Below are 226,106 nucleotides of genomic sequence, written 5' to 3'. Positions count from 1 at the left end.
CTGGCCCGCCGGGAGACGACCCGGGCGGATCAGCTCCGGGGCGTCCGCTTCTCGGCGCGGCGGCTCACGCTGTATGTGATCGGCGCGGCATTGCTGTTTCTCGCCTACGTGTGGCACGTGTACGCCACGCGGGAGGCGCTTCAGGAAGTGCAGCGCCTGCGGCGCGAGCATCTGCAACTGGTGCTCACGTACAACCGGTTGAAGGGCGAATTCGACCGGGCCACGAGTCCGGCCGTCATCTACGAGCGCGCCCGGGCGCTGGGTCTGGAGGAAGGCTTCACCTACGGACCGGTGGTCATTCACGTGCAACCCTGAAGCCTATGCGCCTGTGCCGTGGAGCCCCGCGATCAAATGCTGACCCGCCTGTATGTGGTGCTGGTGCTGATGGCGCTCTGGCCATTGGCCATCGTGGGGCGCATGCTCTGGATCTATCTGGGCGAGGGCGCGGCGCTACGGGCCGAAGGGCGGCGGCAGGTGCGGGCCGTCGTGGAGATCCCCGCCATGCGGGGGGAAATGCTCGATCGGGCCGGGCGGGCGCTGGCCGTCAACACGGTGCGCTACGACCTGGCGCTCGATCCTGAAGTCGAAGGCTTTGCCGCACAGGCTTCCACGTTCTTTGAAAGACTGGCGCGCCTGACCGGAAGGTCGGCGGCGTATTTCCGGCAACGGGTGGCCCGGCGCGCGAGTCCGCGCTACGTGGTGCTCTGGCGAGGGCTGACCGAGGCCCAGAAGAAGGCCATCGAAAGCTGGGAGGTGCCGGGCGTCATTCTGGAGCCCCGCTTCAGCCGCTGGTATCCCTATGGTTCGCTGGCGGCGCACGTGCTCGGCTACGTGGGAGCCGACGGCCGCGGACTGGCCGGCCTGGAGCTGCAGTACGATCGGTACCTGCAGGGACGCCCCGGGCGGCGCGTGGTCCAGCGCGATCGTCGCGGGGTGCTCAAGCCGATGGTGGGCGGTGAGGTCGTCGAGCCCGAGCACGGGCAGACGCTGGTGCTGACGCTCGACCTGATCCGCCAGACGATTCTGGAAGAGGAGCTGGCACGTGGCGTGGCCGAGGCGGGCGCCCGCTGGGGCACGGCCATCGCCATGGATCCACGCACAGGGGCCGTGCTGGCCATGGCGAACGTGCCCACCTACGATCCCAACCGGCCGGCCGCCGCTCCGGAGGAAGCCCGACGCAACCGGGCCATCACCGACCGCATGGAACCCGGCTCCACGTTCAAGCTGATCACGGCCATTGCCGCGCTGGAGCAGGGCGTGGTGGCGCTCGACGATACGATCGACACCGGCGCCGGCTGGGCCGTCTTCGCCGGACGCACCATGCGCGACGTGCATGCCTACGGCCGCATCTCGTTTGCCGAGGCGCTGGTGCATTCCAGCAACGTGGGCATCGCCAAAATCGCCACGCGGCTCAAGCCCGGCGTTCTCTACCAGTATGCCCGCAATCTGGGTTTCGGGCAACCCACGATGATCGACTTGCCCGGCGAGGTGAGCGGCACGCTCAAGCGTCCGTCCCGCTGGAGCGGCACCACGTTGACCTCCATGAGCATCGGCTACGAAGTCGATGCCACGCCACTCCAGATCCTGACGGCCTACTGCGCACTGGCCAATGGCGGACTGCTCGTGCGGCCGTTCGTGGTGGCCGAGCGGCGTTCGATTACGGGGGAGGTGCTCTGGCGCGCGCGGCCCGACTCGATCCGGCGGGCCTTTCGGCGCGAGACGGCTCGGCAATTGCTCCCCGTCTTCGAGCGGGTGGTCAACGAGGGAACAGGTAAGGCGGCGCGGGTTGAAGGATTGCCGGTGGCCGGCAAGACGGGCACCGCCTTCAAGGTGGTGGACGGACGCTACCAGCCGGGCGCCTACCGGGCGTCGTTCGTGGGCTTCTTCCCGGCCGACGATCCCCAGGTGGCGCTGATCGTGGTGCTCGACGAGCCGCGCCGCAGCATCTACGGAGGGCAGGTCGCCGCGCCCATCTTCCGACGCGTTGCCGAGCGCTGGATCGGCACCTTCCCGAAGATTGCCGAGCGCATGGCCCCCCGCGAGGAGTTGCCAGAGCAGGTGACACGGCCGCTTCCGACCCTGGAAGGACAGCCGCTGGCCGTCGCGCGTGCGCGGCTTCAGGCCGAAGGGTTGAGGGTGCGGGTAGCCGGCCCGGACGGGGCGCTGGCCTTTGTCACCGGTCAGCGTCCGGCGCCCGAAGCCCCGATAACGCCCGGCGATGCTGTGCGTCTGGAGGTAACGCCGCCCGACACGCTCGTACGCCGCATGCCCGACGTGCGGGGCCTGAGCGCACGGCAGGCCACCTACTGGCTGGCCGCCTTCGGCGTGGGGGTACGTGTTGAAGGACATGGACAGGTGGTAGCCCAGTGGCCCGAACCCGGGGCTCCCTTACCCAGCGAGGTCTATCTGCGATGCCGGTAGCTATCCCGAAACAACCGATCCCATTGACCCGGGTGCTCCAGCGACTGGAGCGTGAGGGGCTGTTGCAGACGGTCGTCGGATCGGCGACCGCGCGGAAGCTCACGCACCTGACGGACGACAGCCGGGAGGTGCAGCCGCGCGGGCTGTTTGTCGCCGTGCGGGGCGAGCGCGTCGACGGCCACCAGTTCATCGAACAGGCCATCGAGCGAGGCGCCGTGGCCGTGGTGGGTGAAGTCGTGCCGGAGGCGTTCGCCGAACGCTTTCCGAAAGTCACCTTTGTGCAGGTGTCCAACAGCCGGCGGGCGCTCGGCATACTGGCCACGATCTTTCACATGAATCCGGGCCGGCGGCTGCGTCTGATCGGCATTACGGGCACCAACGGCAAAACGACGACCGCTTTCCTGGTCTATCACATGCTGAACGCCATCGGCCAGGAAACCGGTCTGATCGGGACGGTCTGCTACCGGTTCGGCCGGCATGAGCTTCCGGCGTCGAATACCACCCCGGGGCCCATCGAGCTAAACCACCTGCTGCGGCGCATGACGGGCGTCCCCTGCAAGAACTGTGTGATGGAAGTCTCCTCGCATGCGCTGGAGCAGGAGCGGGTGGCCGGCCTGTCGTTCTCCATCGCGGTCTTTACGAACCTGACGCGCGACCACCTGGATTATCACGGCTCGTTCGAGGCCTATCTGAAAGCCAAAAAGAAGCTCTTTGACGGGCTGACGTTCAGGGCCACGGCACTTTACAACATCGACGATCCCAGCGGTCCCGCCATGGTGGCCGACACGCAGGCCTGCTGCATCAGCTACGGCCAGCGGGAAGATGCCCAGTTGCGCATGCGCATTGTCGGCCACAGCCTGGAAGGCCTGACGCTCAACATTGACGGTCGTTTGCAGCGCTTTCCGCTGGTGGGCCGCTTCAACGCCTACAACCTGCTGGCCGCTTACGGGGTGGGACGGGCCATGGGACTGGATCCCGACCTGCTGCTGGAGGCGCTGGGGCGCGTGCCGCAGATTCCCGGCCGCTTCGAACGCTTCACGTTCGAAGACGGCACCACGGCTATCGTTGACTATGCGCACACGCCCGATGCGCTCGAAAACGTGCTGCGCACGATCCGCGAGGTGATGCCCGAAGGGGCGCGTCTATGGTGCGTTTTCGGATGCGGAGGCGAGCGCGATCGGGGCAAGCGGCCCATGATGGGCGCCGTGGCCGAGCGACTGGCCGACTGCGTAATCGTTACCAGCGACAACCCGCGCTCCGAAGATCCGCTCCAGATTTTTGAAGACATTCGCCAGGGCATGCGGCACCCCGAAGCGGCGCTGTGGGAGGTGGACCGGGCCCGGGCTATCGAACAGGCCGCGAAGCTATGCCGCCCGGGCGATGTGGTGCTGGTGGCCGGTAAAGGGCACGAGGCCTATCAGATCATCGGCACCGAAAAGATTCCACTGGACGATCGTCAGCTGGTGCAGGAATACTTCGAACACTACCACACGCCGGCGCGTCCGCCTTCGATCCGGTTTCTGTAACGATGCTGTACTACCTGCTGCAATATCTCGAAGCCACCTACCAGCCGCCCGGCTTTCAGGTGTTCCGGTTCATCACGGTGCGGGCGGTGCTGGCCGCGCTGACGGCGCTGGCCCTGTCGCTTTTTGTGGGCCGCCGCATCATTCGCTGGCTGCAGCGCAAGCAGCTCGGCGAGCACGTGCGCAACGACATGCCGGTCAGCCACGCCCACAAGGCCGGCACGCCGACCATGGGCGGTCTGATCATCCTGCTCTCGCTCCTGACGTCCGTACTGCTCTGGGGGGCGATCGCCGAAGTGTACGTCTGGCTGGCCCTGCTGGCCACGGCCTGGATGGGGGCTTTCGGACTGGCCGACGATTACATCAAGACGATTCTACGGGACAAACGAGGGCTGGCCCCGCGCATCAAGCTGATCGGCCAGGTGAGTCTGGGATTGATCGTGGGGAGCGTGCTCTACTTTCATCCCCAGTTTGCCGAGATCCATACGATCACCTATGTCCCGTTTCTGAAAGACAAGGTTTTCGACTACTACTTCTTCGGCGATGGGCTGCCGGTGGACATCGGCTGGGTGGTGTACCTGCCGGTGGCTGTCTTCATCGTGACGGCCGTATCGAACGCGGTCAACATCACCGATGGACTTGATGGGCTGGCGGCCGGCACGACGGCCTTCGTGGCGGGTGGTCTGATGGTGTTCGCTTACATCTCGGGCAACGCCATCCTGGCCGACTTTCTCAACGACCTGTACCTGCCGGGTGTGGGCGAGCTGGCCGTGTTTGCAGCGGCCATGGCGGCGGCCTGTCTGGGCTTCCTCTGGTACAACGGCTATCCGGCCCAGGTCTTCATGGGCGATACGGGTGCGCTGGCGCTGGGGGCGGCCGTGGGCACGCTGGCCCTGATGGTCAAAAAAGAGTTGCTGCTGCCGCTGCTGGGCGCCGTCTATTTCGTCGAGGCGCTTTCGGTGATCATTCAGACGACCTATTTCAAATACACGCGCTGGCGCACGGGCACCGGACGCCGGGTGTTTCGGGTGGCGCCGTTGCATCATCACTTTGAGGCAATGGGGCTGCACGAGTCGAAGATCGTGATCCGGTTCTGGATCGTAACGGCGCTGACCGTGCTGGCCACGCTGCTGACGTTGCGGATTCGGTAAAGGAGCGATGCGACCGGAGGAGCTGCGAAAAAAACAGGTAACGGTGGTGGGAGGCGCCCGAAGCGGGCTGGCCGTAGCCCGGCTGCTGCGGAAGGCGGGTGCCGAAGTGTTTCTGACCGAGCAGCAGCCGGCACCGCCGGGGCTGGAAGCGACGCTGGAGGAGCTGGGCGTGCGCTACGAGTTCGGCGGGCACACGCCCCGGGCGCTGGAGGCCGACCTAATGGTGATCAGTCCGGGCGTACCCTCGACGGCCCCGCTGGTGCAGCAGGCGCGGCGGATCGGCCTGCCCGTGTACTCCGAAATCGAGGTGGCCTCGTGGTTCTGCCGCGCGCCGATCGTGGCCGTCACGGGCACCAACGGCAAGACGACCACCACCAGCCTGATCGGCTACATCTTCCGGCGGGCCGGACGGCGCACGATCGTGGCCGGCAACATCGGCTATCCGTTTTCCGACTATGTGCTCGATACGACGCCCGACGATGTGGTGGTGCTGGAAGTCTCCAGCTTCCAGCTCGACCACGTGGCCACCTTCCGGCCGCGCGTGAGCGTGCTGCTGAACATCACGCCGGATCACCTGGACCGCTACAACTACAACTTCAATGAATATGCGCAGAGCAAATTCCGCATCTTCGCCAACCAGCGGGATGCGGATGTGCTGGTGTACAATCACGACGACGAACTCATCCGCATGGCGGCCGAGCGCGCCCATCGCAAACGGGGGTTGCGGGTGCTCGGCTTCAGCCAGCGGACGGAATTGCCGGCCGGCGCCTTCGTGCGCGACGGCTACCTGATCCTTCGGATCGAACAGCAGGAGGAAGTCCTTATGCACGCGAATGAGCTGGCCCTGCGCGGGCGACACAACCTGTACAACTCGCTGGCGGCGGCCGTTGCGGCCCGCGTCATGGAGGTGCGTAACGACGTGGTGCGCGAAAGCCTGGCAAGCTTCGAGGGCGTGCCGCACCGCCTGGAGTTCGTGCGCGAGCTTGACGGCGTGCGCTACGTCAACGACTCGAAGGCCACCAACGTGAACGCCGTGTGGTACGCCCTGGAGAGCTTCTCCTGCCCGATTGTGCTGATTGCCGGCGGGCGGGACAAGGGCAACGACTACTCGGTGCTCAAGCCGCTGGTGAAAGAGAAGGTGCGGGCGCTGGTAGCCATCGGCGAAAGCGCCGACAAGCTGTTGCGTGAGCTGGGGCCGCTCGTGCCGCACGCCGTCAAAGCGCAGAGCATGGAGGAAGCGATCCAGTACGCCCGCGTGTTTGCCGAGCCGGGCGACGTGGTGCTGCTCAGCCCGGCCTGCGCGTCGTTCGACATGTTCGAAAACTACGAGGATCGCGGCGACACCTTCCGCCGCCTGGTGATGAGTCTGCAATGAATCGACTGCGCGCGACATCCCGATCGAAGACGACCGCGGCGTCGAAGTCCTCGGCCGACCGCTACGTGCAGCTCGTGGTGGTGGCGCTGATGGCTTTCGGCGTGGTGGCCGTCTACAGTGCCGTGTCGTTCCTGGCCGAGACGAAGGCCGGGGGCGAACCGGAGCGCCTGCTGCTGCGCCATCTGGTGCGCGTGCTGCTGGCGGCCGGCGCGATCGTCGTGGTGTCGCGCATGGACTATCGGCGGCTGGCCCGTTGGAGCAAGCCGCTGCTGCTGGGCTCGCTGGGGTTGCTGTTGCTGGTGCAGGTGGCCGGCGTGGCCTTCGGCGGGGCGACGCGCTGGCTCCGCATCGGCTCGCTGGCCTTTCAGCCTTCGGAGCTGGCCGGCGTGGCATTGCTGCTGCACCTGTCGGTGCTGCTCACGCGCAAGCAGAGCTATATCAGTTCGTTCGATCGGGGCTTCCTTCCGCTGCTGTTCTGGATCCTGCTGACGGCCGTGCTGATCGGTATCGAAAACCTTTCGACGGCCGCCCTGCTGACGGCCACCATGTTGCTGCTGTGTTTTGTGGGGCGGGTGCGGGTGCTGCACCTGGCCGGCTCGGGGCTGCTCGGGCTGCTGCTGGCTACGTTGATGCTGCTGACCTCGCCGCAGCGGGCGGCCCGCGTGGAGGCTTTCCTGGGCACCAAGATTTTCCCGCACACGGAGGCCGAGGCGGTATTCGATCCACAGAATGAAGGGTATCAGGCGCGCCAGGCACGCATTGCCTTTGCCATGGGCGGGCTGACGGGCGTCGGGCCCGGCAAGAGCGTGCAGCGTGACTTTCTGCCGGCGCCCTACAACGACTTCATCTTTGCCATCGTGGCCGAGGAATACGGCATGATCGGGGCGCTGCTGCTGCTGGGAGCGCTGATGGTGCTGCTGTTTCGCGGGTACCTGCGTATTGCCCGGCACGCGCCCGACCCTTTAGGCTTTTTCCTGGCCTTCGGCGCCACGACCATGCTGGTGCTGCAGGGCTTCGTACATGCAGCGGTCACCTGTGGGCTGCTGCCGGTGACGGGCCTGCCGTTCCCGTTCGTGTCGTACGGCGGCACGTCGCTGCTGACCAGCGGTGTTCTGGTGGGGCTGCTGCTGAGCGTTTCCCGACGTGTTCAATCACCTGAAACGGAGCGGTCCTGATGTCCGAAGTGCTCCAGCGAGAACCTGAAGTGCCGGCGGCCGTGCTGGCGGCTGCCGGCGAGGTGCCGCGCGTGCTGCTGGCAGGCGGTGGCACCGGGGGCCATGTGTATCCGGCCATTGCCATTGCCGAGGCGATCCGGGCGCAATGTCCGGAAGCGGTGATCGCCTTTGCCGGCACGCGCGAGCGACTGGAATGGCGGGCCGTGCCGGCGGCCGGCTTCCCGATCTATCCGATTGCGGCCGCGGCGTTGCCGCGCCGGCCTTCACTCCGGATGTTGCAGGTGCCGGGGAAGCTGGCACAGGGGCTCACCGAAAGCCTGCAGCTTGTCCGGGCGTTCGATCCGGACGTCGTCGTGGGCACCGGCGGCTACGTGTCGGCACCGGTGCTTGTGGCGGCCCGGCTGCTGGGGCGCCCCCTTGTGCTGCAGGAGCAGAATGCCTTCCCGGGGCTGACCAACCGGCTGCTGGGGCGGTGGGCCGCCCGTGTCTACGTGGCTTTCCCGGAGGCGCAGGCCTACTTTCCGGCCGGACGGTGCGTGCTCAGCGGCAATCCGGTGCGGGCGTCGCTCCGAGACGTGTCCCGCCTGGAAGCCCGCCGCCGCTTCGGGCTGCCGGCCGAGGCACAGGTGCTGTTCGTCTTCGGCGGCTCGCTCGGCAGCATGGTGCTCAACGACGCGCTGCTGCAGGTGCTGCCGACGCTGCTCGAGGAGTCGCGCCTGCACCTGCTCTGGCAGACGGGCCGGGCGCACTACATGGCCGTGCGGCAACGGCTGGACGCGATGGCAAAGCAACTGCACCACCGGATTCGCCTGCTGCCCTACATCGAAGACATGGCGGCGGCCTATGCCGCGGCCGACCTGGTGCTGTGCCGCGCCGGTGCGCTGACCTGCAGCGAACTCATGGTGACCGGCACGCCGGCCATCCTGGTGCCGGCCACGCGCGTGGCGGCCGATCACCAGACGCGCAACGCCGAAAGTATGGAGCGTGCCGGAGCCGCCCGGCACGTACCGGAGGCTGTGCTGACCGAACGGCTGGTGCAGGAGGTGTGGACGCTGCTGGCCGACGCGGAGCGTCGTGCGGCCATGAGCGAGGCGGCGCGGCGCATGGCGCGTCCGGAAGCCGCCGCGCAGATTGCCGCCGACGTGCTGCAACTGGCAACCGAACGGAGAAAAAACAGGAAAACCGCATGATCCGTCGCGGAAACTGGCGCCGACCGCCCCTGTTCGGGCGGGTTCGCCATGTGCACATGGTGGGCATCGGCGGCATCGGCATGAGCTCGATCGCCGAGGTGCTCCTGCTGCGCGGTTTCCGCGTGACGGGGTCCGATCTGAAGCGCAGCGAGATCACGGAACGGCTGGAGCGACTGGGTGCCGTCGTCTACGAGGGCCATCGGCCCGAGCACGTGGGCGACGCCGACGTGGTGGTCTATTCGTCCGCCGTGCGGCCGCAGGAGAATCCGGAGACGCTGGAGGCGCTCCGCCGTCGGATTCCGCTGATTCCCCGGGCCGAGATGCTCGGCGAGCTGATGCGCATGAAGTTTGGCATCGGGGTGGCCGGCACGCACGGCAAGACGACCACCACGTCGATGGTAGGGCTGGTGGTGTCCGAAGGCGGGTTCGACCCGACGATCATTGTGGGCGGCAAGGTGGCCGCCTTCGAGTCGAACGCGGTGGCCGGCGAGGGCGACATCATCGTGATTGAGGCGGACGAATACGACCGCACGTTCCTGCGGCTGACGCCCACGCTGGCCGTGGTGACCAGCATCGAGCCGGAGCATCTGGACATCTACCGCGACCTGGACGACCTGATGGCCGCCTTTCGCCAGTTTGCCGGCAGCGTCCCCTTCTTCGGGGCCGCCATCCTGTGCCTGGACGATCCGAACGTGCAGGCGCTGGTGGGGCAGCTGGATCGCCGCGTGCGCACCTACGGGCTGGCCCGACAGGCGGAGATTCGCGCCGAAAATGTACAGTTCGAGGGCTTCGGCTCCCGTTTCGACGTGCTGCTGCAGGGCGAGCCGCTGGGCACGATCCAGCTTCAGGTGCCGGGTCTGCACAACGTGCGCAACGCACTGGCGGCCGTGGCCGTGGGGCTGGAGCTGGACATTCCGTTCGAGGCCATTCAGGCCGGGCTGGCCCGCTTTACGGGCGTCCGCCGTCGCTTCGAGCGGCTGGGCGAGGTGCACGGTGTGCTGGTCATCGACGACTACGCCCACCATCCGACGGAAATCCGGGCGACGCTGGAAGCGGCCGCCACGGCCATGCCCGACCGTCGGCTGGTGGCCGTCTTTCAACCGCACCTGTACAGTCGCACGCGGGACTTTCAGGAGGATTTTGCCCGGTCTTTCGTGGACGCCGACGTGCTGGTGGTGACCGACGTCTACGGCGCCCGCGAGGCGCCGATCCCGGGCGTTACCGGCGAGCGCATTGCCGAGCTGGCCCGGCGTTTCGGTCACCGCGACGTGCACTACGTACCCGAGCGTCAGCAGATTCCGGGCTACCTGCTGGAGCACGTGCTCCGGCCGGGTGATGCCGTGCTGTTCATGGGAGCCGGCGACATCTGGCGGGCCGCCCGCGAGCTGCTGGACTACCTGAAACTGACCGAAGCGTTGCCGCATGCCGCCTCGTAAGGCACATACGACCCGCAGGACTCCGACGAAGAAGTCGGGTGTCCGCCGCCGGCTGCTCCGGCTGCTGGTGACGGGGGTGCCGGTGCTGGCCCTCTGCGGCGTGGCCTGGCTGTGGCTGGAGAGCGTGCGGCTAACGCGCATTGAGATCGTGGGGGCGCGTCAGGCCGATCCCGGAGAGCTGCGGCGTCTGGCCGCCGTCGATTCCGGCACGGCGCTGTTCGACCTGGATCCGGCGCTGATTGCCGATCGGGTCGCGCGCCATCCGTGGGTGCAGGCGGCTTCGGTCACGCGCTGGCCCACCGGTACGCTGCGCATTGCCGTGGCAGAACGGGTGCCGGTGGTGCTTCAGATGGATGCCGGAGGCCGTCCCCTGCGCTATCTGGACGCCGAAGGCTACGGCATGCCGCCGGGACGCGGACCGGTCCCCGACGTGCCGCTGCTCTACGGCGTGCAGGGACCGGCCCATCCGATGCGACCGCTGGAGGATGAATCGGTGCGGGTGCTGCTGGCGGCCCTGGCCGGGCTGGAAGACCCGGCACGCGCGCTCATCTCGGAGATCGTGCGGGCGCCGGACGGCGAGTTCTGGCTCTACACGACGCCGGCAGCCGGACAGCACAGCGTTCCGGTTCGGCTGGGCCGGAAAGACTTCGAGCGGCGGCTGCGTCGTCTGGTGGCTTTCTGGCAACAGGCGGTGCTGACGCAACCACACAAGACGTTTTCGTTGATCGACCTGCGTTTTGCGAATCAGATCGTGGTGCGCGAGGAGGCGCATCCGTCCACCCAAAAATCTGCGATGGGCCATGAATGAGCGCATTGTTGTGGGCGTAGACATCGGCACCACGAAAGTGTGTGCCGTGGTGGCTTCGGCCGACGAGGCGAATCGGGTGAACATTCTGGGCGTCGGCGTGGCCGAGTCCGACGGCCTGAACCGGGGCGTCGTGGTGAACATCGACAAGACGGTGGCCTCGCTGCAGGCGGCCCTCCACGAGGCCGAGCGGACGGCCGGCATCCAGGTGCGCCAGGTGATCGTGGGCATTGCCGGCGATCACATCCAGAGCTTCCAGAGCCGCGGCGTCATCACCATCTCGAACCGGGACGGCGAGATCACGCGGCGCGACGTCGAGCGGCTGCTGGAAGACACCACGCATGTGGCGCTGCCCGCCGACCGGGAGATCCTGCACGTCATCCCGCAGGAGTTCATCGTGGACGGACAGGACGGCGTGGTCGATCCGGTGGGCATGAGCGGCGTGCGCCTGGAGGCCAATGTGCACATCATCACGGGGCTGGTGTCGGCCGCCAAAAACGTGTATCGCTGCGTCGAAAAGGCCGGCTACGAGGTGGCCGACCTGGTGCTCGAGCCGCTGGCTTCGTCGTTTGCCGTGCTGCACCCGGACGAAAAAGAAATAGGCGTGGCGCTGATCGACATCGGTGGCGGCACGACCGACATCGCCGTCTTCGAGGACAACACGATCCGGCACACCGGCGTGATTGCCGTGGCCGGCAACAAGGTGACCGACGACATCCGGAAGGGGCTGGGGATCATGCGCGACCAGGCCGAGCGGCTCAAGTGCCGCTTCGGGGTGGCCATGGTCGATCTGATCGAAGAGGACGAGGAGATCACCATTCCGGGCATCGGCGGGCGACCTGAAAAGCGCATCAGCCGAAGCACGCTGGCGCAGATCATTCAGCCGCGCATGGAGGAAATTCTGGAGATTGCGGCCATCGAGATCAAGCGGAGCGGGTATGCGCGGCATCTGGCGGCCGGTGTGGTGCTCACCGGCGGCGGCGCGCTCATTCCGGGCACGGCCGAACTGGCGGCCGACGTGCTCGGCATGGAAGCCCGGATCGGTTCGCCCATGGGGATTTCGGGCGGCATGGTGGCCGAGGTGAGCGATCCGAAGTTTTCCACGGCCGTGGGGCTGGTCCTCTACGGCCTGCGACCCGAACTGATCGGGTCGCCCGGTCTGAGCCAGGAGGTCCACGCCCGGAGTGCTGGCGAATCGATGCCGGGTGAAATGCTGTTGCGCAAGATCGCCAGCCGCATGAAGGCCTGGTTCAACGAACTGTAGTCGGGGCACGATGGCGACGGGGATGCTCGCCCCGGCGCCTGAGGAATAAACAAGCTGAACCACAACCAAAAATTGAGGGGAGTCATGGAACAGTCCATCAGTTCGCGCTTCGCGTTCGACGACTCGGCGCATCCGGAAGCGAAGATCTGTGTCGTCGGGATCGGCGGTGGTGGCGGCAACGCCATCAACAACATGCTGGAGCGGGGCATCCAGGGTGTCGATTTCATCGCGATCAACACGGATGCCCAGGCGCTGGCCGCCAACAAGGCGCCCGTGAAGATTCAGGTCGGACGCAATCTGACCAAGGGCCTGGGTGCCGGCGCCCGACCTGCCGTCGGCGCGCAGGCTGTCGAGGAAAGCCGTGAGGAGATCGAACAGGCGCTCAAAGGCTATGACATGGTCTTCATCACGGCCGGCATGGGCGGCGGCACGGGTACCGGCGGTGCGCCCGTGGTGGCCGCCATCGCCCGGAAGCTGGGCATCCTGACGGTGGCCATCGTCACGAAACCCTTCGAGTGCGAGGGGCCCAAGCGCATGAAGGCCGCCCTCGACGGTATTGCCCTGCTCAAGGAAAACGTCGATACGCTGATCGTCATCCCGAACGAGCGCCTGCTCGACATTTCCGACGAGAATACCACGCTGCTGGAAGCTTTTGCGAAGGCCGACGAGGTGCTCTACAACGCCACGCGCGGCATCAGCGATCTGATCACCGTGCACGGCCTGATCAACCTAGACTTCGCCGATGTGAAGACTACCATGCAGAACGGGGGCACGGCGATCATGGGCTCGGCGGTGGCCTCGGGCGAGAACCGGGCCGAAAAGGCGGCCATTGCGGCCATTTCGAGCCCGCTGCTGGACGGGCTATCGATCGCCGGAGCCCGGAACGTGCTGGTCAACATCACGGCCGGCCGGTCGCTGGGTATCCGGGAGGCCACCACGGCCGTTCGTATCATCCAGCAGGAAGCCGGCGAGGACGTGGAGGTCATCTTCGGTACGGTGATCGACGATAACATGGGCGACGATCTGCGCGTGACGGTCATCGCCACCGGCTTCGACCGCGAGCAGCGGCCGGAGACGGTGGGACGTCGCCGGACCGTCCCGCTCGAGCCCGAAGACCCGTACATCAACTACAAAGGCGAGGAGAATCTGAAGCGGCTCGACACGCCGGCTTTCGAACGGCGCGTCATTCCGGGCACGACGCCGGCCGAAGGGGAACGCCTGGGAAACATCCGCCGGCTGCAGGCGGACGAACTCCGGGAGCGGGGCGAACGTATCCGGAAGGACAATCCGGACACGCCGGCTTTTTTGCGCAAGATGCTGGACTGATGCGGCCGCGTGATCGGTCGCCTCGCCCGCGACATCGGTGACATACAGATGACACCGACGTTTCCGAGATTGCCCGTGCATTGCGGTGGCCGAGGCCGGGCCGGACCCGGACGGCCAGCCCGACGGGTGGCGGGTGCGCAGCACCCCACCACCGGACCGACGAGCACGGTCCGTACACTGCAGGTTGCCCCGACCTGCAGGGGTTGTGGTTCAGCGGGCGGCCGATGAGGCTGCTAACAGAAAAGGGCCGCGTCCAGTCAGACGCGGCCCTTTCTGGTTTTGCTCCGAAACGATCCGTTTAGGCTCAGGGCCCGAATTTGAACAGCAACCCGCCGGCGATCGTCACCAGATCGACATCGCCCAGGACGGTAACCTGCGCCTGTACGAAGGGCCGAATCGGACCAACGCCGAAGCGGGCACCGCCGATCAGATTGATGCCGGTGTCGGTATCGCTGGCGCTGAATTCGCCGAAGTCGCCCAGGTCGGCACTGACCGACGTACGAGCAATACCCAGGCCGGCCCCCACATAGGGCGTAAAGACAAGACCCGGCCCGAAGCCCAGCAGGGCATTCAGACCCAGTTGCCAGAACGTTACATTTTCTTCCATGAAGTAGTAGTCGAACGTGGCCTGGAAGTCGATGGGCAGGACCATGACGCCCAGCCGGGCATCGACGCCCACAAAGGCCTCTTCTACATCTCCCCCGATGTCATAACCGACGCGGGGACCCAGTTCAAACGTAACCGGCGAGGGGACCTGCGCCTTTGCAGCGGTCACAAAAAAGAGGGCGGTCAGCAGTAAAGCTGCGTGTCTCATGGCGATGGTACGGTTTGGTTTTAGATAACGGGATCGCTGTTTCGAGAAGAAAGGATTGTGCCGTATTTTCCGGGAACGGCGCTGAATGCGCCTTAAGATACAATGCACGTGTTGAAACGGCAAGCGCCCGGATAACGAATTTGTAACCTTGAAGCCAAACATTTTTTCTGTCATTATTTCTAAAGCTTTGGCTATCGGGCTCCTGATCTTGCTCGGAATATCCGGACTTTCAGGCGTAAGGGCCCAGACGTGGGGGCTGGTGTGGCGGCTTCCGGACGACACGGTGCAGGCACTGCACCAGTGGCAGCACATCCGACAGACTGGCGCCGAAGCGCTGCGGCTGGAGACGGATTCGGTGCCGGCGTGGTTGCTGACGGCGGCCGACTCGCTGGGGCTTGCGCTTTTCGTTGAGCTACCGATCACGGAAGAGCCGGCCCGGCAACTTCGACGGCGTTGGCCTGAAGCCCGGGAAATGCTGCGCAGGCTGCTGGCGCAGATTGCCGGGCACCCCTCGGTGCGGGCCGTCGGGCTGGCCCGGCTGGCCGACACGGCCGATCCGGAAGCCTGCGCCTACTTCGAGTCGCTGCGGGATGACGTGCGACGGGCGCGTCCGGACCTGCAGGTGTACTACGAGACGCGCTTCATCGAGGGCGATCGGTGCGGGAAGGCGGTGGATTTTGTGCTGCTGGACGCGCGCGATGCCGCAGATCCCCTGCAACTGCTCCGGCGCTGGCAGCAGGCGCATCCGACGGTGCCTGTCGGACTCGGGCGGCTGGGCACCTGGGTCCGGGCCGATACGCTCCGTGGCCTGCGCGTGCCGCACTCGCCCGAATGGCAGGCGCGCTATCTGGAGCATCATCTGAACCGTCTGCAGGGGGCTTTTGAGGGGTGGGTGTTCGTCTACCGCTGGCAGGATGTCGAGCGTCGGCGGCCAGCGCTGCACCTGGATCGCCCGTTTGTGGAAGCCTATGGCCTGCACGATCAGCAGGGGCGGGCGCGACCGGCGCTTGATGTGGTGCGTGGCGTATTTGCGGGAACGCAAACGGTCTTTGCCTTTCCGGCCGGGCGTTCTCCGTCGGATTCCTGGCCCTGGGCGGTGCTGGTCGGATGGGTGCCGATCGTACTGCTGGTGCTGAGCTACCGGCTCTCGCCGCTGTTTCGGTTGCTGGGAGCGCGTTACTTCCGGGCACACGGCTTCTATGCCGAGGCTGTGCAGTACGGCCGTGATCTTCCGACGGGGGCGCTGAGCGTGCTGGGACTGGCCGAAGGGGTGGCGCTGGGCGTCACGCTGGCCGTCACGGCCGCGATGCTTCGGGAAAGTCCGGCCGCCGCCTGGCTGGTCGGACTGCTTCCGCCGGAACTGGCAACGCCGATCGTTGAAGCTGTTCGGACGCCCTCTGTGCTGCTCCTCGTGGTGCCGGGGAGTCTCGTGCTGCTGGGAGGCTGGGCGCTGGGGGTGCGACTGCTCAGCCGATGGGGACGGCGCACCGGCTTCGTGCAGGCCTGGACGCTGGCGCACATGCCCCGGTGGCCGCTCTTTTTGTTGATGATCGCCGCGCTCAGCCTGAAGCCGGATGCCGGGACCGGGCACGTCCTGCTGGCGCTATGGCTGCTCGTGGAAGGCTGGGCGCTGGTGCGAACGCTCCGCGACGTGGCGCAGGTGGTGGCAGGACCGGGCTGGCTGCGTGCGGTGCTGGCCGTGCTGCACCCCGGATGCTGGCTACTCCTTGCCGTGCTGTTCGGGCTGAGCCGGGGGCTCTACACCGGCCATACCGTCATGCTCTGGCATCTGCTCACCGTCCGGTAGCGGGATCGTTTCGGGCGTGCGGGTCAGCTCCGCCCAGACTTTTTCGGCAAAGGCATAAAACGGCTGCTTCTGGTGCAGCCAGCCGAAGTGCAGGGCAAAGGGCGTCACTTCCATGTAGTCGCCGCGTCCCGGCAGGCGCGTCAACAGGTTCAGCAGCAACCGGCGCAGAAACGGCGATGGAATCCCGCGAAGCGAATACACAAAGCGGTCCGTGTAGTAGCGGCAGGTTACCCGGTTGAAGTCGGGGTCGTGGGAGGTCAGGTCGTCGATGTAATCCAGTTGCGGGCTGTTCTGGCCGGCAAACCAGGGGAAAACGGGCAGGTTCAGCCGACTCATGGCCATGGCGAGGCTCCACTCACAGGATTCCTCGCTGCGGCCTTCGTGGAGGCGGCTGCGGAAGTGCGTCTCGTGGCGGCGGGCGAGAAACTCCGAGGCCAGTTCGCAGACGGTGCGCGTCAGCGTCGCATCCTGCGCGTAGATCATTCCGGCCTGCACGCGCGGCAGATAGGTCAGGCCGAAGCGGCGCAGCGTCCGGCGCCGGCGATCCAGCAGCACATCGAGTACCACGCCGAGGCCTTTGGGGCCGCCGAAAAAGAAGTCGGCACGCTCCAGGCCGGTGGCCGTGAACGGAAAGGCCGCAAGTTGTTGCCAGAGCGGATCGGGATTGCGGCACCAGATCATGTCGGCATCGACGAACAGGCACCGGTCGAAGGGCATGAACCGGTGTAGATGGTGTTTGAAACCGACGATGGAGCGATGCGCCTCGGGCAGCGGCGCGATCACCTGAAAGAGTCGATCCAGCCCGTGCCGTTCCAGCAGCGCCCGGTGCTCGTCCGGACAGAAAAGCGCCACCGGCCGGTTCGGGTCGTGCCGCCGCAGCGTGATTACCGAAGCCACCGCATGGCGCACGTAGCGCTCGGCGCCATAGGTGTGCAGTACGTATCCCTCCTGAAGCGGACCGGCCATTACGTTAAGGTTAAGACCCGGGGTCTCAACCCAACGATACGAAAGGCGCCGGGTTTTCGGCAAAGATTTGAAATTTTCGTTTTACGAAGAACTGGAGCGGGCCAGCTGGGCCTGCTTTTTCCGGAGGCTGTTCATGAGCGCGTCGAAGCCCCGCTTGCGGATCACGCTCTGGAAGGAGCGGGCGTAGCCTTCGACGGTGCTCACCTCGTCGATGATGATGTCGTAGGCCTTCCACTGGCCGTCGCGGCGCGTGAACAGATAGACCACCTGCGTGGGCGTTTCCTTGTAGGTGACGGTGGTAACGACGCGGGCGCTGTCGCCCTGCACCTCGACGCGGTCGTAGCGCACGCGGGCACGGTAGATGTCCAGGTCCGAGAGCGACTGCTCGCGCACGATGTCGCTGAAGACCTCGACGAACTCCTGTCGCTGCGCGGGGGTCAGGTCGTTCCAGAAGGGACCCAGTGCCAGCCGGCCCATCGTCTCGAAGTCGACGACGCCGTTGATCAGGTCTTTGAGCTGCTCGCGGCGTTCGGACGTCAGCGGACCGGCGTCGAGCAGCGCTTTGATCTGGCGGTCGCGCGACTCCAGCAGTTGGCGGAGTTTCTGCGCTTCGGGACTGGACTGCGCCCGGGCAACGGAAAAGCTACCGAGCAGCAGGCCGATCAGCAGCAGCACGAGAAGTTTCGGGGTGTTCATTATCGCAGCAGGTTGTTGGCGAATCAGGTGTTGCGAATTTATTCAACAAGCGTGCCGCGCCGCACGTTCAGGTCGAGCACACCGACGGCGCGTTGCAGGCGCAGCACGGCCCGGTTGTAATTGTAGACAGCTTCGTAGTACCGCGCCTGCAGTTCGAGGTTTTCACGGACGGCCCGCACGAGGTTTTCGGTGTCGCCGAGGTCCAGGTCGAAGTTGATCTGTTCGGTGCGCAGCCATTCCTTGCTGATGGTCAGGGCCCGGTCGCGGGCTTCCAGCGCCGCCTGTGCGATCCGGACGTTGCGGTAGGCTTCTTCGACTTCGAAGCGCACGAGCTGGCGGGCGGCTTCCAGCTGGTAGGCCACTTCGTTGCGCTGGGCGCGGGCCTGCTCGACGCGGGCGCGCGTCTGGCCGAAGTTCAGGTTCAGCCGGAAGCCGAGCCCGGCCCGCAGGCTTTCGCCCAGGTAGGGATCGCTGATGTACGGATTGGGCTGGCGGTAGCGGCCGGCCGTGTAGGTCCAGCGGCCGGAGATGCCCAGGAACAGCTTCGGGTAGTAGTCCGAGCGGGCCACATCCACGAGGGCTTCGCGGGCGGCCAGTCCGGCCCGGGCCTGCTGGATCTCTGGGCGGTTGGCTTCGGCCAGTTCCAGGTAGGTTTCCAGTGGCTGGAGCGTGAACGAAAGGGGCGCCAGCGGCCCTTCGGCCGGGTCGATCACCACGCTATCGGGCAGCAGGAGCTGACGGGCCAGCGCCGAGCGGGCGATCCGGTGGCGCTCTTCGGCTTCGACGACACGCTGCAGGTACTCCTGCTCGGTGATGCGGAGCTGAAACAGGTCGGCGTCGTCCACCGTGGGGTCGCCTTCCTGCAGCAGACGGTTCACCTCTTCCTTGGCGCGGTCCAGGATTTCGCCGGTTTCGCGGGCCAGACGGAGCAGCGCTTCGGTGAGCTGAAGGCTGAAGTACAGCTCGCCGGTGCGGGCAGCCACTTCCAGCGCTTTCTGGCGCGTGCCGGCGGCCTCGACCTCGGTGCCGTAGCGGGCGGCCCGGATCTGGCCGCTGAGTTCGCCCCAGGTCCACAGCGGCTGGATGAGCTGGATTTCGAGCTGGTTGAACGGCCGCACGTTGCGCCAGTCGTTGCGCACCTCGGGATTCAGGTACAGGGCTTCGGTGGAAAAGGTGTTGTTTTCAGGGATCTTGAGGCCCGGCCCCACAGCGTGGGCGGTCTGGAGCTGAAACTGCGTCAGGAAGCGGCTGGCGCGGGCCTGATCGTAGCGGGCTTCGGCGAAATCCTGTCGGGCTTCGACGGCCTGCAGGTCGGGGCTGACTTCGAGCGCGCGTTGCAGCGTCTGAATCAGCGTCAGACGGAGCGTGTCGGCCGACTGCGCCCGGGCTTCGAGCAGTCCCGGGCCCAGGGTCAGCAACCACGCGCAGAGCAGCAAGGGACGCATACGGCAAACTCGGATTTTTTGCATTTTCGACTGGACAGAATCCATGCGGGCGGCTACCTTATTGCAAAAACTCTTCCCCGCACCCGCCTATGCTATCCGGACCACAGCCGCTGGGACAAATTTTAAAAGAAGTCATCGAACGATGGGGGCTGCGCGGGCGCATCGACGCCGTGCACATCATCGAAACCTGGGCGGCGCTGGCCGGCCCCCGGATCAATCGGGTGACGGATTCGGCCTGGGTGCGCGATCGCAAACTCTACGTGCGCCTGACCTCGGCGGCCTGGCGCCATACGCTGCACCTGCAGCGGGAGCAGTGGCGCGCCCGCCTGAACGAAGCGCTGGGCGCGCCGCTGATCGACGAAATCGTCTTCAAGTAACGGCTATGCTTCGTAGCGGCCGAAAGCCACGGCCGTGTTGTGCCCGCCGAAACCGAAGGCGTTGCTGATCGCCACACGTACGGGGCGCTGCTGCGGCGCGTTGAACGTGTAGTTCAGGTCGCATTCGGGATCGGGGTGCTCGAAGTTGATGGTGGGCGGTACGGTCTGGTGTACGATGGCCAGGATCGTGGCGATGGCCTCGACGGCGCCGGCCGCGCCCAGCAGGTGGCCCGTCATGCTCTTCGTTGAGGACACGTTCATCCGGTAGGCGTGCTCGCCGAAGACGCGCTTGATCGCCTTCGTTTCGGCCACGTCGCCCAGTGGGGTGGACGTGCCGTGCATATTGATGTAGTCAACGTCTTCGGGCCGGAGGTTCGCGTCGCGCAGCAGGGCCTGCATGGCCAGGACCGCCCCTTCGCCTTCGGGATCCGGGGCGGTGATGTGGTGGGCGTCGGCCGACATGCCGATGCCGAGCACCTCGGCGTAGATGCGGGCGCCGCGTCGGCGCGCGTGCTCCAGCTCTTCGAGCACCAGCGCCCCGGCGCCTTCGCCCATGACGAACCCGTCGCGGGTGGCGTCGAAGGGACGGCTGGCCCGGGCCGGGTCGTCGTTGCGGGTGGAGAGCGCCTTCATCGCGTTGAAGCCGCCCAGTGCCATTTCGGTGATGGGCGCCTCGCTGCCACCGCAGAGCACCACGTCGGCCATGCCCCGCTGAATGAGCAGAAAAGCGTCGCCGAGGTTGTGGTTGGCCGTGGCGCAGGCGGAGACGACGGCGTAGTTGGGGCCGCGGAAGCCGTAGCGGATGGCCAGGTGACCGGCCGAGATGTCGGGAATGAGCATCGGAATGAACAGCGGCGAGATGAAGCGCGCGCCCCGCTGCAGATACTGGGCGGTCTGCTCCTGAAACACCTGCATGCCGCCGATCCCGCTGCCGAAGACCACCCCGATCCGGTCTTTTTCCGAAGCGGCGAGCTTTTCGGGATCCAGTCCGGCATCCCGGAGCGCCTCGTCGGTGGCCACCAGCGCGTACTGGGCGAAGGGGTCCAGGCGCCGGGCCGTTTTGCGGTCCATGTAGTCCAGCGGATCGAACCCCTTCAGTTCGCAGGCGAAGTGCGTATCGAACGGGGTAGGATCGAAGCGGGTGATGGGGGCCGCCCCGCTTTTGCCCTGCAGCAGCGCTTCCCAGAAGTCCGGGACGTTCAGCCCGATGGGCGTCAGGGCGCCCATGCCCGTGACCACAACGCGTCGTCGCTGTGCCATGATCGTTTCCGGTTCGGACAGGTACAGAAAAGCCCGGCGCATCGCGCAATCGGGTGCCGCCGGGCTCGGAACAGAGGCTCGATCAGGCCTGGCCGATCTTTTCCTTCAGGTACTTGATCGCGTCGCCCACCGTCACAATCTTCTCCGCCTCTTCGTCGGGGATCGTGATGTCGAATTCTTTTTCAAATTCCATGATGAGTTCGACCGTGTCGAGCGAGTCGGCCCCGAGGTCGTTCGTGAAGGAAGCCTCCGGCGTGATGTCGGCCTCGTCGACGCCGAGCTTCTCCACGATGATGGCTTTCACCTTGGCTTCGATGTCGTTGGTGGCCATAGTGCTACGCCTCCTTGGTTGATCCGCGGTTTTGCTGTCGAGAGTGTGCGGGCCGAGGCCCGTAGCTCGTAAATCATCCCAAAATACAACACCACGGCTTGCGGGGCAACGTGGTGCTGCAGACGAAGCCCGCCAACGTGCAACCTTATCAAGGGGTTCCGTGGAATCGTTCTTCACATAAAGCGTTGAACCCTGTAAGCAAACGGGGCGTTAACGGCTCGCTTTAAAAAGAATTTGGCTGCAGCTAAACCTTTGAGGGAGCTTCGATGGCCTACCTGTTTACTTCCGAGTCGGTCTCCGAAGGGCATCCGGACAAGATCGCCGATCAGATCTCGGATGCCATTCTGGACGCGATGCTGGCGCAGGACCCGCACAGCCGCGTGGCCGTGGAGACGCTGGTGACCACCGGACTGGTGGTGCTTTCCGGGGAAGTCTACACGCGCGCGCACGTCGACGTGCAGCAGATCGCCCGGGACGTCATCCGCGAAATCGGCTACACGGATCCGCGGCTTCGCTTCGATGCCGACAGCTGCGGCGTGCTCTCCAGCATCCACGAGCAGAGCCCGGACATCCGTCAGGGTGTCGATGGGGCGCCCACCGGCGAGCAGGGCGCGGGCGATCAGGGCATGATGTTCGGTTACGCCTGCCGCGAGACGCCCGAGCTGATGCCGTTGCCGATCATGCTGGCGCATCGGCTCGTGCGTGAGCTGGCCCGCATCCGCAAGGAAGAGCCACACCTGATGCCGTATCTGCGCCCGGATGCTAAAAGCCAGGTGACGGTCGAGTACGAGGACGACCGACGCACACCCCGGCGCATCCACACGGTGGTCGTCTCGACCCAGCACGCCGAAGACGTCACGCAGGAGCGCATTCGCGAAGACATCCGGGAGATTCTGCTGCCGCGCGTGCTCCCGCCCGAGCTGGTGGACGACCGGCTTATCCTGCATGTGAACCCGACCGGCCGCTTCGTCATCGGTGGGCCGCACGGCGACACGGGGCTGACCGGCCGCAAGATCATCGTGGACACCTACGGCGGCAAAGGGGCGCATGGCGGTGGGGCCTTCAGCGGCAAGGACCCGTCCAAGGTGGACCGCTCGGGTGCCTACGCCGCCCGCTACGTGGCCAAAAACATCGTGGGCGCCGGACTCGCCGACGAGGTGGAGGTGCAGATTGCCTATGCGATCGGTCTGGCCGAGCCGGTCTCGATCGACGTGAACACGTTCGGCACGGGCGTCGTGCCCGATGCAGTGCTGGTGGAGGCCGTGCGCGAGGTCTTCGATCTGCGGCCGGCCGCGATCATCCGGGATCTGGATCTGCTCAAGCCGCGCTATCGGGCCACGGCCGCCTACGGCCACTTCGGACGTCCGGAGTTTCCGTGGGAGGCGCTCGACCGCGTCGAAGAACTCAAGCAGGCCGTTTCACGCTATGCCTGACAAAGCCGGCACAGGCTTTTCGAGGGGCCGCTGCGAGGCGGCCCTTTTTTTGTTACCTTTTGCCTGAACCGAAGTGCACGGGCTTTTCGATGAACGGCCGGTTCCGGGCGATTGTACTGATCGCGTTGCTGGTGGAGGCGGGCGTCTCCGGATTGCAGGCGCAACCCCGGCGCGAGGTGTTGCAGGCTCCGGCCACGAAGGCGACTCCCGAAGGACGCATCGATCCGACTACGGGACGCTGGCAGGCGCGCTACCGCGTGCGCACCCCGGTGGCCTGGCAGGGAAGCGCAGATGCCACCGCCCGCGCCTATCTCCGCATGGAGGCGGTGCGTTTCGGCTGGCGGCAGCCCGACCGCACGCTGGCCGTGGACCGCGTGCGCACCACGCCCTACGCCATGCACGTACGCTTCCGCCAGACGCTGGCCGGCCTTCCCGTCTACGGGCGCTACGTGCAGGTCAACCTGAACCGCCAGGGCCGGCCTACGCTGGTGCTCAGCGGCTACGACCCCCGGCTGGAGGCCTACGCCGCCCGTTTTGATCCGACGCCACGGCTTTCGGCAACCGCGGCGCTGAACGAAGCGCGGCGCCGCCTGGCGCAGCCCGAGGCACCGACGACCACGCCGGAGCTGGTCGTATGGCCCGCGGAGCCGCCACGCCTGGCCTGGCACTTCGTGCTCTGGCCGCAGGATCGGCCCGACGAGTGGGCCGTGCTGGTCGATGCCCGCAGCGGCGAGTTGCTGCACGTGCGAAGTCAGGCCGTCCAGGAGCGGCCTGCGAAGGCGACCCGGGCAAAGGCGACGGCAGCGTGGACGCCTACCGCACCGTTGCCGGTGGGACTGGTCGCGGGTGAGGGGATGGTGTTCGATCCCGATCCGCTGGCGACGGCAGGCGTCCCCTACGGCGGCGCCTACGCCGACAACGACGACGCCGACACGCCCGAGCTGAACGCCGAGCGGCTGGTCGTCACGCTTCCCGACATCACGCAGGGCGGGGATGGCCTCTACCGGCTCGAGGGTCCTTACGTGCGCATCACCGGCGACATTCCGGGCATTGCCGACACGCCCTACGACCCACCGGCCGAGGCTACGCCCGATGCCTTCCGGTATACCCGCGCTGACGACCACTTCGAGGCCGTCATGGCCTACTACCAAATCGACCGCAGCCAGCGCTATGTGCAGCAGCTCGATCTGGGCACGGCGGTGCTGGCCACGCCGATCCGGGTGAACCCGCACGGCTTCGGCCAGCAGGACAACTCGCAATTCTATCCCTCGCAGAACGCGATCGTTTTCGGCGATGGTGGCGTGGACGATGCCGAGGACGCCACGGTGATCTGGCACGAGTACATGCACGCGCTGCTGGAGGACGCAGCGCCGGGTTTACTCGGCGACAACGAAGGGCGCGCGCTCCACGAAGGGTGGGCCGACTACTGGGCGGCCTCCTATGTGCGCGGATTGGTCGAAGCCGGTCTGGTGCGCCGCACGGACTGGGACTTCGTCTTTCGCTGGGACAGCGGCGACGGGACGATCTGGGAAGGACGGCACATCGCCTTCACCGGGCGCTACCCGGAAGACACGAACTGCGATCGGGAGGACACGCCCCGCCAGTCCTGCAACATCTACGAAGACGGGCTGCTCTGGACGACCGTGCTCATGGAGATTCAGAACGTGCTCGGAAAGGCCGTCACCGACCGGCTGGCGATGGCCGCCGCGCTGTATCTGAGTCCGCCGGCCACGTTCCGGGATGCGGCGCAGGCGCTCCTGCAGGCCGACATGGACTATTACGACGGGGCGCACCTGGCCGTGCTGATCGACCGGCTGGGCGCCCGCGGGCTGGTCGATCCGGACGCCATTCGGCTGGTGGTGCGCCACGATCCGAACCAGGATGTGCGCATTGAGACCGACCATCTAATGCTGCAGGTGGTGGCCGTCGCCCGGGGCGACTCGGTGGTGCGCGTGCAGGCCTTCTACGAGCAGGCCGGGCAATTCGTCCCGACGGCCCTGTTTCAACCTGTCAACGACACGCTCTTCGAGGGACAAATTCCCTGGGACGGCGTGCCGGGGCGGTTCCGGTACTACCTGGAGGCCGAGACGGCCGGCGGCTGGGTACTCCGCCAGCCGCTTCAGGCCCCGGTGCAGACCTACGAGGTGGACGTGGGGCGTGTGGCGACGGCCGACGTGCTGCAGGTGGCACGGGCCGGCTCCGGTTGGCGACAGGGAGGCGCCGCCTGGACCGTGGATGGGCGATTGGAAGGCTACACGACGCTGGTGCTGTTGCCCGTGTCGCTGGCCACCAATGCCGATCGACTGCGGCTGCACCTGACGCATCGGTTCAATTTCGGAATGACTTGCGAGGGCTATCTGGAAAGTTCGGCCGACGGCGGCCGCACCTGGGAAGTGCTGTTGCCTGAAAGCGGCGGCACCCCGAAGCGTCCCTTTGGCGCGGCGAGTCCGCCCGAGGGCATGCAGCACACGTTCGATCTCTCGGAGGCGGCGGGTAGCCAGCAGTGGCTGCGGTTTACCTTTGGCTGCACGGCGGCCGATCCAAGTGCCTTCTGGACGATCGAAAAACTGGAGCTGGAGCAGGCCACGCGCGATCCCGCGCTGCGCACGCGCCACGCGACGCAACTGCTGGCGCCTTTCCCGAATCCGTTCCGCCGGCAGGCTTCGATTCCCTTCACGCTGGACGCCGTCCGGCATGTGCGGCTGGTCGTCTATGACCTGCTGGGACGCGAGGTGGCCCGGCTCGTGGATGCCACGCTGTCGGCAGGCAGCCACGTGGCCATGTTCCGTCCGGAAGGACTGGCCGCTGGCATGTACCTGATCCGGCTGGAGGCGGACGGGCGGGTTCAGACGCGCTCCGTTCTGTTTCTTCCGGAACGACCGTGAAGTTCGGACAAATTGCGACCGAAGCCGCGGCTGAGGCGTAAGAGGCTGGCCGAAAACGAATTCACTCAAAGCATTCGGGACGATGGACTACAAGGAAGGAGCCTACAAGGTGCGGGATCTGAGCCTGGCCGAAGCGGGCCGGAAGCGGATCGAGTGGGCCGAAAGCCGTATGCCCGTGCTCATGCACCTGCGCGAGCGTTACAGCAAGACGCAGCCGTTCAAAGGCTACAAAATCGCCGGCTGTCTGCACGTGACCAAGGAGACGGCCGTGCTGATCGAGACGTTCAAAGCCTGCGGTGCCGAGGTGGCCTGGAGCGGCTGCAACCCGCTTTCGACGCAGGACGACATCGCCGCTGCGCTGGCCGTGGCCGGTGTCGAGATCTACGCCTGGCACGGCCAGACCGTCGAAGAATTCTACTGGAGCATCGAGCGCACGCTGGACAAGCCCCCGCACCTGACGCTCGACGACGGCGCCGACCTGATTTTCACCGTCCATCACAAGCGCCCGGACCTGGCGCAGCACATCATCGGCGGCTCGGAGGAGACGACCACCGGTGTCAAGCGGCTGCGCGCCATGGCCGCCGATGGCAAGCTGCTCTACCCGGTCTTTGCCGTCAACGACGCCGAGACGAAGTGGGACTTCGACAACGTCTACGGCACGGGCCAGTCCACGATCGACGGCATTCTGCGGGCGACGAGCGTGCTGCTGGCCGGCAAAAACTTCGTGGTGGCCGGCTACGGCCATTGCGGCCGGGGCGTGGCTATGCGGGCGCGTGGCATGGGCGCCAACGTCATTGTCACCGAAGTGAAGCCCACGGCGGCCCTGAAGGCCGTGCTCGACGGCTTCCGCGTGATGCCCATGGACGAGGCCGCCGAGATCGGCGACATCTTCGTGACGGCCACCGGCATGAAGGACGTGATCCGCGGCCGCCACTTCCGGAAAATGAAGGACGGGGCCATCGTGTGCAACACGGGCCACTACGACGTGGAACTGAACCTGAAGGAACTGGCCGAGCTGGCCGTGCGCGTGCGTGAAGTGCGGCCCAACAACAAGGAGTACCTGCTCGAAAACGGCCGCCGCATCTACGTGCTGGCCGACGGCCGTCTGGTCAACCTGGCCGCGGCCGAGGGGCATCCGTCCGAGGTCATGGACATGAGCTTCGCCAACCAGTTCATGGCGCACCTGATGCTCGTCGAGAAGCACAAGGCGGGCGAAAAGCTGCCGCCGCAGGTGATCGATCTGCCCGAAGAGCTGGACCAGGAGATCGCCCGCATCAAGCTGGAAACGATGGGCATCCGGATCGACACGCTCACCGACGAGCAGCGGGCCTACGCCACCGACTACACGGCCGGCACCTGAGGCCGACCAGCTACGAACCTTTTCAGGGCCATCCCGATGGATGGCCCTTTTTTATCGGCCAACAGGAGGTTTCAGGCGACAGAGGCGATAGAGGGCGGTTTCTTCGTCGGGTGTGAGCGGACGCCACCGGCCGGGTTCCAGACCGTCGAGGCGCAGTGGGCCGATGGCCACGCGGACCAGGCGGAGCGTCGGGTGCCCCACGGCGGCCGTCATGCGGCGCACCTGTCGGTTTTTGCCTTCCCGAATGGAGATCTCCAGCCAGCAGGTGGGCACCGTCTTGCGGTAGCGAATGGGCATGGGGCGTGGCGGCAGCTCCGGCGGCTCGATGCGGCGCACGCGGGCCGGGCGCGTCCGGTAGCCGCCTGCGATCACCACGCCCTCGGCCAGACGCCGGAGCGCCTCGTCGTCGGGAATGCGTTCGACCTGCGCCCAGTAGGTGCGCCAGTGCCCGTACCGCGGGTGTAACAGCCGGTACTTGAGCAACCCGTCGTTGGTGAGCAGCAACAGCCCTTCGCTGTCCATGTCCAGTCGCCCGACCGGATAGACGTCTGGCACGTCAATGTAATCCTTGAGCGTCGGGCGTCCTTCCCGATCGGTGAACTGGCTCAGGACGCCGTAGGGCTTCCAGAACAGAATGTGTCGGACCGGTTTGCGCATGAACCCGCTTCGCCATTTTTTATCCGCACCTTAAACGGCCGGCGCGTTCATCGGTTGAACCCGGCACGGGCTGGTTCGTATCAGCCGCCTGGCTCTGCATCCTTTCGAATTCAGCCGACCGTTTGCCATGCGACGCGCCCTTCCACTGCTGGGATTGCTGCTGCTGCCGTTGATCGAAGTCGGGTGTTCACAGAATGCCCATTCCGAAAAGCCGGAGCCGGCCGCGCCTCAGGTGGTGGCCGATACCGTGGATGTGCAGACCCAGCTTTACCGCTCGCGGGAGACGGCCATCACGCGGGCCGTGCGCGAGGTCTCGCCGGCCGTGGTCAGCATCAACGTGCTGGAAGTGCAGCGTGTGCTGTATCGCGATCCGTTTGCCGACTTTTTCAACGACCCGATCTGGGAGTTCTTCTTCGGAGGGCCGCGCTCGCGCATCATCGAACGCCAGATTCACGCGATCGGCTCGGGCTTTATCATCTCGCCGGACGGGTACATCGTCACGAACGACCACGTGGTGGGGAACGCCACGAAGATCACCGTCTCGTTTCCCGACGGTCGGGCCATGGATGCCGAGCTGGTGGGCACCGATCCGGTCACGGACATCGCGCTGCTGAAGGTGAATCCGGATCGGCCGCTGCCCTACCTGCGCTTCAGCAAGAGCGAGCCGATCGTGGGCGAATGGGTGATCGCGCTGGGTAATCCGTACGGGCTGTTCGAGGCGGCCCCGCCGACGGTGACGGTGGGCGTGGTCAGTGCGGTGGGACGCAACCTGCCCGCCCAAGATGGCCGGCTCTACCGCGACATGATCCAGACCGACGCGGCCATCAACCAGGGCAACTCGGGCGGACCGCTGGTGAACGCGCTCGGCGAGGTGATCGGCATGAACGCGGCCATCTACACGGAAACGGGCGGCTCGGTGGGCATCGGCTTCGCCATTCCGGCCGACAAAATCCAGCGCATCGTGGCCGAGTTGAAGGAGAAGGGCTACGTGGACCGCTCCTACTACACGGGCCTGTACGTGCGGGATCTGACGCCGCGGATTGCCCAGGCGCTGGGCGCGCCCGATACGCGCGGCGTGTTTGTGACCGACGTCGATCCCGGCTCGCCTGCCGACGAAGCCGGTCTGCGGCCCTACGATGTGATCAGATCGTTCGGCGGCACGCCCGTCGCCAACAGCGACGACCTGCGGGCCCGGCTGTTCGACTTCCGGCCCGGCGACCGCGTGCAGGTGGAGGTGCTGCGCGAAGGAAAGCGCCTGACGCTGGAAATGCGCATCGGACGCCAGGAGTCGTCGCGGCGATGAAGTACACGACGCTGCTGCTGGGGCTGGCGTTGCTGTTGGCGGGGTGCTTTCCGTCGTCGTGCCGCCGTGAAGAACCCACGGCGCTGCTCCCGTCCGATTCGCTCTCGCGCCGGGTGGCGGCCACCGTCCCCTTCGACACGCTGCGGCCGCTGTGGATGGTCTCGGCCTCCGAGACGCTGCCGCTCAAGCGCCCCCGCACCGTGCAGCTTGGCCCCGACGGCCTGCTCTACGTCAGCGACGCCGAGCGGCATTTTCTGGCCGTGCTCGACACGACCGGCGCGTTGCGCGACACGCTGCGGCCGGCCGGGGTGCGCTATCCGTACCTGGCCGGCTTCCGGAGCGATACGCTGGTGGTGCTGGCGCCCGAGGCCCGGGAGCTTGTGCTGATCGCCCGACGCCGTGTGGTGCAGCGGTTGGCGCTACCGGCCGAGCTGCCCGACCGGGCGCTGCTCTATGCGGCGGCCACGCCGGACGGCTACTTCGTCAAGGCCGTCCGCGAAGGACAGGGCGGGCTGCTGGTGCAGCTCGACCGGCAGGGGCACGTCGTGCGTCGGCAAAAGCTCCCCGAACCCTACTGGCGCTACGCCGGGTTTGTGCGTCCCCGGGGCGACACGCTGCTGAGCCTAGCCGGCTTCCGGCCCGTAATCGACCGCTGGTGGCCCGACGGTCGGCTCGACACGCTGGCGCTGGTGGGCTTCGATTCGCCCATGCTGGCCCGAAGCCGCGCCTTTCTCGTAGGGGAGGTGCACGAAGCGCCGCTGCTCACGTCGTCGGCCGTGCCCGTCGATTCGCTGCTCTTTGTGCTCAACCTGCGACCCGGCTGGGTGCAGATCGACGTGTACGGCCTGCGCGACGGCCGGCTGCGTCACCGGCTGATTCCTCCGGAGCAGCGCCTGAATCGCCGGTTTTACCCGCACGATCTGGCCGTGCAGTGCCGGGACGCTTCGTGCCTGCTGGTGGTGGTGCTGAACGATCCGGATCCCCGGATCGTGGCCTATCGCTGGGAACGGTAGGGGAACAGTGCCGCAACGTGACCGTGCTACCTAACCTGCTGCATGCTTTAATCGATCACCGGGAGCCATGGGACAGGTGCTGACCGAACTGAAGACGCTGGGGGACCTGAAGGAGGCAGGCTATCGGCCGCTGTCGGTCAAGGACGAGCTGCGCAAGAACCTGATCGCCAAACTGCGGCGCGGCGAGGAGATCTTTCCCGGAATCATCGGCTACGAACGGACCGTCATTCCCCAGATCCAGAACGCCATTCTGGGGCGGCACGACATGATCCTGCTCGGGCTGCGCGGCCAGGCCAAAACGCGCATCATCCGGATGCTTCCCGAACTGCTTGACGAATACATCCCGATCATCAAGGGCAGCGAGGTCAACGACAATCCGTTCGCCCCGATCTCCAAGTACGGTCGCGAGATGGTGGCCGACATGGGCGACGACACGCCCATCGAATGGCTCCATCGAAGCCGGCGCTATGCCGAAAAGCTCGCCACTCCCGACACGACCATCGCCGACCTGATCGGCGACATCGACCCCATCAAGGCGGCCAACCAACGGCTGACCTACGCCGACGAAGAGGTCATCCACTTCGGCCTGATTCCCCGCACGAACCGGGGCATCTTCGCCATCAACGAGCTACCCGACCTGCAGCCGCGCATTCAGGTGGGCCTGCTCAACATCCTGGAGGAGCAGGACATTCAGATTCGCGGCTTCAACATTCGCTTTCCGCTCGACATCCTGCTCGTTTTCACGGCCAACCCGGAGGATTACACGAACCGCGGCAACATCATCACGCCGCTGAAGGACCGCATCGACAGCCAGATCATCACGCACTATCCGAAAACGATCGAGATCGGCATTGCCATCACGCAACAGGAAGCCTGGCAGGAGCGCGACGGCCAGGTGCGCGTGCACGTGCCCTACTTCTTCCGGGAGATCATCGAGCAGATCGCCTTCGAGGCGCGCCAGAGCGAGTACGTGGATCAGAAGTCCGGCGTGTCGGTGCGCATGACGCGGGCGGCGCTCGAATGCCTGATCTCGGCGGCCGAACGCCGGGCCCTGCTGAACGGCGAAGCGGAAACCACCGTGCGGATCAGCGACCTGCTCTTTGTGGAGCCGGCCATCACCGGCAAGATCGAGCTGGTGTACGAAGGCGAGCAGGAGGGCGTGCAGAACGTGGCGCGGATGCTCGTCGGGCGTGCCGTCAAGGCCATCTTCCCGCGCTACTTCCCGGATCCGGCCAACCGCAAGGAGGGGCGGGCCGTCTACCAGCCCATTCTGGACTGGTTCGCGAAGGGCGGGCAGGTGGAGCTGACGCCCGAACTTCCTTTCGACGAGTACGCCCGCCGGCTGGATGCCGTGGAGGGACTCTGCGCGCTCGTGCAGCGCTACACGCATCCGGCCACCCCGGCTGAGACGGCTTCGATGATGGAGTTCGTGCTGGAGGCGCTCCACCAGCACTCGCTGCTCGGCAAGGATCTGCTCGACCAGGAGACCCGCTACAGCGACATCATGGGCTCGATGCTCTCGTCGCTGGGCCGGGACGACGACGAAGAGGACGAAGACGACGAATTCTTCCGCCGCTACCGATGAAAGCCCCTGCGACAGAGCTTACGTTCCACATTCGCGAGGCGACGCCGGACGACGCCGAAACGCTCGTCGCCCTGATTCTGGAACTGGCCGACTACGAAAAATTGCGCCACGAAGCCCGGCCCGATCCCGAGGCGCTTCGGGCGCACCTGCACCCGGACGCTTCGCCCCGCTGTGAAGCGCTGGTGGCCGAAGACCCGGCGACGGGCGAGGCGCTGGGCTTTGCCCTTTTCTTTGCGAACTATTCAACCTTTCTGACCCGCTGGGGCATTCATCTGGAAGATATTTACGTACGTCCGGCCTACCGGGGTCGCGGAATCGGATTTGCGTTGCTGAAGCGCGTGGCCGAAATTGCCGTCGCGCGTGGCGCGAAGCGGCTGGAGTGGCAGGTGCTCGACTGGAACGAGCCGGCGCTCCGCTTTTACCGGAAGCTGGGCGCGCGCCCGATGCGGGAATGGATCACGATGCGGCTGAGCGGCGAGGCGCTGGAGCAGCTGGGACGAAGCGGAACGGACGCGTGAGGCTACTGGCAACCTTCGATGGGCACCAGCCGACCGTCGGGCGCGATGCGCTCGCACCGCTCCGGCGGACGCGTGGGAAAGCGCTCGATCGGTACGTCGGGGTCCCGGTCGCGCGGCACGTAGTGCGTATGGTTGCCGTGCGGGACCTCGTAGTAAGGGCGCCGGCTGAACAGATCGAGTGCGTCGGCCACGGCCAGCAGCACGAACAACAGGATAACCAGCCCGAGAATCCAGCGACCCCAGCGCATAGACGCCTGCATGTGCGGGTGAAAACCTGCTCTGCTAATGGTCAAGCGGACGAGCAGGTTTCGAGGGCGAAAGGGATTTCCGTAGTTTCTGACACGAACCCAACGAAAATAAACGACCATGGACAGACATCCGATCTGGTTTAACGGCAAGCTGGTGCCGTTCGAAGAGGCGAAGATCCACGTGCTCTCGCACGTGGTGCACTACGGTTCGTCGGTGTTCGAGGGGATCCGCTGCTACAACACGGCGCGGGGGCCGGCCGTCTTCCGGTTGCGAGAGCACATGCGGCGGCTGCTCGACTCGGCCCGGATCTATCGCATGGAGGTGCCCTACACGCTGGAAGAACTGGAAACGGCTGCGCTCGAAACCATCCGCGCCAGCGGCCTGAAGGCCTGCTACATCCGGCCGGTGGTCTTCCGAGGGATGGGCAGTCTGGGCGTTAACCCGTTGAACAGCCCGGTTGAAGTCTTCATTGCGGTCTGGGACTGGGGCGCCTATCTGGGCGATGAAGCGCTGGAGCAGGGCGTGGATGTGCAGGTGAGCACCTGGAACCGGATGGCGCCCAACACACTGCCCGCCATGGCCAAGGCCGGCGCCAACTACGCGAACGCGGCGCTGGTCAAAATGGAGGCCGTGCTCAACGGCTACTCCGAGGGCATCATGCTGTCGGTGGACGGCTACGTGGCCGAAGGTAGTGGCGAAAATCTGTTCCTGGTGCGGGACGGCATCATCTACACGGCACCGCTGACGCTGTCGATCCTGCCGGGCATCACGCGCGATGCGGTCATCACGCTGGCGCGCGATCTGGGCTATACGGTGATCGAGCAGCCCATCCCGCGCGAGGCGCTCTACATTGCCGACGAGCTGTTCTTCACGGGCACGGCCGCCGAGATCACGCCGATCCGTTCGGTCGATCGCTACACGATCGGCCAGGGGCGGCGTGGCCCGGTGACCGAGGCCCTGCAGCGGGCGTTCTTCGAGATCGTCCGTGAGGGCAAAGATCCCTACGGCTGGCTGACGTTCGTCGAGGTCCCCCGCGAGGCAAGCGTTTCCTCCTGAGCCATGGCCCAGAGTCCGCTGACCGAACTGGGACGCTGGCTGCTGCTGATGGGCGTCGTGCTGGTGGTGCTGGGCGGATTGCTGCTCCTGCTGGGGCGACTGCCTCAGTTGCCCTTCGGCCGTCTGCCCGGCGACTTCAGCTGGGAGAAGGGCAACTTCCGCATCTACTTCCCGCTGGGCACGATGCTGCTGGTCAGCCTGGTGCTGACAATCCTGCTCAATCTGCTGCTTCGGATCTTTCGCTGAAGGGCAGGGCTTCGGCACCGGCCGCCGCCCGTTCGATGAGTGCGTGGGCCAGTTCCCGGCCCAGGTAGGCGTCGATGAGCCAGTGGGCCAGGTAGATGAGCGGTGTGATGGCTACGGCGATGGCGAACTTGTAGCCGTAGTTGAACAGCGTGATGGCCAGAATCTGCGGAAAGGCAAGCTGGCCGGCAAAGGCGACCGTCAGCACCACCAGCGTGTCGATGAACTGGGAGCCGAACGTCGAGCCCGTCGCCCGTAGCCAGAGCCAGCGGCCGCGCGTCAGGCGTCGGAGCCAGTGGAACAGCGTGATGTCGGCGAGCTGGCCCAGCAGGTAGGCCGTCAGGCTGCCCAGGATGACCCGTCCGGTTGCTCCGAAGACCGTCTCGAAAGCCTCCTGCGGAACAGGAGAGATGTCGGCCGCCGGTACGGCTATGGCCAGTCGGAGCAGGGCAAACTCGAACACAACCATCCCCATCCCGACCATCGTCACGAACCGGATGCCCTTCTTGCCGAAGTATTCGTTCATGATGTCCGTGACGATGAACGTGATGGGGAAGGCCAGCACGCCGGCCGTCATCACCACCTCGCCGAAGGTCATGCCCAGCAGGTGCAGCGTGAAGGGCAACCGAAAGGCGGTGAAAAACTTGGAAGCGGTGGCTTCGGCCAGCACCAGCGCCGTGATGAAGATCGCCGTGCAGACGACGAAGACCTTCTGCGGGCGGCTCAGGACGTAAGCCTCGCGGAGCATACGGCGTGCTCAGGAGCCGGTCGCACTTTCCGCTGCTTCTTCCGATTCGTCCTCGTCAATCCGCAGGCGGTCCAGCAGCTCGCTGAGCAGGCGCAATTCTTCGGGTGAGAGGCGGCTCATCAGGCGCTCCTGGGCTGCGTCCACCACTGGCTGCATTCGGGCCAGTAGCTCCAGCCCCTTTTCCGTAATGCCCACCTCGACCACGCGCTTGTCATGACTGGCCCGACTGCGTGTGACGAGACCGGCCCGTTCCAGACGGTTGAGCAGCCGGTTGACGTCCGGCGTGCGGTCGAGCATCCGGCGACCGATTTCCGTGCAGGTGAGCTTGCCGGGGTGGCTTCCCCGGAGAATGCGCAGCACGTTGTACTGCGTGGGCGTAACGCCAAAGGGCGCCATGAGCGCTGACAGTTCGTTCAGCAGCCACGAACTGGTCACCAGAATGTTGAGCAGCGCTTCCTGAGCGGGCGAGGCGAAACGGGTCTGCTTGATGCGCTCCGAGAGTTTCATCGGAGAGATACGTAGTTTATCGTAATTATCACGATGGCGCTAAACCTACAAAGTTCGGCGCCAACGGGCAAGTCCCCGAAGCGTTCCAGAAAGTTTCAACAGGAGGGGGTGTCAAAAGGTTTGCGGGGCGGCCTGCATGTTGCTAAATTCGCTCTGTGTTCTTCGACATGCGCCGCTGGTTCCGCTTCGGCGGATGAAAAGGGAATCCAGTGGCCTGGCCCACCGGGCCGGGGAATCTGGAGCTGTACCCGCAACTGTGAGTCGTGGCTGCGGCCGGCGGGCGAAGAAGCCGACGGTCACTGTCTGCTCCGGGCAGATGGGAAGGCCGGCGGTGGAGCCTGTGTCGGGCCCGTTCCGTCATCCGACGGAACCCACGGCGAGCCAGGAGACCTGCCAGCGGCGTCAGGCCGAAGCCTCCGGGAACTGAGGTCCGCGCCTGATGCACCGGCTGTTCGACCGCACCGGCCTTGAGGCCGGCCGTTCTGTCGTTCTGGCATGGCTGCGCTGGCCCGGACCTCGCATTGAGGTAACGGGCTTTTTTATGAGCTTTTCTGTTGTTCGCTGCGGACTGGTGTTGCTGGGACTCGGGTGCGTGCTGGGCGCCCGGGCCCAGGAACGGGCCGATACCACGCTGGCGCTGCCGCCGGTCGTCGTCGAAGGGGAGCGCCTCGAGCAGACGCGGGAAGCCGGAAGGCGGCTGTGGCGTCTGGAAGCGGCCGAGCTGGAACGCACCGACGCGACCACGGCGGCCGAGCTGCTGGAAGCGCGGACCGGGCTCTTCGTCAAACGCTACGGGAGCGGCGGACTGGCCACGCTCTCGCTGCGCGGAAGCAGCGCCACGCAGACACTTCTGCTCATCGACGGGCACCGTGTGGCCGATCCGCAATCGGGCCTGATCGACCTGACGCTGCTGCCCACCGTCCTGCTCTCGTCCGTCGAGGTGGTGCACGGACCGGCCGCTGCCACCTACGGATCGGGCGCCATCGGCGGCGTGGTGCGGCTCTACACGCTGCAGCCGGCAGTGCGCCCGGGCGGCCGGGTGGCGTTGCGGCTGGGCGCCTACGGTGAACGAAGCCTGGGCGTGGTCGCGCATGCCGGGGCAGGACGCGTGGCCGTGCTGGGGGCCGTCGAGCACAGCCGCACCATCGGCGACTATCCGTATCCCAATCCGCTCCCGCCGCCGGCGGTGCGTCGCCGCGAAGGGGCCGACCGGGCGATGACCTCGGCGTTCGGCAAGGTGCGCTACGAGGGCACCTGGCGGTTCGAGGGGACGCTGTGGCTGACCGAGGCGCGCCGGAGCCTGCCCGGTCCGGGCAACGCGCCACCTGTCGATGCGCACCAGACCGACCGCCAGCGCCGCCTGCTGCTGCTGGCCGAGCGGCCGTTGCCGGCCGGACGGCTCACGCTGCGCGGTAGCTACCAGCACACGCTGCTGGCCTACGTCAACCGGTTCGCCGGCGAGGCCGACACCACGCGCACGCGCGGGCTGGCGCTGGAAGCGACGCTCGACCGGGCGCTGCACCCGCGCTGGGCCCTGACCGCCCGGGCCGAAACCCGGTGGGAGCGGGCGGCGCTGCGCGGTGGCGTCGATCAACGCGCGGTCGCGCTGGCGCTCCACCTGTCCGGGCGCCGGGGACGGCTACGCCTCTACCCGGCGCTGCGGCTGGATCTGTACGCGACGGCCGGCCGCACCTTCCACGCACTCAGCCCCCGGCTTGGCCTGAACCTGGCCCTGAAGGAAGGGATGCTGCACCTGAAAGGGCTGGTGGGGCGTGCCTTTCGGGCGCCCACGCTGGGCGAGCGCTTCTTCCGGCCCGGCGGCAACCCCGATCTGAAGCCCGAGCGCGGCTGGACCGTCGAAGCTGGTCTGTACGCACGTCTTCGGCCTTTCGTGCTGGAACTGACGGCCTTTCAGACCACGCTGACGGATCAGATCGTCTGGTATCCGGGCTTCGTGGCGCCGGGCCTGCAGCTCTGGCGGCCCATCAACGTCGGGCGCGTGCGCACGCGCGGCCTGGAAGCCTCGCTTCGGGCCGATGTGCCGCTGGCCGCGTCGCTTCGGCTGCAAAGTGGCCTTTTCTACACGTTCACCCGTGCCGAAGACCGCTCGAATCCGGCCACGCGGGCCTACGGCCACCAGCTTCGCTACGTACCGCCGCACCAGCTCAAGGCTTTTCTGGATGTGCTGGCCGGCCCGCTCACGCTGGGACTCGACGCCCGCCACACCGGCCGCCGCTATCTCACCACCGACGAAACCCAGGCGCTGGCGCCCTTCACCGTGCTCGACGCCCATCTGCGCCTGACGCAGTCGGTCGCCCGGACCCGGCTGTCCTTCGGCCTGACCGTCGAGAACCTGACCGACACGGCCTACGAGGTCGTGCGCTTCTATCCGATGCCACCGCGCCACGTGCGCGTGCAGCTTCGCATAGACCTGCTTCCCTGAACCGCAAACAAAACGAAAGGAGCGACAGATGATGCGACGCCTGCTATTGCTGATTGCACTGCCGCTGCTCGTGCTGAGCGGCTGTGACCTGCTGGGCAGCGAAGACGATGGAGAACAGCTCGTAACCACCGGCGTGCTGGTGGGCAACGGCGGAAACTTCAGCGACCAGAACGGCTCGCTGACCTTCTACAATCCGGCAAACGGACAGACCGCGACGCTGGCGCTGAACGCCTTCGTGCAGAGCCTGACGCTGCATGAAGGACGGGCCTATGTGGTGCTGAACACGTTCAGCGTCGGGCACGTCGCCGTGGTCGATGTTGCCACGCAACAGCTCGTCGGGCGCATCGATGGCCTGCCCAACCCGCGCTATCTGGCCTTTGCCGCCGACAACAAAGCTTACGTGACGAACATGATCTTCGGCGGCAACGGACTCGTGTTTGCCGTCGATCCGGCCGCGCTGACCATCATGGTCGATTCGATCGAGGTGGGGCCCTATCCCGAGGGCGTGGTCGCCCATGAGGGGCGCGTGTACGTGGCCAACTACGGCTCGCTGGGGGCCGGGCGGACGATCTCGGTGATCGACGCCGCGACGGATCAGGTGGTCGGTACGCTCGAACCCGGCTGCGACGGCCCGAAGGCACTTTTCATCGACGAAGAGGAGGAGCTGGTGGTCGTCTGCCAGGGCAAGACGGTCTACAACGAGGATTACAGCGCGATCATCGAGCAGACGAATGGCCAGGTGGTGTTCATGAATCCGGGTACCGGGGCGGTGACGGCCCGGCTGACGTTCGACGTGCAGCTCGGCTCGGCTAACTTCACCCAGGTGGCTTACTATGCGCCGGCGGCCGAAGAGCTGTACGTCATCAGCAGCATCAGCAATGAGGTCTTCCGCATCGACACCGACGCCAATGCGCTGGCGGCCACGCTGTCCGTGCCCGAAGCGGCCGATCTGTCCGCGCTGTCGGCCGTCGCCTACGATGCGGCGCAGCGGCGCCTCTACGTGGCCCGGCTGGCCGCCGGACCGAACGGCGCGCCCGACTACACGGCCGCCGGTGCCGTGGTCATTCTGGACCGCAACGGCCGGCAGGTGGGCCGCTTCACCGTCGGCCCGGCGCCGTCCCACATCGAACTGGTGCAGGAGACGCGCTGATGCGGATCGACCGCTGCCTCTGCTTCCAGCGGACGTTCGCGGAACTGAAAGCCGTGGCCGCGCAGACCGGAGCCGGCAGCGTCGAGGACCTACAGCGCCACGTGCGCTTCGGCCTCCGCTGCCGGCTCTGTCTGCCCTACGTGCGTCGCATGCTCCAGACCGGCCAGACCGTCTTTCATGAAATCATTCAGGAAGCGTCGGACTCATAATCTGTTGCAACAAATTCTGGCGTAACGGCGTTGGGCGGCCAGAAGACCCGTTTGCTTCGGTGGCCACGCTGCTGTACATCTTTCCCCATCCGGATGACGAGAGCTTCGGGCCGGCGCCGGCCATCGCCCGCCAGCGACGCGAAGGCCATGCCGTGCACCTGCTGACGCTCACGCGCGGAGAGGCCACCCGCCAGCGGCACCATCACGGCTACAGCAAGCCCGAAATGGGCCGGGTCCGCTTCGAGGAAATGCAGTGCGTGGCCGAAGTGCTTGGGCTGTCCAGCCTGGAGGTGCTGGACTTCCCGGACGGTGAGCTGGCCGAACTGGACCCCCGCGTGCTGGAAGACGTTGTGGCCCGTGTCATCGAGCGCCATCGGCCTGACGTGGTGGTGACCTACCCGGTGCACGGCATCAGCGGACACCCGGACCATCTGGTCACGCACGCCGTCGTCAAGCGCGTCGGCTGTGCACTGCGGGAGCGGCTCGGTGTGCCGCGGCGGCTGGCTTTTTTCACCTTACCCGAAGGGCTCGAAAAGAAACCGGCCCACCTGCACACTTCCCCCCGGGAGCGCATCGACGCCTGCGTTTCGTTCACCGCCGAAGATCTCGAGCGGGCCGAGGCGGCGCTGGCCTGCTACCGGACCTACCGGCGCGTCATCGAAAAGCACCGGCCGCTGGAATCGGTGGCCGAGGGCGTCTGCTTCGAGCTGTTTCAGGAAACGTTCGATCCGCCGCTGGATGACCTGACCGATCGCCTGCCCGTCGTTGAAAATCCAGCACATAACGCTTCGATAACATAAAACGGCCGTTTCCCCTGTATTTTGTTTGCGTTAAAAAACCGTGTAAACGTACCGGAGTTGATGATGGAAACGGCCACGCGAGCCATGTCGCTCTCCGCCTTTGACGAACGGCCGCCGCGCGTGCTCATCGTCGATGACGAAGATGATATTCTGGCGCTGCTGGCCTACAACTTCAAACGGGAAGGCTTCGAGGTGGAACTGGCCCGTGACGGCGTCGAGGCGCTGGAGAAGGCCGCCCGGTGGCAGCCGGACGTGATCATCCTGGACATCATGATGCCGAACATGGACGGGATCGAGGTGTGCCGCCGCATTCGGCGCGACGCCCGGCTGCGTACCACGCCCATTCTGATGCTCACGGCGCGGACCGAGGAGGAAGATCAGATTCAGGGGCTGGAAATCGGCGCCGACATGTACGTGGGCAAGCCGGTGTCGGTCCCGGTGCTGCTGAGCCAGACCCGGGCGCTGTTGCGGGGTGCCCGGCGCTACGAGACGCCGCCCGATCTGCTGCGCATCCACGATCTGGAGATCGATCGCGACCGTTACCTGGTCTATCGCGACGGGCCGGAAGGGCGCGAAACGGTGCGCCTGCCCCGCAAAGAATTCGAGCTGCTCTACTTTCTGGCGGCCCATCCCGGCAAGGTTTTCACGCGGCAGGAGCTGCTCGACGAGGTGTGGGGACGGGACGTGTACGTGGTGGACCGGACCGTGGACGTGCACATCCGCAAGATCCGTGAAAAGCTCGGGAGCCACTATATTGAAACGGTCAAGGGCGTGGGCTACAAGTTTCGTGAGTAGCGCGTAATGCCCGCACGACAGCTCCGTCGCCTTCGTCCGGGGCGGCTGGCCTGGAAGCTGGCCGCCTACAGCGTACTGCTGGCCCTGCTGCCTGCGCTCTTTGTGGGGTTGCGCGTGGAGCAACCCTGGCTGCGGCTGGGACTGCTGCTGCTGATCTTCGGCGCCAGCGTGTTCGTCGCGGCGGCCTACCTGATCATGCCCCGGCTGGCACTGGCCCGTGAGCTGCTCCGTCAGATTCGCCGTCGCTCGTTCGAGAACCTGGAACTGGCGCATGTGCCGCAGGGCGACGAGCTGAACAGCCTCATCTGGCAGGTCTATCGCACAGGGCGCACGCTCGAAAAGGAAATCGAGGAACTCAAACGCATGGAAAACTACCGGCGTGAGTTTCTCGGGAACGTCTCGCACGAGCTGAAGACACCCATCTTTTCGATCCGGGGCTTCACCGAAACGCTGCTCGAAGCCGATCCGGGCGACGAGGCCACGCGCCGCGCCTTTCTGGAAAAGATCCTGCGCAACGCCGACCGGCTGGCCAATCTGGTGCGGGATCTGACGGAGATCTCGCGGCTGGAGACTGGCGAACTGCAACTGCAGCCGGTGCCGTTCGAACTCCCGGCGCTGGTGCGCGAGGTGCTCGAGTCGATGGAGCCGCTGGCGGCCACGCGCCAGGTGTCGCTGCGGTGCTGCGCGCCGGAGCACCTGCCCCGCGTGCTGGGCGACCGGGAGCGGCTGCGCCAGGTGCTGATCAACCTGGTGGACAACGCGATCAAGTACAACAACTCCGGCGGCTTCGTGGAGGTGCGCCTGCAGGAGCAGGACGGGAGCGTGCGCGTGGCCGTGGTGGACAACGGCATCGGCATTGCGCCGCAGCATATTCCCCGGCTGACCGAGCGTTTCTACCGCGTGGACCGCTCGCGCTCGCGGGAGCAGGGCGGCACCGGGCTCGGCCTGGCCATCGTCAAGCACATTCTGAACGCCCATCAGACGCGTCTGGAGATCGAAAGCACCCCGGGCAAAGGCTCCACGTTCGCCTTCCGCCTGCCGGTTGCCCGCTGAAGACGACTTGCCTTTTCCAGGCGAGGTTCGTATCGTCTGAAAGGAATGCCGGTCTCGCGTTGAAGTACCTGCTTCTTCCATATCGTTCGGTGCGAGGCGAGGCGTTGTCGCTGCGGCGATGCCTCGTCCGGCGGTGGCTTGGCCGCTGCAAGCCGCAAGAATGACCGTCGCGTGTGCACGTCGGCCGGTGATGTCGGCTTTTTAGCCCGCCGTACTTTCCCCTGAAGCAACACGAATATCGTCTTCCAACCAACGAACGGGTCTATGGAACTCTCGCTGCTGAACCTGCTCCTTGTGCTGGTAGCCGCCTGGCTGGGGGGATTGCTGGCCACGCGGCTGGGGTATCCGTCGGTGCTGGGGGAGCTGCTGGCCGGCATGCTGCTGGGGCCGCCGCTGCTGGGCGTCCTGCACGGAAGCGAGGCGCTGGCCGTGGTGGGAGAGCTGGGCGTGCTGCTCATGATGCTCTACATCGGGATGGAGATCGATCCCCGGGAGCTGGGGCGCGCGTCCAAAGGCGGCGTGCTGGCGGCGCTGGGCGGGTTCATCACGCCGTTTGTGGCCTGTTACCTGATCATCTATTACGTGACGGGGAGCGCCTACGCGGCGATGTTCGTGGGCGTGGCGGCCGGGGTGACGTCGCTGGCCACCAAGTCGCGCATTCTGGTCGATCTGCAACTGCTCGACACGCGCATTGCGCACGTGATGATGGCCGGGGCGCTGATCGCCGATACGCTGTCGCTGTTGATCTTTGCCGGGATCATCGGCGTGGCCCAGTTCGGAAGCGTGTCGGTGATGGACCTGGCGCTGGTGGGCTTGAAAGCGCTGGCTTTCTTCGCGGTGGCGGCGCTGGTGGGGCTTAAGCTGATCCCGCGTTTTGGCGTCTGGCTGCAACGCTACGCGCCGGGGCGGACCGTCAGCTTTCTGCTGATCGTCGTGCTGGCGCTGCTGTTTGCGGAAGGGGCCGAGCTGGCCGGGCTCCACGGCATTCTGGGCGCCTTTCTGGCCGGGCTGTTCCTGCGCGAGCGCACGCTGGGCCGTACGCTCTCGAAAGACCTGATGGACCTGGTGCGCGACGTGTCGCTGGGCTTTCTGGCGCCGATCTTCTTCGTGACGGCCGGCTTCGAGGTGACCTTCGACGTTTTCCAGCAACACCCGATCCTGCTGGCCGGGGTGATTGCCGCGGCCACAGTGGCCAAGATCGTCGGTACCGCGCTGTTCTACCTGCCCACCGGATACGGCTGGCGCGAAGGGGTCGTCATCGGGGCGGGCATGAACGGTCGCGGCGCCGTCGAGATCATCATCGCCCAGATCGGCCTGTCGATGGGCATCATCGACGCCACGATTTTTTCCATTCTGGTCTTCATGGCCATCTTCACGACGGCCACCGTGCCGGTGCTGCTCAAGCTGGGCGTGGACTGGCTCAAGCGGCGAAATGAGCTGGTGCGTTCGGACCACGAGCGGCGCGGCGTGCTGATCATCGGCGCCGGGGCGACGGCGCGGGCTCTGGGCCGGGTGCTGGCCCGCTCGCAACCGGTGTGGGTGGTGGACCGCAACCCGCAGCTCTGCGCCCTGGCCGAAAGCGACGGGCTGCAGGTCATCTGCGGCGATGCGCTGGACGAACAGGTGCTCGGCGAGGCGCAGGCCGCGCACGTGCGCACGTTCATCGCCATGACGGCCAACGCCGAGGTGAACGCGCTGGCCGCGCAGCTGGCCCGCACGGTCTTCTACGTGCCCGAGATTCACGTGCTCTTCAGCGGCGGCGACGAGGCCGAGCACCAGAGCCTGCTGGCGCACCTGCATGCCACGACGCTGTTTGCCGGGCCCGTTTCGCTGGTGGCCTGGGACTACCGGATCGAGCAGGAGCGCATCGTGCGCAGCAAGGTGCCGGTCGAGCAGCCCATGTCGGCCGGCCGCTTCTTCCAGGCGTTGCAGGGACCGCGTCCGGCCCTGCCGCTGGCATTGCTACGCGGCGATCGATACCTGCCTGTGCACAGCGGGCTGACGCTGGAGCCCGGCGACGAGGTGATCGTGCTGCAGGCGATGGACGTGCCGGCGATGCCGCGTGATCGGTTCGATCACCTGGTGGCGCAGGCGCCGGTGCTGGATCTGAGCCGCCAGCTCTCGCTGGAAGAGTTCTTCCGGGTGGCGGCCGAGCCGCTGGCGGCCCGTCTGGGCCTGGAGGCCGAGGTGCTCCAGCGGCGCTTTCTGGAGCGGGAGGCGCTCAGCAGCACCGTGGTGTTTCCGGGCGTGGCCATTCCGCATGTGATTGTCGAAGGCCGCGGTCGCTTTGAGCTGGTGGTGGCCCGCTGTCGCGAAGGACTGCGCTTTCCCGATCAACCGGAGCGCGTCTACGCCGTGTTTGTGCTGGCCCGCTCCGAAGACGAACGCACCTTCCACCTGCAGGCGCTTTCGGCCATCGCGCAGATTCTGCAGCGTGAGGACTTCGAGCAGGCCTGGCTGATGGCACCCGACGCCGAGGCGCTGCGTCGGCTCCTGCTCGAAAGCGAGCGGCGTCGCCTGCCTATGCCGGCCGGTTCGGAGCCGGACGAAGCCTTACCGGAAGCGTGAACGACTGAATTCCAGAACACAAATGCCGGATAATATGCAGGAGCGTGGTTCTCGTATTACGGATCGCCTGTTTCGTCCCTTTCAGGAGTTCTTTCACACCGAGGCGGCCAGCGGCACTCTTTTGTTGCTCAGTGCCGTGATCGCGCTGGTCTGGGCCAATTCGCCCTGGGGCGAGACGTACCGGGCACTCTGGGAGATGAAGTGGACCATCGGCCCCGAAGGAGCGGCGCTTTCCAAGTCGCTGCTCCACTGGATCAACGACGGGTTGATGGTGCTGTTTTTCCTGCTGGTGGGCCTGGAGATCAAGCGGGAGCTGCTGGTGGGCGAGCTGTCGTCGCCGCGCAAGGCCGGACTGGCGATAGCCGGGGCGATCGGGGGCATGATCGTGCCGGCGCTGCTGTACCTGACGCTCAATGCGGGCGGCGCGGGCGAGCGCGGATGGGGAATTCCGATGGCCACCGACATCGCCTTTGCGCTGGGCGTGCTCGCCCTGCTGGGGCGCGGATTGCCCGTGGGGTTGCGCGTGTTCCTGGCGGCGCTGGCCATTGTGGACGATCTGGGGGCCGTGCTGGTGATCGCGCTGTTCTACACGGCCGATCTGTCGGTAGGTGCGCTGCTGGCGGCCGCCGTCGTCTGGGGGTTGCTCTGGGCGTGCAACCTGCTGGGCGTGCGCCAGCTCTGGGTGTACGGTCTGCTGGGGGTGCTGCTCTGGCTGGCCGTGTTCAAGTCGGGCGTGCACGCCACGGTGGCCGGCGTGCTGCTGGCCCTGACGATTCCCGCCCGCCGGGAGATCGACGGCGCGGCGTTTCTGCGCGAGGTGCAGGGGCTACTGGACGTATTCCGTAAAAATCCGGGCACGGGTCGGTTGCTCAGCGCGGACCAGCGCGACGCGGTCTATTCGCTGGAGCAGGCCTGCGAGCGGGTCGAGGCGCCGCTGACGCGCCTGGAGCACGGACTGCATGGCCTGGTCGCCTACGGCATCATGCCGCTGTTTGCGCTGGCCAATGCGGGCGTGGTGCTCGGGGGCGACAGCGGGCTCAGCCTGACGCACCCGGTCACGCTCGGGGTGGTGCTGGGGCTGCTGCTTGGCAAGCCGATCGGCGTGCTGCTGGCATCCTGGCTGGCGGTGCGCCTGCGACTGGCCGAACTACCGGCCGGCGTGACCTGGGGCCAGCTGCTGGGTGTGGGATGTCTGTGCGGCATCGGGTTCACGATGGCGCTGTTCATCGCCGGGCTGGCTTTTCCTACCCCGCTGCTGCTGGATCAGGCCAAGCTGGGCATTCTGGGCGCTTCGCTGCTGGCCGGGCTGCTCGGCTGGGTGTTTCTGGCAAGGGCACGAAAAATTCAACAGGCCGAAGCCCTTTCGGAGTGAAACATGAAGAAAGCGTGGGCCGTTGGGCGGCCGGCTACTGTGAACCAGCCGGAACCGTTCTATGCTGGAGATCCTGCTGACGAACCTGCTCTCGCCCATCGTTCTGGCCTTTGCCCTTGGTATCATTGCCCAGCTGATTCGCAGCGATCTTTCGTTTCCCGAGCCGCTTTACCAGGCGCTTTCGATCTACCTGCTGCTGGCTATCGGGCTCAAGGGCGGGGCCGAGCTGAGCCACACGCCCTGGGCCGTGGTGATCTGGCCGGCGCTGGTGACGCTGGCGCTGGGCATGCTGACGCCGATCACGTCGTACGTGGTGCTGCGCAAGATCGGCCGCATGGACCGGATCAACGCGGCGGCCATCGCGGCGCACTACGGCTCGGTCTCGGCCGTGACGTTTATCGCGGCACAGGCCTTCGGGCAGCTTCAGGGCAATCCGGCCGAAGGGTTCATGCCGGCGCTGGTGGCCATGCTCGAAGTGCCGGCCATCGTGGTGGCGCTGATGATCGCCTTCACGCGCTCGAACCATCACGGCTCCTGGCGCGAGGGGCTGCACGAAGTGCTGGCCGGTCGGAGTGTGGTACTGCTCGTGGGTGGACTGGTCATCGGGTATCTGTCGGGTATGGAAGGGCTCAAGCAGGTGGAGCCCTTTTTTGTGAACGGCTTCAAGGGGGCGCTCACGCTCTTCCTGCTCGAGATGGGGCTGGTGGCTGCCCGGCGCCTGCGCGATCTGAAGAAAGTGGGGGCGTTTCTGGTGGGATTCGGCATTGTGATGCCCATCCTGCACGGCGCGCTGGCCGTCGTGCTGGGCCACTGGGCCGGGCTGTCGGTGGGAGGAAGTGCGGTGCTGGGCGCCATGGTGGCCAGCGCGTCCTACATTGCAGCGCCGGCCGCCGTGCGCATCTCGCTTCCCGAAGCCAACCCGACGTTCTACCTGACGGCTTCGCTGGGCATTACCTTCCCGTTCAACCTGACGCTGGGAATCCCGCTGTATTTTGCTCTGGCACAATGGATCGGAGGATAAGCCCATGCTGACGGTAACGCTCAAGCTGGTAACCATCGTGGCCGAACGCGTGCTGCAGGAGCGGCTGCTACGCGAGCTGAAAGAGCTGGGCGCCCGCGGCTACACGCTGACCGAAGTGTCCGGCGAAGGGTCGCGCGGCGTGCGCGCCAGCGAATGGGAGGGCCACAACGTGAAAATCGAAACGATCGTCAGTCCCGAGGTGGCCGATCGGATCATCGAGCACATTGCCGAGCATTATTTTCAGTACTATGCGGTGATCGTGTACGCCCAGCCGGTCGAGGTCGTGCGGGGCGACAAATACGTCTGAGCGAATGCTGCTGGCCGGCGTTGCCTTGCCATTCCTGGGGGAGCTGGTGGCGCTCGTGGTGACGAGCGTCCTGATCGCCTATCTGTGCTACCAGATCCGGCTGGTGCCGATCGTGGGGTTTCTGCTGGCCGGCGTGCTGATCGGGCCGGGCGTGCTGGGGCTGGTCCGCAACGAGACGCTCATCCAGAACACGGCCGAGATCGGCGTCATCCTGCTGCTGTTCACGATCGGCATCGAGTTCAAGCTGGACCAGCTCCGGCGCATCTGGCGCGAACTGCTCCTGGGGGGCGGGTTGCAGGTGGGGCTGACCACGCTGGTCGTACTCGGGTTGTCGCTGGCGCTGGGCATCGATGTGCGTGCGGCGCTTTTTACGGGCTTTCTGGTGGCGCTCAGCAGTACGGCGATCGTGCTGAGCGTGCTCAGCGATCGGCAGGAGACCGACACGGTGGTCGGGCGCCTGGCCGTAGCCATGCTGATCTTCCAGGATCTGGCCATTGTGGCCATGGTGCTGCTGGTGCCCGTGCTGGGCGGCGGGCACGGCTCGGCGCTTGAGACGCTCCGAGCGCTCGGCGAGGCGCTGCTGGTCGTGGGCGGCGTGCTCGTGCTGGCCCGCCGGCTCGTCCCCTGGCTGCTGGAACGCATCGCCCACACGCGCCGCCATGAGCTGTTTCTGCTGTCGGTGGTGGCCATCTGCTTCGGGACGGCCTGGGTGACCAGTCTGTTCGGCGTCAGCCTGGCGCTGGGCGCCTTTCTGGCGGGGCTGGTCGTCAGCGAAAGCACCTACAGCGAATACGCCCTGAGTGAGATTCTCCCGCTCAAGGCGCTGTTCAATGCCGTCTTCTTCGTGTCGGTGGGACTTTTGCTCGACGTGTCGTTCGTGCTCGCGCGGCCGCTGCTGGTGGTGGGGATCGTGCTGGGCGTGCTGCTGGTGAAGGTGCTGGCGACGGCGGCCGCCACGCGCCTGCTGGGTTACCCGATGCGGGTGGCACTGGCACTCGGGTTGACGCTGGCGCAGATCGGAGAATTTTCGTTCGTGCTGGCGCAGGCCGGGCGCGACGTGGGACTCACGCCGGCCGGGATGGGGGAGGCCGGCACGCAGGGTCTGCTGGCTGCGACGGTGCTGCTCATGGCCGCCACGCCGTTTCTGATGGCGCTCGGACGACGGCTGAACGTGCAACTGCTCCGACGCGAAGGAGCCACGCCCGAAGCGCCTCCGGAAAAAGCCGCACTCGAGGACCATGTGATCGTGGTGGGCTACGGACCGGCCGGGCAGCGTCTGGTGCGTGTGCTCCGGGAGACGGGCATTCCGTTCATCGTCATTGAGTTGAACCCGCACACGGTCCGGGCTGCCCGAGCGGAGGGCATTCCCATCCTGTACGGCGATGCCAGCCGCCGACATATCCTGGAGCATGCGGCCATCGATCGGGCCAAGGTGTGCGTGGTGGCGATCAACGACGAGGCCGCCACGCGGCGCATCGTGGAACTGGCGCGCTTTCTGAACCCGACGCTTCAGATCATCGTGCGCACGCGCTTTCTGCGGGATGTGGAGCCGCTTCAGCGGGCCGGTGCCGACATCGTGGTGCCCGAGGAGCTGGAAACGTCCGTGCGTATCTTCACGCAGGTGCTACAGGCCTACTTCGTGCCGGAGGATGAGATTCAGCGGCAGGTGGCGGCCATCCGCTCGGGCGACTACCGGATCTTCCGGGGCAGCATTCAGGAAGCCCACCTGATGGTGCTGCAGGGGCTCGACGAAGAGGGCCTCCACACGCGGGCCGTCGTGGTGCGCGAAGGCGCACCGGTGGCAGGCAGGACGCTGGCCGAACTGAACCTGCGCCAGCGCTACGGGCTGACCGTGCTGGCCGTGCGTCGGGGCAACCGGACGATCGGCAGTCCCGCCGGCGACTTTCGCATCGAACCCGGTGATCGGCTCGTGCTCATCGGGCTGGCCGATCAGTTCGCCCGCTGCGCCGACCTATTCCGCCCGCCGCGTCCCTCGGTAGCGGAAGCTTAGGCGCTGGTTGCCGTCTGATCAGTGGTGTACGTCGGCAGATAGTCAGCCGGGACGGGTTGCACGTGGAAGATAAGACGGGCGCTGCGGTCGTAAGTGAAGTAGTTCCAGGCCCAATTGATAAGCACCTGGAGCCGGTTTCGGAAGCCGATGAGCTGGACCAGATGAAGGGCCAGCCAGGCAAACCAGGCCAGCGGACCCGTCAGGCGCACGCCTCCTTTCAGCTCGGCTACAGCGGCATGGCGACCAATGGTGGCCATCGTGCCCCGATGATGGTAGCGAAACGGCTCGGTCTCCTGCCCCTGCAGCAAACGCTGAATCTGCCGGGCGACATGTCGTGCCCCTTGGATTGCTACCGGTGCCATCTGAGGATGCAGGCGTCCTTCTTCGTCGCGGCTGGCGGCCAGGTCGCCAATGACAAACACGTTCGGATAGCCGGGCACGCGCAGGTCTGCTTCTACTTCGATGCGCCCGCCGCGCGTCTGCGGCAGCCCCAGCCGGTCGGCCAGTGGGCTGGCGCGTACGCCAGCGGCCCAAATGACCGTCCGTGTAGGAATGCGTTCGCCGCTCTGCAGGTAAACAGCTTCCGAAGTGACCCGGGCCACCGGATCGCCCAGATGGAGTTCAACGCCACGCTGGCGAAGCTGCTGGCGGGCGTACTGCTGGAGCCGCTCATCGTAAGTGGCCAGGACCGTATCGAGCGCCTCGACGAGTAGCACCCGGGCCCGATTCATAGGCAGATGCGGATAGTCTTTGCGGAAGACCAGCTCGAACCATTCCACCAGGGCCCCTGCCATTTCGATGCCGGTCGGCCCTCCTCCTACCACTACAATATTGAGCAAGCCTTCCCGGATGCGTTCCGGATGGCGATCGGCTTCCTCGAATTGGCGGATAATGTGGCTGCGCAGGGCAATGGCATCTTCAAGGGTCTTCAAGGGAAAAGCATGTGTCGCAGCGCCGTCAATGCCGAAGTAATGGGTAACTGCGCCGGTGGCCAGCACCAGATAGTCGAAGCCGATGCGGTCGCCATCTTCCAGCAGCACCGCCTGCGCGTTCCAGTCGACGCCCACCACCGTCCCCATGACGAAGCGGAAATTGCGGCGTCCCTGAAAGATGCCGCGCACGGCGTGGGCAATTTCTTCCGGCTCCAGGCCCGCCGTGGCCACCTGGTAGAGCAGCGGCTGGAAGGTGTGGTAGTTCTGGCGGTCGATCAGCACCACTTCGACGGGGTCACGGCGCAGCGCCCGCGCCAGTGTCAGCCCGCCAAAGCCGGCGCCCACGATCACCACCCGGGGACGATCCTGTGCCATAAGCTGCACGAATTTTTTCGCTGTGAGCAGTACTTTATCAAAAGCAAAAGTTCAGCCAGTTAGAAGTTTCTCCGTGTGGCTGGGCGTTACAGGATCTTTTCGCCGGGTCTCGTATCTTTGAAAAGAAGTTTCGGGTGAACCGACATGAGAGGATTGCTGGAGCGACTGCAGAGGTGGCTGCAACCGGCCGAAACGACGGCGCCGGAGACAACCGAGACGCTGGAAATCATGCGGCACCTGACGGACCTTCCGGTCCGTAATGCCGCGCTCTATGAACAGGCGCTGACGCACCGCAGCGTGCTGCGCGGGCAGCCCGACAGTCATCTGCATTCGAACGAGCGGCTGGAGTTTCTGGGCGACGCCGTGCTGGGCTTCGTTGTGGCGGCCTATCTGTACGAGCACTTCCCGGATCGCAACGAGGGCTTCCTGACCCGGCTTCGGGCCAAGCTGGTCAATCGCGAGGCGCTGGCGCAGGCCGCCCGTCGGCTGGGACTGAGCGCGCACGTGCGGCTGAGTGAAAACATGGAGCGGGCCGGCGGACGGGACAACGATTCGATTCTGTCGGACGCGTTCGAAGCGCTCGTCGGGGCGATCTATCTGGATCTGGGGTTGGAGGCCGCGCGCGCGTTCGTGGAGCGTGCGCTGCTGGCGCCGCTCGATCTGGAGGCGCTGGCCCGGCGGCCGGACAACTACAAGAGCCTGTTGCTTGAATTCGCCCAGGCGCGGGGGTGGCCGCAGCCGCGCTATCGCGTGGTGGCCGAAGAGGGACCCAGCCATGCCCGGACCTTCACCGTGGAGGCCTGGATCGGCAACCGACGGCTGGGTCGGGGCACGGCTGGCAGTAAGAAACAGGCCGAGCAGCAGGCCGCCCGGGAGGCGCTCGCCCGCCTGCAGGCGACCGAAACGGTCGAGGAAGACGGCACCTGAGGTTCAGCGGGCAGGGCGGTAGAACTGAATCACGCCCCAGTGACCATTTGTCATCCACTCCGGGTCCTGCGCGGCGACTTCGCGGATGCGCGCTTCGTCGAGTCCCACCACCACTTCGGCTTTGAGCGTGCGCAGCGCCAGCAGCGGTGCCGGAAAGTACGCTACCACTTCGGCAAAAGGCGTCGTAAAGGGCCAGTGGGCGTCGTCCACCAGGCGGCGGTAGTTGGCGTCGCCTTTGGCGATGACCAGGTCGGAGCGGGCCAGATCGGCCAGCGGAAGCTTCGGGAAGGCCCGCATGGGCAGCGGACAGTTCCAGATGAAGCTGTCCGAAAGGCGAAGACGTCCCGCCGCCAGATAGCCACGCAGGCGTTCGGTCAGAGCGCGGGGAGCGGAATCTGGAGCGGCGGCTAGCATGTCGAGCGTCTCCAGCACGTCCGCGATCATCGCGTCGGAGACGAACGTGGGGTGCGCCTTCAGGTGCAGTACGACGGTGTGGGCGTAGCCGGCCGCCAGCAGGCCATCGACGAGCACCAGGTCGCACAGCAGCTCGAAGCCGGCGTTGTCGGCCAGCAGGTCGATGCGGGCCGGTGCCACCGCTTCGAGGTGGGCCAGCAGCGCGTCGGTGTCGTCGGCCAGCAGGTGGGCCGTTTCCCGATCGGTGCCCAGGTGACGGGGCGCTTCGTCGGCCGACCACATGCTCAGGTCGATCTGATTGCCCCAGAGCGCCGTACGTACCAGCAGGGGCAACTGGGCGCGGGCCAGCTCCGGCTGCGTGGCCCGCTCGTTGGCGGCACGGGCCAGCACAATCACGGCCTCGGCGGCCGGATCCAGTGCTTCCGTTTTCTGCTTCCGAAACGGATCATGCAGATAGGTAGGACCGGGCTGGAAATAGCCGGTCGCTTCGAGGATGCGCCGGTACAGGTAGTGTTCGGTAAAAAGCCAGGGTGCCGAGGCCCAGGTTTCACCCAGATGTGGGGCCACCCACTCATCCCAGAGCGGCAGATCCGGGGCGCCCGGATCCTGAATCGGACGGATGGGGCCGTCCGGCAGCTCCCGGTGCAGTGCCCACAGCCGCTCGTTGACCGCTTCGGGAAAGTCGTTTTCGCGAATCGTCTGGGCCACAATGCGCGGCCAGCGCTCTCGAACCGTGCGTTCGGCAAACGAGTCCGGATCGGTACCCCGCAACGGCGGCGGAACGACAACGGTTACGTTCATGCGCACCCACATTGATTGAAATTTTCTAGAGGCATACTTTACCCGTAGTTTTTCGGTCAGGTGCCGGAATACTTCTGAAGAATCCGCCAAACCTGAACTCGAACAGGCGTTCAGACATTTACCGACCGGGTTTTGATGAAGTGGAGCACAACGCTATGGCTATCGATCTGTCTTTTACCGATCGGTTCGTAGAGCGGCACATCGGCCCTTCGCCGACGGAGATCCAGGAGATGCTGCAGGCGCTGGGCCTTTCGTCGCTGGAGGAGTTGGTGGATCAGACGATCCCGGCGTCCATTCGCACGCAGCGGCCGCTGGCGCTTCCGCCGGCACTCAGCGAGGCCGAGTTGCTGGCGCGGTTGCAGGAACTGGCGGCAAAGAACGTCCCGTTCCGCTCGTTCATCGGGATGGGCTACTACGACACGATCACGCCGCCGGTCATTCAGCGCAACGTGCTGGAGAATCCGGCCTGGTACACGGCCTATACGCCCTATCAGGCGGAGATTGCTCAGGGTCGGCTGGAAGCGCTTTTGAATTTCCAGACCATGGTCATCGACTTGACCGGGCTGGAGCTGGCCAATGCCTCGCTGCTCGACGAGGCGACGGCCGCCGCCGAGGCCATGATGATGCTGCATCGCGTCGCGCGTGATCCCGCTCGCAACACGTTCTTCGTCTCGGAAGCCTGTCATCCACAGACGATCGCGGTCGTCGAGACGCGCGCCGAGCCGCTGGGCATCCGTGTGGTGGTGGGGGATCACCGGACGTTCGAGCCGGGACCGGACCTGTTCGGGGCGCTCGTGCAGTATCCGGCTACCGACGGTGCCATCTACGACTACCGGGACTTCTGCGAGCGCGTGCACGCGGCCGGGGCCTACGTGGTGGTGGCCGCCGACCTGCTGAGCCTGACGCTGCTCGTCCCACCGGGTGAGTTCGGCGCCGACGTGGCCGTGGGCAGCACGCAGCGCTTCGGTATTCCCATGGGCTACGGCGGACCGCACGCCGCCTACTTCGCCACGCGCGAGGCTTTCAAGCGCCAGGTGCCCGGACGCATCATCGGCGTGTCGCGGGATGCCGACGGCAACCCGGCGCTGCGCATGGCGCTGCAGACCCGCGAGCAGCACATCCGCCGCGAAAAAGCCACTTCGAACATCTGCACGGCGCAGGTGCTGCTGGCCGTCATGGCCGGCTTCTACGCCGTCTATCACGGACCGGACGGCCTGCGCCGCATTGCCGAGCGCATCCACAACCTGACGCGCGTGCTGGCCGCCGGGCTGGAGCGGCTGGGCTACCGGCTGCGCCACACCCATTTCTTCGATACACTGCGCATCGAAACCACCCCGGAAGAAGCCACTCGCATTCGCGAGGCGGCGCTGGCCCGGCGCGTCAACCTGCGCTACTACGAGGACGGCACAGTCGGCCTGTCGCTCGACGAGGCCACGACGGCTGAGGAACTGGAGACGCTGCTGGACATCTTCGCGCTGGATCGGCCGCGGACGTTCACGGCCGCCGAGCTGGCCGCCGAAATGGAGCCCGGCTATCAGGGCCCGCTGGCCCGCACTTCGCCCTACCTGACGCATCCGGTCTTTCATCGCTACCACTCCGAGACCGAGTTGATGCGCTACATGCACCGGCTGGTCGGCCGGGACCTCTCGCTCGTGCACAGCATGATCCCGCTGGGCTCCTGCACGATGAAGCTGAACGCGGCCGTCGAACTGGCGCCGCTGAGCTGGCCCGCCTTCATGCGCGTGCATCCGTTCGCGCCGCCCGAGCAGGTGGCCGGCTATCGGGAAATGCTGAACGAACTGGAGGCCTGGCTGAAAGAGATCACCGGCTTTGCAGCCGTCACCTTCCAGCCGAATTCCGGTGCGGCCGGTGAGTACACGGGCCTGCTCATGATCCGGGCCTACCATCGGAGCCGGGGCGAGGGGCACCGCAACGTCTGTCTGATTCCCGCCTCGGCGCACGGGACGAATCCCGCCAGTGCGGTGATGGCGGGTATGCAGGTAGTTGTGGTGCAATGCGACGAAAACGGCAACATCGACCTGGAAGACCTGCGTGCCAAGGCCGAGGCGCATCGCGATCGACTGGCCGCACTCATGGTGACCTATCCGTCCACGCACGGCGTCTTCGAGCCGCACATCCGCGAGGTGTGCGACGTCGTGCATGCCTGCGGCGGTCTGGTGTACCTGGACGGGGCGAACATGAACGCGCAGGTGGGGCTGTGCCGCCCGGCCGAGTACGGCGCCGATGTGTGCCACCTGAACCTGCACAAGACGTTCGCTATTCCGCACGGTGGCGGCGGACCCGGCGCCGGACCCGTCTGCGTGGCCGAGCACCTGAAGCCGTTCCTGCCCGGCCATCCGGTCGTGCCGACCGGCGGTGCGCAGGCGATCGGTCCCGTGGCGGCCGCTCCCTACGGCAGCGCCAGCATACTGCTGATCTCCTGGGCCTACATCGCGCTGATGGGCGCCGACGGGCTCCGGCGGGCGTCGGAGGTGGCCATCCTGAACGCCAACTATCTGGCCCGTCGCCTCGAAGCGGGCTACGACATCCTGTACCGGGGACCGAACGGCCGCGTGGCGCACGAATTCATCGTGGACCTGCGGCCCTACCGGCGGCAGGGCGTCACGGAAATCGACGTGGCCAAGCGGCTGATGGACTACGGTTTCCACGCGCCGACGGTCTCGTTCCCCGTGGTAGGGACCATGATGATCGAGCCCACCGAGAGCGAGTCGAAGGAAGAGCTGGACCGCTTCTGCGAGGCGCTGCTCTCGATCCGGGCCGAGATCGAAGAGGTGCTGCAGGGCCAGGCCGATCCGGAGCGCAACGTGCTCAAGCAGGCGCCCCACACGGCCACGATGGTGGCCTCGGACCACTGGGATCTTCCGTACTCCCGTGAGAAGGCGGCCTTCCCGGCGCCGTGGACGCGCACGCACAAGTTCTGGCCGGCCGTGCGGCGCGTGGACGAGGCCTACGGCGATCGAAACCTGGTGTGCGCCTGCCCGCCCGTGGAAGCCTACGCCGTCTGAGCGGGCTCAGGAGCAGGGGCGCGATTCGGACGCGGCCAGGGCCCGCTGGCGGGCCAGCAGGCGCGTCTGGCGGCCGGGCAGTTCCTTCCCCAGGAACGCTTCGAGTTCGAGCGCCAGCTCGGCCACGCGGCGGTAGTCGATCCCCGTGCGCACGCCCATGGCCTCGAGCATGTAGACCGTGTCTTCGGTGGCGATGTTGCCCGTGGCGCCGGGGATGAAGGGACAGCCGCCCAGCCCGCCCAGCGAGGTGTCGAAGCGCGTGACGCCGCACTGCAGGGCCGCCAGCACATTGGCCAGCCCCATGCCGCGCGTGTCGTGCAGGTGCAGCACGAGCGGCGTGTCGCCGATCTCTTCGCGCACGGCCTCCACGTACTCCTGAATCTGAACGGGATGAGCCATGCCGGTCGTGTCGGCCAGCGAGAACGACTCGAGGCCCAGGTCCACGAATCGGCGGGCCAGCTCACGGATGCGCTGTAGCGGCGTGTCGCCGGGCTGTTTGTAGCCGAAGACGGTCTGGAGTCCGAGCTGCGGCTGCATGTCGTAATGATGGGCCAGGCGGATCATGGCCTCGGCCTGACGGACGGCCTCGGCCACGGTCATGTTCGCGTTGGCCAGGCTGTGCTCGTCGTGCGTGGCGATCGACAGATCCACGTAGCGAAGTCCGGCCGCATGGGCCCGCTCGACGCCCTTCACGTTCAGGGCCAGTCCGGAAAAAATCACGTCGTCCCGGTCGGGCAGGCGGCGGCAGACCTCCTCGGCGTCGGCCATCTGGGGAACCCACTTCGGGTGCACGAAAGAGGTTACCTGAATACGGCGCACACCGGCCGCAACGAGCCGCTCGATGACGGCCACCTTACGCTCGGTGGGGATGAAGGTCGGCTCGTATTGAAAGCCGTCGCGTGGACCGACCTCACAGATCGAAGCGCTTTCGGGAAGCTGCATGGGCATGGTCCGTTTCGGATTCGTGCAGGCTTTTTGGGAAATAAAAAGCCGAACCCTGCAGGGGGTTCGGCGGAAAAATAAGCCACGCGGCGGAAAATCTATACGGCCATGCGCGCGGTCGCCAGCAGTTCGCGAAATTCCTTCAGACGCGGGATGCGGACTTCAGCTCCGCGCTCCTGCAGCAGATCGCTGAAGAAGGCGGCCATCGCCTCGCGTTCTTCCGGTGTGGCCGTACGGGCGTCCAGCAGGCGCGAAAGCTGTCGCCACTGGGTTTCGGCAATGCGACCGGTCAGGTAGTAGGCGAACAGGCGGGCCAGTGCCGAACCGGCAAGACGTTGTTTCGTGGCGCGCATGGCTTGCAACCGGTTGGGTTCTTCCTTTCGTTCTTCACGAAGTCTAAACAAAATTCGGGCCGAAAATCCATCAGGCTTCCGAGCGTGCCCGGTGTCTAACCGCGTCTACGGTTGGGTGTCCGAACCGGTTGCGCCGTTACGCAGCGCGTCGATCAATTGCCGGACCGCCTGTTCGATGGAAAACACCTGTTTCGGCTCAAAGCGAAAGCTCCGGTGGCGCCAGTCGCCCCGGCTACCGGGTACGGGCTCATACTGCTGTCGGTAGAAGTCGGGACGCCGGGCCAGATCGGTGAGCGCCTCGACGGCCGCGTCGATGTCATCGGTCGTGTTGTAGAGGCCCAGCGAGATGCGCACCATACCCGGCTGCTCGCGGGGCGAGCAGGTGTCGAGGCAACTATCGGGCGCCCGGCCTTCGGCGTCGGCAATGCCCAGCAGCTGGCGGACGAACGGCTGGGCGCAGAAGCATTCGTTGCGAACGGCAATGCCGAAGTAGTCGTTCAGTGCGGCCGTGACCAGTCCATGCGGCAGGTCGTACAGGTTGAAGGTGATCACACCGATGCGTTCGGCAATTTCCAGCCGGTGGGAGCCGTAGATGTGCAGGCGGGGGATCCGGCTCAGCCGGTCGAGCGCGTACTGGGTCAGCCGCCGTTCGTCTTCGGCGATCAGGTTCATGCCGATGTGCTGCAGCAGGCGGAGTGTGGCGCCCAGCGCAATGGCCCCCGGCAGGTTGGGCGTGCCGGCTTCTTCGCGCTCGGGCAGGTGGGGCAGGATCTCGTAGCGGGTGGTGTCCACGAACGAGACGATGCCGCCGCCCACTTCTTCGGGCTCCTGGCCCAGAAACAGTTCCTTGCGTGCCACGAGCACGCCGGGGCTTCCGGGCGTGTAGATTTTGTGACCGCTGAGCACCACCACGTCGAGCGCGGCCTCCGGGTCACCCGGGTCGACGGCCAGCGGCAGGTGGGCCGCCGACTGGGCGGCGTCCACCACGACGTAAGCGCCCACGGCGTGGGCCATTCGGGCGATCTCATGGACCGGATTGACGATGCCCGTTACGTTCGAGGCGGCCGTAATGGCCACGTAGTTCAGCCGATCGGCGTGGCGGGTGATGGCTTCCTGCAGGCGGGCCATGTCGACTTTGCCGGCCTCGCCGTCCGGGTCTTTCTCCACAGGCACATGGACCACCCGGCCTACGTGCTTGCGGTGGGGCAGGTCGTTGGCGTGGTGCTCCATAATCGTGGTGATCACCACGTCGCGATCCGGGCGGCGGCGGGCCAGTACGCGCGCGATGCGGTTCAGGCAGGCCGTCACACCGTAGCCGCAGAAGATGGCCGTGTAGCGGTTGTCGGCCTGGAGAAAGTCGAGCACCGCCTGATGGGCTTCGGCGTAGAGCGCCGTCATGATGCGGGCGCCGAAGTGAAGCTGGGAGTGCGTGTTCGCGTAGTGCTGAAGCGCCTGGTGGGCAACGCGGGCGGCGGGCTCCCAGAGCAGGTTGGAGGCGGCGCTGTCGAGGTAGATCCGGCGGGCCTGACGGCCGTTGGCCAGGCGATAGGTAGTGTGCAGGCCCAGAAATCGGGTGCGAAGCGCTTCCAGCAACGCCTGACGCTCGGCCATAGTCAATCGGGGCTCGGCGGAAGCCAAAGTGCTTGACGTCGCCATGGGATTGTGTTTATCGTTAGCACATCAGCGGCCGATATTAGCATAAGATACGCCCTGCTTCTGAAACAAGTGCGGTTTACATGAAGCCTCCCGCGAAGGCGGAAACCGCCATCGTACACGTCGAGCCGCCTGCGTGGCTGCTGCGTACCTACCGGCTTCTGGGCTGGCTGACCTTTGTCATGGCCGTGGGTTTCTGGTTCGTGCATCGCGTGACCGATCCCACGGCCTGGGATCCGCTCTGGCTACGTCTGGTGATCGGGGGCGCGGTGCTGGCGGTGGTGCTGCTTTCCTACCGGATCGCCTGGATCCGGACGCACCTGGCCGCGGTCGCCTGCACGCTGACCTGGGCCATTTCGCTCTGGTTCGGGGTGCTGGCGCTGGTCAACCACCTGACGCCTAACTATGTGATCGACTATCTCTTTGTCTATGCAGGGACCGGGATCGTCTACGGGCTCGGGCTGCGGCGGCCCGAACCGCTGGGCGCCTACCTGGCCTTCGGGACGCTGCTGATTGCGCTGGGTAGCCTCTGGGTCCCGGATCCGGTGGTCTCGCCGGCGATTCTGGCAACGGCAACGGCCGGAATTGGTATTGCAATCTACCTGGTCCTGCGGACGCTGATGCAGCAGCAGGAAACGCTGGACGAGGCGCGCCAACGGGCCGAGGCGGCGCTGCAGTTCCGCAACACGCTGCTGTCGAACATGCACCACGAGCTACGTACGCCGCTGGCCGGCATCCTGGGCGCCGCGCAGATCCTGAACGAAGAAGCGCCGGAGGAGCTGCGGGAGTTCGTGCAGATCGTGGAGCACAGCGGGCGTCGATTGCTCCACCTGCTGACCAATCTGGTGCTGCTGGCCCGGATCGAAGCAGACCGGCTCCGGCTCAAGCCCGGCCTGGTTGATCTGCGCGAGGTGATGCATCCCATTCTGGAAGAGCTGCAGGAAGAGGCGCAGGAAAAAGGGCTGACGATCACCTGCAGTTGTCCGGAAAAGCCGGTCTATGTGTATGCCGACGCGGAAGCGCTCAACACCGTTTTTTATAACCTTGTAGAGAACGCGGTCAAGTTCACGCAGGAGGGCGGCGTGCACATCGAACTCCGGGAGCAGGACGATCGGCTGTATGTGGACGTGCGCGACACCGGTCCGGGCATCGATCCGGCCGAGTTGCAACGGCTTTTCCGGGCGTTCGAGCAGGGCTCGATGGGGATCAACCGTACACACGAGGGAGCCGGACTGGGACTGACCGTGGCGCAGCGGTTGCTGCACCTGATCGACGGCACGCTGACCGTCGAAAGTCGCGTCGGCGAAGGGAGCACGTTCACCGTGGGATTGCGCCGGGCACAGATGGAGGTGCGCACGCTGCGCCCGGAGCGGACCGCCGGTTGAGCGAATTACTTTTCGCTCGCAGCTTCCTTTTCCTGCTGATCGTCCAGCACGATCTCGCGTCGGAGACGGGCCACCGGAATGCCGAGCTGTTCGCGGTACTTGGTTACCGTCCGACGGGCGATCTTGAATCCCTGCCTGGCCAGCAGCTCGGCGATTTTCTGGTCCGAAAGCGGGTTGCGCTTGTCTTCCTGTTCGATCATGCGCTGGATGAGCGCCTTGACTTCCCGATTGGAAACCTCTTCGCCGCTTTCGGTGGCCAGTCCTTCGGAGAAGAAATACTTCAGCGGATAGACGCCGAAGTCGGTCTGGACGTACTTGCCGTTGACGACGCGGCTGACCGTGGAAATGTCCATTCCGATGCGATCGGCCACGTCTTTGAGAATCATGGGCTTGAGGTGGCCTTCGCCGTACTTGAAGAAGTCTTCCTGCAGCTCGACGATGGCCTTCATCACTTTAAGCATGGTCTGACGCCGCTGGTTGATCGAGTTGATGAACCAGCGGGCCGATTCCAGCTTGTTTTTGAGAAAAGCCCGGGTCTGTTCGTCCAGCCCATTGGTGCGCTTGCCTTTCTTCTTCTCGGCGGCCATCTGCTCGAGCATCTGGCGGTAGCGGCGCGAGATGCGGAGCTGCGGCGCGTTGCGGCTGTTGAGCGTGATGATGAATTCCCCGTCCTGGTAGGTGACGGTGAAGTCCGGGACGATGTAGTTCTGCTGGGGCGTTACGTCGCCGCCTTCGCCGGGCTTGGGATTGAGGTGCTGGATCAGGTCGTAGGCTTCTTTGAGTTCCGCTTCCGAGACGCCGAGCTTGCGCTGGAGCGCCTCGAAGTGCTTCATGGCGAAGTCCTTGAACGCCTCGCGAAGCATCCGAAGCGCCACTTCGCGACCGGGCGTGTCTTCGGGCATGGCCTCGAGCTGGACGATCAGGCACTCGCGCAGATCGCGGGCGGCAATGCCGACGGGATCGAGCCGCTGAATCTGCTTGAGCACCCGCTCGACGTCCTCCTCGGTTACGCTGACGCCGTAAGTGAACATCAGGTCGTCCACGATCGACTCGAGCGGGCGCCGCAGGTAGCCGTCTTCGTCGATCGAGCCGATGATCTGCTCGGCAATCAGGCGCTCGGTTTCGTTCAGGTCGAGCAGGACGAGCTGTTCGCGCAGGTGCTCGATCATCGAGGGACGGGCCGGGAGGGGAAGCTCACGCCGCTCTTCGTCTTCGTCGGTGCGGTCCACGCGCGCCTTGTAACCGTAAAGGTCGTCGACGTTGTTGAACAGTTCTTCCCAGTCGATTTCTTCTTCGATTTCGGTGGAGGTCGCTTCTTCGGCGGTTTCCTCTTCGGTCTCTGTCGTCTCCGAAGTCGCTTCGGCCTCGGCCGTTTCGGGCGTTTCGTCGAGGGCTTCTTCGAGCGGGGTTTCTTCCTCTTCTTCCGGGCCTTCTTCCAGCAGCGGATTGGATTCCAGTTCGGCCTTGATGCGCTGCTCCAGGGCTAGCGTGGGGAGCTGCAGCAGCTTGATGTACTGGATCTGCTGCGGCGAGAGCTTTTGCTGCAGCTTCTGTTCCTGCTTGAGTTTCAGCATGGCTCCGTCCCTCCCGTCAGGATTGGGCCGCCAGTCCGAGGAGCCGGCGGCGTTCGTTCCACAGGGTCCGAAAGCGTTCGTACCAGGCGCGGCCGTAGCGCAGCACCAGCGGCGCTTCCAGAAAATCTACCAGGCTGATGCCGCAGCGGGCGCCGTGCGCTCGGGCCGCGTCGCACAGCGGAATTTTTTCATAATGAAGAATTTCCAAGCCCTGGCGGCGTTCCACCCGAAGCGGGTACAGGTGGCAGGAAATCGGCTTGGGAAAGTCGATGCGCCCCTGCTCGTAGGCCTGCTGGATGGCGCAGCGGGCAATACCCGCTTCGTCATAGACGGCGAAGACGCAGGCGCCGTCCGAAGTGCAGCGGACGGCATAGCGGTCGGCCCCGACTTTCTCCCAGGGGCCACGGGCGGCAATGAGCGCCTGCGCTTCGGGGCGCAACGATGGCGCCAGCTCGGGCACGAGCGCCTCCAGCACGTAGCGCTCGCCCGGCTCCAGGGGGGCACCCGATTCGCCCTGCACACAGCAGCCGCCCCGGCACGCCTGCAGCTGACAGGCGAAAGGCGCCTCCAGGACGCTGTCGGAAATGAGTATGTGGTCAACCGCAAACATGATGCCTTTAACGTAGGGCGATTCGGGCGCTTTGTCAACGATCTTCGCGCTCTTGCGTTGTTATTTTTGCGGTAAACCCCGGCGGTGTCAGACCGTTGACACTATCGGTTTTATTTTGAGCCAGAACGCAAACCGTGAGAGGGCCGACGATGCGCGAACCCGGTCTACTGCGTCCGCTACCGCAGCACGCCGAAGAAGACTACGAAAAGGCGTTGCGGCCGCGCCGCCTTGAAGAATTTATCGGCCAGCCGAAGATCAAAGATAACCTGCGTGTGTTCATCACGGCCGCCCTGCAGCGGGGCGAGACGCTGGACCACGTACTGCTTTCCGGGCCGCCGGGCCTGGGCAAGACGACGCTGGCCTACATTATCGCCGAGGAGATGGGCGCCCGCATCCGCACCACGAGCGGGCCCGTGCTGGAAAAACCGGCCGACATTGCCGGGCTGCTCACCAATCTGAACGAGGGCGATGTGCTCTTTATCGACGAGATCCATCGGCTCAGCCCGGTCGTCGAGGAGTACCTTTACTCGGCGATGGAGGACTACCGGATCGACATTCTGATCGACAGTGGTCCCAATGCGCGGAGCGTCAAGCTCCGGCTGCCGCCTTTCACGCTCATCGGCGCCACCACGCGCAAAGGATTGCTGACGGCGCCGCTCCGGGCTCGCTTCGGCATCGAATTTCGGTACGACTACTATCGGACGGAAGACCTGCAGCAGATCGTGTTGCGCTCGGCGCGGATCCTCGGCGTCGAGATCGACGAGGAGGGCGCCTACGAGATCGCCCGCCGGAGTCGGGGCACGCCGCGCATCGCCAATCGCCTGCTGCGGCGGACGCGCGACTTTGCCGAGGTGAAGGGCGACGGCCGCATCACGCGCGAGGTGGCCCGCATGGCGCTGGAAGCGCTCGACGTGGACGAGGCCGGACTGGACGAAATGGACGTGCGCCTGCTCCGCACGCTGATCGAGAAGTTCGGCGGCGGACCCACCGGACTCAACACGCTGGCCGTGGCCGTGGGCGAAGATCCCGGCACGCTTGAAGAAGTCTACGAGCCTTACCTGATCCAGGAGGGCTTCCTGGAGCGCACGCCCCGCGGCCGCGTGGCGACGATCCGTGCCTATCAGCACTTCGGCCTGACCCCACCGGCCCGCACGGGTAGCCTGTTCGACTGAACTCAGGTGCCGGACGACTCATCGGCCGCACCGGCTTCGACGCTCTGCAGCGCCTGGCTGGTCAGGATGTAGTGTGCGGTGGCCGGGTTGGTGGCCAGCGGTACGTTGTGCACGTTGCAGGCCCGCATGAGCGTCTGAATGTCGGGGTCATGCGGGTGCTTGTCGAGCGGGTCCACGAAGAAGAACACGGCGTGGATGTCGCCGGTCACAACGCGCGCGGCAATCTGCACGTCGCCGCCCAGCGGCCCCGAAAGGAAGCGCCGCACGCGAAGGCCCACTTTTTCCTCCAGCAGTTTGCCGGTCGTGCCGGTGCCTACCAGCTCGAAGCGGGCCAGCAGGTCGCGGTGCTGCATGGCGAAGGCCACCATGTCGGCCTTCTTGCCGTCGTGCGCGATGAGCGCTATCGTGCGAATGGTCTCTTTCATGGCGGTTTTTCAGACTACGGTTTGCCCGGCTGCAATTAAACAAAATTTCGGACGCTGCGCCAGTGGGAACCCCGGCCGTCGAAAGAAAGTCGTTTGCCTGCAAAAATCGTTAGCATACGCAACCCTGTACACCGTATATTCTGATCGGATCCGTTAACCCCGAACGCTGGTCGTCATGCCGTACGTTGTCTGCGAGCCCTGCATCAACTGCAAGTACACCGACTGCGTCGAAGTCTGCCCGGTCGATTGCTTCTACGAAGGGCCGAACTTTCTGGCGATTCATCCGGACGAGTGCATCGACTGTAACGCCTGCGTGCCGACCTGTCCGGTCGAGGCCATTTATCCGGACGACGAGGTGCCGGAGGAGTGGCAGCACTACATTGAGTGGAATCGGTACCTGGCCGAGCAGTGGAAGGCCATGGGCTACAACATTACCGAGAAGAAGGGACCGCTGCCCGATGCCGAGGAGTGGCGCAACCGGCCTAAGTCGGAAAAGGACATCCTGACCTGGGACGCTCCGGCACAGCAATAGCTTCTGGAAAAGGCACCAACAGGCCCCTGCACCGTTGCAGGGGCTTTTTTGCATCCACCGCCTTGCAAATCTGGTGGAAATCCGTTATGCTCCGGGCACGACATGCGGTAAGCCGCATCCGTCCATGGAACACTGGCTGAAACTGGCGCGGGCCATCGATCGGCTCAACCTGTGGGTGGGCCGGCTGGTCTACTGGCTGGTGCTGCTCATGGTGCTGGTAGGCGCCTACAATGCCGTGGTGCGCTATCTGGACCGCTATACCGGGATCGGGCTGAGTTCGAACTTCTACATTGAGCTGCAGTGGTACCTGTTCAGCCTGGTGTTTCTGCTGGGAGCCGCCTACGCGTTGCAGCGGGACGCGCACGTGCGCGTGGACGTGTTCTACGGCCGCCTTTCGCCCCGGGCCCGCGCCTGGATCAACCTGCTGGGCACGGTGCTTTTCCTGCTGCCTTTCTGCGGGCTGGTGCTCTGGGTGTCGTGGGGCTGGGTGGTCAATTCGTGGACGGTGAAAGAGATGTCGCCGGATCCGGGCGGCCTGCCCCGCTATCCGCTGAAGGCAATGCTACCGGTCGCCTTCGTGCTGCTGGCGCTGCAGGGCGTCTCGATGCTGATCCACCAGATTGCCCGGTTGCGTCAACTGGAAGCTGAAACCCGTCAGGACGGCCTCGGAAAAGTATGAGCGGCGACTGGCTGGCTCCGTTGATGTTTCTCACGGCCCTGGTGCTCATCTTTTCGGGCTACCCGGTGGCCTTTGCGCTGGGCGGTACGGCGCTGATCTTTGCAGGGATCGGCGTGGCGCTGGGCTACTTCGACTGGAGCCTGCTTTTTGCGCTGCCCGATCGGGCCTTCGGGATCATGTCGAACTACGTGCTGCTGGCCGTCCCGTTTTTCATCTTCATGGGCACGGTGCTGGAGCGATCCCGGCTGGCCGAGGACCTGCTGCAGACGATCGGGATGCTGTTCGGGCCGCTGCGGGGCGGGCTGGCGCTGGCCGTCGTGTTCGTGGGCACACTGCTGGCCGCTGCCACGGGCGTCGTCGGAGCCTCGGTGGTGGCCATGGGCATGATCTCGCTGCCGGTCATGCTGCGCTACGGCTACTCGAAAGAGCTGGCGGCCGGCATTATCACCGCCTCGGGTACGCTGGGCCAGATCATTCCGCCGAGCGTGGTGCTCGTCGTGCTGGCCGATCAGCTCGGCGTGTCGGTGGGCGATCTGTTTCTGGGCGCGCTCGTGCCCGGTCTGGCGCTGGCCGGACTCTACGCGCTCTATGCGGCAGGTGTGGCACTGCTGAAGCCGAAAGCTGCACCGGCACTGCCGCGTTCGGTCCGGAACGTGCCGGGGCGTGAGCTGGCCCGCCGCGTGGTGCTCGTTATGCTCCCGCCGCTGGTGCTCATCCTGCTCGTGCTGGGGAGCATCTTTGCCGGAATCGCCACGCCCACCGAGGCCGGCGCGCTGGGGGCCGTCGGTGCCATGGTGCTGGCGCTGCTGAACCGGCGGCTCTCGTTCGAGGCACTGCGGGCGTCGATGGACGAAACCGCCCGCCTGACCACCATGGTGGTCTTTCTGCTGATCGGCTCGACGGCCTTCTCGCTGGTCTTCTACGGCCTTTACGGCGACATCTGGATCGAGGAACTGCTGACGAACCTGCCTGGCGGCATCGTCGGCTTTCTGGTGGTTGCCAACCTGGCCATTTTCATTCTGGGCTTCTTTATCGACTTTTTCGAGATCGCCTTCATCATCCTGCCGCTGCTGGTGCCGGCCGCCCGGGCGCTTGGGATCGACCTGGTCTGGTTCGGGGTGATGGTGGGCATGAACCTGCAGACCTCGTTTCTGACGCCGCCCTTCGGGTTTGCGCTGTTCTACCTGCGGGGTGTGGCGCCGCCCGAGCTGACCACCGCCCAGATCTACCGGGGCGCCGTGCCCTTCATTCTGATTCAGCTCGTCGGCCTGCTGCTGATCATTCTGTTTCCGGAAATGGTCAACTGGGCCGTGCGCTGAGCAGCTCGCGCAGCAGCGGTTCGTGCAGGCGGTGGCCACCGTCGAACAGGTGCACGACGGGGTGCAGGCCCAGTCGGGTCAGGCGCGCCACGAGTTGCTGGCGGCGCGCCGCGTCGATCAGCCGGTCGCGGGTGCTGAAGACCAGCTCAGGCGTGGGCAGGCGGCGGGTCGCTTCGGCCGGCAGGTCTTCGGGTACGTCGCCGGCCCATAGGATCAGGCGTCGGGCGCGGGCACGTCCGAGCGCGAGCCAGCGGCAGGCCGTGGCCGCACCCTGCGAGAAGCCCAGTACATGCAGCGCTGCATTCGGTAGCTGCGCCTGCAGGCGGGCATGCAGGGCGTCCAGATAGGCGACGTAGTCGGCGATTTCCGCCGTGCGATCCTCGCGGGTCATCCATGAGGCTCCTACCGAACCCGAGAAGCCTTCCAGGTAGAAACGAGACAGCGCCTCCGGTGCCACGAACAGGTGTGAGGCGTCGGCCAGCGGACGAAAAGCTTCCAGAAACGAGCCGGCCAGTTGCCCGTAGCCGTGCAGCACGAACCAGCAGGTCTGCACCGACGGGCCCGGGCGCCCCAGCGTGTAGTACCGGGCCGTACGGGTGACGGACAGATGATGCGCCTCAGGCTCCCAGGAGTTCATCGATGATATGCAGGTGGTGCATCGTGTGGATGCGGGCAACCTGCAGCCACTCCGTCGCATTGAGCCACCCCAGAAACGGATGGGGTGCCCGCTCGACCACGGCGGACAGGCGCGGAAGCAGCGGTGCCAGCGCCTCGAGGCCCTGATGGCTGCGCTGCAGGGCTTCGCGGAGTGTGGTGATGTCGAGCGTGTCGGGGGGACGCACCGCTTCGGGAGCACGGGCGCGGCCGCGCGGCATCCGGCCGGTAGCCAGCACGTGGCGGCCGATCTCGTTGGGTGCACCTTCCGGTCTGGCCTGCGGGTGGCGTCCCTCACAGAGCAGGCGAATGCCCTTGAACATCATTCCGTTGGCCACGGCCACGTGCCAGGCATGCTGCGCGGGCGTCCAGTCGGAGCCCGGTAGCTTTTCGAAGAAGCGCGCGCCTTCGCGGTCGAGCAGGGTCGCGAGCGTCTCGTAGCAGGTGCGAAGCAGGGCCAGTTCGGTTTCAGGGACGGTCGGCATGGGAGGAATCGGTAGGTGCCAGGGCACGTTCCAGCAGGGCGAAGGCTTCGTCCACGTCCGAGGCGACGGCGAACGGCCAGTGGTCCGGCACGAAGCGTTCGCGGCGTAGCCGTTCGAAAAAGCGCAGGAGCAAATCGAAGAATCCCCTGTAGTTCAGCAGCACGATGGGTTTGTGGTGGTAGCCGAGCTGGCGCAGCGTCAGCACTTCCATAAACTCTTCGAGCGTGCCGAAGCCACCGGGCAGCACCAGAAAGGCGTCGGCCCGCGTGAACATGACGGCCTTGCGTTCCTGAAGCGTCTGCGTGACGATGAGCGCGTCGGCCAGTTCGTAGGCGATGCCCTCGCGCTCCTGGAGCGCTTCGGGGATGACGCCCACGACGCGTCCGCCGTGCCGGTGGACGCTACGGGCCAGCGCGCCCATGAGTCCCACATCGCCACCGCCGTAGACCAGCTCGTAGCCGGCCTGTGCCAGCCGCGCGCCCACCTGTTCGGCCAGCTTTCGGTAGTGCTCATCCACCCGCTGGCTGGCGGCGCAGTAGACGCAGACGCGGTGGGGCATGGCTCAGGTTTCGAGGAAGGAGGGTAGCTGGAAGGCAAACTGCGCGTAGGCCAGCTCTGTGGTGCCGAACCAGCGATAGCTCTGCGCCCGCCACCTGCGGTAGGCTTCGTAGATCTTACGGTAGAGCGGGTCCTGCTCCTGTCCGAGCAGTTCTTCGGTGATGCGGGCGGCTTCGCGCAGCACGTCGTCCGGAAAGCGCCGGAGCTGCACGCCGGCCTGCAGCAGGCGTTGCAGGGCTGCCGGGTTACGGGCATCGTAGCGGGCCACCATGGTCTGGCTGGCCTCCAGCGCAGCCGTCCAGAGCACCTCCCGGTAGAACGAAGGCAGCCGCTCCCACTCGCGGCGGTTCACGTAGAAGGTCAGTGCCGGACCGGGCTCCCACCAGCCCGGATAGTAGTAGTAGGGTGCGATCTGATAAAAGCCCAGCTTCTCGTCGTCATAGGGACCGGCCCACTCGGCCGCGTCGATGGCGCCGCGTTCCAGCGCCGGGTAGATCTCGCCGCCGGCCAGCACCTGCACGGTCACGCCCATTTCACTCATGACCCGACCGCCCATGCCCGGAATGCGCATTTTCAGGCCGCGCAGGTCGCGCAGATTGTTGATCTCGCGCCGGAACCAGCCGCCCATCTGGGCGCCCGTGTTGCCGCCGGGCAGGTTCACGATGTTGAACTCGGCGAACAGCTCACGCAACAGGTCCAGACCGCCGCCTTCGAGCAGCCAGGCATTGTACTGACGGGCCGTCAGCCCGAAGGGTACCGTACAGTCGAAGGCCAGCGCCGGATGCTTGCCGATGAAGTAGTAGCTGGCCGTGTGGCCGATCGGGACCGTGCCGTTCTGCACGGCGTCGAGCACCTGCAGGCCCGGCACCAGCTCGCCGGCCGGGTAGACGCGGATCTCGAAGCGGCCGTCGGTCAGCGCACGTACGCGTTCGGCCAGCACCTCGGCCGCGCCATAGATCGTGTCGAGCCCGCGTGGAAAGCTCGAGGCCAGCCGCCAGCGCAGACGGGGCAGCGTCTGCACGGCGGGCGCGCCGCCTTCGTCTGTCTGCCGATTACCGCAGCCTGCCAGCACGGCCGTGGCCGCCGCACCCAGCGCGGCCTTTTTCAGAAAGCGCCGACGTTCCATCGCGTATCTTTCGGTTGGATCGTCTTTCCGGAAGCTTCCCAAAAATACGCACGCTCGCCGGCAAAAGCGAATCGCCCATGTGCAGGTGCCGGGCCGGCCATTTCAGGGGGCGTCGTCCACGAACAGCGTCAGGTCGATAGCTTCGGCGATGCGGCGATGACCGGCCTCGTTGGGATGCAGATGGTCGCCGGTGTCCCAGTCGGGATGCAGGCGGGCGGGATTCGACGGATCGCGCAGCGCCGCGTCCAGATCGATTACCGCATCGAACGCCCCGCTGGTGCGGATCCATTCGTTCACGCGCTGGCGGGCCTGTTCACGTTCGGGCGTGTAGTAAAAGGCACCTTCGAAGGGGAGTAGCGTGGCCCCGTAGATACGAAGGCCACGGGCATGCGCCTGATCGATCATCCAGCGATAGGCAGCGATGAGCGAATCGGCCATGGCCAGCGCTCCTTCCAGGCCGCCTTCGGCGCCGCCGATGTCGTTGATGCCCTCGAAAACGATCACCCAGCGCGCGCCCGGCTGATGGAGCACGTCCCGTGCAAAGCGTTCGCGTGCAGATGGGCCCAGGCATTGCCGGACCACACAGTTGCCGCCGATCCCCATGTTCACGACGCCCACGTGCCGGGTACGTGGATCGGCCTGCAGCCGCCGGGCCAGTTCGTCCGGCCAGCGGTTCTGCTTGTTCGTTCCCGAACCACGCCCGTCGGTGATCGAGTTGCCGAGCGTGACCACCACGGCGGCCTCCGGGGCCACCACATCGATCCCGTTGATCACGTACCAGCGCTCGAACGTAACCGCCTCGGGCATTTCCGGGGCATCGACGGCGTTGCCCTCCTGCAGATAGGACGTCGTGCGTGAGCCGGGATGCCCGGTGAGATCGGCCGGCACCTCGCCAAAGTAAATGGTGATCGCCACGTTCGACAGCGGCCGCAGCGAATAGTCGAACGGATCGGATGTAACGGTCGCGCCCGGCGGGATGGTCACCGAAGGGTGCCCGCCGAAGGTAAGGGCCCGGTCGGTGGCCGGATCGATGGCGCTTCCTTCCCGGGCGTCGGCCAGATGCACCGCCTGCAGTACCATCGGCGTCTTACCGTATTCGTTGGAAAAGCGCACGCGCAGGCGATCGCCCCCCAGCGAGACGTGCACGATCTGGCGCAACGTGTTGCCGGCCAGTCCGGGCGGAGGCGGCATGTTGTGCGGTTCCACAAGCTGGGGTGCCGTGGCCCAGGTGCCCACCCAGACCTCCTCCGGCGCAGACGCATCGGGCGAATTGCCGGAGCGACAGCCCGCAAGCAGCACGCAGACGACGGCGGCAAGACGTAGCAATTTCATTGGCCGTTTCGATCCGGTTCAAAGTAACGGCTGGCGAACTCCAGAAAATAGGGCCAGTTGGGGCCGTTCGTGTGACCGTCCTCATGCATGCGGAAGGCGATCTCGCCTCGGGCCAGCAGCTCGCCAACGGGCGGCATGACGTCGGTTCCCAGGCCGACTTTCCCCAGCAGTCGATATACCGGCTCGGCATGGACGGCGGCCAGAAACGTGCTCCGGGCGTCCACCCAGTGCCCTTCGACTTCGGGATGGCCGGCCCCGATGAACAGAGGGCGCGGCGCCACCAGCGCGATCAACAGGTGTGCATCGACGGGCAGGTCGTCGGGCGTCAGCGGACCGGCGTATTTGAGAAAGTTGCCGGCGAACCAGTGATACTCGGCGGGCGAGGCCAGATTTTCCACCTGCTCGCCGAAGACGCGGCGGAGCAGCTTGGCGCCACCGGCGCCCGATGAGCCGATCAGGCCGATCGCAAACCGCTGATCGTAGGCCATGGCCACGAGCGCCGCCTTGCCAAAACGCGAAAGCCCCGCAATGCCCACGCGCCGGGCATCGACGGTGGGGTCGGTCTCGAAGTAATCCAGCGCCCGGCTGGCACCCCAGGCCCAGGCGCGCAGCACGCCCCAGTCGTCGGGACGGCGCGGCCGCCCCCGATTCGTAAGTCCGATGATCCCCGCGGTCAGCCCCGCGCCGTGGTCGGCCTGGTAACTGGTCGGGTACAGCTCGGCATAGCCCCAGCCCCGCGCCAGCACCTGCTGTTGCCAGGTGCGCTGACCGGGAGGTGGGGCGGGCGGCCGCATGCACTCCGGCCAGACAAAGCTGAAATGCAGGATCACCGGCACCGGCCCGTCGGCCTCGGCCGGTGTGACCAGCGTCATGTCGATGTGTACCTCGATGGCCGGGTAGGCGCTGTTGTCCACATGGCCCACCAGCTTTTTGACGACGACCGGGATCGAATCCTGCACCGTGCGGGTGGTGCTGACCACTTCCCAGCGTACCGAAGGCACGTCGGGCGGCACGCGGCCGTAGACCTCCCGGTCGAACGCCGCGACGATCTCCGGGCGACGCACCTCCCACCATTCCCGGGGCGTGGTGATACGCCGACCGTCGAAGGTGACCAGCGGGTCGGGCAGGGTGTAGGGCGGCACCCTGGCTTCGTCGGTGTTGGCTTCCTGAGGCGAAGGGCCGGGCCGCAGCCGATCGATGCCGAGTAGCTCCAGCATGCGCTGATGATCGGCCCGGCTCGCCCGGGCGATGGCCGCCCACCCGGTCGTATCCGGGCACTGGGCCGCGACGTTCGCGGCAACGCCCAGCCCGAACAGCAGGACGACGACAGGAATTCCGGTACGCATCGGACAGCTTCGATGACGGAACGCTTCTCTTCTGTAGACACGACCTCGTCCGCACAACCCCATGCCGCAAAAAAATTGCAGGAAGGACTTGACTTTTTACGATCATTTTAGTACGATTAAAAGCGTAACTTGACATTGAAAAATCCGGAGGTTGTGCTATGCGTCGTGCACTGGTGCCGTTTGGCGAAACGGAAATGGAGATCCTGCAGGTCGTCTGGGAGCTGGGCGAGGCGTCGGTGGCCGACGTGCACGCCCGCCTGGGCGGCGACCGTGCCTACACGACGGTGATGACCGTCATGCGCAACCTGGCCGACAAGGGTTATCTGACTTTTCGCAAGCAGGGGCGCATGTACGTGTACCGGCCGGCGGTGCCGCCGGAGGAATTCAAGTCGGATCTGCTGAAGCGGCTGGTGGACAAGGTGTTCGGCTCGCCGCTGGAGCTGGTGCAGACGCTTGTGCGCCAGGAGTCGCTCGGCCCGGAGGAGCTGGCCGAACTGCAACGGCTGATCGAAAAACTGGAGGAAAGCGATGATGCCGCGTGAATTCTGGCTGGAAGGCGCGTGGCTGCTGGGGCTCTGGACTGCGGCCGCGCTGCTGTTGCTACTGAGCGTCCGCCGCGTGATGCGCAGGTGGCCCGAGGCGGCCTACGCGCTGCTGCAGGCGGGTTTCTATGCGTTGCCGCTGGGGCTCCTGGCCTACGGATTGCGGCTGACGTTGCTTCCGCAAGTGGCGTTCTGGCGGGCTGAGCCGCCCGAGGTGCTGGTCTGGCTCGGCGCGCAGGTCGTGTCGGCCCCGGCCGAAGGGGGCAGCGCGCAGGGGCTGGTGGCGGTCGGACAACTGGTGCTGTTCGTGTGGCTGCTGGGCGTGGCGGTGCGTCTGGCGGCGCTCGGGGTGCGCTGGGTGCGGTTGCGGCGCTACCTGAGGCGGTGCCGTCCGGCGCCGCCCGAGCTGGCGGCCGAAGTGGCCGAGATGGCCGAGCGCCTGGGCCTTCGCCGGCCGGTGCGGCTGCTGGTGGGCGGCCGGGTGCCCTTTTCGATGGGTGGACGGCGCCCGACGGTGGTTGTGCCGGAGCTGGCGCTGACCGATCCACAGGCGCGACGGCCGATGCTCTGGCACGAACTGGTCCACCTGCAGCGGCGCGACTTCCGGGCGCAGCTCGGGGAGGAGCTGGTGCTGACGCTGTTCTGGTTTCATCCGCTGCTCTGGGGCTACCGGCGGCGGCTGGAGCTGCTCCGCGAGGTGCTCTGTGATCGGGCGGTGCTGGCGGCGCGGATCGCCTCGCCCGCCGGCTACGCCCGGCTGTTGCTGACGACGCTGCTCCAGGCGCAACGTGCACCGGAATTGAGCCTGTCCCTTCTGAGAAAATCCACCCTCAAACAACGCATGGAGGCCATGATGCAACCTGTCCAATCGCTCGCGCCGCGCCGGGTGCGGCTGCTGCTTCTCGGCGCGCTGATCGGACTGACCGGACTGCTGGCCTGCACCGACGTGCCCGACACGCCCGTGCAATCGCAGACCGAGGCGACCACGGCACAGGCCGCGGGCAAGGTGCTCGAATCGCCCGAAGAGCTGCAGGGCGTGGTGATGCCCGAGCTGATCGGCGGCCTGCAGGCCCTCTACGAAAAGATTCACTACCCTGAAGCCGCCCGCGAGCAGGGCATTGAAGGCAGAGTGATCGTCAGCTTCGTGGTGGACGAAACCGGACGCGTGCGCGATGCCCGCGTCGTCCGCGGCGTGCATGAAGCGCTCGACCAGGCCGTGCTGCAGGCGCTTCAGGAAGTCCGCTTCAAACCCGCGCAGAAGGACGGCCTTCCCGTCGCCGTCCGCATGGCCCTTCCGGTGGTGTTTCAACTTGGAGAAAACGCCGCAAAGTAAACGCGGGTGGTCCCGATAGAAACGGCGGAGGGGTCCGAGCCGGACCCCTCCGCCTGCTTATCACCGCGGTCGGAGTGGCCGGATGACCACCTCGGAGATCAGGTAGTTGTCGTCGGTCTCCAGAATGTGCAGGATGGTTTGCGCTACCTGTTCGGGCGTAACCGGGCGATCGGCTCCGCGCATCCCGGCTACTTCGAAGAACTCGGTAGCCACCGAGCCTGGGTACACACAGGTTACCTTGATGCCATCATTGCGCAACTCTTTCATGATGGCCTCGCTAAAGCCCCGCACGCCAAACTTGGTAGCATTGTAGGCGCTCAGGTTAGGATTGCCGATGAGGCCGGCTATTGAAGCAATGTTGATGATGTGTCCACCGAAGCCGGTTTCGACGTTCTGTTTTTTCATTTGAGGCACGGCCGCGCGCGTGCAGAGAAAGACGCCGCGCAGGTTCGTGTTCATCTGCACGTCCCAGTCTTCCAGCGAAAGCTCATCGACCGGCCCCATTTTGCCCAGCCCCGCATTGTTAATCAGGATGTCCAGACGACCGGCCTCGCGGATCACGCGCTGAAAGGCCGCCTCGACGTCGTTGGGCCGCGTCACGTCGCAGGCGATCGGATGGAAGCGGGGGCCCAGTTCGTCGCGGAGCGCGTTCAGACGCTCGACGCGCCGGGCCAGTCCGTACACGTGCGCGCCTTTTTGCACAAGCGCAATCGCAAAGGCCCGGCCCAGCCCGCTGCTGGCGCCGGTCACGACGGCCACTTTATCCCGAAGCTCCATAACGCGTTTTCCGTTTGTTTTTTGGAAGGGACGGCCTTAATCTACGGCGCACCCGCAGGTGGGTGTCCGGCCCGGAACAGCGCAAGAGGGCCGGAAGCGGGCTCGTAACGCATTTTTTACCGGACGATGCTGCTGACGCCGGAAGCACGGTTGCAACAGGAACTGGCGCGGGTCTTTCAGGCGGCGGCCCAGCAGGGGCATCTGACCGATCCCGAGGCGCTGGCGGCGCGGCTGCAGGGCGTGTCGCCGGACGTGATCGTGGCGTGGCTGCAGCCGTACCTCACCGAGCGCCGCCGCCAGCGCATCGAGCAGGTGCTCGACGGACGCACCTATACGGTGGTGCCGGTCGTCGAAGGACTGGCCAACACGGGCAACGTCAGCGCCGTCATGCGTTCGGCCGAGGCGCTGGGGTATCAGGGCTTCGGGATCATCAAGGGCCAGGTGCAGAAGTACAAGACGTCCGAGCGTACCACCCAGGGGGCCGACAAGTGGCTGGACGTGTGGATGTGGCCGACGGCCGCCGAAGCCGTGCCCGTGCTGAAGGCGGCCGGCTACCGGATCGTCGCCACGGCGCTGGAGGAAGCCGAACCGATCGACACGTTTGACTTCACGATGCCGACGGCGCTGGTTTTCGGTAACGAAGTGGAAGGCGTCTCGCGAGAACTGCTGGCGATGGCCGACGCCCGCTGCGTGATCCCGATCGTGGGTTTCACGCAGAGCTTCAACATTTCGGTGGCGGCGGCCATTGCGCTTTACCATGCGCAGCGCGACCGGCTGGCCCGCCAGGGACGACACGGAGATCTCTCGCCGGAATGGAAGGCCACACTTCGGGCCGTCTTCTACCTGCGCAGCGTCCAGAAGGCCGGCGTGCTCCTCTGGGAGCGCCTGCAACGCGGCGGTGCGCCTAGGTGAACAAATAGGACGCGTCAGCTTCGTTTGGAAGGGCCTGTATTCTTCAGAATGGGAGCGGACGAACGCGAACCTTTTTTGAGGGGACCACCACAAGCGCTCCCTGTCGGAGGACCTCTTCGGTCCGGGTCAGTGCCTGTAGCACAAGTGGGCCGCTTACTTCCGGTCTCAGGTCCAGATCACGCAGTACGACCACGCTGGGTCTGGTCTGCTTTGAATAACGAAGCAGCGTCCCGAAGTCCAGATCATGAGTCAGAATGACGTAGCCATGTTTTTCAGCAAAACAAAAAATCTCGACATCTCGAGCATCCGGCTTGCCTATTTCGGACCATCGAACAGCTTCAATTCCATTCGCCCTGAGAAAGGCTACCCATCTGGGCGAAAGGTTCATGTCGATTAGCACCTTCAAAGGGGCATTTCTCTTTCTTCAGCGAGAAGGGCGGCGTAAGCCAGTGCGGCGTCGATGTCTTCAGGCGTCAATTCCGGATAGTCCTGCAGGAGTTCCTCCCGGCTCTGGAAGCGCAGCTGGTTCAGAATGGTGCCTACCGTAATGCGCGTTCCCCGAATGGTAGGCTTGCCGCCCATAATTTCGGGATCCAGCACGATGCGCTCCAGCAGTTTCATGGCCCATTCAAGGCTCGAGGCGTAGAGATCAGGTGTTTTGCTTCGATGCTGTTCCGGATTGGCGGTTCCGTCAGGCGGGTCACCCGGAGGCGGGCGCGTCGTCCGGCTTCCGGGCGAAGGGGACCGCCTGTCGCTGACCGGTTTCCGGATCTTCGATCCAGATTTCGTAGGTGATGGGGACGGTGGGGCGCAGCATGGCGCTGACGGAGCAGTACTTCTCCTGTGAGAGCTCTACGGCGCGGGCCACCTGTTCGGGCTTCAGGTCGCGTCCGAAGACGCGGTAGGTCAGGTGAATGCGCGTGTAGACGCGCGGGTGGGTCTCGGCCCGGTCGGCTTCCACTTCCACCTGCAGGTCGGTGAACGGTGCACGCATTTTCTCCAGGATCGAGACGACGTCCATGGCCGAGCAGCCCATGAGTGCCAGCAGTACCATTTCCATCGGGCTGGTGGCCCCGGACGGACGTCCCCCGTATCCGGAGTCGAGCACGGTCCAGTGGCCGGAGCCGGCCTGTCCGATGAAGGTCAGTCCTTCGACATATTTGAGGCGGGCTTTCATGATCGCGGTCGGGATGGTTCGGATTTGTGCCATGCAAAATCGGGATTCCGGCGGTTTGGTGCAACGTGGCACGACGTGGAAGAACCGGGAAAAAGCGGGCGGGGCGTTTTACCGCCGGTCGAAATGGGCGATATTGCGGGCAAACGAATGGCAATGCGATGGGAGCCATGGGGCGCTGGCTCAAAGAGGCGCTGCTGGACGTCGTCGTCACGGTGGTGATCGTGCTGGCTGCGATCCCGGCGCTGCCCTGGGCGCGCTGGATCGTGCTCGTCTACACGCCGCTCATGCTGCTGCTCAAGCTGGGCGCCTTGCTGGCGGCGCCGCACCTGCCCCGCATGCGACGCAGCGCGCCGGAAGCGCTGTTTCACGTGCTTTACGGCATCAACGTACTCGCGCTGCTGATAGGACGTTGGTGGTGGATGGCCGTCGCCTGGGCGCTGATCTGGGGGCTTTCGGTGGCGGTCGAACGTCGCCAGCGACGCGGATAGGATCCCGGCCTGCGCTCGGCCGTTCACGCGGCCGAATCGCCGCGGACGGGTGTTATGCTGCTCACTTACTACACGTTGCGGGCGCTGGCCGACGCGTGGCGCCGCGAGCTACCGGGCAGCCTGCTGGGCGACGCCTTCTCGCAGGTGCGCGACGAGCTGGTGCTGGCCTTTGCCCGGCCCGAGGCCGAGTGGATGGTGCGCATCTCGACGGGTGCCTTTCGTTACATCTTTCGCGTCGAGGGCTACAGCCGGGCGCGTCGCAACGTCGCCACCCTGTTCGAGGAAGCACTGGGCCGCACGCTGCGCGACGTGCGCGTGGCCGAACGGGACCGCGTGCTGTTTTTCGAGCTGGACGATGGCTCCTGGTTTCAGTGCTGGCTCTACGGTCCGCGTCCGAACGTGCTCTGGGTGGCGCCCGACGGGCGGGTGCGGGCGGCGTTTCAGCAGGATGAAGCCTGGCAGGGACAACAGGCGCCGGCACCGCGTCCGGCTCCAGAAGTCAGCTCGTTCGAGGCGTTTCGAGCACGCTGGCGTACCGATCGAAAGTCGATTGCGCAGGCCGTGGCGGCGGCCTTCCCGCTGTTCGACGCGCTGCTGGCCGAAGAGACGGTCTTCCGGGCGGGTGTGCAGGCATCGTCGCCGGCCGATTGCGACGAGGAGGACCTTCGGCGTCTCTACGAGGCTGGACGCGCACTCGAAGCGGAGCTGGCCCGTCCGGCACCCCGGCTGTACCGGGTCGATCGATGGACGACCCACTTTGCCCTGATTCCGCTGGCTCATCTGGCGCACCTGCCCTGTGAGGCGTTTGATTCGGTCGATGCGGCGGTACACGCGGCCGTGCGGCGCGAGCTGGCCGTGCGGGCTTTCCAGGAGGCTTACGAGCCGCTTCGTCAGGCGCTGGAAGCCGCGGTTGAACGGGCCCGCCGGGAGCAACAGGTGCTGGAAACCGCGCTGGCCGCGCCCGACCGGGCCGAGCAGTACGAGCGCTGGGGACACCTGCTCATGGCGCAGGCGCATCAGGTGCCGCCCGGGGCCGAGGTGGTGGAGTTGCCCGACTGGTTCGGCGACGGCGCGCCCGTGCGGATTCCGCTCGACCCCACGCGCGCGGCCGTCGAGAACGCGCAGGCGTACTACGAGCAGGCCCGGCAGGCCCGCCAGGAGCGCGAGGCGCTCCGCCAGCGGCTGGAGGACGTCCGCCAGCGGATTCCCCGGCTGGAGGCATTGCTGGCGGAGCTGGAGCAGATCGACACGATGGCGGCGCTGCGGGCTTTCCGGCAACGCCATGCCGACGAGCTGGCCGCGCTGGGCATCGGCCGAACCGGCCGGAAAGCGCCGGAAGCCATGCCGGCGTTCCGGCGCGTGCCGCTGGGTGGCGGCTTCGAAGCGTGGATCGGCCGCAACGCTCGAGAGAACGACGAACTGACCTTCCATCACGCCCGCAAGCACGATCTGTGGCTGCACGCGCGCGGCGTGCCCGGCTCGCACGTGATCCTGCGGGTGCCCGGCCGCAACCGCCAGCCCGACCGCAGGGTGCTCGAACGGGCTGCTTCGCTGGCGGCTTACTTCAGCAAGGCGCGGGGTAGCAGCGTGGTGCCCGTCGTGGTCGTGCCGCGCAAGTACGTGCGCAAGCCACGCGGAGCCGATCCGGGCACCGTCGTTTTCGAGCGGGAAGAGGTGCTGCTGGTGGAGCCTCGCCCGCCCGAAGCGGTGCAGGCGGAAAATTCTTGAAGAACACGGGCCGCTGCCTGGCACGAAAGACCGGCGGCGTGTAAGTTAGGCCGTTCACGCAAAAACGCCGACAGTGATCATGTCCTGGTGGGAAGCCCTGATTCTGGGTCTGTTGCAGGGGCTCACGGAGTTTCTGCCGGTATCGTCGTCCGGTCATCTGGTGCTCGGCCAGTACGTGCTGGGGCTGAATCCGGGCGGCGTGACCTTCGAGGTATTCGTGCACTTCGGGACGGTGCTGAGCATTCTCACGGTCTATCGAAAGCGGGTAGGGGCCATCGTGGGCGAAGTGTGGACGGCGCTGCCGCGTCCGGCCGAGTGGCCGGCACGCTACCGGGAGCGTGACCCATTCCGGCTGGCCGTCTGGATCCTGATCACGATGATCCCTACCGGGCTGGTCTATGTGCTGCTGGGCGACTGGATCGAGCAGACGTTCGAGCATCCACGTTTTGCGGCGGGCATGCTGGTGGTAACCGGTGTGCTGCTGGTGCTGACCCGGTTGCGGCGGCATCCGGACGGCGATCTGTCGCCGCTGAAGGCGTTCGTGGTGGGCGTGGCCCAGTCGGCCGCCATGCTGCCAGGCATTTCGCGATCGGGTTCCACGATCTGCGCGGCCATCTATCAGAACGTCCGGCCCGAGCGCGCCGCCGATTTTTCTTTTCTCATGCTGTTGCCCGTGGTGCTGGGAGCCACGCTGCTGAAAGGAATCGAGCTGCTCGATTCACCCGAATCGATCGGCATGGTGCCGCTGGTTCTCGGGACCGTGGCGGCCTACGTTTCGGGCGTGGCGGCCATCAAGATGCTGCTGCAGGTGGTGCGGCGGGGCCGGCTGGAGTATTTCGCCTACTACTGCTTCCTGGTGGGGCTGCTCGGACTCTGGCTGATTCGGTGAGCGCAACTCCGGGACGGCATCTTTCGTACAGCGCATGCCATAACAATCGGTCTGTGCCATGCCGCTGACCTACGAGGAAGCTGCCCGACGGGAGATCGAGCGCTGGGTGCGTTCCGGGGGGCCGCTGTGGCAGGAGGTTTTTGATCGGGCAATGCGTCCGGTGGACTGGCTTGTCGAGCGCGTGACGCCGGCCGACTGGCGGGCGCAACTTGACGCGGCGGTGGCCCGCTTTCTGGAGACGCTGCACGACGTGGCGGGCTGGACCTTCAACGAGCAGTACGTGCTGGAGGCCGTGCGCAAGGCGGGCGTGGCGGCCGATCGGATCGAGGCGTTGCGCACCGAACCGCTGGAGCGGCTCGATCCGGTGGCGCGCAGCTTCTTCGGCCAACATGCCGTGCTGGCCGCGCTCGAAGGGGCCGGAACCGGTCTGGGCGGCTTTACGCTGGCGGCGGCCGACGTGCCGCTGCTTTTCGGGATCAACCTGCGGTTGATTCAGCAGATCGGGGCGGTTTACGGCTTCCGGGTGCAGGATCCGGTGTACCGGCCGCTGGTGCTGGCCATCTTCAATGCGGCGGCGGCCGGCACGTCCGAGGCCCGACAGGCGGCCTGGCGGGAGGTGAGCGTGGCGGCCGCGCTTCTGGCGCGGGGGGCTTCCTATCAGGGACGCACGCGCGACTTCGTGCGCGAGCAGAACCGGCACCTGCCCCGCGAGCTGGTCAAAAACCTGGCGCGTCGCAAACTGGGCCAGCTCATCCCGCTGGCCGGACTGGCCGTGGGTGCCGGCATCAACTACGTCTTCACGCGGGAAACCGGCGAGGCCGCCTACATGCTCTTCCGTGCCCTGCATCTCGAACACCGGGGGCGTCGGTAACGGCGGGAACGAAATCGCCGGCTGCGGGCTTCTACGCGCCGGACCAAACTTCTGTGGAGTGGAGCGATGGCGCTGGTTGCAATTGTGGGACGGCCCAACGTCGGGAAGTCCACCTTCTTCAATCGACTGACGCGCTCGCACGAGGCCATCACGCACGACCAGCCGGGCGTGACGCGCGATCGCGTCTACGGCACGGCCGAATGGAACGGCGTGCGCTTCTCGGTGGTGGACACCGGGGGCTACGTCCCCAACTCGTCGGACATCTTCGAGCAGGCGATCCGCGAACAGGTGCAGATCGCCATCGAGGAGGCCGACGCCATCCTGTTCATGGTGGACGTCACCACCGGCGTGACCGATCTGGACGACGCGCTGGCCGAGCTGCTGCGGCGCACGGACAAGCCGGTCTTCGTGGTGGCCAACAAGGCCGACAACGACGAGCGCACCTGGGAGGCCAGCACGTTTTACCAGCTCGGCCTGTCCGAGGTCTATCCGATCAGCGCCCTGAGCGGTCGGGGCACCGGCGAGCTGCTCGACGCGCTGGTGAAGCGGCTTCCGGCACGCAACGGCGAGGCCGAAAGCGACGAGCGGCCGCGGCTGGCCATCGTCGGACGTCCCAACGTGGGCAAATCGTCGCTGACGAATGCGCTGCTCGGACAGGAACGCTCGATTGTGACCGACATCAGCGGTACCACGCGCGACGCCGTCCATTCCGTGCTCAAGTACTACGGCCGGGAGATCGTGCTGGTCGACACGGCCGGACTGCGCCGCCGCTCCCGCATCCGGGAAAACATCGAGTTTTACGCCACGCTGCGCACCGAGCGGGCACTGCGCGCGTGCGACGTGGCCATCACGCTGATCGACGCGACGGAAGGACTCACCGCCCAGGACATCCGCATCCTGCGCCAGGCCGAGGAGCTGCGCAAGGGCATGGTGCTGGTGGTGAACAAATGGGACCTGATTGAAAAAGACGCCAACACGATGAAAGAATGGGAGGAAGCCATTCGTTACCGGCTTCCGACCTGGCAGCATGTACCGCTGGTGTTCATTTCGGCGAAGACGCGCCAGCGGATTCACCGTGTGCTCGAAGAGGCGCTGCGCGTCTATGAAAACCGGCAGCAGCGCATCGCTACGAGCCAGCTCAACGAAGTGCTGCAGGAAGCCATCCGGCAGCAGCATCCGCCCACCTACCGGGGACGGCCGGTGAAAATCAAGTACGTGACGCAGGTCGAGACGGCACCGCCCGTGTTCGCGTTCTTCTGCAACTATCCCGAGGGTATCAAAGAGCCGTACCGGCGTTATCTGGAAAAGCAGATCCGGGCGGCGTTCGGCTTCGAGGGCGTGCCGCTGACGCTGGTGTTTCGGGAAAAGTAGCGAATGGCGAACCCTGGCGGCCTGCTTCGACGTTTACCGCCCGGTGCTTCGGACGAACCCAACGCGCACGACCCATGCCCGGAAAGCCTGTCAATCTGGCCTCGCCCAACGAGCGCAAGCTGAACTTCTGGGAGCGGCTCTACCTGCCGGCCGTCGTACAGGGGCTGGCCTACACCTGGCGCAAGATGCGCTCGCCGCTGTACACGTTCCAGTATCCGGACGAACTGTGGTATCCGCCGGACAGCTACCGGGGGCGGCCGGTGCTCGTCGAGGAAAACGGGCGACCGCGCTGCGTGGCCTGCGGGTTGTGCGCCCGGGCTTGCCCGCCGCTGGCCATCTCCATGCAGGCGAAGGAGGTGGACGATGTGAAGGAGCGCGAGCCGGCCTGGTTCGAGATCAACATGCTGCGGTGCATCTACTGCGGCTACTGCGAGGAGGTCTGTCCCGAAGAGGCCATCGTCATGTCGAAGGAATACGACCTGACGTTTCAGAGCCGCGACGAGGCCATCTTCGGGCTGGAGAAGCTGCTGGTGCCGGCCGAGCGCCTGAAGGATCGCCTGGAGTGGCTTGATCGCTACAAAGATCCGCAGTACGGCCAGCACTGGGAATTCCGGAAAGAGAACAACCTGCACAGCCTGAAGGACCGGCCGTTCCTGAAGTGGCTGCTGGAAGAAGAGGGGATGGAAGAACTCAAAAGCACGCACCTGCGGCCCGAGGAGCCGGTCGCGGCGGAGCGGTCGTGGGGCGGCGTGCGGGCCGAAGGATAAAATGGCCGGAAAACCACGGGACGAAGCCGAACTGCGCGCCGCGCTGATCGACCAGCTGGCCCATCTGCTGCGCGAGATCGAAGCGCTGCAGCAGGTCATCGACCTGGTGCCGGAGCCGTTGCAGACGGCACGGCCGCTTCCGGAAGAGCCGTCGCTGCGGGAAACCTACGGCATCCTGGCGGCGGCCGACGAACGGGTGTTTCTGCCGACGATCCGGGCGCTGGTGGCGGGACAGACCGAAGCGCTGGCGCTCCCGGACGACCGCGTGCTGCAGGAGGCCGAGGACTGGAACGCGCATCCGCTGCCCGTCATTCTGGAGCGTCTGCAGCAGGCGCGTCGGGAGCTGGTCGCATCGCTCCGGCAGACGCCCCCGGAGGTCTGGGAACGGACGACCCGTTGCGGCGAAGAATCCTGGGACCTTTACCGCTACGCCTATTTCATCATCCAGCACGACACCGAACTGCTGCGGGCGCTGGCCTATCGGCTGCACGCCGCCCACCTGCCCGGCCGGCCCCGCCCGGTGGTCTGAATGCAACAACGCTGCAATTTCGGCAGGGCCTTGTGGTCGGGGTCTTGTTTTTCTACCTTTCTCTTAAGAAAGTGTGAAGGTCCGGCCGATGTAATGAAAAACACGGAGGCGGCACCAACAGGGTGATGGGACAGCAGACCGGGGGACTGTCGTTTGAGCAACTGGAGGTGGCCTTTCAGCACGGCAACTTCGCCCCGTTGTATTTCATCTACGGCGAAGAGTCGTTTCTGATCGACACGCTCCAGCAACTGCTCATCGAACACGCACTGCCGCCCGAGCTGCGGGCGTTCAACCTGGACATCGTCTACGGCGACGAGACGGAGGCTCGCGCCGTGCTGGCCCTGTGTCAGGGGCTGCCGGTCATGGCGCCGCATCGGGTGGTGATCGTCCGCAACTTCGACAGCCTGCGCGAAAACCGGCTGTTTGCGGCTTACGCCGAACGGCCCAATCCGCAGGCCATTGTGCTGCTGGCCTGTAGCGGACGGCCCAACCTGAACGCGCAGCCTTACCGGGCGCTGCGTCAGCATGCGGTCTGGGCCGAGCTGCGGCCGCTGCGTCTGGCCCAGGTCCCCGGCTGGCTGGCCCGCTACGCCGAGCGCGAAGGCTACCGGCTCGAGCCCGAGGCGCTGCAACGCCTGGCCGAGTACGTCGGGACCGACCTGCAGGCCGGCGTGCAGGAACTCCGGAAATTGTTTGCCTACGCGGGCACGCGGCATACGTTAACGCTGGATGACATCGTTACTGTCAGTGGACAGACGCGCAGCTACAATATCTTCGAACTGCAGCGGGCGGTAGGGGAGGGACGTTATTCAGACGCAGTCTACATAGTGGAACAATTATTGCAACATGCGTCGAATCCGCGCAGCGAGGCGCTCCGGATCGTGTCGTTTCTGACAACTTTTTTCACGAAGCTCTGGCGACTGACACTTTGCCAGGGGCAGCGTCTGTCGAACCAGGCGCTGGCCGGGCGCATCGGCGTGCCGGCGTACTTTCTGCAGGAATACCTGCAGAGTGCCCGCCGGTACGGAGGCGACGCGATCCGGCGCGTGCTGGCGGCGCTGCTGGCGGCCGACGTGGAGTTGAAAGGGGGGAGCCAGCGCGATCCGCGCCTGGTGCTGCACCTGCTGCTCCGGCAGGTGCAGGCGGCCTGCCGGGCGCCGCTGCAACAGGCGGCCTGAATTCTGAAAACAAACCCTTGATCGACTGGCGATGAACATTCAGCAGAAAGAGCGGGTGGTGTTGCGCAGGGAGGCGCTGCAGCGGTTGCCGTCCGAAGAAAACAAGGCGCGCTATGAGGAACTCCAGCGCCTGAGCGACGAGGACCTCATGTCGCTGTTTCAGGCGGGAACGGTGGAGGCCTTCGACATCCTGGTGAGCCGGTACCAGGATCCGCTGGCCAACTATCTGTACCGGTTCCTGGGCGATCCGAAGGAAGTCGAAGACCTCCTGCAGGAGACCTTTATGCGCGTGTATCGCAACCGGCATTCCTATCGCCGGATTGCGAAGTTCTCGACCTGGCTCTACACGATCGCCGGTAACCTGGCGCGCTCCGAGTACCGGAAGCGCAAGCGGCGTCGTGTGTACTCCCTGCAGTCGGTGAACCGGGACGAAGAGGAATACGAGGTCGAGATCCCGGACGAGACGTTCGCCCCGGACCGGCACACCGAGAGCACCATCCAGGACCGCTACATCCAGGAAGCGCTCAAGCAGATCCCGGAGGAATTCCGGGAGGTGGTGGTGCTCCGCGATGTGCAGCAGCTTTCCTACGAGGAGATCGCGGAGATCACCGGCCTGCCGATGGGTACGGTGAAAAGCCGGATCAACCGGGGTCGGACGAAGCTGCAGGCACTGCTCAAGGACGTTTATCCGATGCCCGAGGAATCCTAACGCCAACCGTTGTCGTAAGTGAAGGGCCGGTGGGAACACTCCTGCCGGCCCTTTGGCGTAAAAGCAGGGGTGTAACTTGCAGCGTCTGGTGGCCTATGCGTGAGGATTACCACGATCCCGACTCATCGCAGCCGGAGCAGGACTGTCCCTTCAGCGATCTGGATGAGCTGTTGTGCGAGTATGTGGACGGGACGATGGATCCGGCCGTGCGGCAGGTATTCGAGGAGTACCTGCGCACCAATCCGACGCTGGCACACCACGTAGAATGTCTGTGCCGGACGCGGCAGTTGCTCTGCCAGCATGGCGCCTGCAGGCTGCGGGCACCGGATGGCTTTCAGGCACGGCTGCGGCAGCGGCTGGCCTGCGAGATGATGCGGGAGCAGCGGTCGCTGGAGTACCTGAGCCTGCCGCTGCGTAGCGCCACAATGCTGGCCTCGGCGGTGGCACTGCTGGTGATTCTGGGGATGTGTACCGGCGTTTTGCTCTACCTGGAGCAGGAAGCAGAGCTGCCCGGCGTCGTGGTGCAGGCTGCCAGACCGGAACCTGTTCCTGCGTTCCGACTCGAAGCGCTTGCGCCGGTGCGCGCCGAGCGTCGGGTGTTGCCGGGTTCGTATCAGCCCGACTGGGCGCTGTCGGCCGCGTGGAACCGAAAGGACCGTGCGCCGATTCATTACGACACGCTCCAGACCATGCGCTTCGTGCAAAGAAGCCATGGAGCACCTTGACAGGTGCCGGTAAAACGTCGTACTATAGGACGCCTGAAAAAACGGGCCCTTAGCTCAGCGGTTTAGAGCGCTCGCCTCACACGCGAGAGGTCAGTGGTTCGAATCCACTAGGGCCCACCTGCCCGCCACCGGAGGGTGGCGGTTTTTTTTGCTGGAAGGCAACAACCCTTCTGCGATCGGTCTGTCCGGCCCGTGTCGGTGGGTTATACGATTTCCGGAATAGTGCATGCGAGAAAGCACGGGCGCACACGGCGGTGCGCCCCTACCAGATCCTTGACGTTTTCCCTATCCCGTAGGGGCGGACCGCTGTGTCCGCCCGATCATACCCACCGGATCACGTATGCCACATGGGGTGCGGTACCCTCATGCACCGGTAAATCACCGATCCCATGTTAAAACGCCGGGCTGATGCGGAACCAGAGTGAAGGCCGGTAGCCCTGGCCGAGGTCGCGCAACGGCCAGGCCAGCTCCAGGCGCACGCTCCGCCCTTCGTCGAAGCCAAGCCCGATGCCGGCCGCGCTCAGCAGGTCCTGCGTCCGAAAAGCGTCGGTGCCGAAGGCGTTGACCCAGCCGGCATCCACAAAGGCCAGAAAGACCAGATCTTCGATCACCTTGCCGGGCACCAGCGAGACGCCCTGAACGACCAGCTCGGCATTGCCCAGCAGCATCCGCGTGCCGAGCAAGCTGTTCTGGGTATAGCCGCGCACCGATCCGATACCGCCCAGGAAGAACTGCTGCTGAATGGGCGCGGCGTCGTCGGCCCAGCCGCCGCGCAGGCGCAGGTTCAGGCGACTGTGGCGGCCGGTGAACAGGTAGAGGCGTCCGTCGGCCACGTAGCGGTTGTAGGAGAAATCGCCGCCCAGACCGCGGCCCAGTTCCGCCTGCAGACGCAGCGCCCAGCCGGCGGGCAGGTCTCTGTAGGCGAGAATGCGTCCGGCATCCAGCGTCAGCACGACCGCCTGCCGGCGGCCTTCACGGGCGGGCTGGTTGACCTCGGCGGCCTGGTGGTCGAACATCGCCCATCGGGTTTTCTGGGGCAGCGCCCGGTGGTCTTCGGCGCGGAAGCCCAGACCCAGCTGGGCATAGCGCGTCAGCCGCTGCACGGCATAGAGCTGCCAGCCCTCCGTTTCGTAGTAGAGCGCATAGAAGTCATTGCCGAAGAAGAAGGCGGCCAGCGTGTTTTCCAGCGGGGCGGTCTTCCACAGGTCATCGGTGCGGGTGGTGCGGTAGTAGCCACCGCCCAGCTTGAGGTAGAACGCCTCGCTTTGGGCCGGATTGAGCACCGTTTCGGCCCCGACTTCGTAGCGCCAGCGGCGCAGCGCGAAGGCATAGGCCAACTGACCGACCAGACGCACGCGGTCGTATTCGGTCCATTCCAGCGGCTCGGTGCCCAGGCCCAGCACCAGCCCTTCTACCCGGTTGTAGCGGAGGCCCGGTAGCGAGCGGTACAGGGCCGTTTCACGGAAGGGCCAGCGATGCGGGAAGTCGCCCGCGAAGGCGGCCAGCGGTCGCGGCCGGCGGCAGTCCAGTTCCCAGAATTCCGCGCAGACGGATGGGCGCAGGTGCAGGCCCGGCAGGGTTTCGTCGCGCGTCGAGTCGGGTTGCGGCGCGAGTAGCAGGCCGAAGAGCAGGAGCAGCCACATAGCCCGTTCACGGTTGCGTGGACAGGAAAAGCCGACTTCAGAAAATACGAAGCAACCGCAGAGAAGTTACTTCGTCTCGCCAGAAGGTACCTGCGGAGCGGCCACGCTCGGGTGTTGAAGAACGTGCCGGTCCAGCAGTTCGCGCTGCTCCTGCCACCAGCCGTGCGCCAGTACGAGCAACACGGACAGCGCGAAGGCCGCCAGCGTGATACCCAGCACGATGAGCGAACGGCGGGGCCAGGCTTTTTTGACGGGGGGCACGGCCGGATCGACCACCTGCACGGCTTCGACGCGGCGCTCCTCTTCGAAGCGGGCCTGCTCGTACAGCGGGGCCAGCACTTCCAGAATACGGGTCTGCAGCAGGCGCTCGCGCTCCAGGTCGAAGTACTGGCGCAGGGCCGAGGGGATTTCCTGCTGCGGGACGGGCAGCAGACGCTCCTGGCCTTCAAGGGCTTCTCGGTAGCGCCGTTCGGCCGTCGCCTTCATATCGGCCAGCACGCGCACCTGCGGGTTGTCGTCGCCGAACTGCGCGCGGAGCGCCTCGTACTGCATTTCGGTCTGCAGCGCTTCGGCGCGCAGCGTGGCCACGTATTCCAGAAAACCCTGCGCCTGCGCCTCCAGATCGAACAGGCCATACCGTTTGTGGAAGGCCTCCTGGGCGTCGAGCACCGAGTCGAGCCGGGCCAGCGCTTCGTGATAGCGGCGCTCGACGTACTGGCGGTAGCGTCGAGCGCTCTGCGTCAGCAGGTCGGCATTGATGCGATTGAGTTCTTCCACCATGAAATTGGCCATCTCGGCCGCCCGCTGCGGGTCGCGATCGAGTACGGAAATTTCCAGATACTCGAAGTCCGGATCGACATCGAACGAGACGTTCTCTTTCAGTGCTTCGATCGCAGCTTCGCGTGGATGCTTTTTCTCCTCCAGCCCGTAGACCGCCACCAGGTTGAAATGGTCCACCAGGCGCTCGCACATCGTGCGGCTGGAGAGGATGCTCAGGTAGCGCTCGTAGCCGGCCGTGTTGCTACCGCCCAGCACGCTGCCCAGGACGCCGGGCAGATTGCCCAGCAGTTGGGAAGCCAGCGGACTGAGTCCGCCGCTGGCCGGGGGGAGCACCCGTGCGGTGGCCCGGTACCAGTTGGGCAGCAACAGGCTGAAGATCACGGCGCCGATGGCAGCAACCGCCGTGACCCCGGTGATCAGGCGGCGGGCGCGGTAGAGCCTACGCAGCGCATCCCAGGCGCGCTCCTGCTGAGCGTCTGTTGTAGGCCGGGTCGTCATGGAGCCGTCAACGCGTGATGGCGGCATAGGCGGTAACGATGCCAACGATGGTGGAGATTCCGGTAAGGATGGTCTGAACGGTCAGAATGCGATGCTGGCGGCGGGAGATCTGGTCGTTCAGCACGAGTTGTGCCACTTCCGGGGTGTCGGCCACCGGCTGTCGATCGACAAAAATCGTATCGCCGGAATAAACCGGCGCCTCTGGTCCACGGCGAACCTGTCCGGTGCCCGCGTCAAAGACATAGATGGCACGGGCTTGAGGACCCGGGCCTCCGGCTTGCATGATGTAGTACCGCGCGGGCTGACCGGGATGGTAGGGGACATAGCCGGGGCTGGCCACATGGCCGGTCACAAAGACGGTCTGTTCATCTCTCGGGATAACCACACGGTCGCCCTCGTAGAGCGGAAGGTCGGGAGCTTTTCCTTCCAGGATGTCCGCAACGTTAACCACAACCCGATTGGCCTGTAGGGATTGATGCAGATAGAACCGGCCAAAGAAATCCAGATCGGTGGCCTGGGCGGTGCCCTTGAAGTAGAAGGATCGGGTGCGTTCGATGTAGGCAACGCGAGGGTTGGCTTCCGGCAGAAGACCTCCGGCCAGTTCGATCAGTTGTCGCACCGTGGTCTTTCCGTGTTCGATCGGGTAGGTCCCGGGATAGCGGACGAAACCATAGGCGGCGGCCGTAGCCGTTTCCGTGCTGGTAACAATCACGCGATCGCCTGCCTGCAGCGAAGGTGCCCGTTCTGGATGTGCCAGCAGGGTGTCGAGCGCAATCAGCTGCGGGGGCATTGACCGACGAACAAGGCGAACTTCTTTGAGGCGGCGCAGGCCGTCCGGCCCCGCGGCGACGGCTAAAAGGTCCAGGACCGTGTCGTCGGGGCGCACGTCATAGGCTCCCGGATAAGGAATGGGCCCCTGAATGGTAACGGCGTCCCGTTGCACGTGAAAGGCCGGGACTTCGACGACGTCGCCGTCCTGCAGGTAGGGATTCTGAGCAAGCGATCCCGTGGTATAATAGCGAAGTAAGTCGAGGCGCAGCGTCGTTCCGTTGCGATGAAGCAGCACGTTGCGAAGCGCTGGTACAAAATTCCCAGAAGCCTCCGCTCGATATGCTTTTAAAAAAGCAGCAGATGGTACAACCGGGGTTTCCGTGGTTGCTTCGGTTGCTTGTGGCGTCGTTGCATCGGACAGCGGCGCGAAGGCCTGTTCGAGGATGTCGCTGACGCGCGCGATTGCTGTCGTGCGCACGCGCCCTGGGTTGGGGACGGCGCCGGTGATGTGCACATAAAACGAACGGGGACGGCTCAGCACGACGTCGATCGGGACCCGGGCAAAATGAGGTTGCAGAAACCGACGTACCGTATCCCGCACGGCCGCCAGCGTTTTCCCCGCTACGGTCAGGGTGCCGAGTTCGGCCAGTGTCAGCTTGCCTTCCGCCGACACTTCGGCCTGCAGCGTCTGGCCGAAAGCCCCGCCGATCATGACGGTCAGCACGTCGCCGGGACCCACCCGGTAAGTCGCCGCATCAACGGGACCCTCCAGCGCAAGGCTTTCCGCCGGACGTTCCAGTTGTTGCTGCAAAAGGCGCTGGAGCGGCAGCGCCTGTCCTTGACGCTGTGGAAGTTCCTGTCCGTAAAGTGGAAGGGCAAGCCACAGCCACAGAAATCCGCCAACAAAGCCAGACCAGCGCATGTGACGCATGGAAAGCAAACTTCTCTTTGCGTTCAGAGCAATCTGCGTAAATTGTGGTAGCGTGTAGGCGATAGGCGGACTATTGGAAGGTGGGATCGCTTAAACAAAGCTACAACAAACCGTCGTTAGAAGCAACGAATCAACACGAAAGTTGTTGTCAACAAGCCTGACAGAACTCGCGCCAGCCAAGATCAATCTGGGACTCCGGGTGCTTCGACGCCGGCCGGACGGCTATCACGACATCGAAACCGTGCTGCTGCGCATTCCCTGGGCCGACCGACTGGCGTGGACGCCCGCCGACTCCTTCATATTTACCTGCTCCGATCCGTCGCTGCCCACCGACGAGCGCAACCTGTGCGTGCAGGCCGCCCGGCGCCTGGCCGAACTGCTGCGGCGACCGCCGACGGGATGGCTACATTTGGACAAACGGGTACCCTACGGAGCTGGACTGGGCAGCGGCTCGAGCGATGCGGCCGCTACCCTGCGGTTGCTGCTGCGTGCCTGGAATCAGTCGCTGGCGTCGGACGTGCTGCACGGGCTGGCCGCAGCGCTGGGCTCGGACGTGCCGTTTTTTCTGCTTCCGGCTCCGTCCGCGCTGGCCACCGGACGTGGCGAACGGCTGCAGCCGCTTTCCGGGTATCGCTTCCCCTTCTACCTGGCCGTGGTGGTGCCGCCGCTTCACATCGCCACGGCTGCAGCGTACCGGCTGGTGCAGCCTTGCGACGGCCGCACGCCGTCCCTCGTGGAGCTGGTGTGCACCAACGACCCGGAACGCTGGCGACAGGCGCTCGTGAACGACTTCGAGGCGCCGCTGTTTGCCCGCTATCCGGAGTTGGCCGCCCTGAAGCAGTGGCTGCTGGAGGCCGGGGCCGTCTATGCGGCGCTCTCCGGATCGGGCTCGGCACTGTTCGGTGTCTTCACCGAATCGGAGGCTGCGCGGCGGGTGGCCGAGGAAGCCCGCGCACGCGGTCTGCGTAGCTGGCATGGACAACCCGAAAATGCGTCATGATCGTCGCTACCTGGAACGTCAATTCGATCCGCGCCCGCCTGGAGCGGGTGCTGCAGTGGCTGGATCGTACGGAACCCGACATTGTGTGCCTGCAGGAGACCAAAGTCGTTGATGCCGACTTTCCGGCCGATCCGTTTCGCGAACGTGGCTACGAGCTGGCCGTCTTCGGCCAGAAAGCTTATAACGGCGTGGCCATCCTGAGTCGGCTGCCCCTGCAGGACGTGCGGCGCGGCCTCGACGGCGAGCAGGAAGCCCGCTTCCTGCAGGCGCGGTGCGGCGACCGACTCGTCGTCTGCAGCGTCTACGTGCCCAACGGTGGGACCGTCGGGTCCGAGGCCTGGGACTACAAGCTGCGCTGGCTCGACCGCCTGCGGGCTTACCTGGAGCGAGCGGCTTCGCCCGAGACGCCACTGTTGCTGGCCGGCGACTTCAACGTGGCGCCGGAGCCCCGCGATGTCGCCTTTCCCGAAGCCTGGGCCGACAGCGTGCTCTTTCACGAAGCGGTACGGGCGGCTTTCCGCAAACTGATCGACTGGGGCCTGGTCGATCTGATCCGGCTTCATCACGAAGGTCCGGGCCCGTTCACCTGGTGGGACTATCGCAACCTGGCCTTCCCCCGGGGCGACGGGCTCCGGATCGACCACCTGCTGGCGACGCCTCCGGTAGCCGCCTGCTGCACGGAAGCCGGCGTGCATCGGGAAGAACGCAAGGGGAAAAAGCCCTCGGATCATGCGCCCGTCTGGGCCCGGCTGGACCTGTAATCTTTCCGCAACGTCTGCGGATTCCGGCAAACTTTGCGGAAAGCCGGGCATATCTATAACCGGACCCTGGAACCAGACCGATCAAATCATGCCGACGGTGAAAACCATGGAAACGGAAGTCAAAGAAGTCACGCGGGAGCAGCTCATCAAAGGGCTCAACGAAGACCTGGCGCACGAGTACCAGGCCATCATGATGTACACCACGTATGCCGCCATGACGAGCGGCATCCATCGGCCGCTGTTGAAGGAGTTCTTTGAAGGAGAAATTCCGGAAGAGCTGCGCCATGCGCAGTTTCTGGCCAACAAAATCACGGCGCTGGGTGGTCTGCCCACCACCAAACCGGCGCCAGTGAAACTGGTGGAAAGCAACCGGGCCATGCTGGAGGAGGTCCTGAAGGCCGAAGAGGAGACGATCGCCCGCTATGTGCAGCGGCGCAATCAGGCCGAGGCCTTCGGTGACTACGGGCTGGTGAACGACCTGGAAGAGATTATCAGCGACGAGACGCGCCACAAGGAGGAGACCGAGAAGCTGCTGCGTGGCATGACGGAACACTGAGCATGACACGCGCCGTCAGGGAGCGCCGGCCCCATCAGGATGTGATCGTGGTGGGCGCCGGCGCGGCCGGCCTGGCCGCAGCCGAAGCGCTGGGGCGGGCCGGCCTTTCTGTGTGGTTGCTGGAGGCCCGCGATCGGATCGGCGGCCGCATTCGCACCTGGCGCGATCCGATTTTCCCCGTGCCCGTGGAGCTGGGAGCCGAATTCGTACACGGTCGCCCGGCCGTCACCCTGCAATGGCTCCGGCGGGCCGGCATCGGCCTGATTCGCGTTCCGGAAGTGCACGGGCTGTTTCTGGACGGGCGGATGCAGGCGATCGACCTGCTCCAGACGCTTCGCCCCATGCTGGAGCGGCTGCCGGATCCGAAAGCCCCGGATCGCGCCTTTTCCACTTTTCTGGAACAGGACCTGTCCGGCGACGAGCTGATCGCCACGCGGGCAATGGCCCGCATCGTGGCCGAGGGCTTCGAAGCGGCCGATTCCGAGCAGCTCAGCGTGCAGGCGCTGGCCGAGGACTGGCGTCTGCGTGGCGACGAGGCCGACGATTACCCGCAGTTTCGTCCGCTGGGGGGATACGACCGGCTGGTCGCGGCGCTGTACCGCAGTCTCGACCCCGAACGGGTGCATGTGTATCTGCAGACGATCGTCCACACGGTGCGCTGGGAGCCCGGACATGTCGAGGTCGAGGCACAACAGGCGGGAAAAAAGCGCCGCTTTCGCGCGCGGGCACTGGTGCTGACCGTGCCGCTCCCGCTCCTCCGGGACGAGGGTGAATTTGCACTTCGGTTCGACCCACCGCTTCCCGAACGCTGGCGCACGGCGCTGGCGCAACTGGGCATGGGAGCGGCCGTGCGCGTCAACCTGTGCTTTCGGGAAGCCTTCTGGGAGCGCAACGCATCGTTCCGGGAACTGGCCTTCGTGCACGCCCCGGACGAAAGCTTTACCACGATCTGGCATCCGCTGCCGCTGCATGTGCCGGTGCTGTTGGCATGGGCCGGGGGACCGGCCGCCTGGCGGCTGCACGACTGGCCGGCCGAGGAGATCATTCAGGAAGCGCTGCGCACGATCGGTCGCATCTCTGGCGTGCGTGATCCGGGCCGATACCTGATCGGCGCCTGCCTGCACGACTGGCAGCGCGATCCGTTCGCGCAGGGGGCCTACAGCTACGTGCGTCCGGGTGGACTCGAAGCGCGCCGAACCCTGTGCCGGCCTATCGAGGATACCATCTTCCTGGCCGGCGAGGCCACCGATCTCGAGGAATCGGCCACCGTGGCGGGCGCCCTCCAGAGCGGCTATCGGGCTGCCCGGGATCTGCTGACAGCACTTGCCGGCGAGCCGGTCACGGTGCCGTCAGACTGAACGAAGCCGGATCGCGCGCCCAGGACCTGGGCAGCATGCTCTCGACGCGTCCGCCTGCTTCCTCCGGAATCAGAAAGCCGACGCCGAGCGTGTGGCCCTGATAGCGGACCAGCACGTAGCCCCGGCCGGTGCAGTGGGTCAACTGCTCCGGGCGCACCCGAAAATCCCGGCGGGTCAGAAACGCCTCGGCCTGGCGCGCGTCGGCGTCGATCACGTTGCGCGTGGCGGCGTGGCCGAACTGCTGAGCCGCCGCCGTCGAAAGCTTGGGAAACTTCAGGTAAATGCGCAGAAACGGAAGACCCACGGTGCGGGGACGCGGGTGGGCCGGCGGACGGTGATCGGCCGTCACGATGTAGACCTTCTTGCGGCCCGGCTGCACGAGCACGTAGCCGTCGAACGTGGACGGCGGAATCCCGAAGCGCTCTTCCAGATAGCGAAAGTACGGCGTCGGATCGACGATCTTGACCGCCTGTTGCAGTTCCGGTGTCCCGTTCATTTCAGGCCTGTCGTTCGAGTACGGCTACAAAGAAACCACCCGTGTCGTTCAGGTGCGGCCAGACGCGCAGCGCCAGCTCCAGCGAAGGATGCAGGCGCCGGCCGTTCCATTCGGTGAGGCCCGGCGCACCCCGGAAGCCTTCGAGACGGGCCGGCAATAGTCGCAGGGCTTCGCCCCAGCGCTGGAGTACGGTATCGACAACCAGTTCGTTCTCTTCAGGGGCGAACGTGCATGTAGCGTAGACGATGCGGCCGCCCGGGTGGCACAGCGTCACGGCCCGGTGTAGTAGCGCCGTCTGCAACCCGCAGAGTTCCGGTGCCCCGGCAAACGCATCGGCTACCTGCTGATCCTTCCGGAAATTCCCCTCGCAGGAACAGGGCACATCGACCAGCACGCGATCGAACGGACCGCTCTCCAGAGGATAGTCGGCCCCGTCGTGCAGTGTGGTAGTGACGTTCAGCAGCCCCAGGCGCTCGATCGTGCCCGAGAGCTGACGCAGGCGCAGCGGGTTGCGGTCGTTGGCCACGACCGTACCCCGGTTCTGCATGCGGACGGCGATCTGGGCCGTTTTGCCACCGGGGGCCGCGCAGAGGTCCAGCACACGCTCGCCGGGTTGCGGGTCGAGCAGCGGCACCGGCAGCAGCGAGACCTCTTCCTGCACGTGGTAGTGTCCCAGCACGTAGGCCAAGCGGTTGCCGGGCTGGCTGTCGGGCGGCAGCCGAAAAGCATCAGAGCGCCAGGCAAGCGGCTCCGGCTTCAGCCCTTCGGCCTCCAGCGCGGCTTTCACCTGTTCGGGCGTGGTGCGCAGCGTGTTGGTCCACACGCACACCGGCAGCGGCCGCCGGAGCGCCGCCACAAACGCTTCCCAGTCGTCCACAATGGGCCGATATCGGATGAACGCGGTGGGCAGCTCCATGGTCGTCTGTTGAACAGATGCACGGGGTGCACGCAAACAGGCGTGCGCGCGCTTTGTTCTCGGAAGAGGGCGAAGAGACGGCAGAGGATTGTATATTGTGAAGAAAGATAAAATTTGCAATAAATGAATCGATTCAATAAATGAAATATAGAAAATCAAAAGAATGGAGACGAAAAAGGGGATTGATTTTGCCAATATGAGATTATATGTTGAAATCCCGGTGAAAGAAAGCTGAGTGGATAATCTGTCGGTCATAAATCGGTTCAACTTTCAGCGCATGGCCTTGGTGCAGCCCGGGCAAACCTCGACATCGTCGGACACGCGCGTCGGTTCGCTGTCGGCCCAGGAGTACGACTGGATCCGGCGCATCCGACAGGGAGACGGCGAAGCCTATGCCGAACTGTTTCGGTGCTACTACGGTCGGCTCTGTCGCTTTGCGCAGGGTGTGCTGGGCGACGAAGAGGCGGCGTATGAGGTGGTCCAGGAGGTCTTTCTGCGCATCTGGGAGCGGCGCCAGCGCTGGCAACCCACGCACTCGCTCCGGCTGTACCTCTATCAGGCCGTGCGCAACGAGGCATTCAACTTTCGGCGCCGACAGCAACTGCGGCGTCGATGGCAGGTCGATGGGCTGCAACTCCCCGTACATCGAACGTGTGGCGATCCCGACGGTCTCCAGCGCCTGCAGGCCGAAGAGTTTCGGCAAGCTCTGGAGCAGGCCATCGCCTCCCTTCCGGAGCGTCGGCGGTTGACCTTTCTGTTGCATCGCGAACGCGGCTTCACCTATGCAGAAATTGCCCGGATTATGGGGGTCTCGCCCAAGACGGTGAGTAACCAGCTGACCGAAGCCGTCAAATACCTCCGGGCCTGTCTGGCATCTTTTCTGGCCCAATAGGGTTGTAGCCGCTGTTCGGCGTCTTAATCCAGAAAAAGCCGTCGGTGGCGCCTACGGTTAGCTGGCAAAATCTGGTGGATTACCTGGCCGGCGAGGCTTCGGAAGCCGTGCAGCAGCGCGTCGAACAATGGCTGGAGGCCGACGCACAGCACCGGGCGCTGTTTCGGTCGCTGCAGCAGCTCTGGGATGCTGTAGCGGCTCCGGATGAAGAGGATCCGGCCTGGTTGGCGGCACAGTGGCGGGCGCTGCTGGAAAAAATGCGCGTCCGTGGCCTGTCCCTTCCGGAGATGCCCGCCCGGAAAGCTGAACCACGATGCCGGTGCTCGTAGCCGGTCGGAAGGGTAGGGACGCAGGGGTTGCGTTTGTGTCGGCTTTTTTGTAAAGTAATTTGACTTGAATCAAGCCTGGTGAACCCAGCCTGTCTGAAGGTCTTTGTGTGGGTGGAAGGCTGGACTGAAGCCCTGAAACCACCCCAATTTCCGGAAGCCATGAAGCACCTGGTAATCGGCTGCCTTATGCTTGGACTCGTAGCGGCCGGCTGTCAGAAAGCGGAGCAGCAACCCCCTTCGACGGCCGCGTTTCCTCCGCTCTCCAGTTACGACGAGCAGGCCCGCGCCCTGCTGGCACAGATGACCCTGGAGGAGAAAATCGGTCAAATGATTCAGGCCGAACAGGCCTTTCTCCAGGATCCCTACGACATCCAGACCTACCACCTGGGCTCCATTCTGAGCGGCGGCAATTCGGATCCGGCCGACGGTAACAGCCTGGAGGCCTGGACCGAGGTGTACGACAGCCTGCAGGCCATTGCGCTGCGCACGCGGTTGGGCATTCCGCTGCTCTACGGCATCGACGCCGTGCACGGCCACAGCAACGTCGAGGGAGCCGTGGTTTTTCCGCACCACATCGGGCTGGGAGCCACGCGCGACCCGGACCTGGTGGAGCGGGTCTATCGCATTACGGCCATCGAAATGCGGGCCACCGGTATTCACTGGAATTTCGCGCCGTGCATTGCCGTGGCGCGGGACGAACGCTGGGGCCGCACTTACGAGAGCTTCTCGGAAGATCCGGAACTGGTGGCCACGCTGGGTGCGGCGGCCGTGCGCGGCCTGCAGAATGGCGGGCTGAACAACCCGCTGGCCGTGCTGGCCTCGGCCAAGCACTTTGCCGGCGACGGCGGTACGGCCTTCGGCACCGGTGGGCCGCAGGGGGCGCTGCTGGATCAGGGCGATGTGCGGCTGGACGAGGCCACGTTCCGCCGCATTCATGTGCGGCCCTACATCGACGCCATCCAGGCCGGCGTGGGCTCGATCATGGTGTCCTACAGCAGCTGGAACGGCGTCAAGATGACCGGCCACAAGTACATGCTCACCGACGTGCTGAAGGGCGAGCTGGGCTTTGAGGGCATCGTGATTTCCGACTACAATGCCATCGATCAGGTCCATCCCGACTACAAGACGGCCATCGAGATTTCCATCAATGCGGGCATCGACATGGCCATGGTGCCCACTCGCTACCGCGAGTTTTTCCAGCTTCTGAAAGAGCTGGTCGAAGAAGGGCGGGTGCCCATGGAGCGCATCGACGACGCCGTGCTGCGCATCCTGCGCGTCAAATTCGCCATGGGGCTGATGGATGGCCCCGAGCACGTGTTCGCCGATCGGAGTCTGTGGGCGAAGTTCGGTTCGGCTGAGCACCGGGCCGTGGCCCGCGAGGCGGTGCGCAAATCGCTGGTGCTCCTGAAGAATGAAAACCAGACGTTGCCGCTGGCCAAAGACCTCGGCCGTATCCATGTGGCCGGGCTGCACGCCGACAACCTGGGCTATCAGGCGGGTGGCTGGACGATCGACTGGCAGGGCGGAAGCGGCGACATCACCGAAGGCACCACGATCCTGGAAGCCATCCGGAAGGCGGTGGCACCCGGTACCGAGGTGACCTACTCGGAAGATGGCTCCGGTGCGGCCGGCGCCGACGTGGCCATCGCGGTGATCGGCGAGCGGCCCTACGCCGAGTTTCTGGGCGATCGCTCCGATTTGTCGCTCGATCCGGACGACGTGGCCGTGGTGCGGCGCCTGAAAGAAGCCGGCGTACCCGTGGTGGTGATCCTGATCTCCGGGCGCCCGATGATCATCAACGACGTGCTCGAAATGGCCGACGCCTTCATCGCGGCCTGGCTTCCGGGCAGCGAAGGCGATGGCGTGGCCGACGTGCTCTTTGGCGACTACGCTCCGACCGGTAAGCTGCCGTTCTCCTGGCCGCGCTCGATGGATCAGATCCCCATCAACGTGGGCGACGAAGACTATGATCCGCTGTTTCCCTTCGGCTATGGCCTGACCTACTGAATACCCCGGACGTCTGCGGGGTCCCTGGGCCGGGGTTCGGCTTCGTGCCGGACCCCGGCATTTTTTCGTCGCAACCTTCCTGTAAAAAGGAGCAGCCCGGTCGCGACTCCTTGGAACACGAGCCGGGCGGTAGGCGATTCGCAGGCTTTGCGAAAAGCCTTCAGCAAGAACCATGGCCTTGTTTCGACGGACAGCCGTTCCGGTGCTGACGCCCCGCGCCGAGCTGGCGTGGGCCTCGGGCGCCGTATTCAATCCGGGCGCCTGGTACGACGGAGAGCGCGTGCATCTTGTCTTCCGGGCCGTTCCGGCCGGCTATCGGCGCTTTCCGCTGCCGAATTCGGGACCCGGCGAGCCAGCTTATGGCTTCGAGCCCTACATCTCCTCGCTCGGCTACGCCACGAGCACCGACGGCGTGCACTTCACCTGGCGCGAGTCGCCGCTGCTTGCGCCGGGCGAGGACTTCGACCGCTACGGACTCGAAGATCCGCGCATCACGTTCCTGGAAGGACGCTACTGGATCGTACACACGGTGCTCAGTACGCCGGCTTTCGGTCCCGGCGATGGCGTCCGCATCGGGCTGGCCTCGACGACCGACTTCGTGCAGGTCGAAAAACACGGCGTGATCGGTCCGCCTGTGCGCGACAAAGACGCCGCGCTCTTTCCGCGTCGCATCCGGGGCAAACTGGCGCTGCTGCACCGCATCGAACCGGACATTCAGATCATCTACTTCGACGACTGGGACGAGCTGCTGCACCGATCGGCTGTGCGCTGGGCCGAGCACCTGGCCGACCTGGACGAGCATGTGGCGCTCCGTCCGGCCCGGCGCTGGGAGCGCAAAAAGATCGGGGCCGGACCGCCGCCCATCGAGACCCCCGAGGGGTGGCTCTTGATCTACCACGGGGTGGACGAAACCTACACCTACCGGGCCGGGGTGGCGCTGCTGGACCTGGACGATCCACAGCGGACGATCGCCCGGGCTCGCGTGCCGATCCTGGAGCCCGAGCTGCCCTTCGAGCGCGAGGGGGACGTCCCCAACGTCGTGTTTCCAGAGGGGGCCGTGGTGATCGATGGCCAGCTGCACGTGTACTACGGCGCAGCCGACAAAGTGATCGGCCATGCGGTGGCATCGTTGCGGGACGTGGTCGATTTCGTGCTGGAAGAGCAGCGGCATAGCTGGACGATGCCCCGGGTGTACATGTTGCCCAGCGACCGGGGCCGGGCCATGCGCACGATCGAGACGCCGCCACCCGTCAAGGTCGAGCGTCTGCATGGCGGACGACCCGTCCTCGAGCCGGACCCGCAGCATCCCTGGGAGTCGCGCGTGGTGCTGAATCCGGCCGCCGTGCTCGTGGAGGCTGGCGAGGAGCTGGAGCGGCTCATGGACGCCTGGCAACTTACCGGGCCGGAGCGCGAGCGGCTCCGCCGGGCCGGCGGCGCGTGTGTGATGATCTACCGGGCCCAGGGGGCGAAAGGAAGCCCGGCCGGGCACGCGCCCTCTTCGCTGGGGCTGGCCGTGCTGACGCCCACGCTGGAACTGGTGCGGCGCTGGCCGGAGCCTGTCATTCGACCCGACGCCGTCTTCCACGATCTTGGTGCCGAAGATGCCCGCTGCACGAAGATCGGCGATACCTACTACCTGTTTTACACGGGCTACACCACCGAACGCTCCCGCTTTCCGTCGTTCATCGGGCGCGTGCACATCTGCCTGGCCACCACGCAGGACTTCGTGCACTGGGAACTGCACGGCCCGATCCCCGGCGACGTGAACGACGTGGACAACAAAAATGCGGCGCTGCTGCCGGAGCCCGTCGATGGCAAATGGCTGCTGCTGCACCGCCCCATCTACGGGCGGCATCCCATGGCCATCCATCTGGCCGAAGCCGACCGGCCCGAGGGGCCCTTCCACAGTCGGGGCCTGCTGATGGCCAGCTACCGCTACCGGGAGTTTGCGCTTTCCTGGATCGGAGCAGGCGGCCCGCCCATCGCGCTGGGCAACCGGCGTTTCCTGATGATCTACCATCAGGGACACATGGACTGGGACGGGCACCGGGAGTACGATCTGGCGGCGGCGCTGCTGGATTTCAACCGACCCGATCCCGTCGCAGCCCGCCTGGAGCCGCTCATGCGGCCGCGCGGCGACATCGAAAAGGTGGGCGACCCGGAACTGGGTGTGGATAATGTGCTGTTTGCCTGTGCAAATTATGTATGGCGTGGTGATCTGATCATCCCGTATGCGGCGGCCGACAGCCGCATTTTTGGGGCACGGATTCCGATGAGCGAGCTGATCGCAGCCCTGGAGCGACGGGCCGCCGAAGAACCTGAAGTCGCAACGACCAAAGCATTGTAAAGCGAGACGATGCGCGACTACGAAGTGCTTCCGATGCCCCAGCAGGTGGGCGAGTTGTTTCGACGTTACGAGGGGAACCCGATTCTGACGGCCGACGACTGGCCCTATCCGTGCAACTCCGTCTTCAATCCGGCGGCCGTTCGTCTGGACACGGGCGAAACGCTGCTGCTGGTGCGCGTGGAAGACCACCGGGGCGTGTCGCATCTGACCGTGGCCCGGAGTCCCAACGGACTGACCGACTGGACGATCGATCCCGAGCCGACGCTGGTGCCCGATCCGGAGCACTGGCCCGAAGAATCCTGGGGCATCGAAGATCCGCGCATCGTGTGGCTGGAGGAGATGGGGTGCTATGCGGTCACCTACACGGCGTTTTCGGAGGAAGGACCGGCCATTGCGCTGGCGCTGACCGAAGACTTCCGCACCTTCGAGCGGCGCGGCCTGCTCATGCCGCCGGAAGACAAAAACGGCATGCTCTTTCCTCGTAAAATCGGGGGCTACTGGGTGCTGCTGCACCGGACCTCCAGCACGCGGCGCGAGACGCATCCGGCCATCTGGCTGAGCCGGTCGCCGGACCTGCGGCACTGGAGCGGTCCGCGCGTGGTGCTGCGGCCGCGGCCGGGCATCTGGTGGGACCACGTGCGCATCGGGGCCGGACCGCCGCCGATCGAAACGCCCGAGGGCTGGCTGCTCATCTACCACGGCGTGCGCACCACGGTGGCCGGCGACATCTACCGGGTGGGCATGGCGCTGCTGGACCTGGAAAACCCCACGCGCGTCATCCGACGGGCGCCCGGATGGATCCTGGGCCCGCGGGCTCCGTACGAACGCATCGGCGACGTGCCCAACGTGGTGTTTCCCTGTGGCTACGTGCTGGACGGCGACACGCTGCGTCTCTACTACGGCGCGGCCGATACCTGCGTGGCCGTCGCCGAAGCGCGCCTGAGCGAGCTGCTCGACTGGCTGTTGAACGGTCACTACGACGGACAGGCCCGAGGCTGAGCCATGCGGATCGCCATGCTGGCCCCCATCGCCTGGCGCGTGCCGCCCCGTCACTATGGCCCCTGGGAGCGGGTCGTCTGGCTGCTGACCGAGGGGCTGGTCGATCGAGGCGTCGACGTGACACTGTTTGCCACGGCCGACTCCCAGACGCGCGCCCGGCTCATTGCCGTATGCCCGCGCCCCTACGAAGAGGATCCTTCGCTGGACCCGAAGGTCTGGGAGTGTCTGCACATCAGCGAGGTGTTCGAGCGCGCCGGGGAATTCGATCTCATCCACAACCACTTCGACTTTCTACCGCTGAGCTACAGCGGCCTGGTGCGTACGCCGGTGCTGACCACGATCCACGGCTTTTCGTCGGAGCGCATTCTGCCGGTCTATCGCAAGTACAACCGCCGCACCTACTACGTCTCGATCAGCAATGCCGACCGGCATCCCGACCTGGATTACGTGGCTACCGTGTATCACGGGATCGATCTGGAGTCGTTCACGCTTCGCACCGAGCCGGGCGACTATCTGCTCTTTTTTGGCCGCATGCATCCCGACAAAGGGGCGCGTGAGGCGATCGAGGTGGCCCGTCGGAGTGGCATGCCGCTGAAGATGGCCGGCATCATTCAGGATCGGGCCTACTTCGAGCAGGAGGTGGCGCCGTTCATCGACGGCCGGCAGATTCAGTACCTGGGGTCGGTGGGACCGGCCGATCGAGATCGGCTGCTGGGTGGTGCCTACGCGCTGCTGCACCTGATCAACTTCGACGAGCCGTTCGGGTTGAGTGTGGTCGAAGCGATGGCCTGCGGCACCCCCGTCGTGGCCCGTCCGCGCGGCTCGATGCCCGAGATCATACGGGACGGCGAAACCGGCGTGCTGGTGCAGACGGTGGAGGAAGCCGTGGCCGCATTGCCCCGGCTGCGTCAGCTCGACCGTGCGAAAATCCGCGCCTACGTGGAGCGCCGCTTCAGCCGCGAGCGCATGGTCGACGACTACCTGCGCGTCTATGAAGAAGTGCTGCGTCGGCACCGGGCCCGTTCGGCCGCTTGAGCCATTTCCTGGCGACGCCTATCTTGTCGGCGTGCGTTCGGCCTATGTAGCAAAGCCATACGGCGAAGTGGCGCCACAGGCGCTTCTACACGTACAGCGCGGCCGAATGCACGCTTGCGTGCAGCTTCAACCAGACAGACAGGTACTATGGAAACGCACACCCTGGCGCATAAAGTCGTGGTGGTTACCGGCGCCGGTGGGCGGCTGGGACAGCAATTGCTTCGGCGTTTCGCGCAGGAAGGATCCCGCCTGGCGGCGGTGGTGCGCACGGCCGAGCAGGCCCGGCACCTTCAGCTTCCGGAAGGTGCCGAAGGTGCGGTTTTTCATGCCGATCTGGCCGACGAGGCGCAGGTAGCCGCCTGCTTCGGCAAAATCTGGGACCGCTTTGGCTACGTGGACGTGCTGGTGCACGCAGCCGGATTGTGGGACGAGCGCCCGTTGCTCGAAATGACGCTGGACGACTGGCGGGCGATGCTGGATGCGAATCTGACCTCCACGTTCCTGTGCTTCCGCGAAGCAGCCCGTCTGATGCGCGGGCGCTCCGGCGGACGGCTGATCGCATTTGCGTCGATGCAGGGCGCCGACCGTGGTCGTGCCCGCCAGGCCGCTTACTCGGCCGCCAAGGGGGCGCTGGTACGGCTGGTCGAGGCCGTCGGCGGCGAGCTGGTGGCGCAGGGCATCACCGCCCATGTCGTTGCCCCCTCGGTGATCCGGTACGATGAAGGCAGCGAGGGGTCCGGCGTGACGGCCGCCGAACTGGCCGAGCTGTGCGTCTACCTGTGCTCGCCGGCTGGTGCCGCGCTTAACGGGATGGTGATCCGGGCCTACGGTCGCGGTTTTTAGCTATCGGCTGGAGGCCGGCTGCCGCTTCCGGCTCTTTTTGTCCGAGGCAGGCGGTTCGGCAAGGGCGCGCTCGGGGTCCGGATGCGTGACGTCCACGTAGCCCTCGTACCAGCGGTGGGCGATCGGCAGGCCGTGTTCGATGAGACGCTGGTAGAAGCGATCGCGCGGTACCACCTGTTCGGGAGGTAGCGCGCCACCGCCTTTGACCTCGCCGGAGGCGATCATGAGCGCCACCAGGGCCGTGGGAATGGCCGTGCAGCGGCGCATGGCGCTGATCTGCTGCTCCTGATCGTAGCGATCGACCATTTCGTAAAGGAGCGTGCAGGGCTGGCCGTTTTTGCGCCCGTGAATGGCGATGCGCAGCAGCACGGCGTCTTCATAGTGGCCGCCCAGCCGCTGGCGCATGCGTCGCACCAGCACGTCGCGGTAGGTCAGGTGCGTGCGCACGTCGATCGAACGCGGCTCGCCAAAGCCCAGTCCCAGCACAAAGCGCATCTGGCTGGCATGACAGGGCCAGCGGACGCTTTTGTAGTCGAGTACCTGAATGCGTCCGGCCAGCTGCTCGGCCAGCGTCGAAAGACCGCCCGCCGTGTAGAAGGCCTCCATTTCCCCGAAGGGCTCCCCGAAGCGGATCCGCTCCATGCCGGTCAACGGCTCGACGGTCTCCAGCTGGCCCTCACGAATGAGTTGCACCGGATTCGTGTAGTCCTCGATCACCTTTTCCGCCGACCAGGAAATGCGGAAATTGAACGGATGTGGATCCAGCGGCACGTCGCCCACGCGCAGATAGGCCGCTTCGACTTCGTCGAACTGGTCGATGCCGTGCAGGCAGAGGATGTTCACCAGACCCGGGGCCAAGCCGCAGTTGGGAACGATCCAGACGGCGCGTTTGACAGCCTCTTCATGCAGGTCCAGTTCCTTACGCACGATCTGGTCGTTGCCGCCCATGTCGCAGAAGTTGACGCCCAGCTCCAGGCAGAGGCGGGCCAGGGTCGGGTTGAGCTGCGGCGGGGCGGCACTGATGACCACCTGGCTTCCCTGCAGGATCGGTTCCAGCACGCCGTGATCGCGCGCGTCGATCTGGAAGGAGCGCAGCCGGCTGGTCTGCAGCCGATCGTGCAGTTCCTGCAGGTTGCGGGCGCGAGCGTCGCAGACCTGCACCTGGGTTACTTCAGGCTGACGTACCAGAAACGAAGCGATGGCCGAACCAATGGCACCGGCTCCAATGATCGTTATGCGCATGGTCGTCGTCAGGCAGATGGCGTGCAGGGAAAGCGGGGCAAGACGATCCGGGATCGCTCAAAGATACGGCCGGAATCGCTCATTTTTAAGACCGAATCGTGCAGTTCGACAAGGCTTTACAGAGCCTTTCTTAAAGGGCCAGGCGTCCCTCCAGCGCACGGGAGAGCGTAGCTTCGTCGGCATACTCCAAGTCGCCTCCGATGGGCAGGCCGCGGGCAATACGTGTGACGCGCACGCCCAGCGGTTTGAGCAGCTGCGCCAGATAATAAGCGGTCGTGTCGCCCTCGACGTTGGGGTTCAGCGCCAGGATGACTTCCTGAACACGCGGAATACGACCTTCCGGATAGAGCGCGGCCCGCTCGGGGTCGCCGTTGGTGGGCGCCACGCGGGCCACGAGTTCACGGATGCGCAGGTCGTCCGGGCCGATACCGTCCAGCGGCGAGATGACGCCGCCCAGTACGTGGTAGACGCCCCGGTACTCTCCGGTGCGCTCCAGGGCCAGCACGTCGCTGGGTTCTTCGACCACGCAGATGGTGGAGTGGTCCCGGCGGGGCGAGCGGCAGATGGCACAGACTTCCTCGTCGGTCACGTTGAAGCAGATAGCGCACTGGCGCACGCGTTCTTTGACGGCCAGCAGAGCCTGTGCCAGCGCCTCCACTTCTTCACGGGGCATTTTCAGAATGTAGGCCGCCAGCCGCTGGGCCGTTTTGCGCCCGACGGTGGGCAGCCGCATGAGCTGCTCGACAAGGGCTTCGACCGAAGGCGAGGTGAAACTCATCGTGTTACAGTCCCAGGGCACTCAGGTCGATGTCCAGGCCGGGTGGTAGCAGCGTGCCGGCTGCCTTCTGCATTTCCTCACGGGCCATCCGGGCCGCTTCCTCCAGCGCCTTGTTGACGCCGGCCACGATCAGGTCTTCCAGCATGTCCTGATCTTCAGAGCGGAAGGCTTCGGGATCCACTTCGATGCGGACGATGCGCTGCAGGCCGTTGGCCGTCACGCGCACGATCCCCCCGCCGGTCTCCACGGTGACCGTTCGGTTGCCCAGCGCCTGTTGCGTTTCCGCAAGGCGCTGCTGCAACTCCATCACTTTCCCGAAGACTTCTCCCAGATTCAGCGCGCCGTCCATGTGCTTCTCCGACTGGTCGTTGCGTAGCAGGTGAACGCGCAGCCGGAGCCCTGGTTCATTGGCCGTTGCCCCAGTACAGCTCGCAGCCGAACTGGTCGATCAGCTTCTGCACGACGGGCGAGGTGCGCCGCAGGCGTTCCAGCACCAGCGTGGGATCCTCTGGTTCGGGCGTTGGAGGTGCCGCCTGCGCGGGCGCTTTGTCTACCGGCTCCGGTGATCGGAAACGCAGGGCTGTGAGCTGCTGCGCCTCCTCCATGAAGGCGTGGAGCTGCTGCAGCAGAAACTTCTCCTGATTCTGGAGCAGCCGGGCGTAGGCCGGGTCCCGGACGTACACCCAGAGCGTGGTGCCCTCGATCGACTCGGGTCGGGTGTCTTCCAGCACCATGCCCACATGACGACGAACCTGCGCAACCCGTCGCACGAACTCCGGCCAGCGGTCCTGCAGCGCCACCAGCAGTTCGGCGGGGGATTCGGCCACCAGTACGTCCGTTGCTTCCGCGGTGGCCAGCGCGGCCTGTCCGCCGGAGCCTTCCGGCCGGTTGTGCTTCAGCCTCTCCAGCGCGGGCGGACCGAAAAGGGAGGTGGTTTCAGGAGCAGTATGTGGCCGAGACTCCGGCGCTACCTCAGAACGCGGTGGTTTTGAAGCGGCCGGGGTGGAGCGAACGGCCGGTCCGGGGGTCGGGCGGGTCGGTGAAGGGCCGTCCGAATTGGGGCGGGACTGCGAAGTCTGCGCCAGACGCTCCAGCATGTCGAGTGCCCGGCGCAGATCGACGGCATGTGGCAGGCTGGCCATGCGCAGCAGCGTCAGCTCCAGTTGCAACCGGGGCTGGGCGCTGCTTTTCAGCCGGGATTCCAGATCGGCCACCAGTCCCAGCAGCCGCAGCAGATCGGCCTCCTCGAAAGCCTGCGCGGCTTCAGCGTAGCGCCGGCGGGTGGCTTCGCCCGCTTCGATCAGCGACAGGTCGGGCATGGTGCGGGCCACCAGCAGATTGCGCAGGTGCTCGGCCAGCCCGATGGCGAACTCCTGCAGGTCATAGCCGGATCGTACGACCTGCTCGACCACCGCGAGCATGCCAGCACCGTTGCCCGAGCGGACGTGGTCGGTCACCGCAAAGTACAGGTCCAGATCCACCACGCCCAGTGCCTGCGCCAGCTCGGCGTAGCGCAGCGTGGTGCCGCAGAGCGAGACCGCCTGATCGAAGGCCGAAAGCGCGTCGCGCAGGGCGCCGTCTCCCTTGCGGGCCAGCAGCATGAGCGACTCGTCGTCGGCCTCGACGCCCTCGGCCGCGCAGATCTCGCGCAGCCGGGCCACGATGGCCTCGACCGGAATGCGGCGAAAGTCGAACCGCTGGCAGCGTGAAAGGATCGTGGGCAGAACCTTGTGCGGCTCGGTGGTGGCGAAAATGAACAGGGCATGCGGCGGCGGTTCTTCGAGCGTTTTCAGGAGCGCGTTGAAGGCCGCGTTCGAGAGCATGTGCACCTCGTCGATGATGTAGACCTTCTTCCGCGCACCCTGCGGCGGCACCCGAACCGTCTCGCGCAGCTCGCGCACGTCCTCAACCTTGTTGTTCGAGGCCGCGTCGATCTCGAACACGTTCAGGCTGCGCCCCTCCTCGAAGGCGACGCACGCCTCGCACCGGCGACAGGGTTCGGCGCGGTCCTCGCGTTCTTCCAGCGGCGTCTGGCAGTTGATCGCCTTGGCCAGCAGGCGCGCGGCCGTCGTCTTGCCAACGCCCCGGGGGCCGCTGAACAGATAGGCGTGGCCCAGGCGGTTCAGACGAAGGGCGTTTTTCAGCGTCTCCGTTACGTGCTCCTGAGCGACCAGTTCACGGAAAAGCTGCGGGCGATACTTGCGGGCGGCTACCAGATAACGCTGTTCCTGCATGATGCCGGGCGTGGTCAGGGACGCAGGTTTTTCTTTTCAGAACGACGCGCCGGGCAAAAGGATCGCCCGACTTGCGTCTGGATACAGAATTGAATATTCTGTGAAGTAGAGCCCAACTCTTCAAACCAACGCGAGCGACGCATGGAACCACGCAAAGGCTTTTTCGAGGCGCTGTTCGATTTTTCCTTCTCGGAATTCATTACAGCGCGGCTGATCCGGTTGCTTTATGTGCTGGCGCTGATCGGGCTGGCACTGTTTGCGATCGTCTCGATCTTCACCGGGTTTGTCGAAGGGTTCGGTGAAGGTCTCCTGAGGCTGATTCTTTCGCCCATCTTTTTCCTGCTGGGCGCCATTGTGGCGCGGATTTACCTGGAGCTTGTCATCGTGATCTTTCGCATTGCCGAGCACCTGGCGCGGCTGGTGGCGCTTACGGAAGCTCGGGGCGGGGCGCCGTCGCCGCCGGAGCCACCGCTTTGAGCGACGACGCGGAGGTCGGGCGGGGCGGTTGAAAGCAGCGACGGCAGCGGGGTTCGTAGCGGTCGGCCGCCCCGAGCACGACCCGTCCTTCTTCGTCGGTCAGCCGTTGCGAGTGGTTGGCCGGCGCGCCGCAGACGGCGCAGATGGCATGCAGCTTTGTCACGTACTCGGCCACGGCCATGAGCTGGGGCATGGGCTCGAACGGCCGACCCATGTAGTCCTGGTCCAGACCGGCCACGATTACCCGTTTGCCGTCGTTGGCCAGTTGCTGGCACACGTCCACCAGCGTCATGTCGAAAAACTGAGCCTCGTCAATGCCCACCACGTCGGCCGATCCGGCCAGCAGCAGGATCTGCTCGGCGCTGTCGACCGGCGTCGAGCGCAGCGCGTTTTCGTCGTGTGAGACGACGTCCGTTTCGCTGTAGCGCCGGTCCATGCGGGGCTTGAAGACTTCGACGCGCTGGCGGGCGATCTGCGCCCGGCGCAACCGGCGGATCAACTCTTCGGTCTTGCCGCTGAACATCGAGCCGCAGATCACTTCGATCCAGCCGACCGAGCCGCCGTGCCGCAGAATCAGGGGTTCCATGGGCATGAGTTCGTCCGCGGGTTGGACTGCTCCGGTAAGATACGCCTCGCCTCGCGTTTTTTCCATGTTGAAATAGGGTGTTGCCTGACTCCCGCTGTCTTTGTAGCATACAGCCATTAATATGGGATCGCTGATTTTCCGGTGCATGATGGCGCCATGCCAGAGATGATCCGCGGGCATGACAGGGCGGACACAGTGGTCCGCCCCTACGGGATAGGGAAAATGTCAAGGATCTGGTAAGGGCGCACCGAAGTGTGCGCCCGTGCTTTCTCACATGCACTATTAAGTCAAATCAAGTGAAAAAGCATATTGCGAGACACTAAACCCAAACGCACCATGCCTGCATTGCGACGTTTGCTGATCTGTGTGTGGCTGATGCCGGGAATCGTTTCGAATGGTTTCGGCCAGACCATGCGCGGCGATCTGATCGACGTGAGCGAGGCCTTTCAGCGGCTCGATCCGGTTTACTTCGTCCCGGCCCGCGTCGAGGCGTTCGATCCGGCGGTCGGACAGGGCCAGCTTCGCTGGGAACGCTATCAGCGTCAGCCCAGCCTGTCGTTCAACAAGATCGACCGCCCCCTGGTGCGCGCCTCGTCCACCGAGTTTCCGGCCACCGAGTACGACCGGGATCCGGTGCTTCCCTTCACGATCGAGCCGGTCTCGCCACGTACCGTGCGGCTGCGGTTTCTGACCCGGGCCGTGGCCCCCGACGACACCCCTTCGTTGATGCTGGTGGGACCGGTGCCGCACGACGGAAGCTGGCAGGTGCAGCAGACCGACAGCCTGATCACGTGGACCAGCCCGGCCGGCTATCAGATCCGGCTCTACCGCGATCCCTGGCGGATCGCCTTCTACGATCCCACCGGACGGCTGCTGACGCGCACCATGACGCTCGACGAGCCGGCCACCTTCGCCTTCGACCGCGTCCCCTTCTGCTACATCCGTCGCTCCGAGGACCTGAGCCACTGGACGGCCGCCACCTTCGAGCTGGCCTACGACGAGAAAATTTTCGGCACGGGCGAATCCTTCACGCGCTTCAACAAACGCGGCCAGAAAATCATTGCCTTCCTGCGCGATGGAATGGGCACGCAGGGCCGGCGCATGTACAAACCGATTCCGTTTTTCCTGAGCAGCCGGGGCTACGGCGTTTTCGTGCACACGAGCACGCCCGTCACGTTCGACTTCGGCCACACGTTCGACCAGTTCAACACGATCTACACCGGCGACGAGACGCTCGATCTGTTTTTCTTCTTCGGCACGCCCGGGCAGATCCTCTCCGAGTACACGGCGCTGACGGGACGGAGTCCGGTGCCGCCGCTCTGGTCGTTCGGCCTCTGGATGAGCCGCATCACGTACAATTCGGAACAGCAGGTGCGTGAAGTGGCCGCCCGGCTTCGCCAGTATCGCATTCCGGCCGATGTCATTCATCTCGACACGGGCTGGTTCGAGACGGACTGGCGCAACGACTATCAGTTTTCCACCACCCGTTTCACGGATCCGGCCCGCATGATTGCCGACCTGAAGGCGCAGGGCTTTCACATCTCGCTCTGGCAACTTCCCTACTTTTCGTCGAAAAACCGACTCTATTCGGAGATCGTCGAAAAGGGGCTGCACGTGCGCAGCGAAAACGGACGATGGCCCTTCGAAGATGCCGTGCTGGACTTCTCCAATCCCGAAGCGGTGGCCTGGTATCAGGAGAAGCTGGCCGGTCTGTTGCGCATGGGGGTGGGAGCGATCAAGGTGGACTTCGGGGAAGACGCGCCGGTCCACGGGCTGTACGCTTCGGGTCGGACGGGCTGGTACGAGCACAACCTCTATCCGCTTCGCTACAACAGGGCGGCGGCCGAAATCACCACGCAGATCACGGGCGAGCACATCATCTGGGCGCGCAGCGCCTGGGCCGGCAGCCAGCGCTATCCGCTGCACTGGGGCGGCGACGCCGAAAACACGAATTCGGCCATGGCGGCCACGCTACGCGGGGGCCTGTCGTTTGGCCTCTCGGGCTTTACCTACTGGAGCCACGACGTGGGCGGCTTCGTGTCGACGCCCTCGGTCGATCTCTACCGGCGCTGGCTGGCCTTCGGGGTGTTCACCTCGCACACGCGCTGCCACGGCGCACCACCGCGTGAGCCGTGGGCCTACGGCGAGGCGTTCGTCGATGACTTCCGGCGTATCGTAGAAGTCAAATATCGCCTGATGCCTTACATCTACGCGCAGGCCGTGCGCTCCTCGGCCGAAGGGCACCCCATGATGCGCCCGCTTTTCTTCGAGTTTCCGGACGATCCGACCTCGTGGCTGATCGACGACCAGTACTTCTTTGGCGAGGCGCTGCTGGTAGCCCCACTGTTCGAGACCGGGTCCACCGGCCGCCGGGTCTATCTGCCGCCGGGCACCTGGATCGACTACCAGACCGACCGGGTGTACGAAGGGGGTCGGTGGCATGAGATCGAGGCCGGACCGGTGCCGATCATCGTGCTGGTACGCGATCATACGGTGCTGCCGCACATTGCACTGGCCCAGTCCACCATGGAAATGGACTGGAGCCGTCTGGAGCTGCAGGTATTCAGTACCGATGGGGCACCGGCCCGCGGCTGGGTGGCCCTGCCCGGCGAAGCCGCCCATGAACTGCAGGTTATTCCGGGCCCGGATGGACCCGTCCTGCAGGAAGATCCGCTCGAGGGGCGCGTGCAGTGGCGTCTGCAACTCCGCACGCCTCGCAGGTGAGCACGAAAAAGGGGCGGCCAGCCGGCCGCCCCTTTTTTGCCTGTGCCCGTGACAGCAGGTTACACCCAGAAGGAGAAGTACAGATAGATCGCCAGCACCAGCCCCAGCACCACCACCGTCAACGTCACATCCCGCCAGTCCCACGTCTTCCGACTCTCAGACCGGTCCGACGCCGACACCGTACCAAACGTCAACCCCCGTACCTTCTCCTCCGGCGGCGCCTCCGTCAACAACGATACGCCGACGATGATCAGCACGCTCAGCAAGAACAGCAGTCCGGAGAAGTAATAGCCATTAAACGCACCGATTGCGCCCAGGAGCGTGTTCGGATCCAGCGCCCCGTTCTGCACCATCGATTGCAACGTCAACTTCACCATCGCCAGCACGAAGCCGACGCCCAACCCCCACACTGCACCCCGCGCGTTGATCCGACGACTCGTAATCCCCAGCAGAAACACCGCCGTGATCGGCGGCGCCAGAAAACCCTGCACGTTCTGCAAATAATCGTACAACCCCGCCTTCGACTCGGCCATCACCTTCATGATCGGAATCCACAACAGGCCCAGCCCCACCACCACCGCCGTCGCAATCCGTCCCACCCGCACCAGCTCCGACTCCGGGCGACCCGGACGAAGCTTCTCGTAAATGTCCACCGTAAAAAGCGTCGCGCACGAATTAAAAAGCGACGAAAGCGACGACATCAGTGCCGAAAGCAACCCGCCGACGACCAGTCCCCGCAGGCCCAGCGGCAACAGCTCCGCCACCAGCGTCGGAAAGACCATGTCGCCCTGAATCTTACCCGTGGCGTCCGTCGGAATGTGAATCACCCCTTTCAGATGCAGCGCATAGCCGATCATCCCCGGCACCAGAAAAATGAACACCGGCCACACCTTCAGAAAACCACCCCAGAGCGCACCCCGTCGCGCATCCTGCAGCGAACGCGCCGCCAGCGTCCGCTGCACAATGTACTGGTCCGTGCACCAGTACCAGATGCCCGTTACCGCCGACGAAATCATCACACCCAGCCAGGGGAAGTTGGGGTCACTGTTCGGACGCCAGAGGGCCCACTGCTCGCCCTGCAGGCGGGCTACCTCCCGCAGCTCGCCCCAGCCCCCCAGTGCCGAAAGCCCGAATACCGTGATGAACACACTCCCCAGAATCAACAACCCCGTCTGCAACACCTCCGTGTAGACCACCGCCCGAAGACCCCCCAGGATCGTGTAAATCCCCGTGGCCAGCACCGTCGCAATCGCCCCCACCCAGAACGCCTGGTCCGGCGAACCAAACACGTCGGCCAGCAGCGTCCGAAAAACCAGCGCCCCCGCATACACCGTCACCGACACCTTCGTAAAGACGTAGGCCGTCAGCGACACCACGGCCAGAATCCAGCGCGCGCGGCTGTTGAAGCGCCGCTCGAGAAACTCCGGCATCGTGAAGACCCCCGAGCGGTAGTAAAACGGCACGAACACCCAGGCCAGCAGCACCAGAATCCAGGCGTGCAGCTCCCAGTGGGCCTGGGCCAGGCCGTTGGCCGCGCCGCTTCCGGCCAGCCCCACGATGTGCTCCGAGCCAATGTTCGAGGCGAAGATCGAGGCGCCGATGACAAAAAAGCCCACGTCGCGACCGGCCAGGAAGTAGTCCGTGGTGGTTTTGACGCGGCGGGCCGACCACCAGACGATCCCGGCCAGGATCGCGAAATAGGCTGCCACAATTAACCAGTCCAGTACCGTCATAGGGCTTCCTCCGGGTTGGTTGAGATAGATGCACCGTCAGGTATGGATGGAAGGTCATGGCCGGGGAGCGCTTTTTGCATACGCCCCCATTAGCCGTGTCTTAAAAATCCTCTTAAGATAGGCTTATAGCCCCAAAGGCGAAAGGGCTTTTTGCATCCTATGAGAAAGACAGCAAATCTGTCGTTTTACAGGCGGGATGCAATCAGAGAGGCGGTTGTGACGTGCAGCCATCGGGTCAGGGCCACATAGTCGTCAGGGGAAAGGTCTTCGGCGCGGGCCTGGGCCCAGGGATCGGGCAGGGGTGTTTCGGATGGCAACAGGCGGCGCAGGCTGTTGCGCAGCGTTTTGCGGCGCTGGTTGAAGGCCGTCCGGATAACCTGGCGCAGCAGTTCGGGATCGACGTCCGGGAGCGGTCGCTCGAAGGTCAGGCGCACGACGGCGCTTTCGACACGGGGCTTCGGACGAAAAACATGGCGGGAGACGGAAAACAGCAGCGCAGGGGTGGCCCAGAGCTGGGCGGCCACGCTCAGAATGCCGTACATTTTGCTACCGGGCGGTGCAACCAGACGCTCGGCCACCTCGCGCTGCATCATGAGCACGGCCTCGGCCAGCACCTCGCGGGCGTCGAGCAGCGCAAACAGAATCGGGCTGGTGATGTAGTAGGGCAGGTTGCCGACGACGTGGAGACGTCCGCCTTTCTCCTCGGCCAGCTCCGCCCAGTTCACCTTCAGCACATCTTCCTGACGCACGTCCAGCTCCGGCCAGCGGGCCTTCAGTTCGGCCACGGCCCGGGGATCGATCTCGATGGCCGTCAGGTGCGGGTAGCGCTCCAGCAGCAGGCCGGTCAGCGCGCCGGTGCCCGGACCGATCTCGACGACGGGATCCTCGGGCGCGGCCTGCAGCGCCGCGACGATCTTGCGGGCGATGTTGGGATCCACCAGAAAATGCTGGCCCAGGCGCTTGCGGGGACGAAACGGCGCGGCCATGTCGCTCAGCGCAGGTGCTTGCGGCGGTTGCGCACGTAGTCCTCGAACAGGTACTCACCCAGGCGGTCCAGACTGGCGTAGTAGGCGCGGCCGCGGTTGGCCCGGGTGAGCTGCTGGACGAACTGCTGCAGGTAGGGATCGCGGGCCACCATGAACGTGGTGATCGTGATGCCCTCGCGACGGCAACGGACGGCCTCGTCGAGCACCTTGTTCACAATGCGGCGATCCAGACCGAAGGCGTTGCGGTACATGCGGCCGTTTTCGAAGTGGCAGCTCGGCTTGCCGTCGGTGATCAGGAAGATCTGCTTGTTGCGGTTTTTGCGGCGGTGCAGAATCTGGCGGGCCCGCTGCAGCGCCGCCCGCGTGTTCGTGTAGTAGGGGCCCACCTGCAGGTAGGGCAGCTCCTTGAGTGAGACTTCCCAGGCGTCGTTGCCGAAGGCCACGATGTCGAGCGTATCCTTCGGGTAGCGGGTGGTGATCAGTTCGGCCAGGGCCAGCGCGGTCTTGCGGGCCGGCGTGATGCGGTCTTCGCCGTAAAGCACCATGGAGTGCGACAGGTCGATCAGCAGCACCGTCGCCACGCTCGTGTGGTGGTCGGTCTCGTACACCTCCAGGTCTTCTTCGCGCAGCGACCACTGGTCGATGCCGCTCCGGCGGAAGGCGTTCGAGAGCGTGCCCGTCAGATCCAGCAGGTGCGGGTCGTCGCCGAACTGCCAGGGGCGGGTTTCGGGCAATCGTTCGTCGCCCTGACCGGCATAGGGCGTCTTGTGCTGGCCCAGGCTGCCCCGGCGTAGCTTGCGGAAGATCTCTTCGAGGGCGCTCTGGCGCAGCGTGCGCTCCATGCGCGGCGTGATCTGCACGACGCCCGTCCGCTCATCGTCCTGCAGGTAGCCCCGGCGCTTGAGTTCTTCGATGAAGTCGCCCAGGCCCATTTCTTCGTCGGTCAGGCCGTACTCCTGATCGAGCTGGCTGAGCCACCGGAGCGCCTCGGCCGCATCGCCCGCCGTGAAGTGCAGCAGTTGCTTGAACAGTTCAAAGAGCCGCTCGAACGTCGATTGCTTTCGGCCGTGCCGCTTCGGATCCCATTGCGTGTAGCGTATCCACATGGCGCGCTGCTGCTGATCTCGGGCCAACGCTCAGGGAAATACGACAGGGAGCAGAGGAGGTTCATCCCCGGTAAGGCATTTTCAGGTACTGGCGGGCGCGTTCATGGGCGCGGCCGAAGTCTTTCATCTGAAGCACTTCGCGGTAGCGGAGGATGGCGATGTCGCGCTGGCCCAGCGCGTCGTAGGCCATACCCTGACGCAGCCGGCCCATCACCTTGAAGTAGGTGTCCTCTTTGCGGCGGGCGGTGAGGGCCTCCAGCTTGAGCAGGTAATCCAGCGCGGCCTGATAGCGGCGCTCCAGCATATAGGAAAGCGCGATGAAGTACAGGGCCTGCTCGGCCATTGCCGCGTTGTAGCCCCGGTGTCCTTCCTGGAAGCGGCTCAGCACGGCCTCGAAGGTCTGGCGTCCCTGCTGCCAGTGTCCCCAGCGCACGTAGACGCGGCCCTCCAGCGTGTGAAAGTAGCCGTTGTTGGGAAAGTGCGCACGCAGCCAGCGCACGTGCTCCATCGTGCGCGCGTAGTCCTCCTCGAAGAGGTAATAGATCATGGCCAGAAAGTAGACGGCCTCGGCCTGAATGTAGTAGCCGTGCCGGGCCGTGTCCTCGAGCTGGCGCAGGCCGGCCTCCCGGTCGCCGGACGGAAAGAAGATCATGACCGGCTTGACGAAGGGGTAGCGCTCCGGGATAACGGCCGCATAGTAGTCGTAGAGCGCCTTGCCGAAGCGGAAGTCCGGGTTCTGAGGACGCCGCCGGGCCAGTGCCATGACGGCGTCGAGCGCGCGTTTGCCGTCGAGCGCCGCCTGAAACCAGTCGCCCCGATTGGCGCGCAGCCGGCCCCGGAAGCCAAGCGCCGCGCTTTTGAAGAAGAGGGCGTCCAGGTTGTCCGGGTCGCGGCGCAGCATGCGTTCGCATCGCTTCAGCACGGCGTCCATCAGGTTGTAGAACGCCTCGTCGCGGGAGCGGTCCGACAGGTCCAGCAGGATCTGCCACCAGAGGTTCAGGCCGGTCAGGAAGGGGCCGATCGGGTGGTCCGGATAGCGCTGGATGATCTGGGCAAAGTGGGCCTGGGCCCCGGCGAAATCCAGGTCGTAGAGCAAGTCCAGGCCGGTGCGGCCCTCGGTACGCACCAGCGGGTCGTCCAGTACGGAGACGGCCGGCGCCGATTGGGTGCGGCCAACGTCCCCGCTCAGGCTTCCGAGCAGCAGGAGTCCGATCAGCAGCAGACCTTGCCGGTGGCGCATTCCAGAACGAACTGGCTTGTTGACCGAAAAGCAGAACGGTGGAGCGGCCTTCGGGGTCCGGGTAAAAGCGGACGCTTTCGGGTAAGGCGGCCTGGAATTCGAAGTTGCAGGGCGCCAGTGCGAAGGAAAGGCTAAAGTGTCTGTAACAGCCGGAGCCAGCGTTGCCAGGCGGCGTCGCGGGCGCGTCGGTTGGCGTCGGTGGTGTCGGCCGTCTCGCCGCGGCGCATGAAGGCGTGGCCGGCTCCTTCGTAGATCTCATAGACGAACGTCTTGCCGGCCGCCCGCATGAGCGAGTCGGTGCGCGGGATCGTGGCGTTCACGCGGGCGTCGTTGCCGCCGTAGACGGGGCATTGAATACGGGCCACGGCTTCCGGATCGTCAGGGCCGGTGCCGTAGAAGACGAACGCAGCGGCCAGGTCGGGCCGGTGGGTGGCAAAACGGAAGGCCTGGGCGCCGCCCCAGCAGAAGCCCGCCACGGCCACTTTGCCGTTGGCGGCCGGCAGGTTGCGCGCGTAGTCCACGACGGCGTCCAGGTCGGCCATCACCTGTTCGGGCGGCAGGCGATAGATCGCCTCGCGGGCGGCGTCTTCGCCTGGAAAATCGGTGGTGCGGCCGCCTCCGGGCGCCATGCCCGAGAGCAGGTCCGGCGCCAGCGCCAGGTAGCCCGCCTCGGCCAGGCGGTCGGCCACGCTCCGCACCCAGTCCGACAGACCCCGGTTTTCGTGGATGAGCACGACGGCCGTGGCGGGCGTGTCGCGTTCGGGATAGACGACGAACGTGTGCACGGTGCGGCCGTCGTAGGTGATGGCCACCCATTCCTGGTGGCGGGGCGATCGTTCCAGCCGCTCGCGAATCGGATCCTGGGCCCGAACGAAAGGAACGGTCAACAGCAGCAGCGTAAAGATCCAGAGGCGCATGGTCGCTCCGTGAAGGTGGTGTGAAGCTCTGTTGGAAAGAATAAGCACGGGCACGGTTTCAGGCAAGGGGGCCTTCCATTAAACACCTACCGGCGCAATCATCGCCGGCACGCCGAAGTCTGGGCGCTCCAGATCAAAAACCTGCTGGGCGCTCGGGAAACCTACCGGGCCTACAACATGCGCACCGGTCGCGTCGAGGCGGTTCGCGAAGGTTTTCCGCTCCCGGTGCTGAGCGTCAAACTGATGTTTTAACGGTGCCTTATGGCTTCGGAGCGATCAACCGGAGCATGACCACATCGTGGCCGGGGACTTCGACGGTAAGCGGCGTCTCGGTGGTGCCGATGTCCCGATGCGCCCACAGGTCGCGCAGCCGGTAAGTGATCCGGTCGAAAAAGGTACCCCGTTTCGAGAAGTCATCGAAGATGTATTCTTTCCGGAAGTTGAACGTCACGGTGCGGGGCGTTTCGGTGCGGTTCAGGATGGCCATCGCCCAGTCGCCGCCGGCCAGCGGCCGGAACCAGATCTCTACGCCGGCCTCTCGCCGATAGGGAAAGCCCTGAATGCCCAGCGTGTCCTGATCGACGGCGATCACCTCCCGATTGGTCAGGATTTCGCGGGTGGCCTCCGACATGTGGCGGATGTCGTTGCCGGCGATGAGCGGAGCGGCCAGCATGGCCCACATCGAGAAGTGGGCGCGGTCTTCGCTGACGCGCATGCCGTTGCCCACCTCCAGCATGTCGGGGTCGTTCCAGTGGCCGGGACCGGCATAGATGCGCAGGCCGTCCTGCTTGTCCAGAATCTGTAGAATGCCCCACGACTTCCAGGTGCCGTGGTCGATGATGCAGTCCCAGCAGTTGGTGATGTCGCCGGTGGTGCGCCACAGGTGGCCGATCGTGCGGCCCCACTTCCAGGGCTCGTTTGTGCCCCACTCACAGATGCTGAAGACGACGGGGCGCCCGGCCGCATAGAGCGCATCCCGCATCGTGGTGTAGGCGCCAATAGGATTCAGGTTCTCCGTATGGCACCAGTCGTACTTCAGATAATCGACGCCCCAGCGGGCGTAGGTCAGGGCATCCTGGTACTCGTGGCCGCGGCTGCCGGGCCGTCCGGCACAGGTGCGGTCGCCGGCGTCCGAATAGATACCGAACTTCAGGCCCAGACTGTGGATGTAGTCGGCCAGCGCCTTCATGCCCGACGGGAAACGCTCGGGATCGGGCTGGATGAAGCCCAGGCTGTCGCGTTCGCCCTGCCAGCAGTCGTCGATGATCACGTATTCGTAGCCGGCATCGCGCATGCCCGAGCGTACCATGGCCTGGGCCACCTCGCGCACGATCTGCTCGTTGATGTTGCAGCCGAAGTGATTCCAGCTGTTCCAGCCCATCGGGGGCGTTCGGGCCAGTTGCTCGAATTTCTGACCGAACACCACGCCGGCCACCAGCAGGCTTGCCAGACTCAGCAGCAGTCGTCGCATGATCTGAACCGGTCTGTGAACGAACGATACGCTCTCTGATTCCGAAGAAACGAAAGAAAAGTCTTTTTGTAAAGAGACTGGATTAAATTCGACAAATTCGACCCTTCAACAGATCCGGGGGAGTTGTTCGCCGCTGAGGAGGTCGAGCACGCGTGTGGTGCCGATGGCCGTGCGGAGCGTGACCAGCCCGGCCGGGCCGTCGGCCGTCACGTGGCCGATCACGCGGGCATCGGCGCTGACCGGTTCCGCCTGCAGAATCGACAGGGCCCGTTCTGCCTCGGCTTCAGGCACGAAGGCCACAAAGCGCCCTTCGTTGGCCACGTAGAGCGGGTCGATTCCCAGCAGTTCGCAGGCGCTCTGCACTTCCGGGCGCACGGGAATGGCCGCCTCGTCGAGCTGGATGTGCAGACTGGCCGTCTGAGCGATTTCCACCAGAGCCGCGGCCAGGCCACCCCGCGTCAGGTCGCGCAGACAATGTACCTCGACGCCGGCTTCCAGCAGCTTCAGCACGGGCGCGGCCAGCGGTGCGCAGTCGCTTGTGATCTCGGTCTCGAAGGCCAGGCCTTCGCGTACGGCCATGATGGCGATACCGTGGCGGCCGATGTCGCCGCTGAGCAGCACCGCATCGCCCGGCCGCACGGCTTCGGGACCGACTGGGCGATCGTGTTCGATCACCCCGATGCCGGCCGTGCTGATGAAGATGCCGTCGCCCTTGCCGCGATCGACTACCTTCGTGTCGCCGGTGACGATCTCGACGCCGGCCTCGTGGGCGGCCGCCTGCATCGAGGCCACCACGCGCCCGAGCGTTTCCATGGACAGCCCTTCTTCGAGGATGAAGCTGACGCTCAGGTACAGCGGACGGGCACCGCACATGGCCAGATCGTTCACCGTACCGCAAACGGCCAGCTTGCCAATGTCACCGCCGGGGAAGAACAGCGGTTGGACCACAAAGGCATCGGTCGTGAAGGCCAGCCGCATATCGCCGATGCGCAGCGCGGCCCCGTCGTGGCGGCGGGCCAGCTCCGCGCTGGCAAACGTGCTTGCGATGGCGTCGATGAGCTGGTGCATCAGGCGGCCGCCGCCTCCGTGCGCCAGCAGCACGTGGGGGTACTCCTGGATGGGGAGCGGACAGACCGGAGTGAAGCCGTTCCCGTCGCTCATGGCGTAGCCGTCTGTTTTTCGGTGAACCGACGATACCGGTAGTAGGCGGCGCAGGCACCCTCGGACGACACCATGGGAGCGCCCAGCGGATGCTCGGGCGTGCAGCGCGTGCCAAACACCGGGCACTCGGTCGGCTTTTTCGCACCCTGCAGCACCTCGCCGGCAATGCATTCCGACGCTTCCTCGGCCGTGTGCGCCACCACGCCGAACTTGCGCTCGGCGTCATAGGCCTGGTAGGGCGCCCGCAGGCCCAGCCCGCTCTGAGGCAACTCGCCGATGCCCCGCCACTTGCGCGGCACGATCTCGAACACCTCCCGGATATGCTGCTGAGCCGCTTCGTTGCCCTGGCGTCGCACCGAGCGCGTGTACTGGTTCTCCACCTCGTAGCGTCCTTCTTCGAGCTGACGGATGCACATGTAGAGACCCTGCAGCAGGTCGAGTGGCTCGAAGCCCGTCACCACGATCGGCACCCGGTACTTTTTCGCAATGGGCTCGTACTCCCGGTAACCCATCACCGTACACACATGGCCGGCCGCCAGAAAGCCCTGCACGCGGTTGTTTGGAGATTGCAGGATGGCCTCCATGGCCGGCGGCACGAGCACGTGCGCCACCAGCATCGAAAAGTTTTTCAGCCCCATGCGATGGGCCTGCAGCACGGCCAGCGCATTGGCCGGGGCCGTCGTCTCGAAACCGACGGCGAAAAAGACCACCTCCCGATCCGGGTTGCGGGCGGCCAGTTGCACGGCGTCGAGCGGCGAATAGACGATCCGGACGTCGCCGCCGCGCGCTTTGACCGAGAACAGATCGCCCTGCGTACCCGGCACGCGGAGCATGTCGCCGAACGAGCAGAAAATCACGCCGGGCATCGACGCGATGGCGATGGCTTTGTCGATCAGTTCGACGGGCGTCACGCAGACCGGACAGCCGGGGCCGTGCACGAGCGTCACGCCCGGCGGGAGCAACTCGTCGATGCCGAAGCGCACGATGGCGTGCGTCTGGCCGCCGCAAACCTCCATGATCGTCCAGGGCCGCGTGGTGATCTTCGCGATCAGCCGGGCGTAGCGCAGTGCGGCCTCGCGATCGCGGTATTCGTCGATGAATTTCATGGCGCCTCGGGCGGATTGAGTTCTTCCAGTTCGTCGATCTGCTGCAGGTACTCGAAGACGCGGTGCGCTTCGGCTTCGTCCACTACGCTGATGGCGATGCCCACGTGCACCATCACGTAGTCGCCCACGCGGGCTTCCGGGACGAACGCCAGGTTGACTTCCTTCTGGATGCCGCCGAAGTCCACCTTCCCGCGTCGGGTAAGCGGGTCCTCGTCCAGGATGGCGACGATCTTACCGGGTACGGCCAGGCACATGGCTTCAGCATGAATGGTTGACGAGAGCGGGCATGGTCAGACCCCAGCGGAGCGCGGCCACCTGGCCCAGCGCCAGGCCACCGTCGCCGGGGGGCACCTGTCGGTGAATATACGGGCGAAATCCGGCCGCACGAAGTAGCCGGAGCGACGTTTCGGTGAGCAGGCGGTTCTGGAAGCAGCCGCCGCTGAGCACGACGGTCGGGCAGCCGATACGCCGGGCTATCGTTACGATGGCGGTCGCCAGTCCTTCGTGGAAGCGCCGCGCAATAACCGTCGGAGAGAGCCCCTCCAGGCGGTCGGCCTCGAGCGCTTCGAGCAGCGGAGCCCAGTCGAGCACCAGCCGGCCGTCCTGCTCCTGAAGCGCCAGCGGATAGGGCGGGCCGGACGCCTCGGCTTCCTCGGCGGCAAACTCCAGCAGCATGGCCGCCTCGCCCTCGAACCGATTGCGCAGGCACAGGCCGAGCAGGGCGGCTACCGCGTCGAAGAGCCGCCCGATACTGGTGGTCCAGGGCGCGTTCAGGCCGCGCGTCACCATCTGCAGCAGGAGCCGGGCTTCGGCTTCGGTAAAAGCGCCGGACGGCAGGTGCATGAGCGCCGCCTCGCCCTTCCAGGCGTGGAGCAGGCCCAGCGCCGTCCGTCGGGGCTCGCGCACGGCCGCCTCGCCGCCCGGCAGCCGAAACGGCCGCAGGTGCGCGATCCGCACGGCGCGTTCCGCCGTCACCAGAAAGCATTCGCCGCCCCACACCGCGCCGTCGGGGCCGTAGCCCGTGCCGTCCCAGCCGAAGCCCAGTACGGGCGGTCGTAGCCCGTGCTCGGCCATGCAGGCCCACACGTGCGCCAGGTGGTGCTGCACCGGCGCGACCGGCCGGCCCAGCCGGTGTGCATGGTGCGTGGAGGCGTAGTCGGGGTGAGCGTCGCAGGCTACCGCGTCGGGCGTGCGCTCGTACAGGCGCGTGAAGTCGTCGATCACGCGCACGAAGGCCGCGCGGGCTTCGGCCGTCTCCAGGTCGCCGATGTGCTGGCTGATCCAGACCGTCCGGCCCGAAGCCAGTGCCACCGTGTTTTTCAGATGGCCGCCCACGGCCAGCACCTGCTCGGGATGGGCGGGCCAGTCGTCGGCCAGCTCCACCGGCAGGGGCGCATAGCCGCGGGCACGTCGCAGAAAGACCGGGTGGCCGTCGATGAAGCGCACCACCGAGTCGTCGCAGTAGCGGGCGATCGGCCGGTTGTGCACCAGAAACAGGTCGGCCAGGTCGCGCAGCCGCACCAGCGCTTCGCGCTCGTCGATGCAGATGGGTTCCTCCGAGCGATTGCCGCTGGTGGCCACCACCGGAAAGCCCAGTTCGGCCAGCAGCAGATGGTGCAGCGGCGTGTAGGGCAGCATGATGCCCAGATACGGATTGCCGGGCGCCACCGACGGGGCCAGCGACTCCCGGCCCGCTTCGATGCGGCGCAGCAGCACGATGGGCGCCGCGGGTGACGTCAGCAGGGCCGCTTCGGCCTCCGAGACGCAGGCGTGCGCCCGGACCGCCGCCAGCGACGGATACATCAGGGCGAACGGCTTGGCTTCGCGTCCCTTGCGCAACCGGAGCGCCCGAACGGCCGCCTCGTTGCGGGCATCGACGATCAGATGAAAGCCGCCCAGTCCTTTAACCGCTACGATCCGTCCCTCGCAGATTGCCTCGGCCGCCCGGCGCAGCGCCTCGTCCCGCTCGGCCAGCACGTTGCCTTTTCGATCCCAGAGCGCCAGATGCGGACCGCAGTCGGGACAGGCGTTTGGCTGTGTGTGGAAACGTCGGTTCAGCGGATCCTCGTATTCGGCCCGGCAGCGCGCGCACATCCGGAAGTGCCGCATCGTGGTGTTGGGCCGATCGTAGGGGAGCCGCTCGATGATCGTAAAGCGCGGGCCGCAGTTGGTGCAGTTGATGAACGGGTAACGATAGCGGCGATCGTTCGGGTCAAACAGCTCGCGCAGGCAATCGGGACAGGTGGCCAGATCCGGCAGCAGAAACACCTGACGCTCGCCTTCAGGGCGACTGGCGGCGATGGTGAAGGTGCGGTAGCCGCAGGGGGGCAGTTCCGTGCAGGTGATGCGTCGGATGCGGGCGGCCGGCGGAGGTTGTTGCTTCAGACGTTCCCGGAAGCAGGCCAGGCGCTCCGGATCGCCCTCGACCTCAATGGTCACGCCGGCAGGATCGTTGCGCACCTCACCGGTCAGGCCCAGCTCATGGGCCAGCCGGTAAACGAACGGCCGGAAGCCGACACCCTGCACGGCACCCTCGACGTGCAGGCGCCAGCGCGTCAGGTGTTCGGTTGTGGTGCGCATTCGATTTCCAGGCTTTCCAGGAAGACTTCGTCGCCCGTTTCGAGCAGCTCGCCGATGCGGCCGCACCGCGGGCAGCGCCAGTCGGTCTCGGACGGTTCGTAGTCGATCCGGCAGGGCCCGCACCGAAAGCGCATGGGTTGCCGTTCGCAGGTGAGCACCAGCCCCGCGGCCGGTCCCTCGGGATCGAGCAGGTGCGTTACGTAAAACTGCAGGATCTCGGCCGAGACGTGCGAGCGGGCGCCCAGCACCACGCGTGCCGAGCGGACGCGCCGGGCTCCGGCACGTCGGGCCTCGGCCTCGATGAGCCGAACCAGCTCGCGGGCTATGCTCAGTTCATGCATCGCGCAGCTCCTGCAGAATGGCTTCGGCGGCGCGCGGTACGGCCGCCGCCACTTCGGGCGAGAGCGGGGTGCCGGGCTCGAAGCAATGGCCTTCGATTCCGAAAATGACCAGGCGGCGGGGCAGCCGACCGAGCCGCCGGGCCAGTTCGACGACCTCGGCCAGTCCGATCCCGTGCGACGATAGGGCCGGGCGGACCGAAGCGGGCAGGGGGGCCGCATGCGCTTCGAACCGGTGCAGCGTACCCGGCGTCGCGCCCGAGCAGACGGCGTCGCACACGATGGCCAGGTCGGCTCCTTCCCAGCAGTCGGGCAGATGCAGCGGATCGTTCAGCGTAAGCAGGCGCACCGTACCGTTCAGGCGGGGCCGGAGCTGTTCCACCGTCGCCGGTCCCGCCGCGTCGTCCCCTCGCAGCGCGTTGCCCAGCCCGATCACCACCTTCATGCCCGGTCCACTTCGAGCTTCAGAAAGTGCGTGGCGCACGAGATGCACGGGTCGTAATTCCGGATGGCCTGCTCGCAGCGCCACTGGAGCTCGTCGTCGGGCAGCGTGAGCGCCCGCGCGACGAAGGCCCGGAGATCTTCCTCGATGCGCCGTTGATTCTGAGACGTCGGCGGCACGATCTGGGCTTCCAGGATGGTGCCCTCGTCGTCGATCACGTACCGGTGGTAGAGGATTCCCCGGGGCGCCTCGGTGCAGCCGTGGCCGGTGGCGGCACGGGGTGGTACCTCGACGAACGGCTGCTCCGGCGGTTCATAGGCTTCGATCAGGCGGAGCGCCTCGTCGCAGGCGTACAGAATCTCGACGGCCCGGGCGATGATGCTCTTGAAAGGATTGCGGCATTCGGGCAGGAAGCCCACCTCGCGGGCGGCTTCCTGTGCCAGCGGCGAAAGCCGATCGAAGTTCAGATTGAAGCGGGCCAGCGGTCCCACCAGGTAGGCACCGCGCCCGCGAATGCGGGCGTGCAGCGCGTTGGAGTGCGGCACGTGTTCTTCCTCGATATGGTCGTTGAAGGCCGCGATCGGGATGTCCAGCCCTCGGTTCGAGACGAGCCGACCGTCCAGGATGGCGTACTCGTCGTCGCGCCGCAGCGCCACGAACTCGTAGTCCTGCTCGAAGTCCGGAAACTCGAAGCCCGCCACCCAGCGCACCGTGTCGTAGGCCGTCTCGCGGGCCCAGCGGAGCGGTTCCACCAGCGCGCGCAGTTCGTCGGGGCGAGGGGCCCGGTAGAAGCCGCCCACGCGCACGTTGATCGGGTGAATCTCCCGACCGCCGATCACGCGCATCAGCTCGTTGCCGATCTTTTTGAGCTGGAGGCCCTGCTGGACCCGGTCCGGGTAGTCGCGGGCCATCTCGAGGGCACTTTCGTAGCCGAGAAAGTCGGGCGCGTGCAGCATGAACACATGCAGCGTGTGGCTTTCGATCCATTCGCCGCAGTAGAGCAGGCGGCGCAGCAGCCGCAGCGGACCGTTTACCTCCACGCCGCAGGCGTTTTCCATGGCCGTGCAGGCGCTCATCTGGTAGGCCACCGGACAGATACCGCAGATGCGGGCCGTAATGTCGGGCGCCTCCAGAAACGAGCGGCCGCGCAGGAACGCCTCGAAGAAGCGAGGCGGCTCGTAGATGCGCAGCCGGACGTCGGTGACCTGGTTGTTGCGAATGCGGACGTACATGGCCCCTTCGCCCTCGACGCGGGCCAGGGCCTCGACGCGGATCGTGCGGGTCGGGCGAACTTCCGACATGGCTGCTGGCTACGGGTTGGGTTGGGCGATCGTCGCTTCCCGGAAGGCCGGGGCATAGGCGTTGAAGGTGCGGAGGGCCCGCTCGGCATCGCGGGCCGACACGCCGAGCTGCTCCTGCCACCACTGCATGAGCGAGGCCGGGTTGGGTGTTTCTTTCGGGCCGAAGCAGGCGTAGCAGCCCCGGTTGTAGGCAGGGCACAGCGCGCCGCAGCCGGCCTGTGTGAGCGGCCCCAGGCAGGGCGTGCCGCGGGCTACCATGACGCACACCGTGCCCCGACGCTTGCACTCGACGCAGACGCTGTAGGTGGGGATGTTGGGGCGCCGGCCCTGCAGAAACGCCGTGATGACTTCCAGCAGTTGCTGCTTGTTGATCGGGCAGCCGCGCAGTTCGAAATCGACGGGTACGTGCTCGGCGATCGGGGTCGAGGTGGCCAGCGCCTCGATGTACTCCGGCCGGGCGTAGACGATGCGCGTGAATTCGGCCACGTCCTGGAAGTTGCGCAGCGCCTGGATGCCGCCCGCCGTGGCGCACGCGCCGATGGTCACGAGAAAACGCGACTGCTGACGGATCTGGCGAATGCGCTCGGCATCGTGCGGCGTGGTGATGGAGCCCTCGACGAGCGACAGGTCATAGGGACCGCGCACCGTCGCCCGGGAAGCCTCCAGGAAGTAGGCGATCTCGATGGCGCCGGCTACCGCCAGCAGTTCGTCTTCGCAGTCGAGCAGGCTGAGCTGGCAGCCGTCGCAGGAGGCAAACTTCCAGACCGCGAGTTTGGGCTTGCGTCGGGCCATGGCGTCAGAGTTCTCGGATGGTCAGCAGTCGGGCAACGCGGGCAAAGTCGAACACCGGTCCGTCTTTGCAGATGAAGACCGGGCCGAACTGGCAATGGCCACACAGACCGATGGCGCACTTCATGTTGCGTTCCATCGAAAGGTAGATGCGCTCCGGGGCCACGCCACGCTCCATCAGCGCCTTGGCCGCAAAGCGCATCATGATCTCGGGGCCGCATACGAAGGCGACGGTCTCTTCCGGATCGAAGTGGGCGCGCGGCAGCAGTGTGGTCACCACCCCCACGTGACCGAACCAGCCCGCACCGGCGTGGTCGACGGTCACCTCCACCTGCACGTCGAAGCGGCCGCGCCAGCGCTCCAGTTCACGAACGTAGAGCAGGTCGCGGGGTGTGCGCGCGCCGTAGAGCAACACCAGATTGCCGTAGTGGCCGCGATGCTGCAGCAGATGGTAGATGGCGGGACGCAGGGGCGCCAGTCCGATGCCGCCGGCCATCACCACCACGTCGTACCCTTCGGCCGCTTCCACAGGCCAGGCGCTCCCGAACGGCCCGCGCACGCCGATCACGTCGCCTGCTTTGCGCGCGCACAGGGCCGTACTGACCGGGCCCACCGCCCGGATCGTGTGCACCAGCCGGTCCGGTTGGGCCGGATCGCCGCTGATCGAGATCGGCACTTCGCCGATGCCGAAGACGTAGAGCATGTTGAACTGGCCGGGTCGAAACGCCATGCCGTCCGTGTCGAGCGGCTCCAGCTCCAGCGTGCACGTGTCGTGCGTTTCGCGCCGTCGGCGCAGGACCCGCCAGCGGGTGGGCGCCATGGGCGCAGGCGTCCGCGCCGTTTCCGGTCGGACCAGAAGCGTCTCGGTCATAGGTCTCAGGCGTGCAGCGGTTGACGACGGGGGGCGGCACCGTACATGTCGAGCAGTTGCAGGCGGGTGGCCTGCAGTCGTTCTGCGATGATCCGGGCAAAGCGGCTGAAGATTTCGTAGCCCAGGCGCGGGTCCTCAGCGCATTTGTTTCGAATGCAGGCGCCGTCGAAGGCCAGTGCCCGCACAAGCGTCAGGGCCCGGGCGTCGAACTGATTGCGGTAGGGAGGCACGAGCCAGGACCAGCCCAGCACGTCACCTTCGCCCAGCGTCTGAATGGTTACCGTGCCGCGCTCGGGCAGATGCACCTCGATCGAGACGCGGCCGTAGCGAATCAGAAAGAACTCGGTGGCCGGCTCGCCTTCGCGAAAGATGTAGCTTCCGGCATTGAATCGTACGTTCCGGGCACAGCCGGCAATCAGCTCCAGGTACGGTTCTTCGAGTCCCTGAAAGAACGGGTGCTCGGCCAGCAGATCTTTCAGTGAACGTTGCGCGGTCATGGCGACGAAGCAGGTTTGCGGGTGGAACGAATGGCAGCTACCTCCTCGGTCAGGTCGATGCCGACCGGGCACCAGGTGATGCACCGGCCACATCCCACGCAGCCCATCACGCCGAACTGATCCACCCAGGTGGAAAGCTTATGCATGAGCCACTGGCGGTAGCGCGAGCGGGTGCTCTGGCGCACGCTTCCGCCGTGGATGTAGGAGAATTCCACCGAAAAGCAGGAGTCCCAGCGTCGCACACGCTCGGCCGTCTGGCCGGTCAGGTCGGTAACGTCCTCGACGGTGTGGCAGAAGCATGTCGGGCAGACCATCGTGCAGTTGGCGCAGCTCAGGCAGCGCCGGGCCACCTCGTCCCAGCGTGGGTGTTCGTAGCTTTTCTGCAGCAGCTCTTTCAGTCCCTCGGTATCCAGGTGGCGGCCCATGCGGGTGGCGGCTTCCTGCAGGCGCGTGTCGGCAGCGGCTACCTCGTCGGGCTGCGCCTCGGGATGGGGCACGTCGGCCAGCACGGCGCGGCCGGTGTCGCTCCCGACGGTCACGACAAAGTAGTGGCGGTCGCCTTCCAGCACTTCGGTCAGGGCCAGGTCGAAACCCGCGGTAGCGCGGGGACCCGTCTGCATCGAGGCGCAGAAGCAGGTGCCGCCGGGCTCGGTGCAGTTGACGGCCAGCAGAAACAGCCGCTCACGTACGGTCCGGTAGTAAGGGTCGGCATAGGGGCCTTCCAGGAAGACGCGATCCTGCACGGCGATGGCCGCCAGTTCGCAGGCGCGCACGCCGACAAAGGCGTAGGCTTCGTCCGGCAGCGGTGTTTCTTCCACGGCAAACGCACCGTCGCCTTCGCTCCGGCTGGCCCGCCAGAGGTGCAGTGTGGGAGGAAAGAGCCACTGCTTCCAGCTCTGCGGACCCACCACGTAGCCGAAAAGCGCCTCGTCGTCCCGGCGGCGCAGGCGGTACATGCCGCCACGCTGCTCGTCGGTCCAGCCGACGGGCAGGTCTTCGCTTCGGTGAATGCGGTCGTAGACGATGGCGCCGTCGCGCACGCGCGGCCCGATCAGCGTATAGCCGCGCCGACTCAGCGCTTCGAGCAGCGCATCGAAGTCCCGGCGCTCCAGGACCCAGGCCATGGTTTGACGCATATTTCCCGGCGGTTGAGGTGAAGACAGACAGACCGGCACCCTGCTCCGGGCACGTTATCTCTTCAGAAGAGCCTACACCGACGTGCCCAGCCCTGCTTCGCTTCTCAAAGAGCACCCACAGGCCATCCCGCGCAAGATTGCAGATGTAACGTTTCAGTTACAGCGCTTCGGAGCGTGTGTGGCGACACGCCCGCATTTGCCGGATACCCGATCGTCCTACACTTCCAGCAGGCGTCCTTCGCATTTGCGCAGCAGCCGCTCCCATTCGCGGTTGACCTGCTCCTGCAGCGCGTCGAGCAGGTGTCGGTTCTCCGGGCGGAGCAGGTGGCGGAAGCGCCCCTGCGTTTTGACCCACTCGGCGATGGGCAGCGGCTTGCGCGGTCGGTAGTTCAGCCGGTACTCGCCGTCGATTACCTCGTAGAGCGGCCAAAAGCACGTTTCGACGGCCAGGCGGGCGATCTCGACGGTCTGCGACGGGTCGTAGCCCCAGCCGCGCTGGCAGGGCGCCAGCACATTGAGAAAGCTCGGTCCGTCCACCTGCACGGCCATCTGGATCTTGCGCACCAGATCCTGCCAGTTCGAGATCGATGCCTGGGCCACGTAGGGCACGTGGTGGGCGACGGCGATCTCGGTCAGGTCCTTGCGCTGCTGGAGTTTGCCCAGGCTCTGCTCGCCCACAGGCGTGGTGGTCGTATGGGCCAGCGGGGGCGTGGCGCCACTCCGCTGGTTGCCCGTGTTCATGTAGGCTTCGTTGTCGTAGCAGATGTACGTGAAGCGATGCCCGCGCTCCAGGGCGCCCGAGAGGGCCTGCAGCCCGATGTCGTAGGTGCCGCCGTCGCCACCGAAGGCGATGATGCGCACGTCTTCGGGCAGGTCGAAGGGAATCGGCCGGCCGTTTTTGCGCTTGCGGTTGAGCACCCGGAAGGCGGCCTCCACGCCGCTGGCGGCGGCGGCCGCATTCTCGAAGGCCACGTGCAGCCAGGGCACGTTCCAGGCCGTCGAAGGATAGCGCGTGGTGGCTACCTCCAGGCAGCCCGTCGCGTTGACCACGACCACGGGCGTGTCGATGGCGTTCAGCACGGTGCGCACCACCAGCGGCACGCCGCAGCCCGCACAGAGCGAGTGGCCGCCCTGGAAGCGCAGCTCGCGCTGTTCACGCTCGGCCAGTTCTTTGAGCGTCTTCAGGCGAATCGTTTCGCCGTTGGAGGAAAGCCCGGTCATCATGGCAGTTTCTCTCGGGTTAGGCGCGCACGCCCAGGTAGCGCATGACGGCAGGCGTGCGCGGATCCTGAATGCGGGTCAGCGCTTCGGCGATCTGGTCGGGCGTAACGTCGCGCCCTCCCAGACCATAGGTGAAGTTGTGCAGGCGCGGTCGCTTGGCTTCGGGCAGGCCGTACAGGGCCGCGGCAATTTCGGTGAAGAGCGGCCCCCAGCTTCCGAACGACAGCGCCCGGTCCATCACGGCCACGGCCTGTTTGCCACGCAGCGCTTCGGCCACGGCGGCATGCGGGAAGGGTCGGAAGAGCCACAGCTTGAGCAGCCCCACCCGCTGCCCTTCGTCCCGAAGCGTATCGACGACGACTTTGGCCGTGCCGGCCGTCGATCCCAGCACGACCACGGCAAAGTCCGCATCGTCGAGCCGGTAGGCTTCGTAGTAGCCCCGGTAGTTGCGTCCGGTGGCCTCGGCGTAGGCGCGCTGCACCTCGGGGAAGACTTCCAGCACGCCTCGCATGGCCTCGTCCTGTTGCCGCTTGTGCTCGTAGTAGAAGTCGGGCATGTCGAACGGGCCCTGCGTGGTGGGGCGCGCCGTGTCCAGCAGCGGATAGAGCGGCCGATAGTGGCCCACGAACGCCCGGGCTACCTCGTCGGGCAGCAGCTCGACGGCCTCGGCCGAATGCGTGAGCGTGAAGCCGTCCAGGTTGACGATCACGGGCAGCAGCACCCGCTGGTCTTCGGCCAGGCGCACGGCCATCAGCGTGTAGTCGTAGGCTTCCTGGCCGTTTTCCGTGAAGATCTGGACGGCGCCCGAATCTCGGGCCAGCATGGCGTCGGAATGGTCGCAGTGGATGTTGATCGGCCCGCTCAGCGCCCGGTTGCCCAGCGGCATCACGATCGGGCAGCGCATGGAGGCCGCGATGTAGAGCACCTCGATCATCAGCGCCAGGCCCTGCGAGGCCGTGGCCGTCATCACGCGCGCGCCGGCCACCGAAGCGCCCACGGCCGCGCTCATGGCCGAGTGCTCCGACTCGACGTTGATGATTTCGGTGTCGCAGCGGCCGTCGGCCACCATCTGCGCAAACTCTTCGATGATCGGCGTCTGCGGCGTGATCGGGTAGACCGGCACGACGTCGGGCTCGATCTGGCGCATGGCGTGCGCCACAGCCTGCGCGCCCGTCAGTAACTGGGCGGCTTCGAGCCGGGGAGTGACCACGAGTGTCATGGCATCACCTCGGGTTGGGCGAGACCGACGCGGCCACCAGTTCGGCAGCGCCTTCGGGCACCATGGTCAGGGCGCCCGTCGGACACATGGCCACGCAGATCCCGCAGCCTTTGCAGTAGTCGTAGTTGAAGCCTTCCATCAGGCGGTCGTGCACCACGATGGCCGGTTCGGGGCAGTGCGCCCAGCACAGCAGACAGTTCACGCAGAGCGCCTCGTTGAAGACCGGCCGTTCGTTGCGCCAGCCCCCGGTTTTCGGGAACCAGCGGATCTCCGGCGTGATGACGCCGCCGATGGGCAGGGCATAGTAGGGTGGAAGCGCCCGGCTTCCTTCGGAGCGTGGACGTGGCGGCAGCGTCTCGGGCGCTACCGCTTCGAGCGCGACGGTCTCATGGTAGCCCCGTCGGAGCGCTTCCAGGTTGGCCTTGACGACTTCAGGCCGACGCTTACCCAGAAACGCCTGCAGTGCCCCTTCCAGCGTGGGTAGCTGGATGAAGTCCAGCGTGCTGGCCAGTGCACCCAGCAGCGGCACGTTGGCGAACCGCGAGCCCGTTTCTTCGGCGATCGCCGCTGCATCGACGCATACGATGCGGCCGGGATAGCCGGTCTGCTCCCGGATCGCCTCGGGCGGACGTGTCGTGTTGATCACGAGCACGCCGTCCGGGGCCAGCCCTTCGCACACGTCCTCGGCTTCGAGCAGCGTTTCGTCCAGCACGGCCACCCGGTGCGGCGTGTAGACGCCCGAGTGCAGCACGATCGGCCGATCGTCCAGCCGGTTGTAGGCCCGCACCGGGGCACCGCTCCGCTCCGGTCCGTACTCCGGAAACGCCTGGGCGTACTTGCCACTGCGCAGCGCGGCCAGCGCCAGGATCTTCGAGACCGTGATGGCGCCCTGACCGCCACGCCCGTGCCAGCGAATCTCCAGCATGTCAGTCTTCCTCCTTCCCGTTGGTTGCCGGGACGCTGCGCCGGCGGGGCTTGATCAGGCGATCGATGGCACGGGCCGCCAGCTTGCCGTGCTGTACGGCCTCGACCACCGTGCCGCCGCCGTTGACGCAGTCGCCTCCGGCAAACACCCGGGGATGGCTTGTGCGGAAGTTTTCGTCCACCCATACGCGCCCGCGCTCCAGCCGCAGTCCGGGCAGGCCGGAGAGCAGGTCGGTACGGGGTTGCTGTCCGATGGCAAAGACGACCGTATCGGCGGGCACCACGAATTTGGTCCCTTCGACCACCTGAGGCCGCGGACGCCCGCCCGACGGATCGGGCACCAGGCGCGTGCGGACGCACTCGACGCCCGAGACGCGCACTTCGCCCAGCAGCCGAGTCGGCAACGTCAGCCACTCGAACTGCACACCTTCCTCGTAGGCGGCCTCCACCTCGTGCCGGAAGGCCGGCATTTCGGCTTCGGTGCGCCGGTAAAGCACCGTCACGTGCCGGGCACCCAGCCGTACGGCCTCGCGCGCCACGTCGATGGCCGTGTTGCCCCCGCCGATCACCACCACGCGATCACCGATCGGCGGCGGATTCATCGCCTTGATGCGTTCGATGAAGCGCAGCGACGGCCACACGCCTTCCAGGTCGATGCCCTCCAGCTCCAGCGGCATGTCGCCGTCCATGCCCACGCCCAGAAACAGCGCGTCGTGTCGCGCTTCGAGGTCGGCCAGCGACAGGTCGCGGCCGATGCGTGTGTTGAAGCGGAAGGTGACGCCCAGCCGCCGGATGGCCTCGACCTCCTGTGGGATGGGATCGACCATTTGCTTGTAGGGGGCGATGGCCGACACGACCAGCCCGCCGGGCTCCGGCGCGGCCTCGTAGACGATCACTTCATGGCCCAGGCGCGCCAGCTCGGCCGCGCAGGCCAGCCCCGCCGGACCGGCGCCCACCACCCCGACGCTGAGCGGCCGGCGCACGCGCCGCGGACGTGGATGGATCTCGGCGCCCGCTTCCAACGCGGCATCCGTGGCGTAGCGCTGCAAACGGCCGATGGCCACAGGCCGCCGCTTCTCATGGGTCAGCACGCAGGCGCCCTCGCAGAGCGCTTCCACCGGACAGACGCGCGCGCAGCTTCCCCCCAGCACATTCGCCTCGAAGATGATCCGGGCCGAATGCAGCGGATCACCCTCCCGAATGGCCCGGATGAAGCCCGGGATGTCGATGTGCGTGGGGCAGGCTTCGATGCAGGGGGCCGGTCGGCCATCCCGTCCACATTCCAGACAGCGCGCAGCTTCCAGAAGAGCCTGGTCGTCCGTCAGGCGGGGGCGCTCCTCTTCGTAAACCGTACGAATGTTTGCCGTCAGTTCCATGATGCGGCCTCCGGTTGGTGGCACTTCGTACGGCGGCTGCCCCGCCTCTCAGGGAGGCGTTTCGGAGTCGCCAGTATTACTGACTACAAGATCGTACAGTTGTTGCGCTTGGCAAGCGAGATATGGCAAAATAGATGTGAATAGAATGACAAAAAGATATGGGCAATTTTTGTATCACAATACATTGGTTAACCAGGTAATCCAGCGCTCCAATCCTTCGCCGGTTCGACAGGAGAGTTCGAAGACGGGAGCCCGGGTAAGTGCGCGAAGGTGCCGGTAGAACTGCTCCCGCTCGAAGTCGCACAGCGACGCCAGGTCGATCTTGTTGAGCACGATGGCGTCGCTACGGGCAAAGATGGCCGGGTACTTCAGCGGCTTGTCGTGTCCTTCGGCCGCGCTGACGAGGCAGATGGTGTAGTGCGCGCCCAGGTCCCAGTGCGTGGGACAGATCAGGTTGCCGACGTTTTCGATAAAGAGCAGGTCGAGCGCCTCCAGGTCGAGCTGCGCAAGCGCTTCGTCGATCATGCGGGCTTCCAGGTGGCAGGTGCCGCCCGTGTTGATCTGGACGGCGTCGCGGGCGCCGGCCGTCAGTACCTGTGCCGTGTCGATGCTTCCGGCGATGTCGCCTTCGAGCACGCCGATGCGATAGCGGTCGCGCAGCTGCTCGATGGTGCGACGGATCAGGCTGGTCTTGCCAGCGCCCGGGGCCGCGATCAGGTTGAAGACGCGCACGCCGGCTTCGTCGAAGCGCCGACGCAGCGCGCGAGCCAGCGCGTCGTTGTCGGCCTGCACGCGGCGGGCCACCCGGACGATTTTGACTTCGGGTTCCATGGCGTTCGGTCAGGACAGGAGTCCAAAGAGCAGCAACGCCACACCGGCGTAGCGGAGCGCGTCAGCGCGTTGCCACCGGTGCAGGAGCCGTCCGGTCAGATACCCTGCGCCCGTCAGCAACGCCGTGCTGGCAAGCAGGCCAAGCACGTAGCTCAGGCCGACCTCCGGAAGGACCTCGGTGCCGTGCACATGCCCGTGCACCAGGCCGAACAGAGCCACCAGCACCAGACTGAGCGCGGTCGGCACGCGCAGTAGCAGCGCCAGCGCCGCGCCGAGGAGCAGCACCGAGCCCAGTACGCCGATTTCGGCAACCGGGGTGGGCCAGGTCGCCCCCAGCGGCAGTCCAACCAGCAACGCGCTCAGAAAGACCACGGGCAGCCGACGGCCCGGAGCGCCCGGTTGCAGCGTGGCCCAGAGTCCCACGCCCAGCGCGGCCAGCAGGTGATCCAGGCCCGTCAGCGGATGCAGCAGACCGTGTCCGAAGCCGACGGGAGGCACAGCGCCCGTATGGGCCAGTGCCACCATGGGCGTCGTGAGCAGCAACATCGGCAGCCAGCGCCACGCGGCCGCCGTCGAAGCAGGACGTGTCCGATTCATGGCAGAAGAAAGGACGCGTTCAGAACACATTGATCAAGAAAGGCACAGGCCGGGCTATGTCAAGTGAGGTGCTGTCAAACCTTCGAAAAGATATGATGAAAACACCTGCAACCCGAACCGCCAAAACAAAAAAAGCCTCGCCGGAATATCCGGCGAGGCGCAACCGGCTCCTCGGGCAGGGCTCGAACCTGCAACCCCCTGGTTAACAGCCAGGTGCTCTACCAATTGAGCTACCGAGGAGTGAAAGCGGGCGCTAAATTACAACCGCACTCTGAGGGTCGTCAAGCACCGCGCCCCTGCTTGACGGCCTTTTCAAACGCCTGAAGGTGCGCCAGGTTCACTTCAACAACAATCCGCAGACCGACGGGAGATCGCTCCCACGGCCCGGGCGTTTAACGAACCGTCCCGGCGCGGGTGCCCGGCGACGAAAAGGCCGTGAAGCTCGACGTCGGGAACTTGCGAAGCGATCGGTGATTTGTTATCATCGCAATCCGCAAGCCCAAAGGCCCGGGTGGCGGAACTGGTAGACGCGCATGATTCAGGGTCATGTGGGGGTAACCCCGTGGGGGTTCGAATCCCTCCCCGGGCACCACGAAGCAACCCCTGCCGATTTCGGCAGGGGTTTTTTGTTGGCTTTTTTCGTCGAGGCACTTCGTGTGCTACGGCCGGGTGGACTGCTGCTTGTGTTTATTGCCCTTCTTGTGCGGCGGCGCGGCGGGACGACGCCCGTTGTCTGACCGGTACAATTCCCGAAGTCGATTACCTGGCGGCTGGCTTTATGGTGGAATACGTGGAACGTAGCGTCGGCACCGGGCCGGTCGTTTCGCTGCAAGTGCGGGCGCGTCGATCACCGTAGGGATTTCCCCGACAACGCGCGTCGGGCTTCACCTGACGGCCGGATGCAGGGAGGACGGGTGGCTTAGGAATTCTGGTGTGCATATCCTGTTATAACAGGATGTGTAAACCGGAAAAAAACAGGCAGCGCCATGGCAGAAAAAACGCACTACGAAGTGGTGATTGTGGGGGGCGGAACGGCCGGCATTACGGTGGCCGCGCGGTTGCGTCGCGCCAAAAATCCGCCGGAAGTGGCGATTATCGAGCCCTCCACAAAGCATTACTACCAGCCGCTCTGGACGCTGGTGGGCGCGGGCGTCTTCCCACCCGAAGCTTCGGTGCGGGACGAAGCCGACTACATCCCACCGGGCGCCACGTGGATCCAGGATCGTGTGGTGGCGCTCGACCCGGACAACGATCGGGTGCAGACCGCCGGCGGCCGGACCATCGAATACGACTACCTGGTGCTGGCGCCGGGTATTCAGCTCGACTGGGACAAAATCCCCGGCCTCAAAGAATCGCTGGGCAAATACGGCGTCACGAGCAACTACGCCTACGAGCTGGCACCCTACACCTGGCAGGTGATGCAGCAGCTCAAGCCCGGCGACCGCGCGCTCTTCACGCAGCCCTCGACACCGGTCAAGTGCGGCGGTGCGCCGCAGAAGATCATGTACCTGACGGCCGACCACCTGCGCCGCCGGGGGATTCTGGACCAGGTGGAGATTCATTTCTTCACGCCGGGCGTCGTGATTTTCGGCATACCGGAGTTTGCCCGGACGCTGGAAAAGGTGATCGAACGCTACGGCATTCAGGTGCACTTTCGCCATGAACTGGCCGAGGTGCGGGGACCACAGCAGGAGGCCGTCTTTCATCTGAAGGACGAACAGGGCAACGTGCTCGAAGAGCGGGTGCACCGGTTCAACATGCTGCACGCCGTACCGCCGCAGAGCGCGCCGAACTTCATCAAGCACAGCAAGGTGGCCAACGCCGAGGGATGGGTGGATGTGGACAAATACACGCTCCAGCACGTGCGCTACCCGAACATCTTCGCGCTGGGGGATGCGGCGGGTACGCCCAATGCGAAGACCGGCGCGGCCGTGCGCAAGCAGGCGCCCGTGGTGGTGCACAACCTGCTCCAGCTCCGGGAGCACGGAGCGCTCGTCAACCCGAAGCACTACAACGGCTACAGCTCGTGCCCGCTGGTGACGGGCTACGGCAAACTGGTGCTGGCCGAGTTCGACTACGACAACCGGCCCATGCCGTCGTTTCCGTTCGACACCACGAAGGAGCGGTACTCGATGTACCTGCTCAAGAAGTACGTGCTCCCCTGGCTGTACTGGAACCTGATGTTGCGCGGAAAGGCTTAGCGACCGTTTTCGGTGCGAAGCGTCCGCCATTCCTCGAACACGCGGGCGAAGCCGGCGGCCAGTTCGGGAGCTGGGCCCTCGAGCCGGACCTCGGGCCGTCCGGCGGGCGGCAGGCCTTCAGGGAAGCGGATCGTGATGCGGCTGTAGCGGCCGTCGCCGTGGCCGATGTAGCATTCGGGTTCGGGCAGATGCGGTCCCTCGAAGCGGGCCAGCCCGAGGCGGTCCAGCACGGCGTCGGCGGCCGTCCGTCCCTGAGCCGTGGCGACGCCGGCCGCGCGGGGCAGGGACGTGCGTGTCGCGTCGCCCACGACGAACAGGCCGGGCTCGGCCGTCTCCAGCCGTTCATCGACGGACACCAGCACGCCCTCGTCCGGTAGCGCCGCCAGCATGGGCGCGCGTCCGTGCGGCGGAACGACCAGCGCCAGGTCGAAGGCCAGGCGGCTTCCGTCGGTAAAGACGAGCTCCCGATCGGTGCCGGCGGACCAGTCGGGCCGGCGGCCGAGCTGCACTTCGACGCCGGCCTCGGCGCAGGAGCGGAGCAGAAACTCCGGGATGCCATGCCCCAGTGAGGCCAGCGGTGCCTCCTCGGGCGTGGTCAGCGTGAGCTGCACGTCGCGTCGGTGGTGGCGGTAGAAGGCCGCCAGTTGCATGGCCAGGCTGTAGGGAGCGGGCGGACAGCGGTAGGGTAGGCCGGAGATGACCACGACGAGGCGGCCGCGCTGCAGGTGTGCGACGGCTTCCCGAGCAACTTCGGCCGTCGTGGGACTCCAGAAGGCGAACACGTTCGGCCGGGCGGGCACGGCCGTCAGGTTCAGGTGCAAACCGGGGGCCGCGATGACCGCGTCGGCTTCCAGCGTGCGCCCGCCGGCCAGCACGACGCCCCGGCCGGTCGCCCGTTGCACTTCGCCCTGCTGCACCTCGATGCCCCGAAGCCGAAGCGGCGTGCGCCAGTGGGCGGCGGGCGCTTCGCCCAGCACGGTGGCAATCGTGCCCGGCAGAAACTCCGCCGTCGCTTCTCGTTCGATCAACACGATCTCCAGTCGGTCGCCGATCCGCTCACGCAACCGCCGGATGGCCGCGATGCCACCCGGTCCGGCACCGATCACCAGAATCCGTCGCTTCATGGTTCAGATATTGTCCCTGTCATGGTTATCATGTTCGGGCAGTTCGGCTTTCGGGAGAGCGGCCAGGTAACGGTCGACCTGGCCCCATTGCTCCAGAATGTGGAGCACGGCGCGATGGGGCGTCAGGAAGAAATGATCTGCGCCGAGCAGATCGACCAGCCCGGCGCGGCGCATCGTTTCCATGACCGGCTCCTTGACGCCCGCGAAATAAAGCGCCACGCCTCGGTCGGCCAGCGTTTCGGCCACGCGCTGGAGGGCCGCCGCGGCCGTCGTATCGAGGTCGTTGATGGAGGAGGCGTCGATGACCACGGCGCGGATGGACGGGTCGTCGCGCGTGCGATCCAGCAGCAGATCCTGCAGAAAGTCGGCATTGGCGAACGAGAACGAAGCGTCCACGCGCAGCAGGAGCAGTCCGGGGATCGGCCGCGCCTCGGGATGATGGCGCCGATCCCGGAAGGAGCGCGTACCCGGCAGGTGGCCCAGTTCGGCCACATTGGGCCGGCTGATGCGGTACATGACGGCCACGATGGAGGCGACGATGCCGCTGAGCACCCCCTCCCGCACGCCTATCAGCAGTGTGACGGCGAAGGTCAACAGCGCCACGGCGCCGTCCGTGCGTTTGATGCGCCAGAGCTGGCGTAGACCGCGCAGATCGAACAATCCCAGGGCGGCGACGATGATGATGGCGGCCAGCGCAGGTACCGGCAGAAAGTGAAACAGCGGGGTAAGCACCAGCAGCGTGAGGCCAACTACGGTGGCGGCCACCACGTTGCTCAGGGGCGTACAGGCACCGGCCCGGGCGTTGACGGCCGTGCGCGAAAAGCTTCCGGAAACAGGCAGGCTCTGAAAAAAGCTTCCCACCAGGTTGGCCGCGCCGATCGCCAGCAGCTCCCGGTTGGGACGGACGCTGTAGCGATAGCGGGCGGCAAAGACCTTCCCCAGCGTAATCACGTTCATGAACTGCACGAGCGCCAGCGTGACGGCCGTCGGCAGCAGCGCACGCACGGTGGACAGCTCAAGTTCGGGTGGTGCAAAGGAGGGCAGGCCCCGGGGAATGGAGCCCACGACGGCCACCCCCAGCCGATCCGGCCGCAACAGCCAGACCAGCAACGTGCCGAGCACCACTACGACCAGCGCCGAGGGCAGACGCGGCGCGAAGCGCTGCAGACCCACCAGCAGTAGCAACGCACCGACGCCCAGCGCCAGCGTGAGCAGGTGCACCTCCGGAAGATGCGTGAGCGTCAGCCAGAGCCGGACCGGCAGCGACGAGGCGGACGGCAGCGAAAGCCCCAGCAGGCTGTCTACCTGGCTGAAGGCGATGATGAGCGCCGCTCCCGAGGCGAAGCCGGTCAGCACCGGACGGGAGAGCAGGTTGACCAGAAAGCCCAGCCGCGCCAGCCCCATGACGAGCTGAAGCACGCCAACCAGCGCCGTCAGCAGTAGCGCCAGCGCCAGGTAGCGGGGCGAGCCCGGCTCGGCCAGCGGCGTCAGTCCGGCCGCCACGATGAGCATGTCGATGGCGATGATGCCGACAGCCAGATGGCGCGAGGTGCCCAGCAATGCGTAAACGAGCAGAGGAATCAGGGAGGCATACAGGCCATAGACCGGTGGCACACCGGCCAGCAGGGCGTAGGCCATACTCTGGGTCACGAGCATGACACCCACCGTCAACCCGGCCACCAGATCCCCCTTCAGCTCGGCACGGCCGTAGCGGGGTAGCCAGTCCAGTGCCGGTATCAGGCGGCGTGCCGGTAAACGATATGAAAACCTTCCAGACAATGATCGCGCAGTCCTGTATTACCTGGAAACACAAACGCTGCAGAAGATATGGAGATCGCCTTCTGGACGCCTGCGCGGTGAACTCATCAACCCACTGCACGTACCAGCACAAAAGCAGGAGTCGTTCAGACGGTTGGTCCGTGGCGATGCTGGTGCTTTATCGACGAAAGAAAGATCCGGTGGCTGACGAAGTAGCCGAGCGACTTCGCGAGCTGGTGCTGGCGCATCGGGTGGTGCCGGTGGACGGCGACGCGCAGCTTCCGGATGGCTCGGTGCCGGCCGCCTGGCCGGTGCTGGCCGAAAGCAACGGAGCGCGCTACGAGGGCGCCGAGGCCATTCGGGCCTTTCTGGACACACTGACCTACGAGGTGACGCTCAACCGGCAGTTTCAGTCCGACGCCTGCTACCTGGACCCCGACAATCCCACGCACTGCCTTTAACCCCGCCGTTTCCAGACCAGCGTCTTATGGCTACAGAAAAATTGACAATTCGGCTGGATCGCGCACTGGTGGCTCGGGCACGCCGGATTGCACGGGAACGGGGCATTCCGCTTTCACGGCTGATTGCCGAACTGCTCCAGCAGTTACCTGAAGTGCCGAAGCAACAAACCGCAACGGTTGACTGGAAACAGTCGTTGCCTCCGCGCACGCGTCGCCTGGTCGGTCTCGCTGCAGGCGCCGGATGAAATTCTGGTTTCAACCTATGTGCTGGAGATTTCGGGGCTTTTAGGCATTTCCGATGCGACCGCCTGCACAATGCGGGCGGCATCCGCTACGGCAGCCCGCGCCTCTTCAAAGCTGATGTCCGGAAGGTCGCCAGGGTATCGTGCCTCTACGGCATATTCGGTGAGTCGCTCAAGGTCGACTTGCAGATGTCTGACTCGCCAGCGGGAGGGGATGCGGGTATGTAGCGCCTCCAAGTCATGAGTACGAGGGAAAAAGATCCCTTCAGCGATTAACACAGCCTTTAATGCTTTTTCGGCAGCCTGCTGGGCAAGCCAGGCAGGATGGCGTGGAATAACCTCGCCCATGGCAAGAAGCCGTTGGGCAGTTGTCAGATCTTCCTGTGCATAGCGAAGCCAGCGCCGCGCTTCTCGAAGGCGAAATTGTAAATGGCTATGTGCGCTCATAGATGACCCGCCCTTCCTGAATGGCCTGACCGACTACGTGCCAGAAACAGCCTTTCAAACGGGCTACTTCTTCCGGTGTGGCTACAAAAATATCTTTGGCCACAGGCAGATCTGAAAGTACCCGCCGCATGGCAATGGCCGTTTCCCGCTTATGGTCCACCTTGTCGAGTACGACAAGCAGATCCAGATCGCTTGCTTCGTCGGCTTGGTACCGGGCATGCGAACCGAATAGTACGATCTGAACCGGATTGAAATGCTGCACCAGACGACGTACGATTTCGTCGAGATAGGTGAGCGCCGGGGATGTCTGGACAGCCATTTCGTTCCGTTGTCGCGTTTCCAAGGGGATATAAAAGAATTGGTGCTGACGGTTCCGAACGGGACGGATTTTTAACCCCGCCGTTGCCAGACCAGCCGCATGGTGGCAGCGGGGCCGCGGTGGCCCGGACCTTCGTTCAGTTCGGGCGTGGCATTTTCCAGCAGGAGAATCCCTTCCGGATCAAAATGCCGGCGCAGCTCGTCGGCCGTTACCATCCAGCTTGGATCGGGTGGGCCGCCGCTGGTGTAGCCCTCGGTGCGCTGCTCGGGACGAAACCACTCGGCGATCAGGTAGCCACCGGGGCGCAGGATGCGATGGATCAACGCATAGAGGGCGGGGCGCGCCTCGGGCGGCAGGTGCAGAAAAGTGATCACCACGGCGTCCCAGGTACGGTCCGGTTGCCATCGCGTGACGTCGGCCCGGATCGTCTCGACGGCGACGCCCTGCTGTGCGGCCAGTCGGCGCGTTTTTTCCAGCCCGGCCTCGGCGTAATCGACGGCCGTCACCTGGAAGCCCCGGCGCGCCAGCCAGACGGCATTGCGGCCCTCACCCGCGCCCAGCTCGACCACCTCGGCACCGGGCCGGAGGTAGCGTGGCGCTGTTTCGGCCACGAAGGCGTTGGGCTCGGTGCCGTAGAAAAACGTCGGCTCCGCAAAGCGCTGATTCCAGAGTTCAGGGCGCATCGTTCAGCAGTTCACTGAGGGGTTGGCGGGCCCAGAGCACGGTACCCGTCTGCAGGGCGGCTCGGGCCAGCGGCTGGCCACGTCGGATCTCGGCCAGCGTGTAGGGAAAGAGGTCCAGATCCACCGGAAACGTCTCGGGGCGGTACCGGTCAATCCGCTCCAGAAAAGGCCGATCCGAGTCTCGAAGTACCACCAGCACATCTATGTCGCTTCCCACGCCGGCCTCGCCTCGTGCCCACGAGCCGAAGCACACCACGGCCAGCACTTCTTCCCGATGCTGGAGGGTTTCGACGAGCGCCTGCAGCGCCGCCTCAACCCGACGCCGGTCCAGCGAGAAGACCGTGACCGAACCGAAGGATTGCTTCTGCACAGCGGATGGCATGTTCGGCTTCCTGGCGCGTGAAGAATTCCGTCGGGGCACCTTCCAGCAGGCCGTTGGGGTAGCGCGTGGGAATGTATAGCTTGTCCAGCACTTTGGCGGCATCCAGGAGGTCGGCTTCGATCGCCACCCCCTGGGCCTTCAGGGCCTTTTCGGCCGCCTGCTGCGCCGCAGCTCACTCGTAGTCTTCGTCTTCCAAGCGCATGACGGGCATGGTGCAGGTCGGCTTCGGCCTGCACCCACCAGTCACGGGCGCGTTGCATGTGGCAAGGCGATGGATTTCCAGGCGTGGCAACCTGACCCACGCGTCCGGCGGATGTTCCGCCTTCAGCGCGCCATTTCGGCGCCGGCGCGGGCCAGCTCTTCCTGTCCGCCGCTGGTGCAGGTTTCCAGGCCACGTTCGCGCAGCAGTCGGGCGGCCTGTCCGCTTCGATTGCCGGAGCGACGGTAATACCTGGAAAACTATATATCATCCCGTAGAAACCGCACGAAAGCCCTGCTGCAGCAGGTGCCAGAGGGTAGCCGGGTCGAGGCCGTTGAGGCCGGTGCGGAGGCGCAGCGTGCACCAGAAGTCCAGCGCCAGCATCTGTACGAAGTGGATCGGCACGGCGATCCAGAACGAGCGGCAGCGCCACACGAGCGCACCCAGCAGCAGTCCGCCGGGGATCGAGAGCAGCGCCTCGGCCGCAGGCTTGTTGAAGTGCAGCGCGGCGAACGGAAGCATCTGCACGAAGATCGCATAGAGGCCCAGCGCCGGGGCCGTGCCGAACAGCATGAAGCCCCGCCACAGGTACTCCCAGCCAATCCAGTACACCAGAAACAGCAATTCGTAAAGCAGAAACATGCTCCAGTCGTGGACGGCGACCCGCAGGCGCGGGTTGATGGCCTGAAAGGCCGGATCGGCCGAAAGCACCCAGGTTCCGACCAGCACTACGGGCACGTAGAGCGCCAGCACGAGCAGTCCAAAACGCAGGTCGCCCGTACCCAGTCCGATCTCGGCAGCGCGGCGCCGGAAGACCAGCCGGAGCAGCGCCACGGGCACGACGAAGCCCAGCACACCCTGCAGGACGGTCCACCACGTCCAGGCCGCCAGTGGCGTGGCCGGAAGTGCCAGCTCCGGCGCCAGCTTGTCGAGGTAGAAGGCGCGTCGGCCGACGAGCAGCTGCAGGTAGGCGAGCAGCGGCGCGGCCAGCAGGACCACGACGGCCTGGCGGTCGAGCCGTTGCAGCGCCCGCCACAGGCGGTGCAGTTCCAGAGCGAGGCGGCCGCTCATTCCGAAGTCGGGGGCGTTTCGGCCGGCAGATAGCGCATGAAAAACTCGTAGATGCGCAGGATGCGGTCCATGCGGCGCTTCGGGTCGCCCGAGCGCGACAGCTCGTGCCCTTCGTCCGGATAGCGCACGTACTCGACGGGCCGGCCCAGAATTTTCAGGCTTTTGTAGAGCATTTCACTCTGGATGACGCCGGTGCGCAGGTCGCGGTCGCTGTGCATGATCAGCAGCGGCGTGCGGATCCGGTGCACCCAGGTGATCGGCGAGTTGTACAGGATCACGTCGCGCACCGAGACCGTGTCGCCGTGCAGCAGGGCGGGTGTTTCCTGATCCCACGGGTAGCCGCCGAAGTGCCAGGGCACCAGTCGCCAGGCGTTCCCTTCGCCCAGGAAGGTCTGCAGGTCGTAGACGCCGCGCTGGGCCACGGCCGCCCTGAAGCGATGGTCGTGCGCCACGATCCAGGCCGTCAGGTAGCCCGCATAGGAGCCGCCGGTCACCACCTGGCGCTCCGGGTCGATCCACGGAAGCCGGGCCGCCGCGCTCGCCACGGCCAGTACGTCGCCGGCCGGCCCGTCGCCCCAGTCCTGGTAGTTGGCCCGACGGAAGGCGCGGCCGTAGCCACCCGAGCCGCGCGGGTTCGAGAACACGACGGCAAAGCCCTTGCTCGCAAAGAACTGGAATTCGTGCCACATGGTGGCCTCGCCCGGACCCCACATGGCCGCCGGCCCGCCATGGATTTCCAGCAGCATGGGGTAGCGCCGGCCCTTCTCGAAGAAGGCCGGCTTCATCACCCAGTACTGGATCTCCAGCGTGTCGCGCTTGAGCGTGAACGACTCGGGCCGGCTCAGGCGCTTCGTACGCAGCCACGAAGCGTTGTGCTCGGTAAGACGACGGGGACGCTTGAAGGCCAGGTCGGACGCGTAGAGTTCGTACGGATTCGTCGGCTCGGTGAGCACGTAGTAGACGGTAGCCTCGCTCAGGTCGTAGTCGCGCACGCCGCGGTCGTAGTCGAGCAGGCGCTCGATTTTCGGCTTCAGGCGTACCACTTCGTCGGCGCTGAAGCGGGCACGTGAGGTGGTGGTGTCCGGCATCGTTGCTTCGGCAGGACGTGGCGGGTGCAGGTCGAAAAACGAAATGCGATAGAGTGGGAAGCCGCCGTTCGAGGGCGCTACGAAGTACAGGTAGCGCATGTCGGGTGCCCATTTCAGGTTGCCCGCCGAGCGGTCGAAGTGCAGCGTGAGCAGCTCGGGTGGGCGGCGCCCATCGATTCGGAACAGACCGATTTCGGTCTGGGCGTAGCCCGAGTCGGCCAGCGGCGAGGCCAGAAAGGCGATCCACTGGCCGTCGGGCGACGGTGTGGGCGCAAAGAGCGCGTAGCCGTCGATATGAAGCAGCAGGTTGATGCGGCTGGTATCGACGTCGATCAGATAGAGGTCGCTGCCGCGGGCGCGGTCCGGGTGACGGGTGGAGTCGAGCAGCGCAGCGGCTACGATCTGGCGGCCGTGCGGCAGCCATTCGGCACCGGAGAACGAGAAGAAGCCGCGGGTCAGCGCCCGGGGCGTCGCGCCGGGACGGGGTTCGACGACGTACAGGTGCTGAAAGCGCAGGTGCGGCTGCAGCGACTGCTCGCCCTGAAAGTCGAGCCGGTGGAAGACGCGCGGGTTGCCGTCGGCTTCGTTGCGGGCCAGCCAGGCGCGGATTTCGGCGAGGGAGCCGTTGGGGTTCGGGCGGGCGCCGGCCGTGTCGGCCGCCGTGCGAGCCGGTCGTTCATCGGGCCAGGGCGGCGTGCCCTCGGCGCGGCGCACGTCCTTTTCGGAGAGCGTGGCGGTAAAGAGCAGCAGCGAGCCGTCCGGACTCCAGCGGGGCCGGCTCGCGCCGTAGCGGAAGTCGGTGAGCTGCTCGGCCTCGCCGCCAAAGAGGGAAATCACGAAGAGCTGGGGCTTGCCGCCGACCGGCCGCACGAAGGCGATCCGATCGCTTTCCGGATGCCAGGCGGGCTGGCTGGCCGTCCGGTCGCCGTGCGTGTAGGCGCGGGGCGGGGTACTCCCGTCGGTGGGTACCAGGTACAGATGCGTGCGGTAGGCGTAGCGCACATCGGGTTCGGTTTCGACGGTATCGATCTGGCGCACGATGTAGGCGAGCCAGCGGCCGTCGGGCGAGACCGTCGGACTTTCAAGCTGGCGAATGCGCAGCAGGTCGGTGACCGTGATCGGCTCGTTGCCGTCCTGGGCGACGGCGTTCCATACCAGCACCAGAGCAAACAGCGCAATCCATCCGGCGCGACGCATCGCGGTACGCATGGGTGGTCGAGGGCTGAATCCTTGAGCAGACGCGGAAAAAGATACAAACCCGACGTCAGCGATGGGCGATTCCGCCGGGAATTCGTGGAAGGCTCAGCCCAGCCCCAGCAGGCGGCCGCCCTGGTAGACGAGCAGCGAGAACAGGTAGGCCAGCGCGAACATGTACAGCCACATGACGGCCGGCCATTTCCAGGTGCCCAGCTCGCGCCGTGCCACGGCCAGCGTGCTCATGCACTGGAGGGCGAACACGTAGAAGACCATCAGGCTGACGGCCACCAGCGGCGAAAAGGCCGGGTCGGCCCGCAGCGCCTGACGCAGGATGACTTCGTCCTCACCGGCATGCGCCACGCCGTAGATGGTGGCCATGGTGCCCACGATCACCTCGCGGGCCGGGAAGGAAGAGATGATGCCGGCCGTGATCTTCCAGTCGAAGCCCAGCGGCCGCATGAGCGGCTCCAGCGCATGGCCCAGGCGCCCGATGAAGCTCTGGCTGATCTGGCGGGCGGCTTCGGCATCGGCGATGGGTGCCAGGCGCTCCTCATAGGCCGCTTCCAGCTCCTCGAACGCCGAGTCCGGGGCGCCGATGGCTTCGAGGCTATCGCGGGCGTGCGCGTACCAGGCTTCCAGCGCCTGGCGCTCGGCCGCCAGCTCCGGATCCAGCTCGGCCCGCGGAAAGCTCGCCAGAAACCAGATCACAATGCTCAGTCCGAAGATGATTTTCCCGGCCCGCGTGACGAACGCCTTGGCGCGGTCGATCATTCGATAGACGATCTGCTTGAACTGGGGCGCCCGGTAGGGCGGCAGCTCCATGACGAAGTAGGCGCTCTCGCCCTTGAAGACGAACGTCTTGAGCACCCAGGCCGCCGCGAAGGCCATGGCCGTGCCCAGCAGGTAGAGGCTGAACATGGCCAGCCCCTGGGCATTGAGCGGGCCCAGGATCGGGATGTTCGGAATGAAAGCCGCGATGAACAGCGTGTAGACGGGCAGGCGGGCCGAGCAGCTCATCAGGGGGGTGACCATGATCGTGATGATCCGGTCGCGCTCGTTGTCGAGCGTGCGCGCGGCCATGATGGCGGGCACGGCGCACGCATAGCCGCTCAGCAGGGGCACCACCGAGGCGCCGCTCAGTCCCAGCCTGCGCATGAGGCGGTCCATGATGAACGCCGTGCGGGCCATGTAGCCGGTGTCTTCCATGATCCCCAGGAAGAAGAACAGCAGCAGGATCTGGGGCAGGAAGACGAGCACGTTGCCCACGCCCGTGATGGCGCCGTCGACGATCAGGTCTTCCAGGAAGCCGTCGGGCATGACGGTACGCACCTGCTCGCCGGTCCAGGCCACGGCTGCCTCGATGGCGTCCATGAACGGCACGGCCCAGGAAAAGATGGCCTGGAAGATGAGCAGCAGCAGCACGAAGAAGATGAGCGGCCCGGCCACGCGGTGCGTGAGCACGGCGTCGATGCGGTCCGAAAGCGTACGCTCCCGGGCATCCGGACGCTTGCGCAGCACCTCGGCCACGAGCGGACTCAGCCAGCCGTAGCGGCCGATCATTTCGGCCTGACGGTAGGGCACCTTGCGGGCCTCCAGGTCCCGGCGGGCTTCCCGCACGGCCTCGTAGAAGCGCGGCGCGCGCTGCTTCCAGGCCTCGAGCAGCGTATCGCTGGTCAGGGCGCTGAGCGCCTCGAAGAACCGTTGCCGCTCGGGCACGTCCGGGGCCTCCTCGCCCAGCCGCTGCGCCAGCTCTTCCACGACGGAGGCCACGGCCGGCATGAGCGTCCAGCGTCGCTCGGCCGGGGGCGGCGGCACGCCACGCAGCAGGAGTTCCTTCAGGCGATCGATGCCCTGGCCTTTGCGGGCCACCATGGGCACCACCGGTACGCCCAGCCGCCGCGCCAGCCCCTCGACGTCCAGCTCCAGGCCGTTTTCGGCCAGCGCGTCCATCATGTTGAGCGCCACCACGACGGGCAGGCCCAGATCCATGATCTGGGAAACCAGGTAGAGGTTGCGCTCCAGGTTCGTGGCATCCACCACACACACGACCACGTCGGGCGCGGGCTCGTCCCGCATGCGCCCGACCAGCACCTCGTAGGCGACGCGTTCGTCGATGGAGCGGGGGTTCAGGCTGTAGGTGCCGGGTAGATCGACGACTTCGACGCTTTCGTGCCCGACCAGCCGGCCGCTTTTGCGTTCGACCGTCACGCCCGGATAGTTGGCCACCTTCTGGCGCAATCCGGTCAGCAGGTTGAAGAGCGTGGTTTTCCCCACGTTCGGATTGCCGGCCAGTGCAATGCGATGGGCAATGGTCGGCGCCCGGGGCGCTTCGACGGCAACGGCCGGTTCGTGACAGCTTCCGCTCATAACCGCTCCACCAGAATCAACTCGGCTTCGTGCTTTCGAATGGAGAGATGGAAACCACGGACTTTCAGGTCGATGGGGTCGCCCAGGGGAGCCAGCCGGACCAGTTCGACCTCGGTGCCGGGCAGCAGGCCCATTTCGAAGATGCGCGGCGGGAGCTGGTCGCTGACGTAGCCTGTCACGCGGCCCCGCTCGCCCGGCCGGAGATCACGCAGCGTCGTCATCGCTCAGGCGGGCACGGCAAACAGCCGCATGGCCACTTCGCGTTGCAGCGCCAGCCGACAGGCCCCCACACCCAGGATGCACTTGTCGGCGTTGAGCATCACGCAGGCCCGACAGCCCTCACGCACGCCCAGCTCACGCAGCCGTTGCGCCTGCTCCTCGTCGAGGGCCAGCCACTCGATCTGCACGTATTGCCCTTTCTGGAAACAGGTCAGCGGGGCCGCATCACTCCGCATGGCTTCCTACCTCCGGCCGTTGGCTTTAGCTTAGACATAGTCTAAATGTCCGCGCGCAGAAATGCAACGCCCGACGCCCGCGGGGTTTCCTCTTCAAGAAATTTTATTGGCCGACGGGAGTCTCGACACGCTGCAACTTCAGGTCGCGCAGCCGGAGCTGGATGCGGGTCTGCCCCTGCCAGGTGTTTTCCTGAAGCGTGAAAGCCAGGGCAAGCGGTTGACCGGTGCGGCGGCTGTGCTGCACGGCCGGGAGCAGGCGTCCCAGCCCGAAGCCGATCACCTCGCAGGGAGGGTCGTCGGGATGGGCCCGCTGGCGCACGTAGAACTTCAGATGCTTGCCGTCGTCGCCCACCTGTTGGGGTTCGCCCACCACCTCCAGATCGCGGGCCATGAACAGGGGTTCTTCGTTTTCGGGACCGTGCGGCCCGAAGTGCTGGAGCAGACGCCAGAAGCGCTCGTCGAGCGTGTGCAGGTCGAGCAGTGCGTCGATCTCCAGGCGGGGGACGAGCAGCTCGGGCGTCATCCGGGCGCCCACCGCCTCGTTGAAGCGCTCGCGGAAGGCTTCGAGTCGGGCTTCTTCCAGCGCCAGACCGGCCGCGTAGGTATGGCCGCCGAACTGCAGCAGCAGGTCCTCACAGTCGCGCAGTGCCTCGTAGATGTTGATCCCGGCAATGGATCGGGCCGAGCCTTTGAGGATGGAATCGACGGCACAGAGCAGGATGGTAGGACGGTAGAAGCGCTCGACGATGCGGCTGGCCACGATCCCGATGACGCCCAGGTGCCAGTCGGGATGGTAGAGCACGAGCGCGTGGCGGTCGTCGCGGGCCGTGATTTGGCGTTCGGCCTGGGCGATGGCTTCTTCGAGCGTCCGGCGGTCGAGTTGCTGGCGCTCGCGGTTGGCCGCGTCCAGCTCGGCGGCCAGTGCGTCGGCCGTGGCGGTGTCTTCGGTCAGCAGGAGCGCTACGGCCCGGTTGGCGTCGCCCAGGCGTCCGGCCGCATTGATGCGGGGGGCCAGCCCGAACACGATCCCGTGCATGGTGAGCGTTTCCAGAGGATAACGGGCGCGGGCGGCCAGTTGCTGCAGGCCCGGTCGCGTGCTCCGGCGCAGATGGCGCAGCCCTTCGGCCATGAGGATGCGGTTTTCGCCGGTCAGCGGCACGATGTCGGCCGCCGTCGAGAGCGCCACCAGATCGAGGTACCGGTAGGCCGCCTCGGGCGACTCGCCCAGCACCTGGAGCGTAGCCTGCACCAGCTTGAAGGCCACCGCGCAGCCCGAAAGCTCGGGGAAGGGATAGGGACAGTCCGGGCGCTTGGGATCGAGCACGGCCACCGCCTCGGGCAATGTGGCGCCGGCCGTGTGGTGGTCGCAGATGATCAGATCGACGCCGCGCGCGCGGGCGTAGGCCGCCTCTTCGGCGGCGGTGATGCCGCAGTCCAGGGCGATGAGCAGCCGGGTGCCGGCTTCCAGCGCTTCTTCGAGCGCCTTTTGCGTGAGGCCGTAGCCGTGCCGGAAGCGGTCGGGAACGAAGTAACGGACGGGCACGCCACGCTCCTTCAGGAATGAGGTCATGAGCGCCGTGGCCGTCGTGCCGTCCACGTCGTAGTCGCCATAGACGAGCACCTGCTCCCGGTCTTCGATGGCACGCGCCAGGCGCCGGGCGGCCGCTTCCATGTCGGCCATCAGAAAAGGATCGTGGAGCTGATCGAGCGCCGGCCGGAAAAAGGCACGTGCCGCTTCCACCGTCGTAATGCCCCGCGCCACCAGCACGCGGGCCAGCGGCTCGGGCAGGTAGTGTGCGGCCGCCATCAGCGTGGCCACGGCGTTCGGATCGGGCAGGGGGCGGCGAACCCACCGGTACTTGCGCATGGCGTGCGTTGCGTTCGATGCAGGTACGCAACGCCAAAGATACCGGCGGGCTCCGCCTTACGCAACCGGCCGCAGGGTGGAGGCTGTCAGGTGGGGAAGAATTTTCATAGGGGCCTGTGCCACCCAGCGACGAAAGGCGGCCAAAGGACTCCGGTAATGCGGTAGAAACGCCAGCAGTCGGTCCAGTTCGAAGCGGGGACTCCAGATGCCCGCGCCGAAGCGCTCGGCGTCGTGTGCGTTGCAGCGCTGCTCGAAGTGGCCTTCGACGGGCACCATCAACACAGGTTTGCCCAGGTAGAGCGCCTCGGCCACGGTCTCGAAGCCGGCCGTCGTAACCACGCCGCGACAGCGGGCCATTTTTTCCAGAAAGAGTCGGTCGTTCAGGTGGTGGAAAACCAGTCCGGGATGGGGCGACCAGCCGTCGGGCCGCTCCGTATTGTCCCAGAAGACGTGCAGGCCGATTTCGGGATGGCGGGTGTGCCAGCGGATCAGATCGTCGGCATAGCCCCGGTTGAGCAGATAGACCAGCAGGAAGTTCTCGGTCCGATCCAGCGGCAGTTCGAAGAGTTCGGGGCGCAGCAGCGGCGGCACGACGAAGAGCCGGCGCTCGGGAAGATCGGGTGCCTCGTAGAACGACAGCGCCAGCTTGCGGGCACCCGGTGGGGCCGTCAGCCGCGTGAACAGCCGGACCAGCCGGCGCTGTAGCGGGAAGCCCGGCGGAAAGGGATAGTCCGGATGCAGGAAAAAATACTGGTGGGCGATGCAGACCAGCGGCGGTTGAAGCTTTGCCCGGCGATAGAGCAGGCCGATCAGCACTTCGTAGAAATTGACGACGAGATCGGGCGCCACGTCCTGAACGGCTTCGTGCAGTCGGTGCAGGCTTCGCTGAAATTCCGGAAGGTGCAGCAGGTTGCGAACAAGGGTGCGGCCGGGCCGAATGCCCCGGAAGCGTCGATCGAAGGCGAAGTTGGGCGAGGCAAATTCGTGGACGGGCGCCTGGATTTTTTCCAGAAAGAACGCGGGCAGCCGGCGTTCCTGGCTTCGTCCTACCAGCACGGCCGCCACTTCGTGGCCGGCCTCGGTCAACCAGCGACGCAACGTCAGCGCCTGGGTCAGGTGACCGCGTCCTTCGCCCTGCACCACGAACAGCACCCGGAGTGGACGGTCCGTCATGGCCGGACGGGCACGCTCAGGGCCGGGAGTTCGTCCGGGAGCCGGCCGTCGCCGGACGGATTCAGAAACACCTCGGCGGGCGTCCAGTGCAGGATTTCCAGTCGTCCGTCGAAGTGCTCCACCAGGGCCGTGCAGCTTTCCACCCAGTCGCCCGTGTTGGCGTAAAGAATGCCGCCGATTTCGCGCAGCTCGGCGTGGTGAATGTGGCCGCAGACGACGCCCTCGACGTCGTGTTTGCGGGCCTCGGCCACCACTGCCCGCTCGAAGTCGGCGATGTACTGGACCGCCCGTTTGGTGCGGTACTTCAGGTAGGCCGAAAGCGACCAGTACGAAAGTCCCAGCCGCCGGCGCACGTGGTTGTACCAGCGGTTGAGCACGAGCACCAGCTCGTAGGCGCGGGCCCCCAGGTGCGACAGCCAGGGCGCGTAGCGGATGATACCGTCGAACTCGTCGCCGTGCAACACCAGGAGCTGGCGGCCGTCCACGGTCGTGTGCAGGGCACTCGGCCGCACCACGATCTCGTCGAGCTTCAGCCCGTAGTACTGGCGGGCAAATTCGTCGTGGTTGCCCGGAATGTAGACGACGTGCGTGCCTTTGCGGGCTTTGCGCAGGATTTGTTGCAGCACGCCGTTATGGAAAGGATCCCAGTACCAGTTGCGCTGCAGCGCCCAGCCGTCGAAGATGTCGCCTACCAGGTAGAGGTAGTCGGCTTCGTTGTGGCGCAGAAAGTCGTAGAGAAAGTCGGCGCGGCTGGCCCGCGTGCCCAGATGGACGTCGGAAATCCAGATCGTGCGGAAGTAGTTGACGGTGCGCATGGCCGGCGGACGGAAGCTCAGCATCCGTCCGGAGTTTACAGATGGCCCGTTAGCGAACGATTAGCGCTGGGTTAGCAAACCGTTGTCTTTCAAAAACAAAAAGAAAAGGGGAGCAGGTTTTCTGCTCCCCTCCGCTGCGCAGGCTTGCTGCGTCAGGGCAGGCGCGTCAGCGTCCGGACCTGCACGCCCGACTCGGTTTCGAGGCGAACCAGATAGGTGCCGGCCGCCAGGCGGGCGCCCTCAAGGGTAAACCGGTAGGTGCCGGCCGGGCGGACACCTTCGACCAGCCGGGCCACTTCGCGGCCGAGCAGGTCGTAGACGGCCAGCCGCACCCGTTGCGCCCGGTCCAGCGCGAACGTAAGCGTCGTGGCGGACCGGAACGGATTCGGGTAGCCGGCCTGCAGGGCCACGGCGGCCGGAATCGTCCGGGCGTCATGCTCCAGCGCCGTCAGAATGCCGAGTTGGGCGAGTTTGGTCCAGCCCTTGATCCAGAGCTCGTCCGGTCCGAAGGCGCCGATGTAGTCCACCGGCGTGAAGAAGTCGTCGTTTTCGGGATAGGGTGCGCGCGGGCGCGTCAGCGCCGGGGAGTTCGGGGCCGGCCGCGGATCCAGACCACCGTCCGCCTCGCGGCTGATGCCGCGCAGCATGGGGTCTTCGACGAAGTTGTTGTTGGCCTGCAGGTGCTGCTGCACGAAATCCTGGGGCGCAAAGTCGGCCAGCTCGTTGCCGGCTCCGAAGCCCCACCAGATGTTGTGGGCCAGCACCAGATCGCCCTGCTCCAGCCGCTGGCGGCTGTCCACGTCGACGCCCTCGACGTCTTCCACCTGAACGCCGATGTTGCCAAAGTCGGTAAAAATGGCGTTGAGGTATTTGCCGCCGGCGTTGTCACGGAAGACGAACGTGTTGTTGTCGGCGTTGCCGGAAGCCGCGCCCGAGCCGATGTAGGTCGCGTTGTAGATGACGGGGATGGCGTAGGGCTGGCCGTCTTCGGGGTCGCGGCCGCCGTCGTGTTCGCCGGCGCGGTTCCCCACATCGGGAGGCATGATGGCAAACCAGAACTGGCCTTTGCCGCGGAAGCCCTCGTCGTAGTCGAAGGCGTCGTCGCCGCAGAAGGCGGCCACGAGGTAGCGGGTGTTGACGGTGCCGCCGAAGAATTCGAAGCCGTCGTCTTCGTTGGCGAAAACCTCCACGTACTCGATCGTCGTGCCGCTGCCGACGGCGCCGAGCGTGAGGCCGTTGATTTCGTTGTCGGCGCCGATGTTGGAGCCGCCATGGCGGATGGAGACGTAGCGGAGCACGCCGGAGTTGTCGTTGTCGTCGCAGTCGTCGATGGTGGTGGGGGTGGTGTTGTTCGGAACGCAGCCGTAGCGGGCGCGCGTTTCGGTAGAGGGAATGCCTTCGATGTTGGCCTCGCCGTTGGCGAGGTTGGTGCGGGCGCGCCCGAGGATGATCAGACCGCCCCACTGACCGCGGATAGAGGCGTCGAAGCTGCCGTCGAGCGGATCGGCTTCGGCCGTGAAGATGATGGGGCGGTCGGGTGTCCCTTCGGCGTAGATTCTGGCCCCGCGTGCGATGATGAGCGCGGAGGCGTTTTCGCCGGTGCCGGGTTTGCCTTTGATGACGGTGCCGGGCTCGATGGTGAGCGTGGCGCCTTCTTCGACGAAGACGAAGCCGTCGAGGACGTAGACGTTGTCGCTGGTCCAGGTGACCTGATCGCCCGGACCGATGTCGGCGTCGGTCACCGTCACCACGTTCTGGGCGCGGCCCAGCAGCGGCCACGCCAACAGGAGCAGCAGGGTGGTAAGGCGTTTGTTCATGGCGGGATTACGTTGGGTTTATGGTTTGTTAACGGTGGCTCCTTATGCGAAGCGGCGGCCCGAGGGCCGCCGCTTCGCTATGTGCAGGGGTTGTTTTCAGTAGTGGTAGCTGAGACCGATGGAGAACGATCGCCCGCTGCCGTAGTCACGCGTCACGTACTTCCGCCCTTTGTAGCTATGGGAGACGCGATAGCGGGCGTTCAGCAGGTTTTTCGCCGATAGCTTGAGCGACAGATTCGTCATCAGCCGCTGGCTCATGTTCAGGTCCAGCGTGTGGCGCGGGCGCTCGTAAGTGTCGGGCGTGCCGCCGAGTCCGACTTCCTTCAGGCGGGGACCGAACACGTTGTAGTAGAGGCTGACCGTCGTGCCGCGCTGTTCGTGCACGTAGCTCAGGTCGGCGTTGATGAGGTAGGGCGACTGCCCCTGCAGTGAGCGCGTGGCCGGTGCGTCGGGTCGTAGCTCCCGGATCGATTGCAGCTCTTCGGCCGGTACGCGCACGGTCGAATGGATGAACGTCGCGTTGCCGCCGATTTCAAAATGCCGCAGTGCGCCACTCAGAAAGTCCAGCCGCTTGCGCAGCTCCAGCTCCAGCCCGTAAAGCGTGGCGTCTTCGACATTGCGATACTGCACCTCGGGGCTGTCGTTGGGCGCGAAGGGCTGGTAGACGACTTCGATCGGATCGTCGAAGTACTTGAAAAACAAGCTGGCGGCCAGCAATTCGCCCGGACGCACGAACCATTCCCAGCGCAGGTCGAAGTTGTCCACGAGCGTGCGGCGCAAGTCGGGGTTGCCGGTGAGCAGGTAGCCGCCCACGTACTCGAAGGTCGAGTAGGGGGCCAGCTCACGGAAGACCGGTCGGGCCAGCGTGCGGCCGTAGGCCAGCCGCAGGTTCATGTCGTCGGCCAGCCGGTAGATGACCGTAGCCGCCGGAAGCCAGTCGCCGTTCCGGAGCCGCCCCACGTCTTTGGTGGGGTCCTGGCTGACCACTTCCATGTCGGTGGTTTCGTAGCGCAGCCCGGTGATCACCCGCAGCCGGCGCAGCGGCGTCCAGTCGATCATGGCAAAGCCGGCCCGGATGTCCTGGGTGCCGTCGTAGTTGGAAGAAGGCTGCGTGTCTTCCTGCAGATACAGGCCGAAGGTGAACAGATCGGGTGCGCCGTCACCGTTCAGGTCGCGTTCCTGAAGGATGCCCAGATTTTCGGGCGCGAAGTAAGCCTCGGGGTCACCGTCGTAGCGTTTGCCCTGTTGCTGGCGCAGCACGAATTTGCGCTCGCGATAGGTGCGTGTCTTGTGCTCCAGGTAGCCGCCCACCTTGAGGCGCAGGGCGGTCGTGAGTGGTACTTCCAGGGCCAGATTGCCCACCTGGTTCGATTCTTCCAGATAGCGGAAGTAGCGCTGTGGGGGCGTGGTGGCGCGGATCGTGTAGAGCGTGTCGATGGAGCCGTCGTTGCCGGTGCGCAGGCGATAATGGTTCGTGAAAAAGCGGCGGTCGGGTTCGTCCTGCCAGGTGCCGGTCGTGGAAAAGTCCCAGCTCAGCGTGGCGGGCTGGCGCCCGTCGCCGAGGGCATGCTTGCCCCGAAGCTGGTAGGTGCGGATATCGCGTTCGATGTAAATGAGCGCGCGTGTTTCGTAGATGTCGTCGGGTTCCAGATTGTACAGAAAACGACCGCGCTGGTAGCGGGCGGTGCTTTCGGCGCTGTGGTTCTGGATAAAACTGAAGCCCAGCTCGTGCTGTCGATGCGGGCGCAGCGTCGCGTTGACCAGGCTGCCCCAGACGACTTCGTCGGTGCCCGAGATGGTGTGCAGGTAATTATCCTCGGAAAGGACCGCTTCGTCGCGGCCGGTCAGCCGGTAGCGGGCCCAGATGCCGTCGTCGTAGGCGGTGGCCTGTCGTCGATAGCTGAAGCTGGCCACCAGGCCCAGCAGTCGATCGCCGCCCAGGTCGAAGCGATTGCCTGCCGAAAACGTATAGCTCTGGTTGAGCGGCGCCCGTCGGTAGACCGGGGCCATTTCGGGCGTGAGTGCCCGGGAGAGCTGGTCCAGCAGTCGGGCATTGTCGGGGTTCAGGATGGCCTGGCTGAGCGACGGAATGTTTTCGAAGCGGTGTGTTTGCAGCAGGGCGGGCACGTCGAGGCGATCGGCCCGAAAGCCCCAGACGCCCGGGTCGGCGCCGGGCACGGCCAGGATGGGATTGCCGAAGCCCACCACCTGAGGCCGGTAGGTGATCGAAGTGGAAAAGCTGATCGACAGCGCGTCGGGAAAGGCCCGGGTGTTCAGGTTGACGCTGCCGCCGGTGAAGCTGCCGGGGCGATCGGGTGTGAAGGTTTTGACCGTGACGATGTTGTCAAGCAGGGCGGCGGGAAACAGATCGAACGGCACGGCCTTGCGGTCGGGGTCGGCGCTGGGGAGGTCCAGTCCGTTGAGCTGGGCGTTCATGTAGCGCTCGCCCAGACCGCGCACGTACACGTACTTGCCGTCAAGCACCGAGGCGCCCGTCACTTTCTCCATGGCGTCGGCCGCGTCGCTGCTGCCCGTGCGGCCGATCATCTCGGCGCTGATCGCGTCGCTGACGGCGGCGGCCCGCTGACGGGCGGCCAGCAGGGCCGCTTCGGTGTTGCGCAGCAGACGCGCTTCGACCACAACCGCCTCGAGGCCCACCGACTCCGGGGCCAGGCTCAGATCGATGCGCGTGACCTCGCCCGCACGCACCACGACGCCTTCCACGGTCTGGCTCACGTAGCCCACGTAAGAGAAGCGCAGCGTATAGGTGCCGGGGACGAGGTCGGCGATTTCGTAGCGGCCTTCGAGGTCGGTGGCGGCGCCGGTGGCTTTTTCCACCACGAGCACGTTCACGCCGATGAGCGGCTCGCCCGTTTCGGCGTCGACTACCGTTCCGGCGATGCGCCCCGTCTGAGCCCGGACGCTCCAGGCCGTCAGCAGCACGGGAATCAGGAGAAGCAGGCGTTGCATAGGCCGACGGTGTATCCTTTTAAGATCGCCGGCCAAGGTAGCCGCCGCCTGTTATCTGACGATTAACCGGGCATTAGCGAATCGTTAACGATGGGCTTGATGGCCTTTTCATAAAGCGCTGGCGTGTTAAGTGGTCCTGTTTTTGTCAATAGACAGAAAGAGTCAGCGCCTGTCGAAACAAAGATCCGAAGCCGCCGGTTGGGCCGGAAAATCCGCAGAGGACGGCATGGCGGCCCGATCGGAATGGCGGATTCTGCTGGCGCTCTGGCTGATGGTCTTTTCGGCCAGCAGCCAGGTGGTCATCATGGCGCCGATTCTGCCGCGCATCGGAGCCACGCTGGGCATTGGCGAGCTGGAACAGGGTAGCCTGATCACGGCCTACGCCGTGATGCTCAGTGTGATGGCGCTGGTGGCCGGACCCGTCTCGGACCGGCTGGGGCGGCGGGTGATCCTGCTGGCCGGAAGCGGGGCCATGTCGGGCGCACTGCTGCTGCACGGCGTGGCCTACAGCTTCGCCGCGCTGCTGGCGGTGCGGGCACTGGCCGGAGCGGCCGGCGGACTGCTCAGCGGCGCGGCCGTCAGCTACGTGGGCGACTACTTCCCGTACGAGCGCCGCGGCTGGGCCAACGGCTGGGTGATGAGCGGGATCGCCTTCGGCCAGATCGTGGGAATCCCGGCCGGGACGCTGCTGGCGGGACTGGCCGACTTCCGCTGGCCGTTTCTGGCGTTCGGGCTCACGATGGCGCTGGCCACGCTCCTGATCTGGCGTTACGTGCCGCAGCCGCCCGGCGTGCGCTCCGAGCTGCCGCTCTCGCTTCGCAACGTGCTCCGGCGCTACTACGAACTGCTCCGCCGGCCGACCACGGCCCGCTCGCCGCTTGTATACTTTCTGATGTTTTTCAGTATCGGGCTTTTTCTGATCTATCTGCCCACCTGGCTGGAGCACACGCAGGGCTTTCGGACCGAAGAGATGGCGTTGCTTTTCCTCGTCGGCGGGCTGGCGAACGTGGTGGCCGGACCCCTGGCCGGGCGGCTCTCGGATCGCGTGGGCCGCAAGCCTTTGATCGTGGGGGCCACGCTCGGGCTGGCGGTGCTGATGGCGGGCGCGCCGCTGCTGATGCAGGGCGATGTAGCCATTTACACGCTGTTTGCGCTGGCGATGGCACTGGTGGGCATGCGGATGAGTCCGCTGCAATCGCTGCTGACGGCGCTGGTGCCGGGCGCCCGGCGCGGTTCGCTCATGAGCCTGTCGATTGCGCTGGGCCAGCTCGGTATCGGGATCAGCGGCGTGGCGGCCGGCTGGCTCTACACGCAGTACGGCTACCTCAGCAATGCGCTGCTGGGGGCGCTCGCGCTGGTGCTGATGGCGCTGGTGGTGGGCTACGGCCTCCCCGAGCCCGACTTGCAGGCTTCGGTGGGAGAAGGATAGCTTACAACCAGCCCTGCTGCCGATACCAGGCGATGGTCTCCTGAATCCCTTCTTCGAGGCCGATCTGCTGGCGATAGTCGAAGTCGCGGCGGGCTTTGTCCACCGCGCACATCTTGCAGGCGTGGCGGATTTCGCGGGCTTTTTCGCGGTTGAGCGGCGGGTAGGTGCCCGTCAGGCGTCCGGCCAGTTCCACCAGCGCACCGATCGGTTCCACCAGAAACGGCGGGATGTGCACGGTCAGCGCCCGGCGGCCCAGGGCTTTCAGTGTGGCGTCCCGGATCTCTCGCCAGGAGTAGAATTGCTCGCTGCCGATGAAGTAGGTCTGGCCGGTGGTGACGTCCGACTCGGCGGCGTCCACCATGCCGCGCACCAGGTCGCGCACGTGCACCAGGCTCAGCTCGGGGCGGCGGCCGCTGCCCACGATGGGGCACAGCCCCCGGCTGACCGTACGGAAGAACGTGTAGATGTCGGCTTCGCGGGGGCCGTAGACGGCCGGCGGTCGTACTATGACGATGGGGAGCCGTTCGGCAAACGGCGGGCCGTCGGCACGGGGTGCCCGCAGCGCCTGCTCCATGAGCGCCTTGCTCCGGCCGTAGGCGCTGATGGGACGCAGCGGCGACTCCTCGGTGGCCACGCCTCCCGGGCAGTAGCCCACGGCCGCCAGGCTGCTCGTAATGAGCACTTTGCGCACGTTCGGGTTGGCTTCCAGGATAGTGCCCAGCAGGTTCAGCGTGGCCGTGATGTTGCCCTGCTCGAAGGTGGCCCAGTCGCGCGCCCGCGTCACGCCCGCCACGTGAAAGACCACGTCCGCGTCGCGCACGGCCTCCCAGAGCACTTCGATCCGGGAAAAGTCGCCGCGGACGGGCACGATGTCGAGTCCTTCGAGCCAGCGCAGTTCTTTTCGCACCAGACAGCGCACTTCGCGGTAGCCCCGGCGCAGCAGCTCTTCCACCAGGTGGCTGCCGATGAAGCCGGTTCCGCCGGTAACGAATGCAACGCCTCGGTTCATGACACAGCAGGGTTAACGGGCCCGCAGGGCGACGACGCTCTCCACGTGGTCGGTGTGCGGAAACAGATCGACGGGTTGCACGGCCTCGATCCGGTACAGGTCGCGCAGCAGCTTCAGATCGCGCGCCTGGGTCTGGGGATTGCAGCTCACGTAGACGAACCGCTCCGGCCGGAGCTGGCCGATGCGGCGCACCACCCGGGGATGCATACCGGCCCGCGGCGGATCGACGATCACGACGTCGGGGCGGCCGTGCGTGCGCACGAACGCCGGCGTGAGCACTTCCAGCAGGTCGCCGGCTACGAAGGTGCAGTTCGTGATGCCGTTGGCCGCCGCATTGGCGCGGGCGTTTTCGACGGCCGATGCCACCAGCTCCACGCCCACCACATGCCGCACGTGCGGGGCGATGAAGATGGAGATCGTGCCGGTGCCGCAGTAGAGATCGTAAACCAGATCGTCCGGGCGCAGCGCGGCCAGCTCACGGGCTACTTCGTAAAGCCGTTCGGCCTGTTCGGTGTTCGTCTGGAAGAAGGCGTCGGGCGCAATCTCGAAGCGAAACGGTCCGATGCAGTCGTGAATGACGCCCGGACCGAAGATCGTGTAGGTGGTCTCGCCGTAGGAGACCTGGGCCGGGCGCGAATTGATCGTGTTGACCAGCGTGGTGACTTCCGGAAACTGCTCCTGCAGGAAGGCGCCCAGCTCGGCCATGCGGGCTTCGTCGTAGCGGCTGGTGACCAGGTTGACCATGACCTCGCCGGTGCGCGTGCCGGTTCGGATCACCAGATGGCGCAGGTAGCCTTCGTGCCGCCGGATGTCCCACGGCTCCCAGCCCTTCGCCTTGAAGAAGGCCCGCAGTGCGTTGAGCAGCCGCACGGTGATCGGCTCGGGCAGGTGGCATTCCTCCAGATCGATCACCTTGTAGAAGTTGCCCGGTACGTGGAGCCCCACGGCAAAATGGCGGTCGAGCGGTCGGCCGCTGGCGATTTCGTCAGGGGTCAGCCAGCGGTCGGCGCTGAAGGAAAATTCCATCTTGTTGCGGTAGCCGTAGAGCCGGGGCGAGGGAAGGGTGGGACGCACCTCGACGTCTTCGAAGCCGCCGTGGTGAACGAGCGCCTCATAGACGCTCTGGCGCTTGGCTTCGAGCTGGGCTTCGTAGCGTACGTGCTGCCACTTGCAGCCGCCGCAGGTGCCGAAGTAACGACAGCGCGGCTCGGTGCGCAGCGGGCTCGGTTCGAGCAGCTCGACGATGCGGCCCTCGGCGTAGTTTTTCTTGCGCTTGACGACGCGCACGCGCGCCCGGTCGCCGGGCACGCCGCCTTCGACGAACAGCACGTAGCCGTCCACGCGGGTGAGCGACTTGCCGCGGTCGGCGAATTTTTCGACGATCAGTTCCAGCTCGGCGCCTTTCTTCAGCACGGCCCTTCGGGGTGGGTCAACAATGATCGGCCTCAACAAACCACCGAGCCGGCGAAAGGGTTCGGCCCTACCGGTCGGAGAGCAGCGAGGGCAGGCGGTGTTCGGCGCGGCGGCCGGCTTCCTGCAGCCAGATCAGCGCCTGGCGGCGGTCGGTGCAGTTGCTCAGTAATGCGACGAGTTCCACCTGGCGGGCCGCCACGTAGCGGGCCACGGCCTGCAGAATGGCCGCTCCCACGGCCGGATGGCGACGCAGCAGCAGCTTGAGATCGGGGCGGAACAGACCCAGCACCTGCACCTCGGTGGCCGCCTGGGCCGTCTCCATCCGGCGGAACTCGCCCAGCAGGGCGAGGTGGCCGCACGTGTCGTACTCGCTCAGCCGGGCCAGCTCCTCGAACTGACCGTCTTCATCTTCCATGAGCAGGCGCACGGTGCCCCGGGTGATGATGTAGAGGCCCAGACCGGGATCGCCCTCGAAATAGATCACTTCATGGCGGCGGTAGGTGCGGGTGTGCAGGTAGGGCAGCATTGTTTTAAGGACGCGCCGGGGCAGGTGCTGAAAGATGGGGACGTGCCGCAGCACGTGCAGCAGCTCGCGCGTGTAGGCGTCTTCGCGCGGGCGAAACAGCGCCCGGTAGCCGCGTTGCAGGGTGTGCCAGATACGCATGGTCGGGTCGGTTAGAACGCGTGGCCGATGCCAAAATGCAGGGTCGGACGGTGCAGGCCGTCGGGCAGCAGGCCGGCCTCCGGGCGGGCCGGGTCATGCAGGCGATAGGCCACATCCAGTCGGATAATGAGATATTCCCAGGCCAGACGCAAGCCCACACCGCCGCCCCAGCCCAGATCCTGGACAAAACGGCCGAGGCGAAAGTGTCCGGCTTCGGGACCCGGATTGCGGGGGCCGAGCCAGACGTTCCCCACGTCGGTGAAGACCGTTCCGATCCAGTCGGCGGCCAGCACCCGTCGCAGCAGCCGCTGGCGCAGCTCCAGGCTGGCTTCCAGCTTGAATTCGCCACCCAGCAGGTTGGTGCCGTCCAGGTTGTCCGTCAGCTGTAGACGGCCGGGGCCCAGCCCGCGCAGCGGCCAGCCCCGGACGCTATTGGCACCGCCGCTGTAGAAGCGACGGTCGAAGGGGATGACGTCCGGCTGGCCGATGGGGTGCGCTGCCCCGAGCTGCAGCTTGCCGGCCAGCACGGTGCCTGAACGGAGCGGCCGGTAGCGCCGCAGGTCCAGGCTTGCGCGTACGTAGGGACGGTAGAGCAGCCGGTTGCCCGTCGCCCCGCTCCGGAAAAGGGGCAGCCCCGGCAACGTGCCTTCGTGCCGGCCCGGTGTGAACACGGCGCGGTCGAGCAGGTCCGACAGCAAGCCACCCATTTCGGCAGACAGTTCATGCGCATAGCCGCGCTCGCGGCGTAGCGGATTGAAGCGGGCGGATTGCAGCGTGTAGCGCACCACGTCGTTGATCTGGGGGACCGTGTAGTCGTCGAGGATCTGGGCGCGCTGCACGGGATCCTCGATGGGACGGAGCACTTCATCAAGGAAGGCTGCCCGAAAGCCGCTCAGCGTGTCCGGATTGCTCAGGCTCAGGTCGAGCAGGTCCACGAACGACGTCAGCGTGGGCGTGTGCTGGAGTTCGAGGCGGAAGCGGGCCGTGCCGCGTCCCCGGATGACCAGCCGGAGCACGTCGCGACGGGCCGTGAGCAGGCTCAGCGACAGCCGGGTGCGGGCGTCGTAAAGGCGGAGCCAGCGTTCGAGTGCGCCGAAGGGCCGGACGGCATACGGATAGACCAGCGAGGCGGTGATTTCGAGCTGGGCCGAAGTGAGCAGCCCCTCTTCGAAGTTGCCCGAGATAGAGCCGGCCGTCCGCAGGCTGAACGTTTCGGCGCGGCCCAGCAGGTTGGCGTTTTCGTAGGTGACGGCCACGCCGGTGCCGAGTTCGTTCTCGCTGCCGGTGAGCAGGCCGTTGCGCTGCAGCATGAAGGTTTCCAGGCGCATTCGGTGGCGTGGCCGGGTGGTCAGCGTAAGCCGGTGGGGCAGCCGCGGAGCCGCCTCGCCGGGCAGCCGCAGCGTGTCGCGCCAGGCGGGTTCGATGCGGACGTAGGAAAACAGTCCGGTAGCCTCCAGGCGGCGGCGCGTGCCGAGCAGCAGGGCGCGGTTGTACCAGTCGCCCGGCCGGAAGCGCAGCATGCGGACCAGAAAAGACGGCTTCAGGCGGCGCTCCTGGCGCCGCGTGACCACCAGGCGGCCGGGGTGCAGCGTGTCGGCGGCCGGCTCCAGCCAGAGCGTGTCGCGCCGAAAGAGCGGATCGGGTTCCGGCCCGTCCACTTCGGCTTTCAGGTCACCAAAGCGAAAGCGGGGGCCGGGATGAATCCGAAAGATCAGGTCGAACGAGTCCGGACGGGCCGGAATCACGATGGCGCGGATGGAGTCGCGCGTGACGGCCGCATAGCCCGCATTCCACAGGAATTCCATGAGCCGTTGACGCTCCTCCAGCAGCGTCAGCTCCGAGTAGCGCTGGTTGCGAGCCCGGAGCTGACGGGAAAGATCGGTCGGCGGGTCGTGGCGCAGGCGGGAGCCTGCCAGCAACGCCCGTTGCAGCTCCGGCGGGAGCGTTTCGATGCCTTCGTAACGGACGTGTCGCAGGTAGGTCGGAGGGCCCTCGTTGATATGGAAAATCACGCGCAACTGTCCGGGTCGCAGCGTGTCCAGCCGGGCTTCCACGTGGGCTCCGGGAAAGCCTTCCTGGCGGTAGAAGAGCGTAAGGCGCTCGACGTCGGCCTGCACGACGGCCGGTTCGTAGTAGGCGGGCGGCTCGCCGCTGGCCATCAGCGCGCGGCTCAGCAGCCCGCCCAGCTTACCGGAGGCTCCCAGTTCGTAAAGCCACAACCACCAGGTAAGGCCGGGAATACCGAGAAAGCGTCGATTGGCCGTCGTGTGGATGTACGGGCGAAGGATTTCGTCGGAGAAGGAACGGTTGCCTTCCAGGCGGACGTCGCGCACCAGCCAGGCCTCCGAAAAAAATTGCTGCTGGGTCTGCCCCCACACCGGAAGCCCACCCAGCAGCCCCCAGCCGATCAACCAGAGCAGCAAGCCCTCAAGCAGACGGGGAATGGCCGGACGGCCGACCGCAGTCCGGGTTATTCTTCCTCGTAGTAGAAGTCGTCGTCGGCCGTGGGATAGTCCGGCCATATTTCTTCAATGCTCTCGTAGGGCTCCCCGTCGTCCTCCAGCTCCTTGAGGTTCTCGATCACCTCGATCGGCGCACCCGTACGCTCGGCGTAGTCGATCAGTTCGTCACGGGTGGCCGGCCAGGGTGCGTCCTCCAGGTAGGAGGCCAGCTCAAGCGTCCAGTACCCCATCGTCGGCACACAGGTTTGGTTGAGACAATCGCTTTCCTTTCCCTTCTACGGGCCGGCACGATAGCACACCGACCCGAAAAATGCAAGAGGTTACGCTTGCTTATATCGGCTTTTTTCCCTATCGGCGAAAGTTGACAAGAGTTCCCGCCGCGGGTGGTCGAGATGAAATTTCAGTCCAGCGAAATTCTGGAGTTTTCGGCGGCTTCGAGCAGCTGCTGATACTGGTGGGGGGTCATGCTGGGGGCTACGAACTGCAGGGGATTCAGGGCGCGGCCCCGGCTGTCGCGTACTTCGTAATGCAGGTGAGGGCCGGTCGAGCGGCCCGAGTTGCCGCTGAGGGCAATCTGGTCGCCCCGCTGCACTTTCTGCCCGCGTCGTACCAGAATCTTCGACAGATGGCCGTAGAGCGTCTGGTAGCCGGTGGCCGGATGCTCCAGAATGATGTAGAGGCCGTAGCCGGCGCTACGGCCGGTTTCGCGCACGATGCCGTCGCCCGGCGCATAGACGGGCGAGCCGTAGGGAAGCAGGATGTCGATCCCCTCGTGCATTTTGCGCACGCGCAGGATGGGATGCAGGCGCATCCCGAAGCCCGATACGATCACGCCATCGGCCGGAAGCAGCGCCGGCATCTGCCGACGCCAGGCTTCCCGGGCCTCGGCCAGTTTCACGAGCTCCCGGTAGCTGGCGTTCTGCAGGGCGATTCTGCGCTCCAGGGCGTCCAGCTTCTGGGCGGTTTCCCGCAGCAGCGTGGCCGTCGGTTTGCTGAAGCGGTCGAACGCGGCATAGGTGTCGGTGCCGCCCACACCCACCTGCCAGACGTCTTCCGAGATCGGCTCGGCATCCAGCAGCGTGCGGTACAGCGACTGGTCGTGTGCTGCCAGTTCGTTCAGCCGGGCCGAGAATTGATCCAGCTTCTTGCTCAGGCGGCTCAACTGCGTCCGAAGGGCTTCGTTTTCGGCCTCCAGGGCCAGTTCGCGCGGGGTGGCCAGCCGACCCGTGTAGTACCAGAAAAGTAACCCACCGGCCCCGAGCAGAAAGACCACCAGGCTGGCAAGCACCAGCAGACGCCGCAGAGGATGCGGACGAACCTCTACGAACGAGCACGTCGTGTGGTCGAAATAGTAGTACCGGTTTTTCGGCATGATACCACCCCTTCCATGCATTAGAACTTCACACGGCACCCCACCGATCTAAAAATCGTGCCCGGCAGAAAAATCTTCAATGCATGGGTGGTCGAAGGCTGGTGGGGCTTTGCATTTTAACTAAAAACGCACTGGAAAATACACGTCGGCTCTGATTGTGTCAACAGGAGGAAAGTGGACGACCGGGTAGTTCTGGTTTCCTTTTTGCGCGCCCATGGCTCATTCGTAATCCTGCTCAAAATATTCGGTACCTCGCAGTGGTACCGAGGAAGCCTTCTGGCGAATCCGCTCGCTCAGGCGCTGCGCGAAGACTTCGGCCGGGTCGTATCCGTAGTGCCGCAGCAGATGGTTCATGGCGATGACCTCGCAGAGCACCGTGATGTTCTTGCCGGGCGTGATGGGCACCTTCACCATGGGCAGTTCCACATCGAGCAGCCGGTAGGTGTCCTCGACCATCCCCAGGCGGGTGTACTCCTCTTCGGGGTCCCACAGCTCCATTTTTACGACCACTTCGATGCGTTTCTGAAAGCGGATGGCGCGCACGCCGAACATGGCCCGGACGTCGATCAGGCCCAGGCCGCGCACCTCCATGAAGTGCCGCACCAGGTCGGTGCCCGTGCCCATGAGCACGGTCTCTTCCTTGCGCGTGACGATCACCACGTCGTCGGCCACCAGGCGATGGCCGCGTTCGACCAGGTCGAGCGCCACCTCGCTTTTGCCGATGCCCGGCTTGCCGATCAGCAGCAGCCCGATGCCGTAGACGTCCACCAGCGAGCCGTGGACGGTCATCTGGGGGGCGAACTGGTCGTTGAGAAAGTCGCGCAGCAGCGCCATGAAGCGCGTCGAGGGCACCGGTGTCCGATAGACCGGAACGCCGGCCTCGGTGGCCATCTGGACCAGCTCGGGATCCAGTTCGTTGTTGTCGGTCAGGAAAATGCAGGGGATGGGGAACTGCAGCAGATTCTGGAAGGCCCGGCGGCGCTGCGCCGGCGGCAGATGGCGCAGGTAGCGGTTTTCGGTGTTGCCCAGAATCTGAACGCGCTGGTAGGTGAACAGCTCGGTGTAGCCGGCCAGCACCAGGCCGGGACGGTTCAGTTCGCTTTCGACCACCAGGCGCAGCGTATCGTCCACCTGGTTGACGCGCTCCACGGGAAGGCCGACCGCCTTCTGGAGCTGCTCGACCATGAAGGCGACCGTGATCGACTCTTTGCGATAGACGCGGTTGGGCTGGTAGGGCATGGCCGGTTTCGGGCTTCAGGGTACGGGAATATGAGCCAGCAGGCGCTCGACCAGCGTGTCGCTGGTGACGGCTTCCGCTTCGGCTTCGTAGCTGAGCACCAGGCGATGGCGGAGCACGTCGGGCGCCACGGCGCGCACGTCGTCGGGGGTTACGTAGGGCCGGTGCTCCAGAAACGCATGGGCCCGTGCGGCCAGGTTCAGGTAGATCGTGGCGCGGGGCGAAGCGCCAAACTCAAGGTAGGGCCGCAGTTCGGCCAGACCGTACGCCTCGGGCGTGCGTGTGGCCACCACCAGGTCCACGATGTACTGCTCGACGCGTTCGTCCACGTACAGTTCGTTGAGCGCCTGGCGGGCCCGCAGCACGTCGTCACCCGTGGCGACCGTGCGCACCTCGGGCAACGCGTCCGTGCGCGCCATGCGCCGCATGATGGCCAGCTCTTCCTCGCGCGAAGGGTAATCGACACGAAGCTTGAGCATGAAGCGGTCGAGCTGGGCCTCGGGCAGCGGATAGGTGCCTTCCTGCTCGATCGGATTCTGGGTGGCCAGCACCAGAAAGGGCTCGGGCAGCCGGAATGTCGTGTCGCCCAGCGTCACCTGGCGTTCCTGCATGCTTTCGAGCAGGGCACTCTGCACCTTGGCCGGGGCCCGGTTGATCTCGTCGGCCAGAATCAGGTTGGCGAAGATCGGTCCCTTCCGGATGGAAAACGTTCCTTCTTTCTGGTTGAAATAGAGCGTTCCCAGCAGATCGGCCGGGAGCAAGTCAGGCGTGAACTGAATGCGCTGAAACTGCACGCCCAGCGCGCGGGCCAGTGTGCTGACTGTCAGCGTCTTGGCCAGACCCGGCACGCCTTCCAGCAGGACGTGCCCGCCGCAGAGCAGGCCGATCAGCAGGCGGTCGATCAGGTAGCGCTGGCCGACGATCACGCGGCCCACTTCGGCCCGCAGGTCGTCCAGAAAGGCACCGTCCGCTTCGATGCGGGCATTGACGCGCGCCAGGTCGAACGAAGGCATGGATGAAGAAGATTTTCGATGGACCGCCCTATCGAAGTCGTGGCAAACGCAGGGGTTCCCGTCAGATCAGGTGCGCTTCGGGCGTGCGGCCAAAGTGGGTCTCGAAGGTCTGCTGCAGGCGTTCCAGATAGACGGGCAGCTGAAAGGGACGTCCGGCTACCAGCACGCCGTTGCCGTAGCCGTTCATGCTGGCGCCGAAGATGCCCTCCAGGCTCATCGCCTCGGCCACTTCGACGATCAGATCGGCCTCGGCGCAGGAAGCCTGCCAGTCGTACCGCAGGGCCGCGTGCGACATGAGCAATAGTGAGCCCAGCTTCTGCCAGTCCTGCTGCCGGATGGCCACGACCATATGGTGCACCCGGTGGTTTTCGGAGACCAGGTAGCGGAGTACCGGATGCAGCCGACGGGGCAGCAGGGCCTGGGCGCGGGATAGGTCGCGATAGGCCAGCTCGCGCAGGGAGGTGAGTTCGCGAAAGCCCCGGCGCTGCAGAATCTCGACGATCTGGTGAGCCAGGGCACGTTGCCGACGGTGGTGGTCGGGGGGCGGCAGCAGCGTGCAGCCGGCGTCGAGCAGCAGCCAGCGCAGTACGTCCGGTGGGGGCGCTTCCAGTTCGAGGTGTTCGAGCGTGGCGGCGTCGATCAGCACGAACGTACCGGGTCGGGCCACCGAGGCGGCCAGCAGGTAGGCGACGCTGAAGGGAAAGCCCGTGCAGCGCTCGATGACGTCCGCCAGGGCCCGGAGTTGCGCGTCCGAGCGATCGGCGGTGGGCTGCAGGGCGTGCGTCAGGGCGACGGCCAGTGAAGCCAGCCGCATCTCGCGGGCAAACGGCGGCACGGAACTGAACACCGCCATGTCGAAGGCCTGCTCGGGATAGCAATGGCGCAGCACCGAAAAGGCCAGCACCACTTCGAGCGGCCAGTCCGGCGGCACGGACGCGTCGAGCGGGAGTGTCCAGGGGGTCTCGTCCAGAGGAAACAGCAGGCGACTGGTCTGTTCGCGGGCCGGGCGTACGCTCACGGCCGTCCCGTGCGGCGCGGTCAGCAGCAGGGCAAAGCCGTCGAAGTAATGCGTATGGGCGGCCAGCAGTCCCGGCGTGCCGTGCACGAAGGCCGTGCGTGCGGCTCCGATGTCGGCCGGACCCAGCCGCTGCAGCAGCGCCTGACATCGCCCCCTGTGCTCCTCCGGCGCAGGGGGCGCTTCGGCCTCCAGGCGGGCGAGCGCTTCCCGATAGGTGCGCAGCAGGTGACTGTTGGTGCCGTTGGCAGGGGGGAGGTCCATATACACGTCACGATCACAAATCCCGGGGCTATCAGCAGAAAAGAAACGCGCGCTTTTCTTGTCGATACGTTCGCCTTCGGAAACGGTTCAGTACAGTCGATCGCCGGGGCGGAGCGGATAGCCGCGCAGGAACGCATCGGCCGGAAGCACGCGGCGCCCTTCCTGCTGCAATTCCAGAAGCTCCACGGCGCCCTCGCCGCAGGCCACCACCAGCCGATCATCGGCTTCCAGCACGGTGCCCGGAGGCCCTTCGCCTTCAGCCAGGCGCGAGCGGTAGAGCTTGAGCAGGCGGTCGCCGTGCATCGTCCAGGCGCCGGGATGCGGCGAGAGTCCCCGGATGTGGTTGTGGACCACCTGGGCCGGACGATCCCAGGGCACGCGCGCCTCCTCGCGGGTGAGCTTGGGGGCCAGCGTGGCCTGGCTGTCGTCCTGTGGCCGGGGATGCGCCTCGCCCCGCTCGATCAGCCGGACGGTTTCGAGCACGGCCTCGGCGCCCAGATGCATGAGCCGATCGTGCAGTTCGCCGGCCGTCTCCTCGGGACCGATCGGCGTACGCTTCTGCAGAATGATTTCGCCGGTGTCCACCTCGGGGCGCAGAAAGAACGTGGTGACGCCGGTCTCCGTCTCGCCGGCCATGATGGCCCGGTGAATGGGCGCGGCACCCCGGTAGCGCGGCAGCAGGGAGGCGTGCAGGTTGAAGGCGCCCAGCCGCGCCTGCGAGTACACCTCGGGCGGCAGGATCTTGAAGGCGACCACCACGATGACGTCAGGCTGCAGGGCGGCGATGGCCTCCGCAAAGGCCGGGTCGCGCACGGACTCCGGTTGCAGAATGGGCGACAGCCCCAGACGCAACGCCGCTTCTTTGACGGGGGTGGGCTGCACGCGCTGACCCCGGCCGCGCGGGCGATCGGGGCCGGTCACCACCGCCACCGGACGGTAACCGGCTTCGACCAGCCGCTCGAGCGAGGGCACGGCGAACTCGGGCGTGCCCATGAATACGATACGCAGCGGAGACGTGGCCTCCCGCTGCTTCGCTTCTTCATTCTTCATAGCGCCGGAAGGCTACCGTGGCGTTGTGGCCGCCGAAGCCGAATCCGTTGGAAAGCGCCACGCGGATCTCACGCTGACGGGGCTTGTGCAGCGTGTAGTCCAGATCGCAGGCCGGATCCAGCTCCTCGACGTTGATCGTGGGCGGAACGGTCTGGTGCCAGATGGCCAGCACGGTCGCGACCGCCTCGACGGCCCCGGCCGCGCCCAGCAGATGCCCCGTCATGCTCTTGGTGGCCGAGCAGCTCAGCCGGTAGGCATGTTCGCCGAAGACACCCTTGATGGCCTCCGACTCGATCGGATCGCCCACCGGGGTCGAGGTCGCGTGCATGTTGATGTAATCCACTTCTTCCGGCGCAATGCCGGCATCCTGAAGCGCATGCAGCATCGACTGACGGGCACCCCGGCCGGTCGGCTCCGGCGCGGCAAAATGATAGGCGTCGTCCGACATCCCGAAGCCGATCAACTCGGCGTAGATGCGGGCGCCGCGCGCCAGCGCATGCTCCAGCGTTTCCAGCACAAGGGCGCCGGCCCCTTCGCCCACCACGAAGCCGTCCCGGTTCTTGTCGAAGGGGCGGCTGGCCGTTTTGGGATCGTCGTTGCGCGTGGAAAGCGCCTTCATGGCGTTGAAGCCGCCGATGCCCAGCGGCGTGATGGGCGCCTCGCTGCCGCCGCAGAGCACCACATCGGCGTGGCCGTGCCGCAGCAGCATTGTGGCGTCGATCAGCGCGTGGTTGCCGGTGGCGCAGGCCGACACCACCGAGTAGTTCGGACCGCGCAGGTCGTGCTCGATGGCGATCAATCCGGCCGCCATGTTCGAGATCATCATGGGCACGAAGAACGGCGAAAGCCGGCGCGGCCCCTCGCGCAGGTACAGCGCCGTCTGCTCCTCGAAAAGGCGAAGCCCGCCGATGCCGCTGCCGAAGACCACGCCGAAGCGCTCGCGTGCTTCGTCCGAGAGCGTGCTCGTGTCGATCCCCGCATCGCTGAGCGCCTGCCGGGCGGCCGCCAGCGCGTACTGGGCGTATGAATCCAGTCGGCGGGCCAGCTTGCGGTCCATGTAGTTGAGGGGGTCGAATCCTTTCAGCTCGCAGGCAAAGCGCGTCTCGAAGCAGGAAGCGTCGAAGCGGGTGATCGGCCCGGCACCGCTTTCACCGCGCATCATGGCGTCCCAGAATTCCTGCGGCGAAAGCCCGATCGGCGTGATGGCGCCCAGTCCGGTGACGACCACCCGTCGGGGCCTGACCATGTGAGTCGGCTGCATAGAGATCGTCAGGTTTTATTCTGGTTTCTGGAAAGACGAACCTTTGTACGCCGGAAGCAAGACTTCCGTCCTGCACCGGTGCGTAAAAAACAAAAAAGTCGCATAAAAGTCAGCTCCCGACCAGCGCTGCATGTTGGCCCCGGGCGTTTTATCTTCCGGAAAGCACCTTCCTCAACGCAAACCGGGACAGCCATGCGGGTGCAGCAGGGTGATTTTACGCTGGAGATCGTTCAGGGCGACATCACAAAGCAGCCCGACATGGAAGCCATCGTCAACGCGGCCAATGCGCAGCTCATGCCGGGTGGGGGCGTGGCCGGTGCCATCCACCGGGCGGCCGGACCCGAACTGGCCGAAGCCTGCCGGCCGCTGGCGCCGATCCGTCCAGGTCAGGCCGTGATCACGCCCGGCTTCCGGCTGCCCAACCGGTACGTGATTCACGTACTGGGGCCGGTTTACGGGCGCGATGTGCCCTCGGACCAGATCCTGGCCGAAGCCTATCGCAACGCACTGAAGCTGGCCGACGAACATGGCATCCGCTCGGTGGCGTTTCCGGCGATTTCCACCGGCGTGTTCGGCTACCCGATGGAAGAGGCCGCGGAAGTGGCGCTGAAAACCGTACTCGAAGAAGCGCCGAAGCTCAGGCACGTGCGCCACGTGCGGTTCGTGCTCTTCGACGAACGCGCCCGCAGGATCCACGAAGAGGTTCTGGCCCGCCTTCAAGCTACCCCCGAGTCGTGATGAAAGGCACCGGTAACGTTCCGATCTGGCTGATTCTGCTGCTCATGTGGATTCCGCTTTCGCATGGCCGGGCCCAGGTGTTCGGGCACGGCGGCGGCGACCGGCTCGTCGGCGCGCCGTTTGCCACCCGGAGCCCGGTGCTGGCCCGCCACGGCATGGCCGCCACCAGCCAGCCACTGGCCACGCAGGTGGCCCTGGACATTCTGAAAAAAGGCGGCTCGGCCGTCGATGCGGCCATCGCCGCCAATGCCGTCCTGGGACTGATGGAGCCCACCGGGTGCGGGATCGGCGGCGACCTGTTCGCCATCGTATGGGATCCGGAAACGCGGCGGCTCTACGGGCTGAACGCCAGCGGCCGCTCGCCGCAGGGACTCTCGTTCGAGACCATGGTGGCCGAGGCGCGACGCCTGCAGCCTCCGGAGTCCGGCGAGCCGCCCACGATCCCGCTCTGGGGCGTGTTGCCGGTCACGGTGCCCGGCGCGGTGGATGGCTGGTTCGAGCTGCACGCCCGCTTCGGTCGCCTGCCCATGCGCGAGGTGCTGGCCCCGGCCATTCGCTACGCCCGCGAGGGCTTTCCCGTCTCGCAGGTGATCGCTTACTACTGGGCGCAGAACCTGGAGCGGTTTCAGGAAAACCGGCACCTGATCCCCGAATTCGACAACGCGCTCCGCACGTTCTTCCCCGGCGGCCGGGCCCCTCGCGAGGGGGAAATCTTTCGCAACCCGGATCTGGCCCGCACCTACGAACTGCTGGCCGAACAGGGCCGGGATGCCTTCTACCGGGGCGTGATCGCCGAGACGATCGACGCCTACATGCGCCGCATCGGGGGCTATCTGCGTAAAGAAGACCTGGCCGCCCACCGGAGCGAATGGGTCGAGCCCGTCTCGGTCAACTATCGCGGCTATGACGTCTACGAGCTGCCGCCCAACGGCCAGGGGATCGCCGTGTTGCAGATGCTCAACATTCTGGAAGGGTTCGACCTGAAGGCCATGGGCTGGGGCAGTGCCGACTACCTGCACGTCATGGCCGAGGCCAAGCGGCTGGCCTTCGAGGATCGCGCCCGTTTCTACGCCGATCCAGACTTCTATCGGGTTCCGCTGGAGCAGCTGCTCTCCAAAGAATACGCGGCCGAGCGTCGCCGCCTGATCCGCATGGATACGGTGATGGCCGAAGTGGGACCGGGCCTGGACGAGCCGCTGCCGGACGGCGACACGATTTATCTGACCGTGGCCGACTCGTCGGGTATGAAGGTCTCGCTCATTCAGAGCAACTATACGGGCATGGGGAGCGGCCTGGTGCCCGACGGGCTGGGCTTCATGCTGCAGGATCGCGGGGCGCTCTTCGCGCTGGTGCCCGGCCATCCCAACGCCTACGCGCCCGGCAAGCGTCCTTTCCATACGATCATTCCGGGCTTCGTGATGAAAGACGGCGAGCCCTGGCTCAGCTTCGGTGTGATGGGCGGCGACATGCAGCCACAGGGGCATGTGCAGGTGCTCACGAACCTGATCGATTTTGGCATGAACGTGCAGGAGGCGGGCGATGCGGCCCGCTGGCGGCACATCGGCGGCCGCACGCCACTGGGCACGAGCGAAGGCGCGGGCGTACTGTTGCTCGAAAGCGGCTTCGATCCGGCCGTCGTGCAGGAGCTGGAGCGCCGCGGTCATCGCGTCCGGTTCACGCGCGGCGCCTTCGGCGGCTACCAGGCCATTCTGTGCGATTCAACAGGCGTCTATCACGGAGCTTCGGAGATGCGCAAGGATGGACAGGCCGCAGGCTACTGAATCGGCACCGGCGTTTCGCATCGGGCTGATCGGCGGCGGCCGGGAAGCCCGCAGCCTGCACGCTGCCCTGCGCGCGCTTTATTCGGATATTGCCCGCTTTGCGGAAAGCACGCTGGACGTGCCGGACGCCCGGCTGGCCGCCTGGATGCAGGCGCTGGACGTGGTCTTCATTGCCACGCCACCGGCCGAGCGCTTCCGGGTGACGGAAATCGCCCTGCGGGAAGGGGTGCACTGCTTCGTGGCCTGGCCCCCGGCCCCGGCCTTTCAGGATCTGGAGCGGTTGGGGCGTCTGGCCGAAGAAGCCCACGCGGAGGTGGGCGTCAGCCGGCCGCTGCGCTTCCATCCGGCATTGCAGGAGGTGCGGGATGGCGCGCCCCCCGCCCTGCTCGTTTACCGACAGCAGGTGGGCGGGCGTGGCGTGGTGCCCTGGCACGCCCGACTGGCCGAAGCCGTCGACCTGTGCTGCGCGCTGGCCCGCTCCAGCAGCGTGCTCCGTATCGAAGGGGAGGCCGTCCGGGGTGGTCCTACCTGGCTCGAAGCGGTGGCCTTCGGATTGCGCTTTCACAGCGGGACCTATGCGCAGGTGCTGATGTGGCGCGACGGCGACGACACCTCGCCCGAACTGTACCTGGCGCGCACCGGTTGGCACCGCTGGCTCCGACTCGACACATCCGACGAGCGCCTGACGAAGGCCGAAGTCCTTGCCTTTCTGCAGGCCCTGGCCGCCCGCCAGCCGGCCCCGGTCTCGCTCCTGGAAACCCTGCAGGTGCTCCGGATCGTCGAACGTTTGATGAGCCGGCTGCGTTAAGTATGGCCCCCGCAACCACCCGCACGATCATGACGGTGACGGTTCGGCCTCTACCGCTGCGCATACAGGAACGCCTGGCGTCGCGACCCTACGCGCCCCTGCTGCGTCGGATCGGCGAGCTGGGACAGCAGCACGAAATCCCGGTCTATGCCGTGGGCGGCGTCGTGCGCGATCTGTTTCTGGACCGTCCGACCACCGACATCGACTTTGTGACGGTGGGACCCGGGACGGGCATCCGGCTGGCCCGCCTCGTGGCGCGCGCTCTGGGGGGCCGCACCGTGCACGTTTACGAAAACTTCGGCACGGCGGCCATCCGTGTCCCCACACCGGATCGCAGCGGTGTATTCGTGCTGGAGTTCGTGGCAGCCCGTCGCGAAAGCTATCGCAAAGACTCGCGCAAGCCCATCGTCGAAGACGGCACCCTCGACGACGACCTGCGCCGCCGCGATTTCACCATCAACGCGATGGCCATCGACCTGTGGCCCTCTCGCTGGGGAACGCTGATCGATCCGTTCCACGGGCGGCGCGATCTCCGGCAACGGCTGCTGCGCACGCCGCTCGATCCGCGCCAGACCTTCGAGGACGATCCGCTCCGTATGATCCGGGCGGCCCGCTTTGCCGCACAACTGAACTTCCGCGTGGAGCCCGACACGTTCGCGGCGATGCGGGAAAAGGCCCACCGCGTCGAAATTCTCAGCCAGGAGCGCATCACCGACGAGCTGCAGAAGATCCTGTGCGCGCCGCAGCCGTCCATCGGCTTCAAAATTCTGGAATCCACCGGCATCCTGGCGCGCATCTTCCCCGAGCTGGTGGCGCTCAAGGGCGTCGAGACCATCGACGGACACCGCCACAAGGACAACTTCTTCCACACGCTGCAGGTGGTGGATAACGTGGCCCGTATGACGGCCGACCGCCCCTGCGAGGACGACGCCGTGTGGCTGCGCTGGGCGGCCCTGCTGCACGACATCGCCAAGCCGGCCACCAAACGTTTCGTGCCGGGCACGGGCTGGACCTTCCACGGACACGAAGACCTGGGCGCCCGGATGGTCCCCCGCATCTTCCGTCGGCTCAAGTTGCCTATGGACGAGCGCATGGCCTACGTGCAGAAGCTCGTCCGCCTGCACCACCGACCCGTCGCGCTCGTCGACGAACAGGTGACCGACTCGGCCATCCGGCGACTGCTCTTCGAGGCCGGCGATGACCTGGAGGATCTGATGCTGCTGGTGCGGGCCGACATCACCTCCAAGAATCCCCGGCGCGTGCGTCGCTATCTGGAGGCTTTCGATCGGCTGGAGGTCCGCATGGCCGAAGTGGAGGAAAAGGACCGCATCCGCAACTTTCAGCCGCCCGTCGATGGCGAGGAGATCATGCGCACGCTGGGCATCGGCGAAGGCGTGGCCGTGGGTATCATCAAAGAGGCCATCAAAGAAGCCATTCTCGAAGGGCGCATTCCCAACGAGCACGACGCGGCCTTTCAGTACATGATGGAAATCAAGGACGAAGCGCTGCGGCGCGCGGCGCTGTTCGAGGAGATGGCCGCTACGCTCAAAGGGCCCGAACGACGGGCGCTGGGAGCGATCAAGGAGGTGATCTTCAAAGGCGAGCTACCGGCCGATCGGGAAGAAGCCCTCGCCTATCTGCATCGGGTCAAAGAAGAAGCACTGGCTCAGGCGGAAGAGCCGGCCTGAAGTCATTCGGGCAGGAAAGCTTTCAGGCGCTCATTGAACTCAATCAGGTTGAAGGCGCGGAAGTAGTCCATCAGGCGTGTTTTGATGCGTTCGCGCACGAAGGCGTCGGCATCGAGCCAGGGGGCGAGCGCCTCGTAGAGTTCGCGGCGGGCCTGCAGGACGGCCGGATGCGTCCACACGTAGCGGCTGCCGGTGGCCACCAGCCAGCGTTGTCGCTCAGGGTCCAGCGCCTCGAACGGTCGGCCTTTCTCTTCCGGCTGCAGCCACTTCGTCCAGCGCCCGCTTTCGACGACGGCCTGACGAATGGCCTGATCAAAGGTGACCGAAAGACCGCGGCGACGGGCTTCGTCCACCAGGCCTTCCAGCGCCTCAAACTCGATGGCGGCCAAGCCCGGGCCCACGTTGGCCCCGCCGATGCCCGCCTTCGGGTACAGATCGAGGCGGTCCACGTCGTCGGTGTAATGCCCTTTGATGAGGGCGCCGTAGCTGCGCACCAGCGTATCCAGTCGGCGCGCCCGCTCGAAGTCGAACGTGCGCGTGTCGAGCCGGGTGCCGATGTCGCCCACCACGAACACCGGGTGAGGCAGGCCTTCCCGGTCCAGTGCACTCCAGAGCCGATCCAGAAATTCCGCCATGCGCGCTTCGGCCTGCAGGCCACCGCCGACTTCTTCGGTGCCCACCTCGTAGGCGACCGGCGGCAGGTTGCGGCGAAGTCGATAGGTTTCGGCGTGGCGCAAAAGCACTACCGTGCGTTCGACAATGCGCGGGATGGGCACCGGCGTGCCGGGCGATAGCTCCAGATCGACGGTCGGATCCAGATGCAGCAGGCCGTAGCCGGCATCCAGACAGGCCTCGATGGCGCGTAGAACAGCCTGAAAGGTTTCCTCAAAGGGCAACCGGTTGCGGGCGTGCAGATCCTTTTTCCAGGGGCCGCCGTGGTCCAGGCCGAGTACGACGGAGATGTGCAGGTTCAGGCAGGACAGCTCGTCCGCCACAAACTGTGCCAGCGTGGCCGGTGTCCATCCCGTATAGCCACCGTCCAGATCTACCTGGTTCAGCGTGGCAGCAAAAAGCAGCGGTGCGTTGGCGGCTCCGGCAGCCTCCAGTGCGGCCCTCGTAACCGCTTCCGAATTGGGGCAGACGGCCAGCAGCGTATGCTGATAGGCCAGCGGACCCAGCAGCAGCTCGGCCATCCAGCCGACAAACCCGCGGGCATGGGTCGCCAGCCGATCGAAAGGGGCGGTAAGCAGCGTCTGCACCTGCATGGCGTGAAGATGTCAAAAGATTGCTGTTTCTAAATTTAAGAAAAATTTGTAAGTAATTTTGCGTAGTAGCATCTTTGGCTACAAAAAAGGCGCTCACGTTGGAGCGCCTTCAGAGGTCGTGCGCTTTCATGCTTCGTCCTCCGAACTGGAAGCCGGCCGGATGTCCCACATCAGCATCTGTTCGATGGTGGCGTAGTCTTCCTCGCCGTCGGGACCGATGAACGCATAGTCGCCGAGTTCGCGCTGGGAGGGAGGCAGTCGGCGCCAGCGGGTGCCCTCCTGGTCGACGAACTCATCCGGGTACGGATTTTCCACCCGGTAGGACGGGTGGTAGGAGCGGTAGGTCAGCGCGGCGCGATAGAGGGCCACGCGGCGGGCGCCTGCCTTGGTACGGCTTTCCCCCACGACCTTGAAGGGCGCGATCTCGATCGTCGCCCGGTAGTAGCCGTCTTCCAGTTCCGTGTATTCCGGACGCTTTACCTTGAACTCGTCCGGGTGTGGGTACGCACTGCGGTCCGTGTCGTACATGGTTCACTTCGCAGGGTTATGTTCAGGCAATGCATGTGTAGCATGTACTCGCTCAGGGGACGTTCGGTTCGACGCGGAAAATTTCATACGCCCTGGGGAGCCGGGAGGACTTGCATTGACCGGTCTGTTGCGTATTTTTGCACTGTGGCCGGACGTTCCGGTCGGATCCCTGTTCACCAAACCGGTAAGCTTCCTGACCATGCGTACCGCACCCTTTGCGCCGGATCGGCTGCCGCTGCAGCCCCTCTGGGCCTTTGAAGAGGAAGAAGACTTCGATTTTGAAGACGAAGACTTCGAAGAAGAGGATTTCGAGGACTACGAAGAAGACTTCGACGAAGAGGAATACGACGATTTTGAGGACGATTACGACTTCGAAGAGGAGGAGGACTTCGACTTTGAAGAGGAAGAGGATTTCGACTTCGACGAGGACTTTGATGATTTTGAAGAAGAGGAAGAGTTTTGAGCAGGTGGGCTGACGACGAATTGCCTCACCCTCCAGTAGGCGAAGTACCCCGGTTGGTCGGCCGGGGTTTTTATTTCCGTTATCCGCCTCAGGAGATCAGAGAGCGTGGATATGTGGATTGATAGGTTGAGGTTGAAACAATCTTGATGTATAACGGAAATAAAAACTGGACAGGGTTGAAAGTCTGTTATTTTTAAAAACCTCGGCTTTTCTGTGGATAAAATGTGATTAACTCGTCCTTGATTTAACGGACCTCAGGTCGCTTTATTAGAAAACCGCATCTGTGCCGGTGAGCGGCAGCGAAAGCCCTCGGTATTGCCGTTATGCAGTCGCCGGCACCGGGCAAATGGTTCAATCACCAGAACGTACAGGTTTCCGGAGGCAGCCATGGCAAAGTCCCCCCGCAAGTCGTCGGCAGATACCCAGGAGCTCCGTCGCGGCCTGCGCATCGAGCGCGTGTTCTCTCAGGAAGGCGTGCATCCGTTCGACACGGTCACCTGGGAGCGACGGACGGCCGCCATCTACAACAGCAAAGGCGAAGCGGTCTTCGAGCAGAAGGACGTGGAATTTCCCTCGACGTGGAGCCAGCTCGCCACGAACGTGGTCGCGTCCAAGTACTTCTACGGCGATCTGGCGGCCGGCAACGGCGATCCCCGCGAGGGCAAGCGCGAGTACAGCCTGAAGCAGCTCATCCACCGGGTGACGCGCACGATCGCCGACTGGGGCAAGGCCCAGGGCTATTTTGCCACCCCGGAGGATGCCGAGCGCTTCTACGATGAGCTGACCTGGCTCTGCCTGCACCAGTACGGCGCTTTCAACTCGCCGGTCTGGTTCAACGTGGGCCTCTATCATCAGTACGGCGTGCGTGATACGGGGGGCAAGACGATCTACGGCTGGGATTTCGAAAAGCAGCGGGTGGTGCCCGTCGATCCCTACGAGCGGCCCCAGGCCTCGGCCTGCTTCATCATCTCGGTAGAGGACTCGATCGACGACATCTGGCAGCTCATGGCCGAAAGCGCCCGCCTGTTCAAGTTCGGTTCCGGGGTGGGCGCCGACTGGTCCAAGCTGCGCTCGACGAAGGAGAAGCTTTCGGGCGGTGGCCGGCCTTCGGGTCCGGTTTCGTTCATGCGCGTGCAGGACGCCACGGGGGCCACGATCAAGTCGGGAGGGAAGACGCGCCGGGCTGCCATCATGCAGACGCTGAAGGTCTGGCACCCCGACATCATGGAGTTCGTCACGGCCAAGGCTAAAGAGGAAAAGAAGGCCTGGGCGCTGATCGAGCAGGGGTACGACGGTTCGTTCAACGGCGAGGCTTACAGCTCGGTCGCCTTCCAGAACGTGAACCAGTCCGTGCGCGTCACGGACGAATTCATGGAGGCCGTGCTGGCCCGCAAGAAGTTTCCGCTCAAGGCCGTGACGACAGGCGAGGTCATCGAGGAGATCGACGCCTACGAACTGCTCTACAAGGTGGCCGAGGGTACCTGGATCTGCGGCGATCCGGGCCTGCAGTACGAGGACACCATTCAGCGCTGGCACACCTGCAAAAACAGCGGGCCGATCAACTCCAGCAATCCGTGTGTGACGGGCGACACGCTGGTGGCCACCGAGGATGGATTGCGGCGCATCGACAGTCTGGTGGGCGAAACGCCGCGGGTAGTCGGACTGGACGGACGCCTGCATCGGACCACCCGGGTGATCGAGACGGGCGTCAAGCCGGTCTACCGACTGCGCACCCGTTGCGGTTATGAGGTGAAGCTGACGGCCGATCACCCGGTGTGGACGGAAAACCGCGGTGATGTGCCGGCCGCCGAACTGACTCGCAACGACATCGTGCGTCTGGTGCCGCCGCGCTTCGGTCGGGAGCATCTGGATCCTGAAGTGGCCGAGTACATCGGTCTGATGGTCGGGGACGGTTGCATTTCGCATGAAGTGGCCACTTTGATGTTGGATCGGCGGGAAAAGGCTGTGGCCGAAAAAGTCGCTCAGGTTGTCAATCAGTTTGATCGACAGACCCATTTTGAAGGTGTTCGGGTGGCAGAGCGGCCTACCGGAGTTGCCGTTGCTACTGGCGCTCGAGCCGTACAGGAGGTTTTGAAGCGGTTTGCTGTGCTGGACGAGGGTTCGTCAGCAAAACGATTTACTGAGGAAGTCTTTCGGCTGGATCGACAGAGTGTGGCAGCGCTGCTACGAGGACTGTTTACGGCCGATGGCACGGTAGCCAACTATGGTAGAAAGAGCCAGTACATCAGCCTGGAATCGACTTCGCGCGAACTCCTGAAGCAGGTTCAGTTACTTCTGCTGGGCTTTGGTATCAAGAGCAAGCTGTATGAAAACCGGCGTTTGACCGATCGTGCATTGTTGCCGGACGGTAGAGGTGGGGTAAAAGAATACCGCGTTCAGCCTCTATACAGTCTGCGCATTAGCCGGTCGAGCCGGGTCCGCTTTGAGCGAGAGATTGGTTTTCTGCCGGAGAGTCCGAAGGCTGCCGCCCTGCGTGAGCTGAATGCTACCGTGTCGGCGTACGAAGATCCGCTGGTCGATCAGGTTGTTTCGCTTGAACTGCTGGGTGAGGAACCTGTCTACGACCTGACGGAGCCGGTTACGGATCACTTTGTGGCCAACGGCATCGCCGTCCACAACTGCTCCGAATACATGTTCCTCGACAACTCGGCCTGCAACCTGGCCTCGCTGAACCTGCGCAAGTTCCAGCGGGAGGACGGGTCGTTCGACGTCGAGCGTTTCCGGGCGGCCGTGCGGATTTTCATCACGGCCATGGAGATCCTCGTGGACAATGCCGGCTATCCGTCGGAAAAGATCGCCCAGAACAGCCACGACTACCGGCCGCTGGGACTGGGCTTTGCCAATCTGGGCGCCATGCTGATGGCCATGGGTCTGCCCTACGACAGCGATGAAGGACGGGCCGTGGCCGGTGCCATCACGGCGATCATGCACGCGGAAGCCTATGCCCGGAGCGCCGAGATCGCGGCCATCGAGCACATCGGGCCGTTCCCGGGCTTCGAAAAGAACCGGGAGCCCATGCTCGAGGTGATGCGCATGCACCAGGCGGCCGTCGAGGACATTCATCCGAGCTGTCCGGCCTACCTGAAGGAAGCCGCCCGCGAAAGCATGGCGCGCATGGTGGCGCTGGGCGAACGCTACGGCTACCGTAACGCCCAGGCCACGGTACTCGCGCCCACCGGATGCCTTGTGGGGGACTCGTTGATTGCCACAGACCGCGGGCTTGTGCGCCTGCAGACCCTGGGGAATCCGGAGGGACCGCAGTGGCAGGACGTGTCTTTCCGGGTCTTCACAGACGAAGGCCAGAAACTGGCTACCAGGTTCTATGTGAACGGCATCGAAGCGACCCGCAAAATTCGCACGCGGGCCGGCTATACCATTCAGGGAACGCTGCAACATCGCATCAAAGTAGTGGACCCCAATACCGGCCAGTGGGTGTGGAAACGGTTCAGCGACATTCGGCCGGGAGACATTGTGCCGCTGGCCATGAATACGATTATCGGCCAGCCGCGCACGGTCACCTTACCACCGCTGGGCGAGCTGCACTGGAATGCCGACCGGAATGTGCGCGTCCCGCGGACCGTCACGCCGGAGCTGGCCGAGCTGGTGGGGTACTTCATGGGGGATGGCAGCCTGCATGCCAAAGGATTGCGGTTCTGTGTGGATGCGCGGGATCAGGACGTGGTGGCGCATCTGCAACAGTTGATCTACCGACTGTTCGGACTGCAGGCTTACACCGAGCAGCGGCAGGGCTACGTGGAGGTCGGCGTGCATTCCGTGCCGCTGGTTCTCTGGTGGGAGGCCTGTGGGTTTGCCAAACGGTTGCCGTCGGATGCGCACCAGGGGAAAGGCTATCAGCCTTATATCCCGGACACCCTTCTTTACACCAACGATCCGGCCGTTTATCGGGCATTTCTGCGCGGGCTGTTCGAGGCGGACGGCACGGTGATCGCCGGTGTGCCGGCGCTTTCCACTGCTTCGGAATCGCTGGCGCAGGAAGTCCGCACGCTGCTGCTGGCGCTCGGCTACCCGACCCAGACCAAGGTGGAAGAAGATCGACGGTCGGCCCGTGGCCGGAAATTCCTGCAGGTGCTTCGTCTGAAAAACCGTGGCTACAACGCCCGCTTCCTCCAGGAGATCGGCTTTATCGGTGGGCGCAAACGCCAGGCGGTCGCCGAGGCCACTACACGCAGCAGCGCCAAGCGGGATCGCATTTATCTGGAGCCGGCCCTGGTGGAAGAACTGGTGCCGGCTGGCAGTTCGCATCGCGACGCGGTAATGCTTTCGCTGCGTCGCTACGGCGCCATTCCGCGGCAGCGTGTCGAGCAGCTCTACGAAGAGACCGGCGACGAGCGGCTCGTCCAGTACATGAGCTACTTCTACGATGTCGTCGAGGCCAACGAGGATGGCGGCGAGCAGCTGACCTACGACCTCTCGGTGCCCGAAAACGTCACTTACACGGCCAACGGCTTTATCAGCCATAACACCATCTCGTTTATGATGGATTGCGACACGACGGGCATTGAGCCGGACATCGCGCTGGTCAAATACAAGCTGCTGGCAGGCAAGGGCGATGGCATGTTCAAGATCGTCAACAACACGGTGCCCATCGCCCTGCGCCGCCTGGGCTACAGCGAGGGGCAGATCAAGGACATCCTGGCCTACATCGAAGAAAACGACACGATCGAAGGGGCGCCGCACCTGAAAGAAGAGCACCTGCCGGTCTTCGACTGCGCCTTCAAGCCCTACAAGGGCCAGCGCTTCATCCACTACATGGGCCACATCAAGATGATGGCCGCCTGCCAGCCCTTCATCAGCGGTGCCATCTCCAAGACCGTCAACATGCCCGAGCACGTGACGGTCGAGGAGATCATGGATGCCTACGTTCAGGGCTGGAAGCTCGGGCTCAAGGCGCTGGCCATTTACCGTGAAAACTCCAAACGCAGCCAGCCGCTCTCGACGCGCAAAGAAGACAAGAAAGGCGAGTCGAGCGGCGACGGCATGGCGACCGCCGAGCCGAAGGTCATCGAAAAGGTCGTCGAGAAGATCGTCTACAAGCCGGTGCGTAAGCGGCTGCCCGACGAGCGGCCTTCGATCACGCACAAGTTCTCGGTGGCCGGCCACGAGGGCTACCTGCACATTGGGCTGTACCCGGACACCGGCATGCCGGGCGAGATCTTCATCACGATGGCCAAGCAGGGCTCGACGATCTCGGGCTTGATGGACGCCTTCGCGACGGCCATCTCGATCGCGCTCCAGTATGGCGTACCGCTCGAAGACCTGTGCAACAAGTTCAGCCACATGCGCTTCGAGCCGGCCGGCTTCACGAACAACCCGCAGATTCCGATCGCCAAGTCCATCATGGACTACATCTTCCGCTACCTGTCGCTCAAATTCCTGGGGCGGCCGCAGGAAGAAAAGCAGGAAAATCCACGCGACGGGGTGGCGGCCGAGGTGAAGCGTAGCGGTCCGGCACGTGACGAACGCCAGCTGGAGTTGACCTTCGATCCGCAGCCGACTGGCCAGGTGACACCGCTGGTGGGCCAGACGATCGAAACCTTCCTGCAGACGCAGCAGAAGAGCGCGGCTGCCGTGCCGGAAGCCGCTGCGGTGCCGACGGTGTCGTTCCAGAATCAGGAAGACGCGCCGGCTTGCTCGAACTGCGGCTCAATCACCGTGCGCTCGGGCGCCTGCTACGTGTGCCCGAACTGCGGCAGCTCGAGCGGCTGCGGCTGATCAGGGAGTTTGCTTGCGCGGGACGAAGCGCCCGGCTCCGAGCTTTTGGACCGGGCGCTTTTTTTCAGGGTGCAAACGCCTTCAGCCATACGGGCTGGCGGCGGGGGCCCCAGGTGCCGGGTCGTTCCTCGAAGACGCCCGCGCAGGGCGTCCGGCATTCCGGGCAGCGTCCCTGCGTATCCAGATGCCAGGCGGTGATCCGGTAGCCCACGCGGCCGATCAGCAATCGGCCACACTGGTGGCAGTAGGTGCTCTGGCCTTCCGGGTCCAGGATATTGCCCGTATACACGTAGCGGAGGCCGTTTTTCAGCGCGATGGCGCGGGCGCGGCGCAGCGTCTCCGGCGGCGTGGGCGGATGGTCCCGCATCTTCCAGTCCGGATGAAAGGCCGTGAAGTGCAGCGGTACGTCCGGTCCCAGGTTCGTAACGATCCACTCGGTGAGCGCGTGCAGTTCGGCGTCGCTGTCGTTTTCGCCGGGGATGAGTAGCGTGGTGATTTCGAGCCAGGTGTCGGTTTCGTGATAGATGTAGCGGAGCGTGTCGAGCACAGGGGCCAGCGCCCCCGCGCAGATCTTGCGGTAGAAGCGCTCCGAAAAGGCCTTCAGGTCCACGTTGGCCGCGTCCATGTGGGCATAGAACTCGGCCCGCGGCTCGGGACAGACGTAACCGGCCGTGACGGCCACCGTCCGGATACCCCGCGCATGGCAGGCCCGGGCCACATCGATGGCGTATTCGTGGAAGATGACCGGGTCGTTGTAGGTGAAGGCAACGCTCCGGCACCCCAGCGCTTCGGCCACGCGCGCGATGGTTTCCGGCGTGGCTTCATCGGCCAGCGTGTCCATTTCGCGCGACTTGCTGATGTCCCAGTTCTGGCAAAACCGGCAGCCCAGGTTGCAACCCGCCGTACCGAACGAGAGCACGGCCGTGCCCGGCAGGAAGTGGTTCAGTGGCTTTTTTTCGATGGGATCGATGCAGAACCCGCTGGAGCGGCCGTAGGTGGTCAGCACGATCTGGCCGTTCCGGTTCATGCGCACGAAGCAGAAGCCCCGCTGGCCTTCCTGCAGCCGGCAGTGCCGCGGGCACAGGTCGCACTGCACCCGTCCGTCTTCCAGTCGGTGCCAGTATTTCGTGGGATGGTACGTTTCCATACCCGCCGCTCGTCCCGCCGTCGCTTTATTTTTACCCCGGGTTTTAAGTGTCGAACGGTGAAAACGTTCACGCGCCATGGTAAAGGGACGCGCGCTTGCCGTCGCGCTGGGACTGCTGCTGGCCGGAAGCGTTTGCACGGGGTACGGTCAGCCGGCCGCCTGGTGGGGCGTGCAGGCCAAAGCCGTGGGCGGGGTGGGCGTGATGGCGGAAGGTCCGCTGGGCGATGGCCTGCGCGGGACGCTCGGAGCGGGGTGGCTGCTGCTGATTGTAGATGGATTTGCCGGCGCGACTGCGCGCCCGGATGAACCGGTCAATCTGCTGGGGCGCCTGCATCTGATGTACATGGCGAGCTTCTGGGATGGAGAGGCAACGGTCGCTTTCGGACTGGAGCCCGGCGTGCGGGTGTGGCTTCCCGGCCGGCGATGGGCTATAGAGGGTGGTTTGATCGGCGTGCCCCGATGGAAGGAGCGGCTGTCCGGAGGGCCCGGACGCGACGGCCTTTCCCGTCGGCGCGTGCTGCAATGGGACCTCCTCCCGAACGTGGGACTGGTGATGCGGCTGGGGCGGATTCGGGATTAGAAATACACCCGTCCGCGCAGGAAAAGCACGTCGGGCAACAGGCCGTACTCGCTGAGCCGATCCCCTTCGCCCAGCCAGCCGCCCAGCACGAGATCGACGGCCTGGGTGGCCAGCCAGGTGAGCTGCAGGCCGGTGTAGCAGCTCCGGTCGTTCAGATTGCGCAGGTGCAGCGCCTGGAGTTGCACGAGCGGGTGGAGTTCGTACTGCAGGAGCAGCGCCAGCTCGTCGCGGCCCACCTGTACGGCTTCTCCGGAGGCCAGCGCCGTCCAGTCGTAGGCTTCGGGACGGGCCGCCCCCCGGCCGTTCCGGTAGTACTCGACGAGCCCGTACCACCGGGGCGAGAACTGATGATCGAGGCCCAGCACAAGGCTGATCGCGTGGTTCTGCTCCCAGAGCAACTCGGCGCGGGCACCGGCCGTGCCCAGGTTGCCGGCCGCCGTCAGCCCCACGGTGGCCCGTCGGCGCAGAATCGCGCCCACGAGCGCCAGGTCGTAGGTGCCTGCGTGGGTGCGCCAGCGGAAGGCCACGTTGTGCCAGCGGCCGCGACGCTCCGGGTTGTACACCAGCTCCAGGTCGCTGAGCAGGCCCAGATAGTAGCGTACGGCGAGCGCGTCGGCGCCGCTTTTTTCGAGCTGGTCGAACTCGAAAGGCGCCAGCGGATTGAAAAAATCCACCGGCGTCCAGAGGCGACCGACGCCCCAGGCGATGCGCTGGCGGCCCATCTCGATGCGGCCCCAGTCGAACGACCTTCGCAGCGAAAGCCGATCGATCCCGTGGGCGATTCGGGTAGAGCGGTCGTGATAGAGCCGTGCGCTCAGATCCACGAGCTGGCGGGGCGGCGGGGGCGCTTCGCCCTCGAGCAGGCCCGGGGTCCAGAGGTAGAGCAGATTCAGTTCGTAGGCGAGCTGGAGACGCAGGCCGCCGGGCAGGCGGGCCTCGGGCATCAGGCGGGCACGGACCAGATCCAGCGTCAGCGTGCGCGCCCCTCCGAAAAGCAGTGCTCCGACGGGGTCGAAGCGTTCGTAGGCGTGCAGCGCCAGCACGTAGCCGCGCAGGCGGGCCGGCTGGGCCTGCACCGAACCGGCCGCGACGAGCAGCAGCGTGAGCAGCAGGCGTTTCACCTTCGTTCTTCGCGTTCGATCCGTCCGTCGTGCAACCGGAGCAGGCGGCGGCCCCGCTCGATCACCTGGGGGTCGTGCGACGAAAAGACGAACGTCACGCCCTGCGTGCGGTTGAGCTGTTCCATCAGGTCGAGCAGACGGGCGCCGGTGGCCGAGTCGAGGTTGGCCGTCGGCTCGTCGGCCAGCACCAGGCGGGGATGGCTGACCACGGCGCGGGCCACGGCCACCCGCTGCTGCTGGCCGCCGCTCATCTCGTGGGGGCGTTTGTGAGCCAGCTCGCCGATACCGAGCTGCTCGAGCACTTCGAGGGCGCGGCGGCGACGCTCCCGCTCCGGTACACCCTGCAGGAGCAGCACGAACTCGACGTTCTCCAGCGCCGTCAGGACCGGGATCAGGTTGTAGGCCTGAAACACGAACCCGATCTTGTAGAGCCGGAGCCGGGCCCGTTCGCGTCGGGAAAGCGTGGACAGGTCCTGGCCCTCGAAAGACACCCGTCCTTCGGTGGGCACGTCGAGCGCGCCCAGCAGGTTGAGCAGCGTCGTCTTGCCGGAGCCCGAAGGACCGGCGATCACCGTAAACTCGCCCGGTTCGATCGTGAGCGAGACGCCGCGCAGCGCCTGGACGGGCACGGCACCCTCGTCGTAGATCTTCGTGACCTGCTCGGCCCGGACAATCGCGTTCGGGTTCATACGGCGCGCATTGCTTCGACGGGTTCAACATGGATGGCCCGCCAGGCCGGGTACAGCGCGCCCAGCCAGGCCACCAGCGGAATGATCAGCCAGGCGTTCCAGACCACCCGGAACGTCAGGCGCGGGTAGATCACCGAGCCGACGCCGAAGGCAGCCAGCGCCTCGGAGAAGACGGCCAGGTCCAGCCCGTGTCGGGCCAGGTAGGCATAAACCGGCAGGCTCAGCGCCCAGCCGATGGCCGTGCCCAGCAGGCCGATCAGCAGCGACTCGAGTGACACGAGCAGGAACAGCCGTCCCTCGCTCATGCCGATGGCCCGCAGCACGCCGAATTCCGGCAGCCGCTCCATGACGGCCATCAGCATGGCGTTGATGATTCCGAAGATGAGCGCCACGCCGATAATCAGGTAGAACAGGTACATCATCTCGGCGTAGAGGTCGCGCTGCATGACGAGCAGCGGGACCACGTCGCGATAGGTGAGCACTTCGAGCGTGTCGGGCAGCGCGGCCTGCAGGCGGGTCTTCAGCGCATCGGCCTGGCGCACATCGTCCAGGAGCACGGCCAGCTCGTGGGCAGCGTCGGGGGGCAGCCCCAGCATGGCGCGGGCACGGTCGATCGGGATGAAAGCCATCGTCCGGTCGAAGTCGGCACTGACCGTGCGGAACAGCCCCACCACGCGGAACACCTCCGAGCCGATCTGGCCGTCGGGACGGGCGGCCATGGCCACCACCCGGTCGCCGAGGCGCACTTCGAGCTTGCGAGCCAGGCGCTCGCCGATCAGGATCTCCGGTCCCTCGGCTGCAAGGTAGCGGCCCGCGACGAGCTGCTCGGCAATGAACGTCACAAGCGACTCGGCCTCGGGCGCGACGCCCACGAGCTGCACGCCGCCGTTGTTGTAGGCGCTCGAGAGCAGGCCGTGAACCAGCACGCGCGGGGCCACCGCCCGCACTTCGGGCTCGGCGGCCACCTGCTGGCGGAGCGCCTCGGCCTTTCGGAAGAAGTGCTCGACGGCCGGGTTGGCATGGTAGCCCTGACGGTGGATCTGAACATGTCCGATGTGCAGGCGGAGCTGATTGTCGAGCATCTGCTCCACCATGCCCAGATTAAGCGTGTCGAAGAGCACAAGCACGAACACGCCCACCACCACGCTGCTGAGCACGATCAGCGTGCGGCGCCGGTTGCGCCACAGGTTGCGCCAGGCCACGCGGGCCAGTCCGGTAACGCCTCGGAAGCTCATCAGGTGTAGCGGATGCCTTTCAGCGGTTCCAGTCGGAGCACGTGCCAGAGCGGGTACAGGATGGCAAGTCCGGCGATCACCAGCACGCGCAGCGCCGTGCGCAGGAAAATGTCGGGTGCCACCGAGGAGGTCAGCACCGGAAGAAAGCCGTAGTACTCGTAGAGCTGGGCCAGTTCGCCGCCCAGCGTGATCGGATGGCGGATCAGGTACGTGTTGACGCCAAAGCCGGCCAGGCTTCCCAGCAGCAGGCCGATCAGCACCATCAGCACGGCTTCGGCGAGCACCACGCGCAGCAGCCGTTCGTTGGGCATGCCCAGCGCCAGCAGCACCCCGAACTCGCGCGAGCGCTCCAGCACGCTCATCAGTACCGTGTTCAGCACGCCGAAGGCCACCAGCACCAGCAGCATGAAGAGAAAGAGCAGGCCGCTGACGTTGTCCAGCTCGATGGCCTGGCGCAGCTCGGGCATCAGTTCTTCCCAGGTGCGCACGACGAGCGTGCTGTCGAGCCGGGCTTCGAGCCGGTCGCGCACAATGGGCACGTCGGCGTTGCGCCGGACGGCCACCGCCACGGCCGTCACGCGGTTGCCGGTTTCGAGCAGGTCCTGCAGCGCCGCCAGCGGCAGGAGCACAAGGGAGCGATCGTGCACTTCGTAGCCGATGCGCAGCGCGCCCACCACCACGGCGAAGCGGCTGGTCAGAAAGCCCCCGTACGTTTCGGCCAGCAGCACCAGCGTATCGCCCACCGAAGCGCCCAGGTTTTCGAGCAGGCGATAACCGGCCACGATTTCCAGCGGACGGGTAGCCTCCGGCATGCGGCCTTCGACCAGCCGGGTGGGAAAGTCGGTCACTTCGGGCTCGTAGGCCGGGTCGATACCCAGCAGGCGCACGCCGTAAGAGGTGGCCCGGTTGCTGATCAGCCCGCCGCTTTCCAGCCGGGGGGCCGCGCCGGTGACGCCCGGCGTGGACCGAATGCGGGCAAAGAGCGAGTCGGTGAGCCGAAAGCTCTGGCGCAGCGAGCGGCGGTCCAGATAGTCGGGGTGCTGCACCTGGAGGTAGCCGGTCGAAAGGCGGGTGCTCTGGCGGATAAAGAAGTCATAGGTGCCGAGCTGGAGTCCGCGCATGAGCACCATGAGAAATGTGGCAAAAAAGACGGCCGCCACCGTCAGCAGCGTGCGTCGGCGGTTGCGTCCCAGATTGCGCCAGGCCAGCCGTCCGGTCATGATTACTGCTCCAGCGCTCGAAAGCTGAAGATCTCTTCAGGAATGGGGATGTCGAATTCGATCGAAAGCAGGCGAATCTCCGTGTAGCGGCCGGGTTCACGCTCGTTGTGCATCACCCAGCGGGTGGGCAGGCGGCGGCCGCCCATGCGCCGTACGTCGTGGAACGTGAAGGTTCGCACCCGAGCGCCCTGCTCGCTGTAGTACTCGATGCGGGCCGGCAGATGGTCGGGCTGGCGGATCCAGTAGAGCAGTTTACCCCAGACGACGGCCGCTTCAGGTTTCGGAGTGAGTTCCAGCACGTAGCACGGGACGCCCTCGAGCGTGTCGGTGCGGAGTAGTCGGATGTGATAGTCCCGCACCGGGTTCGACTCGCGCACCAGATCGTCGTACGTGAAATCGGAGCCCATCCACGACTGAAGCATCATGGAGGGCGGGATCTTGATGGTGGTTTCCGTCTCGCGCAGGTACATCCACAGCTCGTTCCCCCGCTTGAGCGTGCGGTTGCCCGCCTCACGGGGCGGCTCGAGCGTGACGATGAGCGCCTTTTCGTTGCCTTCCCACCAGGCTTCGAGCCTGCGCGTGCGCCGGTAGTCGGGCGTGACGACGGTCATTTCCAGCACGGCGTGGCTGGTTTTGCCCTTGATGGCCTCCTCGGCCGCACGCACGAGCGCCACCGGATCGACCTCCTGGGCCAGGGCCGGACGCACGGCCGCCGCCGCCAGCAGCCACAAAAAAAGCCACGGGTGGAATCGCCCGTGGCTTTTTTGCATACCCGCAACGCGTTGATTGCCATCCATGGTATAGCGCATCACTGGTGCCTTTCAGAGTTTAGGCAACCGGGCGCTTTGACGCAAGCGCTCAGAAGCGCAGCAGGGCGCCCATGGGTGCGTGTTGCGCCATGAGCGTGCGGGCCGCCTCGCTCCGCACCAGCTCGATCGTGGCGTCCTGGGCCAGCGCCATTTCGAGCGCCCGATCGATGATGTCCGATTCGGCCTCCACGGGATTGCCGCAGGCCGGGCAGGGCTTCGAGGCGTCCAGCACGAGCAGGTCGCAATGCGCGCAGTAGCCGCCCGCCACCTGGAAGGCGTCGTCCACGGCCACGGTCATAACGCGCCGCTGGTTGATCGCGTCGATCACGTGTTCGACGCCCCAGACGCCGCGTTCGGGCAGGCTTTCCTGAATGCGCTCGAGCGTGCGCACCTCTTCGCGTGCCTCGACGGCCCGCTGCACGGGCTCGATGGCCTCGGCCACCTGATGCACCGAGGCATGCACGTCCACCTCGAATTCGCCGCCCACCTGCTCCCGAATGGCCTTGGGTAGATGCTCCACGAAGCTCGGCTTGAGCTTTTCGGGCGCCGAAAAGAGCAGGTAGCGGGCCTCGAACTGCTGGAAGACCAGCGCGGCAATGGTCGCCAGCGCCTTACCTTCCTGATGCAGGAGCTGCAGCTCGATGTCGTCGCGCTGGTTCCAGTCGATCCAGTCGGTGACCAGACCGCGGAGCTTGGGACCGGTCAGCGTCAGCACTTCTTCGACATAACCGATCTGGCTGATGAAGAAGCGGCTGTGCTCGCGCGAGAGCAGCGCCACGGCGAAGCGGTCGTGCTCGTCGCGCGTGCGCACCAGCGGACGCGTGTAGGGTGTCGAGGCCAGTTCCAGCCGATCGGGTAGCGGGATCGGCAGCGCAATCTGACGCCACAGGCCCAGCGATTCGCACACGAAGAAGGCCACGCCCCGGCCCATGGCCGGCAGGCCTTCCTTCAGGGCCATTTCGATGCGTTCCAGTTCGCCGGCCACGTGCTCGCGCAACCGACGGTCTTCGATCGTGTCCAGTTTGGCCCGGACCAGATCCTTGAAGGCCACGTGCCAGGCGTCTTTCAGCCGCCGCTCCGGCGTCAGCTCCAGGTACAGGCTGACAATCGGATCGCCGGTCGAATGAATCGTGCCCAGTTGCCGGAGGGCGGAGGGCGTCAGCAGCCGATAGGCCGGCTCGGTGCGTTCTTCTTCGAGCCGGGCCAGAATGCGATCCCGCAGCTCAGGCGAAAGCGTTTCGGTCAGGTGCACCGTCGATTTTTCCATAGGGTTCTTTCCGGTTTGGGTGATCGAGTACATCAGAAACTTCAGGTGCGCGCTTCCTGCACGCGCCGACGGGCACGTTGCAGGATTTCGGCCGTCTCGCGTACCGATCGCTGCACGACCATGGCCACCTCCTGAATCGGGACCTCGTGCGTGTCGTGCAGCAGCAACACCTGGCGTTCGACGGGTTCCAGCGGCTCCAGCGCTTCGGGTGGTACCTCTTCCACGATGAGTCGCTCCGTTTCGAGCGTGCTCGGATCCGGAAGCACGTCTTCCCAGCGTTCCAGATCGTCGGGCTGGTACCATTCCCAGAACGACTCCTCGTCGTCGTAAATGGGCTCGGGCGGTACCGGCTCGTCGAGCGACAGCTCCCAGAGCCGGCGGAAGGTGCGTTCGCGCTGCAGGTAGCGCTGGAGCACGCGATGGAGCAGACCCAGCAGCCAGGCCCGGACGCTCAGTCGTTTCGGCTTGCGGTGCCGCTGGCGCCAGGCCGTGATCAGCGTCTCGCCCACCAGTTCCTCGGCGGTCAGGTCTTCGGGACGCAACTCTTTGAGCCGCCGGTAGTGCTCCAGTTCGCGGTGGGCGGCACGCAGCAGTTCGTCCAGGTAGGGCTCAACCAGCCGCCGGAAGGCGCGTCGGTCGCCTTCCAGTACGGCTTTCCAGGACGGGATGACGGTTTCGGTTGCCAAGGTTGCTTCCGGTCTGATGGTTCAGGAATACCTGCTCCAGAAAAAGCGCGGAAAAACAGGAAGGAGTTCCGGAGGAAACGTACCGTTTCTGCAACAAAAAACCCCGCGTCCTTACGGGCGCGGGGTTCTGAAGGTGGGTTCGATCGCTCAGGAGGTCACGGTGACCGGCGTGACGGCCGCTTCGTCTTCCTCGCCTGTGCGGATGCGGTAGATTTTCTCGACGGGGATCACGAAGATCTTGCCGTCGCCTACTTCGCCGGTGCGGGCCGACTGGAGGATGGCCTGCACGGTGGGTTCGACGAAGTGGTCCGAGACGCCGATGTCGAGCATGACCTTGTCGTGCAGTTCCATTTTGACCGTGGTGCCCCGGTAGGTCTCTACCAGGTCGGTCTCGCCGCCGTGACCCTTGACGTGCGTGACCGTCAGGCCGTGCACCTCGGCCTGAAAGAGAGCCTTGAGCACGTCGCCGAGCTTCTCGGGGCGAACGATGGCGCGGATCAGTTTCATGGCGGTTTTCGGGTTTGGGTTCAGGAAGTTGCCGGATGAGGCTGGGGCGCAGGGGCCGGCACCGTTCCGTTGGCCCGCTCATGCTCCAGGAGCAGGATGGCACCCTCGCCGTCGGTGTAGGCCTCTTCGCCGTGGAGGACCACGTCGAGCCCGACGGCTTCGGCGCGGGCTATGGTACGAACCGGCATGAACAGGCTGAGGGCCTTCAGAATGAGGTAGGAGACGACGCCGCTGTAGAGCAGCACAGCCAGTACCGATACGAGCTGGGCCACGAACTGGCCGGGATTGCCGAACAGCAGGCCGTCGGTGCCGCCCCAGCTCGTCTGGGCGAAGACCCCGGTCAGCAGGGCGCCGGTAATGCCGCCAAGGCCGTGCGCGGCGAACACGTCCAGCGAATCGTCAAACCGGGTGCGCGGCCGCCACAGGATGGCGAAGTAGCTGGGCAGCGCCGAGATAGCGCCCAGCAGCAGCGCAGCCCAGGGAGCGATGAAGCCGGCAGCCGGCGTGATGGCCACCAGGCCCACGACGATGGCCGTGGCTGCACCGACGGCCGTCACCTTGCCCTCGCGCCCGAGGTCCAGCAGCGTCCACACCAGCAGTGTGGCGGCCGGCGCCAGCATGGTGTTCACGAAGGCCAGCGCGGCGCTTTCGCCGGCGGCCAGGGCGCTTCCGCCGTTGAAGCCGAACCAGCCGAACCACAGCAGGCCGGCACCCAGCAGGACGAACGGCACGTTGTGCGGCAGCATGGCCTGGCGGCCGTAGTCCTTCCGGGGACCCAGAAAGAGCACGGCTGCAATGGCCGCGGCCGCCGCGTTCACGTGCACGACGGCCCCGCCGGCAAAGTCCAGCGCGCCCAGGTCGGCCAGCCAGCCGCCGCCCCAGACCCAGTGCGCCACCGGCGCATAGACGAGCAGCCCCCACAGCGCGATGAACCAGAGGTACGCTTTGAACTGCATGCGCTCGACGATGGCGCCGGAGATCAGCGCGGCCGTGATGATGGCGAAGGTGCCCTGGAAGGCCATGAACAGCAGGTGCGGAATGCTTCCGCTGGCTTCCAGACCCACGCCGCGCAGCAGCGCCATCGATAGATCGCCCATCCAGGCCGAGCCTTCGCCGAAGGCCAGCGAGTAGCCCAGCAGGGCCCAGAGCACGCCCGAAACGCCCAGCGCGATGAAGCTCATCATCATTGTGTTGAGCGCGTTTTTGGCACGCACCAGGCCCCCGTAGAAAAAGGCCAGCGCGGGCGTCATGAGCAGGACCAGTGCCGTGGAGACCAGCATCCAGGCCGTGTCGCCGCCCGAGAGGACGGCCGAGGTGGCGTCCTGAGCCCGGGCCGGAAGCGCCAGCAGGAGCGGCGCAGGCAGCAGTGCAAATCGAAGTCGCATAAGCGCACCTTATTTTTTTAGGTTGTTGAAATTAGATCTGGCATATTATTTAGGAATTCTGATTTGGAAAGTCAATAACTTAAACAACTCAATTGTATAAGTTAATTTTTAGAAAGCGCTTCTGGTACCTGACTTAATAAAAAAAGGCGTCGCCGCCTGTGGGCAGCGACGCCGTGATCGGTGTGGGCGTGCCGGAGGGTGTCCGGCCAGGCCGTCGTTATTTCTTTTTCAGAAAGATCTGAGGACCGACGATCCACATGCCGGCCATGACCACGAAGGATAGCGCGCCAAGCACAACGTCCATGATGCTACCTCCTGTTTGGGTTGGTTACGGGTTGGCGTTCGATCTATTGCGGATTTCTGGATGATCAGGCCCCGACCATTTTGCCCGGCTTTTCGGCCAGACCGTTTTCGAAGACGTAGGCCGAGACGCCGTGCTCGGTCACGTCGAGCCCGGCCAGTTCGTGCTCGCGGCTGACGCGCAGGCCCATCGTCTTGTCCAGCAGCGTGAAGAGCAGCCATCCGGTGAGGCTCGTCCACAGGACCAGCGCCACGATGCTGATGAGCTGGACCAGTAGCTGGTGCGTGTCGCCCACGATCAGGCCGCTGACGCCGTAGGTGCCGTCGGCAAAGATGCCCACGGCCAGCACCCCGAACAGACCGGCCGCTCCGTGCACGGCGAAGGCGCCCACGGGGTCGTCGATTTTCAGCTTGTGCTCGACGAAGTGCACGGCCCAGAGCATGACCACACCACCGAGCGCGCCGATGACCACGGCCGCCCAGGGGGCCACGAAGGCGCAGGGGGCCGTGATGGCCACCAGACCGGCCAGGATGCCGTTGCACGTGGCCAGCAGATCGACGTGGCCGGTGCGGATCATGGTCAGGTACATGGCCGCCACACCCCCGGCCACAGCCGCCAGCGCTGTGTTGGTGGCGATCACCGAGATGCGCAGTTCGGTAGCCGCCACCGTGCTTCCTGCATTGAAGCCGAACCAGCCGAAGAAAAGAATGAAGACGCCCAGCGTGGCCAGCGCCAGGTTGTGCCCCGGAATGGGGCGGGGACGTCCCTGCTCATCGTACTTGCCGATGCGCGGCCCCAGTTTTTTGGCGCCGATCAGGGCAAGGATGCCGCCGACGGCATGCACCACGCCCGAACCGGCGAAGTCCACCGCGCCCATCTCGCCAAGCCAGCCGCTGCCCCAGACCCAGTGTCCGTAGATCGGATAAATGAGGGCGCTGACCAGGAAAGAATAGGCCAGGTAGGCCGTCACCTTCGTCCGCTCGGCCATGGCCCCGGAGACGATGGTGGCAGCCGTGGCGGCAAAGACCATCTGGAACAGCCAGTACAGGATCGTGCTGACGTCGTAGGCTTCACCGGTCAGGAAAAAGCCCGAGTAGCCGATGAACGGGTTGCCCTGCTCCAGTCCCGGCGCCATGCCCGAACCGCCGAACATCAGCGCATAGCCGAAGGCCCAGAAGGCCAGCGCCGCCATGCAGAAGTCCAGCACGTTCTTCGTGAGGATGTTTACCGTGTTTTTGGCCCGGGTCAGGCCGGCCTCCAGCAGGGCAAAGCCCGGCTGCATGAAGAAGACCAGGAAGGCGGCTACCAGCACCCAGACGAAATTCGCCGGAGCGGTCGGGTCGGCTTCCAGCGTCGCCTTCCCCGAGGGATCGGCCGCCAGCACCGGCGAGGCCAGCAAAAGCCCCAGAGCGGTCAGCAGAAGCCCGTGCGCGTAGCGTCGAGTGGTCCTCATGCTCTGTCTCCTTACTTTTTTAAGGGTGTTTCGACTGGATCCGCAAAATATTTAGCAAAATAATTTTTTCTTGTCAATAACTGAGGTTAAGATTTTTACGAAGTTAATTTTTAGAAAGCGATTTCAGGATTCGATTGAAAAAATCAATGGCCCGCTTTGCATGGCGTGCGGGCCGGTGCAGCGCGTCTGGATCCGGTGACAGACAGATGTCACCACGACGAGGGAAATTGCCGGAGCAATCGGAAACAATGCACAGCGATAATGAACAACCGTATCGATCTGAAGCGTCTGCAGGCGCCCTTTGCGCCGGAGGACATCGAATGGAAGCCGATCGCCATTTCGAAGCAGGCAGGCAAGGCACTGGTGGCCCCCTATGTGACGAACCGGGCCATCATGGACCGGCTCGACGAAGTGTGCGGCCCGGAGAACTGGCGCAACGAATTCCGGCCCGGACCGGGCGGCGGCGTGCTCTGTGGGATTTCGATCCGGGTGGGCGACGAGTGGATCACGAAGTGGGACGGTGCCGAGAACACGGACATCGAGCCGGTTAAAGGCGGGCTTTCGTCGGCCATGCGCCGGGCGGCCGTCCAGTGGGGCATCGGACGTTACCTCTACCGGCTTCCGAACCAGTGGGTGCGCATTGACGAGCGGGGACGGCTGCTCGAAACGCCCCGCCTTGCCGAAACGCCTGATCCCGCTCCGGAGAACCGTCCGACGCCGGCTCGCCGGACGCGCCCGGTGCCACCGCGCGCCGCTACGTCGCGGGCGGGTTGACGGGCCGGACGCCTTCCAGGCCTACCTCCCAGCCCACCCGAAACACGTCGTCCGGCGGCGCATGGCGCCAGATCAGGCTGACGTGGGTGACCGGGAACGTCAGCGGATCCCACTGCTGCTGCAGCGCGCGTTGCAGCGCCACGCAGGTGGCGGCGTCGGGCGCCTGGCCGATGCTCAGGTGCGGCGTGAAGCCGCCCCGATGGCGCCGCACGTCGTCGCACTCGGGCGCCACGGCCAGCAGCGCCTGCTGGAGCGCGTCGAGCGCCTCGGCGGGTTCGGGTGCCAGCCACAGCGTGCAGCGGCCGCTCGGGTGCCGGAAGTAGCGGATCTCGGCCAGGCGTACGGTGAAGGGCAGCAGCGGGCGGACGCGTTCGGCCATGGGCTCCAGCAGCTCCGGCCAGGCTTCCGTCGGGCGAAACGGGTAGAGCAGGTTGATGTGGGGCATCCAGCGCCGCACCTGGCGGTCGTGGCGCTCGCGAATGGCCTGAATGGGCGGCCAGAGCGCCTCGGGCGGTATGACGACGACGGCCGTATGGTGCGTCTTGCGCGACGGCATCGCTTGATTGCAAGGAGAAAAAAAACTATTATGAGTCAGTAAGGCTAAGTTAAACAAAAGATGAGAAATGAGAAACTGGGCTAAAATAATAGTCGGCGATAGTAGAAAGATGATTGAAGTCGAAGACAAAAGCATCGACTTAATTGTCACATCTCCCCCGTATTGGCATATTAAGGATTATGGAGTCCCTGGTCAGATAGGATACGGGCAAAGCCTCCATGAGTATCTGAAGGATCTTTATCGAGTTTGGAAGGAGTGTTATAGAGTTCTTAAACCAGGAAGAAGATTGTGTGTAAATATCGGAGATCAGTTTGCTCGTTCTATAATTTATGGAAGGTATAAAATTATACCGTTACATGCTGAATTTATAGCTCAATGTGAAGAGATAGGTTTTGATTATATGGGTGCAATTATATGGCAAAAGAAGACAACAATGAATACTACTGGAGGAGCCAATGTGATGGGATCTTACCCCTATCCTCCAAATGGAATGATTGAAATAGATTATGAATTTATACTCATATTTAAAAAGCCTGGTAAAAGTGATAAGATGGCGCAAACTTTAAAAGAAAAATCCAAACTTAGTAAAGAAGAGTGGAAAGAGTATTTCTTGGGACATTGGTATTTTGGAGGGGCAAGGCAAATAGAACACGAAGCAATGTTTCCTGATGAATTGCCCAAGCGACTTATAAAAATGTTTTCTTTTGTTGATGACACTGTACTTGATCCGTTCCTGGGAAGCGGAACAACCGTTAAGGTGGCACTAAATTTAGGCCGGAATGCTGTGGGTTACGAGATAAACGACAAGTTTATAAGTATAATGAAAGAAAAAATTGGCTTAGGCAAAAGTTCTTTGCAATTTGATAATGTTCAAATTGTTAAACGTGAAATAGAAGAAAAATTTGAGAAAGTAAATTATTTTCCGAGAATCAAGGATGCTAAACCTCAAATAGATCCTAAGAAGTTTAATTTTAAAAATGATAGGCTTTATAAAGTAACAGGTATAATTGATGAACAAACAATTCAAGTAGATACAGGATTAAATGTTAAATTCTTGGGTACAAAAATTGTAAAGAAAGATGAAGTTTTGAAATATTTAAGAGAACGAGTCTTGGGGAAAGAAATTTTTCTTAGATTTGATAATGGCAAAGCTTTAAATGGAAATACGGTTGAGGCTTACGTCTATCTTAAAAATAAAATTTTTATAAATGCCTTTTTGATAAAAAACAAAATGGCTATAGCTGATAGAATAAAAAATTACAAGTATAAAGATAAATTTATTAAGTTAGAAAGAGAGTGAAAAATGGCTAAGGAATGGATATTAAACGTAGCAACTAATAGATGGGGTCTAAACAAAAAGGATAGGGTTGGCCCTGTATCTCAATGGATTCGTGAATGTGATCCGAAATCTATTGAAGATTGGGAAGGTTATTATTATGACAAACTAAAAAGATTTCTGGAAGAAAAAGGAATAAATTTGTCTCCAGAAGAATATGTAGAAAGTCTCGGTAAAATCCTTTTCGTAAAAATTACTGAAGTTATTCACGCCGAAGTCGAAGATGTAACTGAATATGACTGTGTTCAATATATTTATAATCTTGTAATTAATCGCACTTATGACGGGTATATTACAGAAAAACGCACTGTTTATGAAGAATTGCAGCATAGATTGAGTGTCAAAATTGAACCAGCTCCTGACGAGTGGGATAGACTGTATAATGTGGACTTTTATATTAAAGTTAATGATAAGTATATAGGATTGCAAATCAAGCCTATCACTTATGAGCAGACTCCTGAGTTATATAAATGGAAAGATTGGCTTAGTAGGACTCATGTTGACTTTGAGAAGAAATACGGAGGAAAAGTTTTTATCATATTCTCAATAAAAAGAGATGGTCGAAAAGAAATCTACAACCCTGATATTATTGGAAAGATTGAAGAAGAAATTCAAAGATTAAAAGCCTTAAAGTCTTGAATTACTTGGAGTAATATGTGAATTCGAGTCTCTCTGCTGCTACTTCTGAAAAAACCTGTCATGGCTGATCCGCTACGCTATCCGATCGGGCCGTTTCAATGGCCTGAAAAGCCGCTGACCACGGAGCAGCGGGAAGGGCTGATCGCGCAGCTGGCCGAACTCCCCGTGCAGGTGCGGCAGGCCGTGGCGCAGCTCACCGAAGAGCAGCTGGATCGCTCCTACCGGCCGGGCGGCTGGACGGCCCGCCAGGTGGTGCACCACCTGGCCGATAGCCACCTGAACGGCTACGTGCGCTTCCGGCTGGCGCTGACCGAAGAGGCGCCGCTGATCAAAACCTACGACCAGCAGCGCTGGGCCGAACTCCCCGACGCCCGCTCGGCGCCGGTCTCGGCCTCGATCGCCCTGCTGGAAGGGTTGCACGCCCGCTGGGTGGCCCTGCTTCGAAGTCTGAAGCCGGAGGACTTCCAGCGGACGTTCCGCCATCCGGAACACGGGCCCCTGACGCTGGATCAGGCACTGGCGCTCTACGCCTGGCACGGCCGCCACCATGTGGCCCACCTGTCGCTGGTCCGGGTGCAGGCCGAATCGCAACCGACGGGCTCATGAAGCAGCCGGCCATTGCGATCATCGGCGGCGGCATCGTCGGACTGGCCACGGCCTACCGGCTCATGGAGCGCATGCCGGGGGCCACGATCACCGTGCTGGAAAAAGAAAACCGGGTGGCGGCGCACCAGACGGGACGCAACTCCGGCGTGATCCATTCCGGTCTGTACTATCGTCCCGGATCGCTCAAGGCCACCTGCTGTCGGGAGGGAAAGTGGGAACTGATCCGATTCTGTGAGGCGGAAGGCATTCCCTGCGAACTCTGTGGCAAGGTGATCGTGGCCGTCGAGGAGGCCGAGCGGCCGCGCCTGCAGACGCTTTACGAGCGCGGGCAGCAGAACGGCGTGGCGTGCACGCTGATCGGTCCCGAGCGGCTCCGGGAGCTGGAGCCGCACGCGCACGGCGTAGCGGCCATCCACGTGCCAGAGGCGGGCATCGTCAGCTACCGGGCGGTGGCCGAGCGGCTTCGCGCAAAGCTGGAGGCGGCCGGCCACCGTGTGGTGCTCGGGGCGCCCGTCACGCGCATCGTGCCGGACGGCCGGGGCGTGGTGCTCGAAACGCCGGCCGGTGCTTTCCGGGCCGACGTGGCCGTGGGTTGCGCCGGACTCTACGCCGATCGGATTGCCCGCATGGACGGCCTGGAGCCCGGCGTCCGCATTTTGCCGTTCCGGGGCGAGTACTACGAACTCCGCCCCGAGCGGCGGCATCTGTGCCGCAATCTGATTTATCCGGTGCCCGATCCGGCCTATCCGTTTCTGGGCGTGCACTTCACGCGCATGATCGACGGCCGCGTCGAGTGCGGTCCCAGCGCCGTGCTGGCCTTTGCCCGCGAGGGCTACCGGCTGACCGACGTGCGCCCGTCCGAGCTATTCGAAATGCTCGGCTACCGGGGTTTCTGGCAACTGGCCCGTCGCCACTGGCGCAAGGGCGTGCAGGAGTTGCTGCAGTCGCTGAGCAAGCGATACTATTTGCGCCAGGCCCGGCGGCTCATCCCCGAGGTGACGCCGGAAGACTTCCTCCCGGCGCCGTCCGGGGTGCGGGCGCAGGCCGTCGATCCCGAAGGACGGCTGGTGGATGACTTCCTCGTGCTGGAGTCGCCGCGCATGGTACACGTGGTCAACGCCCCCTCGCCGGCCGCCACCTCGTCGTTTCGGATCGGCGCGCTGGTCGCCGAACGCGTCCAGGCGCGTTTCGATTGAGGATCAGCTTCCGGCGCGTTGTTGCTCGCGCAGGGCGCGGAAGGGTGTGCCTTCGCGCCAGTTCGGGAAGTCGGTGCTGTTGGCCAGCCGGTAGCCGATGTCGAACAGCAGCCGCAGGTCGTCCACCGCACCGCGCAGGTCCCAGGCCGGATCGTACTCGTCGGAGGGCTTGTGGTAATGCCGCTCGACGTACTCGGCGCGGCGGGCCAGCGTCCAGTCCGGTCCGTGCTCCACGTGGTCAATGCCGGCGTCCAGGTACAGCGCCGGGATGCCTACCCGGGCAAAGCTGAAGTGGTCCGAGCGGTAATAGTAGCCTTTTTCCGGTTCGGGATCGGGCCGCAGGTAACGTCCCTGAGCCTCGGCGGCGGCCGCCGCGTAGTCGTCCAGCTCCGACATGCCGTAGCCGATGACCGTCACGTCGCGCATGGGACCCAGCACGTTCAGGCCGTCCATGTTCAGCACGGCTACGGTCTTTTCGGGCGGGAAGACCGGGTGCGTGGCATAGTAGGCCGAGCCCAGCAGGCCCTGCTCTTCGGCGGTGACGGCCAGGAACAGCACGGAACGGGCGGGCGGCTCGGGCAGCGCCGTGAAGGCCCGCGCCAGCGCCAGCAGGCCGGCCGTGCCCGTGGCGTTGTCGAGCGCGCCGTTGTAGATGCTGTCGCCGGGCAGCGATGGATCGACGCCCAGATGGTCCCAGTGGGCCGTGTAGATCACCACCTCGTCGGGACGCTCCCGGCCCGGCAGGAGCGCCAGCACGTTGCGCGAGCGCACCTCGCGGGTCGTATTGCGCAGCGTGGCCGACAGGCGCAGGCCCAGCGGCACGGCCCGGAAGCCCGGCCGGGCGGCCGCCGCCTTGAGCTGCTCCAGATCCCGGCCGGCCAGCTCGAACAGCCGACGGGCCGACTCATAGGTCAGCCAGCCCTCGATGGCGCACCGGTCCATGTTCTGCTGTTCGTTCACCAGCGTGAACTGAGGACCGGACCAGGAGCCCTGTACCACGGCCCACGGGTAGCCGGCCGGACCGGTCTCGTGGATGATGAGTGCGGCTGCGGCACCCTGGCGGGCGGCTTCCTCGAATTTGTAGGTCCAGCGGCCGTAATAGGTCATGGCCCGGCCGGTGAACAGCGTCGAGTCGCCCGTCGCGTAGCCGGGGTCGTTCACCAGGATCACCACGGTCTTGCCGCGCACGTCCACGCCCGCATAGTCGTTCCAGTCGTACTCGGGCGCCACGATGCCGTAGCCCACGAAGACCACCTCGCTTCCGGTCACCGACACCTCCGGCACCAGCCGTTTGGTCCAGAACATGGCCTCGTCGCCGTAGCGGAAGCGCAGGCGGCCCCGGCGTCCCTGCACTTCCAGTCGGGCCGAGGCCGGATCGGCCGTGATCTCGGCCAGCGGCACTTCCTGGGTATAGCTGTCGCCGTTGCCCGGACGGAGCCCCAGCGCCTGAAATTGCTCGATCAGATAGTTGACCGTCTTTTCTTCGCCCGGTGAGGCAGGTGCCCGGCCCAGAAACTCATCGGAGGCCAGCACCTGGATGTGCTCGGCCAGCAATTCCGGCGTGATGGCCCGGCGGGCCGCTTCGGTGGAATCTTTCCGCCGGCAACCCGTCCACACAAGCACAGGCAGCAAACAGGCGACAAACAGGCGTGTCGTCATGGTTCTTTTCGGTTCGGTTTGAGATTGCGCGCGTGTTCCGCGGGGACCGCTGAGGGCCCTTCGTTTACGCTTCTTAGCGAACTACAAGCACGTTTGTAGTAAGCCACAAGGCGCAGTCGCAGTGGCGTTTGCTAAAAGGCCCGTCGCTTCGTGTCTGTTCACAGGTTCGCTTTGAGCTATTAAGGTACAAAAGCGCGCGCTTTTCGGGGAGGCGAAAGTCGCGGGGCGAGAAAGTTCGAAATGTGCGGCAACTTGCGCGAAGGTAGGGGGTAAGCTTCCGATGCAGGTCCATAAGTCGATCCGGGGCCTTTCTTTCCAATTTTACGAGCGTCGGCCCTCGAGGCGGGCGCGGAGCAGAGGGATCATGACGGTATTGATGGTGGGAGCCACCGGCGCCACGGGGCGGTTGCTGGTGCAGCAATTGTTGGAGCGGGGCGAGCGGGTGCGGGCCATCGTGCGCACGCCTGACAGGCTTTCGGAGCTGCTTGACACGCAGCCGAACCTTTCGCTGATCTATGGAAGCATTTCGGAGTTGAGCGATGCGGAGCTGGCCGCCTACGTGGAAGGGTGGGGGGCGGTGGCCTCGTGCCTGGGCCATCGGGTGAGCTTCCGGGGGATGTTCGGACCGCCGCGACGTCTGGTGACCGACGCGGTGCGGCGACTCTGTCGGGCCGTCCGGCGACACCGACCGGACCGGCCGGTCCGCTTCGCGCTGATGAACACGGCGGGCAACCGCAATCGCGATCTGGACGAACCGTTGCCTTTCCTGCACCGGCTGCTGGAGCGACTGTTGCGTGGCCTGTTGCCGCCACATGCGGACAACGTGGCGGCCGCCGAGTTTTTGCGCACGCGCATCGGTCCGCGGGACGAATTCATCGAGTGGGTGGCCGTGCGTCCGGATGCCCTTCAGGACGAGGCGGCCGTCTCGGCCTACGAGGTGCATCCGTCGCCCACGCGCAGCGCACTGCTCGACGCCGGAGCCACCAGCCGGATCAACGTGGCGCACTTCATGGCCCGGCTGCTCACCGAAGAGGCGCTCTGGAACCGCTGGAAAGGGCAGATGCCGGTCATTTACAACCGGGCCTGACGTCCGTCGGGCGAAGGAGGCGCCTCGTGCCAGGTGATGCGGCGACGATCGCCGCCCAGGTGTTCGAGCCGCAGGCGCAGCGCGTGCGGGGGCAGCAACGGCTCGACGCGATCGGCCCATTCGACGACGCTCACGCCGTCGCCATAAAAGTATTCCTCGTAGCCCAGGTCGAAGAACTCTTCCAGGTTGCGCAGGCGGTAGGCGTCGAAGTGGTAGAGCGGCAGCCGTCCGTCCCGGTACTCGTGCACGAGCGTGAACGTGGGGCTGCTGACCTCCACGTCGGGAATGCCCAGGCCCGCCGCGATCCCTTTGACCAGTTGCGTTTTGCCCGCGCCCAGGTCGCCATAGAGCGCCACCACGTCGCCCGGCCGGAGGTGTTCGGCCAGGCGCCGCCCCAGCGCATGCGTGGCCTCGGGGCTGTCCGTCTCGCAGGGCAACAGATCGGTCCGTGCAGCGGTGCTCATAAGGTCCGGGGACGCAGGGTAACGATCGGCACGATCATCTCCTGCAGCGACACGCCGCCATGCTGGAACGTGTCGCGGTACAGGTTCACGTAGTGGTGGTAATTCGTCGGATAGACGAAGTAGTAGTCTTCTTTGGCGAGCAGGTAGGTGGTCGTCACGCTGCTTCGCGGCAGACCGAAGGGCAGCGGGTCGCGCACGAGGATGGCGTGGCGCTCGTCGCCACGCAGGTTGCGGCCGAACTTGAACCGGAGCGCCGTCGAGGTTTCGCGATCGCCCAGTACTTTCGTGGGGTGCAGGCAGCGGATGGCGCCGTGGTCGGTCGTCAGGATGATCGTGCAGCGCTGGCGGGCCAGCTCCTGAAAAGCCTGGTAGAGCCAGGAATGCTCGAACCAGGTGCGCGTCAGTGCCCGGTAAGCGCGCTCGTCCGGAGCAATCTCTTTAAGCACGTCCGAGTCGGAGCGGCTGTGCGCCAGAATGTCGACGAAGTTCACGACGATGGCGCTCAGGTCGTGCTGCAGGAAGTCGTTCACCTGGCGGGCGAAGGCGCGGCCGTCGGCGGCGCCGATGAGCTTTTCGTAGCGGATGCGCGCGCGCAGGCGGCGCCGCTCGAAGAAGTCGTGCAGGAACGTCTCTTCGTTGCGGTTGCGGCTGCTTTCGCCTTCTTCGGCCTCGGACCAGGCGTCCGGGTAACGCCGGGCCAGATCACGCGGCAGCAGCCCGCTGAAGATTGCGTTGCGGGCGTACGGCGTGGCTGTGGGCAGCAGCGAAAAGTGGAAGTGCAGCTCCAGGTCGAACAGCGGCGCCAGCAGTCGTTCGAACTCCAGCCACTGGTCGAAGCGCATGCAGTCGATGACGAAAAACAGCACGGGCCGTCCTTCGTCGAGTGCCGGCAGCACGAAGCGGGGCAGCACCTCGTGCGAGAGTACGGGCCGGTCTTTGTCGGGTTGCGACGCCAGCCAGTCGGGGTATACGTCCTCGATGTAACGTCCGAAGACCCGGTTGGCCTCGCGGAACTGGTCTTCCAGAATCTGGCGGGCGCCTTCGTCGCCTTCCAGCTCCAGATCGAAGCGGGTGAGCCGGCGGTACAGGTCCACCCATTCATCGGGCGAGAGCGGCCCCTGCAACGCAGCCGCAATGCGGGCAAAGGCCTGCAGGTATTCCTGCGAGACTTTTTCGCTTCGGATGCGGGGTTGTTCGAGCAGGCGCTTGCAGGTGAGCAGGATCTGGCTCGGGTTGACGGGTTTGGTCAGGTAGTCGCTGATCTGGCGGCCCAGCGCTTCTTCCATGAGATGCTCTTCTTCGCTCTTGGTGACGAGCACCACGGGCAGCTCCGGCGCGATCGCCTTGATTTCGGAGAGCGTCTCCAGACCACCCATGCCCGGCATCTGCTCGTCGAGCAGCACCACGTCGAAGTGCTGGCGGCGCACCTGCTCGACGGCGTCGGCGCCGTTCGTGACGCTGGTCACCTCATAGCCCTTCGTTTCCAGAAACAGAATGTGCGGCCGAAGCAGTTCGATCTCGTCGTCGGCCCAGAGAATGCGTGGTTTTCCCGGCATGTGCATGCGCTGCTTGGTTCAATCCCTGCAAAAAACGGCGGATGAGGGAAACCCCCCGCCGCTTCTGGCTATAACGTACGCCCCGGACAGGCGATCCGGTTTGCCAGGGTTTTGAACGAACGGCCTGCTCATGATATTGCGTACCGGACAGTTCACCTTCCCGACGCCGCCCGCGCAGCTCTTCGGCCGCGAGGCGCCGCTGATGCTGGAGATCGGCTTCGGCGACGGCGGCTTTCTGACGGACTGGGCGGCGCGTCACCCGGACTGGAACGTGCTGGGCGTGGAGATTTCGCCGGGCTCGATGCGGCGGGCGTTCGGGCGGGTGCGCCGGGCCGGTCTGACCAACGTGCGGCTCTATCTGGGCCAGGCCCGCTTTCTGGTGCGTAACGTGTTGCCGCAGCGCAGCCTGTCGCTGGTGTACGTGAACTTCCCGGATCCCTGGCCCAAAAAGCGCCACCAGGAGCGGCGGCTGTTGCAGGCGCCGTTTTTCGAGCTACTTTCCACCCGACTGGCCGACGGCGGGGCGCTTCGGCTGACCACCGACGACGCGCCGTATTTTTCTTTCGCGCTGGAAGAGGCCGAAAAGACCGGGCTGTATCGGATCGAAGTGACCGAGCCGCCGCCGGAGACGCGCCAGACCAAGTACGCGCGTAAGTGGCAGGCCCAGCAGAAACCCATTTACCACGCCGTCTTTACGAAGCAGGCCGAGGCTTCCGATCCGTTTCCTCCGTCCATCGAACGCTACGACGTCATGCACCACGCACTGCTGGAAGGGACGCTCCCCGAACTGGAACGCTTCGAGAAACTGGTCCACGCTTTCCGAGGCGGTCACGTGATCGTGCTCGAAGCCTACCGGACGCTTGACGGCACCGGGTTGCTGTTTCTGGTGCGAATTGAAGAGGAGGACCTGACGCAGGAAGTGCTGGTCGAAGCGCGTCCGAAGGATGGAAAGGTGCTCGTGCGCGTGCTTCCGTTCGGCCTTCCGCTCTCGACGCGAGGCACGCGCGAGGCGATCCGGTGCCTGACCGAATGGCTGGAAGCGCAGGGCATGCGTCTGGCCGAAGCGTTTTTCTGAAATTAAGTGCGCACCTGCTTGTAGTGCGCTACGGAGCGTAAGCGAAGTGGCGTCCCTGTTGGTGCCTTGCGCCTGACCACGAGCGCGCTCGTACCTTTGCTGCTGCATCTGCATCTCGAACGCGTTTGGGGTAAGGCTCATGGAACCTGTAGTAACGCTACCGGTAGCCCGGTGTATCGCCGGGAAGAATGGGCATGCAAACTGTGACGCCTCATGAAAGAAGCGCAATTGCTGCAGCGTATTGTTGTCGATCCAAAAGTAATGGCAGGAAAGCCGGTTATTCGGGGGACGCGGCTGCCGGTGGAATATATTCTGAAATTGCTGGCGCATGGGGCCACGGTCGAGGAAATTCTTCAGGAGTACTCCGGGCTTACGCACGAAGACATTCAGGCCTGTCTCTTGTTTGCGACCAGAGTGCTCGAAAAGACAGATTTTATGCCACTGATTGCGTCAGAAGAGTAGATGCGCTTCATGGTGGATGAATGTACCGGTCCTGCTGTAGCGAAGTGGTTGCGTGCGCAGGGATATGAGGGATTTTCTGTGTATGACGAGGCGCGCGGGGTGGATGATGAGACGCTTCTTCAGAAAGCATTTGCCGAGAACTGGATATTGATTACGAACGATAAGCACTTTGGGGAAAAGATTTATCGCGAGCGACATCCCCATCGAGGCGTTGTGCTTCTGAGATTGGAAGATGAGCGATCGGTAACAAAGATTGCAGTACTGCAACGTTTGCTCCAGCGTTACGGGGAACGACTGACCGATCAATTTGTCGTGGTCAGCGAAGCAGGCGTACGATTCGCCCGGGAGTGAACGCGATGGGTTTGAGCCATGTCGATGGTGCGCCGACTTGTTGCGGTGTTGCTGCTGGCCGACGGGCTGATTACCGTCGTCTGGGGCCCCGGTTTTTTGCGCTGGCAGCGTCGGTGGATGCCCGCCTGGTACCGGCCGGTGCTGGACGGTCTGCTCCGCTGGCCCGAATGGCTCCTTCGCCTTGGCGCTGCTCTGGAGGCCGGGCTGGGATGGTGGCTGTGGAAGCGCAGCGCCTGAACGAAAATCAGGCCCGTTGCAGGCGGAGGCGGCCGCGGCGGGGATCGATCGCTTCGGGACGTACGGCGACACGGTCGCCGGGCGTCAGCGCATCGGCCGTGGCCAGCAGGCCGCGCAGGCCGTAGGGCTGCAGCTCGACAAGATAGCCGGCCGGGCGACGGGCCACGACGATCGCCTCGAAGGTCTGCTCCGCGTGGCGTTCGAGCCAGACCAGCGCCCAGTAGCGGGTGGCCTGCTGTTCCAGCGCCCGGGCCTCGCGTTCGGCCGCCTCGGCGGTGGCCAGCACTTCGAACAGCCGGGTGGTGTCGTACGGGAGCGGCGCGTCGGCCAGCGCAGCCACGATCTGACGCTGCAGGGCCAGGTCGGCATAGCGCCGGATCGGCGAGGTGATCTGCACGTAGGCCTCCAGACCGAGTCCGGCATGAGGCTGGGGGTGCGTGGAAAAGCGTGTGCGGCGCAGCCCGCGCAACCGGCTGGCCAGCAGCACGGGGTCGTAGTCCAGCTTGCGTCCCTGCAACTCGGGATCGTCGGGCGGATCCTGCACGCGGTAGATCATGGGCAGCTCGTTTTCGGCCGCCCACCGGGCCGCCTCGGCATTGGCCAGGATCATCCATTCGCTGACCATGCGTCGGGCGGGTGTGTCGGGATCGATCACCTTGAGCGTGATCGTGTCGCCGTCCACCTGCACTTTGAGCTCGGGTCGCCGGATCAGCAGCGCGCCGCGCGCCAGCCGGGCTTCGGTCAGCGTCTGGCTCAGGCGGGCCAGCACCTGCAGCGCCTCGGCCAGCTCGTGCGGCGTTTCACCGGACAGCACCGCATCGGCCGTTTCGTAGGTGAACCCATGCGCCACGCGGATCTGTCCACGCACGAGCTGCACGTCCCGGATCTGCTCCGAGGCGTCCACGGTCACCACCACGCTCAGCGTGGGGCGGATTGCGTCGGGACGAAGGCTGGCCAGGTCGTGGCTCAGGCGCTCGGGCAGCATGGGAATGGAGCCGGTGGGCAGGTAGCGGGTCAGGCCCCGGCGCCGGGCTTCCTGGTCGAGCACGTCGTCCGGCGCGACGAAATGGGGCACGTCGGCCAGATGAATCCCGATGCGCCAGCCGCCCTCGGCCAGTGGTTCGACGGTGAAGGCATCGTCGATCTCGCGCGTGGAAGCGTCGTCGATGTGGAAGGCGGGCAGGTGCGTAAAGTCGGTGCGCTCGCCGGCCGGTTCGAAGGGCACGAGCGCTTCGGCGGCGGCCAGCACTTCGGGCGGGAAGGTCGGTTCGATGCCGGCCAGCAGCGCGAACGTATCGATGGAGGCATCGATGCGACCCGCACGCAGCAGGATCTCCAGGGCGGCCTCGCGGGTGGTCATGCCCCGGTCACGGGCCACTTCGGCCAGCACCTCGGTGGTTTCGGAGCGCTGCTTCTGACGCAGGTAGGCTTCGAGCGCGCCCAGCAGCGCGGCCGGCGCCTCGGACAGCTCGTCGGCCTCGGCGTCGAGCAGTTGTTCGAGCTGTGCGCGCAGCGCCCGGCGTTCGGCCTCACGTTCCCGGCGGCAGCGCTCCGCCGTCTGCAGGGCTTCCACCTGCTCGGGCGTGCGCGGAACGAAGGTCAGGCCCCGGCGGCCGAAGTACAGGGTATCGCTTAAGAGCGCCCGCAGCAGCGCCGCCTGTTCCAGCGACCCGGCCTCGCCGAAGTAGAGCCGGGCCAGGGCTTCCAGGTCGAACGCCTCGCCTTCTTCGCGGGCGGTCTCCCAGAGCAGGGCCAGGTCGATCTCCGCCTGCAGCGCGTCGATCTGAGCTTCCAGCGCCTGTACCACCTCGGCCAGCGCTTCGGCCGTGGCGGTGCGTTCGTGGCGAATAGCAATGCGGCGAACCGGCAGCCGGATGCGGCGTCCGGTGGGCGTCAGCGCCTGCACCGAGCCGTCGCGCGACTCCAGCACCAGCGCGAATTGCGGCCGGTCATCCTCAAGATATTCGACAAGCGTACCCGGTTTCATGACGGTAGTGTTTTGAATTCAGAGCGGCGGAAACCCACGGCTGAAGCCGTGGGAGGAGCCGCCTTCGGAATCAAATCATTGCGATGATTCAGGCGGGGAAACCCACAACACGGGATAAATTGCCCCACACCCATGACATACTGTTGACACCGGCGCATAATACCTTCCCACAAACGTTTGCCGCCATGCAGACGCTCACGGTCAAATGCAAGCTGGTCCTCTCTAAGGAGCAGCGAGAGGCACTTGACACCACCATGCGAGCGTTTGCCGCCGCGTGCAACGATGCAATCGCCGTCGGTCGAAGACTGAATACCGCGTCGAACATTCGCATCCACCGCGTCTGCTACAGCGACCTCAGAGCAAGGCATGGTCTTACAGCCAACCTTGCCGTCCGTGCCATTGCCCGAGCAGCAGGCATTCTCAAAGTCAAGAAGCGCCAGTGCAGTACAGTACGCCCGACAAGCATCGACTACGACGCCCGCATCTTCTCCTTCCGAGAAGCCGACTGGACGGTCAGCCTCTCCACAGTACAGGGACGGATTCGCGTTCCGATTGCAGTTGGAGCTTATCAGAAGCGGCTTCTCAGCAGTAGAAAGCCAACAAGCGCCGTGGTCTGGAAGACGCGGCAAGGAGACTACTACATCGGTATCCACATTAACGTAGAGACGCCCCCACCTGAAGATGAGCACGGGTGGATTGGCGTCGACCTTGGAATCGTCAACATTGCCACGCTGGATGACGGCACGGTGTTCAGCGGCGACCAGATAGAGCGGGTCCGTGCTCGGTATGAAAGAACCCGCCGCTCCCTCCAGCGAAAAGGCACGAGGGGCGCAAAGCGCGTGCTGAAACGGCTCTCGGGAAGGGAGCGGCGCTTCCAGGAGTCGATCAACCACACCATCAGTCGCCGTATCGTAGACCGGGCTATCGCCGAGGGTAAGGGTGTCCGGCTCGAAGACCTCAGCGGCATTCGTAAAAGTGTGCGCGTTCGAAAATCGCAGCGCAGAAGAATCCACCGCTGGGCGTTCTATGATTTGCGCATTAAAATCGCGTACAAGTGCGCCCTTGCCGGGGTGCCCTTCGAGCTGATTGATCCCCGCTACACCTCTCAGCGATGCCCGGTCTGCGGGCACGTGGAGAGAGCCAACCGCAAGAGCCAGAGCAAGTTTGTCTGTCGCCTGTGCGGGCTGGAAGCCAACGCCGATGTGGTTGGCGCAATTAACATTGCGCTCGGGGGTGCCGTCAACCACCCCGAAGTAGCGCCCGCAAATGTCCTGACGGTTCTGCATAGTCAGATATCGAAATGGGACAGAGGGCAGCTACAAGCCCACGACTTCAGTCGTGGGTAGTTGACAAAAGCAGGCGATTCCGGATGTATCTTGACAGACGTTCCGCAACCAACTGAAACGTCGATGTCGTGTCGGACGCTTCCGCTCAACGATGCGCTGTACGAATACCTGCTGGAGGTCTCCCTGCGTGAGCCCGAGGTGCTCCGGCGCCTTCGGGCCGAAACGGCCCGCCATCCCCGGGCCGAAATGCAGATCGCGCCCGAGCAGGGGCAGTTCATGGCGCTGCTGGTGCGGTTGATCGGAGCGCGGCGGGTGCTGGAGATCGGCACCTTTACCGGCTACAGCGCGCTCTGGATGGCGCTGGCCCTCCCGCCGGACGGCCGGCTCGTGACCTGTGACGTGAGCGCGGAATACACGGCCGTGGCCCGGCGCTACTGGGAGGCGGCCGGCGTGGCCGATCGGATCGAACTCCGGCTGGGGCCGGCGCTCGACACGCTCGAAGCGCTGCTGGACGAAGGGGCCGCCGGCACGTTTGATCTGGCCTTTATCGATGCCGATAAAGCATCGTACGATGCCTACTACGAGCGCGCGCTGCAACTGGTGCGGCCCGGCGGCTTGATCCTGCTGGACAACCTGCTTATGGGCGGGCGTGTGGCGGATCCGTCCAACCGGGAGCCGTCCGTCGAGGCCATCCGACGGCTCAACGAGAAACTCTGCCGGGATCTCCGCGTCGATTATGCGCTGCTCCCCCTTGCCGATGGACTCGGACTGGCCCGCCGGCGTTGAGGGTGCGCCATTTTTGCATACAGGCCGACGGGCACGATCTGTGCAGCAGGCCGCTTCGGGCGCGCGGTTGACCGTTGCCGGGCGCTGTGGCTGAAATTTCGACAGGACGGGGTTGCGAGCGGAGGTAAGGAGCTATGGCACAGGCGATTAAGGATTACTACGAGATTCTGGGCGTTCCGGAAAACGCCACCGAGGAGGAAATCAAGAAGGCGTACCGGAAGCTGGCTCGCGAGTGGCATCCGGACCGTAACCCGGACAAGCCGAACGCCGAGGAGCGCTTCAAGGAGATCCAGGAGGCCTACAGCGTGCTCTCGGATCCCGAGAAGCGCCGGCAATACGACATGATGCGCAAGAATCCGTTCGGCGCCTTCGGTGGGTTCGGTCCGGGCAACGGCAGCCGGTTCTACCGGACGCCAGAGGGAACGTACGTCCATTTCGAAACGAGCGGCAACCTCGAAGACCTGCTGGACGAAGAGTTCGGCTTCGGCAGCCTGGGCGATCTCTTCAGCCGCTTCTTCGGTGGCTTCGGGCGGACCGGCACGCGGCACGACCCGTTTGCGCGGGCACGTCGTCCGCGCGACGTGGAGGTGCGCGTGCGGCTTCCGTTCGAGCAGGCGCTCCGGGGCGGCAAGACCGACATCACCTTGCCCGACGGCCAGAAGGTCCGGATCAACGTCCCGAAGGGCGTCCGCTCCGGCTTCAAGATTCGCCTGAAGGACGGCGGTCCGACGATCGCCGGCGTGCCGCAGGGCAATGTGTACATCATCTTTGAGGTCGAGCCGCATCCGCGCTTCCGGCGGGAGGGCGACGACCTCTACACGACGATCACGATCAACCCGCTGGAGGCGATGCTGGGCACCACGCGCGAGATCGTGGATGCCTACGGTCGTCGGATCAAGGTGCGGATCCCGCCGGGCACGCAACCGGGCGAGCGGTTGCGCATCCGCGGCCACGGCGTGGAGACCGACACGCATACGGGCGACCTCTACGTCGAAGTGCAACTGGAAATCCCGCGCAACCTTTCGGCTGAGCAGCAACGCATCCTGCGCGAGGCGGCCGAAAAGGCCGGTCTGATCCGGTCGTAATCACCGAGGCGCCATTGAGCGCCTTTTTTTGTTTTGCAGCAGCCTTTCAGGACAACGTGTCCGTGGCACCCCGCTGTGCTTCGTGCCTGGCCGCGAGTACAGATGCGTTTGTAGAACTTATCCGGAAAACAAGGGGAGATCCGGTAAGCTGGCTCTTTGCGCTGCATCTCAGAAGCACGTGTTTGTAGTAAGCCACGAAGGCGCTAGCCGTAGTGGCGTTACCCGGGACGGCACTCCGCTTCGCTCCGTGCCTGACTACAAGCACGTGGGTTGTGCTTCAAAGCTCAGCGGAACGCTATGTAAGGTCGAAATTGCGAATTCCCTGGACTTATTTTTCGGATGACTTCTAGTAAGCCACGAATATGGGATCGATGATTTACCGGTGCATGATGGCGCACCGGACATAATCCAGTACGATGGGGCGGACACAGTGGTCCGCCCCTACGGGATAGGGGAAACGTCAAAGATCTGGTAGGGGCGCACCGCAGAGTGTACCCTACCGGACAAACGACAACGTTCCTACCCCGCAGGGTCGGACCTTTGGGGTTCCCCGAACGCCTCGATCGGCGCCCCCGTATCAGTCCTTTTCCGTCAGAAACGCCAGTACCTCACGGGCGAAGGCTTCGGGCGCGTCGGCGTGCACCCAGTGGCCGGCGCCCGGGATCGTGACAAGGCGGGCTGCAGGAAAGAGCCGGCGGATGGCAGGTAGGTCGGCGTCCGTGATGTAGTCGGAGCGTTCGCCTTTTACGAAGAGCACCGGTCCGGTGAACCGGCGGCCGTCGGCGATGGCCTCGTTGATGCGGTCGTAGTAGCGAATCAGCCCTTCCAGGTCCATCTGCCAGGTGTAGCGCCGCGTGTCCGGATCGTACTGGAGGTTTTTCAGCAGAAACTGACGGATCGGCGCCTCGGGCACGTGGGCGGCCAGCGCTTCGTCGATGGCCCGGCGACTGTCGTAGCGGGCAGGATCGATGGCCTGGAGGGCATCGAGGATCACCCGATGGCGGGGCTCGTAGGCCCGCGGCGCGATGTCCACCACCACGAGCCGATCGACGCGCTCCGGAGCCGTGAGCGCCAGTTCCATGGCCACCTTGCCGCCCATCGAATGGCCCAGCACGTGCGCCCGATCGATCTCGTGCGCGTCCATGAAGGCCAGCACGTCGGCGGCCATCGTGGGATAGTCGATGGGATGGGCGTGCGGAGAGCGGCCGTGCCCGCGCAGGTCCAGCGTGAAGACGCGGAAGTGCGGCGCAAAGGCCTTGCTGGCCAGCGTGTGCCAGTTGCCGCTGCTGCCCAGCAGGCCGTGCAGAATCAGCAGGGGTGGTCCATCGGTGCCGTAGCTCCGGTAGGCCAGCTCAACGGTCTGGATGGCGGGTTGCGACATGGCCGGGAACGGGTTGTAGTTCGTTTTCGGAAAGCGGCTCGAACTCGCCCACAAAGCGAATCTCCGGCTCCAGGCGGTAGCCCGTGCGGGCTTCGACCACCTGCTGCACGTAGGCGATGAGCGCACGCACCTGGGCGGCGGTGGCGCGGCCGCGATTGACGATAATGTTGGCGTGCTTCGGAGAGACCTCGGCGTCGCCGATGCGCGTGCCCTTCAGGCCGCACTGGTCGATGAGGCGGCCGGCGCCGATGCCGTCGATCTTTTTGAAGATGGAGCCGGCGCTGGGTTCGGTCTCCAGCGGCGGGTGGCGTTCGCGTCGCCAGGCGAGGTTCGCCGCCATGATTTCGCGCATGCGGACCGGGTCGCCCGGTGCCAGTTGAAACGTGGCGGCCAGCACGATGTCGTCGCGTTCGTGCAGAATCGAGTAGTCGTAGCCGAAGCGGAAATAGTCGGGACCGACCGTGCGGCGTTCGCCCTCGGCCGTAAGGATTTCGGCCTCGGCCAGCACCTCTTCGATGAAGACGGTGCGTTCGCGCTCGGGCGGCGGGGAGAGAAAATGGAGGTTCTGCCAGAGGGCCCCGCCCACCGTGGAGGGAATGCCCACGTAGTGCTCCAGGCCAGACAGGCCCGCGCCTACGGCCACTTCGATCAGGTCGGGATAGACGATAGCCCCGCTTTCGGCCCAGAGGCGGTGTCCGGGCAGCAGGCGGTAGGCGCGGGCCGCGTTGCGGATGACCAGTCCCCGGAAGCCCCGGTCGCCCACCAGGATGTTGGCGCCCAGGCCGAGCACGAAGTAGGGGATGCCCAGTTCGCGGGCGGCCAGCACGGCTTCGGCCAGCTCGTCGCGCGTACGCGCCTCGAAAAACAGATCCGCCGGCCCGCCGATTTTGAACGTCGTGTACGGTGCCAGCGGCACGTCGCGCTGCACGCGCTCCGGCCCCAGGCGCGCACAAAGGAATGAGAAAACCTCGGAATGGAGCACAAGCGGCACAGGTTTGTCAAAAGCCCAGACCTGTACCCTGTAAGATTGGAGAGGTTCACAAAGCTCTCTTGACAGAAAGATGAAGGTGATCTAAATTCGGAAGCGCTTTTGATCGTGTTGCGGATAACCGGGGCGCTTGAACGGTTGAGTGTGCGATTTTAACCGTTCGCCCGAGTTCTTTTGCAGGGCGAGTTCTCAGTGAGGATATTTTGCACTGTCGAATAGGGCATGGGGCGCTAAATGCGAAGGAAACGTCTGTTGATTGTTGTACTGGCTGGAATGGTCTGTATAGCCGCTTGGGGCTGTGCCACCAGCCAACGGGCCGCCGGGATTTACACGGCGGAACTGGGACGCGCGCCCAGCCAGAGTATATTGATTGAAAATATTCTGGTAGTGCTGAACAGTCATGGCTATCAGGTGCACAGCGTCTCGTCCCGGATGTTGGAGACCGAGTGGCGATTGGAAGACGCGCCCTATGCGCTGCAGGAGGAAGGAATAACGCAGCTGCGTGACAGAATCATCGTGATCCTGGGGCAGCGAGGGCGGGGTTACTATACGGCGCAGATGCGCGGTGAGGAGCAGGTGCTGATGGATGGACAATGGCAGCAACGAGCGCTCACGGCGGCGGCGCTTGATCGCTATCGAGCAATCGCGGCACAGGTGAAACAACGCCTGCAGCCCTATATGACGCAGGAATGAAAGTTTTTTACCATAACGCCATTTCAAAGGAAATGGCCGACCCGACAGCAACACAATCCTCAAAAACAACCCAGGAGGTCATCCATGCGTAGAGGTCTACTCCTTTCGGGATTGCTGCTGGCCCTGTTTTGGATGGGGCCAGTCGGCGATGCACTGGCGCAGACCGGCACGGTACGCGGACGCGTACTGGATGCCAGCACAGGGGAGCCGCTTCCGGGCGCCAGCGTGGTGCTGTTGCAGGACGGCACGCTGGTTACCGGATCCGCTTCTGACGTGGATGGACGGTACACCATTCAGAACGTGCCGCCGGGTACCTACACACTGCGCGCGACATTTGTAGGGTACGAACCCTTCACGCAGGAAGTTGCAGTGCGTGCTGGGGCGACTACGGAAGTGATTGCCCGCCTGCAGCCCAGTGCGATTGAGCTGGAAGGCGTGGCCGTAACGGCGCTTGGCTTCCGTATCAATCGTGATGAGCTGGGAACGGCCACGTCGGCGGTAGAAGGCGAGCAACTGGTTGAATCTGGTGAGATTTCGGTGTTGAAGGCGTTGTCGGCCAAGGCGGCGGGGCTGAACGTGACGGCCTTCGGTGGCGACCCGGGAGCCGGGGCCCGAATCGTGATTCGTGGGCCCAAGACGATCCAGGGCGACAACCAGCCGCTGATCGTGATCGACGGAGTGCCGGTGGACAACAATACGCAGGGTGAGGGTACGGCCGGTGTGCAGCAGCAGTCGCGTCTGAACGACCTGAATCCGGCTGACATCGCCTCGGTCGAGGTGCTGAAAGGCGCTGCGGCGGCGGCCCTATATGGTTCGCGCGCCCAGAACGGCGTAATCGTCATCACGACGAAGCGTGGTAATTATCTGGGGCGCATGAACGTTTCCTACCAGTCCTCGGTCGCTTTTGATGAGGTGAACCGGACAGTGCCACTACAGACCGCTTATGGTCAGGGTGTGTTGGGGCAGTTCCGAGGCACTTTGTTAGGAGCTGCGGTTGGACGGCAATTATCTTGGGGAGATCGTATAGCGGATCGTCCTGGAGGTGAAGATGAGCGTGCAGGAACAGCAGCTGCTGTCGGTAAGCAAACTGGTCGAGTGTACTATGATATTCCTGTGGGAACCCCGGATAATCCGCATGGCGGTAAACGGTCGAAAGAGGTGTATGATCATAGCCGTGAGATCTTTAAGACAGGGTTAACCTTTGAGAATGCGCTGAGTATTAGCGGGGGCGATGAAAACGGCCGCTATTATCTGAGCATCGGCAATGTCTATCAGGACGGAGTCATCAAGGAAAACAGCAACTACCAGCGCACCTCGATCCGGCTGAGCGCGGAGCGGTCGCTCAGCGAGCGGCTGACGGTGGGAGGCAGCGCGAACTACATTCGAGTGAACTCCGACCGCATTCAGCAGGGATCGAACATTAGCGGCCTGTTGCTGGGCGCGCTGCGTACACCGCCGGACTTCGACAATACGGATTATCAGGTAGACTACTATCCGCAAGGCCTGGACGGTGCGTTTATCCCCAATCGCCATCGTTCCTTCCGAAACCCACTTGGCGCCAGCGTCAATCCGCGTTATGATAATCCGTTCTTTACGATGAATCGCAACCGCGACGCGACGCTGGTCAACCGCATTATCGGTGATGTAAACGCCTCCTATGATGCGCTGGACTGGTTGAATCTGACGGCCCGTGTGGGGGTTGATCATTACACAGACCGTCGCTATACATTCTTCCCGATTTACAACGCCTCGAATCCCAGCGGTAGTCTGTCGGAGGCCAACCTGGGGTACTATTCGGTCAATGTGGACCTGATTGCGCGGGCTGCGCGCCAGATCAATCCGGATATCCGGCTGAATGTGACAGCCGGAGCCAACTTCAACCATCGCGAAAATGATCAGCTCTCAGGTGCACTGAATACGTTTGTAAATCCGATAGATCTCCGCAGTCTGGAAAATGCTGAAACGCAGAACACCAGTGCTTATACAGAACAGACTGTGCGGCGTACGTTCGGCACGTTTGGTGAGGTAGACCTGGCGCTCTATGACCAGCTCTTTATCAAGCTGACAGGGCGATTGGACTATGCCTCGACCTTCGGCCCGGAAGCCAAGTCGTCCTTCTTCTATCCGTCGGTGCAGGTGGCCTGGCAGTTCTCGGATCTGCTGGGGCCCAACCCGGTGCTGAGCTTTGGTAAGCTGCGGGCTTCCTATGCCGAGGTCGGGCGTGAACCGGATCCGTACCTGGCTTTCACGTACTTTGTGAATGCCGACTTCTTCGACGGATGGACGGGTACCACGCTGGATGCGGCTGCTTACGGTGGGGGCTTCCAGCGGAGCGCGCGTGCTGCCTCTCCCACGATCAAGCCTGAACGTACCCGGGAGTTTGAGGTGGGAGCCGATCTGCGCTTCTTTAACGACCGTTACTCGTTGAGCGCGACCTACTACTTCAACCGCTCCACGGATCTGATCTTCAATGTGGATGTGCCGCCCAGCACGGGCTTTCTGACCCAGACACAGAATGCGGCGGAGACCGAAAACTGGGGCGTGGAACTCTCGCTGGATGCCAACTGGATCAATACCCGTGACTTTGGCTGGAATACCTACATCAACTGGTGGAAGAACGAGAACACGGTGGTCAGCCTGGCCGGTGTGCAGGAAGTGAGTCTGGCCGGCTTCATCGGGGCCACGTCCAGTCTGGTTGAAGGGGAGCCGTTTGGTGTGCTCTACGGCGACCGCTGGCGCCGGGAATCATTCGAACCGTTGACGGATGCCGAAAAAGCGGATGGTTACTCGGTAGCACCGGATGGTCGCATCCTCGATCCCAACGGTTTCCCGGTTATGGCTTCCACCTCCGGGGTGATCGGTGATCCGAACCCGGACTGGAACGCTGGTATCGGCAACCGATTCCGTTACAAGAATCTGTCGCTGGATATCCTGTGGGACTTCCGGATGGGCGGTGATGTATGGAATGGTACGCGGGGCGCCCTCTACTTCTTTGGAACGCATGGGGATCAGGACTGGACGACTACCCTTTCCGCAGAAGAGGCCTCAACTATTAGAAATTACCTTGGATTGACAGCGGAGCAGATGGTAGCTGCTGGCCTGTGGCCTGTTACCTACCGTAACGAGGATGGGACCTACACCGTACGGGGCTATATTCACGACTTTGGAGCTGGACCTGTGCTCATTGATGAAACCTATTTCTGGTCCGGTCCGGGTAGTGGCTTTACGGGCCCCACGGAGCAGTTCATCGAAGATGGCAGCTACATCCGTCTCCGGGAAGTGACGCTCAGCTACAACTGGCGGGGCGAGACCGTGCGGCGGCTGGGGCTGTCGTCCATTGATTTCTCCATCACGGGTCGTAACCTGCTGCTGATTACGGACTACAAGGGCATTGACCCGGAAACCAACCTGACCGGGCCGTCGAACGGGCAGGGGCTGGACTACTTCAACAACCCAAACACCCGTTCCTACCGGTTTACGGTGCGCTTTAACTACTGATGCGCGTGACAGGCCGGGTCCGGAGGCAACTTCCGGACCCGGCCATCCAACTACCGCAATCTGTTTCACGAAACCGAGTCATACAGCCATGACTGGACGCCTGCATAGATGGACGACGCTGGTGGTGCTGGCCGCCCTCTTCTGGGCCGGCTGCGACGCCCTGGTGAATGATGAGAAGTTTGATAAGGCCCCGAATCTTGCCACAGAAGCACCACCGGAACAGATTCTGACGGGTGCCCAGGTTGGAAGCATTCTGCTCCAGGATGGTCACCTGGCTCGAATTTCCGGTGTATGGACGCATCAGTTCACCGGTTCGGACCGTCAGTTTCTGGCCTACAATGAGTACCGTGTCTCGGCCGACGATTTCACGAACATGTGGAATCTGGCCTACCAGGATATCATCGGCCAGACGCGGTTGATTCGGGCCGAGGCCACGGAGACGAACAACCGTCTGTTGAGAGGGGTTGCCACGATTACCGAGGCGCTGGCATCCGGTACGCTGACCGCCCTGTTCGGCGACATTCCGTTCAGCCAGGCGGCCCAGCCCGAGCAGTATCCTAACCCGGCTTTCGACCCGCAGCCTCAGGTATATGAGGCAATTCAACAGATGCTGGGCGAAGCCATCGCGGATCTGCAGTCGGGTGCCGGAATCAGCCCGGGAAGTCGCGACATCTTTTTCGGCGCGGATGCGGATAAGTGGATCAAAGTCGCCCATACGTTGCGGGCGCGTTACTACCTGCATACCGGCAATTACGCCCAGGCCCTCCAGCATGCCCAGATGGGCATCGATGCGCCGGACGGTAGCGGTGACCTGATCGCTCCCCATGGTAGCTCGCTTTACAACGATGCCAATCCCTTCTATTTGTTTGTCGAGGTGGAGCGTTCGGGCTACATGACGGCGAACAACGCCTTTGCTCCGTCGCTGCTGGATCCGGCCAGTAGCATCTATCGGGGGAATGCGAAGACCGACGAATCGGCCCGCTTTGCCTTCTACTACGCTGGTGAAAACGGCGATTATGTGTTGAATACAGCCAATGGCGGAGCTTTTGCCATTGATGCCGACTTTCCGATTGTCACCTATGTGGAAAATCAGCTGATCATTGCAGAGGCGGCCTTGCTGGCCAACGGCGACTTTAATACGGCGCTGGCGGCGCTGAACAACGCGCGCGCTGCGCTGGATCAGAAGTTCGGGCCGGGTGCCTACCAGCCCTATGCAGCCTCCGATTTTGAGGCCGGTGGCATCGCCAATCCACAGGGTGAGTCGCCGAATCGGGCGCTGTTGCGGGAGATTCTTGAGGAGAAGTACCTCTCGCTGATCGGCAACATCGAGGCGTTCAACGATGCGCGCCGGACGGATAACTTCATTGGCATCCCGATTCGAGCAGGCAACCGTTTCCCGCAACGGTTTCTGTATGGTCTGGATGAATTAAATGCCAACGAAAATGCACCCAATCCGCCACCGGGCGTCTTTGAACCCACAACGGTGAATGCGGGCGACTATCCGGGACTGAGCCTGCAGTAAGCCTTGCGATAACAGGCGGAAGAAAGGGGCTTCGGGAAACGCCGGAGCCCCTTTCGCCGTCTAAAAGCAGCACAGCGATGAGATGGAAATGGGGCGCTGGCAATTTGCGGGTGTACTGGTCGTATTATCCCTGACCGTCGGCAGGGTAAAGGGGCAGTCGGAAGATTCGCTTCAGCTGGTGCGGGCTTTTCAGGCCTACCAGGCGGGGCGCTACGAAGTAGCCGCTGCGACGCTACAGCCCCTTTTTGAGGAGCAACCGGTTTTTCAGATTCGGCCGATCGAAGGATCGGTGGCCTACTGGCTGGGAGCGGCCTATCAGGCTCAGGGGGCTATCGAAGAGGCGCTGAATACCTGGCAACAGGGCGTGCGTAGTGCTCTGACGCTGGGCGCGGTCGATGTGCAGGCGGCCGATGCATACGTAGCGGCGGTCTTTCAGCAGAGCCGCAGTGAACGCTTTACCGAGGCCGCCTTTTTCTATCAGCTGCTGCTCCGGATTGCGGGTACGCCCATGCTTCCGGACGAACTGCAGCGATTACGACGCCACGTGGCTCGCATGATTTTTCTCTTACCCGACGTCCTGCAACAGCGGATCTGGACACGTGACCGGCGATTCCTTCCGGACGCCGGTGCTCGTCTGATGCAGTGGTGGGCGCAGCAGGATCCGCTTCCGGCTACGCCGCTGAACGAACGCATTGTCGAACACCTGCAGCGCGTTGCCTACGCCGAGCAGCATTACGCCTCGGACCGTACCGAGTCGGGCCTGGATGAACGCGGGATCGTATATGTGCGGCTGGGCCCGCCCTCGCGCATTAAAAAGCTGGATTTCTATTCGCGCGAGTTGCAACAGGCTCTCCGGCGGTTGCGGCGGTCCTCCGGCAATGCGCTCATCGTCAGCGAGTCGGACTTTGCCCCGGGCGAACTGTGGCTCTACGATCGCTTCGTGCCCGGTGGCCCCTATTACTTTCTTTTCGTCTACGACGGTAACCTGTACCGTCAGGGTAGCGTGCTGGACCTGATTCCACCGCACCTGCGCGTCGGGCTGGACGGAGACACCGGGCGCGGCGGTGCCAAGATCGACGTGCTGCTGGAGGTGCTCCGTGCCGTCTACCGGCAGCTGGCGCCCTATCATCTGGACTTCAGTGATCGGTACATTCGCGTGGACAACTATCTGGGGCAGCTCGAGGAAATCCGGATTCAACTGGAGCGGAACATCGGGGGTGAGCTCTACACGCAGGACAAACGCAGCGACAACAGTGCGCTGGTTCAGCAGGAAGGCACACCGTTCACGACAGAGGGAACCCCGGACGTTTTCCTTCGAAGCCTGCTGGCCGAAACGGAACGGGAAGACGCGCTGAATCGGGCAGAAATGGCCGTGCGAATTCCACGCCAGCAGAGCCGCTGGCTTGATCAGAAGCCGCGCCTGCCTGTAGTCGCGCGTGTGGCCCGCTTTCTGAGAACAGACGGCCGTACCGAAAATCTGATCTACTGGGCTGCACCCGTCGGAGCGCTTTTGCAGGATCTGGCAGCCTCAACGAAGCCGGCGGATTTTCTGATCGATTTACAGGTCGTCCGACAGCGAACAGATTACCGTGTCGCATATCGCACTTCCCAGCTTTATCAAATTCCTTCGCGTCTTTCTGAACAGGGGCCGGTAATCCCGGCGCGCTCTGTGACCGTTCCGGCCGATACCGGCGTCTATCATATCGCTTTGCAGTGGGATCAGTACACGCTGGCGCAGCGGGAAGGCAAATGGCAGGCCGGGGAGCACCTGAAAACCAGTGTGGCGCGCTTCGATTCGCTGCAGGCGTTGCGGGCGGATCCGGCCGTGCTGGAAATGAGCGATCTGTTGCCACTATGGTATGATCCTTCCGCGAGCGATACGCTGCCGGGCCGGCCCTATCCGTTCACGCGCCTGAGCCCGGATGTTCCGCTGGCGCTTTATTTTGAGGTCTATCACCTGACCTTCAGGCCGGACGACCGCACGCGCTACGAGGTGGCCTACGAGGTGCGGCGTCGGGAAGACGGTGGGTTGTTGCGTCGGGACCGGGAGGTGCAGACGCGTTCGAGCACGGTATACGAGGGGACGAGTCGGACGGCGCGGGAGTACGTGGTGTTGGATTTGCGGGCGTGGGAGCGGGCGAAGGAGCTGGAGGTGGTGGTACGGGTACGGGATCTGGTTTCGGGTCAGGAGGTGTCGCGCAGCATTCGCTTCGAAGTGGTCCGCTCATGAAATGCCAACGCAACGCACGTACGACGAAACGCACAGATCAGGGCGATTTCTTTGCGAGGGTCTGGGAGGTGGTCGCGCGTATTCCGCCGGGGCGGGTCACCACGTACGGGCATATCGCCGCCTATCTGGGCGCGCGCAGCGCCGCACGGACGGTCGGCTGGGCGCTGAACGCGGCGGCCGGATCGGACCTGCCCTGCCACCGCGTCGTCAACCGGCGGGGGGAGCTGACCGGCCGCATGCACTTCGAGGGACCCTTCGTCATGGAAGAGCGCCTGCGCAGCGAGGGCGTCACGTTCACCGAAGACGGCCGCGTCGACCTTTCCCGCCACCTGTGGATCCCCGGGGAGGAGGAAGACCACGGAAGAGCCGCTCAGGTCGGGACGACTACGCGCAGCTCAGGGACGCGCTGAAATTCGTCGGCGTTCAGCGTGACGAGATCCAGCCCGTGTACCAGCGCTGTAGCAGCGATCAGGACATCCCGTTCTCCAATGTGTCGATTTTGCGCAGCCGGCGCTGCCTGAAGGGCCGCCGCCCGTCGTGCTTCTTCCAGCCCGAGCGATAACACGCGTAGAGGAAAAAGCTCCAGAAACACTTCCCAGTCAGAAAGGCGCCCGATACGCCGGGCGCCATATTCCAGTTCGTAGACGGTGATTGCGCTGACGTACAGGTGGCGGTAGTTGGAGAGCGTGTTGCCCAGATGGAGGCGTCGGCGGAAATGGGCGATCAGGGCCGAAGTGTCACTCAGGGCATCCGCCATGCATTCCAGCCGGCTTTCAGTTCACGCAGTGCTTCTTCCAGCTGCTGGTCTTCTGCTTCCCACAATCCGTATGTCCGATTGAGCAATTCCTGACGCTGGCGGTCCAACCGACACCGCAATTCATGTAACGCCTGAAAAATGGCCTCGGAGAGCGATGGGGCTCCGGTGTATTCCTGTACCCACCGGATCAACTCCGGGTCTTTCAGTTCCAGCGTGATGCGCTTCATATGAAAAAGCGGGGTATGGTTACCGCGACATTCGCGCCTACCTCCACAAAGCGGTCAGGTTTCTGAGGAAGAGGCCGACCTTATGGTCACACCGCAACCGGACGGCCGG

207 protein-coding genes, 3 tRNA genes and 1 riboswitch (2 of these 211 cut by a window edge) are annotated in these 226,106 nt (G+C 65.0%); of the genes, 97 read left to right on the top strand and 113 right to left on the bottom strand.

Translation table 11 applies throughout. The annotated features are described in order from the left end of the window. From GYH26_RS14515 to ftsZ, 11 genes are all read left to right on the top strand, one after another. A protein-coding gene (locus tag GYH26_RS14515) for a hypothetical protein (RefSeq protein WP_161542259.1) crosses the window boundary here: on the top strand, window positions 1–315 show its 3' portion. Its footprint begins 99 nt before the window's first position; only the last 315 of its 414 coding nucleotides appear in the window; its start codon lies beyond the left edge, outside the window; the stop codon is at window positions 313–315. A 36-nt stretch (window positions 316–351) separates the two neighbouring features. After that, window positions 352–2,421 (top strand): penicillin-binding protein, encoded by a 2,070-nt coding sequence (locus GYH26_RS14510; RefSeq protein ID WP_161542258.1) that lies wholly within the window; start codon window positions 352–354, stop codon window positions 2,419–2,421. Further along, on the top strand, window positions 2,412–3,947 hold the full coding sequence (locus GYH26_RS14505; protein WP_161542257.1) for a UDP-N-acetylmuramoyl-L-alanyl-D-glutamate--2,6-diaminopimelate ligase: 1,536 nt from the start codon (window positions 2,412–2,414) through the stop codon (window positions 3,945–3,947). The genes GYH26_RS14510 and GYH26_RS14505 overlap by 10 nt, the downstream gene beginning before the upstream one ends. A 2-nt stretch (window positions 3,948–3,949) precedes the next feature. After that, complete coding sequence (gene mraY, locus GYH26_RS14500) at window positions 3,950–5,095, top strand: phospho-N-acetylmuramoyl-pentapeptide-transferase (RefSeq protein ID WP_161542256.1); 1,146 nt, start codon at window positions 3,950–3,952, stop codon at window positions 5,093–5,095. A gap of 7 nt (window positions 5,096–5,102) precedes the next feature. Then, window positions 5,103–6,470, top strand: a complete 1,368-nt coding sequence (gene murD, locus GYH26_RS14495; RefSeq protein ID WP_161542255.1) for a UDP-N-acetylmuramoyl-L-alanine--D-glutamate ligase — start codon at window positions 5,103–5,105, stop codon at window positions 6,468–6,470. Further along, window positions 6,467–7,645, top strand: a complete 1,179-nt coding sequence (locus GYH26_RS14490) for an FtsW/RodA/SpoVE family cell cycle protein (RefSeq protein ID WP_161542254.1) — start codon at window positions 6,467–6,469, stop codon at window positions 7,643–7,645. Before murD ends, GYH26_RS14490 begins: the two co-directional genes overlap by 4 nt. Beyond that, window positions 7,645–8,835, top strand: a complete 1,191-nt coding sequence (murG, locus tag GYH26_RS14485; protein WP_161542253.1) for an undecaprenyldiphospho-muramoylpentapeptide beta-N-acetylglucosaminyltransferase — start codon at window positions 7,645–7,647, stop codon at window positions 8,833–8,835. The genes GYH26_RS14490 and murG overlap by 1 nt, the downstream gene beginning before the upstream one ends. A gap of 29 nt (window positions 8,836–8,864) precedes the next feature. Then, window positions 8,865–10,271 (top strand): UDP-N-acetylmuramate--L-alanine ligase, encoded by a 1,407-nt coding sequence (murC, locus tag GYH26_RS14480; RefSeq protein ID WP_174238104.1) that lies wholly within the window; start codon window positions 8,865–8,867, stop codon window positions 10,269–10,271. Then, complete coding sequence (locus GYH26_RS14475) at window positions 10,258–11,079, top strand: cell division protein FtsQ/DivIB (RefSeq protein ID WP_161542251.1); 822 nt, start codon at window positions 10,258–10,260, stop codon at window positions 11,077–11,079. The genes murC and GYH26_RS14475 overlap by 14 nt, the downstream gene beginning before the upstream one ends. Next, complete coding sequence (ftsA, locus tag GYH26_RS14470) at window positions 11,072–12,340, top strand: cell division protein FtsA (protein WP_161542250.1); 1,269 nt, start codon at window positions 11,072–11,074, stop codon at window positions 12,338–12,340. Before GYH26_RS14475 ends, ftsA begins: the two co-directional genes overlap by 8 nt. Window positions 12,341–12,424: 84 nt before the next feature. Continuing rightward, window positions 12,425–13,666, top strand: a complete 1,242-nt coding sequence (gene ftsZ, locus GYH26_RS14465; protein ID WP_161542249.1) for a cell division protein FtsZ — start codon at window positions 12,425–12,427, stop codon at window positions 13,664–13,666. A 304-nt stretch (window positions 13,667–13,970) separates the two neighbouring features. On the opposite strand, the gene GYH26_RS14460 is transcribed toward ftsZ, so the two are convergent. Further along, entirely contained in the window at window positions 13,971–14,480 is a 510-nt protein-coding gene (locus tag GYH26_RS14460) for an outer membrane protein (protein WP_161542248.1), read from the bottom strand. 187 nt (window positions 14,481–14,667) lie between these two features. On the opposite strand from GYH26_RS14460, the gene GYH26_RS14455 reads away from it, so the two are divergent. Beyond that, entirely contained in the window at window positions 14,668–16,287 is a 1,620-nt protein-coding gene (locus GYH26_RS14455) for a hypothetical protein (RefSeq protein ID WP_206751732.1), read from the top strand. On the opposite strand, the gene GYH26_RS14450 is transcribed toward GYH26_RS14455, so the two are convergent. The 3 genes from GYH26_RS14450 to GYH26_RS14440 form a co-directional block, all read right to left on the bottom strand. Next, window positions 16,201–17,253 carry a hypothetical protein gene (locus GYH26_RS14450; protein ID WP_161542246.1) on the bottom strand — a complete coding sequence of 351 codons (1,053 nt, stop codon included), beginning with the start codon at window positions 17,251–17,253 and terminating at the stop codon, window positions 16,201–16,203. The two genes, GYH26_RS14455 and GYH26_RS14450, sit on opposite strands and share 87 nt — an antisense overlap. An 81-nt stretch (window positions 17,254–17,334) precedes the next feature. Then, on the bottom strand, window positions 17,335–17,949 hold the full coding sequence (locus tag GYH26_RS14445) for an MlaC/ttg2D family ABC transporter substrate-binding protein (RefSeq protein WP_012845175.1): 615 nt from the start codon (window positions 17,947–17,949) through the stop codon (window positions 17,335–17,337). Between the two features lie 38 nt (window positions 17,950–17,987). Then, window positions 17,988–19,394, bottom strand: coding sequence for a TolC family protein (locus GYH26_RS14440; RefSeq protein ID WP_161542245.1), 1,407 nt, complete (start codon window positions 19,392–19,394; stop codon window positions 17,988–17,990). Between the two features lie 89 nt (window positions 19,395–19,483). Here GYH26_RS14440 and GYH26_RS14435 point away from each other — a divergent pair, with 89 nt between their 5' ends. Continuing rightward, window positions 19,484–19,771, top strand: a complete 288-nt coding sequence (locus GYH26_RS14435; protein ID WP_014068141.1) for a DUF721 domain-containing protein — start codon at window positions 19,484–19,486, stop codon at window positions 19,769–19,771. A gap of 3 nt (window positions 19,772–19,774) precedes the next feature. Here the strand turns inward: GYH26_RS14435 and fabF (GYH26_RS14430) are convergent, their stop codons facing one another. Both fabF (GYH26_RS14430) and GYH26_RS14425 read right to left on the bottom strand, forming a co-directional pair. Further along, window positions 19,775–21,073, bottom strand: coding sequence for a beta-ketoacyl-ACP synthase II (gene fabF / locus GYH26_RS14430; RefSeq protein WP_161542244.1), 1,299 nt, complete (start codon window positions 21,071–21,073; stop codon window positions 19,775–19,777). A gap of 40 nt (window positions 21,074–21,113) precedes the next feature. After that, window positions 21,114–21,362, bottom strand: a complete 249-nt coding sequence (locus GYH26_RS14425) for an acyl carrier protein (protein ID WP_012845171.1) — start codon at window positions 21,360–21,362, stop codon at window positions 21,114–21,116. 266 nt (window positions 21,363–21,628) lie between these two features. Between GYH26_RS14425 and metK the strand changes: the two genes are divergently transcribed. From metK to GYH26_RS14410, 3 genes are all read left to right on the top strand, one after another. Further along, complete coding sequence (metK, locus tag GYH26_RS14420) at window positions 21,629–22,795, top strand: methionine adenosyltransferase (protein ID WP_161542243.1); 1,167 nt, start codon at window positions 21,629–21,631, stop codon at window positions 22,793–22,795. An 89-nt stretch (window positions 22,796–22,884) separates the two neighbouring features. Further along, the gene (locus tag GYH26_RS14415; RefSeq protein ID WP_161542242.1) at window positions 22,885–25,680 is read left to right on the top strand and encodes a T9SS type A sorting domain-containing protein; all 2,796 of its coding nucleotides are present in this window, start codon (window positions 22,885–22,887) and stop codon (window positions 25,678–25,680) included. Between the two features lie 82 nt (window positions 25,681–25,762). Beyond that, window positions 25,763–27,040, top strand: coding sequence for an adenosylhomocysteinase (locus tag GYH26_RS14410; RefSeq protein WP_161542241.1), 1,278 nt, complete (start codon window positions 25,763–25,765; stop codon window positions 27,038–27,040). Window positions 27,041–27,091: 51 nt separating this feature from the next. Here the strand turns inward: GYH26_RS14410 and GYH26_RS14405 are convergent, their stop codons facing one another. Then, window positions 27,092–27,697, bottom strand: a complete 606-nt coding sequence (locus tag GYH26_RS14405) for a pseudouridine synthase (RefSeq protein ID WP_161542240.1) — start codon at window positions 27,695–27,697, stop codon at window positions 27,092–27,094. Between the two features lie 127 nt (window positions 27,698–27,824). On the opposite strand from GYH26_RS14405, the gene GYH26_RS14400 reads away from it, so the two are divergent. From GYH26_RS14400 to GYH26_RS14385, 4 genes are all read left to right on the top strand, one after another. Beyond that, complete coding sequence (locus tag GYH26_RS14400) at window positions 27,825–29,000, top strand: S1C family serine protease (RefSeq protein WP_161542239.1); 1,176 nt, start codon at window positions 27,825–27,827, stop codon at window positions 28,998–29,000. Next, window positions 28,997–30,013 (top strand): hypothetical protein, encoded by a 1,017-nt coding sequence (locus GYH26_RS14395; RefSeq protein WP_161542238.1) that lies wholly within the window; start codon window positions 28,997–28,999, stop codon window positions 30,011–30,013. The genes GYH26_RS14400 and GYH26_RS14395 overlap by 4 nt, the downstream gene beginning before the upstream one ends. 67 nt (window positions 30,014–30,080) lie before the next feature. Next, complete coding sequence (locus tag GYH26_RS14390) at window positions 30,081–31,598, top strand: AAA family ATPase (RefSeq protein WP_161542237.1); 1,518 nt, start codon at window positions 30,081–30,083, stop codon at window positions 31,596–31,598. Next, complete coding sequence (locus GYH26_RS14385) at window positions 31,595–32,116, top strand: GNAT family N-acetyltransferase (RefSeq protein WP_161542236.1); 522 nt, start codon at window positions 31,595–31,597, stop codon at window positions 32,114–32,116. Before GYH26_RS14390 ends, GYH26_RS14385 begins: the two co-directional genes overlap by 4 nt. A 2-nt stretch (window positions 32,117–32,118) precedes the next feature. Here the strand turns inward: GYH26_RS14385 and GYH26_RS14380 are convergent, their stop codons facing one another. Continuing rightward, a complete protein-coding gene (locus tag GYH26_RS14380; protein WP_155815951.1) occupies window positions 32,119–32,364 on the bottom strand; it encodes a hypothetical protein in 246 nt (81 codons plus the stop codon). Window positions 32,365–32,482: 118 nt separating this feature from the next. Here GYH26_RS14380 and GYH26_RS14375 point away from each other — a divergent pair, with 118 nt between their 5' ends. Together GYH26_RS14375 and GYH26_RS14370 are read left to right on the top strand one after the other, a co-directional pair. Next, complete coding sequence (locus GYH26_RS14375; protein WP_161542235.1) at window positions 32,483–33,421, top strand: branched-chain amino acid transaminase; 939 nt, start codon at window positions 32,483–32,485, stop codon at window positions 33,419–33,421. A 3-nt stretch (window positions 33,422–33,424) separates the two neighbouring features. After that, window positions 33,425–33,667 (top strand): DUF2905 domain-containing protein, encoded by a 243-nt coding sequence (locus GYH26_RS14370; protein WP_174238091.1) that lies wholly within the window; start codon window positions 33,425–33,427, stop codon window positions 33,665–33,667. Here the strand turns inward: GYH26_RS14370 and GYH26_RS14365 are convergent. After that, a complete protein-coding gene (locus tag GYH26_RS14365) occupies window positions 33,639–34,412 on the bottom strand; it encodes a queuosine precursor transporter (RefSeq protein ID WP_161542234.1) in 774 nt (257 codons plus the stop codon). The two genes, GYH26_RS14370 and GYH26_RS14365, sit on opposite strands and share 29 nt — an antisense overlap. Before the next feature lie 9 nt (window positions 34,413–34,421). Next, window positions 34,422–34,919, bottom strand: coding sequence for a MarR family winged helix-turn-helix transcriptional regulator (locus tag GYH26_RS14360; RefSeq protein WP_161542233.1), 498 nt, complete (start codon window positions 34,917–34,919; stop codon window positions 34,422–34,424). A 159-nt stretch (window positions 34,920–35,078) separates the two neighbouring features. Beyond that, a riboswitch (cobalamin riboswitch) is annotated at window positions 35,079–35,331 on the top strand. Between the two features lie 129 nt (window positions 35,332–35,460). Here GYH26_RS14360 and GYH26_RS14355 point away from each other — a divergent pair. The 11 genes from GYH26_RS14355 to GYH26_RS14305 all read left to right on the top strand — a co-directional run bounded on the left by GYH26_RS14355 (window position 35,461) and on the right by GYH26_RS14305 (window position 48,648). Further along, window positions 35,461–37,362 (top strand): TonB-dependent receptor plug domain-containing protein, encoded by a 1,902-nt coding sequence (locus GYH26_RS14355; protein ID WP_242006468.1) that lies wholly within the window; start codon window positions 35,461–35,463, stop codon window positions 37,360–37,362. Between the two features lie 31 nt (window positions 37,363–37,393). Further along, a complete protein-coding gene (locus GYH26_RS14350) occupies window positions 37,394–38,512 on the top strand; it encodes a hypothetical protein (protein WP_242006466.1) in 1,119 nt (372 codons plus the stop codon). After that, on the top strand, window positions 38,512–38,721 hold the full coding sequence (locus GYH26_RS14345) for a (2Fe-2S)-binding protein (RefSeq protein WP_012845155.1): 210 nt from the start codon (window positions 38,512–38,514) through the stop codon (window positions 38,719–38,721). Before GYH26_RS14350 ends, GYH26_RS14345 begins: the two co-directional genes overlap by 1 nt. A 59-nt stretch (window positions 38,722–38,780) precedes the next feature. Beyond that, window positions 38,781–39,521: a PIG-L deacetylase family protein gene (locus tag GYH26_RS14340; RefSeq protein WP_161542230.1), complete on the top strand. Its 741-nt coding sequence runs from the start codon at window positions 38,781–38,783 to the stop codon at window positions 39,519–39,521. An 84-nt stretch (window positions 39,522–39,605) separates the two neighbouring features. Next, window positions 39,606–40,316, top strand: a complete 711-nt coding sequence (locus GYH26_RS14335) for a response regulator transcription factor (RefSeq protein WP_161542229.1) — start codon at window positions 39,606–39,608, stop codon at window positions 40,314–40,316. Window positions 40,317–40,322: 6 nt separating this feature from the next. Further along, window positions 40,323–41,369: a sensor histidine kinase gene (locus tag GYH26_RS14330; RefSeq protein ID WP_161542228.1), complete on the top strand. Its 1,047-nt coding sequence runs from the start codon at window positions 40,323–40,325 to the stop codon at window positions 41,367–41,369. Window positions 41,370–41,633: 264 nt separating this feature from the next. Further along, window positions 41,634–43,937, top strand: coding sequence for a cation:proton antiporter (locus GYH26_RS14325; protein WP_161542227.1), 2,304 nt, complete (start codon window positions 41,634–41,636; stop codon window positions 43,935–43,937). A gap of 34 nt (window positions 43,938–43,971) precedes the next feature. Beyond that, window positions 43,972–45,309: a Na+/H+ antiporter NhaA gene (gene nhaA / locus GYH26_RS14320; protein ID WP_161542226.1), complete on the top strand. Its 1,338-nt coding sequence runs from the start codon at window positions 43,972–43,974 to the stop codon at window positions 45,307–45,309. Window positions 45,310–45,370: 61 nt separating this feature from the next. Next, complete coding sequence (locus tag GYH26_RS14315) at window positions 45,371–46,330, top strand: sodium-dependent bicarbonate transport family permease (RefSeq protein ID WP_161542225.1); 960 nt, start codon at window positions 45,371–45,373, stop codon at window positions 46,328–46,330. A 4-nt stretch (window positions 46,331–46,334) separates the two neighbouring features. Then, window positions 46,335–46,637 (top strand): P-II family nitrogen regulator, encoded by a 303-nt coding sequence (locus GYH26_RS14310; RefSeq protein WP_012845146.1) that lies wholly within the window; start codon window positions 46,335–46,337, stop codon window positions 46,635–46,637. A 4-nt stretch (window positions 46,638–46,641) separates the two neighbouring features. Continuing rightward, on the top strand, window positions 46,642–48,648 hold the full coding sequence (locus GYH26_RS14305; RefSeq protein WP_161542224.1) for a cation:proton antiporter: 2,007 nt from the start codon (window positions 46,642–46,644) through the stop codon (window positions 48,646–48,648). On the opposite strand, the gene GYH26_RS14300 is transcribed toward GYH26_RS14305, so the two are convergent. Further along, window positions 48,645–49,955 carry an NAD(P)/FAD-dependent oxidoreductase gene (locus tag GYH26_RS14300; RefSeq protein ID WP_161542223.1) on the bottom strand — a complete coding sequence of 437 codons (1,311 nt, stop codon included), beginning with the start codon at window positions 49,953–49,955 and terminating at the stop codon, window positions 48,645–48,647. The two genes, GYH26_RS14305 and GYH26_RS14300, sit on opposite strands and share 4 nt — an antisense overlap. Window positions 49,956–50,099: 144 nt before the next feature. Between GYH26_RS14300 and rnc the strand changes: the two genes are divergently transcribed. Next, window positions 50,100–50,882 carry a ribonuclease III gene (gene rnc, locus GYH26_RS14295; protein ID WP_161542222.1) on the top strand — a complete coding sequence of 261 codons (783 nt, stop codon included), beginning with the start codon at window positions 50,100–50,102 and terminating at the stop codon, window positions 50,880–50,882. 3 nt (window positions 50,883–50,885) lie between these two features. Here rnc and GYH26_RS14290 read toward each other — a convergent pair whose 3' ends face one another. Continuing rightward, window positions 50,886–52,097 (bottom strand): damage-control phosphatase ARMT1 family protein, encoded by a 1,212-nt coding sequence (locus GYH26_RS14290; RefSeq protein ID WP_242006462.1) that lies wholly within the window; start codon window positions 52,095–52,097, stop codon window positions 50,886–50,888. A 155-nt stretch (window positions 52,098–52,252) separates the two neighbouring features. Here GYH26_RS14290 and gcvP point away from each other — a divergent pair, with 155 nt between their 5' ends. Then, a complete protein-coding gene (gcvP, locus tag GYH26_RS14285; RefSeq protein WP_161542220.1) occupies window positions 52,253–55,123 on the top strand; it encodes an aminomethyl-transferring glycine dehydrogenase in 2,871 nt (956 codons plus the stop codon). Between the two features lie 6 nt (window positions 55,124–55,129). Here gcvP and GYH26_RS14280 read toward each other — a convergent pair whose 3' ends face one another. The 3 genes from GYH26_RS14280 to GYH26_RS14270 form a co-directional block, all read right to left on the bottom strand. Further along, complete coding sequence (locus GYH26_RS14280) at window positions 55,130–56,071, bottom strand: hydroxymethylglutaryl-CoA lyase (RefSeq protein ID WP_161542219.1); 942 nt, start codon at window positions 56,069–56,071, stop codon at window positions 55,130–55,132. Between the two features lie 92 nt (window positions 56,072–56,163). Continuing rightward, window positions 56,164–56,418, bottom strand: a complete 255-nt coding sequence (locus GYH26_RS14275; RefSeq protein WP_161542218.1) for a hypothetical protein — start codon at window positions 56,416–56,418, stop codon at window positions 56,164–56,166. Window positions 56,419–56,523: 105 nt separating this feature from the next. Beyond that, complete coding sequence (locus GYH26_RS14270) at window positions 56,524–58,029, bottom strand: aminotransferase class V-fold PLP-dependent enzyme (RefSeq protein WP_242006461.1); 1,506 nt, start codon at window positions 58,027–58,029, stop codon at window positions 56,524–56,526. A gap of 125 nt (window positions 58,030–58,154) precedes the next feature. On the opposite strand from GYH26_RS14270, the gene GYH26_RS14265 reads away from it, so the two are divergent. Further along, window positions 58,155–59,456, top strand: coding sequence for an ATP-binding protein (locus GYH26_RS14265; protein WP_161542216.1), 1,302 nt, complete (start codon window positions 58,155–58,157; stop codon window positions 59,454–59,456). 5 nt (window positions 59,457–59,461) lie between these two features. On the opposite strand, the gene rpoN is transcribed toward GYH26_RS14265, so the two are convergent. Together rpoN and GYH26_RS14255 are read right to left on the bottom strand one after the other, a co-directional pair. Continuing rightward, window positions 59,462–61,030 carry an RNA polymerase factor sigma-54 gene (rpoN, locus tag GYH26_RS14260; protein WP_161542215.1) on the bottom strand — a complete coding sequence of 523 codons (1,569 nt, stop codon included), beginning with the start codon at window positions 61,028–61,030 and terminating at the stop codon, window positions 59,462–59,464. Window positions 61,031–61,046: 16 nt separating this feature from the next. Further along, on the bottom strand, window positions 61,047–61,640 hold the full coding sequence (locus tag GYH26_RS14255; RefSeq protein ID WP_161542214.1) for a DUF3109 family protein: 594 nt from the start codon (window positions 61,638–61,640) through the stop codon (window positions 61,047–61,049). 149 nt (window positions 61,641–61,789) lie between these two features. Between GYH26_RS14255 and ruvB the strand changes: the two genes are divergently transcribed. Further along, window positions 61,790–62,812, top strand: coding sequence for a Holliday junction branch migration DNA helicase RuvB (gene ruvB, locus GYH26_RS14250; RefSeq protein ID WP_012845134.1), 1,023 nt, complete (start codon window positions 61,790–61,792; stop codon window positions 62,810–62,812). Window positions 62,813–62,814: 2 nt separating this feature from the next. Here ruvB and GYH26_RS14245 read toward each other — a convergent pair whose 3' ends face one another. Beyond that, window positions 62,815–63,237 carry a methylglyoxal synthase gene (locus GYH26_RS14245; RefSeq protein WP_161542213.1) on the bottom strand — a complete coding sequence of 141 codons (423 nt, stop codon included), beginning with the start codon at window positions 63,235–63,237 and terminating at the stop codon, window positions 62,815–62,817. Between the two features lie 175 nt (window positions 63,238–63,412). Between GYH26_RS14245 and fdxA the strand changes: the two genes are divergently transcribed. From fdxA to GYH26_RS14230, 3 genes are all read left to right on the top strand, one after another. Then, window positions 63,413–63,769 (top strand): ferredoxin FdxA, encoded by a 357-nt coding sequence (gene fdxA / locus GYH26_RS14240; RefSeq protein WP_012845132.1) that lies wholly within the window; start codon window positions 63,413–63,415, stop codon window positions 63,767–63,769. Between the two features lie 124 nt (window positions 63,770–63,893). After that, window positions 63,894–64,448: a TRAP transporter small permease subunit gene (locus GYH26_RS14235; RefSeq protein WP_161542212.1), complete on the top strand. Its 555-nt coding sequence runs from the start codon at window positions 63,894–63,896 to the stop codon at window positions 64,446–64,448. Continuing rightward, window positions 64,445–65,767, top strand: a complete 1,323-nt coding sequence (locus GYH26_RS14230; protein WP_161542211.1) for a TRAP transporter large permease — start codon at window positions 64,445–64,447, stop codon at window positions 65,765–65,767. The genes GYH26_RS14235 and GYH26_RS14230 overlap by 4 nt, the downstream gene beginning before the upstream one ends. On the opposite strand, the gene GYH26_RS14225 is transcribed toward GYH26_RS14230, so the two are convergent. The 6 genes from GYH26_RS14225 to GYH26_RS14200 all read right to left on the bottom strand — a co-directional run bounded on the left by GYH26_RS14225 (window position 65,748) and on the right by GYH26_RS14200 (window position 71,268). Next, window positions 65,748–66,404: an alpha/beta hydrolase gene (locus GYH26_RS14225; RefSeq protein ID WP_161542210.1), complete on the bottom strand. Its 657-nt coding sequence runs from the start codon at window positions 66,402–66,404 to the stop codon at window positions 65,748–65,750. The two genes, GYH26_RS14230 and GYH26_RS14225, sit on opposite strands and share 20 nt — an antisense overlap. Further along, window positions 66,385–66,906: a DinB family protein gene (locus GYH26_RS14220; RefSeq protein WP_161542209.1), complete on the bottom strand. Its 522-nt coding sequence runs from the start codon at window positions 66,904–66,906 to the stop codon at window positions 66,385–66,387. The genes GYH26_RS14225 and GYH26_RS14220 overlap by 20 nt, the downstream gene beginning before the upstream one ends. Continuing rightward, the gene (locus tag GYH26_RS14215) at window positions 66,890–67,465 is read right to left on the bottom strand and encodes a TIGR00730 family Rossman fold protein (RefSeq protein WP_161542208.1); all 576 of its coding nucleotides are present in this window, start codon (window positions 67,463–67,465) and stop codon (window positions 66,890–66,892) included. Before GYH26_RS14215 ends, GYH26_RS14220 begins: the two co-directional genes overlap by 17 nt. A gap of 3 nt (window positions 67,466–67,468) precedes the next feature. Then, a complete protein-coding gene (locus GYH26_RS14210) occupies window positions 67,469–68,590 on the bottom strand; it encodes a TRAP transporter substrate-binding protein (protein ID WP_161542207.1) in 1,122 nt (373 codons plus the stop codon). Between the two features lie 102 nt (window positions 68,591–68,692). Further along, window positions 68,693–69,922: an SGNH/GDSL hydrolase family protein gene (locus tag GYH26_RS14205; protein WP_242006459.1), complete on the bottom strand. Its 1,230-nt coding sequence runs from the start codon at window positions 69,920–69,922 to the stop codon at window positions 68,693–68,695. Then, complete coding sequence (locus GYH26_RS14200; protein ID WP_161542206.1) at window positions 69,919–71,268, bottom strand: acetylxylan esterase; 1,350 nt, start codon at window positions 71,266–71,268, stop codon at window positions 69,919–69,921. Before GYH26_RS14200 ends, GYH26_RS14205 begins: the two co-directional genes overlap by 4 nt. Window positions 71,269–71,426: 158 nt before the next feature. On the opposite strand from GYH26_RS14200, the gene GYH26_RS14195 reads away from it, so the two are divergent. Further along, complete coding sequence (locus GYH26_RS14195) at window positions 71,427–71,810, top strand: BlaI/MecI/CopY family transcriptional regulator (RefSeq protein WP_161542205.1); 384 nt, start codon at window positions 71,427–71,429, stop codon at window positions 71,808–71,810. Continuing rightward, entirely contained in the window at window positions 71,797–73,143 is a 1,347-nt protein-coding gene (locus GYH26_RS14190) for a M56 family metallopeptidase (RefSeq protein WP_161542204.1), read from the top strand. Before GYH26_RS14195 ends, GYH26_RS14190 begins: the two co-directional genes overlap by 14 nt. Window positions 73,144–73,203: 60 nt before the next feature. On the opposite strand, the gene GYH26_RS14185 is transcribed toward GYH26_RS14190, so the two are convergent. Beyond that, window positions 73,204–73,920, bottom strand: a complete 717-nt coding sequence (locus tag GYH26_RS14185) for an SDR family oxidoreductase (protein ID WP_161542203.1) — start codon at window positions 73,918–73,920, stop codon at window positions 73,204–73,206. Between the two features lie 126 nt (window positions 73,921–74,046). Between GYH26_RS14185 and GYH26_RS14180 the strand changes: the two genes are divergently transcribed. Continuing rightward, a complete protein-coding gene (locus GYH26_RS14180; protein WP_161542202.1) occupies window positions 74,047–74,832 on the top strand; it encodes a TrmH family RNA methyltransferase in 786 nt (261 codons plus the stop codon). 43 nt (window positions 74,833–74,875) lie between these two features. On the opposite strand, the gene GYH26_RS15705 is transcribed toward GYH26_RS14180, so the two are convergent. The 3 genes from GYH26_RS15705 to GYH26_RS14165 form a co-directional block, all read right to left on the bottom strand. Further along, window positions 74,876–75,232: a DUF5615 family PIN-like protein gene (locus GYH26_RS15705; RefSeq protein ID WP_431768146.1), complete on the bottom strand. Its 357-nt coding sequence runs from the start codon at window positions 75,230–75,232 to the stop codon at window positions 74,876–74,878. Between the two features lie 2 nt (window positions 75,233–75,234). Further along, a complete protein-coding gene (locus GYH26_RS14170; protein WP_161542201.1) occupies window positions 75,235–75,453 on the bottom strand; it encodes a DUF433 domain-containing protein in 219 nt (72 codons plus the stop codon). 79 nt (window positions 75,454–75,532) lie between these two features. Then, the gene (locus tag GYH26_RS14165; protein WP_161542200.1) at window positions 75,533–76,009 is read right to left on the bottom strand and encodes an OsmC family protein; all 477 of its coding nucleotides are present in this window, start codon (window positions 76,007–76,009) and stop codon (window positions 75,533–75,535) included. Between the two features lie 167 nt (window positions 76,010–76,176). Between GYH26_RS14165 and GYH26_RS14160 the strand changes: the two genes are divergently transcribed. From GYH26_RS14160 to GYH26_RS14110, 11 genes are all read left to right on the top strand, one after another. After that, the gene (locus GYH26_RS14160) at window positions 76,177–76,497 is read left to right on the top strand and encodes a hypothetical protein (protein WP_144295469.1); all 321 of its coding nucleotides are present in this window, start codon (window positions 76,177–76,179) and stop codon (window positions 76,495–76,497) included. A 54-nt stretch (window positions 76,498–76,551) separates the two neighbouring features. Next, window positions 76,552–78,225 carry an Rqc2 family fibronectin-binding protein gene (locus GYH26_RS14155; RefSeq protein WP_161542199.1) on the top strand — a complete coding sequence of 558 codons (1,674 nt, stop codon included), beginning with the start codon at window positions 76,552–76,554 and terminating at the stop codon, window positions 78,223–78,225. A 79-nt stretch (window positions 78,226–78,304) separates the two neighbouring features. Then, window positions 78,305–79,114, top strand: a complete 810-nt coding sequence (locus GYH26_RS14150; protein ID WP_161542198.1) for an undecaprenyl-diphosphate phosphatase — start codon at window positions 78,305–78,307, stop codon at window positions 79,112–79,114. Window positions 79,115–79,172: 58 nt separating this feature from the next. Then, window positions 79,173–79,985, top strand: a complete 813-nt coding sequence (locus GYH26_RS14145; protein ID WP_161542197.1) for an EcsC family protein — start codon at window positions 79,173–79,175, stop codon at window positions 79,983–79,985. Between the two features lie 66 nt (window positions 79,986–80,051). Beyond that, window positions 80,052–81,356, top strand: a complete 1,305-nt coding sequence (gene der, locus GYH26_RS14140; RefSeq protein ID WP_161542196.1) for a ribosome biogenesis GTPase Der — start codon at window positions 80,052–80,054, stop codon at window positions 81,354–81,356. Between the two features lie 74 nt (window positions 81,357–81,430). After that, window positions 81,431–82,123 (top strand): NuoI/complex I 23 kDa subunit family protein, encoded by a 693-nt coding sequence (locus GYH26_RS14135; RefSeq protein WP_012845113.1) that lies wholly within the window; start codon window positions 81,431–81,433, stop codon window positions 82,121–82,123. A 1-nt stretch (window position 82,124) separates the two neighbouring features. Next, window positions 82,125–82,652, top strand: a complete 528-nt coding sequence (locus tag GYH26_RS14130) for a DinB family protein (RefSeq protein ID WP_161542195.1) — start codon at window positions 82,125–82,127, stop codon at window positions 82,650–82,652. A 125-nt stretch (window positions 82,653–82,777) separates the two neighbouring features. Further along, on the top strand, window positions 82,778–83,830 hold the full coding sequence (gene holA, locus GYH26_RS14125) for a DNA polymerase III subunit delta (protein ID WP_161542194.1): 1,053 nt from the start codon (window positions 82,778–82,780) through the stop codon (window positions 83,828–83,830). Between the two features lie 31 nt (window positions 83,831–83,861). Next, on the top strand, window positions 83,862–84,539 hold the full coding sequence (locus GYH26_RS14120) for an RNA polymerase sigma factor (RefSeq protein WP_161542193.1): 678 nt from the start codon (window positions 83,862–83,864) through the stop codon (window positions 84,537–84,539). A gap of 95 nt (window positions 84,540–84,634) precedes the next feature. Continuing rightward, on the top strand, window positions 84,635–85,264 hold the full coding sequence (locus tag GYH26_RS14115) for an anti-sigma factor family protein (RefSeq protein WP_161542192.1): 630 nt from the start codon (window positions 84,635–84,637) through the stop codon (window positions 85,262–85,264). A gap of 43 nt (window positions 85,265–85,307) precedes the next feature. Next, a tRNA-Val gene (locus GYH26_RS14110) sits at window positions 85,308–85,381 on the top strand. A 275-nt stretch (window positions 85,382–85,656) separates the two neighbouring features. Here GYH26_RS14110 and GYH26_RS14105 read toward each other — a convergent pair. From GYH26_RS14105 to GYH26_RS14095, 3 genes are all read right to left on the bottom strand, one after another. After that, window positions 85,657–86,907, bottom strand: a complete 1,251-nt coding sequence (locus GYH26_RS14105) for a DUF5686 family protein (protein WP_014068083.1) — start codon at window positions 86,905–86,907, stop codon at window positions 85,657–85,659. 66 nt (window positions 86,908–86,973) lie between these two features. Continuing rightward, complete coding sequence (locus GYH26_RS14100) at window positions 86,974–88,185, bottom strand: GumC family protein (RefSeq protein WP_161542191.1); 1,212 nt, start codon at window positions 88,183–88,185, stop codon at window positions 86,974–86,976. Between the two features lie 7 nt (window positions 88,186–88,192). Next, window positions 88,193–89,887 (bottom strand): polysaccharide biosynthesis/export family protein, encoded by a 1,695-nt coding sequence (locus GYH26_RS14095; protein ID WP_161542190.1) that lies wholly within the window; start codon window positions 89,885–89,887, stop codon window positions 88,193–88,195. 142 nt (window positions 89,888–90,029) lie between these two features. On the opposite strand from GYH26_RS14095, the gene ispE reads away from it, so the two are divergent. From ispE to GYH26_RS14075, 4 genes are all read left to right on the top strand, one after another. Next, a complete protein-coding gene (gene ispE, locus GYH26_RS14090) occupies window positions 90,030–90,887 on the top strand; it encodes a 4-(cytidine 5'-diphospho)-2-C-methyl-D-erythritol kinase (RefSeq protein ID WP_161542189.1) in 858 nt (285 codons plus the stop codon). After that, complete coding sequence (gene xth, locus GYH26_RS14085) at window positions 90,884–91,648, top strand: exodeoxyribonuclease III (protein WP_161542188.1); 765 nt, start codon at window positions 90,884–90,886, stop codon at window positions 91,646–91,648. Before ispE ends, xth begins: the two co-directional genes overlap by 4 nt. Before the next feature lie 88 nt (window positions 91,649–91,736). Next, a complete protein-coding gene (locus tag GYH26_RS14080) occupies window positions 91,737–92,204 on the top strand; it encodes a ferritin-like domain-containing protein (RefSeq protein WP_197738535.1) in 468 nt (155 codons plus the stop codon). Window positions 92,205–92,206: 2 nt separating this feature from the next. Then, window positions 92,207–93,562, top strand: coding sequence for a flavin monoamine oxidase family protein (locus GYH26_RS14075; protein WP_161542187.1), 1,356 nt, complete (start codon window positions 92,207–92,209; stop codon window positions 93,560–93,562). Here the strand turns inward: GYH26_RS14075 and GYH26_RS14070 are convergent. Beyond that, the gene (locus GYH26_RS14070) at window positions 93,543–94,058 is read right to left on the bottom strand and encodes a hypothetical protein (protein ID WP_161542186.1); all 516 of its coding nucleotides are present in this window, start codon (window positions 94,056–94,058) and stop codon (window positions 93,543–93,545) included. The two genes, GYH26_RS14075 and GYH26_RS14070, sit on opposite strands and share 20 nt — an antisense overlap. A 1-nt stretch (window position 94,059) precedes the next feature. Beyond that, on the bottom strand, window positions 94,060–94,974 hold the full coding sequence (locus GYH26_RS14065) for an RsmB/NOP family class I SAM-dependent RNA methyltransferase (protein ID WP_161542185.1): 915 nt from the start codon (window positions 94,972–94,974) through the stop codon (window positions 94,060–94,062). Between the two features lie 277 nt (window positions 94,975–95,251). Between GYH26_RS14065 and GYH26_RS14060 the strand changes: the two genes are divergently transcribed. The 7 genes from GYH26_RS14060 (at window position 95,252) to GYH26_RS14030 (ending at window position 103,426) form a co-directional block, all read left to right on the top strand. Continuing rightward, window positions 95,252–95,866, top strand: coding sequence for an RNA polymerase sigma-70 factor (locus GYH26_RS14060; RefSeq protein WP_161542184.1), 615 nt, complete (start codon window positions 95,252–95,254; stop codon window positions 95,864–95,866). A gap of 44 nt (window positions 95,867–95,910) precedes the next feature. Further along, on the top strand, window positions 95,911–96,195 hold the full coding sequence (locus GYH26_RS14055) for a DUF4880 domain-containing protein (protein ID WP_161542183.1): 285 nt from the start codon (window positions 95,911–95,913) through the stop codon (window positions 96,193–96,195). A gap of 159 nt (window positions 96,196–96,354) precedes the next feature. After that, complete coding sequence (locus tag GYH26_RS14050; RefSeq protein WP_161542182.1) at window positions 96,355–98,202, top strand: glycoside hydrolase family 3 protein; 1,848 nt, start codon at window positions 96,355–96,357, stop codon at window positions 98,200–98,202. A 172-nt stretch (window positions 98,203–98,374) separates the two neighbouring features. Beyond that, complete coding sequence (locus GYH26_RS14045) at window positions 98,375–100,549, top strand: glycosidase (RefSeq protein ID WP_161542181.1); 2,175 nt, start codon at window positions 98,375–98,377, stop codon at window positions 100,547–100,549. 9 nt (window positions 100,550–100,558) lie between these two features. Further along, window positions 100,559–101,548: a glycosidase gene (locus GYH26_RS14040; protein WP_161542180.1), complete on the top strand. Its 990-nt coding sequence runs from the start codon at window positions 100,559–100,561 to the stop codon at window positions 101,546–101,548. Between the two features lie 3 nt (window positions 101,549–101,551). After that, window positions 101,552–102,583, top strand: coding sequence for a glycosyltransferase family 4 protein (locus tag GYH26_RS14035; RefSeq protein ID WP_014068069.1), 1,032 nt, complete (start codon window positions 101,552–101,554; stop codon window positions 102,581–102,583). A gap of 147 nt (window positions 102,584–102,730) precedes the next feature. Beyond that, entirely contained in the window at window positions 102,731–103,426 is a 696-nt protein-coding gene (locus GYH26_RS14030) for an SDR family NAD(P)-dependent oxidoreductase (protein WP_161542179.1), read from the top strand. Here GYH26_RS14030 and GYH26_RS14025 read toward each other — a convergent pair whose 3' ends face one another. The 4 genes from GYH26_RS14025 to dnaX all read right to left on the bottom strand — a co-directional run bounded on the left by GYH26_RS14025 (window position 103,427) and on the right by dnaX (window position 107,680). Then, window positions 103,427–104,668: a saccharopine dehydrogenase family protein gene (locus GYH26_RS14025; RefSeq protein WP_161542178.1), complete on the bottom strand. Its 1,242-nt coding sequence runs from the start codon at window positions 104,666–104,668 to the stop codon at window positions 103,427–103,429. A gap of 130 nt (window positions 104,669–104,798) precedes the next feature. Next, window positions 104,799–105,446: a recombination mediator RecR gene (gene recR, locus GYH26_RS14020; RefSeq protein ID WP_161542177.1), complete on the bottom strand. Its 648-nt coding sequence runs from the start codon at window positions 105,444–105,446 to the stop codon at window positions 104,799–104,801. Window positions 105,447–105,450: 4 nt separating this feature from the next. Beyond that, window positions 105,451–105,795, bottom strand: coding sequence for a YbaB/EbfC family nucleoid-associated protein (locus GYH26_RS14015; protein ID WP_054683069.1), 345 nt, complete (start codon window positions 105,793–105,795; stop codon window positions 105,451–105,453). Between the two features lie 55 nt (window positions 105,796–105,850). Then, complete coding sequence (gene dnaX / locus GYH26_RS14010; protein WP_161542176.1) at window positions 105,851–107,680, bottom strand: DNA polymerase III subunit gamma/tau; 1,830 nt, start codon at window positions 107,678–107,680, stop codon at window positions 105,851–105,853. Between the two features lie 141 nt (window positions 107,681–107,821). Here dnaX and GYH26_RS14005 point away from each other — a divergent pair, with 141 nt between their 5' ends. Beyond that, entirely contained in the window at window positions 107,822–108,157 is a 336-nt protein-coding gene (locus GYH26_RS14005; RefSeq protein WP_014068063.1) for a DUF4282 domain-containing protein, read from the top strand. On the opposite strand, the gene GYH26_RS14000 is transcribed toward GYH26_RS14005, so the two are convergent. Further along, window positions 108,108–108,749: a thymidine kinase gene (locus tag GYH26_RS14000; protein WP_029933224.1), complete on the bottom strand. Its 642-nt coding sequence runs from the start codon at window positions 108,747–108,749 to the stop codon at window positions 108,108–108,110. The genes GYH26_RS14005 and GYH26_RS14000 overlap by 50 nt on opposite strands. 330 nt (window positions 108,750–109,079) lie before the next feature. On the opposite strand from GYH26_RS14000, the gene GYH26_RS13995 reads away from it, so the two are divergent. Beyond that, window positions 109,080–111,467 (top strand): TIM-barrel domain-containing protein, encoded by a 2,388-nt coding sequence (locus tag GYH26_RS13995; protein WP_161542175.1) that lies wholly within the window; start codon window positions 109,080–109,082, stop codon window positions 111,465–111,467. Window positions 111,468–111,526: 59 nt separating this feature from the next. Here the strand turns inward: GYH26_RS13995 and GYH26_RS13990 are convergent, their stop codons facing one another. The 24 genes from GYH26_RS13990 to GYH26_RS13875 all read right to left on the bottom strand — a co-directional run bounded on the left by GYH26_RS13990 (window position 111,527) and on the right by GYH26_RS13875 (window position 135,549). Continuing rightward, window positions 111,527–113,200: a sodium:solute symporter gene (locus GYH26_RS13990; protein ID WP_161542174.1), complete on the bottom strand. Its 1,674-nt coding sequence runs from the start codon at window positions 113,198–113,200 to the stop codon at window positions 111,527–111,529. A 185-nt stretch (window positions 113,201–113,385) separates the two neighbouring features. Further along, window positions 113,386–114,186, bottom strand: coding sequence for a 16S rRNA (adenine(1518)-N(6)/adenine(1519)-N(6))-dimethyltransferase RsmA (rsmA, locus tag GYH26_RS13985; RefSeq protein WP_161542173.1), 801 nt, complete (start codon window positions 114,184–114,186; stop codon window positions 113,386–113,388). A gap of 5 nt (window positions 114,187–114,191) precedes the next feature. Next, entirely contained in the window at window positions 114,192–115,292 is a 1,101-nt protein-coding gene (locus GYH26_RS13980) for a vWA domain-containing protein (protein ID WP_161542172.1), read from the bottom strand. 61 nt (window positions 115,293–115,353) lie between these two features. After that, complete coding sequence (locus GYH26_RS13975; protein WP_161542171.1) at window positions 115,354–116,532, bottom strand: tetratricopeptide repeat protein; 1,179 nt, start codon at window positions 116,530–116,532, stop codon at window positions 115,354–115,356. A gap of 131 nt (window positions 116,533–116,663) precedes the next feature. Further along, window positions 116,664–117,449, bottom strand: a complete 786-nt coding sequence (locus GYH26_RS13970) for a dienelactone hydrolase family protein (protein WP_161542170.1) — start codon at window positions 117,447–117,449, stop codon at window positions 116,664–116,666. 259 nt (window positions 117,450–117,708) lie between these two features. Then, the gene (locus tag GYH26_RS13965) at window positions 117,709–118,920 is read right to left on the bottom strand and encodes a glycoside hydrolase family 27 protein (RefSeq protein ID WP_161542169.1); all 1,212 of its coding nucleotides are present in this window, start codon (window positions 118,918–118,920) and stop codon (window positions 117,709–117,711) included. Window positions 118,921–119,025: 105 nt separating this feature from the next. Then, window positions 119,026–120,081: a hydrogenase expression/formation protein HypE gene (gene hypE / locus GYH26_RS13960; protein ID WP_161542168.1), complete on the bottom strand. Its 1,056-nt coding sequence runs from the start codon at window positions 120,079–120,081 to the stop codon at window positions 119,026–119,028. Next, a complete protein-coding gene (gene hypD / locus GYH26_RS13955) occupies window positions 120,078–121,187 on the bottom strand; it encodes a hydrogenase formation protein HypD (protein ID WP_161542167.1) in 1,110 nt (369 codons plus the stop codon). Before hypD ends, hypE begins: the two co-directional genes overlap by 4 nt. After that, the gene (locus GYH26_RS13950; protein ID WP_012845077.1) at window positions 121,184–121,441 is read right to left on the bottom strand and encodes a HypC/HybG/HupF family hydrogenase formation chaperone; all 258 of its coding nucleotides are present in this window, start codon (window positions 121,439–121,441) and stop codon (window positions 121,184–121,186) included. Before GYH26_RS13950 ends, hypD begins: the two co-directional genes overlap by 4 nt. A gap of 4 nt (window positions 121,442–121,445) precedes the next feature. Then, window positions 121,446–123,767 carry a carbamoyltransferase HypF gene (hypF, locus tag GYH26_RS13945; RefSeq protein ID WP_161542166.1) on the bottom strand — a complete coding sequence of 774 codons (2,322 nt, stop codon included), beginning with the start codon at window positions 123,765–123,767 and terminating at the stop codon, window positions 121,446–121,448. Beyond that, complete coding sequence (locus GYH26_RS13940; RefSeq protein WP_012845075.1) at window positions 123,743–124,108, bottom strand: hydrogenase maturation nickel metallochaperone HypA; 366 nt, start codon at window positions 124,106–124,108, stop codon at window positions 123,743–123,745. The genes hypF and GYH26_RS13940 overlap by 25 nt, the downstream gene beginning before the upstream one ends. Beyond that, window positions 124,101–124,550 (bottom strand): hydrogenase maturation protease, encoded by a 450-nt coding sequence (locus tag GYH26_RS13935; protein ID WP_161542165.1) that lies wholly within the window; start codon window positions 124,548–124,550, stop codon window positions 124,101–124,103. Before GYH26_RS13935 ends, GYH26_RS13940 begins: the two co-directional genes overlap by 8 nt. Then, window positions 124,547–125,848: a Ni/Fe hydrogenase subunit alpha gene (locus GYH26_RS13930; RefSeq protein WP_012845073.1), complete on the bottom strand. Its 1,302-nt coding sequence runs from the start codon at window positions 125,846–125,848 to the stop codon at window positions 124,547–124,549. Before GYH26_RS13930 ends, GYH26_RS13935 begins: the two co-directional genes overlap by 4 nt. Window positions 125,849–125,857: 9 nt before the next feature. After that, window positions 125,858–126,640 carry an oxidoreductase gene (locus tag GYH26_RS13925; RefSeq protein ID WP_161542164.1) on the bottom strand — a complete coding sequence of 261 codons (783 nt, stop codon included), beginning with the start codon at window positions 126,638–126,640 and terminating at the stop codon, window positions 125,858–125,860. A 4-nt stretch (window positions 126,641–126,644) separates the two neighbouring features. Next, window positions 126,645–127,508: an FAD/NAD(P)-binding protein gene (locus GYH26_RS13920; RefSeq protein ID WP_161542163.1), complete on the bottom strand. Its 864-nt coding sequence runs from the start codon at window positions 127,506–127,508 to the stop codon at window positions 126,645–126,647. A 5-nt stretch (window positions 127,509–127,513) separates the two neighbouring features. Beyond that, the gene (locus GYH26_RS13915; protein ID WP_161542162.1) at window positions 127,514–128,005 is read right to left on the bottom strand and encodes a cyclic nucleotide-binding domain-containing protein; all 492 of its coding nucleotides are present in this window, start codon (window positions 128,003–128,005) and stop codon (window positions 127,514–127,516) included. Next, window positions 128,002–129,129: a 4Fe-4S dicluster domain-containing protein gene (locus GYH26_RS13910; protein WP_242006448.1), complete on the bottom strand. Its 1,128-nt coding sequence runs from the start codon at window positions 129,127–129,129 to the stop codon at window positions 128,002–128,004. Before GYH26_RS13910 ends, GYH26_RS13915 begins: the two co-directional genes overlap by 4 nt. Window positions 129,130–129,357: 228 nt before the next feature. Then, complete coding sequence (locus tag GYH26_RS13905; RefSeq protein WP_161542160.1) at window positions 129,358–130,365, bottom strand: thiamine pyrophosphate-dependent enzyme; 1,008 nt, start codon at window positions 130,363–130,365, stop codon at window positions 129,358–129,360. A gap of 16 nt (window positions 130,366–130,381) precedes the next feature. After that, the gene (gene porA / locus GYH26_RS13900; RefSeq protein WP_161542159.1) at window positions 130,382–131,581 is read right to left on the bottom strand and encodes a pyruvate ferredoxin oxidoreductase; all 1,200 of its coding nucleotides are present in this window, start codon (window positions 131,579–131,581) and stop codon (window positions 130,382–130,384) included. A 4-nt stretch (window positions 131,582–131,585) separates the two neighbouring features. Beyond that, window positions 131,586–132,506, bottom strand: coding sequence for a 2-oxoacid:acceptor oxidoreductase family protein (locus GYH26_RS13895; RefSeq protein ID WP_161542158.1), 921 nt, complete (start codon window positions 132,504–132,506; stop codon window positions 131,586–131,588). Between the two features lies 1 nt (window position 132,507). After that, window positions 132,508–133,881: an NAD(P)-dependent oxidoreductase gene (locus GYH26_RS13890; RefSeq protein ID WP_161542157.1), complete on the bottom strand. Its 1,374-nt coding sequence runs from the start codon at window positions 133,879–133,881 to the stop codon at window positions 132,508–132,510. Between the two features lie 174 nt (window positions 133,882–134,055). Continuing rightward, the gene (gene hypB / locus GYH26_RS13885; protein WP_161542156.1) at window positions 134,056–134,712 is read right to left on the bottom strand and encodes a hydrogenase nickel incorporation protein HypB; all 657 of its coding nucleotides are present in this window, start codon (window positions 134,710–134,712) and stop codon (window positions 134,056–134,058) included. Between the two features lie 9 nt (window positions 134,713–134,721). Continuing rightward, window positions 134,722–135,309 carry a HupE/UreJ family protein gene (locus GYH26_RS13880; RefSeq protein ID WP_161542155.1) on the bottom strand — a complete coding sequence of 196 codons (588 nt, stop codon included), beginning with the start codon at window positions 135,307–135,309 and terminating at the stop codon, window positions 134,722–134,724. Window positions 135,310–135,476: 167 nt separating this feature from the next. Continuing rightward, window positions 135,477–135,549 (bottom strand) — tRNA-Asn (locus GYH26_RS13875). A gap of 265 nt (window positions 135,550–135,814) precedes the next feature. Between GYH26_RS13875 and GYH26_RS13870 the strand changes: the two genes are divergently transcribed. Both GYH26_RS13870 and GYH26_RS13865 read left to right on the top strand, forming a co-directional pair. Next, window positions 135,815–135,901 (top strand) — tRNA-Leu (locus tag GYH26_RS13870). A 394-nt stretch (window positions 135,902–136,295) separates the two neighbouring features. After that, window positions 136,296–137,510 (top strand): NAD(P)/FAD-dependent oxidoreductase, encoded by a 1,215-nt coding sequence (locus GYH26_RS13865; RefSeq protein WP_161542154.1) that lies wholly within the window; start codon window positions 136,296–136,298, stop codon window positions 137,508–137,510. On the opposite strand, the gene GYH26_RS13860 is transcribed toward GYH26_RS13865, so the two are convergent. Next, complete coding sequence (locus GYH26_RS13860; RefSeq protein ID WP_161542153.1) at window positions 137,507–138,634, bottom strand: NAD(P)/FAD-dependent oxidoreductase; 1,128 nt, start codon at window positions 138,632–138,634, stop codon at window positions 137,507–137,509. The genes GYH26_RS13865 and GYH26_RS13860 overlap by 4 nt on opposite strands. A 3-nt stretch (window positions 138,635–138,637) precedes the next feature. Beyond that, on the bottom strand, window positions 138,638–140,413 hold the full coding sequence (locus tag GYH26_RS13855; RefSeq protein WP_161542152.1) for a SulP family inorganic anion transporter: 1,776 nt from the start codon (window positions 140,411–140,413) through the stop codon (window positions 138,638–138,640). Window positions 140,414–140,592: 179 nt separating this feature from the next. Here GYH26_RS13855 and GYH26_RS13850 point away from each other — a divergent pair, with 179 nt between their 5' ends. Beyond that, on the top strand, window positions 140,593–140,853 hold the full coding sequence (locus GYH26_RS13850; RefSeq protein WP_161542151.1) for a hypothetical protein: 261 nt from the start codon (window positions 140,593–140,595) through the stop codon (window positions 140,851–140,853). A gap of 26 nt (window positions 140,854–140,879) precedes the next feature. Next, window positions 140,880–141,098, top strand: coding sequence for a DUF6364 family protein (locus GYH26_RS13845; RefSeq protein ID WP_161542150.1), 219 nt, complete (start codon window positions 140,880–140,882; stop codon window positions 141,096–141,098). A 15-nt stretch (window positions 141,099–141,113) separates the two neighbouring features. On the opposite strand, the gene GYH26_RS13840 is transcribed toward GYH26_RS13845, so the two are convergent. From GYH26_RS13840 to GYH26_RS13770, 15 genes are all read right to left on the bottom strand, one after another. Next, a complete protein-coding gene (locus GYH26_RS13840) occupies window positions 141,114–141,542 on the bottom strand; it encodes a HEPN domain-containing protein (RefSeq protein WP_161542149.1) in 429 nt (142 codons plus the stop codon). Then, on the bottom strand, window positions 141,529–141,861 hold the full coding sequence (locus GYH26_RS13835) for a nucleotidyltransferase domain-containing protein (RefSeq protein ID WP_161542148.1): 333 nt from the start codon (window positions 141,859–141,861) through the stop codon (window positions 141,529–141,531). The genes GYH26_RS13840 and GYH26_RS13835 overlap by 14 nt, the downstream gene beginning before the upstream one ends. 71 nt (window positions 141,862–141,932) lie before the next feature. Further along, window positions 141,933–142,544 carry an SAM-dependent methyltransferase gene (locus tag GYH26_RS13830; protein ID WP_161542147.1) on the bottom strand — a complete coding sequence of 204 codons (612 nt, stop codon included), beginning with the start codon at window positions 142,542–142,544 and terminating at the stop codon, window positions 141,933–141,935. Continuing rightward, the gene (locus GYH26_RS13825; protein WP_161542146.1) at window positions 142,534–142,926 is read right to left on the bottom strand and encodes a nucleotidyltransferase domain-containing protein; all 393 of its coding nucleotides are present in this window, start codon (window positions 142,924–142,926) and stop codon (window positions 142,534–142,536) included. The genes GYH26_RS13830 and GYH26_RS13825 overlap by 11 nt, the downstream gene beginning before the upstream one ends. After that, window positions 142,856–143,017, bottom strand: a complete 162-nt coding sequence (locus GYH26_RS15700; protein ID WP_272487325.1) for a HEPN domain-containing protein — start codon at window positions 143,015–143,017, stop codon at window positions 142,856–142,858. Before GYH26_RS15700 ends, GYH26_RS13825 begins: the two co-directional genes overlap by 71 nt. 375 nt (window positions 143,018–143,392) lie before the next feature. After that, on the bottom strand, window positions 143,393–144,196 hold the full coding sequence (locus GYH26_RS13815) for a CPBP family intramembrane glutamic endopeptidase (protein ID WP_161542145.1): 804 nt from the start codon (window positions 144,194–144,196) through the stop codon (window positions 143,393–143,395). Beyond that, window positions 144,193–146,481: a S9 family peptidase gene (locus GYH26_RS13810; RefSeq protein ID WP_242006446.1), complete on the bottom strand. Its 2,289-nt coding sequence runs from the start codon at window positions 146,479–146,481 to the stop codon at window positions 144,193–144,195. Before GYH26_RS13810 ends, GYH26_RS13815 begins: the two co-directional genes overlap by 4 nt. Before the next feature lie 105 nt (window positions 146,482–146,586). Further along, complete coding sequence (gene feoB / locus GYH26_RS13805) at window positions 146,587–148,848, bottom strand: ferrous iron transport protein B (protein WP_161542143.1); 2,262 nt, start codon at window positions 148,846–148,848, stop codon at window positions 146,587–146,589. After that, window positions 148,845–149,069 carry a FeoA family protein gene (locus tag GYH26_RS13800; protein WP_012845052.1) on the bottom strand — a complete coding sequence of 75 codons (225 nt, stop codon included), beginning with the start codon at window positions 149,067–149,069 and terminating at the stop codon, window positions 148,845–148,847. Before GYH26_RS13800 ends, feoB begins: the two co-directional genes overlap by 4 nt. Before the next feature lie 3 nt (window positions 149,070–149,072). After that, the gene (locus tag GYH26_RS13795) at window positions 149,073–149,303 is read right to left on the bottom strand and encodes a FeoA family protein (RefSeq protein WP_054685863.1); all 231 of its coding nucleotides are present in this window, start codon (window positions 149,301–149,303) and stop codon (window positions 149,073–149,075) included. 103 nt (window positions 149,304–149,406) lie between these two features. Beyond that, a complete protein-coding gene (recJ, locus tag GYH26_RS13790; protein ID WP_161542142.1) occupies window positions 149,407–151,170 on the bottom strand; it encodes a single-stranded-DNA-specific exonuclease RecJ in 1,764 nt (587 codons plus the stop codon). A 57-nt stretch (window positions 151,171–151,227) separates the two neighbouring features. Further along, the gene (locus GYH26_RS13785; RefSeq protein WP_161542141.1) at window positions 151,228–152,343 is read right to left on the bottom strand and encodes a glycosyltransferase family protein; all 1,116 of its coding nucleotides are present in this window, start codon (window positions 152,341–152,343) and stop codon (window positions 151,228–151,230) included. Further along, window positions 152,340–153,182 (bottom strand): UDP-2,3-diacylglucosamine diphosphatase, encoded by an 843-nt coding sequence (locus tag GYH26_RS13780; RefSeq protein ID WP_161542140.1) that lies wholly within the window; start codon window positions 153,180–153,182, stop codon window positions 152,340–152,342. The genes GYH26_RS13785 and GYH26_RS13780 overlap by 4 nt, the downstream gene beginning before the upstream one ends. A gap of 128 nt (window positions 153,183–153,310) precedes the next feature. Then, window positions 153,311–154,975, bottom strand: a complete 1,665-nt coding sequence (locus tag GYH26_RS13775) for a T9SS type A sorting domain-containing protein (protein ID WP_161542139.1) — start codon at window positions 154,973–154,975, stop codon at window positions 153,311–153,313. 96 nt (window positions 154,976–155,071) lie between these two features. Beyond that, entirely contained in the window at window positions 155,072–157,945 is a 2,874-nt protein-coding gene (locus GYH26_RS13770) for a TonB-dependent receptor (RefSeq protein ID WP_161542138.1), read from the bottom strand. A gap of 226 nt (window positions 157,946–158,171) precedes the next feature. Between GYH26_RS13770 and GYH26_RS13765 the strand changes: the two genes are divergently transcribed. Continuing rightward, window positions 158,172–159,374 (top strand): MFS transporter, encoded by a 1,203-nt coding sequence (locus GYH26_RS13765; protein WP_161542137.1) that lies wholly within the window; start codon window positions 158,172–158,174, stop codon window positions 159,372–159,374. 1 nt (window position 159,375) lies between these two features. On the opposite strand, the gene GYH26_RS13760 is transcribed toward GYH26_RS13765, so the two are convergent. The 11 genes from GYH26_RS13760 to fabF (GYH26_RS13710) form a co-directional block, all read right to left on the bottom strand. Continuing rightward, on the bottom strand, window positions 159,376–160,383 hold the full coding sequence (locus tag GYH26_RS13760; RefSeq protein ID WP_161542136.1) for an NAD-dependent epimerase/dehydratase family protein: 1,008 nt from the start codon (window positions 160,381–160,383) through the stop codon (window positions 159,376–159,378). A gap of 12 nt (window positions 160,384–160,395) precedes the next feature. Next, window positions 160,396–161,796, bottom strand: coding sequence for a 23S rRNA (uracil(1939)-C(5))-methyltransferase RlmD (gene rlmD / locus GYH26_RS13755; protein ID WP_161542135.1), 1,401 nt, complete (start codon window positions 161,794–161,796; stop codon window positions 160,396–160,398). A 67-nt stretch (window positions 161,797–161,863) separates the two neighbouring features. Continuing rightward, window positions 161,864–162,460 carry a cyclic nucleotide-binding domain-containing protein gene (locus GYH26_RS13750; RefSeq protein WP_161542134.1) on the bottom strand — a complete coding sequence of 199 codons (597 nt, stop codon included), beginning with the start codon at window positions 162,458–162,460 and terminating at the stop codon, window positions 161,864–161,866. Between the two features lie 11 nt (window positions 162,461–162,471). Next, window positions 162,472–164,883: a BamA/TamA family outer membrane protein gene (locus tag GYH26_RS13745; RefSeq protein WP_161542133.1), complete on the bottom strand. Its 2,412-nt coding sequence runs from the start codon at window positions 164,881–164,883 to the stop codon at window positions 162,472–162,474. A gap of 47 nt (window positions 164,884–164,930) precedes the next feature. Continuing rightward, complete coding sequence (locus GYH26_RS13740) at window positions 164,931–165,152, bottom strand: DUF2795 domain-containing protein (RefSeq protein WP_014068011.1); 222 nt, start codon at window positions 165,150–165,152, stop codon at window positions 164,931–164,933. Between the two features lie 170 nt (window positions 165,153–165,322). Further along, complete coding sequence (locus GYH26_RS13735; RefSeq protein ID WP_161542132.1) at window positions 165,323–166,294, bottom strand: M23 family metallopeptidase; 972 nt, start codon at window positions 166,292–166,294, stop codon at window positions 165,323–165,325. Between the two features lie 219 nt (window positions 166,295–166,513). Further along, entirely contained in the window at window positions 166,514–167,533 is a 1,020-nt protein-coding gene (gene hprK / locus GYH26_RS13730; protein WP_161542131.1) for an HPr(Ser) kinase/phosphatase, read from the bottom strand. A gap of 15 nt (window positions 167,534–167,548) precedes the next feature. Then, on the bottom strand, window positions 167,549–168,544 hold the full coding sequence (locus GYH26_RS13725; protein WP_161542130.1) for an AAA family ATPase: 996 nt from the start codon (window positions 168,542–168,544) through the stop codon (window positions 167,549–167,551). A gap of 61 nt (window positions 168,545–168,605) precedes the next feature. Continuing rightward, window positions 168,606–169,823 (bottom strand): galactokinase, encoded by a 1,218-nt coding sequence (locus tag GYH26_RS13720; RefSeq protein WP_161542129.1) that lies wholly within the window; start codon window positions 169,821–169,823, stop codon window positions 168,606–168,608. An 87-nt stretch (window positions 169,824–169,910) separates the two neighbouring features. Continuing rightward, window positions 169,911–170,873, bottom strand: coding sequence for a methionyl-tRNA formyltransferase (gene fmt, locus GYH26_RS13715; RefSeq protein ID WP_161542128.1), 963 nt, complete (start codon window positions 170,871–170,873; stop codon window positions 169,911–169,913). Further along, the gene (fabF, locus tag GYH26_RS13710; protein ID WP_161542127.1) at window positions 170,863–172,134 is read right to left on the bottom strand and encodes a beta-ketoacyl-ACP synthase II; all 1,272 of its coding nucleotides are present in this window, start codon (window positions 172,132–172,134) and stop codon (window positions 170,863–170,865) included. The genes fmt and fabF (GYH26_RS13710) overlap by 11 nt, the downstream gene beginning before the upstream one ends. A 192-nt stretch (window positions 172,135–172,326) precedes the next feature. Here fabF (GYH26_RS13710) and GYH26_RS13705 point away from each other — a divergent pair, with 192 nt between their 5' ends. Genes GYH26_RS13705 through GYH26_RS13690 form a run of 4 tightly spaced genes read left to right on the top strand, consistent with a single transcriptional unit; the run spans window position 172,327 to window position 177,149 of the window. Beyond that, on the top strand, window positions 172,327–172,872 hold the full coding sequence (locus tag GYH26_RS13705; protein WP_014068005.1) for an O-acetyl-ADP-ribose deacetylase: 546 nt from the start codon (window positions 172,327–172,329) through the stop codon (window positions 172,870–172,872). Further along, on the top strand, window positions 172,872–174,653 hold the full coding sequence (ggt, locus tag GYH26_RS13700; protein WP_161542126.1) for a gamma-glutamyltransferase: 1,782 nt from the start codon (window positions 172,872–172,874) through the stop codon (window positions 174,651–174,653). The genes GYH26_RS13705 and ggt overlap by 1 nt, the downstream gene beginning before the upstream one ends. Beyond that, the gene (locus GYH26_RS13695; RefSeq protein ID WP_161542125.1) at window positions 174,631–175,461 is read left to right on the top strand and encodes a Gfo/Idh/MocA family protein; all 831 of its coding nucleotides are present in this window, start codon (window positions 174,631–174,633) and stop codon (window positions 175,459–175,461) included. Before ggt ends, GYH26_RS13695 begins: the two co-directional genes overlap by 23 nt. Window positions 175,462–175,490: 29 nt before the next feature. Next, window positions 175,491–177,149 (top strand): CCA tRNA nucleotidyltransferase, encoded by a 1,659-nt coding sequence (locus GYH26_RS13690; RefSeq protein WP_161542124.1) that lies wholly within the window; start codon window positions 175,491–175,493, stop codon window positions 177,147–177,149. 2 nt (window positions 177,150–177,151) lie between these two features. Here GYH26_RS13690 and GYH26_RS13685 read toward each other — a convergent pair whose 3' ends face one another. Both GYH26_RS13685 and GYH26_RS13680 read right to left on the bottom strand, forming a co-directional pair. Then, the gene (locus tag GYH26_RS13685) at window positions 177,152–178,414 is read right to left on the bottom strand and encodes a class II D-tagatose-bisphosphate aldolase non-catalytic subunit (RefSeq protein WP_161542123.1); all 1,263 of its coding nucleotides are present in this window, start codon (window positions 178,412–178,414) and stop codon (window positions 177,152–177,154) included. 126 nt (window positions 178,415–178,540) lie between these two features. Continuing rightward, on the bottom strand, window positions 178,541–178,942 hold the full coding sequence (locus tag GYH26_RS13680) for a hypothetical protein (RefSeq protein ID WP_161542122.1): 402 nt from the start codon (window positions 178,940–178,942) through the stop codon (window positions 178,541–178,543). A gap of 199 nt (window positions 178,943–179,141) precedes the next feature. Here GYH26_RS13680 and GYH26_RS13675 point away from each other — a divergent pair, with 199 nt between their 5' ends. Next, complete coding sequence (locus tag GYH26_RS13675; protein ID WP_161542121.1) at window positions 179,142–179,405, top strand: hypothetical protein; 264 nt, start codon at window positions 179,142–179,144, stop codon at window positions 179,403–179,405. A 387-nt stretch (window positions 179,406–179,792) separates the two neighbouring features. Next, window positions 179,793–185,159 carry an LAGLIDADG family homing endonuclease gene (locus tag GYH26_RS13670; RefSeq protein WP_161542120.1) on the top strand — a complete coding sequence of 1,789 codons (5,367 nt, stop codon included), beginning with the start codon at window positions 179,793–179,795 and terminating at the stop codon, window positions 185,157–185,159. 64 nt (window positions 185,160–185,223) lie between these two features. Here GYH26_RS13670 and amrS read toward each other — a convergent pair whose 3' ends face one another. Then, the gene (gene amrS, locus GYH26_RS13665) at window positions 185,224–186,306 is read right to left on the bottom strand and encodes an AmmeMemoRadiSam system radical SAM enzyme (RefSeq protein ID WP_014067998.1); all 1,083 of its coding nucleotides are present in this window, start codon (window positions 186,304–186,306) and stop codon (window positions 185,224–185,226) included. A gap of 76 nt (window positions 186,307–186,382) precedes the next feature. Here amrS and GYH26_RS13660 point away from each other — a divergent pair, with 76 nt between their 5' ends. Beyond that, complete coding sequence (locus tag GYH26_RS13660) at window positions 186,383–186,886, top strand: hypothetical protein (protein ID WP_014067997.1); 504 nt, start codon at window positions 186,383–186,385, stop codon at window positions 186,884–186,886. Here GYH26_RS13660 and GYH26_RS13655 read toward each other — a convergent pair. The 10 genes from GYH26_RS13655 to GYH26_RS13610 form a co-directional block, all read right to left on the bottom strand. Continuing rightward, window positions 186,883–188,007 (bottom strand): hypothetical protein, encoded by a 1,125-nt coding sequence (locus GYH26_RS13655; protein ID WP_161542119.1) that lies wholly within the window; start codon window positions 188,005–188,007, stop codon window positions 186,883–186,885. The genes GYH26_RS13660 and GYH26_RS13655 overlap by 4 nt on opposite strands. Further along, window positions 188,004–188,696, bottom strand: a complete 693-nt coding sequence (locus tag GYH26_RS13650) for an ABC transporter ATP-binding protein (RefSeq protein WP_014067995.1) — start codon at window positions 188,694–188,696, stop codon at window positions 188,004–188,006. Before GYH26_RS13650 ends, GYH26_RS13655 begins: the two co-directional genes overlap by 4 nt. Continuing rightward, window positions 188,693–189,931 (bottom strand): ABC transporter permease, encoded by a 1,239-nt coding sequence (locus GYH26_RS13645; protein WP_014067994.1) that lies wholly within the window; start codon window positions 189,929–189,931, stop codon window positions 188,693–188,695. Before GYH26_RS13645 ends, GYH26_RS13650 begins: the two co-directional genes overlap by 4 nt. Next, window positions 189,931–191,151, bottom strand: coding sequence for an ABC transporter permease (locus GYH26_RS13640; RefSeq protein WP_161542118.1), 1,221 nt, complete (start codon window positions 191,149–191,151; stop codon window positions 189,931–189,933). Before GYH26_RS13640 ends, GYH26_RS13645 begins: the two co-directional genes overlap by 1 nt. 2 nt (window positions 191,152–191,153) lie before the next feature. Next, entirely contained in the window at window positions 191,154–191,921 is a 768-nt protein-coding gene (locus GYH26_RS13635; RefSeq protein WP_242006443.1) for an outer membrane lipoprotein-sorting protein, read from the bottom strand. Between the two features lie 88 nt (window positions 191,922–192,009). Next, a complete protein-coding gene (locus GYH26_RS13630; protein ID WP_161542116.1) occupies window positions 192,010–193,227 on the bottom strand; it encodes a peptide chain release factor 1 in 1,218 nt (405 codons plus the stop codon). A gap of 41 nt (window positions 193,228–193,268) precedes the next feature. Beyond that, a complete protein-coding gene (locus GYH26_RS13625; protein ID WP_161542115.1) occupies window positions 193,269–193,913 on the bottom strand; it encodes an RNA polymerase sigma factor in 645 nt (214 codons plus the stop codon). Window positions 193,914–194,060: 147 nt separating this feature from the next. Next, window positions 194,061–194,420, bottom strand: coding sequence for a P-II family nitrogen regulator (locus GYH26_RS13620; RefSeq protein WP_014067990.1), 360 nt, complete (start codon window positions 194,418–194,420; stop codon window positions 194,061–194,063). 20 nt (window positions 194,421–194,440) lie between these two features. After that, window positions 194,441–195,805, bottom strand: coding sequence for an ammonium transporter (locus GYH26_RS13615; RefSeq protein ID WP_174238088.1), 1,365 nt, complete (start codon window positions 195,803–195,805; stop codon window positions 194,441–194,443). A 368-nt stretch (window positions 195,806–196,173) separates the two neighbouring features. Then, the gene (locus GYH26_RS13610) at window positions 196,174–197,559 is read right to left on the bottom strand and encodes an ammonium transporter (RefSeq protein ID WP_161542114.1); all 1,386 of its coding nucleotides are present in this window, start codon (window positions 197,557–197,559) and stop codon (window positions 196,174–196,176) included. Between the two features lie 261 nt (window positions 197,560–197,820). Between GYH26_RS13610 and GYH26_RS13605 the strand changes: the two genes are divergently transcribed. Beyond that, window positions 197,821–198,333 (top strand): Rad52/Rad22 family DNA repair protein, encoded by a 513-nt coding sequence (locus GYH26_RS13605; protein WP_161542113.1) that lies wholly within the window; start codon window positions 197,821–197,823, stop codon window positions 198,331–198,333. Here the strand turns inward: GYH26_RS13605 and GYH26_RS13600 are convergent. Next, window positions 198,314–198,889, bottom strand: coding sequence for a 2'-5' RNA ligase family protein (locus tag GYH26_RS13600; protein WP_161542112.1), 576 nt, complete (start codon window positions 198,887–198,889; stop codon window positions 198,314–198,316). The genes GYH26_RS13605 and GYH26_RS13600 overlap by 20 nt on opposite strands. Before the next feature lie 67 nt (window positions 198,890–198,956). Here GYH26_RS13600 and GYH26_RS13595 point away from each other — a divergent pair, with 67 nt between their 5' ends. The 4 genes from GYH26_RS13595 to lhgO are packed head-to-tail and all read left to right on the top strand — an operon-like array spanning window position 198,957 to window position 202,666. Continuing rightward, complete coding sequence (locus GYH26_RS13595; RefSeq protein WP_014067986.1) at window positions 198,957–200,189, top strand: DNA methyltransferase; 1,233 nt, start codon at window positions 198,957–198,959, stop codon at window positions 200,187–200,189. A gap of 3 nt (window positions 200,190–200,192) precedes the next feature. Then, entirely contained in the window at window positions 200,193–200,864 is a 672-nt protein-coding gene (locus GYH26_RS13590; RefSeq protein ID WP_014067985.1) for an MjaI family restriction endonuclease, read from the top strand. 60 nt (window positions 200,865–200,924) lie between these two features. Next, window positions 200,925–201,470, top strand: a complete 546-nt coding sequence (locus tag GYH26_RS13585) for a YfiT family bacillithiol transferase (protein WP_161542111.1) — start codon at window positions 200,925–200,927, stop codon at window positions 201,468–201,470. Then, complete coding sequence (gene lhgO, locus GYH26_RS13580) at window positions 201,467–202,666, top strand: L-2-hydroxyglutarate oxidase (protein ID WP_161542110.1); 1,200 nt, start codon at window positions 201,467–201,469, stop codon at window positions 202,664–202,666. Before GYH26_RS13585 ends, lhgO begins: the two co-directional genes overlap by 4 nt. Before the next feature lie 3 nt (window positions 202,667–202,669). Here lhgO and GYH26_RS13575 read toward each other — a convergent pair whose 3' ends face one another. Further along, window positions 202,670–204,325, bottom strand: a complete 1,656-nt coding sequence (locus GYH26_RS13575; protein ID WP_161542109.1) for a M28 family metallopeptidase — start codon at window positions 204,323–204,325, stop codon at window positions 202,670–202,672. A gap of 364 nt (window positions 204,326–204,689) precedes the next feature. On the opposite strand from GYH26_RS13575, the gene GYH26_RS13570 reads away from it, so the two are divergent. Then, entirely contained in the window at window positions 204,690–205,412 is a 723-nt protein-coding gene (locus GYH26_RS13570) for an NAD(P)-dependent oxidoreductase (RefSeq protein ID WP_161542108.1), read from the top strand. On the opposite strand, the gene tsaE is transcribed toward GYH26_RS13570, so the two are convergent. Both tsaE and GYH26_RS13560 read right to left on the bottom strand, forming a co-directional pair. Next, complete coding sequence (gene tsaE / locus GYH26_RS13565) at window positions 205,397–205,876, bottom strand: tRNA (adenosine(37)-N6)-threonylcarbamoyltransferase complex ATPase subunit type 1 TsaE (protein WP_161542107.1); 480 nt, start codon at window positions 205,874–205,876, stop codon at window positions 205,397–205,399. The two genes, GYH26_RS13570 and tsaE, sit on opposite strands and share 16 nt — an antisense overlap. After that, the gene (locus GYH26_RS13560; RefSeq protein ID WP_242006442.1) at window positions 205,873–207,432 is read right to left on the bottom strand and encodes a response regulator; all 1,560 of its coding nucleotides are present in this window, start codon (window positions 207,430–207,432) and stop codon (window positions 205,873–205,875) included. The genes tsaE and GYH26_RS13560 overlap by 4 nt, the downstream gene beginning before the upstream one ends. Before the next feature lie 130 nt (window positions 207,433–207,562). On the opposite strand from GYH26_RS13560, the gene trmB reads away from it, so the two are divergent. The 4 genes from trmB (at window position 207,563) to GYH26_RS13540 (ending at window position 209,557) form a co-directional block, all read left to right on the top strand. Then, window positions 207,563–208,507, top strand: a complete 945-nt coding sequence (gene trmB / locus GYH26_RS13555; RefSeq protein ID WP_161542105.1) for a tRNA (guanosine(46)-N7)-methyltransferase TrmB — start codon at window positions 207,563–207,565, stop codon at window positions 208,505–208,507. Window positions 208,508–208,720: 213 nt separating this feature from the next. After that, on the top strand, window positions 208,721–208,969 hold the full coding sequence (locus GYH26_RS13550) for a DUF433 domain-containing protein (protein WP_012845002.1): 249 nt from the start codon (window positions 208,721–208,723) through the stop codon (window positions 208,967–208,969). Beyond that, the gene (locus tag GYH26_RS13545; RefSeq protein ID WP_161542104.1) at window positions 208,970–209,320 is read left to right on the top strand and encodes a DUF5615 family PIN-like protein; all 351 of its coding nucleotides are present in this window, start codon (window positions 208,970–208,972) and stop codon (window positions 209,318–209,320) included. It begins immediately after the preceding gene. An 18-nt stretch (window positions 209,321–209,338) separates the two neighbouring features. Next, on the top strand, window positions 209,339–209,557 hold the full coding sequence (locus GYH26_RS13540; protein WP_041806416.1) for a hypothetical protein: 219 nt from the start codon (window positions 209,339–209,341) through the stop codon (window positions 209,555–209,557). A 7-nt stretch (window positions 209,558–209,564) separates the two neighbouring features. On the opposite strand, the gene GYH26_RS13535 is transcribed toward GYH26_RS13540, so the two are convergent. After that, window positions 209,565–211,544 (bottom strand): RNB domain-containing ribonuclease, encoded by a 1,980-nt coding sequence (locus GYH26_RS13535; protein WP_161542103.1) that lies wholly within the window; start codon window positions 211,542–211,544, stop codon window positions 209,565–209,567. 185 nt (window positions 211,545–211,729) lie between these two features. Between GYH26_RS13535 and GYH26_RS13530 the strand changes: the two genes are divergently transcribed. The 3 genes from GYH26_RS13530 (at window position 211,730) to GYH26_RS13520 (ending at window position 214,701) form a co-directional block, all read left to right on the top strand. Beyond that, a complete protein-coding gene (locus GYH26_RS13530; protein WP_242006441.1) occupies window positions 211,730–212,890 on the top strand; it encodes an RNA-guided endonuclease InsQ/TnpB family protein in 1,161 nt (386 codons plus the stop codon). A 63-nt stretch (window positions 212,891–212,953) separates the two neighbouring features. After that, complete coding sequence (locus tag GYH26_RS13525) at window positions 212,954–213,616, top strand: O-methyltransferase (protein ID WP_161542102.1); 663 nt, start codon at window positions 212,954–212,956, stop codon at window positions 213,614–213,616. 134 nt (window positions 213,617–213,750) lie between these two features. After that, window positions 213,751–214,701 (top strand): DnaJ C-terminal domain-containing protein, encoded by a 951-nt coding sequence (locus tag GYH26_RS13520; protein ID WP_161542101.1) that lies wholly within the window; start codon window positions 213,751–213,753, stop codon window positions 214,699–214,701. A gap of 577 nt (window positions 214,702–215,278) precedes the next feature. Here the strand turns inward: GYH26_RS13520 and GYH26_RS13515 are convergent. Beyond that, a complete protein-coding gene (locus GYH26_RS13515; RefSeq protein ID WP_161542100.1) occupies window positions 215,279–216,082 on the bottom strand; it encodes an alpha/beta fold hydrolase in 804 nt (267 codons plus the stop codon). After that, window positions 216,054–217,073 carry a UDP-N-acetylmuramate dehydrogenase gene (gene murB, locus GYH26_RS13510; protein ID WP_161542099.1) on the bottom strand — a complete coding sequence of 340 codons (1,020 nt, stop codon included), beginning with the start codon at window positions 217,071–217,073 and terminating at the stop codon, window positions 216,054–216,056. Before murB ends, GYH26_RS13515 begins: the two co-directional genes overlap by 29 nt. Window positions 217,074–217,322: 249 nt before the next feature. On the opposite strand from murB, the gene GYH26_RS13505 reads away from it, so the two are divergent. The 5 genes from GYH26_RS13505 to GYH26_RS13485 all read left to right on the top strand — a co-directional run bounded on the left by GYH26_RS13505 (window position 217,323) and on the right by GYH26_RS13485 (window position 225,423). Continuing rightward, the gene (locus GYH26_RS13505; RefSeq protein WP_161542098.1) at window positions 217,323–217,763 is read left to right on the top strand and encodes a hypothetical protein; all 441 of its coding nucleotides are present in this window, start codon (window positions 217,323–217,325) and stop codon (window positions 217,761–217,763) included. Window positions 217,764–217,847: 84 nt separating this feature from the next. Next, window positions 217,848–221,261: a SusC/RagA family TonB-linked outer membrane protein gene (locus GYH26_RS13500; protein WP_161542097.1), complete on the top strand. Its 3,414-nt coding sequence runs from the start codon at window positions 217,848–217,850 to the stop codon at window positions 221,259–221,261. 121 nt (window positions 221,262–221,382) lie between these two features. Beyond that, the gene (locus GYH26_RS13495) at window positions 221,383–222,783 is read left to right on the top strand and encodes a SusD/RagB family nutrient-binding outer membrane lipoprotein (RefSeq protein WP_161542096.1); all 1,401 of its coding nucleotides are present in this window, start codon (window positions 221,383–221,385) and stop codon (window positions 222,781–222,783) included. 82 nt (window positions 222,784–222,865) lie between these two features. Beyond that, a complete protein-coding gene (locus tag GYH26_RS15390) occupies window positions 222,866–225,013 on the top strand; it encodes a GWxTD domain-containing protein (protein ID WP_161542095.1) in 2,148 nt (715 codons plus the stop codon). Continuing rightward, the gene (locus GYH26_RS13485) at window positions 225,010–225,423 is read left to right on the top strand and encodes an MGMT family protein (protein ID WP_014067966.1); all 414 of its coding nucleotides are present in this window, start codon (window positions 225,010–225,012) and stop codon (window positions 225,421–225,423) included. Before GYH26_RS15390 ends, GYH26_RS13485 begins: the two co-directional genes overlap by 4 nt. Here the strand turns inward: GYH26_RS13485 and GYH26_RS13480 are convergent. The 3 genes from GYH26_RS13480 to aroA form a co-directional block, all read right to left on the bottom strand. Then, a complete protein-coding gene (locus GYH26_RS13480; protein ID WP_161542094.1) occupies window positions 225,384–225,770 on the bottom strand; it encodes a type II toxin-antitoxin system VapC family toxin in 387 nt (128 codons plus the stop codon). The two genes, GYH26_RS13485 and GYH26_RS13480, sit on opposite strands and share 40 nt — an antisense overlap. Continuing rightward, entirely contained in the window at window positions 225,755–225,997 is a 243-nt protein-coding gene (locus GYH26_RS13475) for a hypothetical protein (protein WP_161542093.1), read from the bottom strand. Before GYH26_RS13475 ends, GYH26_RS13480 begins: the two co-directional genes overlap by 16 nt. Before the next feature lie 86 nt (window positions 225,998–226,083). Next, window positions 226,084–226,106, bottom strand: partial view of a 3-phosphoshikimate 1-carboxyvinyltransferase gene (gene aroA, locus GYH26_RS13470; RefSeq protein WP_161542092.1) — the end only. 1,273 nt of this gene lie beyond the right edge of the window; 23 of the gene's 1,296 nt are visible here — the last part of the coding sequence; its start codon lies beyond the right edge, outside the window; its stop codon occupies window positions 226,084–226,086.

The sequence above is a fragment of the Rhodothermus marinus genome, assembly GCF_009936275.1.
Taxonomy (GTDB): Bacteria; Bacteroidota; Rhodothermia; order Rhodothermales; family Rhodothermaceae; genus Rhodothermus; species Rhodothermus marinus_A.
This window is presented reverse-complemented; position numbering and strand designations above follow the sequence as displayed.

Bases quoted from the DNA above. Each gene is read 5' to 3' on its own strand.
- GYH26_RS14510 (WP_161542258.1), top strand. From the start codon at position 352: ATGCTGACCCGCCTGTATGTGGTGCTGGTGCTGATGGCGCTCTGGCCA.
- GYH26_RS14505 (WP_161542257.1), top strand. From the start codon at position 2,412: ATGCCGGTAGCTATCCCGAAACAACCGATCCCATTGACCCGGGTGCTC.
- mraY (WP_161542256.1), top strand. From the start codon at position 3,950: ATGCTGTACTACCTGCTGCAATATCTCGAAGCCACCTACCAGCCGCCC.
- murD (WP_161542255.1), top strand. From the start codon at position 5,103: ATGCGACCGGAGGAGCTGCGAAAAAAACAGGTAACGGTGGTGGGAGGC.
- GYH26_RS14490 (WP_161542254.1), top strand. From the start codon at position 6,467: ATGAATCGACTGCGCGCGACATCCCGATCGAAGACGACCGCGGCGTCG.
- murG (WP_161542253.1), top strand. From the start codon at position 7,645: ATGTCCGAAGTGCTCCAGCGAGAACCTGAAGTGCCGGCGGCCGTGCTG.
- GYH26_RS14475 (WP_161542251.1), top strand. From the start codon at position 10,258: ATGCCGCCTCGTAAGGCACATACGACCCGCAGGACTCCGACGAAGAAG.
- ftsA (WP_161542250.1), top strand. From the start codon at position 11,072: ATGAATGAGCGCATTGTTGTGGGCGTAGACATCGGCACCACGAAAGTG.
- ftsZ (WP_161542249.1), top strand. From the start codon at position 12,425: ATGGAACAGTCCATCAGTTCGCGCTTCGCGTTCGACGACTCGGCGCAT.
- GYH26_RS14460 (WP_161542248.1), bottom strand. From the start codon at position 14,480: ATGAGACACGCAGCTTTACTGCTGACCGCCCTCTTTTTTGTGACCGCT.
- GYH26_RS14450 (WP_161542246.1), bottom strand. From the start codon at position 17,253: ATGGCCGGTCCGCTTCAGGAGGGATACGTACTGCACACCTATGGCGCC.
- GYH26_RS14445 (WP_012845175.1), bottom strand. From the start codon at position 17,949: ATGAACACCCCGAAACTTCTCGTGCTGCTGCTGATCGGCCTGCTGCTC.
- GYH26_RS14440 (WP_161542245.1), bottom strand. From the start codon at position 19,394: ATGCGTCCCTTGCTGCTCTGCGCGTGGTTGCTGACCCTGGGCCCGGGA.
- GYH26_RS14435 (WP_014068141.1), top strand. From the start codon at position 19,484: ATGCTATCCGGACCACAGCCGCTGGGACAAATTTTAAAAGAAGTCATC.
- fabF (WP_161542244.1), bottom strand. From the start codon at position 21,073: ATGCGCCGGGCTTTTCTGTACCTGTCCGAACCGGAAACGATCATGGCA.
- GYH26_RS14425 (WP_012845171.1), bottom strand. From the start codon at position 21,362: ATGGCCACCAACGACATCGAAGCCAAGGTGAAAGCCATCATCGTGGAG.
- metK (WP_161542243.1), top strand. From the start codon at position 21,629: ATGGCCTACCTGTTTACTTCCGAGTCGGTCTCCGAAGGGCATCCGGAC.
- GYH26_RS14415 (WP_161542242.1), top strand. From the start codon at position 22,885: ATGAACGGCCGGTTCCGGGCGATTGTACTGATCGCGTTGCTGGTGGAG.
- GYH26_RS14410 (WP_161542241.1), top strand. From the start codon at position 25,763: ATGGACTACAAGGAAGGAGCCTACAAGGTGCGGGATCTGAGCCTGGCC.
- GYH26_RS14405 (WP_161542240.1), bottom strand. From the start codon at position 27,697: ATGCGCAAACCGGTCCGACACATTCTGTTCTGGAAGCCCTACGGCGTC.
- GYH26_RS14400 (WP_161542239.1), top strand. From the start codon at position 27,825: ATGCGACGCGCCCTTCCACTGCTGGGATTGCTGCTGCTGCCGTTGATC.
- GYH26_RS14395 (WP_161542238.1), top strand. From the start codon at position 28,997: ATGAAGTACACGACGCTGCTGCTGGGGCTGGCGTTGCTGTTGGCGGGG.
- GYH26_RS14390 (WP_161542237.1), top strand. From the start codon at position 30,081: ATGGGACAGGTGCTGACCGAACTGAAGACGCTGGGGGACCTGAAGGAG.
- GYH26_RS14385 (WP_161542236.1), top strand. From the start codon at position 31,595: ATGAAAGCCCCTGCGACAGAGCTTACGTTCCACATTCGCGAGGCGACG.
- GYH26_RS14380 (WP_155815951.1), bottom strand. From the start codon at position 32,364: ATGCGCTGGGGTCGCTGGATTCTCGGGCTGGTTATCCTGTTGTTCGTG.
- GYH26_RS14375 (WP_161542235.1), top strand. From the start codon at position 32,483: ATGGACAGACATCCGATCTGGTTTAACGGCAAGCTGGTGCCGTTCGAA.
- GYH26_RS14370 (WP_174238091.1), top strand. From the start codon at position 33,425: ATGGCCCAGAGTCCGCTGACCGAACTGGGACGCTGGCTGCTGCTGATG.
- GYH26_RS14365 (WP_161542234.1), bottom strand. From the start codon at position 34,412: ATGCTCCGCGAGGCTTACGTCCTGAGCCGCCCGCAGAAGGTCTTCGTC.
- GYH26_RS14360 (WP_161542233.1), bottom strand. From the start codon at position 34,919: ATGAAACTCTCGGAGCGCATCAAGCAGACCCGTTTCGCCTCGCCCGCT.
- GYH26_RS14355 (WP_242006468.1), top strand. From the start codon at position 35,461: ATGAGCTTTTCTGTTGTTCGCTGCGGACTGGTGTTGCTGGGACTCGGG.
- GYH26_RS14350 (WP_242006466.1), top strand. From the start codon at position 37,394: ATGCGACGCCTGCTATTGCTGATTGCACTGCCGCTGCTCGTGCTGAGC.
- GYH26_RS14345 (WP_012845155.1), top strand. From the start codon at position 38,512: ATGCGGATCGACCGCTGCCTCTGCTTCCAGCGGACGTTCGCGGAACTG.
- GYH26_RS14335 (WP_161542229.1), top strand. From the start codon at position 39,606: ATGTCGCTCTCCGCCTTTGACGAACGGCCGCCGCGCGTGCTCATCGTC.
- GYH26_RS14330 (WP_161542228.1), top strand. From the start codon at position 40,323: ATGCCCGCACGACAGCTCCGTCGCCTTCGTCCGGGGCGGCTGGCCTGG.
- GYH26_RS14325 (WP_161542227.1), top strand. From the start codon at position 41,634: ATGGAACTCTCGCTGCTGAACCTGCTCCTTGTGCTGGTAGCCGCCTGG.
- nhaA (WP_161542226.1), top strand. From the start codon at position 43,972: ATGCAGGAGCGTGGTTCTCGTATTACGGATCGCCTGTTTCGTCCCTTT.
- GYH26_RS14315 (WP_161542225.1), top strand. From the start codon at position 45,371: ATGCTGGAGATCCTGCTGACGAACCTGCTCTCGCCCATCGTTCTGGCC.
- GYH26_RS14310 (WP_012845146.1), top strand. From the start codon at position 46,335: ATGCTGACGGTAACGCTCAAGCTGGTAACCATCGTGGCCGAACGCGTG.
- GYH26_RS14305 (WP_161542224.1), top strand. From the start codon at position 46,642: ATGCTGCTGGCCGGCGTTGCCTTGCCATTCCTGGGGGAGCTGGTGGCG.
- GYH26_RS14300 (WP_161542223.1), bottom strand. From the start codon at position 49,955: ATGGCACAGGATCGTCCCCGGGTGGTGATCGTGGGCGCCGGCTTTGGC.
- rnc (WP_161542222.1), top strand. From the start codon at position 50,100: ATGAGAGGATTGCTGGAGCGACTGCAGAGGTGGCTGCAACCGGCCGAA.
- GYH26_RS14290 (WP_242006462.1), bottom strand. From the start codon at position 52,097: ATGAACGTAACCGTTGTCGTTCCGCCGCCGTTGCGGGGTACCGATCCG.
- gcvP (WP_161542220.1), top strand. From the start codon at position 52,253: ATGGCTATCGATCTGTCTTTTACCGATCGGTTCGTAGAGCGGCACATC.
- GYH26_RS14280 (WP_161542219.1), bottom strand. From the start codon at position 56,071: ATGCCCATGCAGCTTCCCGAAAGCGCTTCGATCTGTGAGGTCGGTCCA.
- GYH26_RS14275 (WP_161542218.1), bottom strand. From the start codon at position 56,418: ATGCGCGCCACGAAACAACGTCTTGCCGGTTCGGCACTGGCCCGCCTG.
- GYH26_RS14270 (WP_242006461.1), bottom strand. From the start codon at position 58,029: ATGGCCGAGCGTCAGGCGTTGCTGGAAGCGCTTCGCACCCGATTTCTG.
- GYH26_RS14265 (WP_161542216.1), top strand. From the start codon at position 58,155: ATGAAGCCTCCCGCGAAGGCGGAAACCGCCATCGTACACGTCGAGCCG.
- rpoN (WP_161542215.1), bottom strand. From the start codon at position 61,030: ATGCTGAAACTCAAGCAGGAACAGAAGCTGCAGCAAAAGCTCTCGCCG.
- GYH26_RS14255 (WP_161542214.1), bottom strand. From the start codon at position 61,640: ATGTTTGCGGTTGACCACATACTCATTTCCGACAGCGTCCTGGAGGCG.
- ruvB (WP_012845134.1), top strand. From the start codon at position 61,790: ATGCGCGAACCCGGTCTACTGCGTCCGCTACCGCAGCACGCCGAAGAA.
- GYH26_RS14245 (WP_161542213.1), bottom strand. From the start codon at position 63,237: ATGAAAGAGACCATTCGCACGATAGCGCTCATCGCGCACGACGGCAAG.
- fdxA (WP_012845132.1), top strand. From the start codon at position 63,413: ATGCCGTACGTTGTCTGCGAGCCCTGCATCAACTGCAAGTACACCGAC.
- GYH26_RS14235 (WP_161542212.1), top strand. From the start codon at position 63,894: ATGGAACACTGGCTGAAACTGGCGCGGGCCATCGATCGGCTCAACCTG.
- GYH26_RS14230 (WP_161542211.1), top strand. From the start codon at position 64,445: ATGAGCGGCGACTGGCTGGCTCCGTTGATGTTTCTCACGGCCCTGGTG.
- GYH26_RS14225 (WP_161542210.1), bottom strand. From the start codon at position 66,404: ATGAACTCCTGGGAGCCTGAGGCGCATCATCTGTCCGTCACCCGTACG.
- GYH26_RS14220 (WP_161542209.1), bottom strand. From the start codon at position 66,906: ATGCCGACCGTCCCTGAAACCGAACTGGCCCTGCTTCGCACCTGCTAC.
- GYH26_RS14215 (WP_161542208.1), bottom strand. From the start codon at position 67,465: ATGCCCCACCGCGTCTGCGTCTACTGCGCCGCCAGCCAGCGGGTGGAT.
- GYH26_RS14210 (WP_161542207.1), bottom strand. From the start codon at position 68,590: ATGGAACGTCGGCGCTTTCTGAAAAAGGCCGCGCTGGGTGCGGCGGCC.
- GYH26_RS14205 (WP_242006459.1), bottom strand. From the start codon at position 69,922: ATGAAATTGCTACGTCTTGCCGCCGTCGTCTGCGTGCTGCTTGCGGGC.
- GYH26_RS14200 (WP_161542206.1), bottom strand. From the start codon at position 71,268: ATGCGTACCGGAATTCCTGTCGTCGTCCTGCTGTTCGGGCTGGGCGTT.
- GYH26_RS14195 (WP_161542205.1), top strand. From the start codon at position 71,427: ATGCGTCGTGCACTGGTGCCGTTTGGCGAAACGGAAATGGAGATCCTG.
- GYH26_RS14190 (WP_161542204.1), top strand. From the start codon at position 71,797: ATGATGCCGCGTGAATTCTGGCTGGAAGGCGCGTGGCTGCTGGGGCTC.
- GYH26_RS14185 (WP_161542203.1), bottom strand. From the start codon at position 73,920: ATGGAGCTTCGGGATAAAGTGGCCGTCGTGACCGGCGCCAGCAGCGGG.
- GYH26_RS14180 (WP_161542202.1), top strand. From the start codon at position 74,047: ATGCTGCTGACGCCGGAAGCACGGTTGCAACAGGAACTGGCGCGGGTC.
- GYH26_RS14170 (WP_161542201.1), bottom strand. From the start codon at position 75,453: ATGAAACTGCTGGAGCGCATCGTGCTGGATCCCGAAATTATGGGCGGC.
- GYH26_RS14165 (WP_161542200.1), bottom strand. From the start codon at position 76,009: ATGAAAGCCCGCCTCAAATATGTCGAAGGACTGACCTTCATCGGACAG.
- GYH26_RS14160 (WP_144295469.1), top strand. From the start codon at position 76,177: ATGGGGCGCTGGCTCAAAGAGGCGCTGCTGGACGTCGTCGTCACGGTG.
- GYH26_RS14155 (WP_161542199.1), top strand. From the start codon at position 76,552: ATGCTGCTCACTTACTACACGTTGCGGGCGCTGGCCGACGCGTGGCGC.
- GYH26_RS14150 (WP_161542198.1), top strand. From the start codon at position 78,305: ATGTCCTGGTGGGAAGCCCTGATTCTGGGTCTGTTGCAGGGGCTCACG.
- GYH26_RS14145 (WP_161542197.1), top strand. From the start codon at position 79,173: ATGCCGCTGACCTACGAGGAAGCTGCCCGACGGGAGATCGAGCGCTGG.
- der (WP_161542196.1), top strand. From the start codon at position 80,052: ATGGCGCTGGTTGCAATTGTGGGACGGCCCAACGTCGGGAAGTCCACC.
- GYH26_RS14135 (WP_012845113.1), top strand. From the start codon at position 81,431: ATGCCCGGAAAGCCTGTCAATCTGGCCTCGCCCAACGAGCGCAAGCTG.
- GYH26_RS14130 (WP_161542195.1), top strand. From the start codon at position 82,125: ATGGCCGGAAAACCACGGGACGAAGCCGAACTGCGCGCCGCGCTGATC.
- holA (WP_161542194.1), top strand. From the start codon at position 82,778: ATGGGACAGCAGACCGGGGGACTGTCGTTTGAGCAACTGGAGGTGGCC.
- GYH26_RS14120 (WP_161542193.1), top strand. From the start codon at position 83,862: ATGAACATTCAGCAGAAAGAGCGGGTGGTGTTGCGCAGGGAGGCGCTG.
- GYH26_RS14115 (WP_161542192.1), top strand. From the start codon at position 84,635: ATGCGTGAGGATTACCACGATCCCGACTCATCGCAGCCGGAGCAGGAC.
- GYH26_RS14105 (WP_014068083.1), bottom strand. From the start codon at position 86,907: ATGTGGCTGCTCCTGCTCTTCGGCCTGCTACTCGCGCCGCAACCCGAC.
- GYH26_RS14100 (WP_161542191.1), bottom strand. From the start codon at position 88,185: ATGACGACCCGGCCTACAACAGACGCTCAGCAGGAGCGCGCCTGGGAT.
- GYH26_RS14095 (WP_161542190.1), bottom strand. From the start codon at position 89,887: ATGCGTCACATGCGCTGGTCTGGCTTTGTTGGCGGATTTCTGTGGCTG.
- xth (WP_161542188.1), top strand. From the start codon at position 90,884: ATGATCGTCGCTACCTGGAACGTCAATTCGATCCGCGCCCGCCTGGAG.
- GYH26_RS14080 (WP_197738535.1), top strand. From the start codon at position 91,737: ATGCCGACGGTGAAAACCATGGAAACGGAAGTCAAAGAAGTCACGCGG.
- GYH26_RS14075 (WP_161542187.1), top strand. From the start codon at position 92,207: ATGACACGCGCCGTCAGGGAGCGCCGGCCCCATCAGGATGTGATCGTG.
- GYH26_RS14070 (WP_161542186.1), bottom strand. From the start codon at position 94,058: ATGAACGGGACACCGGAACTGCAACAGGCGGTCAAGATCGTCGATCCG.
- GYH26_RS14065 (WP_161542185.1), bottom strand. From the start codon at position 94,974: ATGGAGCTGCCCACCGCGTTCATCCGATATCGGCCCATTGTGGACGAC.
- GYH26_RS14060 (WP_161542184.1), top strand. From the start codon at position 95,252: ATGGCCTTGGTGCAGCCCGGGCAAACCTCGACATCGTCGGACACGCGC.
- GYH26_RS14050 (WP_161542182.1), top strand. From the start codon at position 96,355: ATGAAGCACCTGGTAATCGGCTGCCTTATGCTTGGACTCGTAGCGGCC.
- GYH26_RS14045 (WP_161542181.1), top strand. From the start codon at position 98,375: ATGGCCTTGTTTCGACGGACAGCCGTTCCGGTGCTGACGCCCCGCGCC.
- GYH26_RS14040 (WP_161542180.1), top strand. From the start codon at position 100,559: ATGCGCGACTACGAAGTGCTTCCGATGCCCCAGCAGGTGGGCGAGTTG.
- GYH26_RS14035 (WP_014068069.1), top strand. From the start codon at position 101,552: ATGCGGATCGCCATGCTGGCCCCCATCGCCTGGCGCGTGCCGCCCCGT.
- GYH26_RS14030 (WP_161542179.1), top strand. From the start codon at position 102,731: ATGGAAACGCACACCCTGGCGCATAAAGTCGTGGTGGTTACCGGCGCC.
- GYH26_RS14025 (WP_161542178.1), bottom strand. From the start codon at position 104,668: ATGCGCATAACGATCATTGGAGCCGGTGCCATTGGTTCGGCCATCGCT.
- recR (WP_161542177.1), bottom strand. From the start codon at position 105,446: ATGAGTTTCACCTCGCCTTCGGTCGAAGCCCTTGTCGAGCAGCTCATG.
- GYH26_RS14015 (WP_054683069.1), bottom strand. From the start codon at position 105,795: ATGGACGGCGCGCTGAATCTGGGAGAAGTCTTCGGGAAAGTGATGGAG.
- dnaX (WP_161542176.1), bottom strand. From the start codon at position 107,680: ATGCAGGAACAGCGTTATCTGGTAGCCGCCCGCAAGTATCGCCCGCAG.
- GYH26_RS14005 (WP_014068063.1), top strand. From the start codon at position 107,822: ATGGAACCACGCAAAGGCTTTTTCGAGGCGCTGTTCGATTTTTCCTTC.
- GYH26_RS14000 (WP_029933224.1), bottom strand. From the start codon at position 108,749: ATGCCCATGGAACCCCTGATTCTGCGGCACGGCGGCTCGGTCGGCTGG.
- GYH26_RS13995 (WP_161542175.1), top strand. From the start codon at position 109,080: ATGCCTGCATTGCGACGTTTGCTGATCTGTGTGTGGCTGATGCCGGGA.
- GYH26_RS13990 (WP_161542174.1), bottom strand. From the start codon at position 113,200: ATGACGGTACTGGACTGGTTAATTGTGGCAGCCTATTTCGCGATCCTG.
- rsmA (WP_161542173.1), bottom strand. From the start codon at position 114,186: ATGGCCGCGCCGTTTCGTCCCCGCAAGCGCCTGGGCCAGCATTTTCTG.
- GYH26_RS13980 (WP_161542172.1), bottom strand. From the start codon at position 115,292: ATGTGGATACGCTACACGCAATGGGATCCGAAGCGGCACGGCCGAAAG.
- GYH26_RS13975 (WP_161542171.1), bottom strand. From the start codon at position 116,532: ATGCGCCACCGGCAAGGTCTGCTGCTGATCGGACTCCTGCTGCTCGGA.
- GYH26_RS13970 (WP_161542170.1), bottom strand. From the start codon at position 117,449: ATGCGCCTCTGGATCTTTACGCTGCTGCTGTTGACCGTTCCTTTCGTT.
- GYH26_RS13965 (WP_161542169.1), bottom strand. From the start codon at position 118,920: ATGCGACGACTGCTGCTGAGTCTGGCAAGCCTGCTGGTGGCCGGCGTG.
- hypE (WP_161542168.1), bottom strand. From the start codon at position 120,081: ATGAGCGACGGGAACGGCTTCACTCCGGTCTGTCCGCTCCCCATCCAG.
- hypD (WP_161542167.1), bottom strand. From the start codon at position 121,187: ATGAAATTCATCGACGAATACCGCGATCGCGAGGCCGCACTGCGCTAC.
- GYH26_RS13950 (WP_012845077.1), bottom strand. From the start codon at position 121,441: ATGTGCCTGGCCGTACCCGGTAAGATCGTCGCCATCCTGGACGAGGAC.
- hypF (WP_161542166.1), bottom strand. From the start codon at position 123,767: ATGCGCACCACAACCGAACACCTGACGCGCTGGCGCCTGCACGTCGAG.
- GYH26_RS13940 (WP_012845075.1), bottom strand. From the start codon at position 124,108: ATGCATGAACTGAGCATAGCCCGCGAGCTGGTTCGGCTCATCGAGGCC.
- GYH26_RS13935 (WP_161542165.1), bottom strand. From the start codon at position 124,550: ATGAAGGTGGTGATCGGGCTGGGCAACGCGCTGCGAGGGGACGACGCG.
- GYH26_RS13930 (WP_012845073.1), bottom strand. From the start codon at position 125,848: ATGTCGGAAGTTCGCCCGACCCGCACGATCCGCGTCGAGGCCCTGGCC.
- GYH26_RS13925 (WP_161542164.1), bottom strand. From the start codon at position 126,640: ATGGCCCGACGCAAGCCCAAACTCGCGGTCTGGAAGTTTGCCTCCTGC.
- GYH26_RS13920 (WP_161542163.1), bottom strand. From the start codon at position 127,508: ATGACCGAGACGCTTCTGGTCCGACCGGAAACGGCGCGGACGCCTGCG.
- GYH26_RS13915 (WP_161542162.1), bottom strand. From the start codon at position 128,005: ATGACCGCGCAACGTTCACTGAAAGATCTGCTGGCCGAGCACCCGTTC.
- GYH26_RS13910 (WP_242006448.1), bottom strand. From the start codon at position 129,129: ATGGCCTGGGTCCTGGAGCGCCGGGACTTCGATGCGCTGCTCGAAGCG.
- GYH26_RS13905 (WP_161542160.1), bottom strand. From the start codon at position 130,365: ATGATGACCGGGCTTTCCTCCAACGGCGAAACGATTCGCCTGAAGACG.
- porA (WP_161542159.1), bottom strand. From the start codon at position 131,581: ATGACACTCGTGGTCACTCCCCGGCTCGAAGCCGCCCAGTTACTGACG.
- GYH26_RS13895 (WP_161542158.1), bottom strand. From the start codon at position 132,506: ATGCTGGAGATTCGCTGGCACGGGCGTGGCGGTCAGGGCGCCATCACG.
- GYH26_RS13890 (WP_161542157.1), bottom strand. From the start codon at position 133,881: ATGGAACTGACGGCAAACATTCGTACGGTTTACGAAGAGGAGCGCCCC.
- hypB (WP_161542156.1), bottom strand. From the start codon at position 134,712: ATGGAACCCGAAGTCAAAATCGTCCGGGTGGCCCGCCGCGTGCAGGCC.
- GYH26_RS13880 (WP_161542155.1), bottom strand. From the start codon at position 135,309: ATGAATCGGACACGTCCTGCTTCGACGGCGGCCGCGTGGCGCTGGCTG.
- GYH26_RS13865 (WP_161542154.1), top strand. From the start codon at position 136,296: ATGGCAGAAAAAACGCACTACGAAGTGGTGATTGTGGGGGGCGGAACG.
- GYH26_RS13860 (WP_161542153.1), bottom strand. From the start codon at position 138,634: ATGAAGCGACGGATTCTGGTGATCGGTGCCGGACCGGGTGGCATCGCG.
- GYH26_RS13845 (WP_161542150.1), top strand. From the start codon at position 140,880: ATGGCTACAGAAAAATTGACAATTCGGCTGGATCGCGCACTGGTGGCT.
- GYH26_RS13840 (WP_161542149.1), bottom strand. From the start codon at position 141,542: ATGAGCGCACATAGCCATTTACAATTTCGCCTTCGAGAAGCGCGGCGC.
- GYH26_RS13835 (WP_161542148.1), bottom strand. From the start codon at position 141,861: ATGGCTGTCCAGACATCCCCGGCGCTCACCTATCTCGACGAAATCGTA.
- GYH26_RS13830 (WP_161542147.1), bottom strand. From the start codon at position 142,544: ATGCGCCCTGAACTCTGGAATCAGCGCTTTGCGGAGCCGACGTTTTTC.
- GYH26_RS13825 (WP_161542146.1), bottom strand. From the start codon at position 142,926: ATGCCATCCGCTGTGCAGAAGCAATCCTTCGGTTCGGTCACGGTCTTC.
- GYH26_RS13815 (WP_161542145.1), bottom strand. From the start codon at position 144,196: ATGAGCGGCCGCCTCGCTCTGGAACTGCACCGCCTGTGGCGGGCGCTG.
- GYH26_RS13810 (WP_242006446.1), bottom strand. From the start codon at position 146,481: ATGCGTCGCGCCGGATGGATTGCGCTGTTTGCTCTGGTGCTGGTATGG.
- feoB (WP_161542143.1), bottom strand. From the start codon at position 148,848: ATGAGCGGAAGCTGTCACGAACCGGCCGTTGCCGTCGAAGCGCCCCGG.
- GYH26_RS13800 (WP_012845052.1), bottom strand. From the start codon at position 149,069: ATGACGACGCTGCGTGATCTCCGGCCGGGCGAGCGGGGCCGCGTGACA.
- GYH26_RS13795 (WP_054685863.1), bottom strand. From the start codon at position 149,303: ATGCGGAGTGATGCGGCCCCGCTGACCTGTTTCCAGAAAGGGCAATAC.
- recJ (WP_161542142.1), bottom strand. From the start codon at position 151,170: ATGCGCAAGTACCGGTGGGTTCGCCGCCCCCTGCCCGATCCGAACGCC.
- GYH26_RS13785 (WP_161542141.1), bottom strand. From the start codon at position 152,343: ATGACGGACCGTCCACTCCGGGTGCTGTTCGTGGTGCAGGGCGAAGGA.
- GYH26_RS13780 (WP_161542140.1), bottom strand. From the start codon at position 153,182: ATGCTGAGCTTCCGTCCGCCGGCCATGCGCACCGTCAACTACTTCCGC.
- GYH26_RS13775 (WP_161542139.1), bottom strand. From the start codon at position 154,975: ATGAACAAACGCCTTACCACCCTGCTGCTCCTGTTGGCGTGGCCGCTG.
- GYH26_RS13770 (WP_161542138.1), bottom strand. From the start codon at position 157,945: ATGCAACGCCTGCTTCTCCTGATTCCCGTGCTGCTGACGGCCTGGAGC.
- GYH26_RS13765 (WP_161542137.1), top strand. From the start codon at position 158,172: ATGGCGGCCCGATCGGAATGGCGGATTCTGCTGGCGCTCTGGCTGATG.
- GYH26_RS13760 (WP_161542136.1), bottom strand. From the start codon at position 160,383: ATGAACCGAGGCGTTGCATTCGTTACCGGCGGAACCGGCTTCATCGGC.
- GYH26_RS13750 (WP_161542134.1), bottom strand. From the start codon at position 162,460: ATGCGTATCTGGCACACCCTGCAACGCGGCTACCGGGCGCTGTTTCGC.
- GYH26_RS13740 (WP_014068011.1), bottom strand. From the start codon at position 165,152: ATGGGGTACTGGACGCTTGAGCTGGCCTCCTACCTGGAGGACGCACCC.
- GYH26_RS13735 (WP_161542132.1), bottom strand. From the start codon at position 166,294: ATGCCGAAAAACCGGTACTACTATTTCGACCACACGACGTGCTCGTTC.
- hprK (WP_161542131.1), bottom strand. From the start codon at position 167,533: ATGCCCTACCAGCCCAACCGCGTCTATCGCAAAGAGTCGATCACGGTC.
- GYH26_RS13725 (WP_161542130.1), bottom strand. From the start codon at position 168,544: ATGCCTTCGTTCGACCTGGCGCGCGTCAATGCCCGCATCGAAGCGGAC.
- GYH26_RS13720 (WP_161542129.1), bottom strand. From the start codon at position 169,823: ATGGACCTCCCCCCTGCCAACGGCACCAACAGTCACCTGCTGCGCACC.
- fmt (WP_161542128.1), bottom strand. From the start codon at position 170,873: ATGAAGAATGAAGAAGCGAAGCAGCGGGAGGCCACGTCTCCGCTGCGT.
- fabF (WP_161542127.1), bottom strand. From the start codon at position 172,134: ATGCAGCCGACTCACATGGTCAGGCCCCGACGGGTGGTCGTCACCGGA.
- GYH26_RS13705 (WP_014068005.1), top strand. From the start codon at position 172,327: ATGCGGGTGCAGCAGGGTGATTTTACGCTGGAGATCGTTCAGGGCGAC.
- ggt (WP_161542126.1), top strand. From the start codon at position 172,872: ATGAAAGGCACCGGTAACGTTCCGATCTGGCTGATTCTGCTGCTCATG.
- GYH26_RS13695 (WP_161542125.1), top strand. From the start codon at position 174,631: ATGGACAGGCCGCAGGCTACTGAATCGGCACCGGCGTTTCGCATCGGG.
- GYH26_RS13690 (WP_161542124.1), top strand. From the start codon at position 175,491: ATGACGGTGACGGTTCGGCCTCTACCGCTGCGCATACAGGAACGCCTG.
- GYH26_RS13685 (WP_161542123.1), bottom strand. From the start codon at position 178,414: ATGCAGGTGCAGACGCTGCTTACCGCCCCTTTCGATCGGCTGGCGACC.
- GYH26_RS13680 (WP_161542122.1), bottom strand. From the start codon at position 178,942: ATGTACGACACGGACCGCAGTGCGTACCCACACCCGGACGAGTTCAAG.
- GYH26_RS13675 (WP_161542121.1), top strand. From the start codon at position 179,142: ATGCGTACCGCACCCTTTGCGCCGGATCGGCTGCCGCTGCAGCCCCTC.
- GYH26_RS13670 (WP_161542120.1), top strand. From the start codon at position 179,793: ATGGCAAAGTCCCCCCGCAAGTCGTCGGCAGATACCCAGGAGCTCCGT.
- amrS (WP_014067998.1), bottom strand. From the start codon at position 186,306: ATGGAAACGTACCATCCCACGAAATACTGGCACCGACTGGAAGACGGA.
- GYH26_RS13660 (WP_014067997.1), top strand. From the start codon at position 186,383: ATGGTAAAGGGACGCGCGCTTGCCGTCGCGCTGGGACTGCTGCTGGCC.
- GYH26_RS13650 (WP_014067995.1), bottom strand. From the start codon at position 188,696: ATGAACCCGAACGCGATTGTCCGGGCCGAGCAGGTCACGAAGATCTAC.
- GYH26_RS13645 (WP_014067994.1), bottom strand. From the start codon at position 189,931: ATGAGCTTCCGAGGCGTTACCGGACTGGCCCGCGTGGCCTGGCGCAAC.
- GYH26_RS13640 (WP_161542118.1), bottom strand. From the start codon at position 191,151: ATGACCGGACGGCTGGCCTGGCGCAATCTGGGACGCAACCGCCGACGC.
- GYH26_RS13635 (WP_242006443.1), bottom strand. From the start codon at position 191,921: ATGCAAAAAAGCCACGGGCGATTCCACCCGTGGCTTTTTTTGTGGCTG.
- GYH26_RS13630 (WP_161542116.1), bottom strand. From the start codon at position 193,227: ATGGAAAAATCGACGGTGCACCTGACCGAAACGCTTTCGCCTGAGCTG.
- GYH26_RS13620 (WP_014067990.1), bottom strand. From the start codon at position 194,420: ATGAAACTGATCCGCGCCATCGTTCGCCCCGAGAAGCTCGGCGACGTG.
- GYH26_RS13615 (WP_174238088.1), bottom strand. From the start codon at position 195,805: ATGCGACTTCGATTTGCACTGCTGCCTGCGCCGCTCCTGCTGGCGCTT.
- GYH26_RS13610 (WP_161542114.1), bottom strand. From the start codon at position 197,559: ATGAGGACCACTCGACGCTACGCGCACGGGCTTCTGCTGACCGCTCTG.
- GYH26_RS13605 (WP_161542113.1), top strand. From the start codon at position 197,821: ATGAACAACCGTATCGATCTGAAGCGTCTGCAGGCGCCCTTTGCGCCG.
- GYH26_RS13600 (WP_161542112.1), bottom strand. From the start codon at position 198,889: ATGCCGTCGCGCAAGACGCACCATACGGCCGTCGTCGTCATACCGCCC.
- GYH26_RS13595 (WP_014067986.1), top strand. From the start codon at position 198,957: ATGAGAAACTGGGCTAAAATAATAGTCGGCGATAGTAGAAAGATGATT.
- GYH26_RS13590 (WP_014067985.1), top strand. From the start codon at position 200,193: ATGGCTAAGGAATGGATATTAAACGTAGCAACTAATAGATGGGGTCTA.
- GYH26_RS13585 (WP_161542111.1), top strand. From the start codon at position 200,925: ATGGCTGATCCGCTACGCTATCCGATCGGGCCGTTTCAATGGCCTGAA.
- lhgO (WP_161542110.1), top strand. From the start codon at position 201,467: ATGAAGCAGCCGGCCATTGCGATCATCGGCGGCGGCATCGTCGGACTG.
- GYH26_RS13575 (WP_161542109.1), bottom strand. From the start codon at position 204,325: ATGACGACACGCCTGTTTGTCGCCTGTTTGCTGCCTGTGCTTGTGTGG.
- GYH26_RS13570 (WP_161542108.1), top strand. From the start codon at position 204,690: ATGACGGTATTGATGGTGGGAGCCACCGGCGCCACGGGGCGGTTGCTG.
- tsaE (WP_161542107.1), bottom strand. From the start codon at position 205,876: ATGAGCACCGCTGCACGGACCGATCTGTTGCCCTGCGAGACGGACAGC.
- GYH26_RS13560 (WP_242006442.1), bottom strand. From the start codon at position 207,432: ATGCCGGGAAAACCACGCATTCTCTGGGCCGACGACGAGATCGAACTG.
- trmB (WP_161542105.1), top strand. From the start codon at position 207,563: ATGATATTGCGTACCGGACAGTTCACCTTCCCGACGCCGCCCGCGCAG.
- GYH26_RS13550 (WP_012845002.1), top strand. From the start codon at position 208,721: ATGAAAGAAGCGCAATTGCTGCAGCGTATTGTTGTCGATCCAAAAGTA.
- GYH26_RS13545 (WP_161542104.1), top strand. From the start codon at position 208,970: ATGCGCTTCATGGTGGATGAATGTACCGGTCCTGCTGTAGCGAAGTGG.
- GYH26_RS13540 (WP_041806416.1), top strand. From the start codon at position 209,339: ATGTCGATGGTGCGCCGACTTGTTGCGGTGTTGCTGCTGGCCGACGGG.
- GYH26_RS13535 (WP_161542103.1), bottom strand. From the start codon at position 211,544: ATGAAACCGGGTACGCTTGTCGAATATCTTGAGGATGACCGGCCGCAA.
- GYH26_RS13530 (WP_242006441.1), top strand. From the start codon at position 211,730: ATGCAGACGCTCACGGTCAAATGCAAGCTGGTCCTCTCTAAGGAGCAG.
- GYH26_RS13525 (WP_161542102.1), top strand. From the start codon at position 212,954: ATGTCGTGTCGGACGCTTCCGCTCAACGATGCGCTGTACGAATACCTG.
- GYH26_RS13520 (WP_161542101.1), top strand. From the start codon at position 213,751: ATGGCACAGGCGATTAAGGATTACTACGAGATTCTGGGCGTTCCGGAA.
- GYH26_RS13515 (WP_161542100.1), bottom strand. From the start codon at position 216,082: ATGTCGCAACCCGCCATCCAGACCGTTGAGCTGGCCTACCGGAGCTAC.
- GYH26_RS13500 (WP_161542097.1), top strand. From the start codon at position 217,848: ATGCGTAGAGGTCTACTCCTTTCGGGATTGCTGCTGGCCCTGTTTTGG.
- GYH26_RS15390 (WP_161542095.1), top strand. From the start codon at position 222,866: ATGGAAATGGGGCGCTGGCAATTTGCGGGTGTACTGGTCGTATTATCC.
- GYH26_RS13485 (WP_014067966.1), top strand. From the start codon at position 225,010: ATGAAATGCCAACGCAACGCACGTACGACGAAACGCACAGATCAGGGC.
- GYH26_RS13480 (WP_161542094.1), bottom strand. From the start codon at position 225,770: ATGGCGGATGCCCTGAGTGACACTTCGGCCCTGATCGCCCATTTCCGC.
- GYH26_RS13475 (WP_161542093.1), bottom strand. From the start codon at position 225,997: ATGAAGCGCATCACGCTGGAACTGAAAGACCCGGAGTTGATCCGGTGG.